At 61.4% G+C, this 224,710-nt stretch carries 221 protein-coding genes, 3 tRNA genes and 6 pseudogenes (1 of these 230 running past the window's edge); 97 read left to right on the forward strand and 133 right to left on the reverse strand.

Annotated elements, in window-relative coordinates; all coding sequences use genetic code 11:
- Positions 1-582 precede the first annotated feature (582 nt).
- Genes grrM through ACYG9Y_RS13375 form a run of 5 tightly spaced genes read right to left on the reverse strand, consistent with a single transcriptional unit; the run spans position 583 to position 7,854 of the window.
- Positions 583-1,761: a cyclophane-forming radical SAM/SPASM peptide maturase GrrM/OscB gene (gene grrM / locus ACYG9Y_RS13355; protein ID WP_023739435.1), complete on the reverse strand. Its 1,179-nt coding sequence runs from the start codon at positions 1,759-1,761 to the stop codon at positions 583-585.
- Positions 1,746-2,054 (reverse strand): hypothetical protein, encoded by a 309-nt coding sequence (locus tag ACYG9Y_RS13360; RefSeq protein WP_023739436.1) that lies wholly within the window; start codon positions 2,052-2,054, stop codon positions 1,746-1,748. Before ACYG9Y_RS13360 ends, grrM begins: the two co-directional genes overlap by 16 nt.
- Positions 2,051-5,995: an nSTAND1 domain-containing NTPase gene (locus ACYG9Y_RS13365; protein WP_023749375.1), complete on the reverse strand. Its 3,945-nt coding sequence runs from the start codon at positions 5,993-5,995 to the stop codon at positions 2,051-2,053. The genes ACYG9Y_RS13360 and ACYG9Y_RS13365 overlap by 4 nt, the downstream gene beginning before the upstream one ends.
- A complete protein-coding gene (locus tag ACYG9Y_RS13370; RefSeq protein WP_198018645.1) occupies positions 5,996-7,168 on the reverse strand; it encodes a hypothetical protein in 1,173 nt (390 codons plus the stop codon).
- Complete coding sequence (locus tag ACYG9Y_RS13375; protein WP_023739439.1) at positions 7,081-7,854, reverse strand: hypothetical protein; 774 nt, start codon at positions 7,852-7,854, stop codon at positions 7,081-7,083. The genes ACYG9Y_RS13370 and ACYG9Y_RS13375 overlap by 88 nt, the downstream gene beginning before the upstream one ends.
- Positions 7,855-7,937: 83 nt before the next feature.
- Between ACYG9Y_RS13375 and ACYG9Y_RS13380 the strand changes: the two genes are divergently transcribed.
- From ACYG9Y_RS13380 to ACYG9Y_RS13395, 4 genes are all read left to right on the forward strand, one after another.
- Positions 7,938-9,011 (forward strand): trypsin-like serine peptidase, encoded by a 1,074-nt coding sequence (locus tag ACYG9Y_RS13380; protein WP_023749377.1) that lies wholly within the window; start codon positions 7,938-7,940, stop codon positions 9,009-9,011.
- Positions 9,008-10,159 carry a trypsin-like serine peptidase gene (locus tag ACYG9Y_RS13385; RefSeq protein WP_084014350.1) on the forward strand — a complete coding sequence of 384 codons (1,152 nt, stop codon included), beginning with the start codon at positions 9,008-9,010 and terminating at the stop codon, positions 10,157-10,159. The genes ACYG9Y_RS13380 and ACYG9Y_RS13385 overlap by 4 nt, the downstream gene beginning before the upstream one ends.
- A 129-nt stretch (positions 10,160-10,288) precedes the next feature.
- On the forward strand, positions 10,289-13,873 hold the full coding sequence (locus ACYG9Y_RS13390; protein WP_198018646.1) for a DNA/RNA non-specific endonuclease: 3,585 nt from the start codon (positions 10,289-10,291) through the stop codon (positions 13,871-13,873).
- 429 nt (positions 13,874-14,302) lie between these two features.
- Complete coding sequence (locus ACYG9Y_RS13395; RefSeq protein WP_023739443.1) at positions 14,303-15,640, forward strand: hypothetical protein; 1,338 nt, start codon at positions 14,303-14,305, stop codon at positions 15,638-15,640.
- 239 nt (positions 15,641-15,879) lie between these two features.
- On the opposite strand, the gene ACYG9Y_RS13400 is transcribed toward ACYG9Y_RS13395, so the two are convergent.
- From ACYG9Y_RS13400 to ACYG9Y_RS13425, 6 genes are all read right to left on the reverse strand, one after another.
- Positions 15,880-17,631, reverse strand: a complete 1,752-nt coding sequence (locus ACYG9Y_RS13400; protein ID WP_023739444.1) for a CHAP domain-containing protein — start codon at positions 17,629-17,631, stop codon at positions 15,880-15,882.
- A 4-nt stretch (positions 17,632-17,635) separates the two neighbouring features.
- Positions 17,636-18,901 carry a hypothetical protein gene (locus tag ACYG9Y_RS13405; protein ID WP_023739445.1) on the reverse strand — a complete coding sequence of 422 codons (1,266 nt, stop codon included), beginning with the start codon at positions 18,899-18,901 and terminating at the stop codon, positions 17,636-17,638.
- A 378-nt stretch (positions 18,902-19,279) separates the two neighbouring features.
- Entirely contained in the window at positions 19,280-19,666 is a 387-nt protein-coding gene (locus ACYG9Y_RS13410; protein ID WP_023749378.1) for a DUF3768 domain-containing protein, read from the reverse strand.
- Between the two features lie 105 nt (positions 19,667-19,771).
- Positions 19,772-20,359: a hypothetical protein gene (locus ACYG9Y_RS13415; protein ID WP_023749379.1), complete on the reverse strand. Its 588-nt coding sequence runs from the start codon at positions 20,357-20,359 to the stop codon at positions 19,772-19,774.
- 192 nt (positions 20,360-20,551) lie between these two features.
- On the reverse strand, positions 20,552-21,175 hold the full coding sequence (locus ACYG9Y_RS13420) for a hypothetical protein (protein ID WP_460223131.1): 624 nt from the start codon (positions 21,173-21,175) through the stop codon (positions 20,552-20,554).
- 10 nt (positions 21,176-21,185) lie between these two features.
- Entirely contained in the window at positions 21,186-21,761 is a 576-nt protein-coding gene (locus ACYG9Y_RS13425) for a tyrosine-type recombinase/integrase (protein ID WP_023739449.1), read from the reverse strand.
- Positions 21,762-22,107: 346 nt separating this feature from the next.
- On the opposite strand from ACYG9Y_RS13425, the gene ACYG9Y_RS13430 reads away from it, so the two are divergent.
- Positions 22,108-22,803, forward strand: a complete 696-nt coding sequence (locus tag ACYG9Y_RS13430) for a CerR family C-terminal domain-containing protein (protein ID WP_198018647.1) — start codon at positions 22,108-22,110, stop codon at positions 22,801-22,803.
- A 370-nt stretch (positions 22,804-23,173) separates the two neighbouring features.
- Positions 23,174-24,848, forward strand: a pseudogene (locus ACYG9Y_RS13435) (FAD-dependent monooxygenase).
- Positions 24,849-25,179: 331 nt separating this feature from the next.
- Here ACYG9Y_RS13435 and ACYG9Y_RS13440 read toward each other — a convergent pair.
- Positions 25,180-25,650: an OsmC family protein gene (locus ACYG9Y_RS13440; protein WP_023739452.1), complete on the reverse strand. Its 471-nt coding sequence runs from the start codon at positions 25,648-25,650 to the stop codon at positions 25,180-25,182.
- Positions 25,651-25,680: 30 nt separating this feature from the next.
- Positions 25,681-25,995 carry a DUF1272 domain-containing protein gene (locus ACYG9Y_RS13445; protein WP_084014354.1) on the reverse strand — a complete coding sequence of 105 codons (315 nt, stop codon included), beginning with the start codon at positions 25,993-25,995 and terminating at the stop codon, positions 25,681-25,683.
- Here ACYG9Y_RS13445 and ACYG9Y_RS13450 point away from each other — a divergent pair.
- Complete coding sequence (locus ACYG9Y_RS13450; protein WP_245260458.1) at positions 25,994-27,142, forward strand: GlxA family transcriptional regulator; 1,149 nt, start codon at positions 25,994-25,996, stop codon at positions 27,140-27,142. The two genes, ACYG9Y_RS13445 and ACYG9Y_RS13450, sit on opposite strands and share 2 nt — an antisense overlap.
- A 152-nt stretch (positions 27,143-27,294) precedes the next feature.
- Here the strand turns inward: ACYG9Y_RS13450 and ACYG9Y_RS13455 are convergent, their stop codons facing one another.
- Positions 27,295-28,107, reverse strand: a complete 813-nt coding sequence (locus ACYG9Y_RS13455) for an alpha/beta fold hydrolase (protein WP_023739454.1) — start codon at positions 28,105-28,107, stop codon at positions 27,295-27,297.
- Between the two features lie 91 nt (positions 28,108-28,198).
- Between ACYG9Y_RS13455 and ACYG9Y_RS13460 the strand changes: the two genes are divergently transcribed.
- The 3 genes from ACYG9Y_RS13460 to ACYG9Y_RS13470 all read left to right on the forward strand — a co-directional run bounded on the left by ACYG9Y_RS13460 (position 28,199) and on the right by ACYG9Y_RS13470 (position 30,703).
- Positions 28,199-28,771, forward strand: a complete 573-nt coding sequence (locus ACYG9Y_RS13460) for a CGNR zinc finger domain-containing protein (RefSeq protein WP_023739455.1) — start codon at positions 28,199-28,201, stop codon at positions 28,769-28,771.
- A 340-nt stretch (positions 28,772-29,111) separates the two neighbouring features.
- Positions 29,112-29,672, forward strand: coding sequence for an isochorismatase family protein (locus tag ACYG9Y_RS13465; protein ID WP_023749381.1), 561 nt, complete (start codon positions 29,112-29,114; stop codon positions 29,670-29,672).
- Positions 29,669-30,703, forward strand: a complete 1,035-nt coding sequence (locus ACYG9Y_RS13470; RefSeq protein WP_023749382.1) for a GlxA family transcriptional regulator — start codon at positions 29,669-29,671, stop codon at positions 30,701-30,703. The genes ACYG9Y_RS13465 and ACYG9Y_RS13470 overlap by 4 nt, the downstream gene beginning before the upstream one ends.
- Positions 30,704-30,744: 41 nt before the next feature.
- Here the strand turns inward: ACYG9Y_RS13470 and ACYG9Y_RS13475 are convergent, their stop codons facing one another.
- Positions 30,745-31,548 carry an alpha/beta fold hydrolase gene (locus ACYG9Y_RS13475; protein WP_245260459.1) on the reverse strand — a complete coding sequence of 268 codons (804 nt, stop codon included), beginning with the start codon at positions 31,546-31,548 and terminating at the stop codon, positions 30,745-30,747.
- Positions 31,549-31,687: 139 nt separating this feature from the next.
- Between ACYG9Y_RS13475 and ACYG9Y_RS13480 the strand changes: the two genes are divergently transcribed.
- Positions 31,688-32,020 carry a LysR family transcriptional regulator gene (locus ACYG9Y_RS13480; protein ID WP_023739459.1) on the forward strand — a complete coding sequence of 111 codons (333 nt, stop codon included), beginning with the start codon at positions 31,688-31,690 and terminating at the stop codon, positions 32,018-32,020.
- Positions 32,021-32,363: 343 nt separating this feature from the next.
- Here the strand turns inward: ACYG9Y_RS13480 and ACYG9Y_RS13485 are convergent.
- A tRNA-Val gene (locus ACYG9Y_RS13485) sits at positions 32,364-32,439 on the reverse strand.
- 218 nt (positions 32,440-32,657) lie between these two features.
- Here ACYG9Y_RS13485 and ACYG9Y_RS13490 point away from each other — a divergent pair.
- A tRNA-Asp gene (locus ACYG9Y_RS13490) sits at positions 32,658-32,734 on the forward strand.
- 45 nt (positions 32,735-32,779) lie between these two features.
- Here ACYG9Y_RS13490 and ACYG9Y_RS13495 read toward each other — a convergent pair.
- Positions 32,780-32,938, reverse strand: a complete 159-nt coding sequence (locus tag ACYG9Y_RS13495; RefSeq protein WP_023739460.1) for a hypothetical protein — start codon at positions 32,936-32,938, stop codon at positions 32,780-32,782.
- A gap of 1,037 nt (positions 32,939-33,975) precedes the next feature.
- Positions 33,976-34,188, reverse strand: a pseudogene (locus tag ACYG9Y_RS13500) (nucleotidyl cyclase domain-containing protein); the annotation flags it as partial.
- Positions 34,189-34,932: 744 nt separating this feature from the next.
- Here ACYG9Y_RS13500 and ACYG9Y_RS13505 point away from each other — a divergent pair.
- The 4 genes from ACYG9Y_RS13505 (at position 34,933) to ACYG9Y_RS13520 (ending at position 37,950) form a co-directional block, all read left to right on the forward strand.
- A complete protein-coding gene (locus ACYG9Y_RS13505) occupies positions 34,933-35,109 on the forward strand; it encodes a hypothetical protein (RefSeq protein ID WP_023708898.1) in 177 nt (58 codons plus the stop codon).
- Positions 35,110-35,517: 408 nt separating this feature from the next.
- Complete coding sequence (locus ACYG9Y_RS13510; RefSeq protein ID WP_023739463.1) at positions 35,518-35,802, forward strand: hypothetical protein; 285 nt, start codon at positions 35,518-35,520, stop codon at positions 35,800-35,802.
- A 1,230-nt stretch (positions 35,803-37,032) separates the two neighbouring features.
- A complete protein-coding gene (locus ACYG9Y_RS13515; RefSeq protein ID WP_023669226.1) occupies positions 37,033-37,332 on the forward strand; it encodes a DUF1236 domain-containing protein in 300 nt (99 codons plus the stop codon).
- A 324-nt stretch (positions 37,333-37,656) separates the two neighbouring features.
- Positions 37,657-37,950, forward strand: coding sequence for a helix-turn-helix domain-containing protein (locus ACYG9Y_RS13520; RefSeq protein WP_081726104.1), 294 nt, complete (start codon positions 37,657-37,659; stop codon positions 37,948-37,950).
- A 59-nt stretch (positions 37,951-38,009) separates the two neighbouring features.
- On the opposite strand, the gene ACYG9Y_RS13525 is transcribed toward ACYG9Y_RS13520, so the two are convergent.
- The 3 genes from ACYG9Y_RS13525 to ACYG9Y_RS13535 all read right to left on the reverse strand — a co-directional run bounded on the left by ACYG9Y_RS13525 (position 38,010) and on the right by ACYG9Y_RS13535 (position 39,986).
- Complete coding sequence (locus tag ACYG9Y_RS13525) at positions 38,010-38,381, reverse strand: ATP-binding protein (protein ID WP_198018649.1); 372 nt, start codon at positions 38,379-38,381, stop codon at positions 38,010-38,012.
- Positions 38,329-38,871 carry a sensor histidine kinase gene (locus ACYG9Y_RS13530; protein WP_084569776.1) on the reverse strand — a complete coding sequence of 181 codons (543 nt, stop codon included), beginning with the start codon at positions 38,869-38,871 and terminating at the stop codon, positions 38,329-38,331. The genes ACYG9Y_RS13525 and ACYG9Y_RS13530 overlap by 53 nt, the downstream gene beginning before the upstream one ends.
- A 365-nt stretch (positions 38,872-39,236) precedes the next feature.
- Entirely contained in the window at positions 39,237-39,986 is a 750-nt protein-coding gene (locus ACYG9Y_RS13535) for a Crp/Fnr family transcriptional regulator (RefSeq protein WP_023708903.1), read from the reverse strand.
- 270 nt (positions 39,987-40,256) lie between these two features.
- Between ACYG9Y_RS13535 and ACYG9Y_RS13540 the strand changes: the two genes are divergently transcribed.
- The 3 genes from ACYG9Y_RS13540 (at position 40,257) to ACYG9Y_RS13550 (ending at position 42,136) form a co-directional block, all read left to right on the forward strand.
- Complete coding sequence (locus ACYG9Y_RS13540) at positions 40,257-40,658, forward strand: Ros/MucR family transcriptional regulator (protein WP_084014356.1); 402 nt, start codon at positions 40,257-40,259, stop codon at positions 40,656-40,658.
- Between the two features lie 421 nt (positions 40,659-41,079).
- Entirely contained in the window at positions 41,080-41,331 is a 252-nt protein-coding gene (locus ACYG9Y_RS13545) for a hypothetical protein (RefSeq protein ID WP_023739468.1), read from the forward strand.
- A 454-nt stretch (positions 41,332-41,785) separates the two neighbouring features.
- Positions 41,786-42,136, forward strand: a complete 351-nt coding sequence (locus tag ACYG9Y_RS13550) for a hypothetical protein (protein ID WP_156934016.1) — start codon at positions 41,786-41,788, stop codon at positions 42,134-42,136.
- Here the strand turns inward: ACYG9Y_RS13550 and ACYG9Y_RS13555 are convergent.
- Positions 42,133-42,342 carry a hypothetical protein gene (locus tag ACYG9Y_RS13555; RefSeq protein WP_023708908.1) on the reverse strand — a complete coding sequence of 70 codons (210 nt, stop codon included), beginning with the start codon at positions 42,340-42,342 and terminating at the stop codon, positions 42,133-42,135. The genes ACYG9Y_RS13550 and ACYG9Y_RS13555 overlap by 4 nt on opposite strands.
- 844 nt (positions 42,343-43,186) lie before the next feature.
- Positions 43,187-43,684, reverse strand: coding sequence for a hypothetical protein (locus tag ACYG9Y_RS13560; RefSeq protein ID WP_031253499.1), 498 nt, complete (start codon positions 43,682-43,684; stop codon positions 43,187-43,189).
- Between the two features lie 648 nt (positions 43,685-44,332).
- Between ACYG9Y_RS13560 and ACYG9Y_RS13565 the strand changes: the two genes are divergently transcribed.
- From ACYG9Y_RS13565 to ACYG9Y_RS13585, 5 genes are all read left to right on the forward strand, one after another.
- Positions 44,333-44,845 (forward strand): DUF4142 domain-containing protein, encoded by a 513-nt coding sequence (locus ACYG9Y_RS13565; protein WP_023739470.1) that lies wholly within the window; start codon positions 44,333-44,335, stop codon positions 44,843-44,845.
- A 188-nt stretch (positions 44,846-45,033) separates the two neighbouring features.
- On the forward strand, positions 45,034-45,390 hold the full coding sequence (locus tag ACYG9Y_RS13570; protein WP_023739471.1) for a hypothetical protein: 357 nt from the start codon (positions 45,034-45,036) through the stop codon (positions 45,388-45,390).
- A gap of 38 nt (positions 45,391-45,428) precedes the next feature.
- Positions 45,429-45,869, forward strand: a complete 441-nt coding sequence (locus ACYG9Y_RS13575) for a hypothetical protein (protein WP_023749387.1) — start codon at positions 45,429-45,431, stop codon at positions 45,867-45,869.
- Between the two features lie 195 nt (positions 45,870-46,064).
- The gene (locus ACYG9Y_RS13580) at positions 46,065-46,271 is read left to right on the forward strand and encodes a hypothetical protein (protein ID WP_023708917.1); all 207 of its coding nucleotides are present in this window, start codon (positions 46,065-46,067) and stop codon (positions 46,269-46,271) included.
- A 326-nt stretch (positions 46,272-46,597) separates the two neighbouring features.
- Positions 46,598-46,810, forward strand: coding sequence for a DUF3606 domain-containing protein (locus tag ACYG9Y_RS13585; RefSeq protein ID WP_023739473.1), 213 nt, complete (start codon positions 46,598-46,600; stop codon positions 46,808-46,810).
- Positions 46,811-47,064: 254 nt separating this feature from the next.
- Here ACYG9Y_RS13585 and ACYG9Y_RS13590 read toward each other — a convergent pair whose 3' ends face one another.
- From ACYG9Y_RS13590 to ACYG9Y_RS13655, 14 genes and pseudogenes are all read right to left on the reverse strand, one after another.
- Entirely contained in the window at positions 47,065-47,265 is a 201-nt protein-coding gene (locus tag ACYG9Y_RS13590; protein WP_156929821.1) for a hypothetical protein, read from the reverse strand.
- 405 nt (positions 47,266-47,670) lie between these two features.
- Positions 47,671-47,981 (reverse strand): annotated as a pseudogene (locus ACYG9Y_RS13595) (Rieske 2Fe-2S domain-containing protein).
- Positions 47,982-48,008: 27 nt separating this feature from the next.
- Positions 48,009-49,103 carry a fatty acid desaturase family protein gene (locus tag ACYG9Y_RS13600; RefSeq protein ID WP_023739476.1) on the reverse strand — a complete coding sequence of 365 codons (1,095 nt, stop codon included), beginning with the start codon at positions 49,101-49,103 and terminating at the stop codon, positions 48,009-48,011.
- Between the two features lie 117 nt (positions 49,104-49,220).
- Positions 49,221-50,396, reverse strand: coding sequence for an aldose 1-epimerase family protein (locus ACYG9Y_RS13605; RefSeq protein ID WP_023739477.1), 1,176 nt, complete (start codon positions 50,394-50,396; stop codon positions 49,221-49,223).
- A 10-nt stretch (positions 50,397-50,406) separates the two neighbouring features.
- Positions 50,407-51,189: an ATP-binding cassette domain-containing protein gene (locus ACYG9Y_RS13610; RefSeq protein ID WP_198018654.1), complete on the reverse strand. Its 783-nt coding sequence runs from the start codon at positions 51,187-51,189 to the stop codon at positions 50,407-50,409.
- On the reverse strand, positions 51,186-52,190 hold the full coding sequence (locus tag ACYG9Y_RS13615; protein ID WP_050586906.1) for an ABC transporter permease: 1,005 nt from the start codon (positions 52,188-52,190) through the stop codon (positions 51,186-51,188). Before ACYG9Y_RS13615 ends, ACYG9Y_RS13610 begins: the two co-directional genes overlap by 4 nt.
- A 61-nt stretch (positions 52,191-52,251) precedes the next feature.
- Positions 52,252-53,193 carry a sugar ABC transporter substrate-binding protein gene (locus tag ACYG9Y_RS13620; RefSeq protein WP_023689426.1) on the reverse strand — a complete coding sequence of 314 codons (942 nt, stop codon included), beginning with the start codon at positions 53,191-53,193 and terminating at the stop codon, positions 52,252-52,254.
- A 55-nt stretch (positions 53,194-53,248) separates the two neighbouring features.
- Positions 53,249-54,163 (reverse strand): sugar phosphate isomerase/epimerase family protein, encoded by a 915-nt coding sequence (locus ACYG9Y_RS13625; protein ID WP_023739479.1) that lies wholly within the window; start codon positions 54,161-54,163, stop codon positions 53,249-53,251.
- 26 nt (positions 54,164-54,189) lie between these two features.
- A complete protein-coding gene (locus ACYG9Y_RS13630) occupies positions 54,190-55,287 on the reverse strand; it encodes a Gfo/Idh/MocA family protein (protein ID WP_352459447.1) in 1,098 nt (365 codons plus the stop codon).
- A 35-nt stretch (positions 55,288-55,322) separates the two neighbouring features.
- On the reverse strand, positions 55,323-56,384 hold the full coding sequence (locus ACYG9Y_RS13635; RefSeq protein ID WP_023740300.1) for an ABC transporter ATP-binding protein: 1,062 nt from the start codon (positions 56,382-56,384) through the stop codon (positions 55,323-55,325).
- A gap of 1 nt (position 56,385) precedes the next feature.
- A complete protein-coding gene (locus ACYG9Y_RS13640; RefSeq protein WP_023740299.1) occupies positions 56,386-57,477 on the reverse strand; it encodes an ABC transporter ATP-binding protein in 1,092 nt (363 codons plus the stop codon).
- Complete coding sequence (locus ACYG9Y_RS13645) at positions 57,474-58,430, reverse strand: carbohydrate ABC transporter permease (RefSeq protein ID WP_023740298.1); 957 nt, start codon at positions 58,428-58,430, stop codon at positions 57,474-57,476. The genes ACYG9Y_RS13640 and ACYG9Y_RS13645 overlap by 4 nt, the downstream gene beginning before the upstream one ends.
- Positions 58,427-59,287, reverse strand: a complete 861-nt coding sequence (locus ACYG9Y_RS13650; protein ID WP_023740297.1) for a carbohydrate ABC transporter permease — start codon at positions 59,285-59,287, stop codon at positions 58,427-58,429. The genes ACYG9Y_RS13645 and ACYG9Y_RS13650 overlap by 4 nt, the downstream gene beginning before the upstream one ends.
- A gap of 76 nt (positions 59,288-59,363) precedes the next feature.
- On the reverse strand, positions 59,364-60,977 hold the full coding sequence (locus tag ACYG9Y_RS13655; RefSeq protein ID WP_023749389.1) for an extracellular solute-binding protein: 1,614 nt from the start codon (positions 60,975-60,977) through the stop codon (positions 59,364-59,366).
- Between the two features lie 355 nt (positions 60,978-61,332).
- Here ACYG9Y_RS13655 and ACYG9Y_RS13660 point away from each other — a divergent pair, with 355 nt between their 5' ends.
- From ACYG9Y_RS13660 to ACYG9Y_RS13675, 4 genes are all read left to right on the forward strand, one after another.
- Positions 61,333-62,361: a LacI family DNA-binding transcriptional regulator gene (locus tag ACYG9Y_RS13660; protein ID WP_023697399.1), complete on the forward strand. Its 1,029-nt coding sequence runs from the start codon at positions 61,333-61,335 to the stop codon at positions 62,359-62,361.
- A 415-nt stretch (positions 62,362-62,776) separates the two neighbouring features.
- A complete protein-coding gene (locus ACYG9Y_RS13665) occupies positions 62,777-63,667 on the forward strand; it encodes an adenylate/guanylate cyclase domain-containing protein (RefSeq protein ID WP_023731706.1) in 891 nt (296 codons plus the stop codon).
- 697 nt (positions 63,668-64,364) lie between these two features.
- Entirely contained in the window at positions 64,365-64,538 is a 174-nt protein-coding gene (locus ACYG9Y_RS13670; RefSeq protein WP_084014410.1) for a helix-turn-helix domain-containing protein, read from the forward strand.
- A gap of 240 nt (positions 64,539-64,778) precedes the next feature.
- Positions 64,779-64,958 carry a hypothetical protein gene (locus ACYG9Y_RS13675; protein ID WP_031253500.1) on the forward strand — a complete coding sequence of 60 codons (180 nt, stop codon included), beginning with the start codon at positions 64,779-64,781 and terminating at the stop codon, positions 64,956-64,958.
- A gap of 276 nt (positions 64,959-65,234) precedes the next feature.
- Here the strand turns inward: ACYG9Y_RS13675 and ACYG9Y_RS13680 are convergent, their stop codons facing one another.
- Positions 65,235-66,206 (reverse strand): DMT family transporter, encoded by a 972-nt coding sequence (locus ACYG9Y_RS13680; protein WP_023749390.1) that lies wholly within the window; start codon positions 66,204-66,206, stop codon positions 65,235-65,237.
- 137 nt (positions 66,207-66,343) lie between these two features.
- On the opposite strand from ACYG9Y_RS13680, the gene ACYG9Y_RS13685 reads away from it, so the two are divergent.
- The 5 genes from ACYG9Y_RS13685 (at position 66,344) to ACYG9Y_RS13705 (ending at position 70,903) form a co-directional block, all read left to right on the forward strand.
- The gene (locus tag ACYG9Y_RS13685; RefSeq protein WP_031198225.1) at positions 66,344-66,958 is read left to right on the forward strand and encodes a CGNR zinc finger domain-containing protein; all 615 of its coding nucleotides are present in this window, start codon (positions 66,344-66,346) and stop codon (positions 66,956-66,958) included.
- Between the two features lie 274 nt (positions 66,959-67,232).
- Complete coding sequence (locus ACYG9Y_RS13690; protein WP_023740292.1) at positions 67,233-67,436, forward strand: CsbD family protein; 204 nt, start codon at positions 67,233-67,235, stop codon at positions 67,434-67,436.
- 169 nt (positions 67,437-67,605) lie between these two features.
- A complete protein-coding gene (locus ACYG9Y_RS13695) occupies positions 67,606-69,093 on the forward strand; it encodes an ATPase domain-containing protein (RefSeq protein WP_023742796.1) in 1,488 nt (495 codons plus the stop codon).
- The gene (locus ACYG9Y_RS13700; protein ID WP_023740290.1) at positions 69,093-70,130 is read left to right on the forward strand and encodes a sensor histidine kinase; all 1,038 of its coding nucleotides are present in this window, start codon (positions 69,093-69,095) and stop codon (positions 70,128-70,130) included. Before ACYG9Y_RS13695 ends, ACYG9Y_RS13700 begins: the two co-directional genes overlap by 1 nt.
- Positions 70,131-70,711: 581 nt before the next feature.
- Positions 70,712-70,903 (forward strand): DUF3606 domain-containing protein, encoded by a 192-nt coding sequence (locus ACYG9Y_RS13705; protein WP_084014408.1) that lies wholly within the window; start codon positions 70,712-70,714, stop codon positions 70,901-70,903.
- 13 nt (positions 70,904-70,916) lie between these two features.
- Here ACYG9Y_RS13705 and ligD read toward each other — a convergent pair whose 3' ends face one another.
- The 13 genes and pseudogenes from ligD to nanR all read right to left on the reverse strand — a co-directional run bounded on the left by ligD (position 70,917) and on the right by nanR (position 83,757).
- Positions 70,917-72,680 carry a DNA ligase D gene (gene ligD / locus ACYG9Y_RS13710; RefSeq protein WP_023740286.1) on the reverse strand — a complete coding sequence of 588 codons (1,764 nt, stop codon included), beginning with the start codon at positions 72,678-72,680 and terminating at the stop codon, positions 70,917-70,919.
- Between the two features lie 96 nt (positions 72,681-72,776).
- Positions 72,777-73,136, reverse strand: a complete 360-nt coding sequence (locus ACYG9Y_RS13715; protein WP_032998960.1) for a DUF4112 domain-containing protein — start codon at positions 73,134-73,136, stop codon at positions 72,777-72,779.
- A gap of 55 nt (positions 73,137-73,191) precedes the next feature.
- Complete coding sequence (locus tag ACYG9Y_RS13720; RefSeq protein WP_023682271.1) at positions 73,192-73,686, reverse strand: YidB family protein; 495 nt, start codon at positions 73,684-73,686, stop codon at positions 73,192-73,194.
- Between the two features lie 36 nt (positions 73,687-73,722).
- Positions 73,723-73,971: pseudogene (locus tag ACYG9Y_RS13725) on the reverse strand (hypothetical protein); the annotation flags it as partial.
- Positions 73,972-74,126: 155 nt separating this feature from the next.
- Positions 74,127-76,100, reverse strand: a complete 1,974-nt coding sequence (locus ACYG9Y_RS13730) for a hypothetical protein (RefSeq protein ID WP_023739348.1) — start codon at positions 76,098-76,100, stop codon at positions 74,127-74,129.
- Positions 76,097-77,191 carry an ABC transporter ATP-binding protein gene (locus ACYG9Y_RS13735; protein WP_023739347.1) on the reverse strand — a complete coding sequence of 365 codons (1,095 nt, stop codon included), beginning with the start codon at positions 77,189-77,191 and terminating at the stop codon, positions 76,097-76,099. Before ACYG9Y_RS13735 ends, ACYG9Y_RS13730 begins: the two co-directional genes overlap by 4 nt.
- A gap of 12 nt (positions 77,192-77,203) precedes the next feature.
- Positions 77,204-78,052: a carbohydrate ABC transporter permease gene (locus ACYG9Y_RS13740; RefSeq protein WP_023827582.1), complete on the reverse strand. Its 849-nt coding sequence runs from the start codon at positions 78,050-78,052 to the stop codon at positions 77,204-77,206.
- Positions 78,052-79,050, reverse strand: a complete 999-nt coding sequence (locus ACYG9Y_RS13745; protein ID WP_245260451.1) for a carbohydrate ABC transporter permease — start codon at positions 79,048-79,050, stop codon at positions 78,052-78,054. The genes ACYG9Y_RS13740 and ACYG9Y_RS13745 overlap by 1 nt, the downstream gene beginning before the upstream one ends.
- Positions 79,051-79,077: 27 nt before the next feature.
- Complete coding sequence (locus ACYG9Y_RS13750) at positions 79,078-80,733, reverse strand: extracellular solute-binding protein (protein ID WP_023739346.1); 1,656 nt, start codon at positions 80,731-80,733, stop codon at positions 79,078-79,080.
- A gap of 120 nt (positions 80,734-80,853) precedes the next feature.
- A complete protein-coding gene (locus tag ACYG9Y_RS13755) occupies positions 80,854-81,906 on the reverse strand; it encodes an NAD(P)-dependent oxidoreductase (RefSeq protein ID WP_023739345.1) in 1,053 nt (350 codons plus the stop codon).
- A 14-nt stretch (positions 81,907-81,920) separates the two neighbouring features.
- The gene (locus tag ACYG9Y_RS13760; RefSeq protein ID WP_023749392.1) at positions 81,921-82,697 is read right to left on the reverse strand and encodes an HpcH/HpaI aldolase family protein; all 777 of its coding nucleotides are present in this window, start codon (positions 82,695-82,697) and stop codon (positions 81,921-81,923) included.
- Between the two features lie 47 nt (positions 82,698-82,744).
- A complete protein-coding gene (locus tag ACYG9Y_RS13765) occupies positions 82,745-83,050 on the reverse strand; it encodes a putative quinol monooxygenase (protein ID WP_023669450.1) in 306 nt (101 codons plus the stop codon).
- Entirely contained in the window at positions 83,050-83,757 is a 708-nt protein-coding gene (gene nanR / locus ACYG9Y_RS13770) for a transcriptional regulator NanR (protein WP_023693327.1), read from the reverse strand. Before nanR ends, ACYG9Y_RS13765 begins: the two co-directional genes overlap by 1 nt.
- A 1,103-nt stretch (positions 83,758-84,860) precedes the next feature.
- On the opposite strand from nanR, the gene ACYG9Y_RS13775 reads away from it, so the two are divergent.
- From ACYG9Y_RS13775 to ACYG9Y_RS13805, 7 genes are all read left to right on the forward strand, one after another.
- Positions 84,861-86,498 (forward strand): methyl-accepting chemotaxis protein, encoded by a 1,638-nt coding sequence (locus ACYG9Y_RS13775; RefSeq protein WP_023689447.1) that lies wholly within the window; start codon positions 84,861-84,863, stop codon positions 86,496-86,498.
- 23 nt (positions 86,499-86,521) lie between these two features.
- Positions 86,522-86,989, forward strand: a complete 468-nt coding sequence (locus tag ACYG9Y_RS13780; RefSeq protein WP_023700505.1) for a chemotaxis protein CheW — start codon at positions 86,522-86,524, stop codon at positions 86,987-86,989.
- Positions 86,986-88,227 (forward strand): CheR family methyltransferase, encoded by a 1,242-nt coding sequence (locus ACYG9Y_RS13785; RefSeq protein ID WP_023705670.1) that lies wholly within the window; start codon positions 86,986-86,988, stop codon positions 88,225-88,227. The genes ACYG9Y_RS13780 and ACYG9Y_RS13785 overlap by 4 nt, the downstream gene beginning before the upstream one ends.
- The gene (locus ACYG9Y_RS13790) at positions 88,227-88,931 is read left to right on the forward strand and encodes a chemotaxis protein CheW (RefSeq protein WP_023705671.1); all 705 of its coding nucleotides are present in this window, start codon (positions 88,227-88,229) and stop codon (positions 88,929-88,931) included. The genes ACYG9Y_RS13785 and ACYG9Y_RS13790 overlap by 1 nt, the downstream gene beginning before the upstream one ends.
- Positions 88,928-91,201 carry a hybrid sensor histidine kinase/response regulator gene (locus tag ACYG9Y_RS13795; protein ID WP_460223132.1) on the forward strand — a complete coding sequence of 758 codons (2,274 nt, stop codon included), beginning with the start codon at positions 88,928-88,930 and terminating at the stop codon, positions 91,199-91,201. Before ACYG9Y_RS13790 ends, ACYG9Y_RS13795 begins: the two co-directional genes overlap by 4 nt.
- A 22-nt stretch (positions 91,202-91,223) precedes the next feature.
- A complete protein-coding gene (cheB, locus tag ACYG9Y_RS13800) occupies positions 91,224-92,243 on the forward strand; it encodes a chemotaxis response regulator protein-glutamate methylesterase (protein WP_023705673.1) in 1,020 nt (339 codons plus the stop codon).
- A gap of 64 nt (positions 92,244-92,307) precedes the next feature.
- Positions 92,308-93,261, forward strand: a complete 954-nt coding sequence (locus tag ACYG9Y_RS13805) for a response regulator (protein WP_023669440.1) — start codon at positions 92,308-92,310, stop codon at positions 93,259-93,261.
- Between the two features lie 13 nt (positions 93,262-93,274).
- On the opposite strand, the gene ACYG9Y_RS13810 is transcribed toward ACYG9Y_RS13805, so the two are convergent.
- The 5 genes from ACYG9Y_RS13810 to ACYG9Y_RS13830 form a co-directional block, all read right to left on the reverse strand.
- Positions 93,275-93,964 carry an RraA family protein gene (locus tag ACYG9Y_RS13810; protein WP_023682289.1) on the reverse strand — a complete coding sequence of 230 codons (690 nt, stop codon included), beginning with the start codon at positions 93,962-93,964 and terminating at the stop codon, positions 93,275-93,277.
- Entirely contained in the window at positions 93,957-95,129 is a 1,173-nt protein-coding gene (locus tag ACYG9Y_RS13815) for an alpha-hydroxy acid oxidase (RefSeq protein ID WP_031253502.1), read from the reverse strand. Before ACYG9Y_RS13815 ends, ACYG9Y_RS13810 begins: the two co-directional genes overlap by 8 nt.
- Positions 95,130-95,197: 68 nt before the next feature.
- Positions 95,198-96,103, reverse strand: coding sequence for an SMP-30/gluconolactonase/LRE family protein (locus ACYG9Y_RS13820; RefSeq protein ID WP_023693321.1), 906 nt, complete (start codon positions 96,101-96,103; stop codon positions 95,198-95,200).
- 657 nt (positions 96,104-96,760) lie between these two features.
- Positions 96,761-97,165 carry an MAPEG family protein gene (locus ACYG9Y_RS13825; protein WP_023682292.1) on the reverse strand — a complete coding sequence of 135 codons (405 nt, stop codon included), beginning with the start codon at positions 97,163-97,165 and terminating at the stop codon, positions 96,761-96,763.
- A gap of 194 nt (positions 97,166-97,359) precedes the next feature.
- Complete coding sequence (locus tag ACYG9Y_RS13830) at positions 97,360-98,292, reverse strand: LysR family transcriptional regulator (RefSeq protein WP_023739341.1); 933 nt, start codon at positions 98,290-98,292, stop codon at positions 97,360-97,362.
- Positions 98,293-98,384: 92 nt separating this feature from the next.
- Here ACYG9Y_RS13830 and ACYG9Y_RS13835 point away from each other — a divergent pair, with 92 nt between their 5' ends.
- Complete coding sequence (locus ACYG9Y_RS13835) at positions 98,385-99,398, forward strand: NADP-dependent oxidoreductase (protein WP_023739340.1); 1,014 nt, start codon at positions 98,385-98,387, stop codon at positions 99,396-99,398.
- Between the two features lie 61 nt (positions 99,399-99,459).
- On the opposite strand, the gene ACYG9Y_RS13840 is transcribed toward ACYG9Y_RS13835, so the two are convergent.
- The 5 genes from ACYG9Y_RS13840 to ACYG9Y_RS13860 all read right to left on the reverse strand — a co-directional run bounded on the left by ACYG9Y_RS13840 (position 99,460) and on the right by ACYG9Y_RS13860 (position 103,783).
- A complete protein-coding gene (locus tag ACYG9Y_RS13840; protein WP_460223133.1) occupies positions 99,460-100,095 on the reverse strand; it encodes an SGNH/GDSL hydrolase family protein in 636 nt (211 codons plus the stop codon).
- A gap of 130 nt (positions 100,096-100,225) precedes the next feature.
- A complete protein-coding gene (locus ACYG9Y_RS13845) occupies positions 100,226-101,029 on the reverse strand; it encodes an alpha/beta fold hydrolase (RefSeq protein ID WP_050593144.1) in 804 nt (267 codons plus the stop codon).
- A gap of 272 nt (positions 101,030-101,301) precedes the next feature.
- On the reverse strand, positions 101,302-102,231 hold the full coding sequence (rbsK, locus tag ACYG9Y_RS13850; RefSeq protein WP_023739339.1) for a ribokinase: 930 nt from the start codon (positions 102,229-102,231) through the stop codon (positions 101,302-101,304).
- Between the two features lie 4 nt (positions 102,232-102,235).
- On the reverse strand, positions 102,236-102,688 hold the full coding sequence (locus ACYG9Y_RS13855) for an RbsD/FucU family protein (RefSeq protein ID WP_023739338.1): 453 nt from the start codon (positions 102,686-102,688) through the stop codon (positions 102,236-102,238).
- Positions 102,689-102,730: 42 nt separating this feature from the next.
- A complete protein-coding gene (locus tag ACYG9Y_RS13860) occupies positions 102,731-103,783 on the reverse strand; it encodes an ABC transporter ATP-binding protein (protein WP_023711517.1) in 1,053 nt (350 codons plus the stop codon).
- Between the two features lie 273 nt (positions 103,784-104,056).
- Here ACYG9Y_RS13860 and ACYG9Y_RS13865 point away from each other — a divergent pair, with 273 nt between their 5' ends.
- From ACYG9Y_RS13865 to ACYG9Y_RS13875, 3 genes are all read left to right on the forward strand, one after another.
- Positions 104,057-105,721, forward strand: a complete 1,665-nt coding sequence (locus tag ACYG9Y_RS13865; RefSeq protein WP_023739337.1) for an ABC transporter substrate-binding protein — start codon at positions 104,057-104,059, stop codon at positions 105,719-105,721.
- 98 nt (positions 105,722-105,819) lie between these two features.
- Positions 105,820-106,935, forward strand: a complete 1,116-nt coding sequence (locus ACYG9Y_RS13870) for a carbohydrate ABC transporter permease (protein ID WP_023689462.1) — start codon at positions 105,820-105,822, stop codon at positions 106,933-106,935.
- A 9-nt stretch (positions 106,936-106,944) separates the two neighbouring features.
- Positions 106,945-107,862 carry a carbohydrate ABC transporter permease gene (locus ACYG9Y_RS13875; protein ID WP_023739336.1) on the forward strand — a complete coding sequence of 306 codons (918 nt, stop codon included), beginning with the start codon at positions 106,945-106,947 and terminating at the stop codon, positions 107,860-107,862.
- A 232-nt stretch (positions 107,863-108,094) separates the two neighbouring features.
- Here ACYG9Y_RS13875 and ACYG9Y_RS13880 read toward each other — a convergent pair whose 3' ends face one another.
- Positions 108,095-108,838, reverse strand: coding sequence for a creatininase family protein (locus tag ACYG9Y_RS13880; protein WP_023739335.1), 744 nt, complete (start codon positions 108,836-108,838; stop codon positions 108,095-108,097).
- Between the two features lie 3 nt (positions 108,839-108,841).
- Positions 108,842-109,408, reverse strand: coding sequence for an SIS domain-containing protein (locus ACYG9Y_RS13885; protein ID WP_023739334.1), 567 nt, complete (start codon positions 109,406-109,408; stop codon positions 108,842-108,844).
- Between the two features lie 184 nt (positions 109,409-109,592).
- Between ACYG9Y_RS13885 and ACYG9Y_RS13890 the strand changes: the two genes are divergently transcribed.
- Positions 109,593-110,615 carry an aldo/keto reductase gene (locus ACYG9Y_RS13890; RefSeq protein WP_023739333.1) on the forward strand — a complete coding sequence of 341 codons (1,023 nt, stop codon included), beginning with the start codon at positions 109,593-109,595 and terminating at the stop codon, positions 110,613-110,615.
- A gap of 91 nt (positions 110,616-110,706) precedes the next feature.
- On the opposite strand, the gene ACYG9Y_RS13895 is transcribed toward ACYG9Y_RS13890, so the two are convergent.
- From ACYG9Y_RS13895 to clpP, 4 genes are all read right to left on the reverse strand, one after another.
- Positions 110,707-110,979, reverse strand: a complete 273-nt coding sequence (locus ACYG9Y_RS13895) for an HU family DNA-binding protein (RefSeq protein WP_023669423.1) — start codon at positions 110,977-110,979, stop codon at positions 110,707-110,709.
- Positions 110,980-111,175: 196 nt separating this feature from the next.
- Positions 111,176-113,587, reverse strand: a complete 2,412-nt coding sequence (gene lon / locus ACYG9Y_RS13900; protein WP_023739332.1) for an endopeptidase La — start codon at positions 113,585-113,587, stop codon at positions 111,176-111,178.
- Positions 113,588-113,861: 274 nt separating this feature from the next.
- Positions 113,862-115,136 carry an ATP-dependent Clp protease ATP-binding subunit ClpX gene (gene clpX / locus ACYG9Y_RS13905; RefSeq protein WP_023682305.1) on the reverse strand — a complete coding sequence of 425 codons (1,275 nt, stop codon included), beginning with the start codon at positions 115,134-115,136 and terminating at the stop codon, positions 113,862-113,864.
- A 295-nt stretch (positions 115,137-115,431) separates the two neighbouring features.
- Positions 115,432-116,061, reverse strand: coding sequence for an ATP-dependent Clp endopeptidase proteolytic subunit ClpP (gene clpP, locus ACYG9Y_RS13910; protein ID WP_023682306.1), 630 nt, complete (start codon positions 116,059-116,061; stop codon positions 115,432-115,434).
- Between the two features lie 310 nt (positions 116,062-116,371).
- Here clpP and ACYG9Y_RS13915 point away from each other — a divergent pair, with 310 nt between their 5' ends.
- The 3 genes from ACYG9Y_RS13915 to ACYG9Y_RS13925 all read left to right on the forward strand — a co-directional run bounded on the left by ACYG9Y_RS13915 (position 116,372) and on the right by ACYG9Y_RS13925 (position 119,052).
- On the forward strand, positions 116,372-116,962 hold the full coding sequence (locus tag ACYG9Y_RS13915; protein ID WP_023705035.1) for a hypothetical protein: 591 nt from the start codon (positions 116,372-116,374) through the stop codon (positions 116,960-116,962).
- 107 nt (positions 116,963-117,069) lie between these two features.
- Complete coding sequence (locus ACYG9Y_RS13920; protein WP_023708655.1) at positions 117,070-118,317, forward strand: cytochrome P450; 1,248 nt, start codon at positions 117,070-117,072, stop codon at positions 118,315-118,317.
- An 18-nt stretch (positions 118,318-118,335) separates the two neighbouring features.
- A complete protein-coding gene (locus ACYG9Y_RS13925) occupies positions 118,336-119,052 on the forward strand; it encodes a transporter substrate-binding domain-containing protein (protein WP_023705037.1) in 717 nt (238 codons plus the stop codon).
- Positions 119,053-119,072: 20 nt separating this feature from the next.
- On the opposite strand, the gene ACYG9Y_RS13930 is transcribed toward ACYG9Y_RS13925, so the two are convergent.
- The 6 genes from ACYG9Y_RS13930 to ACYG9Y_RS13955 all read right to left on the reverse strand — a co-directional run bounded on the left by ACYG9Y_RS13930 (position 119,073) and on the right by ACYG9Y_RS13955 (position 123,599).
- Positions 119,073-119,399: a cupin domain-containing protein gene (locus ACYG9Y_RS13930; protein ID WP_444849045.1), complete on the reverse strand. Its 327-nt coding sequence runs from the start codon at positions 119,397-119,399 to the stop codon at positions 119,073-119,075.
- Positions 119,400-119,579: 180 nt separating this feature from the next.
- Entirely contained in the window at positions 119,580-120,860 is a 1,281-nt protein-coding gene (locus tag ACYG9Y_RS13935) for an O-acetylhomoserine aminocarboxypropyltransferase (protein WP_023708656.1), read from the reverse strand.
- A gap of 174 nt (positions 120,861-121,034) precedes the next feature.
- Positions 121,035-121,556 (reverse strand): CoA-binding protein, encoded by a 522-nt coding sequence (locus tag ACYG9Y_RS13940; RefSeq protein WP_023705040.1) that lies wholly within the window; start codon positions 121,554-121,556, stop codon positions 121,035-121,037.
- On the reverse strand, positions 121,553-122,335 hold the full coding sequence (locus ACYG9Y_RS13945; RefSeq protein ID WP_023689471.1) for an AAA family ATPase: 783 nt from the start codon (positions 122,333-122,335) through the stop codon (positions 121,553-121,555). The genes ACYG9Y_RS13940 and ACYG9Y_RS13945 overlap by 4 nt, the downstream gene beginning before the upstream one ends.
- Positions 122,336-122,343: 8 nt before the next feature.
- Complete coding sequence (locus tag ACYG9Y_RS13950; RefSeq protein ID WP_023705041.1) at positions 122,344-122,766, reverse strand: VOC family protein; 423 nt, start codon at positions 122,764-122,766, stop codon at positions 122,344-122,346.
- An 11-nt stretch (positions 122,767-122,777) separates the two neighbouring features.
- Entirely contained in the window at positions 122,778-123,599 is an 822-nt protein-coding gene (locus ACYG9Y_RS13955; protein ID WP_023689473.1) for an enoyl-CoA hydratase, read from the reverse strand.
- 146 nt (positions 123,600-123,745) lie between these two features.
- On the opposite strand from ACYG9Y_RS13955, the gene ACYG9Y_RS13960 reads away from it, so the two are divergent.
- From ACYG9Y_RS13960 to rpsI, 3 genes are all read left to right on the forward strand, one after another.
- The gene (locus ACYG9Y_RS13960; protein ID WP_023693292.1) at positions 123,746-124,210 is read left to right on the forward strand and encodes a PaaI family thioesterase; all 465 of its coding nucleotides are present in this window, start codon (positions 123,746-123,748) and stop codon (positions 124,208-124,210) included.
- A gap of 216 nt (positions 124,211-124,426) precedes the next feature.
- Positions 124,427-124,891, forward strand: a complete 465-nt coding sequence (gene rplM, locus ACYG9Y_RS13965) for a 50S ribosomal protein L13 (protein ID WP_023669409.1) — start codon at positions 124,427-124,429, stop codon at positions 124,889-124,891.
- 1 nt (position 124,892) lies between these two features.
- Positions 124,893-125,375 (forward strand): 30S ribosomal protein S9, encoded by a 483-nt coding sequence (gene rpsI, locus ACYG9Y_RS13970; protein WP_023669408.1) that lies wholly within the window; start codon positions 124,893-124,895, stop codon positions 125,373-125,375.
- Positions 125,376-125,642: 267 nt separating this feature from the next.
- Here the strand turns inward: rpsI and ACYG9Y_RS13975 are convergent, their stop codons facing one another.
- Positions 125,643-126,542 carry a LysR family transcriptional regulator gene (locus tag ACYG9Y_RS13975; RefSeq protein WP_023693291.1) on the reverse strand — a complete coding sequence of 300 codons (900 nt, stop codon included), beginning with the start codon at positions 126,540-126,542 and terminating at the stop codon, positions 125,643-125,645.
- A gap of 91 nt (positions 126,543-126,633) precedes the next feature.
- Here ACYG9Y_RS13975 and ACYG9Y_RS13980 point away from each other — a divergent pair, with 91 nt between their 5' ends.
- Complete coding sequence (locus ACYG9Y_RS13980) at positions 126,634-127,506, forward strand: aldo/keto reductase family oxidoreductase (protein WP_023693290.1); 873 nt, start codon at positions 126,634-126,636, stop codon at positions 127,504-127,506.
- Positions 127,507-127,705: 199 nt separating this feature from the next.
- Here ACYG9Y_RS13980 and ACYG9Y_RS13985 read toward each other — a convergent pair.
- Positions 127,706-127,908: pseudogene (locus ACYG9Y_RS13985) on the reverse strand (glycerophosphodiester phosphodiesterase family protein); the annotation flags it as partial.
- Positions 127,909-128,049: 141 nt separating this feature from the next.
- On the opposite strand from ACYG9Y_RS13985, the gene speB reads away from it, so the two are divergent.
- From speB to ACYG9Y_RS14000, 3 genes are all read left to right on the forward strand, one after another.
- Positions 128,050-129,051 (forward strand): agmatinase, encoded by a 1,002-nt coding sequence (gene speB, locus ACYG9Y_RS13990; protein ID WP_023669405.1) that lies wholly within the window; start codon positions 128,050-128,052, stop codon positions 129,049-129,051.
- A 29-nt stretch (positions 129,052-129,080) separates the two neighbouring features.
- Positions 129,081-130,007 (forward strand): N-acetyl-gamma-glutamyl-phosphate reductase, encoded by a 927-nt coding sequence (gene argC / locus ACYG9Y_RS13995; RefSeq protein WP_023682318.1) that lies wholly within the window; start codon positions 129,081-129,083, stop codon positions 130,005-130,007.
- A 61-nt stretch (positions 130,008-130,068) separates the two neighbouring features.
- The gene (locus tag ACYG9Y_RS14000; RefSeq protein ID WP_023739331.1) at positions 130,069-130,908 is read left to right on the forward strand and encodes an aminoglycoside phosphotransferase family protein; all 840 of its coding nucleotides are present in this window, start codon (positions 130,069-130,071) and stop codon (positions 130,906-130,908) included.
- Between the two features lie 53 nt (positions 130,909-130,961).
- Here the strand turns inward: ACYG9Y_RS14000 and ACYG9Y_RS14005 are convergent, their stop codons facing one another.
- A complete protein-coding gene (locus ACYG9Y_RS14005; protein ID WP_023739330.1) occupies positions 130,962-132,086 on the reverse strand; it encodes a COX15/CtaA family protein in 1,125 nt (374 codons plus the stop codon).
- Between the two features lie 150 nt (positions 132,087-132,236).
- Here ACYG9Y_RS14005 and ACYG9Y_RS14010 point away from each other — a divergent pair, with 150 nt between their 5' ends.
- The gene (locus tag ACYG9Y_RS14010; protein ID WP_023669401.1) at positions 132,237-132,452 is read left to right on the forward strand and encodes a DUF2842 domain-containing protein; all 216 of its coding nucleotides are present in this window, start codon (positions 132,237-132,239) and stop codon (positions 132,450-132,452) included.
- A gap of 15 nt (positions 132,453-132,467) precedes the next feature.
- Here the strand turns inward: ACYG9Y_RS14010 and ACYG9Y_RS14015 are convergent, their stop codons facing one another.
- The gene (locus tag ACYG9Y_RS14015) at positions 132,468-133,526 is read right to left on the reverse strand and encodes a polysaccharide deacetylase family protein (RefSeq protein WP_023734129.1); all 1,059 of its coding nucleotides are present in this window, start codon (positions 133,524-133,526) and stop codon (positions 132,468-132,470) included.
- 91 nt (positions 133,527-133,617) lie between these two features.
- Between ACYG9Y_RS14015 and ACYG9Y_RS14020 the strand changes: the two genes are divergently transcribed.
- Positions 133,618-134,847 (forward strand): GNAT family N-acetyltransferase, encoded by a 1,230-nt coding sequence (locus ACYG9Y_RS14020; RefSeq protein WP_023734130.1) that lies wholly within the window; start codon positions 133,618-133,620, stop codon positions 134,845-134,847.
- A 3-nt stretch (positions 134,848-134,850) separates the two neighbouring features.
- On the opposite strand, the gene ACYG9Y_RS14025 is transcribed toward ACYG9Y_RS14020, so the two are convergent.
- Entirely contained in the window at positions 134,851-135,561 is a 711-nt protein-coding gene (locus tag ACYG9Y_RS14025) for a GntR family transcriptional regulator (RefSeq protein WP_023669398.1), read from the reverse strand.
- A 264-nt stretch (positions 135,562-135,825) separates the two neighbouring features.
- Here ACYG9Y_RS14025 and ACYG9Y_RS14030 point away from each other — a divergent pair, with 264 nt between their 5' ends.
- From ACYG9Y_RS14030 to ACYG9Y_RS14055, 6 genes are all read left to right on the forward strand, one after another.
- Entirely contained in the window at positions 135,826-136,926 is a 1,101-nt protein-coding gene (locus tag ACYG9Y_RS14030; RefSeq protein ID WP_023734131.1) for an ABC transporter ATP-binding protein, read from the forward strand.
- A gap of 34 nt (positions 136,927-136,960) precedes the next feature.
- Positions 136,961-138,250: an ABC transporter substrate-binding protein gene (locus tag ACYG9Y_RS14035; protein ID WP_023734132.1), complete on the forward strand. Its 1,290-nt coding sequence runs from the start codon at positions 136,961-136,963 to the stop codon at positions 138,248-138,250.
- 246 nt (positions 138,251-138,496) lie between these two features.
- Entirely contained in the window at positions 138,497-139,408 is a 912-nt protein-coding gene (locus tag ACYG9Y_RS14040) for an ABC transporter permease (protein ID WP_023739329.1), read from the forward strand.
- 1 nt (position 139,409) lies between these two features.
- Positions 139,410-140,228 carry an ABC transporter permease gene (locus ACYG9Y_RS14045; protein WP_023730872.1) on the forward strand — a complete coding sequence of 273 codons (819 nt, stop codon included), beginning with the start codon at positions 139,410-139,412 and terminating at the stop codon, positions 140,226-140,228.
- 2 nt (positions 140,229-140,230) lie between these two features.
- Positions 140,231-140,977: an aspartate/glutamate racemase family protein gene (locus tag ACYG9Y_RS14050; protein ID WP_023739328.1), complete on the forward strand. Its 747-nt coding sequence runs from the start codon at positions 140,231-140,233 to the stop codon at positions 140,975-140,977.
- Positions 140,978-140,982: 5 nt separating this feature from the next.
- Positions 140,983-141,819 carry a GNAT family N-acetyltransferase gene (locus ACYG9Y_RS14055; protein ID WP_023705048.1) on the forward strand — a complete coding sequence of 279 codons (837 nt, stop codon included), beginning with the start codon at positions 140,983-140,985 and terminating at the stop codon, positions 141,817-141,819.
- A gap of 98 nt (positions 141,820-141,917) precedes the next feature.
- Here the strand turns inward: ACYG9Y_RS14055 and ACYG9Y_RS14060 are convergent, their stop codons facing one another.
- Positions 141,918-144,143, reverse strand: coding sequence for a GumC family protein (locus ACYG9Y_RS14060; RefSeq protein WP_023739327.1), 2,226 nt, complete (start codon positions 144,141-144,143; stop codon positions 141,918-141,920).
- A gap of 264 nt (positions 144,144-144,407) precedes the next feature.
- On the opposite strand from ACYG9Y_RS14060, the gene ACYG9Y_RS14065 reads away from it, so the two are divergent.
- The 5 genes from ACYG9Y_RS14065 to ACYG9Y_RS14085 all read left to right on the forward strand — a co-directional run bounded on the left by ACYG9Y_RS14065 (position 144,408) and on the right by ACYG9Y_RS14085 (position 149,879).
- Positions 144,408-144,971, forward strand: a complete 564-nt coding sequence (locus ACYG9Y_RS14065) for a polysaccharide biosynthesis/export family protein (RefSeq protein WP_023669390.1) — start codon at positions 144,408-144,410, stop codon at positions 144,969-144,971.
- Between the two features lie 7 nt (positions 144,972-144,978).
- Entirely contained in the window at positions 144,979-146,109 is a 1,131-nt protein-coding gene (locus ACYG9Y_RS14070) for a glycosyltransferase (RefSeq protein ID WP_023715409.1), read from the forward strand.
- 85 nt (positions 146,110-146,194) lie between these two features.
- A complete protein-coding gene (locus ACYG9Y_RS14075) occupies positions 146,195-147,730 on the forward strand; it encodes an undecaprenyl-phosphate glucose phosphotransferase (protein ID WP_023739326.1) in 1,536 nt (511 codons plus the stop codon).
- Positions 147,727-148,971 carry an O-antigen ligase family protein gene (locus tag ACYG9Y_RS14080; protein WP_023739325.1) on the forward strand — a complete coding sequence of 415 codons (1,245 nt, stop codon included), beginning with the start codon at positions 147,727-147,729 and terminating at the stop codon, positions 148,969-148,971. Before ACYG9Y_RS14075 ends, ACYG9Y_RS14080 begins: the two co-directional genes overlap by 4 nt.
- Before the next feature lie 218 nt (positions 148,972-149,189).
- Entirely contained in the window at positions 149,190-149,879 is a 690-nt protein-coding gene (locus ACYG9Y_RS14085) for an FkbM family methyltransferase (protein WP_245260452.1), read from the forward strand.
- 108 nt (positions 149,880-149,987) lie between these two features.
- On the opposite strand, the gene ACYG9Y_RS14090 is transcribed toward ACYG9Y_RS14085, so the two are convergent.
- Both ACYG9Y_RS14090 and ACYG9Y_RS14095 read right to left on the reverse strand, forming a co-directional pair.
- Positions 149,988-150,995, reverse strand: coding sequence for a glycosyltransferase family 8 protein (locus tag ACYG9Y_RS14090; protein WP_084014343.1), 1,008 nt, complete (start codon positions 150,993-150,995; stop codon positions 149,988-149,990).
- A gap of 23 nt (positions 150,996-151,018) precedes the next feature.
- Positions 151,019-151,987 (reverse strand): glycosyltransferase family 8 protein, encoded by a 969-nt coding sequence (locus ACYG9Y_RS14095; protein WP_023734138.1) that lies wholly within the window; start codon positions 151,985-151,987, stop codon positions 151,019-151,021.
- Positions 151,988-152,130: 143 nt separating this feature from the next.
- Here ACYG9Y_RS14095 and ACYG9Y_RS14100 point away from each other — a divergent pair.
- Positions 152,131-152,207, forward strand: a tRNA-Pro gene (locus tag ACYG9Y_RS14100).
- A 51-nt stretch (positions 152,208-152,258) separates the two neighbouring features.
- Here ACYG9Y_RS14100 and ACYG9Y_RS14105 read toward each other — a convergent pair.
- Entirely contained in the window at positions 152,259-152,720 is a 462-nt protein-coding gene (locus ACYG9Y_RS14105; protein WP_023739322.1) for a YbaK/EbsC family protein, read from the reverse strand.
- A 244-nt stretch (positions 152,721-152,964) separates the two neighbouring features.
- On the opposite strand from ACYG9Y_RS14105, the gene ACYG9Y_RS14110 reads away from it, so the two are divergent.
- On the forward strand, positions 152,965-153,417 hold the full coding sequence (locus ACYG9Y_RS14110) for a cupin domain-containing protein (RefSeq protein ID WP_023739321.1): 453 nt from the start codon (positions 152,965-152,967) through the stop codon (positions 153,415-153,417).
- Between the two features lie 77 nt (positions 153,418-153,494).
- Here ACYG9Y_RS14110 and ACYG9Y_RS14115 read toward each other — a convergent pair whose 3' ends face one another.
- On the reverse strand, positions 153,495-153,788 hold the full coding sequence (locus tag ACYG9Y_RS14115; RefSeq protein ID WP_023682373.1) for a helix-turn-helix domain-containing protein: 294 nt from the start codon (positions 153,786-153,788) through the stop codon (positions 153,495-153,497).
- 296 nt (positions 153,789-154,084) lie between these two features.
- Between ACYG9Y_RS14115 and ACYG9Y_RS14120 the strand changes: the two genes are divergently transcribed.
- Both ACYG9Y_RS14120 and ACYG9Y_RS14125 read left to right on the forward strand, forming a co-directional pair.
- A complete protein-coding gene (locus ACYG9Y_RS14120) occupies positions 154,085-154,699 on the forward strand; it encodes a hypothetical protein (RefSeq protein WP_023739320.1) in 615 nt (204 codons plus the stop codon).
- Between the two features lie 161 nt (positions 154,700-154,860).
- Entirely contained in the window at positions 154,861-155,055 is a 195-nt protein-coding gene (locus ACYG9Y_RS14125; protein ID WP_023739319.1) for a hypothetical protein, read from the forward strand.
- A gap of 227 nt (positions 155,056-155,282) precedes the next feature.
- On the opposite strand, the gene ACYG9Y_RS14130 is transcribed toward ACYG9Y_RS14125, so the two are convergent.
- Entirely contained in the window at positions 155,283-155,486 is a 204-nt protein-coding gene (locus tag ACYG9Y_RS14130; protein ID WP_023739318.1) for a hypothetical protein, read from the reverse strand.
- Positions 155,487-155,902: 416 nt separating this feature from the next.
- Here ACYG9Y_RS14130 and ACYG9Y_RS14135 point away from each other — a divergent pair, with 416 nt between their 5' ends.
- Positions 155,903-156,172, forward strand: coding sequence for a hypothetical protein (locus ACYG9Y_RS14135; RefSeq protein WP_023669376.1), 270 nt, complete (start codon positions 155,903-155,905; stop codon positions 156,170-156,172).
- Positions 156,173-156,245: 73 nt separating this feature from the next.
- Here the strand turns inward: ACYG9Y_RS14135 and ACYG9Y_RS14140 are convergent, their stop codons facing one another.
- The 7 genes from ACYG9Y_RS14140 to ACYG9Y_RS14170 form a co-directional block, all read right to left on the reverse strand.
- Positions 156,246-156,548 (reverse strand): hypothetical protein, encoded by a 303-nt coding sequence (locus ACYG9Y_RS14140; protein ID WP_023705060.1) that lies wholly within the window; start codon positions 156,546-156,548, stop codon positions 156,246-156,248.
- An 84-nt stretch (positions 156,549-156,632) separates the two neighbouring features.
- On the reverse strand, positions 156,633-157,175 hold the full coding sequence (locus tag ACYG9Y_RS14145) for a MerR family transcriptional regulator (protein WP_023669374.1): 543 nt from the start codon (positions 157,173-157,175) through the stop codon (positions 156,633-156,635).
- Positions 157,176-157,309: 134 nt separating this feature from the next.
- Complete coding sequence (locus ACYG9Y_RS14150; protein ID WP_006201891.1) at positions 157,310-157,633, reverse strand: integration host factor subunit alpha; 324 nt, start codon at positions 157,631-157,633, stop codon at positions 157,310-157,312.
- Positions 157,634-157,737: 104 nt separating this feature from the next.
- Entirely contained in the window at positions 157,738-158,709 is a 972-nt protein-coding gene (locus ACYG9Y_RS14155) for a beta-ketoacyl-ACP synthase III (RefSeq protein WP_023669373.1), read from the reverse strand.
- Between the two features lie 9 nt (positions 158,710-158,718).
- Positions 158,719-159,789, reverse strand: a complete 1,071-nt coding sequence (gene plsX / locus ACYG9Y_RS14160) for a phosphate acyltransferase PlsX (protein ID WP_023689496.1) — start codon at positions 159,787-159,789, stop codon at positions 158,719-158,721.
- Positions 159,790-159,936: 147 nt separating this feature from the next.
- A complete protein-coding gene (locus ACYG9Y_RS14165) occupies positions 159,937-160,485 on the reverse strand; it encodes a YceD family protein (RefSeq protein ID WP_023669370.1) in 549 nt (182 codons plus the stop codon).
- Between the two features lie 15 nt (positions 160,486-160,500).
- A complete protein-coding gene (locus tag ACYG9Y_RS14170; RefSeq protein WP_023669369.1) occupies positions 160,501-161,043 on the reverse strand; it encodes a ubiquinol-cytochrome C chaperone family protein in 543 nt (180 codons plus the stop codon).
- Positions 161,044-161,158: 115 nt separating this feature from the next.
- On the opposite strand from ACYG9Y_RS14170, the gene ACYG9Y_RS14175 reads away from it, so the two are divergent.
- Complete coding sequence (locus ACYG9Y_RS14175) at positions 161,159-161,671, forward strand: outer membrane protein assembly factor BamE (protein ID WP_023669368.1); 513 nt, start codon at positions 161,159-161,161, stop codon at positions 161,669-161,671.
- A gap of 202 nt (positions 161,672-161,873) precedes the next feature.
- Here ACYG9Y_RS14175 and ACYG9Y_RS14180 read toward each other — a convergent pair whose 3' ends face one another.
- A complete protein-coding gene (locus ACYG9Y_RS14180) occupies positions 161,874-162,914 on the reverse strand; it encodes a helix-turn-helix domain-containing protein (RefSeq protein ID WP_460223134.1) in 1,041 nt (346 codons plus the stop codon).
- A gap of 206 nt (positions 162,915-163,120) precedes the next feature.
- Here ACYG9Y_RS14180 and ACYG9Y_RS14185 point away from each other — a divergent pair, with 206 nt between their 5' ends.
- Positions 163,121-164,035, forward strand: coding sequence for a LysR substrate-binding domain-containing protein (locus ACYG9Y_RS14185; protein ID WP_023734146.1), 915 nt, complete (start codon positions 163,121-163,123; stop codon positions 164,033-164,035).
- Between the two features lie 26 nt (positions 164,036-164,061).
- Here the strand turns inward: ACYG9Y_RS14185 and ACYG9Y_RS14190 are convergent, their stop codons facing one another.
- Together ACYG9Y_RS14190 and ACYG9Y_RS14195 are read right to left on the reverse strand one after the other, a co-directional pair.
- On the reverse strand, positions 164,062-164,613 hold the full coding sequence (locus ACYG9Y_RS14190) for a hypothetical protein (protein ID WP_023739316.1): 552 nt from the start codon (positions 164,611-164,613) through the stop codon (positions 164,062-164,064).
- Between the two features lie 75 nt (positions 164,614-164,688).
- On the reverse strand, positions 164,689-165,150 hold the full coding sequence (locus tag ACYG9Y_RS14195) for an anthrone oxygenase family protein (protein WP_023739315.1): 462 nt from the start codon (positions 165,148-165,150) through the stop codon (positions 164,689-164,691).
- Positions 165,151-165,451: 301 nt separating this feature from the next.
- Here ACYG9Y_RS14195 and ACYG9Y_RS14200 point away from each other — a divergent pair, with 301 nt between their 5' ends.
- Positions 165,452-165,997, forward strand: a complete 546-nt coding sequence (locus tag ACYG9Y_RS14200) for a dTDP-4-dehydrorhamnose 3,5-epimerase family protein (RefSeq protein ID WP_245259899.1) — start codon at positions 165,452-165,454, stop codon at positions 165,995-165,997.
- Between the two features lies 1 nt (position 165,998).
- Complete coding sequence (locus ACYG9Y_RS14205; RefSeq protein WP_023739314.1) at positions 165,999-166,997, forward strand: glycosyltransferase family 2 protein; 999 nt, start codon at positions 165,999-166,001, stop codon at positions 166,995-166,997.
- A gap of 77 nt (positions 166,998-167,074) precedes the next feature.
- On the opposite strand, the gene ACYG9Y_RS14210 is transcribed toward ACYG9Y_RS14205, so the two are convergent.
- The 15 genes from ACYG9Y_RS14210 to ACYG9Y_RS14280 all read right to left on the reverse strand — a co-directional run bounded on the left by ACYG9Y_RS14210 (position 167,075) and on the right by ACYG9Y_RS14280 (position 183,808).
- Positions 167,075-169,216 (reverse strand): sodium-translocating pyrophosphatase, encoded by a 2,142-nt coding sequence (locus tag ACYG9Y_RS14210; protein ID WP_023689501.1) that lies wholly within the window; start codon positions 169,214-169,216, stop codon positions 167,075-167,077.
- Between the two features lie 259 nt (positions 169,217-169,475).
- Positions 169,476-170,243 carry an ABC transporter permease gene (locus tag ACYG9Y_RS14215; RefSeq protein ID WP_023739313.1) on the reverse strand — a complete coding sequence of 256 codons (768 nt, stop codon included), beginning with the start codon at positions 170,241-170,243 and terminating at the stop codon, positions 169,476-169,478.
- The gene (locus ACYG9Y_RS14220; RefSeq protein WP_023739312.1) at positions 170,240-171,178 is read right to left on the reverse strand and encodes an ABC transporter ATP-binding protein; all 939 of its coding nucleotides are present in this window, start codon (positions 171,176-171,178) and stop codon (positions 170,240-170,242) included. Before ACYG9Y_RS14220 ends, ACYG9Y_RS14215 begins: the two co-directional genes overlap by 4 nt.
- Positions 171,175-172,338 carry an ABC transporter permease gene (locus ACYG9Y_RS14225; RefSeq protein WP_023739311.1) on the reverse strand — a complete coding sequence of 388 codons (1,164 nt, stop codon included), beginning with the start codon at positions 172,336-172,338 and terminating at the stop codon, positions 171,175-171,177. Before ACYG9Y_RS14225 ends, ACYG9Y_RS14220 begins: the two co-directional genes overlap by 4 nt.
- Before the next feature lie 304 nt (positions 172,339-172,642).
- Positions 172,643-173,554: a glycine betaine ABC transporter substrate-binding protein OsmF gene (gene osmF / locus ACYG9Y_RS14230; protein ID WP_023689505.1), complete on the reverse strand. Its 912-nt coding sequence runs from the start codon at positions 173,552-173,554 to the stop codon at positions 172,643-172,645.
- A gap of 178 nt (positions 173,555-173,732) precedes the next feature.
- Positions 173,733-174,950 (reverse strand): MFS transporter, encoded by a 1,218-nt coding sequence (locus ACYG9Y_RS14235; RefSeq protein ID WP_023739310.1) that lies wholly within the window; start codon positions 174,948-174,950, stop codon positions 173,733-173,735.
- A complete protein-coding gene (gene nusB, locus ACYG9Y_RS14240) occupies positions 174,947-175,447 on the reverse strand; it encodes a transcription antitermination factor NusB (protein ID WP_023682390.1) in 501 nt (166 codons plus the stop codon). The genes ACYG9Y_RS14235 and nusB overlap by 4 nt, the downstream gene beginning before the upstream one ends.
- Positions 175,444-175,938, reverse strand: a complete 495-nt coding sequence (gene ribH, locus ACYG9Y_RS14245; RefSeq protein WP_023682391.1) for a 6,7-dimethyl-8-ribityllumazine synthase — start codon at positions 175,936-175,938, stop codon at positions 175,444-175,446. Before ribH ends, nusB begins: the two co-directional genes overlap by 4 nt.
- A gap of 240 nt (positions 175,939-176,178) precedes the next feature.
- Positions 176,179-176,796: a riboflavin synthase gene (locus ACYG9Y_RS14250; protein ID WP_023739308.1), complete on the reverse strand. Its 618-nt coding sequence runs from the start codon at positions 176,794-176,796 to the stop codon at positions 176,179-176,181.
- 12 nt (positions 176,797-176,808) lie between these two features.
- The gene (gene ribD, locus ACYG9Y_RS14255) at positions 176,809-177,939 is read right to left on the reverse strand and encodes a bifunctional diaminohydroxyphosphoribosylaminopyrimidine deaminase/5-amino-6-(5-phosphoribosylamino)uracil reductase RibD (protein ID WP_023711541.1); all 1,131 of its coding nucleotides are present in this window, start codon (positions 177,937-177,939) and stop codon (positions 176,809-176,811) included.
- A gap of 2 nt (positions 177,940-177,941) precedes the next feature.
- Positions 177,942-178,436, reverse strand: coding sequence for a transcriptional regulator NrdR (gene nrdR / locus ACYG9Y_RS14260; protein WP_023669351.1), 495 nt, complete (start codon positions 178,434-178,436; stop codon positions 177,942-177,944).
- 138 nt (positions 178,437-178,574) lie between these two features.
- Entirely contained in the window at positions 178,575-179,159 is a 585-nt protein-coding gene (locus tag ACYG9Y_RS14265) for an invasion associated locus B family protein (protein WP_023689508.1), read from the reverse strand.
- Positions 179,160-179,239: 80 nt separating this feature from the next.
- Positions 179,240-180,553, reverse strand: coding sequence for a serine hydroxymethyltransferase (gene glyA, locus ACYG9Y_RS14270; protein WP_023669349.1), 1,314 nt, complete (start codon positions 180,551-180,553; stop codon positions 179,240-179,242).
- Between the two features lie 171 nt (positions 180,554-180,724).
- Complete coding sequence (locus tag ACYG9Y_RS14275; protein ID WP_023700554.1) at positions 180,725-182,371, reverse strand: Na+/H+ antiporter; 1,647 nt, start codon at positions 182,369-182,371, stop codon at positions 180,725-180,727.
- 183 nt (positions 182,372-182,554) lie between these two features.
- Complete coding sequence (locus ACYG9Y_RS14280; RefSeq protein ID WP_023711542.1) at positions 182,555-183,808, reverse strand: L,D-transpeptidase family protein; 1,254 nt, start codon at positions 183,806-183,808, stop codon at positions 182,555-182,557.
- Positions 183,809-183,935: 127 nt separating this feature from the next.
- Here ACYG9Y_RS14280 and ACYG9Y_RS14285 point away from each other — a divergent pair, with 127 nt between their 5' ends.
- Positions 183,936-184,187 (forward strand): hypothetical protein, encoded by a 252-nt coding sequence (locus tag ACYG9Y_RS14285; protein ID WP_023711543.1) that lies wholly within the window; start codon positions 183,936-183,938, stop codon positions 184,185-184,187.
- Here the strand turns inward: ACYG9Y_RS14285 and ldtR are convergent, their stop codons facing one another.
- The 3 genes from ldtR to ACYG9Y_RS14300 form a co-directional block, all read right to left on the reverse strand.
- The gene (ldtR, locus tag ACYG9Y_RS14290) at positions 184,188-184,703 is read right to left on the reverse strand and encodes a transcriptional regulator LdtR (protein WP_023672997.1); all 516 of its coding nucleotides are present in this window, start codon (positions 184,701-184,703) and stop codon (positions 184,188-184,190) included.
- A gap of 203 nt (positions 184,704-184,906) precedes the next feature.
- Entirely contained in the window at positions 184,907-185,329 is a 423-nt protein-coding gene (locus ACYG9Y_RS14295) for a DUF6163 family protein (RefSeq protein ID WP_023736468.1), read from the reverse strand.
- Positions 185,326-186,363 (reverse strand): enoyl-CoA hydratase/isomerase family protein, encoded by a 1,038-nt coding sequence (locus ACYG9Y_RS14300; protein WP_023697452.1) that lies wholly within the window; start codon positions 186,361-186,363, stop codon positions 185,326-185,328. Before ACYG9Y_RS14300 ends, ACYG9Y_RS14295 begins: the two co-directional genes overlap by 4 nt.
- Positions 186,364-186,543: 180 nt before the next feature.
- Here ACYG9Y_RS14300 and ACYG9Y_RS14305 point away from each other — a divergent pair, with 180 nt between their 5' ends.
- From ACYG9Y_RS14305 to hemB, 3 genes are all read left to right on the forward strand, one after another.
- Positions 186,544-186,795, forward strand: coding sequence for a pyridoxamine 5'-phosphate oxidase family protein (locus ACYG9Y_RS14305; protein WP_245260289.1), 252 nt, complete (start codon positions 186,544-186,546; stop codon positions 186,793-186,795).
- Positions 186,755-187,048, forward strand: coding sequence for a hypothetical protein (locus ACYG9Y_RS14310; protein WP_245260449.1), 294 nt, complete (start codon positions 186,755-186,757; stop codon positions 187,046-187,048). Before ACYG9Y_RS14305 ends, ACYG9Y_RS14310 begins: the two co-directional genes overlap by 41 nt.
- 88 nt (positions 187,049-187,136) lie before the next feature.
- Complete coding sequence (gene hemB, locus ACYG9Y_RS14315; protein ID WP_023697453.1) at positions 187,137-188,192, forward strand: porphobilinogen synthase; 1,056 nt, start codon at positions 187,137-187,139, stop codon at positions 188,190-188,192.
- 2 nt (positions 188,193-188,194) lie between these two features.
- Here hemB and ACYG9Y_RS14320 read toward each other — a convergent pair.
- Both ACYG9Y_RS14320 and ACYG9Y_RS14325 read right to left on the reverse strand, forming a co-directional pair.
- Positions 188,195-188,653: pseudogene (locus ACYG9Y_RS14320) on the reverse strand (imm11 family protein); the annotation flags it as partial.
- A 446-nt stretch (positions 188,654-189,099) separates the two neighbouring features.
- Positions 189,100-189,426, reverse strand: a complete 327-nt coding sequence (locus ACYG9Y_RS14325) for a DUF1330 domain-containing protein (RefSeq protein ID WP_023673003.1) — start codon at positions 189,424-189,426, stop codon at positions 189,100-189,102.
- 176 nt (positions 189,427-189,602) lie between these two features.
- Between ACYG9Y_RS14325 and ACYG9Y_RS14330 the strand changes: the two genes are divergently transcribed.
- Both ACYG9Y_RS14330 and ACYG9Y_RS14335 read left to right on the forward strand, forming a co-directional pair.
- On the forward strand, positions 189,603-190,298 hold the full coding sequence (locus ACYG9Y_RS14330; RefSeq protein WP_023697455.1) for a winged helix-turn-helix transcriptional regulator: 696 nt from the start codon (positions 189,603-189,605) through the stop codon (positions 190,296-190,298).
- A 110-nt stretch (positions 190,299-190,408) separates the two neighbouring features.
- Entirely contained in the window at positions 190,409-191,053 is a 645-nt protein-coding gene (locus ACYG9Y_RS14335; RefSeq protein ID WP_023697456.1) for a dihydrofolate reductase family protein, read from the forward strand.
- Between the two features lie 189 nt (positions 191,054-191,242).
- On the opposite strand, the gene ppk2 is transcribed toward ACYG9Y_RS14335, so the two are convergent.
- On the reverse strand, positions 191,243-192,163 hold the full coding sequence (ppk2, locus tag ACYG9Y_RS14340) for a polyphosphate kinase 2 (protein ID WP_023739307.1): 921 nt from the start codon (positions 192,161-192,163) through the stop codon (positions 191,243-191,245).
- A 244-nt stretch (positions 192,164-192,407) separates the two neighbouring features.
- Between ppk2 and ACYG9Y_RS14345 the strand changes: the two genes are divergently transcribed.
- Positions 192,408-193,451 carry an aldo/keto reductase gene (locus tag ACYG9Y_RS14345; RefSeq protein WP_023739306.1) on the forward strand — a complete coding sequence of 348 codons (1,044 nt, stop codon included), beginning with the start codon at positions 192,408-192,410 and terminating at the stop codon, positions 193,449-193,451.
- A 20-nt stretch (positions 193,452-193,471) separates the two neighbouring features.
- Here ACYG9Y_RS14345 and ACYG9Y_RS14350 read toward each other — a convergent pair whose 3' ends face one another.
- Entirely contained in the window at positions 193,472-194,443 is a 972-nt protein-coding gene (locus ACYG9Y_RS14350; protein ID WP_023739305.1) for a glycosyl transferase family 90, read from the reverse strand.
- 178 nt (positions 194,444-194,621) lie between these two features.
- Here ACYG9Y_RS14350 and ACYG9Y_RS14355 point away from each other — a divergent pair, with 178 nt between their 5' ends.
- A complete protein-coding gene (locus ACYG9Y_RS14355; protein WP_023673009.1) occupies positions 194,622-194,780 on the forward strand; it encodes a hypothetical protein in 159 nt (52 codons plus the stop codon).
- 72 nt (positions 194,781-194,852) lie between these two features.
- Here ACYG9Y_RS14355 and ACYG9Y_RS14360 read toward each other — a convergent pair whose 3' ends face one another.
- Both ACYG9Y_RS14360 and ACYG9Y_RS14365 read right to left on the reverse strand, forming a co-directional pair.
- Positions 194,853-195,086: a DUF982 domain-containing protein gene (locus tag ACYG9Y_RS14360; protein WP_245259900.1), complete on the reverse strand. Its 234-nt coding sequence runs from the start codon at positions 195,084-195,086 to the stop codon at positions 194,853-194,855.
- A 109-nt stretch (positions 195,087-195,195) separates the two neighbouring features.
- Positions 195,196-195,861: a GntR family transcriptional regulator gene (locus tag ACYG9Y_RS14365; protein WP_023689520.1), complete on the reverse strand. Its 666-nt coding sequence runs from the start codon at positions 195,859-195,861 to the stop codon at positions 195,196-195,198.
- A gap of 149 nt (positions 195,862-196,010) precedes the next feature.
- On the opposite strand from ACYG9Y_RS14365, the gene ACYG9Y_RS14370 reads away from it, so the two are divergent.
- Both ACYG9Y_RS14370 and ACYG9Y_RS14375 read left to right on the forward strand, forming a co-directional pair.
- On the forward strand, positions 196,011-197,276 hold the full coding sequence (locus ACYG9Y_RS14370; protein WP_023739304.1) for a multidrug efflux MFS transporter: 1,266 nt from the start codon (positions 196,011-196,013) through the stop codon (positions 197,274-197,276).
- Between the two features lie 43 nt (positions 197,277-197,319).
- Positions 197,320-197,694 carry a DUF423 domain-containing protein gene (locus ACYG9Y_RS14375; RefSeq protein WP_023673013.1) on the forward strand — a complete coding sequence of 125 codons (375 nt, stop codon included), beginning with the start codon at positions 197,320-197,322 and terminating at the stop codon, positions 197,692-197,694.
- A gap of 39 nt (positions 197,695-197,733) precedes the next feature.
- On the opposite strand, the gene ACYG9Y_RS14380 is transcribed toward ACYG9Y_RS14375, so the two are convergent.
- Positions 197,734-197,877 carry a hypothetical protein gene (locus tag ACYG9Y_RS14380; protein WP_023689522.1) on the reverse strand — a complete coding sequence of 48 codons (144 nt, stop codon included), beginning with the start codon at positions 197,875-197,877 and terminating at the stop codon, positions 197,734-197,736.
- A 63-nt stretch (positions 197,878-197,940) separates the two neighbouring features.
- The gene (locus ACYG9Y_RS14385; RefSeq protein ID WP_023673015.1) at positions 197,941-198,084 is read right to left on the reverse strand and encodes a hypothetical protein; all 144 of its coding nucleotides are present in this window, start codon (positions 198,082-198,084) and stop codon (positions 197,941-197,943) included.
- 146 nt (positions 198,085-198,230) lie between these two features.
- Between ACYG9Y_RS14385 and ACYG9Y_RS14390 the strand changes: the two genes are divergently transcribed.
- On the forward strand, positions 198,231-199,313 hold the full coding sequence (locus tag ACYG9Y_RS14390; protein WP_023689523.1) for a LacI family DNA-binding transcriptional regulator: 1,083 nt from the start codon (positions 198,231-198,233) through the stop codon (positions 199,311-199,313).
- A 15-nt stretch (positions 199,314-199,328) separates the two neighbouring features.
- Here ACYG9Y_RS14390 and ACYG9Y_RS14395 read toward each other — a convergent pair whose 3' ends face one another.
- Positions 199,329-200,522 (reverse strand): OpgC family protein, encoded by a 1,194-nt coding sequence (locus ACYG9Y_RS14395; protein ID WP_023739303.1) that lies wholly within the window; start codon positions 200,520-200,522, stop codon positions 199,329-199,331.
- A gap of 217 nt (positions 200,523-200,739) precedes the next feature.
- On the opposite strand from ACYG9Y_RS14395, the gene ACYG9Y_RS14400 reads away from it, so the two are divergent.
- Positions 200,740-201,411, forward strand: coding sequence for an alpha/beta hydrolase (locus ACYG9Y_RS14400; RefSeq protein WP_245260448.1), 672 nt, complete (start codon positions 200,740-200,742; stop codon positions 201,409-201,411).
- Between the two features lie 57 nt (positions 201,412-201,468).
- Here ACYG9Y_RS14400 and sthA read toward each other — a convergent pair whose 3' ends face one another.
- Entirely contained in the window at positions 201,469-202,857 is a 1,389-nt protein-coding gene (sthA, locus tag ACYG9Y_RS14405) for a Si-specific NAD(P)(+) transhydrogenase (RefSeq protein ID WP_023739302.1), read from the reverse strand.
- Positions 202,858-203,047: 190 nt separating this feature from the next.
- Between sthA and ACYG9Y_RS14410 the strand changes: the two genes are divergently transcribed.
- The 3 genes from ACYG9Y_RS14410 (at position 203,048) to ACYG9Y_RS14420 (ending at position 205,452) form a co-directional block, all read left to right on the forward strand.
- Positions 203,048-203,518, forward strand: a complete 471-nt coding sequence (locus tag ACYG9Y_RS14410) for an RDD family protein (protein ID WP_023673020.1) — start codon at positions 203,048-203,050, stop codon at positions 203,516-203,518.
- A gap of 139 nt (positions 203,519-203,657) precedes the next feature.
- Positions 203,658-204,422 (forward strand): arginyltransferase, encoded by a 765-nt coding sequence (locus ACYG9Y_RS14415; protein WP_023682417.1) that lies wholly within the window; start codon positions 203,658-203,660, stop codon positions 204,420-204,422.
- Positions 204,423-204,555: 133 nt separating this feature from the next.
- Positions 204,556-205,452, forward strand: coding sequence for a DMT family transporter (locus ACYG9Y_RS14420; RefSeq protein WP_023739301.1), 897 nt, complete (start codon positions 204,556-204,558; stop codon positions 205,450-205,452).
- Here ACYG9Y_RS14420 and ACYG9Y_RS14425 read toward each other — a convergent pair.
- Complete coding sequence (locus tag ACYG9Y_RS14425; protein WP_023739300.1) at positions 205,440-206,654, reverse strand: AI-2E family transporter; 1,215 nt, start codon at positions 206,652-206,654, stop codon at positions 205,440-205,442. The two genes, ACYG9Y_RS14420 and ACYG9Y_RS14425, sit on opposite strands and share 13 nt — an antisense overlap.
- A 281-nt stretch (positions 206,655-206,935) precedes the next feature.
- Entirely contained in the window at positions 206,936-209,188 is a 2,253-nt protein-coding gene (gene parC, locus ACYG9Y_RS14430) for a DNA topoisomerase IV subunit A (RefSeq protein ID WP_023739299.1), read from the reverse strand.
- A 404-nt stretch (positions 209,189-209,592) separates the two neighbouring features.
- On the opposite strand from parC, the gene ACYG9Y_RS14435 reads away from it, so the two are divergent.
- Entirely contained in the window at positions 209,593-210,783 is a 1,191-nt protein-coding gene (locus ACYG9Y_RS14435; RefSeq protein ID WP_023739298.1) for a hypothetical protein, read from the forward strand.
- Between the two features lie 230 nt (positions 210,784-211,013).
- Here ACYG9Y_RS14435 and aspS read toward each other — a convergent pair whose 3' ends face one another.
- Together aspS and ACYG9Y_RS14445 are read right to left on the reverse strand one after the other, a co-directional pair.
- Positions 211,014-212,801, reverse strand: coding sequence for an aspartate--tRNA ligase (gene aspS, locus ACYG9Y_RS14440; protein ID WP_023739297.1), 1,788 nt, complete (start codon positions 212,799-212,801; stop codon positions 211,014-211,016).
- Positions 212,802-212,931: 130 nt separating this feature from the next.
- Entirely contained in the window at positions 212,932-213,711 is a 780-nt protein-coding gene (locus tag ACYG9Y_RS14445) for a DeoR/GlpR family DNA-binding transcription regulator (RefSeq protein WP_245264399.1), read from the reverse strand.
- A gap of 90 nt (positions 213,712-213,801) precedes the next feature.
- Between ACYG9Y_RS14445 and ACYG9Y_RS14450 the strand changes: the two genes are divergently transcribed.
- From ACYG9Y_RS14450 to rnd, 3 genes are all read left to right on the forward strand, one after another.
- Positions 213,802-215,004: an MFS transporter gene (locus ACYG9Y_RS14450; RefSeq protein ID WP_023739295.1), complete on the forward strand. Its 1,203-nt coding sequence runs from the start codon at positions 213,802-213,804 to the stop codon at positions 215,002-215,004.
- 105 nt (positions 215,005-215,109) lie between these two features.
- Positions 215,110-216,354 carry an MFS transporter gene (locus tag ACYG9Y_RS14455; protein WP_023739294.1) on the forward strand — a complete coding sequence of 415 codons (1,245 nt, stop codon included), beginning with the start codon at positions 215,110-215,112 and terminating at the stop codon, positions 216,352-216,354.
- 75 nt (positions 216,355-216,429) lie between these two features.
- Entirely contained in the window at positions 216,430-217,581 is a 1,152-nt protein-coding gene (rnd, locus tag ACYG9Y_RS14460; protein ID WP_023682426.1) for a ribonuclease D, read from the forward strand.
- A gap of 63 nt (positions 217,582-217,644) precedes the next feature.
- Here rnd and ACYG9Y_RS14465 read toward each other — a convergent pair whose 3' ends face one another.
- The 5 genes from ACYG9Y_RS14465 to ACYG9Y_RS14485 all read right to left on the reverse strand — a co-directional run bounded on the left by ACYG9Y_RS14465 (position 217,645) and on the right by ACYG9Y_RS14485 (position 221,018).
- A complete protein-coding gene (locus tag ACYG9Y_RS14465; RefSeq protein WP_023682427.1) occupies positions 217,645-218,064 on the reverse strand; it encodes an MAPEG family protein in 420 nt (139 codons plus the stop codon).
- Positions 218,065-218,086: 22 nt separating this feature from the next.
- Complete coding sequence (locus ACYG9Y_RS14470) at positions 218,087-218,656, reverse strand: hypothetical protein (RefSeq protein WP_023749016.1); 570 nt, start codon at positions 218,654-218,656, stop codon at positions 218,087-218,089.
- A gap of 19 nt (positions 218,657-218,675) precedes the next feature.
- Positions 218,676-220,178 (reverse strand): IMP dehydrogenase, encoded by a 1,503-nt coding sequence (gene guaB / locus ACYG9Y_RS14475; protein WP_023734161.1) that lies wholly within the window; start codon positions 220,176-220,178, stop codon positions 218,676-218,678.
- A 142-nt stretch (positions 220,179-220,320) separates the two neighbouring features.
- Positions 220,321-220,776 carry a PIN domain-containing protein gene (locus ACYG9Y_RS14480; protein ID WP_023673035.1) on the reverse strand — a complete coding sequence of 152 codons (456 nt, stop codon included), beginning with the start codon at positions 220,774-220,776 and terminating at the stop codon, positions 220,321-220,323.
- Entirely contained in the window at positions 220,773-221,018 is a 246-nt protein-coding gene (locus ACYG9Y_RS14485) for a type II toxin-antitoxin system Phd/YefM family antitoxin (protein WP_023673036.1), read from the reverse strand. The genes ACYG9Y_RS14480 and ACYG9Y_RS14485 overlap by 4 nt, the downstream gene beginning before the upstream one ends.
- Before the next feature lie 243 nt (positions 221,019-221,261).
- Here ACYG9Y_RS14485 and ACYG9Y_RS14490 point away from each other — a divergent pair, with 243 nt between their 5' ends.
- The gene (locus tag ACYG9Y_RS14490) at positions 221,262-222,683 is read left to right on the forward strand and encodes an MFS transporter (protein WP_023697478.1); all 1,422 of its coding nucleotides are present in this window, start codon (positions 221,262-221,264) and stop codon (positions 222,681-222,683) included.
- A gap of 215 nt (positions 222,684-222,898) precedes the next feature.
- On the opposite strand, the gene ACYG9Y_RS14495 is transcribed toward ACYG9Y_RS14490, so the two are convergent.
- Together ACYG9Y_RS14495 and ACYG9Y_RS14500 are read right to left on the reverse strand one after the other, a co-directional pair.
- Complete coding sequence (locus ACYG9Y_RS14495; RefSeq protein WP_023694903.1) at positions 222,899-223,609, reverse strand: RlmE family RNA methyltransferase; 711 nt, start codon at positions 223,607-223,609, stop codon at positions 222,899-222,901.
- 247 nt (positions 223,610-223,856) lie between these two features.
- Positions 223,857-224,710, reverse strand: the 3' portion of a protein-coding gene (locus ACYG9Y_RS14500; RefSeq protein WP_023739293.1) for a Ppx/GppA phosphatase family protein. It continues 490 nt past the right edge of the window; the window shows 854 of its 1,344 coding nt (coding positions 491-1,344); the start codon falls outside the window, past its right edge; it ends in the stop codon at positions 223,857-223,859.

Raw genomic sequence — 224,710 nt, forward strand, 5'->3', positions numbered from 1 at the left:
CCTCAGGTTTTGTTTCGTAATTCACTCTCAGCATATTGTCGGAGTTGCGCAATAACCGTCACGCGCGAGAACGGGACCTTGCAACATTTGGGCGTGGAGCAGATCGGGTGTCTCGCCTTTTGCGGAAGTCCGCACAGAGCCGCCATTTCACGAGGAGCGCATTTTTATCAAATCTGCTCCCACTGGCCGGAAAGGCGACCGTCGGGGAAGGCGCAATGCTGCCGGTCGCCTCCTGCAAAAAGCACACCGAGGTCGAGTCAGGAGCTGACTTTCAAAATCCGACGACGCTGTCCTACAGAGTGAAATTAGTCTTTCACACTGAGCGCCCTCGGCCTCTGGCAAGGTGGACTTGAGGCTTACAATGATCATTTTTCTCCTGTGCGCCACCAGTGGTCATGACATTGGCGGCGATCGACTGGCGCATTATGGTCCGCGACCAGAACTGTCCTCCAATGAATGTTCGTGAATGAACGAAAGCGACCACAGGCCCATTGGCCCTGGCGAGCATTGCGGAAATGATCTCAGCGCGGGTGACTTGCGGTCTCGACCTCTGGCGCCGTAGTATTTGGCACCTTGCGCTCCTCAGTTTCGTCCAGTTCTGGGTACACGCGAGACCGGGAGTGATCTCTCTAGCCGCTCCAAAGAGACATCGGTAATCACCTGCTGTGTCAGCTTACACGCTAATGTCTCTGTGGCAATGAACGTGCCGCACTCCGACAGCTTGTTGACCGGAGCGCCCCCGAGACACGTTGAAAAATACGCGCAAGATTGATGGCAAAGAGCAATCCCCTGCCAAATGTCGGCGCGGAGCTTTTCGAACGCGGCGTTGGAAAGGACAGTCTCGAGCGTGGCGTCAGGCAACCGGCCGATGATGAAATCATTGTAGGCCTCGCTTGATAGCCCGGCGAGTTCGGGCGAAAAGGTGAACAATTCGCCGCCGACGCCGACAGTCAGCATCGCAAAGGGCATGTTCTGCGAATTCGCCGTCATGCTGCCCAGTCCCGGATGGCGCAACATCGCCAGCACGTTTCGATATTCGCGGACACGTAATGGCGGCGCCGCATTGTCGGACTCGGCCAGAACGGTCTCGAAGAATGCGCGGAAGTCATCGACGACACCCGGTCGAGCCAAAGTCGAGCCTGCATTCGCGCCCTCGACCTCCTCGATGTTGAAGCCGATGTCGCTGATACCCTCGTCGTGAAAAAATTTCATCAATTCGCGTGCATGGCCGAGCGTGGCGTTGGTGACGACGCAGATAACATGCAAAGCAACGCCGCGAGCCTTCAGGAGCCGCAGGCCCCTGAGCGCCTTCGCATGGGTTCCGCCTCCCGACCGGGTGCGGCGGCGGACGTCGTGCAGAAAGGCAGGGCCATCGATGCTGACACCGACGCGAACGCCATGCGCGAGAAAAAGATCGCACCACGCATCGTTGATGAGCATGCCGTTGGTCTGGATGGCGTGCGGAACGGACGAGCCCGGCGGCGCCTGCGCAGCCACACGCGCGAACGCCTCGGCGTACCAGTCCGGCGGAACCACCAGCGGTTCGCCAGCATGCCAGACCACGGTGAAGTCACGGGCCTGCAGCTTGGCGTCGAAAACGAAACGGGCTGCCGCAGCCACCGTATCATGGCTCATCACCCGGCGGTCGCCCCTGTTCGGCAGATAGCAATAATCGCAGTCGACATTGCAGAACGCCGTAGGCTGCATGATCAGCAACCTCGTCACGCTGGCAAAATCAGCCGCCGTCAGAAATTGCTCCATCCATTGAACCAGTTCGGGAAGTTCGGGAAGTTTGGAAAATTCGGAAAATTTGGAAAATTCGGAAAATTTGGGAAATTCGGGAAATTCGGGAAATTCGCAAACTGAACCACTTGCAATTCGTCGGCGGCTTGTGGCTGCAGCTTCAGTCCAAGTGTTTCGAGATAGCGTTGGCGGATGGTGTGGAGCCGTTCGACCGCCCGCACTTGAGGTGGCTCGACCGTCGGGCGAGCAACCGCGTCAGGCGATGTCGCCGCCAGTGCGGCCAGCAGGGCAAGGCTGCGTGTCGCCGTCATGGTGTTCCCCCAGGAGAAAGGGGGCAATCATGTCCGTCGGGGTATTTCGGAAGCCGCTCTTGCAAATAGAAACGTGGCACCTCGGTCGCGCTAAGCGGTGTAGTGGCAAAATCACCGAGAACATCTGGTCCTAGAGCGCAGTTCAGGTTCCACCAACGGGAAGATATTAGATCTTTGACTACCTGAGGTCTCCGATCAAATTTTCGCACAATCTTGTCGTCAGTCTGAATCCACAGGTAATTCTCATCAATTTTCAAACTTTCCGGACGCATCCCGATATAAGAAAACTCTACCTTCGCCGTATTTAGCTTAGAAAAGTCCGCGTTGACCGTATTTGGATTAACATCATTTTTCTTGTCGAATATCTGAATTTTTACCGGGCAATATTCCGCACCTTCGACGCACACCTTGCCAAATTTCGTGTACTCCGTATACGTTGCTATAACTATTTCGCGGGTATCCATAATTTCTTTGCTAATTTGGCACTGGCGGCTTCCGGGCACATCCGCTCTTTCTTTGCAAACAGGAGAGAGAGGGGGGAGCGTGCCAAACGCCTTTGGGTCGATCATTTGTGCCGAATAGCCTCTATTCGTCCACAGGACGCCCAGATGGTTAGGCAGACCCTTAACCGGAACGACGAAGCCAACCACGGTGTCATTGCTAATGTAGTTGGTCTCGCCGATCTTTGACAATTCTATTGGCCCGTCCGCGTATAGCGCGTTAGACGACCACGATTGAAGTCCGCGGATCGAAAGCGCCTGAAGACGCCACATTTGTTGTTCTTTTTTTACTTTATTCCATTGTGTTAATACAACAAAAGGTCGAGGTTGATTGCTTTTATTACTTATAACAAGCAAAGTAGCCGCGTCGATCGGGGCACAGACCTCCGAAATCGGTTCCAACTCCTTAAGCTCCGCGACGTCGCGGAAACCACCTAATGTTGCGTACTGCAGCGTGCCATTGTGTATACCATAACGCATCTCAAATGGACCAGAATTCTTGTCCAGCCTACTGAAAAGTGTGCCTTCTCCCTCCGCCGACGGCAAGAGGCACGAGACCCCTTCGGCTTTAACGTTGTCGATGCCAAGCAATTCTGTTTTGTCCTGCGCGAAAGTTGAGGCGACCGGTACAAAATTGAGATCGGCCAGCACTTGACGCGCGCGGTGTGCGATTTGGTCTCGCATCGCATTGCGTTCACTCTTGATTTCGGCGTCAGCGCCGTTCCAATCGACAGCGCCGTCGGACTCGAATGCGTCTAGCGCAAGCCACAAATCACGATCGCGATAGATCGGCCTGCTAATCCCTCCGCCTATCTCAGTTGCCTCGAAGCCTACCAGCCCGAGTTTCGCTATGGTATATCTAAATTGATTAACCTCATTTTCGTGATAAAAAACGTAAGTAAAAATTGAAAGAATTCCAATAATACAGGAAATTGCGGAAACTAGCCAAAGCCATCTTTGGCTAACTTTTCTAGCTTTCTCGGCTTTTAACCTTTGGGTTATGGCTGCGTTAGCTTTTGCTTCGGCCTCTCGGCTTTCAGCCATTGCTACGTTCGCGTTGGCGTTAGCCGCTTGCGCCTTCGCCTCCGCAGCTTTGGTCTTTGCCTCGGCCGCTCGGCTTTCAGCTATTGCCACCTGCGATTTGGCGTTGGCCGTCTCCGCCTCGGCCTTCGCGGCTTTGGTCTTTGCCTCGGCCTCTCGCCTTTCAGCTATTGCTCTCTTCGCGTTGGCGTTGGCCGTCTCCGCCTCAGCCTTCGCGGCTTTGGCCGTTGCTTCGGCCTCTCGGCTTTCAGCTATTGCCGCCTGCGATTTGGAATTAGCCGCCTGGGCCTTCGCCTCGGCAACCTCGGCCGCCAACTCCAACTGATTTTTGCGCGCAAGGATCGCATCCCTGCGCCTATTGTCCAACTCGGCAAGAAAACCTGGCCCATCGAACCGCGCGCCCGGCATTTCCAAGCGCGAGATCTCGGTAAGTATCCAGGTTTGGCTCGCCCAGCCGCCGCGAGCCGCGCCGATGTGCTCCGGCGTTGCAGGTTCCTGAGCTATTGGCTCGATGGCGGCGGCGCCAGCATCCATTTCACCAATGACCGCGCGCAGATCAGCCTCGCGGCCAGCGGTAACGATGTCATTCGGCTTAGCGTCTGCAGAAGCTTCGTTGAGGTCGTTGTAGATGGAGTGGAGAGCAGCCGAAGCTTTTCCCGCCTCGCGGACCCAACTCGCATATTCCTTCCAGTTGCGAATGAATGATTCGTGATAAACTGTATACCGATCAGGTAGTTTGCGATTGTCGCGCGAAGCTGGATCGGGGCGCCGCTCGATGAGCGTAGCGCGTTCAAATTCCGACATGGCCGCAGCCAGCGGTGCCTCGAACCTGGCCGCTCGTTCGGCCTGCCAGGCTTCATCGCTGGTGTGCGCGGATGCCAATTCTTCCGCCGCCCTCGAGGCGGCGAGCATTTCGTCGATCGTGCGCCAAGCGCGAACCACTCTGCGGCGATCATCCTGCCGGACCAGATTTACGAAAGCGGCTTTGAGGACCATTTCTGCTAACGCGCGCGTTTCGTCCGAGTACTCTCCGGCTGCGTCGCACCAAGCCTGTATCGCGTCCTGAAAGACGGTGTCGGCCCGGCTATTGAGCACCCGGGCGAGGCGATTTTGCTGCTCGCCGGGAGTACCGAATACCGCCCTGCTTTTCGAGGACGCGTCGGGTTCGTCCCAGCCGGGCACACCCGACAAGGATTCGGTATCTATAAGGAGTTTGGAATCTGTGGCCGTGCTATCGAGCCACTTACCGACCGAACTATCGCAGAGCAGCCTTAGGAAGTGTTGAAGTAGCGGCAAGGCATCAGCGCGGTGTTCGACATTGCCGCCGGTAAATGCCTCGTAGGATTTGGCCAGAGCCTCGACGGCATCCGGCGTAAATGGCCAATTGATACCGGAGTCTGGGCGAAAACCGTAGCCCATCAGGGTCAGCCTGACAGGTTCGACAATGGCCAGCTTCACATCATCGGGCAAAACCAGTTCCACGAGGTGGACCGAACGGTTGACGATGTCCGAAATGCCCTTCAGTTCAGAACAGCGGTGCAATTCCTCGCTGCGCATCGACGCGACCAGATAGAGCTCCGGCGCCTGATTCGCTTCCGCCTGATCGACGAACCGGATGCATTCGAACAGAGCAGTTTTCTCGGCACCGTCGGCACAGCGGAAAATCTCTTCGAACTGATCGATGCTTATCAGCAGGCGCGGCGGACCAGCCCGACGACGATGAAGATGGAGGTCAAGCCTGTTCAGTTCTTCGCGCACGAACAAGGCCAAGTCGGGTGCTACCCCAGCAGGCATCGATTTATGGGGAGCGGACCAAAGCCGCGCGTCCAGCAGTGCTCTAACGCGCCTTGCGGTTCTTGCGCGCAGGTCGTCGCCAGGCGATGGCGCGACGACATCGGTCGCACCCATCACCTCAAGCGCCTCCTCCACCTCCGCGGCGAGCTCTGACTCAGGGCCTCCAACCTCAGCGAAAATCCCGTCGACCACCATGTCCGTCAGACCGGCGAGGAACTCCTGCATCGGACACTGTACCGGACGGCACTGGGCGACATACCAGTTGCCGCCGCCATCGGGCATCTGCAGTGAGTGGATGTCAGCCAACAGTCCGGCCTTGACGATTGACGACTTGCCGGAACTCGACCCCCCGATCACGACAATGACGTGACGCGTCCTGCTGTCCGGCGAAGTTCCTGCAAAGGCCTTACGCAGGGCTCTGATCTGATTGATCCTTGCACGGAATATATGCGCCTCGTCCACATTGAAGCTGCGCAGACCAGGATAGGGGTTGACCAGAGTGGCTTGAGGGTCGTCGGCTGCCTTACGCCACTTGGCACGGAAGGTTTGCTTTGGCGATAGCCTCCTCGGTGCAGTCTCATCAACGGGAGTATCGACAACCGACACCTAGAGAACTCCCATTTCGGCCAACTGATCGTTCACCCAGCCCTGGGCCGTCTCGACATCCATGCCATCAGGAATGTACTCGTCATTCGCATCGTGCCGGAACTTCACCACGCGCCAGTTTCCATTCGCCTTGTCGACCAATTCGAGATCCAGCCGGCTTAAATCTTCGATCATCACAAGGATATGCAGTATACAGATGGGCTCTCGGTCACTCTGGGCCGAAAAATAACTGTTGACGCCTTCGCGTACTCGGCCACTGATCTCGGTCAGATACTGTATGAGAGGGCGGCCGCCCCGACTGATGTCACAGGCGGCCACTATATTCGGCTGCGACGGGCGGAACCTTTCCACGGCTCTGTGCAGCGGATCGCCAGTTGTCGCCAACTGGAACGAAAACGGCACGACGCAATCATTCGAGGGCGGGGTCCCGTCACCACCGACAATAATGCTGAGATGTTTCTTCAGTGCCTTCCGCAGCTTGCCGTCGAGCTTGCGATTGATGACGACTTCCTCCGTGGCCACGTAGGCCGCAGGAGCAGCATCATTGTGGTCCAATCCTAGCCGTACACGGATCACCTGTGCAAAATCCGCCGGGCTTTGAGCGCTGACTTCGGCTCCGTCCGACTTCTTCAGTTCCGCACCGGCGGGCTTCCAGACTATCCGCTGCCTCGAGGTGCTTTCGACAATCGATTGTACCAATGCCAGCTTCTCCTTGCCGCCACCGGGCCGCGACGCCACGGAGAGCAAAAGATAATCGGAGAAGACATCCACATCGCTTATTGGGCCATTCTGTCCGACATGCTCGACAAGCAACGGACTTTTTGCAGAGCGGAGCTTGCCTTCCAGATCAACCTTCCACTCGAGCTTCTGATCGGAGTCCTTCCAGGGATCGATCACCAGGAGCGACTTGTCGGCCCCGATTAGATTCTTTAGCTGGGTGAACCTGGCAGAATCTCCATCGGTGGTCTGCACACCGCCCACCAATACAACGAGGTCATTCTCCGGCAGAACTGGGGGTGGAGGGTCTACGATCTTGCCACCTGGACCTGGACCGCCGTTCCCCTTACTCGCCAGAAAGAAGGCCGTTACCTTCTCCTGCTGTGCGGAGATTTCATCTTCTTTGTCAGTTCGAAATAGAAACAAGAATGGCGGCGCTTCGGAAACGCTCTCCATTTCAATTCGATTCTTTTCTTTTCTTCAAGAATCTGCTCTTGGGTCGGCCCGACAAGAATGATCTTTGGCTGGTGCGCATCCTTTTGCGCCGCTTCCAGGGCAAGGTCGAAAATGTTCTCGATCACGTCCCTCGCCGAGCTGTCGACCCCTCCAGATCGAGAAATTACGATACATCCGGCTTGCTCGAAGTCGGGTCGCTCTGAATCCCACCCCCCCTTGGGTTCCCGTTTGGAAATTGCCGTAAAAGAATCGAGTCTATATTTATTTTGATTTAGCTCAAAAATTATATTCGCTTGGATAAGGAATTTGTCATCAAATAGAGACAAATCTCGATCAGAGATATCATCAATTGCCCATAGAGGAAATTTGGCTTTCTCTTCGAGAAACCTCTTGATGGCATCTCTTGCTGCTTTTCGGTTGCTAAATCTTCTTGATATCACCTCTATCCAGATCTTCAGATGCTCCTCCACATCGTACGACTGCATAGCTATCGCCCGAAGCACATCCTGAAGGTATTTGTCGCCGACTATCCCGTCATCGTTCCATTTCAAATTTGGTATCGCTGAATAATCATACGACGGAAGCGCTTCGTCCCCGACGCAAGCGTTGAAGTCTTTGATTTTCCGGAAAGCTGATACAAGCACTCGAAAAAAACCAGCTTGGATCGTTAAGCCGTACGACGCCACTCTCTCCTCCCCAACAAGCCCAACAATATACTAGCGCTAAGGCCCAAGTTGTGCAAGTTTCTTATGGGCTTGAGAGTAGGGCGATGGATTGGAATTCTCTTCGTGCTGATCAATCAACTTTGCTTGAGGACATCCTGGCGTCGTCGTGCACGCAGATTGAAATAGAACTCGCAATCTCGAGGAGTTTTGGCTCGACCGACAAATTTGCAATTCTCACGTTGCCGCACAATAATTTATCGAAGAAGAAGCGCTTTCGAGCCCAGGTTGGCGAAGTGGTGTCGGCGGCAGCTAGAAAAGGCGTGCTGACGTATTTTGTTGCTGAGATTAGACGGATCAAACTTGGTGAGGTCACATTCCGGAACATCGCCGATGTCGTTGCCGTGGCGGGCTCTCCGGTTTTCGTCTCCGGCAAACCCGGCTTTGAATTTCAGGGCGCAGCCAACCGGCTCGGAATTGTCAATTTCGACGACCTTTTGCGACGACTGGCAGAGATCAAAGAGGCAACCTGTCGCTTCACCCTGCCAAAGGGCGAGCATCGTTGCTCAATCGGTAGTGGCATTCTGGTCGCAGAGGATCTCGTCTTGACCAATTGTCATGTGCTCGAGACCGGCATTGGGCTCGACTTTTCTGGCAAGAGGACGCTGCCCCCATCCGGACTGGCCTGTGAATTCGACTATTCGAGTAGCGGCACGCCTACCGTGGTAACCCCACTTGCCGCGACGGGGGACTGGGTGATTGCCCTCAGTCCGAAAGCTCCCGACGAAAGGGCTGCCGACCCCTCGTCCACCAAGGACCTGGACTATGCCCTGGTGAGACTTGCGGCACATCCAACGCTGGTCAACGGCCAAAAAAGGTGTTTCGAAAAGCCCGCCAACATCGACCCCTTCCAGGCGGGAGTTCCGATATTGGTTGTGCATTATCCAGGTCAGGAACGTCTGAGCGCTTCGTTCGGAAAGACGATCCAGAACAAAGGCCCCCACACCCGGGTGCGCTACGACGCCGATACTGAAGCCGGCACGTCGGGATCGGGTGTCTATCGGCTGCCCGAGTGCTCGTTGATCTCTTTGCATCAGGGAGCTAACAGGTCCGAAGGATACAATCAGGGCATTCCAATACAATCCATTCTGCAAGACAGTTTGCAGAGGGGAAAACAATGAGACTGCTCGGCTCGAGCCCAAGGCATCCGGAGTCTCTGGATGCGAAAGCGGCACGGCTGGATGAGCGGCTGAAGCGGATTGCGCCCGGAGGATTCCTTACCAAACCAAATGGCCACTCTATGCTGATCGAAGAGATTGGACCCTCGCTGAGGCGTGCTTCTCTCTTCGATGGACCAGCGGACGAACTCTCAATAGCCTCGCTGGAGCAGGTTGTGGCAAGCGGGATCAAAGCGGTTCGCTACGTCACCGAAGGTGGCGGGCGGCTCGATGACATCAGCCCCCACACCCTTCTGAGCCTCGAATCCGTCGTCGATGCAATCCGACGCGTATCCTGGTACGTCAAGGATAACGACTATGTGGTTAGCATCCGCCCAGACGACAACGGTCTGGATGCTTGTTGGCGCGATACGTTCAAAGACGAACGCGCACGGGTCAAGACGGTATGCGCGAGCGTCGCAGCGATCATGATTGACGGTAACCCGGTCGGCACCGGTTGGCTTGCCGCGAAGGACACACTGGTCACCAACGCTCATGTTGCCTTCAACCTTTGCTATCGCAAGCCGGGCCTGTCTCCGGGCGATCCGCGGGATCGCTGGCGGATGGCGAGCGGGCGGGCGTTCATCGCAGCATTCCGCTTCGAACACGGCAATATCGGCAAAGCCGACAAGCACATCCACGTGCCCATCTACGACGTCCTGCATGTCGAAACCTCGCAGTATCCGGATCTCGCCGTCTTCCGCATCGCGCCGCCGGCCGACCTTGCCATGCCTGTGCCGTTGGGTCTCGAGCTTGCATCGGCCACGCCAGCCGCCTGGTCGCCCGACAAGACGATCTATACGGTTGGACATCCAATCGCAGACCTTCAGGACGATACGACAAATGTCGAGTTGGCCTTCGGGCCGCTCGACGGCACAAAGCGCTTCAGTCCAGGCAAGGTCATCAGCAAGATCGATACCGACGTGCTGGCGCATGATTGCAGTACAACCAATGGCTCTTCCGGTAGCCCGATCGTGACAATGGGCAGCACAGTTCCAGTTGCGTTGCATTATTTCGGCCGTCCGGGGATGCGCAACGAAGCGGTGTTGCTTTCGGCCTGGGCAGCTCACCCTGCGATCAAAGCGATACAATCCGGTCAATGGCAAAATTGACACCGGGGAGTTGTTACAACTGCGAACACAAATATAAGTAGAAGGCTTCAACATAGCCAATAACGTACGGCGAAAACATTGTTGCGAGGCAGGTTGGAATAAACTGCAGGGAAAATGGCGGGGATATCCATGTCAGACGAACGTCAGGACAATGCTCGGGAGTTTTTGAAAACCATAGTGCCGAAGGGCGCGCTCGAAGGCACGGCTGAAGCGCGCGAGACCCTGGCGTCCGGCTCGATACCGCGTAGCTGGCAGGTCCATGCCGAAGCCGCCGCAACCAAGATCGTGGAGGGCGGGCCCCTCAACGAGGCCGAGGCTTTCGCCCTGGAGGCGATCATCATCCCGGACAAGCGCCCGACGGTTCTGATACAGGGCGGCGACTACCGCATCGACAACGCCACCTGGAAGCACATCGGCAGCGATGCGATCCGTTCCGTTCTCAAGCCGGCCATCACCGCCATCTGCCGAGTCGAGATACCTGGACATCCGAGCCTCCCTTATGCCGGCACGGGTTTTCTGGTCGGTGACGGCCTGCTGATGACCAACCGACATGTGGCGGAGTTCTTCAGCTCCGGCCTTGGCCGGAGGGGTATTTCGCTTATCTCCGACATGCAGCCCAAGGTCGACTTCCTCAGGGAGGCCGACAACGAAGAGCAAAACCTCTTCACGGTGACGGACGTCGTTATGGTCCACCCCTATTGGGACATGGCATTGCTTCGTATCGGCGGTCTGCCCAAGGGGCATGGTCGGCTGCGGCTGTCGTTACGGGCGCCGCAGGACATGCTCGACAAGGATATCGTCGTCATCGGCTATCCGGCGAGCGATCCGCGCAGCCCGCCCGACGTCATGAATCAGGTTTTCGGTAGTGTGTATCAAGTCAAGCGCCTGCAGCCCGGCACGATCGGCGGCTCGGGTGCAACGGCCAGCCAGGCTCGCCTCGACTATAAGAGCTATGAGAAGCTCGTACCGGCAATGTTGCACAATGCCTCCACGCTCGGCGGCAATTCAGGGTCCGCCGTCCTCGATCCGATCTCCGGCGAAGTCATGGGCCTGCATTTTGCAGGCGAGTACCTCAAGTTCAATTGCGGCGTGCCGGCTTATGAGTTGGCAAAGGATGCGCGAATTGTCGACGCCGGCGTGACTTTCGGGGGCAACCCTCAGCCACAGGACGGCCCATACGACCGCTACTGGCAACGCACCGAGCAAGTCGTCGAGACCACAGGCCCGCGAAACGACCCGGGACAGGCAGGCGAGCCCAAGCAGCCAATCGCCGTTGCAGGCTCGCCCGATTGGGACGGCGTCGTTCGCTTGTCTGTTCCGCTCGAAATCACCGTGCAGTTGGGAAGGCCCTCCTTGCCGGCTGGCGCCGACAAGTCCGCCGCAGGCGAATCCGCAACGATGGAAAAGCTGGTCGAGCCGGCGCACGATGAGGATTATTCCAATCGCTCCGGCTACGACTCTGAATTCCTTGGCATCCATGTTCCGCTGCCCACCGTCAAAGACATCGGATTGCTGTCCAGGCTGGACGATGGTGGCCACATGCTCGACTACGAGCATTTTTCGATTGCGATGCATCGCGCGCGGCGCCTCGCGCTTTTCACGGCTGCCAATTTTGATGGGTCGCAAGCGGCCAAGAATCCGGCGGGCACGCCCAAGGGGCGAAAAGCCGTTGGCGGCATGGACGAGAACGATCAGGAGCGCTGGTTTACCGATCCGCGCATTCCGGCCCTTCATCAACTGCCTGATCGCTTCTTCGAGAAGGATCGGCAAGCCTTCGACAAGGGACACCTGGTGCGCCGCGACGACGTCGCCTGGGGAAAGACGTTCAAGGAGTTGCAGCGCGCCAATGGCGACAGCTTCCATGTCACCAACTGCTCGCCGCAGGTTGCCGGTTTCAACCGTGCCCGGCAACTCAATTGGGGCGCGCTCGAGAACTTCGTCGACACCATGTCGGCCAAGGGCCGCGTCAGTTTGTTCTCCGGTCCGCTGTTCAAGGATAGCGATCGAGGATTTCACGGTGTCGACCAGGAAGGAAAGACCGTCGCGCTGATCCCGACCGAGTATTGGAAGGTCATCGCGGCCGTCGAGGACGGTAAACTCAACACCTACGCCTTTATCCTGAAGCAGGATGTGTCAGGCATCCGCTACACCGAGGCCATCCCCGACAAGTGGGAACCATTGATGGTGGCTCTATCCGCACTGGAAGAGCGGATCCGTTTGGTGAAGTTCGCCGCCGCGCTGCATCGCGCCGATCAATTCGGAACCGACCACGGCGAAGCGGTTCGCGCGGCATCCGGCATCGAAGCCGTAACGGACGCATTACGGTCGAAGAGTTCGCGACGGCGCATCGACGATGCCCGGCTCGGACCGAAGACATTTCGCGACCCCGCGCTGTCCCTGTTCCAATCGGCTGCCGCCACATTCGCGCGATCCGAGGCCGCGAGGACCGCGAGCACTCATGAAAGCCTGTCTGATAGCTCGGAATTCATACTTGAGGCCGAGCAGGCGTGCGAAGAGCGCCTCAGCGGCCGCGAAGGGATTCTCATCGATGGCCGGGAGGCGTTGAATGTTGGCCAGCGCGCTGCACTCTGCGCGCGGCTCGGACTGCAATTGATGATGGCAAAGCTGGCAGGAAACACAGCGGCGGCCAAAGAGATCGAACAGCAAATGATCGGCAGCACCTGCGATCCGGGCTGGGCCAAGACCCTGAAGGAATACGCTGCCGCCTATGGCGTGTTGGGCAATCCTGACGCCAGGATTTACATCCGCCCGAAAGAGGCAGGCAACTCGGTCATTACTATCCCGGCCGGCGCCAAGGTCGCACTGTTCGGCGACTGGGGCACAGGCGCCGAACCGGCGCGGCGACTGCTACGCCATATCAAGACCAAACAGCCCGATATTCTATTGCACCTCGGCGATATCTACTATTCGGGGACGCCGGACGAATGCCGTGAAAAATTCGAGCACATCGTCAACGAGACGTTTGATCGTGCGAAGAAAAAGCTGCCGCTGGTCTACACGCTCTGCGGCAATCACGACATGTATAGCGGTGGCAGGGGTTACTACGACCTTATCGCCCGCCTGAACAAGGGCAAGGACGCTCAGAAGGCGAGTTTCTTCTGCCTGCGTGCCGACAACGATTCGTGGCAGCTATTGGCGATGGACACAGGCCGCAATGACTACAATCCTGTCTCCATCGGCCATGCGGTCACCTTCGTCGATCCGGAAGAGGAGGTGTGGCTAATCGATCGGGTGAAAGAATTCAAAGGCAAGACGATCTTGGTCTCGCACCACCCGATGTTCTCTGCCTTCTCGGCGCCAGGCCCAAAAGACGCCGCCGGGCACGACAATCCGATCAACCCAAATCTGAAGCGCCTATTCGACCGATTGGCGCAAGCAGGCGGAAGTATCCCGGCATGGTTCTGGGGGCATGAGCACAATCTGTGCGTCTACGAGAGCTATGCAGGCCTCGCTCAAGGCCGTTGCATCGGGCACAGTGCCGTCCCAGTGTTCACAGATGATGAACCCTACGAGGTTTCCACCGGTATGCTCGATCCGCCGGCGCTTAAGTCCGGCACACACATTGCAAATCTCGGTGACTACTGCGCCCACGGATTCGCAATGTTGGGGCTTAATGGAGACGCCGCATCGGTCGAATACTATCAGGATCGAAACGGAATCCTTGAACTTCACTTGCGTGAGACAATCACCTGATTGTTGCTTTTGACGTTTCGGAGAGGAGGCCTGAAACGTTTTCGGTTTATCCTGGAACGGCGTCGTGACCTAGAATCCATTGCCGTCCTTAGTCTAGTGCTTGCTTTGGAAGCCACCGGACGCTTGCAACGAATTGTCCGGACGAGCCTTCCAGGAAATGGATCCCGACGATTCCCGCTGCGGGTTTTTGTCAATCGGATGAGTTTTCAACCACTCACTCGGCATCGGTGGCCAGCTGAACTCGCCGAACAAATGAAAGGTAGCGTAATGCACCCGCCCCGCGAAACTCCGTCGCGATGAAGAGAATCCACAGGTGGCGGGTACCGTTTGAATGCTATCGACGAGGAAAAACGGTCATATTCAATGCTTCAATACAATATCTGTCGCATCCAACTGGCGCGACATAAGGACTAAACGGGGAACAAGCGCATGCGCATGCCGTCGATAACAATCTTCACCCGGTCGCCTGCGAGCTACACGGAGGAGGAGGAAAAGATATCTGCGGCGTCACGTACCATAGGTACAGCTCTAATTGGCGTTGCCGTAGTTGGCGTCGTGGCTTTGTGGATCTGGGCTGATGGCCTGAAAAGCACCGACGCCCACAGCCCAAGCTTTGAAGCGATCATGGGAGCGAATCTGCTGATCGGGTTGGCGTCGGCTTCGGCCGGGGCGGTGCTTGGTTTCATATTTGGGATACCCCGCACCTTGAGTGTGGCTGAACGACAAGCCGTGGCCAACGCCGTGAAGGAGGGAGGCGGCGCTGAGAAAAATCAAGCGGTAATGGCCATAAATAGCAACCTCGAGCGCATTTCAGATTGGCTCACGACACTGCTTGTCGGTGCGACGCTGGTTCAAATTAAAGACATTATCGCATGGATCGGAGGACTGGGGAGCAAACTGTTCTCCGCAACCCCCCCTTCCAATGACGCGATAGTCCCTGTTGTCATCATTCTGTTCTTTAGTCTCTCGTTCCTCGGCATCTACCTCATCACCCGGCTCTATTTGACATCTGCCCTCTCGCTTCTCGCAAAGTCAGGCGGGATCAGCCCTGACAGCCAGGTTGAATTGGGAAGCAACCTCAGGGCGGCGGTGGAATCTGGTAAGGGGCCAGATATCGCTGCTGCGCTGAAAGCGCTAAATAATGCAAAGTTGACTGACGAGGATCGTGCGGAGCCCGCGCTCAATGCTACCGTTGTGCGGGCGCTTGCCAAAGTACTAAGCAGCGGGGTGGCATCTGGTCTACCCAACTCGAAAGCCGCGATCCTCTCGGCAGCTGATAACGCCGCAGCCTCCGCAACGATCGCAGAAGGCTTGAAACAGGATATCGCAACGAAATCGGTTACAACAGGGGATGCGACGCTCGACGCGAATATGGTCGCCAAGCTTAACCGGGCAGGTGCGTCGGCAACTCCGCAGAAAACGCAACTTACTATTCTCACTGAACGCTTCGATGCCGCGCTCAAATCGGGACAGGCCAATGATGTGACGGCTGCCTTTACTTCGATTGTAGAGACGGCGCTTCCCAGCTGCGCGAAAGAGGACGCTGCGTTGAACGCAAAGGTGGTGCGCGTCATAGCAAAAATGATTCAGATCAAGGCGTCTCCGGATGGCGCCAAGGCTGTTGACGTCATGCGCGACGCGGCTCTGCGCGCAGCCAAGGACCCTATTGTCGCTGATGGTTTGCGTCAGAGTTTCGATGACGGGTCGCTGACGACTGGAGATCCCGCGTTGGATGAGGACATTAAGGGCAGGCTCGCGCAGAAATGAACATCCGGGCGATCTTGCCTGGCTAGGGGAGTTCTCCTCGTCCACAATCCTGCTTTCCGTGCAGAGGCGAGGGTTCTGGTTGAAGTTCGCCATGCGTCGAACCAACCAGGCAGCCCGTCAGGCTGGCGACCGAGGCAATCTTTGCGGGCACGACCAATTATGAGATTTCTGCCGATTCGATGACGAGGCTGGCGGGAGATTCGCCAACCCTGCCGGGGCCGGAGAAGCCCGTAGATTTCTTAGAGAAGTTGTTTCGCAATCATCATACGTCTTTTGATGGCGCCAGAAGTATCTTTGGGTCGCTCGATAAATCTCACAAAAGCACCTACAGCAGACTCTATTGATGAAGCGGCAGTAAATGCGCTGAATTTCCGAGCCTCTCGAATGATGATTGCAATGTTGGTTTCGGGATCCTTGAGCTGTTCTATCGTGTAACCTATTCCCAAGCCCGCCTTTCTGTTACACTGAAAGAGACCATAGCTCTCTTCCGATCCGCCCGCCTTGATGCTCGGATCCAGGCCAGACTCCCCGATTGCGTTCGCGAGAGCCGCAACAAGCTGCTGATCCTTGGTGAACCCGGCTCGCTGAAAGCGGTCTACGATCAGGTCGCCATATTTCTGAAAATCCTTCTTCACACCCGCCGCTGTCATATCGTAGCGGTTGGCGGCGTCGATAGGTATCAGTGTTTCCACCGTTCGTATGGCGGCGATCCGGGGCACCGCATATGGCGCCTCATTCACACCGTTCGTCTGGTTTCCGGCAAGCACCATCACTTGATCGCCGGCATCGGAAAACCGGGTAAAGAAGCCAACATGGCCCACGGCGTCCGTGCCTGCGGAGGCGGTTAGAACCACCACCGCTCCGGCCGGTATGTCGTGGCTGCCCAAGGGAATGCTTATCGTTCCCCAACTCTTCCAACTGTCGGCTGCGCCCGCTCCTTTGGGCGGCGTCAAGCCTGCCTGCTTGACGCAGAAAGCTGCAAACGCGCCGCACCACGCCGGAGTGGGGTCGCCGACCGGCCCAAAGTCCGTCGCAGCGAAGTAGCTCTTGATGCGATCGGGTTGGCTGGCCTCGGTCACACCCGCCTGCATTTCTGCCCTAGCGACATCCAGCCAAGGGGCTGAACCGGGAGTTTGCCTGGGCAACTCGTCAGCCGCAAAGGTGCGGATCTTGTCGAATGCGGTGTTGAGCAGATCAGCCAGGACCGATTGCGTGGCGGCGATGAACTGCGCCACCGTCATCGTGTCTTTCAAGGTGTTGAACTGCGGGCGGCTCTTGATCGCCGCCAGGTGGTCGCCGACGACGGCCGAAACCAGCGCGTCTTGTTTAGACTCACTGTCACGGATGTCCTTGGCCGTCTTCGCGTCAGTCAGGTAACAATGAAATAGATCCAGGTAACTAGGCACAAAGACCTGATTGGTGCCGTCTTGCATAGGTGGGGCCATAAGTTTGCTGAAGGCTTCCCCGTCAGTATGCATGCGGTAGGCGGCCGCATAGACCTGCACCATGGGGAAGATTGCATCACCGGGCTGATAGTCGGCGGCTCCTGCAAGTGCGCTGGTGCGAAACGCTTCCCATTCCGTCTGCAACAGGCCGAAAGGCCCCGTCACGCGCGGAGCGTCGAAGTGGGTCACCGCCATTCCGGTTTCGAACAGAGCCCTTGCAATGATGAAATCAGCTGTGACGAACCAGGGAGTGATCGCGGGATCGCTGTTCATGCTGCGATCGACCAGCGTGCACTGGCGGACAAAGCTCTCCGGGTCCATCGGGGCCGGAGCAGGATCGGCAACCTCACTTGCATTGCCGAGCGGTATCCAGCCATCAAGCACGCCGGGGGGAATGAGGATGCTGATCCACGGCTTACCGTCGGCGTCGGTGGCGGTCTTGCCCGTGCCGAACATCACAACCCCTGTGCCAAGCACGTCGAAGGGGTCCGCGGTCTTGGATGGAGTAGCTCTTATGGACGTCAATCGCAGCAGCTTGTAAGCCATGTCGCTATTCCTCCCCCGGAAGCGGTGGCAGTTTCGAAAGTGCCAGCATGAAGTCCGTTGTCAGTTGGTCAGACAGTTCCGGGTCGGTCAGGGTAAGACTTTTCTCGACAGCCTTTCTTGCCAGCGGGATCTTGTCGCGCACGGCTTTTTGGTCTGCTCCGGCCAACAACCTGTTCCCCTCAGGCAGCGCGCGGTTGATCAGGGCTATCACATCCGTCACACCCGCAGGGTAAGCGTCCTTCTCATAGACGTTGGCGTACTTGCCCGAGTCACAGGGATCGTACCCGTTTGCGACCGTCAGTTCGCGCTCCGTAAGTTTTCCGGTCAGCTTCATTGAAGCATCGGCCGTCGTAAATTTCAGACGTTGCTGGTATGCGATGATCCGGGCAGCGGTCTTCTTTGTCGGCTTTGCCTGTTCTTTTTTAGGAACGCACAGCTTGCCGAGTACACCTCTGATATAGGGCTCGCTGTAGGTAACTGCAGGGTTGGCGAGAATGATCGCATATTGATCATTTTTATCCGGCCGCACGTCGCCATACTTACGGGGTTCAACCTTCCCGCCGGAGGTCATGGGCGCGCCGATGATGGCGGTGTCGACCAGAGGCGACCTGTTCCGGTCATCGAGCGCTTCCGCGCCTCCCTGGGCATAGGTGGTCAGCGTGTTGTTGATCTCGGTCTCGATCGTGAACGGCATGCAGATGCGCAAATACTGGCGCAGCGCGTACACTGCCTGGGGCCTGGTACCGATGGACTTTGTGCGCAAGTCTTCCCGGAAACGGGTCTGGCTGCTCAAGACGATGGACTGCACCGTGGAGTGATTGACCTCCATGAGCAGTCTCGAATTTACGTTGTTGAAGGTTTCCCGGGCAAAGCCGAGCGCGGTCCCGACGAGGCTTATGGCAAGCGAACCAGCCTTTGTGGCGATCAGGACCGCTTCCGCCGCCGTCTGCGTGTCGCTGATCTGGTCCAAAACCGCGCCATTCGACCGCCGCCTAGCATCGAGCCAGGCCAGATATCCATCGCAACGCTCGTCAATATCGTTCATGCCTGCCTGGACGAAAGTATTCCAGTCCACGGCAGAGCAATTGGCACTTCCGGCCTGTTCGCAGATGTATCTTATGTAGCTGTTCTGCGAGGCAGTCTGATTGGGCAGGTTCGAATAGCCCAGCTCCGTCCCAATCCCGGAGTCGAAATATTGACGATCCGTGTTGCTGCAGCCCTGCAATGCAATAGCAATCACCACGCCGACGATCACGCGCGAGCGCCACATAAAATTGTCCCCGAGTTTGAGGTGGTAAGTTATTCGGATGTTGTGGGAGAACAATCGGCCCGCGTACTTGTCCCCAAGATTGTTTTCTTATGGACAACTCGCAAAATCTCAGATGAATAGATACAGGCTGAATCTGGCTGATATCTTGTGCGCTATCAAAAGCAATTGTCGCAAAGTTTGTTGTCAGAACAAGCACATGGCATCCAATAACTGCGGGAGCAATGACAGCCGTTCTGACGGAACAGTCGCGCCAATTAAAATCGCTTAGCAGCTACCGGGATCAAGGATGGCGTCGCCAAGGTGGCCGACATGAGACGCGCTATTGCCGAACCGGAGGGGCTGGTCATCATGCGCAATGATTGTGGCAGCGATGATGGGTCAGTACTCGTCGGCCCGCATGATCGTCATCACACGTGACGTGACGTTTCGGTCCGATGGATCGGGGGAATGACAACGGCGACTTAGATCGTAGTAATCGATCTTCCAAATGATCTTGATCCCGTTGACCACCATGACCGCGCAATCGTGCTCCCCATAGGGATCGTTCTCCGGTGTGAACCCATCGAACGCCGTGATGGCCGATATGATGTCCCTAACCGTCGATGGACCGAGGGCCGATATCCCTGGGGTGATGACAATGCTCCCGCCGAGTCGATGAATCCTCAGGTCGTCGTTCAGTGATCTTGTCTTGATGACAGTCCCATCGAGCGCCCGGCTGATGTCATGGACCTCCCCGAAGAGCATGTCTGATTTCTGGTTTGTCATGGGCTTTCCTTTCGACACAGGTGATTCTTTCTGGCCGGCCCTATGGCCGGTCAGTTCCATTCGAGATCTAGTTTGGTGTGGTTAGCCTGGATCAGGCCAAATCAATCAGGCGCGCTCGTCAGCCGGGAATGCTCCCGAACGCCACCATCCTTGCTGACACGTCTTCCAAATCACGTAATCGACGGTCGAAACACTGTCTCCCGATTGTCTGGACAGCCGTCCGCACAACTCCTTGACCGTCTCACCGGATTGGCTCGCAACTCGTTCCAACCAGACATCTGGTTTTGCCACGTCAACACCGAGGTTCTTTGCGAGGTGATATTTCGTGATCCCCCCGATGTGAGGGAGAGCCCCACAGAATTCGATCACCTTCTCCGGTCCCTCTTCCCAGGCCAATCTAAAACCCTGGAAAAACTCCGACCTGTTCGACATCACCAGGTTGATGGACTTCGTCTTTCCCAGATGACCGAAAGTGTTTCCTACCTCCCCTGTCCCCATTAAAGACGGCCTCATCCGGTTCCAAATTTCCTTTGCTACTGTCCACCTCATTCCACTGTTGAGGATGACGTACGACACCCTCAGGGCAAAATCAGTTTCATCCGTCGGCGGTGATTTCGTCTTGACCCTTTCCATCGCGTCCGGGTCGAGCTCGGAGACCATTTTCCGATAGGTGAGATACTCGTCCCGCGTCACCGAGAGAGTCCCCCTCCGGGAACCGTACCACCCTCGTTGGCAGTGTCGGTTTCGGTGTGAAAGAGACATTTCGCACTGAGGGAACGTTCACCCGAAATTCTACTAGATTTTACTACCAACCTCCCTTGCACTTCGAATGAGAATGATCTCGTCCGCATCGATCTGGTACCGCTGAAACGACCACCGGGATTTCTACAAGAATTTACTATCAACTACCCCTCCCCTTCGAATGAGAATGATCTCGTCAGGATCGATCTGGTAAGGAACTCTCGGGTCTCGAAGCGAACACCGCGCCCGCTGCAAAACCTTCATCGAGTCGGAGTCGAACAGCCGGATCGTTCTCGCGGTCATTCGATAGGCGACCGTCCAATGATCGTGGCGACCAGAGAGACCGATAATGGCGATCTGATTGTCGCCTAGGCCCTCACCCAACGCGGCCCACAGATCGTCGAACCGGCGGATTTTCGACGTCAACGTCGCAGCGATGATCGACGTCTCGAGTACCTCCCGTAGGTAGTTGCAGGCAGCCTCGACGAGGGCATGGACGGTCGGAATTTCGATACCCAGTCCGACAGTCTCATGGGCCGTCACCCGGTTTGTCGTCAGACTCTCCGACAGCACTTGAAAAAGACCGATCGACTTCTCACGTCCAAGCTCCGGGAACAGAAACCGGACAGCGTTCATCACGCAGTAGACGCCACATAAGCTATCCAGATCTCCTTGATTGAACGGCGCCGGGATCTTCTTGGCGATTGGAACCCTCAAAATCCGCGCGCGCAAAATCGGTCTACGGACATCGTCGTCTCGGTCAGACATCGTCGATATCTCAGATCATGGAAACAATACGGCGTTGGGCATCGGTGTCGCCGTCGATGTAAGTCTGGGTCATCGACAGCGAACGATGACCGGCGAGGAGCTGGACGTCGCGAAGACATCCTCCCGCGCGGTGCGCAGATCGTGCTGCCGTTGTTATGAACGTCCGGCGTCCCGAATGGGACGAACACCCGTCGAAGTTCAGCTCTCGATAGAGATCGACAAACCAATTGACGATGCTGTTGGGCTTCATGGCTCCACCGCACTTGGAACGGACCACGGGACCATCGCCTCCCTCGTCTTCTCTCAACATAGACAAGGCGCCTTTGAGACTGGGATGCAGAGGAATTCGTCGTCCAGATTGACGCTTCGCGATACGATCCTCGATCACGACCAGGTTCCCAATCTTGCCTTTTGGATCGAGGAGCATTGACCACTCCAACCCTGCAATTTCGCACGCCCTCAACCCGGCCTTACAGGAGAGCAAGATGATCACCCGATCCCTCATCGGACGGGATGATTTGCGCGTATGCGCAAGCATTTTGCGCAACATTGAATCGGTGACGACCTTCGCTTGACGACCAGACATAAGGGTTGCGCTCCGAGGATGGGGACAACTCTAGATTATAGGCATTTAATCCTATTTTCAAGCCGAAAGCTGGCCCTGACGGTCGTCATTTTGGAATGGGTCTAGGTCATCTCAGGTGGTGGTCGTCGGGTCTGACGAGGTACAGGTGAGATCACGACGACGGTCCGACCTAAAACGTCGCCGGAAATCGTATTTCGGATTCTCGACCGCTGACGTTGCTGGCCCAATCAGCTCAACGCGCGACACATCAGTGTATCTTAAGACACACGTCACTCCCTTCTCTGGACAGTCTGGATACATACTTTTATCGTCAATTCTCCAGTCAGTCGAAGAAAGAACCGAGGCTTTGAAATCAAATGCGCCAGTGCGGCAGCGCCCCGCGAGCGGGGGATATGCTAGGGGGGACCAGGCGCGTAATCGCATAGTTGTCGCGGCCTTAGAGGTTTTCGGCGCTGGCGGATTCGAGGCAGCTTCCACCCGCGCCATCGCAGAAAAAGCCTCCGTCAAACTACCTGCACTCCAGTACTATTTCGGCGGCAAGGAGGGCCTCTATCTGGCATGCGCCGAATTTATCGCCGCTGCCCTTGAGGTAAAGCTAGGCCCGTACGTCGAACGGGTGGAGCGCATGCTCGAGGCTGGAGCGACCCAAGAAGAAGCCTTGCGGGCATTGCAAGGCCTGTTGGCAGAGGTCGCGGACACACTAGTCGCGGGGCTTGAACCCGAGAATTGGATAATGTTCATCATGCGCGAGCAGGCGCGTCCAACGGCTGCTTTCGACGTCATCTATGTCCGTGCAATAGGACGCGTCGCGGAGACCTGCGTCACCCTGACCGCCCACGTTTTGAACCGCTCACGCCACGATCCGGAGGTCCGCATCCGAGGGTTTGCGCTCCTTGGACAGGTGTTGGCGTTCCGGGCTGCGCGCAGTGCGGCGCTCCGCATGCTGGACTGGCCGGCCTTCGATGGCCATCGTTTGGATACGCTAAAAAGGGCGCTGGCGGACCATACCGCTGCCGCCTTGTCACTTCGCCCGTTTGAATAGCCGGTGCGTAGGCCTTCGATCGCTCAAAAGAGAGACTGACCCACAAGGTGGTAGTTCGTAGACGCACAAGCGCGAAGCCAAGCCGCAATGAGGCAAGCTGAGCGTGTCAGTGGGGGAGGAGACGGAAATGCCTCACTCGATGAGGTTGCGTCGCCGTAGACCCGCTCGCTGATCCGCCACAGCACGCCCTGGACCGACTCGCCCGTGGGACGTTGCGTACAGCGACGGACGCTGAAGTCACAGGCCCATCGTGCATGTGAGCCAGCTTATGACCTGCGACACCTGTTCGTCGGATCTCCGAAACCGTATTGACAAATGTATATCGACTGATAGCTTTTTTATCCTACGTTCTTCGAGAGGTCGAGAAGCTATGAACAATCCGAGCAGCGACAAAGACGCAGAAGTCCTGGTGGTCGGAGCCGGCCCTACCGGCTTGTTGACCGCGGGCGAACTTGCGCGGCGAGGCGTGCGCGTCCGAATTGTGGAGAAGCATGCGGTCCGTCAGCCATACTCTAAAGCTCTCGTGGTCCAAGCACGGACACTCGAGGCCATGGACATTATCGGACTTGCTGACGAGTTTACGTGCCGCGGTTACCCAGCCCCTGGCCTCAACATCGGCCTTGGTGGCGCAAGCCCGGTTTCAATTGAAATGCACGACCTACGCACCCGATTTCCATACCTCTTAGTCTTGCCCCAGCAGGAGACCGAAGAAATCCTGGACGAGCATCTACAGGCTCATGGCGTCGTCGTTGAACGCAGCCGCATTGGTGAGCATAAGTCAGGGGGACAACTCAGTCCGGGCCGGGATTCGAGGCGCAGATGGACGAGAGGAGACTATCTCGGTCCCCTATCTTGTGGCATGCGACGGGGCGCACAGTGCCGTCCGGCACGCGCTGGGTCTGTCGTTCGACGGGCAGGATTACGAGGCCATCGTATTCCTGGCGGACGTGAAGCTTAACACGGCGTTTAATCGATCCCGGATTGCGAATTTCACCTCACCGCGGGGGTTTGTTTCGATCCTGCCGTTCCTTGGTGACTTCGCGCGCATCTTCGCTGTCGACTTCGCCAAGCAAAACCGCCCACCGACGGACCCCCTGACACTGCCCGATCTTCAAGACACCGTGGACGCGGTCGTGCCCTTCTCGGTGGCTTTGCGTGACCCACGCTGGATCACGCGTTTCCGCTCGCCAAGTCGTCAAGTGGCGTCCAACCGACGTAATCGCGTATTTCTGGCCGGCGATGCTGCGCACGCTCACAGCCCAGCGGGAGGCCAAGGTATGAATACGGGACTCCAGGACGCGTTCAACCTTGGCTGGAAGCTCGCAATGGTTTTGCGCGGGCAAGCGCCTGATACCCTGCTTGACTCGTTCGACGCGGAGCGGCACCCGGTCGCCACCATGGCTCAGCGCGAAACCGATCTAATGTTTCGCAGCTTCCTGGTCCGCAATCGAGTCATCAAGACGATGCGGGATCTTGCCCTCCGTACTCTCGTGCCATTGAAGCCGGTGCGACGCAAGTTGGCGCAGGATCTATCCGGAATTGGGATCGGATATAGCTTTACGAAGCAGTCCAGCGCAGCTCGCCGCCGAGAGAACCGGCGAGGGCTTCGCGCAGGCGATCGTGTCCCAGACCTTGAACTCTGGTCCACGTCTCGCCCCATCGTCCGGCTTTATGAACTTCTGCGGCGAGGAACCTATGCTTTTATCACGTACGCGTCGCTCGGACGGCTCGGCACTGATCGCGAGAAGCTTCGCGAGGTGCTTGCGCGCGTATCCGATGATAATAATGGAGCAGTCACGCCCTGGGTTGTCCTCGATGAAGGATTGCCTCAAGAGGCTGGGGTGTGTGCGCCGGTGCTAGTGGACTTCAAAGGTGAGTTTTCTCGGAGACTCGGCGCCGGTCACGGTAGCGCGCTTCTTATCCGACCCGACGGTTATCTGGCGTTCCACGTCCGACGTTTTGATCCTAACGAAATAATCACCTCGATCGAGGCTTGGGTCTCGAGCAATGCTTCAATGCGCGGCCAAAACAAACCTCGAAGCTGATGCTGTGGGCGCCTTCGCCGATGTTGAGTTCCGCAAAGCCGCTTAGCTGATCAACAAGATAACTGATACTGGGCCGTAAAACGGGACAACCAACGGACGCATCGCTTGTCCAATCTCTTAGACGGCGCTTTGTTAAGCCCCAGCGCTTCTCATGGTCGCGTATATCTCGCTCCCGCACTGTAGACTCATTCGGCGACGGATTCCTTGAGGCTGGTTTGGTCGTGCGTCTTTCAGCGAAAGCCGGATCTCGATTCCAGAACTCGCCTTCGCTGCCGTACCAAGGCGAACACCGTCTCTTCGAAATGCTCCCACCACTAGTGTTTGCTGCAGGTCAAACCTCGAGGTAGGCGGCCTCAACAACAATGGGGAAGTTCACAGAACGCGCGATGTAGCAAACCTCGTGAATTCGATGATGGATGGCCTCAGCTTTGTCGAGATCGACCCCGGCTTCGACTTCAATCCTGGGCCGCAACGTCACGCTAAGAAAGCGGCCGGCTCCGGTTGGCTCGCTCTCTCCATGGCCGAGCGGTTCATCAGTATAGGAATGGACGACAATTCTCGCGTCGCTCGCGAGATGCAGGTACCAAAGCATGTGGCAGCCCGAAACTGACGCCAAGAGAAGATCTTCGGGATTTGGCAGCGCCGGATTGCCTCCAAGTAGCGGGTCGTTCGAGCAATTTATCACAGGCTTTCCGGCCGTGGCTATATCCCATGTCCTGTCGTAGCCCCGATATGTTCTGGTGCCGTCACCGCGATTACCGGTCCATCCTATGCGGCAGGTGTAGTCGTGGTTTCTGGGCATGCTTTATCTCTCCAATGTTTGGATCTTCTCCTATCGGCCCTCCGGCGCCACGTCACGCAGCCGCCTGGTGAGGTCGGCGACCTGGTCTGCCGTCCACTTGGAGTGTGTTCTCCGGCTTCTCCCTGGATCGTGCTTAAGCCCGAGACAGGAGCCCTTTCGCCATTCACGGCCGGGCCTGATAGGCCTTGCTGAAAAATTTCCACCGCAACTGGGGCAAACGTCGTGCAGCACCGTCGCCACGCACTCTGCACAATAGGTGCACTCGTAGGTGCAAATTCGCGCCTCCGGACTGCCCGGGGGCAGATCGCGGTCGCACCACTCGCAATTGGGCCTAAGCTCCAGCATGAACCATCCCTCTTTCTACGCAGACTGGATCGCACAGGGCCTTTATGGCATAAATGCCATTATGCCCTCGGATTCTGCCAAACTGCACCGCGAACGACTGATCGCCTTTTTAGTATTCGAGCGCACCAAGCTTCTCGATGTCGCCGGCCCGCTGCAAGTCTTCAATGATGCGAAGCAAGTCAGCGGTGAACCGGCATTTCGAACCATCCTTGTTTCGGAACGAGGCGGGCCGATCGAAACGGATGCGGGCGTTGTTCTCCATACGGTAAGTTTCGATCATTGCACTGGGCTCTCGATCGACACTCTCCTGGTTTCAGGCGGGGCGACGGCCTTCGAAACTGCAAAATCCAGTTCTCTTCGAAGTTGGTTGATCAAACAAGCAAAGAACGTGCGCCGGCTTGGCTCGATTTGCCTGGGAGCGTTCATTTTGGCCGAGTGCGGGCTGTTGGATGGCCAACGGGCAACGACGCATTGGGAGCATTGCTCGAAACTTGCAGAGCATTTTCCCGCGATCGACGTCAGGCCTGATCCAATTTTCGTACGCTGCGGGGCCGTATGGACATCGGCAGGGGTAAGCGCCGGCATCGACATGGCGCTGGCAATGGTTGAGGAAGATCTCGGGCACACCACAGCCTTGGCAATCGCTCGGGAGTTGGTCCTCTACCTGAAACGCCCCGGCGGACAATCACAATTCAGCACTGCGCTTCGCCAACAAATCAGAGACCGCGCCGGCCGCTTCGAGCGTCTGCATGCTTGGATCAGGGAAAATCCGGGCGCCGATCTGTCCGTCCCGGCCCTGTCGTCCTTCATGGCCATGAGCCCGCGGAACTTTGCTCGGGTCTACTCAAGGGAAAATGGGCAGACCCCCGGACGAGCCGTCGAGGCTCTGCGGGTTGACGCCGCACGATCCCTGCTGGAGACCAGCTGCCAATCTGTCCAGCAGATCGCACATGCGGTTGGGTTCGCCGACGATGAGACATTCCGGCGGGCTTTTGTGAGGTCGCTCGGGGTCGCTCCAAGCGACTACAGGATTCGCTTTGGGCAAGCCCTTGGGATGAGAGGGGAACTGAAAAACGGCTTTCAGCCACTCGACCGGATAGGCATTGACGGAGGTGCTTCGCGCGGCGGCTCGACCGCTCCGAGTTAGGTGCGACGATGAAATCTCCCGCGCAATGTCACAGCACCGTCGCGTTAGTCGGCCGTTGCGTGTGGATGAAAATCGCAAATGGCGAAAGCGAAGCCCCGGGTCAGCCAGCGCAAGCTTTCTGGCCGTATATGGTCATCGGTTGGATATGTGCGTTATTGGAGAGTTTCAAAAAGGGCGGCGACGATCATCTCCGGAGCATCTTCCTGGACCAGATGACCCGCTTGAGGCACGGCTGTCATGGTTCCATCCGTCAGCTTCTCAGCCAGTTTCTGGCCTTGCGCGATTGGAATCCACTGGTCGTCGCGCCCCCACAGAATGCGCACGGGAAAATTCATCGGACTATACAGTCTTTCGATTTCGTCCGTGAATTTCTGGTCCATTTGGGCGATCTGGCGATAGAAGGCAGGCTTCCCAATAGGGCCGAGCCAAAACTGCATGTACAGGTCCAGAGCTTCAGTGCGAAGGGTCTGGAACGCCGCACCTTGCAGGTATGCCCGCAAAATCGATTCATGAATGTAATCCGGCGCACCGGCGAACGCGGCTTCGTGCTTTCGCACATGCTGGACCAAGGGGGATCCCCAAGGTGCGACGGCCACTGGGTCGACCAACAACAGGCTGCGATACTGCACTTTGTCCAAGTAGTGGGTGCGAAGCGCCGTCGAGCCTCCAAAATCGTGACAGAGGACGTCCGGCTCTTCTACACCCCACTCCTTCAGCAGCGATGCAAAGAGTTTGTTCTGTACGCCCAGCGAAACGTCCTGGCCGTCCGCTTTTGCGGATTGACCATATCCCAGAAGGTCAAAAAAATAGACCGTCCTGCGTGAGGCTACGAGGGGGGCAATGCGCCGCCATACTTGCGATGAAAAAGGCGTTCCATGAAGCATCACCATCGGGGCGCCCTCCCCGACCCGGCCCCATGCGACATCCTGACCTTCAAAACGAAACGAGTGATCGAGCTTTAGCATGACGCCCTCTTGATAACCTATATAATTCTGAAATAGGGTTACACTACGGGGGTGGCAGTCGCAACCGTTTAATCAGCGAAAAAGGGTTACTTTGTCGAACTGGACGGATTCCGATTTCGTAGCGAACGATGTTGTACTCGACTTCCTCAACACCGTTGGGGATCACGATAAAGCGCGCGTGCAAGAAAAGCTGATCACCTGGGATGATGCGGTTGGCTGGGCGCGTTACGCTGGCTTGGTCAGCGAAATGGAGGCTAGTGGTCTAGCGCTGGTCGCCAGCCAACAGAAGTCATTGGTAAGGCTCTGGGAGTTCCGTGAGGCCACGTTCCGCTTGGTCAGATCCATCACTCTGGGAGCCGAGGCCGGTGCAGCGACGCTCAAGCACATCGAGAACTCCGTTCAGAAAGCGGTATTGGTGTCGCGCCTGAGCAATACTGCACTAGCCTGGGAAATCCCCGCAGCGAACGCCGGCGCCGACCTGATCTACCACCGGTTGGCGTTGCATCTCTTTGGATTTCTAGGCAGTCCCGACATGTCGAGGATAAAAGAATGCAGACGCTGCAGTTGGCTCTTTATCGATCGAGGCCGGGGGAAAGGTCGGACGTGGTGTAAAATGGCGGGATGCGGAAATCGTGCGAAGGCCGAACGCTTCCGTGCCGCGTAGCCAGTCAGTCTGAATAGTCCTCACCGATTTGCGCGCTCAGGGGTAGCAGTTCGGGCAAAGTGAACTCACGCTTCCGCTGCTTCGCTGGCCCTCGGTCCCCGCAACAACCATGGCGGCTATGAGCTGGTGCTTCGTCACGCGGCCAAACGGTTTGCCGTGCGCATCGACCACGATGCTCGTGTCGGTCTTGTTGGGCACAACAACTCCGCAGCTGCAAACTCGCCCACTGGTTTGAACGCTGCGATTGGCCTGATGTGTCCGGCCCTTGTCCTAAACTGGCATTTTTGTTTTGTTTCGGGCTGCATATGGTCAGCTCATGCTTCATTGCAGGGAGATTAAAATGTCCGATACAGCGTTGCTCGTTATAGACGCCCAGGAGTCTTTCCGTCACCGACCCTACTACCGCGACAACGATGTCGCAGCCTTTACCAATCGCCTTCAAAGGCTGATCGATGGCGCAAAAGCGAAAGGAATTCCCGTCGTACAGATTTTACATGTGGAGGAGACCGGGGCGTTTTCAGAGGCATCTGGGCTTGTCAGAACGCTCGAATCCCTTGCCATTGATCCCGATGTGGTGTTCCGCAAACGTCGCCACAGCGCGCTTGTGGGATCGGGGCTTGATGTCTGGTTGACCTCTCACGGCGTCCGCCATCTAATTATCTCCGGGATCAGAACCGAGCAGTGCTGCGAGACAACCACCCGCCACGCTTCAGATCTTGGTTACTCCGTCGACTACGTCGGGGAGGCAACTTTGACGTTCCCGATGACCGATACGGCCGGTAGAGAATGGAGCGCAGCTGAAATACGGGCGCGCACCGAGCTTGTCCTGGCTGACCGATTTGCGCGGATAGCAACAGTGGAGCAGGCGTTGGCTTTAAGAAGGGAAAACGTCGCGGCATGATGCGAGCTTCGGAGCCCATCAAGATTCCTGTGTATGTCGTGATCCCCCCGCACTTGCTTTTGCTTGACGTGGCAGGTCCTGTCGAGGTCCTTCGGAAAGCCAATCTTGAGCAAAGTGGCGTACATTTCATTGTGAGCTATGTTGGGCCGGCTCATTCCGTCGGGACGTCCATTGGGCTTGCTGTTAGTGGTATCTCCCCCTTGCCAATGCGGCTGCCGGACAATGCCTTGGTAATATTGGCTGGCAGTGCCGAACACCCGCTGGGGGGAAGAACGACGACTGATGCAGCAGAACACGCCCATGAGGAGGAAATCGTCGGCTGGTTAAAGAGCGCTGTTCGTCCGGGCCTGCGGCTCGTCACGATATGTTCCGGGGCATTGCTTGCGGCCCGCGCTGGTCTGCTTGACGACTGCGAATGTACAACTCACCATGGCTGCATAGACGAACTGGTGCGGCTTGCGCCCACGGCCCGCGTTAAGGAAAACAGGCTTTATGTCGAGGATGGCGAACGACTGACAAGCGCGGGTGTGACGGCTGGGATAGACCTGATGCTCCACATGGTAGCCCAGCAGACTAGTCATGCCTGTGCGCTGTCGGTGGCACGCTATCTCGTGATCTACCTCCGCCGCAGCGGTGCCGACCCGCAGCTTTCACCCTGGCTTGAGGGCCGCAATCATATTCACCCCGCTATCCACCGCGTTCAAGATGCGGTGACTGCCGATCCGGCAAGGGAGTGGTCGGTCGCCTCGCTTGCGCGTCTAGCCGCCGCCAGCCCACGTAATCTTTCCCGACTTTTCAATGAGCACGCCGGAATGAGCGTGACCGATTTTGTCAACCGCACGCGGGTGGCCCTCGCTCAAGACATTCTGACAAGTTCGCGACTCGACCTGGAAGCCGTGGCAATGCAGTCCGGCTTTGCCTCCGCGCGACAGCTTCGCCGCGCCTGGGGCCGTTTGCATCCGCAGCCGCCAAGCCGCATTCGCGGCGGCCCAAATCCGCTGCCGAGGCATGTGATCGACGCCAGCGCCTGATCGCGCCTCGCGCGATGAATGCACAGCGATGACACGACAACTCAGCGCCAACCTAAATTCAAGAAGTGTGTTACCGCCTTTGTGAATTCCACAGGGCGCTCCACATTGAGCAGATGGACCCCAGGCAGAAGCAGAAGCTCAGCACCGGGAATTGCCACTGCAATCGCCTTGCTATGGCTCGCCTGCGTCACCTTGTCATCCTCGCCGCCAATGATCAGTGTTGGCGAGGTGATCAGGGAAATCGTACGACGAAGATCGGCGTCGCGGACGGCCGCAAGGCATCCAGCCAGCCCTTGTGGCGACATGGCGATGATCGCGGCTCGGAACGGCTCCACGGCGCGTTTCTGCCGACCAGCATCGAATCGGGAAACCAGTTTCGGACGAACATATCCGCCGTGGCCGATAGATCGCTGGCTGAAAGCACGTTGCGTATCTGCTCGTCGAAATAGCATGCTGGCCCAAGATGCGGCGAGGTGTTGGACAGGGATCAGGCGCTCGATGCGTTCCGGCGCATGGATACCCAGCCACTGGCCGACGAACCCGCCGAGCGACAGGCCGAGGAAATGCACGCGGGCAACGCAGAGAAAGTCGAGCAGTTCCAGCACGTCACGGCCGAGACGGTCGAGGGAATAGGCCCCCGCCACGGGATCGGAGCCGCCGTGGCCACGAAAACCATACCGCAGCACACGGAATGAACTGGCGAGTTCGACGACCTGGCCATCCCACATGTGGAGCGTCGTTGCGATGGAATTGGAGAGCACCAGCACCGGCCCTTCTTGTGGACCGTCCAGTCTGTATGCAATGCGGGCTCCATCGCCGGCCGCGAAGTAAAGCGTTTCGGTCATTTGATCCTCATGGTCAGCAGCTTTGGCCTCAGGTTCCATCAGATAAAGGTAAGCTTGGAACTATCGAAGAAAATTACTATGTTTAGACATTCTCTGTAGGATTTTTCTACTGTGGCGGCTTGAAGCTTCACGATCTCAGATGTCGATGCTGTCGTGGCTGAAGGTAGCTTCCAGGCTGCGGCAGAGGCGCTGCATCGAACCCATCCTTCCGTATTCCTCTGTAGCCCGGCTTGAAGCGCAACTCGGCCTCACGCTCCTGGACCGCAGCGGTTACCGGGTGAAGCTGACCGACGAGGGCCGCCTGTTCCATACGCAGGCACAACTGGCGATCCGCGAGATCGAGCATCTCCGCACCAATGCGGGCCAGCTCGCAACCGGCGAGGAAACTGTGCTGCGTGTCGTTATGGGCGACGTCCCTGGGGACATTTGGCTGAATGGCTCATCGACGACGAGTTGCGTGAGGGACGGCTGATCTCGATTGTCAACAGGCACATTCCAGGCCGCACTGAAACCGTCGCCGCGGTTCGGCGGCGCGACAAACCGCACGGGCCGGTGGCCGAGGCTTTGTGGCAGCACCTTAAGGCAACAGAGGTCGGCGTGCACAGTGGAGTCTCGTATCCGGCCCGCAACTAGCTGCATCGTCTCTGCCGGCGGCGCTTAAGAACGATAATCCCGCCGATATCGTCTTCGTTATCGGCCTGGAACAAGAGAGTTTGGCAGCGGCAGCAGTTGCTAGTTTGTAGCTAGAGGTGCCGACCAAGGGGTTTTGGGTCAGTAAGTAAACTGCAATTCGTTTTAAAATACAAAGAGTTGAGTGGTGGGCGATGACGGGCTCGAACCGCCGACATCTTCGGTGTAAACGAAGCGCTCTACCAACTGAGCTAATCGCCCGCTCCGGCCGGACCTTTAAGCGGTCGCAACCGGCTTCGCAAGGCCAAATGAACAGCTGCGAGCTTAGCCGCACAGTGGTTTTCGCGGGCAAAGTGCCGCCCGTCAAAAAACCTTCTCCTGTTTGCGTTTATGCTGTCCAGCTGCGCTTGACACCCGGTGGCGAACCCCTTATCCACCGCCCCAACGACGAACACGGCTGACACGTGCTCGTCCAATGCGCGGGTGTAGCTCAGTTGGTTAGAGTGCCGGCCTGTCACGCCGGAGGTCGCGGGTTCGAGCCCCGTCACTCGCGCCATTAATTTCAAGGGGTTAGCTACCGCCCCTTGAAAAGTTTCAACTCTCATTCTGCGGAGAGTTTCAACTTTCTGTATTCGTTCCGTTCCAGGCCAAGCAGCTTTCTGCCCTTGCGGCGGCTGGCATCGGCTGAGCGGACGGCGGCCAGATTGACCGGCATATAGGTCTTCTGCAGCGCCTTGTTCCCGTCGATCGAATTGCCCATCTTGGCCGAGATTGCCTCGACCGACGCGCCTCCGGCATCGCCTCGACCGCGCCGGAACGCCGCATGTCCATCAGCCGCCGCTTCTCCGATGTCCCGAATACCAGCGTGCGCAGATCGGCAAATTCGTCGACCAGAGAATCCTTCGTGTAAGGCACGCCGGCGCGCGGCCGGCCCCCCTTCGGGCCCGGCGCGAAACCGCGCGAGCGAAAGATCGGCGCATCGTCAAGCAGGGTGACGCCTAGGATTCGACATAGGCCAGCACCAGGCGCTGCGTGCGTGACGACAGCGTGCCGAAAGCCGCCTCGCCACTCTTGCTGCGTGCAATCAGAAAACCCCATTCCTGTGCTGTCTGCATTGCCTGCGCCGGTGTGAGCGTGCACACGTCGACGGGTGAGAAGCTCGTGTCCCACGCAACGGCGATGATGCAGGCCAGTTCGCGGTAGCCGGCGCGCCAGGCGCCCCGCCTCGCCTGCCGTCCAGGTCTGATGGCGCGGTGGTGGCGTCTGGCGGCGGATCGCCTGCGATGGGTCGGAGCCGGGCGGGCATAGCTTCATGCCGGCCATGACATTATAGAGCGAACGCCACGTCTTTACGGCACGGTAGGCGATGTCGACACCTTTGACCCGCAGCAGACGGCCATACCAGTCGTCGAGCAGCTCGAGGGTGATGTCGGCTGGCGGCAGGTCGGCGAAGTACGCCGCCTTGATCGCCGGCACCAGCCGTGGTTGTACCGGGAAGCGGATAGATGACGGTTGTAATGTGTGGGTTTGGCTCATGGCACCAAAACTCTATCCACCGTCCATCGGGCAGGGGATGGGCGCCTTGTCGTTGGGCGGGTGTGAATCTCGCCCTTGTAAGCACCTCCGCCGCATAGCATGAGATTTTCCTACTCCATGATCTCGTTATTTCCCGCATCGAGGGTGGATGAGGCTTAGAATAACGGCCTTTCTCCCCCATGCCTATTCGTCCAATTCCTAATCGCAGAATCGGCCGCCACAGGGCGAGAATACTTATAATCGGCGGCTTCGAAGCCGCTACGCCCGGGCAACCCGGATACCCTCGGCGATGTTGACGCCATTACCCATCAGGTCGTCATCGCGCTCCTGCACGACGTCACCCAGGTGAATGCCAATCCGGAACTCAATGCGACGATCATCGGGCACCCCGGCATTGCGCTTAGCAATAGCGTTCTGACGCGCGCAGCGGACTGCTTCCACAACGCTGCTGAACTCGACGAGGCTCCCATCACCGCGATGGACAGACGCGAGCGTTGCCTGCCGGTCGCCTGGACTGCCCCCCGCGCTCCCGCCCCACACAGGATGCCGGCAAGCAGACGCTGAGCCAGGCGCCTCGCTGTCGCACGAGACTGCGAAGTTGTTTCCCCTTCGTCGCACGACGCGTCGCTGCTCTCACAATATCCGAATTCTTGAAAGGTCCCGATATTCCCGAACTGGACGGCCGATGTTGCGGGCCAAAGAGCGTTAAAAAACGAGGCGCCCGGACCAATCACATTGTCGAGACAGAATTTGCGCTGTCCGGGAATAAAACGCCGCTTGCCGTGGTCCTCCATGCATAAGCTGCTGATTGACCTTGAAGGAACACCACACTGCAAACCTACACATTGACGAGCACGACGGGGTCGGTCGGCGCACTCCAGAACCTCTGGAAGGCGAGAGTTCGGCCGCCTGCGGCCGGCTGCACCCAAGTACACTGCCTTGTAACGTCGCCTCAGGCATACCTTGATGTTATCAGCGATTGCCCGTCGGCCAAGGCACCGGTTTTGAAATTCGCTTGATGGCGTCCCTGCCCTTGCCGTTCGACTCCGTCGAGTCCTTGTGTGTCAATTTGTTGCGACGAGAGCTAGTCCCTGTCGTGCTGGTCCGTCTCGTCTCATCTCTTGGCTCTGCAAAAACCGTAGCAGCATGTTCGCAACCTGTTCACCCATGTTGATTTCACGAGTTTCCGACTGTCGGCATATAAGAGGGAGAGGTCCGATGGATTTCATGTTGATGGTGAACATTGCCGGCGGCATCCTTCTGGCCATCGCAATCCCCTCGGTGTGTCTCGTCGGATGGCTGTTTTACCGTTCGGGATCGGGACAATTGAGAGGCGAAAGCTGTGACAATGAAAAGCCCGCCACCGTGAGCCAGACCAGAAAACTCGTATTTTAGCACCGACGAAACAAAGCTCGCTATTCTGCGTTGAGGCTCGTCGAACAACGGAGCTTCACGAATGGATCCGGCAACTGCAGCTGTGATGATTTTGCTTTCTTGCAGTCCCGCCCAGGGAGTCTGCAAGCCACTCGATACATCACCGGCCATGTTCGGATCCCTTGACACATGCCAGTTGGCGTTAGCCGTGAGGCTCGAGGGCGCTCCCAACGGGGAGATCGTCGGGCGATGCAGTTCGATCGACCCCTCCGCTACAGGTTCCGTTCCAGCCGGGTATAGCACGATTGTCGTCACGCGGGGCACAGGGGCGGGTGCGGTGAGCAGTCGCTACATCGTGCCGCACAAAAACTGAAGCCAGTCCACCGTGAGGCAGCGGGCTATTCATTCTCGACCGGACAATTATAGGCCTTGCCCTCCCTCTATGAAGCCATAATCGGCATCGTTGGCTTCGCGCTCGTCGTCCGCTTCGCCATCGCCGTCGCCTTCCCTGTCATTGGTCCCGGTGACTTCGATGCCACTGGCCAGACAGGGTTCGAGATCCGGGTCGGGCTCTACGAAGTCGAGCAGCTACATCAGGCGTTCTTCATCATCGATCGAGCGACGGACCGCCATGTCCGAAAGGCAGAGGTTCGTGGCTGGATAGCGAAGAATCGCACACGGCTTTCCCTCATTCGCATGGTTCGCAGAAATTAGCATGATCGCCTACTCTCATCGGCGTCGTCTGCCTCAAAGCAGCGCCGGTAAGGCTCGGCGCCCTTCTTGGTTTCTCCCCGTATGTCAAAAGGAGGTCGCCGGGCCTTACCAGGCCCCGCTGCTCATCGCTTGCGGGGTGTCCTGATGGCTGAGCTTGGCCCCGTGGCCTAACGGCCAGAACCAAACGTTCCGAAAAGCTTTCCCAGGCTGGCGGCAGCCGAAGGGCTGCACAAGAGGGATCGTCAGACCGCTCCTGGCGCACCACAGCGACACCACCAAGCTGTAAGTCAGGTCCATCGGCGCTGCTGATGAGTGCCCTCAGATGGATTGCGTTTGCCACGAAAAAGGAATCGTACCGGCCCGTTCTCAGCACGTCAGCCGGAACGGGCCATGGGCAGAAGCAGCCGACTAGCTAAAATCGCAAGACGACCGAAGGACCACGTCGGCGATAGCACCGGACCCGACGGCGCCCGTGTCGCCAGTAACTACGGCAGACTCTTCTCCAGCCCCGCCGGCGGCGGCGCCGGTGGTAGTAATCTGGGTCGTAGTCTGGGTCGTAATCTTGGTCGTAGTAGCGCCGATGGTTGACCGGCTCCACTTCCGCGTGAGTACCTTCGTTGTCGAAGGCGTCTGGCGCGTCGAGTTCTTCGAGAATGCCGCTTTTGGCCGCTGGAACACCGGCCAATGCGTTGATAGGCCGGACCGCGCTTGCAAAGGCTGCTGCCCCTGCAACGCCAAACATCGCTGTCAAAAAGGATCGCCGATGCATAGTAAACCTCCCAACTTACATGAGCTGAACGAAGCGCCCCGCCTGCTGAAGGAGCAGGCCCAGCGCACGGTAAAATAGAGGATTCGCCAGCCGCTCAAGCAACTCGCGAATCCTATCAGCGCAGGAAGGGACCTGGCTGCGTCGATCCAAGACATGTCAGCTAAGGACGACCGCCATTACCAGAAAGGTAACGGCTGTTGCAAAAATCGGTGCGAGCAACCATCGCGCCTGGCCAACACTTTGATCCATTTGTTCTCTCCCGTTGTGGAGAACCAACAACCTGAAGCCCTAATCCGTTCCGCCTAGTCCAAAGGTAAGACCATTGCGTTGTACGGTCGGACTTTAGACCAATCGGATTAGACAAAGGTGCGTAGGCGGGAACGTTTACCCCGGTTCAAAGTTGGTTGCCGGGCAGTGCGGGACGATGATCGTCGTGTGCCGGTCCTTGCAGGAGAGAAGATATGAAGATGCACTTTGTGAACACCGCCGCAGCCATGTTGCTCTTGGCGGGGATCGGCTCCGCCGCCGCTGACGACATTATCATCCAGCCGGAACAGGACACGGTCATCCGTGAGTATGTCAAGAAGCAGCCCTTGGCTTCGGTGAACCTTCCCGGCGTGGAATTGAACGTCGGGACAGCTCTGCCGGAAACTGTGGAGATCCACGAGGTCCCGAACGTCAAATACCGTTACGTGGTGGTCGACAACCGCACGGTCCTGGTCGATCCGGGCACCCGCAAGATCGTGAAAGTTTACGACTGAGATTTCGAACGAACCCACGCTCGCCACCCTTGGGTGGCGAGTGTGTGCATTCAAACGCTACTCAGCCGGACAAATTCAAATTGCCACTCAGCTGGACAATGAACATGACGAACCCTGAACTCGAGAGGACGCAAGCCCTGGTTGCCCGCTTGGCTGATCTCCAAGCAAGAATGCAGGCAGCACGTCTTGTTGGAGCCGAGGTAACAACCGTCCGAAAGGTTGCAGCCATAATCGATGACGGCTTGCGACAGGCCGGCCTCACACCGTTAGAAATCGCAGAAGGTCAAGAGGAACAGTTTAGCGATACTAAATGTTCGACTGGCTATGGACAGCCGAACCCTACTCTCAGCAGATCAAGTCAGAGCAGCACGAGCCCTATTGAACTGGCCGCGTGTGCGACTTGCCGCCAAGGCCAATCTTAGCGAGATGGTGATCAGCGCTTTTGAGAACGGATACAGGAAACCGCGTCCCCACAACATCGCCGCCATCCGCAAAGCGTTTGAGGATGCCGGAATCGTTTTCACCGTCCAAGGCACTCCATCGCTAACCCGCTCAGAAGGTGATAGCGGCCTAGCCGCCGATAATAGACGGTGGCGCGGCCGGGAGAAAAAAGGATAAAGGGGGAAAAGCCCGTGTACCCTCTGCACCCGATCTCTAAAGCGGCCGCTAACCACCCATTATGTCGCTCTACGGGATTGCTTTGGCGGACTGGCCACGTCACTTCCGCCATACCCAATGCAAAGCGATCCCGGCAGAGCTTGGTTACTGCTTCTGCACACGCGGCAGAAAAAGATGGACGCTTGTTCCTTCACCAGCTTCGCTCTCGATCCGAATGTGCCCGCCGGATTGTTGGACGAAGCCATAAACCTGGTGAAGAACGGCTCGAAGACCTGCGCCAGAATCTCCTTGTTCATGCCGCAACCGGCATCGCGCACGGTCATACGAACGCACGAACCCGCCAGTGAATGCACGTCGTCGATGTCGTCAGGGACATCGCTAGTCTCGATTGTGAGCGTTCCCACGCCGGCCATGGCGTCCTTGGCGTTCATCCAGATTGAGCATGGCGACATCGAGCTGGTTGGGGTCGACCAGAACAGGGCCAAGCGCCGCGTCCAAGTTGCGTTCAATTTTGATTGCACTCCCGAGCGTTCGTTCCAGCAGCATCGAAAGCTGTTCGATCCGTCCGTTCAGATCAATGCCTTCGGGCGTAAGCGACTGGCGCCGAGAAAACGCAAGCAATTGCTGCGTAAGTGCCCCGCCGTTCTGTGTTCGTTTGAGCAGTTCGTCGATCAGGATGGCTGATTTCGGATCGCCGGGATTTTCGGCGAGTTGCTTTTGCAGGAGCCGCAGGCCCGAGTCGAACGCTGCTATCAGATTGTTGATATCGTGAACTATGCCGGCTGCGAGGCGGCCAATTGCTCCGAGCTTCTGGGATTGACGTCGACGTTCCTCCTGCGCACGCTGCGAGGAAACGTTCCGAAGGCTGGCAAGGAGAGCAGGTGTCCCGTCCCAGTTAACCTCCACGACCCAGACGGCCATACGGATAGTCAACGCCCGTGTGGGCCGGAAGCATTCGAATGCACTCTGCGCGCAAGTGAACCCCTTGCGCTAACGCTTCGACGCGCCATCAAAGCATTGACCGCGCGGTAAAAGGAGCGTGCACCAAGTGAGGCCGGTTTCGTTTGGGGCCTGCGTTTGGCCTGGGGCAAGGCGGCCCCGCCTGCCGCATCAAAAAGAAGCAAGCCAGACAGGCTTGGTATCAACCTGCTGATCATTTCCGCCGCGCCACCATGGCAAAACATGTTTGGGGGGCGATCGCACCGCTGATGGTCAGCGAAGGCCAACAAGTGGTCCGGCTACCCTTGGAGCCAATCCGCATTTCTGGCGATTTTCCCCTGGAGCAATCAGTGCATTGACATGAACTCGGCCGTTTTATTGGTCCTTGCTGAGTGCAGGTAATCGTGCCGGAACTCAGCAAGAAAGGCCAGTCCTTCCCAATCATGGATGGTCAATTGGCCATTCACAAGTGATGTAAGGCGCTTCTCCCGAAGAGACTTGAGCGTGCGGTTGATGTGGACTGCCGACAGCCCTGTCGCCTCGCCAAGGTCAGCTTGAGTCACAGCAAAAGCGCAGGTTTGATCGGACGCGAGTCCGGCGTCTTCCATACGTAGCATGATTTCACAGAGAAGGTGGGCCACTCGGCCAAGCGCTTGGCGCTTCCCGACATTGACCACCCATTCGCGGAAAATCGATGCATCAACCAGTGTCGTTCGCCAAAGATTTGCCGCCAGCCTGGGGTGGCGTTCGCAGAGCAGCCGTATAGCCGAGTGATCTATGAAGCCAACACTGCAAGCGCTCACCGTTCGAACGTCGCTATCCAACAGATCGAGGTGCAGGCTCAACAGATCGGGCATGTCGCCAGGCACATGATAAGCAGTGACCTGACGCTTCCCGTCTCCTGTTACCTTCGAGGTGCTGGCTAAGCCAGCCAGGACCATTATGCACCGGGACGGCTGGTCGCCTTCCCGAACCAAGTTCTGGTTTGCGCCAATCGCCACGATCCTTATTCTTACCGCGTCGAGAGCTTGACGCTCACCTGACGTGAGGGTGAAGGCACGATGGAACTTGGCGGTTAATGGGCTTTGATAAAGCATGTCGGCTCTCCGTTTGGGCGGGAGCGCTATGGTCTCTCAGTCACCCGCGGCCAGCAGAACGCGAATGATGCCCGACCTTATATCATAAACACCGGACCGACTTAACCTGTGATAAGTCTGGCACTGCTTCGGATGGTCCTTTCCTCCATCGGCAAACACAGGCTCAACAGGATTGGTGCTTACGAGGGAAGCGGCCCATCATCGGGCCTCGAGTTGCGCAGCTGCGGCAGCAGCTATAATAGATCGTTCTCAAATTCGAGGACTCACACCATGACCGTCAGCAACAATCCCGTGCCGGTCGCGGGTTTGGCGGACCTGATAGCCTCAGTGCACGCGTCGCTGTCTGGGATTGGCCATCGCGTGGCTGCCGCGACCGAAGAACCAGTGCCTGCGGTAAATCCGAAGAAGTCAGTATTTCCCGATTACATCATCTGTCTTGAAGATGGTAAGCGGTTCAAAACCCTTCGGCGACATCTGCGCGTGGATTTCGGTCTCACTCCTGACGCGTATCGAACAAAGTGGAACTTGCCATCCACTTATCCGATGGTCGCTCCCAACTATGCGGCCTCACGGTCTGCCATGGCGAAGTCGATCGGTCTGGGTAGGAAGGCACCGCAGCCCACGGCAACTGTAACGGGCAAGGCAAGGCCGGCGGCTAAGGCTAAAGCGTAGCTTCCGCGATCACACCATTACCACCGCGGCACCAATCGACGATGTATGCATCGCGGCGGACCTGTCCGCTCTTGGCCGGTGCCCACCCAGGTTCCCCAACCCATGGCGCCGGCCATTTGTGGCCCACACCTCAGTTTCGTATTGCTGCCCAAACTCTTCTTGTTGAAGACCGCTTACGACGTTACAATCCCGTTTGGCCTGATTGCTGGGAGGCAACGCCCTGGCTGACATCATTCCAATTCGCAAAGCACGCCCTTGTGTCGAAGTTGGCGAAGCCTGTGGCGAGTGGTTTGTTCGCGTGGTCGAGGAAGACCAGGAACTCACCCGATCATTCAAGCTCGAATCCTATGCTTTGGCCTTTGCGGAAGGCCAAAGGACGCGTCTGCATCTCAACACGTTTTCCCGGCTGTAGAGTAGCGCAATGCAGATGTCCGCAGGGTTACTGGCGAATTTGGGCGATAGCATCGAAGCCATTGCCGCCCACATTGCGACCATGGAAACGCGACAACTGCACCAATTGCTCAAGTCGTTGCCATCGAGATCGGAAATCGCCAGCGCGGAAATGGTGATGGGCATCCTGGTCTATCGCGAGATTGAACTGCGCCGCCGGCGGGGGACGGGCGGCAACGTGTTGCCCTTTCCGGGTCTCGTGACTCCACCTATTCAGCAGTAGATAGCGGCGCCGGACCTGTAAAGGCCGCCGCAATTAAGCAACGGGCCTGAGGGCGGGGTAGGGTCTTGATGCCAAGAAACCCCGCCGCGCGCGCACCAGCGGGTTTTCGTAGTCACGGCTACATCCGAGGAATCGACCGCTTAAGGCAGAATTGCTTGGTTGTCGTCGCGGTTCCATACCATTAGATCAACTGTGCCAGATGAAGACGTAAAAAAACCCGTTGCCAATTAGGGCAACGGGCTTGAGCTACCGGGTAGGGTCAGGAAGGCAATATGTAGACCCAACAACACGATGCGCCACGCCTCATGATCGAGGTCTTAACCGAACCGCGACAATTCTAACCATCTTGTCGACGTGTGAATAACTTTGCTGACTCCAGATCATCGGCAGGGAAGACGTGATTTGACCTTGGCGGAACAGCCGCTCACGATGAGACGGCTTGGGAAGGCGCGAGATGCAAGTATGCAAAGACATGATTGTGGTGCCGCCGATCGGCGCACAGTTCGAGACGCCTGAATTCCTCGCCGAGATCAGCGCCCTGCTTGATGAGGCCTATCCCGACTACGATTTCACGATCACCACCATAAGCAAGTTTCGGGATGACAGCTTCGTGTTGATCCCGCTGCTCGGCAGCGTCGGTGGTGAAGGCTCCGTTTTAGCGGCTTACCCGGATATGACGGCAATGCAGGAGATGGGCAATCTCCTGTTCAAGCACATCATCGGCCATCACCATCGCGACATTAGGTGCCGCACGTGGCCCCAATCCGTTCCCGGACCTCCGTCTCACATCTGCCCTGGCGGCTAATCCTTTAGCGCATCCGCGCCGCTATCGTCGTCGCGATGACGTTGACGAAGGCGCTTCAGCAGATCGCGTGAGGCTTGGATCGCCCTGCGCGATTGATCCATGTTCTGGCGAAACGTGGCGCGTTCCTCCATGGACTTCTGCCACTTCAGCAAGGTGGCCGTAGTCGCAGTGGCCGCTTGAGCGATATCTATGGGCGTTGCAACCATCGCATCCTCCCAAAAAGGCAATGGTAAACGGAATCTTTATAGGCCCAACGAAACCCTTTCTTCAATCAAAAACGAACATACGGCACATGGCAAAATGGCTATTCGTCGGGCCGCTCGACGGCGGCTTCGTCGACCTCGGCTTCCATCTCGTCGTTGACGGTCTTGGTCTATCCAAAACCAGCCATCGGCACACCGTCAAAACCCTGCAGCCACCCGTCGGCATGTTCCTGCCAGTAATGGCACCTCACGCTCCTTGCCATCCTTGCACGCTTGGGCGCCGTACATCCAGGCGTAGGTGGCGCGCTCCTGATCTTTCTTAGGCACGGCGATTTGTGTCATCCTCAGCGAACGCCGGCTTGCCCGCTTCACGCTCGACGCCGAGCAGATCGAACTCGTCGTTCGCAAAGCACTTGGCCTTCAGCCAGTTGGTCGACGGTATTTGCTGTCCTTGCGCTTCGACACCTTGCCTTCAAGTCCGGCCTTGTCGAGCAAGTGAAAGATGGTCTTGGCTTCCCCCGGCAGAGGCTCGCTGAACTGAATACGCCCGCCGGGCGCGATATAGCGCGGCCTCGGTCAGTCAGCCAAGCGGCATCGCGGTGCACGATAGCACCGAGAATCGCCGCGTACACGCTGCCGACTTCCTCTGCGCAGGATATGCCCAGCTTGTCCGCGCGGTCTTCCATCGCTTGCTCGGCCAGGTCGCTGATGCTAAGCGCGATTGTCTGCTGCGGATGGAAGGACGCTGACTGTAAAAGCCCGCCCAACCTTTCGGCGGGCGGGCTTCCACTGTCGGAACTGGAGAGTGTCAGTCGACAGCCCCGACAGGTCGGAAAGGGGTCGCTGGTTAGCGGCGCGAGATCAGCAGGCAGAGCCGGCGCAGGTCACGATCATAGGTGTCTTCGTTGCTAAGCACTTCGACGCAGCGCTTCTTCATCCGAGTGACCTGAGCGTTCGACATATCGCCGACAACGCTAGCCAGATTCGGGTTGCTCGAAGCGGTCGGGTTGCTGGGGTTGGCGGCTGGATTGGTTCCAACGCCGACATTTACGTCGGTACCAACCCCGGTGACGACACCGACATTGGCGCTGCCGGTTCCGATGGAAGCAGTCGCTCCGCCAGTGTCGCCGACGGAGGCTGCGGCATTTGCCCCAGAACCGCCTAGGGACACGCTAGCCGTAGCGCCGCTGTTGCCGCCCACATTAGCGCTGGCTCCTCCGCTGCCGACGGATACCCCGCCGACGCCTCCGACACTAATTCCAGCTGCTGTCGCTGGCATGCAAAGAATTGCGAGAACAGATCCGGCAGTCAGACTGCCCATAAGAATTTCAAAAATTCTTGCCATAGTACGCCTCCTTGTTGCCCTTCAAAGGATGGGACATTTTTGGGCATTTACGGACCCGATAGTGACGCATTAGAGTTTAAAAACAAGCTAACGGCCAGCGAAAGATGCGTCTTGGGTCATTACTTGGTAATTGGCAAGAGTAAGATATAATAGAATTTTACTTTGACTCGGACGTGATTCCTCTACTTGTCATTCAATATCCTTGCCTAAGCACCCCATCGTCAATAATATTGTGCGGTGCAACAAGATTCAGAGATGGACCATGCGACGATCAGTAAGCGGCTAATACCGCCGATCTGACATACAATGCTATATTAGCTCCTCTTGACGAACCCGACCGGCGGGCCGAATCAGAATCCCGTCAGCGCAACCCTGCAAAATCGCACTGGTCTGCCTGAAGCATCGCGACGATGGCCGACGATTTCTTTAGGAGATTTGAATGTCGCACAACGTGCTGCCCACCAAGCCGACGGCCGCGCTGAGCTCCGCGCAGTCACCGGTCTTGGCTACGGCCGGATCTATGATCAAAGCCCTGAGCCGGAGCCATCCGGGGTCCACGCCTGCCGCCCCGTATTTATTGTCACCAAAAGGGGAACAACGGCAGCTCGGCCGTGTTGGGCCAGTTAAGCAATATTGCAGGAGCACAACATGCATTTCGTCAAAGCGCTTTTAGCTGCGATCGCCATCGGTCTCATCAGCCCGGGGGCAATGGCTCAGACCGCGACGACGTCCCCGCAGGAATTTGTCAAAGCAGCTGCGAGCTCAGATATGTTCGAGATCCAGTCGAGTGAATTGGCACTGCGGAAATCGAAGACATCACGAGTGAAGGAATTCGCTCGCATGATGATCAAGGACCACACGACCTCTTCCAAGCGGCTCATTGCGGCGGCAAAGAAGGACGACGTCGCAGTGGCGCCGGAGATGACAAGCAAGCATGCTGCCCAATTGGAAGCGTTGAGCAACGACAGCAGCGGGGCGTTCGATAACGCCTATATCGACGCCCAGGTGGCAGCGCACCAGGAAGCCCTGACGCTGATGACCTCCTATGCAGAAAACGGTCAGGCAAAACATCTGGCGGCCCATGCGAAAAAGACCGCGCCGGTGATCCGGCAGCATTTCAAACATGCCCAGCAACTGAGCAAGAGCGGTTCTCAGGGCTGAGTGGATCTGGCCACGGCGTTGGTTCTTCGCGGCGCTGTGGAGTCTGTGGCCAACACTGCCTCCGCGCTCAGGGACGCTGCAACCTTTAAGCGGTGGTCGATGCAGCAACTCTAAAGGTGCGTCGCTCAGGTAGTCCGGCGTGCAAGCACCAGCGTCGTCGAAGTTGCCAAACGAACAGGAGACCTGACATGCCAAAGCAAAACGAGACCTCGCATTCGAGACGAAGTGACTTCGCCAATGATGAACCCATTCGCCCGGAGGATGCCGCCGTGTTGGACAGCCCCGTGGGCCACGAAGACAGGCACGGCGCGGAGCCAGGTTTCGTGGGAGCCGACGATGTCGACCAGTCGATCGGCGCAAGGCCCCGCAGCGAAATTACCGGTCGTCATGATGAAGGGGCAGGCGCCAATGAGACGATGGACGGCTTAAGCGAAACCGAGGAACTGACCCGCAGCTACGCCGAGGACATACCAACCGGTGACAATGATGAGGATGAAGAAGACATCCCTGTCTTCGAAAGAGGCCGAAGCAACACCGACCTCTGAGCGGCGCCAAGTTTGAACCCACGGTGAGGAACATGACAATGAGCACATTCGGACTTCGGATTGTGTCTTTGGGGCTCCGGGCTTTTTTGGGGCTGGGGGCCTCGCTGATTTTGGGCGCCCAGGCATCTGCGCAGACAAGTCAGCCGGCTCAACAATCCGGCGACTCATCGCAAACAGGCAAGCACGATCGTCTGCCGGCGCAAGGATCGTCGCCGACCGCCAAGGATGATGTCGGCGTTGACGTCTCGCTCGGCCGGCCGGAGGTGAAGCAACAGGTTGCAAGACATCTAGGAGTGGCTGAGACCGAGTTACCACTAGCGGTGCATGTGCCGATCGCGCTCGCTTCGCAAGTCTGCGGGCAAGAGGTATTTACCGCCCGCGCCAATGTAAACCGAAGCTGCACCGCGACGAAGTTCATTCCGGAAATCGCCGAGGCGGCACGCAACCATCCACAAACCTCCGCGGTACCGGAGCAGTAGCATCGAAATGTCCGAACCCGGCGCGACGGTCGCGCCATGCTTACCCTAGGATAGCGCTCCAACCCGGCGTAAATCAGCCCCACCGCCGTCTGTTGGCGGCATGCATGATGGCGTTCGCCGCCGTCTCTTAACCAATGTGAATGCTGTCGCTCCGCAGCCACGCTACGAGATCCTGTCCGAAGCGGAGGCAGGCAGATGCCACTGGAGTGCCTGATCGATCAATATGTGAGCAGCCGCAAGCGGCGGGGTCTTTTGTCGACACGGCATGCTCTCGAGGCGTTGAAAGAGGCCCTTCCGGCGCTGTCGATCGGCGAAAGCCATCTTGTCAATATGATCGCCGAGCGAGCGCTCGCCTTTGGCCTCGCCATCCACTTCGATCACTCCGGCGAGAATGCCGGGTAAGACATCCACGAGAGCGTCTGCTGATGCCACAGGACGAGGAACTCGGTGTCGCGTAGTTCCATCTTCATTGCCTGGCGGTCGGGCAAATCATTCCGAGGCTGCTCCCGTCCGTGTTCTGGGCGGGTGGTGAAGGTCGCCGACGCGATGCCACGGCGTGCGCCGACCTCACCCCGGCATTCGACAACCCTCCAGCTTTCGCCAGTTGGAGCTTTCGTCTACTTGCAGCAGCCCTAGCGAGGCTCGATCAGCCTCCGCGTTCGGCGGTTTCGGAAGTTTTGCTCCAGCGGGCGGTTCGGGCCGACGAATTGAGGTTGAAGGAGAAGATGATGACGGACAACAAAAGCGAGCGTGATTTTGGCGACAGGAACCGGGTCTCGTCCAACGAACGCAACGAAGTCGAGCATTTTGCCCAGCAGAACGGCATCACGCCTGAGCAGGTGATGGAGCTCATCAAAGCCGCCGGGAATGACCGCGCCTCGTTGACCGCGGCTGCGAAGGAATTGAAATCAGTTTCCCGGGGCGGCTCGCTTACGGCATGAATCCGTCGCTACCGAAGAGGATCATGAACCTTCGAGAGTTTGAGTGTAGCATCATCCTGACGCACACGCGGAGCAGATCGAGCGTGAAAGTGACAATTCTACCCCTGCCCAACATGCGGAAAGCGCTGGAGGTTCGGGGCTGCGCAGATCGGCTATCGTCACCCCGAACCATAATCCACTCGAACGCGAGTCCTGGACGCACGGCGGACCGAGCCTACTTCCTGCCGTCGTTCAACAATAATCCCGCGCCGCAGTCAGCCAGCGAGATCGCCGTCGCCTGCCGGACGCGTGTCGGCTTCCAAACTGACAAACGCACCGCCTTTGTAGCGACGCTTTCCAGCCACGATCAGCTGCGCAGCTTTGCCGCGCTTGCTGCGCACCAATAAATTCCATCTCCTTCCCTCACACTGATCTTGCTCAGCGGTCGTTTTGCCGCTGCGGTAGGCGCTGTCCATCCGCTTCGATCGCGGTGGCGCCCAGTATCAACGCTGCCAGATCAAACCGCACAATCAGCACCTCAAAGCTGATCAGCAGAAGCAGCAGTGAATCAGGACCTCGTCGATCAGAGGCGGAAAGCCCAACTAAGAAAACCGCCGGCGGTGCCGATCTCGAAGAAATTCTAGCCCGCACGGTGAACAGGCTGGGGGCCGCATCGCGATATAGGGTTCAGCACAGCTCCAGCGGTACCGAGACGATCGACCCCTGCCCGCTCGGCGCCCCTCGGCCACTCAATGACCAGCACGCGCAGCATGGTCAGCTGGCTTAGCCTTCATGGCGCAGATCGGCCACGGTCCGTCTCTTTCGGCTATGAAAACGTCACTCTGCTTTGCTAAACGCGGTGCTGGACCGGTTACCAAGCGTCAGATCTGGAGCATCACCTTGCCGGCCTCGATTCTCACCGGATAGATCGCGAGATTGACGCAGACCCGGCGCGCCCTTGGCCTGGCCGGCCGCAATTGAAGCGGCCAATATGCTTCAAGGCATTCGATGACGTCGTCGATCACCAGCCCTTCGGCCGCATGCGCCTTCTCATGCGTACAATATCCGTCGGTGGCGAAGAACTCGTCATTGGGCGAGCGGCAAACCGCGAAGCTGCGGCCGCGAGGATCGAAGCAGATGACATCCTCTTTCGAGATGTCGTCCACCGCGCACGCTTCATCCAGTCAGCCATCTCCGGCTCCGGCAAAATTCGCTATCGCTATTCAGCGGCCGCCGACATATCCACCTGGTGAAATTCGCCGCGATAGGGTCTGGCTGTCGGCGGCAATTTCCGCTCGAGATAAAAATCCTCATATTTCAGCTGTCGAAGCAGCACCGGCCAGACCTCGCGATAGGCATGCCACATCGACGGGTTCGGCACCGGCAGGTCGTGCTTGATCAGCTCGTGCAGTCTTGGCAGCGCATGATAGGGCACCATCGGGAACATATGGTGTTCGACATGGTAATTCATGTTCCAGTAGATGAAGCGGCTGACCGGGTTCATGTAGACGGTGCGCGTGTTCAGCCGGTGGTCGACGACATTGTCGGCCAGGCCGATATGCTGCAGCAACCCTGTCAGCACCATGTGCCAGCTGCCATAGAGGCGCGGCAGGCCGATCAGCACCAGCGGCAGCAGTGACCACGTGAACAACGCCAGCCCGACTGTCGCCGCATAGATGGCGACATGCCAGCGCGCAGCGATCACCGCCTTGTGCTGCTCCATCTCGGGGATATAGCTCTTCTCTTCATCGGACAGCTTGCCGAACGCCTGGCGCACCAGCGTCGGCAGCGAATAGCGGAAATCGAGAATACCGGTGAAGGCGAGCGCCGCCCGCAGCAGATCTGGGGGGCGCATGACGGCGATTTCGGCATCGCGGCCGACGATGATGGTATCGGTGTGATGGCGGGCATGGCTCCAGCGCCATTGCACTGGGTTGCGCATCAGCATGAAGCTTGAGATCTGGTAGACGACATCGTTCATCCAGCGCGTCCGGAACGCGGTGCCGTGGCCGCATTCGTGCCAGCGCGAGTCGCTCGACGAGCCGTAAAGCACGCCATAGACGAACAGGAACGGCACCACCCACCACGTGCCCCAGAACCATACGATGCCGGCGGCCGACACCAGGATCGCCGCGACCCAGATGATCGTGTCGCGGATCGCCGGCCCGTCGGAGCGTTGCATCAACTCCTTGATCGCCTTGCGCGGGACATCGGTGTGATACCATTCGGCCGAAGCCAATCCGGTCTCGATGGCGCGCTTGGTGCTTTCACCGACCAGGCTGTAGTCGCGCTTCCTGCTTGCCGTCATCGTCATCTCCGTTTCCCGCCTGCGCTCCGCAAGGGCCGCCTGGGGTCGGCCGGGCCGCGCCTGCTTCCGTATTCCGGCGCACTTCCCGCCCGCCGCGGCAACCGATCGTGTGTTTCAAGCCGGTCACGCCTGCAGTCTCGCAAAAGCGCCCGACGGCGCAGGGTAATCCTGTTGCGGCTGCCGGGCGATCGACCCTATCCTCGCTTCCGCTTGGGCGATCTGACCGGCACCGTCGAGCACCCGGAACACGGCGTCATAGGAGCGGCTTTCGCCATGGTCCAGCCAGATCATCTCGCCCCGTTCGCGCGCGGCGAGATTGCCCAGAACATGATGCGTCGAGGGTTCGATTCCCAACGCATATAGGCCGGCCTGGAAGTTCTGCCACTGATAGGTGCAGGGCAGCTGATCCTTGCGGGTAACGACCTCGAAGCCGAGGCCCAGGTGGTCATTGACGACGGCCACCGGCACCTCGCCCGCCGCATCGGCGCCAAGCTCGTGCTCCCAGACCTGCTCGCTGAATCCGAGCTGCGGCGCCGGCACGGTTCGGTAGCCGACCTTCTGCGCCTCGTAGCGTTCGCCGGCGTGCGCCGCCCAGACGACATCCCGGATCGGCGCCAGGTAGCGCGAACCCTCGTCGAGCAAGGGATGGCTGACGTTGACGTGATAGAAATACATATGCGGCGTGCGGCTGAAACCGTGATTGACGACGCGGTCCGACAGGCGGATCTCGCTGCCGCCGACATCGGCCTCGATGCGGCGCAGCAACTGGAGATCCTCGCCGAACACGGTTGCCTGCTGGACAATGCCTTCCGCCCACAGCACGCACCGGTCGCCGTCCCAGGCCTCGCCGTAGCCGGTCAGCCGCGCCGGCACGGTGCCGATGCGGCCATGCAGCGAATGCAATACCCGCTTGCGCCCCGGATAATTGTAGCTTTCGGCCGGCACGTCTTCCCGGCCCAGTATATGGTCGAGGCCGCAGGTGACGAGCAACCCCGAGAACGACCGGCCAAAGGCGAAGCCGTCCTCCCCTTCATGCTCGTGCAGTCCGGGGTGGCGAAAGCCGCTCGGCGAATGCCAGCCGATCGCCTGGCCCCGGAAGTCGCAATCGGCGATATCGAGCGCCCGGTCGACCAGCGCCGTGAAGCGCAGGCCGGAGCCGGTGCGGAACTCGAGCATCCGGATGCCGCGCTCCACGCCGTCGCCGAGCGTCATCAGTCGCACGCCGGCGAACTGCGACAGCATGCCGGACCGCTCGACCACCTGCCTTCGCGACAGCGTCTTGCCGTAAAGCTCTACCATGCGACGTCCTTCACTTTGCCCTCGCCTCCTTGAGCAAGGCCGACATGTCGGCGCCGGTGATGATGCTTTCCACCGTCAACAGGTCGGTGTCGGCGACCGTTTGTTCCGCGACGATTTCGCCGCGGCGCATGACGATGATGCGGTCGGCGACCTGGAACACGTGGTGGATGTTGTGGGTGATGAGCAGCACCGAGTGGCCGGCGTCGCGCACCTCCTTGACGAAGCGCAGCACGCCGTGGGTTTCCTCGACGCCAAGATTGTTGGTCGGCTCGTCGAGTATGATCACCTTGGCGGCGAACTGCATGGCGCGCGAGATCGCGATCGATTGCCGCTCACCGCCCGAGAGCGTGCTCACCAGCGCATCTGCATCGAGCTTTTTCGAAATGCCGACCCGCTTCAGCAGCGCCGAGGCGGCGTTGCGAAACTTGGCGAGGTCGAGGGGCGCGAACACGCCGAGCCAGCCGAAATTGACCGGCTCCCGACCCAAGAAAAGATTGCGCGCGATGCTGAGGTCCGGCGCGAGCGATGTGTCCTGATGGATAGTCTCGATGCCGAGGTCCATCGCGTCGCGCGTCGAGCGGATCGACGCCTTCTCGCCGCGCACGAAGATGTCGCCGTGGTCGGCCGGGAAGACGCCGGAGATCGCTTTGATCAGCGTCGACTTGCCGGCGCCATTGTCGCCAAGCAGGGCAACCACCTCGCCTTCGTTGAGGGTGAACGAGGCGTTCTTCAGCGCACGCACGTTGCCGAAGGACTTTTGCAGGTCTTGCAGACGCAGCACTTCCATCCTCAGCTCCTTGCGGCGTTCTTCTGCAGCAAAGCGTGCAGGATGAGCATGGCGAGGATGATGACGCCGACGAAGATGTTGTATGCCAAGCCCGGCACACCGATCAGCACGATGCCGTTGCGGATGGCGCGCAGCATCAGCGCGCCGACGATGGTGCCGAGGATGGTGCCGCGCCCGCCGGTGAGCGCCGTGCCGCCGACCACCACCATGGCGATCACTTCGAGTTCGTAGCCGGTGCCGGCCACCGGCGAGGCGGCCGAAATCCGGAACGCGCTGATCATGCCGGCCAGCCCGGCCACCACCGAGGTCAGGATGAACAGCCAGATCTTGACCGCGTCGGCCGGCACGCCGCGCGCCACCGCTGCGTTGCGGTTGCTGCCGATGGCGCTGATCCAGTTGCCGAGCTTCGCGTAGCGCAGGATGTAAATCGCCAGCAGCGACAGGCCGATGAACCACCAGAGCGAGGTGTAGAACCGGAACGAGCCTACATTGAAGCTGCCGGCAAGCAGCGTGACGAAGAAGCCGGGCTGGTCCCACGACTTCAGGGGGAATCCCTGCGTGATGTAGAGCGCCGCGCCGCGCACGACGAGCAGCATCGACAGCGTGACCAGGAACGAGGAAATGCCGATCTTGGTGACGATCAGCCCGTTGATGGCGCCGATCGCGATGCACAGCACAAGCCCGGCCAGGAGGGCGACGCCGATGTCGATACCGCCATTCTGCACCAGCAGCATCACCACGACGGGCGCAAGGCCGAACACGGCGCCGACCGACAGATCGAACTCGCCCGCCGTCAGCAGCAGCGTCATGCCGAGAGCGATGATGCCGAGCTCGGGCAGGAACGCCATCATGTTGGATATGTTGAGCGGCGACAGGAAGTTGCCGTCGGCGATGGCGAACACCACGAGCAGCACGATGAGGATGATGAGCGAGGAGAATTGCGGCGAACGCAGCAGCGCAGACCTGCCCTTCGCTCGCTGCGTGTCGTCGTCTGCTGTGATTGCCATATCTGTCAGGACCATGCGTTTCGTCCGGCGCCCGCCATTTCGGGGCGGGCGCCGATTGTCGTCACTTGTTGTAGAGTTTCAGGATCGGCTCGACGCTCGAGGCGTCGTAGAGGCTGAATGTGTGAATGTCGTAGCCGATCGGCTCGCCAGAGGCCGCAAGCCCGAGCAGCGCCACCGGCATGAAGCCCTGCGCCGACGGGTACTGCCAGGCCGCAGCATTGACGAAGCCGGACTTGACCGCCTCGGCCGTCTCCTTTGAGTTGCCCCAGCCGACGACCGGGACCTTGCCGGCCGACACACCGGCCCCGTCGAAGACGCGTTTGATGCTTGCTGCCACGGAATCGCCGAGTGCAATGATTGCCGGCGGATTGTTGGCGACCATGTAGTCGGTCATCTTGGCGATGATGCCGGCCGGGTCGGTGCCGCAATCGACCACGTCGTACTTGATGCCGAGCGGATCGAAGACGCTGGCGATGCCCTCGGTCTCCAGCTGCTGGTAGCTGGCGCCCGGCACTTCGACTGGCAGGAACACCTTGTCGCCCTGCTTCACCATCTTGTGGTCGACGAGATACTTGGCCCAGATGACGCCCGCTTCCCTGAGGTCGGCCCCGACATAGGCCTGCCGCCCGGTCGCCGGATCGTCGGTGTTGAAGAACACGATCGGTATGCCGGCGGCCTTGGCGGCCTTCACCTCCTCCGTCCACAGGCCGGGCTGAGCCGAGGTGGTGGCGATGCCGTCCGGCTTGGCGGCGAGCGCCGAGTTGAAAGCCTCCTTCTGCGCCGCCATGTCGCCGCCGCTGAACGAGATCTTGCAGGTCACCTTGAGCTGGTCGCAGGCCTTGGTCGCGCCGGCATTCCAGTCGATCCAGAACGCGTCCGAAGGGCCACCATGCGACAGCAGATAGAAGGTCTTCTGGCCGTCCTGCGCGAATGCCGGCAGGCTCAAGGAGACCCCGGCCACCAGCGTTGCCGCGGCAGCCACTTTCAATGCGAATTTCAACATTCATTCCTCCCTTGGTTGGAGTTGCGCCGCCATGCGCCGGCGGCGCAACCGGCGCTCACAGGCCGTTGGCGCGGAACTTCCCGTCGAGGAATTTCTTCGCGCGCGGCACGTCGTCTTCCGAGAGATGCTCGATGATGACCGGGATGTTTGGGTGCTTTTCCGCCAGCCGCTGCAGATAGAGATCGTAATTCAGCGATCCCAGCCCGGGCGCCGGCAGCTCGATCTCGCCGACGCCGCGGAAGGTGTGGCTCTCCATCGCATCCTCGTCGCCGATGTCGGCATGCTTTTCCGACTTGTCGCTGCCCGAACGCTTGACGTCCTTGGCATGCGCGATCTTGATCTTGTCGGTCAGCGTATCGAACACCTGGTTCAGGATCTGGTCCATCCTGTCGATGTTGTGGGTTTCGAAATAGTTGGTCGGATCCATCAGCAGGCCGAGGCCGGGATGGTCGACCTGGGCGAACATCTTCACCGTCTCCTCGACCGAGCCAACGACGTTGTTGACGTAGGTCTCGAGGAGGAAGACCGCGCCATGGTCATAGGCGGTCTGGGCAAGCTCGGCGATCACCTTGCGGCATTCCTCGAATCCTTCCTCGGTCTTGTTCTTCGGGTGATGCACCCAGTCGGATTCGGTGTTGTAGGTACCGGTCTCGGAGATCACGTAGGGCGAGCCGAAGCTGCGGGCGTTGCGAATGATCTCCTTGAGATAGCCGACGCGCTTGTCGCGCTCGGATTTGTCGGGATGGATGATGTTGGTGTAGCCCGACACGCAGCAGATCGGCAGGTTGTTGTCGCGGAAGACGTCGCGCACCTGCTTGGCCTTTTCCTCAGTGATCTGCCCGGCCGACAGATCGATATCCCTAAAATGCAGGTCGAGCTGCACCGTGTTGAAACCGAGCCCGCGGATCTTCTTCGCCGTCTCTTCGAGGCCGTACGGGAAATAGCCGGTGAAAATACCTGCCTGCATCATGATGTGAATTCCTCCCTGTAAGCGATTCAGTTGACTGAGTTTATCGATATCTCGGAAAGCTTGACCGTGCGGCCCTCGTCGATCGAGCGATAGCCGGCCTCGACCAGCGCCATCGTCTTGACGTTGTCGGCCACCGATAATGCCGGCGGCGCGCCTGTCTTCACCGCATGCTGCAATTGCTCCATCACGCCGATGAAGGCATGCGGGAACCACATCGTGTCCCAGCTCGGGCTGACCCATTCGCCGCCGGTCGTCTCGGTCGAGGCATAGGTCAGCGTCGAGGCAGCGCCTTTCGGCCAGCCGATCGTGCCTTTGGCGACACCCTTGGTGCCGTCGACGCGCCAGTTGATGTGCTGGTCGTCCAGATAGCCCTCCTGGCGCGGTCCGCACCAGACATCCTCCAGCGACACGGCGAGCACGCCGGAGGGAAAGCGCAGCGTCGAGACGGTGATGCCGTCGCTATGCTCGAATGTCGTGCGCGGGTCCTTGCGTGTCAGCGTGGTGATTTCCGAGGGATCGCCGAACAGAAAGCGCAGCACGTCGAGATGATGCACGCTCATATTGGCGAGCGTCAGCCGGTCGTAGTCCTGAAGGAAAGTCTGCCAGTGCGGGATGGCATGCATGTCGATCTGCGCGAAGACGATGTCGCCCAGCGCGCCGCTGTCGATGATCTGCTTCAGAACGCGCATCGACTGGTCGTAGCGCATGTTCTGGTTGACCGAGAGGATCTTGCCGGACTTTGATGCTTCGTCGCGCAGCTTCACGGCTTCATCGACCGACAGCGCCAGTGGCTTCTGCGCCAGGATCGCCTTGACGTGGCTCTGCTTCAGCGCATGGCGGATCAGCGCCGGCTGCTGGTCGGGCGGAAAGGCAAGGTCGACGATCTCGACCTCAGAATCCTCGATCAGCTGTTCCGGCGTGTCGTGCACGGTCGGGATGTCCCAACGCGTGGCGACCTTCTGCGCATTGGAACGGGTCCGCGAGGCGATCGCCATCACGTTGAACCCCGCTTCGCGATAGGCTGCCAGATGGCACTCGGCCATGATCATGCCGGCGCCGATGCAGCCGATACGGTATTCTTTCGTGCGGACCTTCACGTCCGGCTCGAAGCCTTCGCTCGCCATGTCTTCCTCCCGCAATTCTGTTTTCGCAGCCGCGATCATCTCGCCAACGCGCCTCCGTCCTGCCCGAAATAATGCACCCGGGCCGGCTCGCAGGATATCGCTACCGCCGCATCCGGCCTGATGTCGGGCTGGCCGCGCAGCAGCGCCTTCAGCCGCGCCTCTCCGGCGGCGAGCGTTACCACCGTGTAGCCGCCAAGCGGCTCGACCTCGAACACGCGTGCCGGGCGGCCAACGCCCCCGTCGACCCAGGGCCGGACCTGGATGTCCTCCGGCCTCAGCCCGATTTCGATCGCGTCGGCCGGAGCAGCGCGATCGGCGATGCTGACCGTGCCTTCTGCGGCCTCGATGCCACCGTCGCCGCGAACGGATTTGAGGATGTTCATCATCGGCGAACCAAGCAGTCGCGCCACATAGGTGTTCGCCGGGCGGTCGTAGATCTCCGCCGGAGCGCCGATCTGCCGGATCCTGCCATTCTCCAGAATGGCGATGCGGTCGGCGATCGACATCGCCTCTTCCTGGTCATGGGTGACGTAGATCAGCGTCTTGCCGAGTTCGCGCTGGATGCGCTTGAGCTCGACGCGCGTTTCCTCGCGCAGCCGCGCATCGAGCGCAGAGATCGGGTCGTCCATCAGATAGGCGTTCGGGTCGCGCACCAGGGCGCGGGCTATGGCCACGCGTTGCCGCTCGCCACCGGAAAGCTGCGCCGGCGGCTTGTGAAGGATGTGGCCGATATGCAGCTTGGCGGCGACGTCGGCGACACGCTTTTCGATCTGGGCCTCGGCGACCTTGCGCTCGACCAGCGGGAAACGCACATTGTCGCGCGCGCTCATATGGGGGAACAGCGCCAGGTTCTGGAACACCATGGCGACATTGCGCTCGGCCGGCGAGACGGTGTTGACCGGTTTGCCGCCGATCAGGATCTCTCCGGCGTCAGGCGTCTCCAGCCCGAGCACGAGGCGCAGGATTGTCGATTTGCCCGCCAGCGGCGGCCCGAAGAAGCAGAAGAATTCGTTGTCATTGACGGTGAACGAGGCGTCGTCGACGGCGAGCGCCGTGCCGTAGCGCTTGCTGACATTGCGAAAGACGATATCGGCCATGTCAACCTGCCTTCATCGCAATGCCGCTGCGGGCATCGAAGACACGCACGGACGATGCCACGGGGGCGACGACGGCAAGCTCGCCGATCGACAGTCCGACATTATTGTCGAACACCGCCTTCACGGCGGTCTCGCCATCGCCGAGATGGACGATGGTCCTCGCGCCGATCCGCTCGACGAAGCTCACCGGCATGGCGAGGCCGTGCCCGCTCTGCACCAGCGACACCTGTTCGGGCCGAAAGCCGTAAAGCACCTCGGAGCGCGATCCGCGCAAGGTGGCGGCCAGCTCGTCCGGCAGCGTCGGCGTGACCCCCAGCGGCCCGAGATCGACCACCAGACCCCGATCGCTCTCCGTCGGCCTTCCCTTCAGCAGGTTCATGCCTGGGGCGCCAATGAAGCGTGCGACGAAGACGTTGGCCGGATTGTTGTAGACTTCCAGAGGCGTTCCCACCTGCTGCAGCACGCCGTGATCCATGACGGCAATGCGGTCGGCCATGGTCATGGCCTCAAGCTGGTCATGGGTGACGTAGACCATCGTCTGCCTGAACTGGCGCTGCAGCTGCTTGAGCTCGGTCCGCATCACCGCCCGGAAGGCGGCGTCGACATTGGACAGCGGCTCGTCGAGCAGAAAGATCGCCGGCTCCATGATTGCAGAGCGCCCGATCGCCACCCGCTGCAGGATGTTGACCGAGAGCCGGTCGGCCTTGCGGTCGAGCAGCGGCGTCAACTGCAGCAGCTCGGCGGTGGCGCCGACGCGGCGGTCGATCTCAGCTTTCGCCGCACCGCGCATCCGCGGCCCATAGGCAAGGTTCTGGCGCACCGTCATGTGGGTGAAGATGGCGTAGTTCTGGAAAACGAAGCCGACGCCGCGGCGGCCCATGGGCACGCCGGCCATGTCGCGCTCGCCAAACAGGATCTTGCCGCTGGTCGGCTCTTCCATGCCGGCGATCATGTTCATCGTCGTCGACTTGCCGCAGCCCGAAGGCCCGAGCAGCGCCATGAACTCGCCATCGGCGACATCGAGATCCATGGTCTTCAGCGCCGTGAACTCGCCAAAGGTCTTGACCAGGTTGCGCAGCTGGATCGCGCTCATGCCGGCACCAGCCTTGCCCGCGCCATGCGCTTCATGGCGAATACGGCCACGATCGAAAGCACGACCAGGATGGCCAGCGCGATCGCCGCCACATAGCCCCAGATCAGGTCCTGCGTCGTGACCTTGTAGATGTAGACGGAGATCGTCTCCGTGGCGACGCCGGGGCCGCCGCCGGTCATGATGTAGAGCGTGTCGAAGATCTTGAAGTTCTCGATGACGCGGATCGCCAGCGCGATGATGATGATCGTCTTAATCTTCGGCAGCACGATGGTGACGAAGCGCTGCCACGGGTTGGCGCCGAGCAGGGTCGCCGCCTTGATCTGGTCCTGCGGCACGCCGACCAGGCCGGCAAGCAGGATCAGGAACATCAGCGGCGTCCATTGCCAGATATCGGCGATGATCACCGCGATCAGCGCCAGTGTGGGGTCAGACAGCCAGGCGATGGTGACGCGGGAACCGCTGAGTGCCGACAGGATGTCGTTCAGCGGCCCGCCCGACTGGAACAGCATGAAGAACATGTAGCCGGCCACCGCTGGAACCACCATCATCGGCATCAGCAGGATCGAATAGAAGATCCGCTTGCCCGGAAAATCGTCCGCGAACAGCGTCGCCAATGCCAGGCCAAGCAGGAATTCGACGGGCACGCACACGACCATGACGATGGCCGTGCGCCTCAGCGCGCTCCAGAAGCGCGCATCGGCGGCAAGGTCGGTGTAGTTGGCGAAGCTGTTCCACATCTCCCATGCGTTCCACCAGCCGAGGCCGGAGAGCGGCGACCAGTCGGTGACGCTGATGTAGAGCTGCATCAGCAGCGGGAAGACGGAGATGAAGAGCACCAAAACCTGCGCCGGCAGCGTCAGCCGGAATCCCAGCCGCGCTCCCTCGTCCCGCAGCGCGGGCTTGCCAAGCGCGGCCTTTGCGTCCTTTGAGACAGTCACGGTCACCGCGCTCATTGCTTGAGCGCGCCGAACGTCAGTCCGCGCACCAGATGGCGCTGGATGGCGATGCCCATGATGACCGGCGGCACCGCGGCGATAAGACCGAGCGCGGCCTTGGCGCCATAGAGCTGCCCGGTCATCGAGGAGGACAGCGAGGCCATGTAGACGGGGATCGTCACCCATTCACGCGTCGTCAGAAGCAGCGCGATCAGATAGTCCGACCAGTTGAGGATGAAGACGAAGAGGGCGGCGCTGGCTAGCGGTGCGCGCATCATCGGCAGCGTGATGCGTGTGAAGACGCGCAGCCGCGAACAACCTTCGACAAGCGCCGCTTCCTCGATCTCGCGCGGCATGTCGTCGAAGAAGGTCTTCATGAGCCAGAAAGCGAATGGCAGGGTGACGATGCCGTAGATCAGCGCCAGGCCAAACCAGCTGTCGGTGAAGTTGAGAAAGGCCCACATGATCATCACCGGGATCATCACCGCCATCGGCGGAAACAGCCTGAGCTGGATCAGCGCCAGCGGCAGGTTCTGGCCTGAGCCGAAACGCGACAGCCCGTAGGCCGCAGCCGTGCCCGCCGACATTGCGATCGCCGTGCCGAACACCGCCGACAGCAGCGACGACAGGATCGGCTTCAGCGCGGTGCGGTCGAGCGCCACGATCAGATTGTTGTTGGATTCACCGAAGACGAACTGGAAATTGCCGAGCGTCGGGTTCTTCGGCCACCATGTCAGGTCGGCGCCGGTCGCCGACCATTCGGCGATCGGCTTGAAGGCCATCGACACCATCCACAGGATCGGTACCAGCGTCACCGCCATCGCCGCGAAGATCGCGGCGTAGCGGAATATCTCGAAGGGGACGGAACGCTTCATCTGGCTGCTTTGCTGGTGGCGTTGACTGCGGCGGGGAGGAACAGATGCTCCTCCAGCGCTGATCCAGGGAGACGGATCAGCTGATCGGGTCGAGAACAGTCGGCCAGGCCTCCTTGTTGGTCCTTATGGCTTCAAGCAATTTGTCCTCGCCGATGCGGCGGGCGATCTTCTTCCACTCCGCTTCCGTGTCGGCCATCGCCTGTTCCGCCGTCTTGGCCTTGGTCAGCGACGCCATCAGGTTTTCGTCCAATGCGTTGTGGAAGGCGGTGGCGCCGGGATAGTTGATCGTCGGCACCGTGCGGGCGACGGTCTCGCGCACCACGTCGATGTGGTAGGCGTGGTAGGTCTGGCGCACCAGCGGATCGGAGAAATCCGAGAGCCGGAACGGATCGAGATAGCCGCCCGGATTGGCGCTCATCCAGGCATAGATGCGGGCGGAGCCCAGCCACTGCAGCAAGAGGTAGGCGACCTCCTGGTTTTTCGACTGAGACGAGACCATGCCGGTCAGCGAGAACCACAGCACGGAACGGCTGATCAGCTTGCCGTCGACTTCGCGGCCGGGCGGCAGCATCGAGCCGATCTTGCCGGTGACGGCGGAATCCTTGTTGCCGGCATTGTCGAGGAATTTCGGCAGGTTCGAGAAGGCGCAGGTCATCGCCGCGCCGCCCTTGGCGAAATTTCCATACTGCTCCGGCCAGCCCCAGGAGATCGCGTCCGGCGAGTGATGAACGAGCGAGCCGACATATTCGTTGGTGGCGGCAATGCCGTGCTCGGAATTGATCAGCGGCTTGCCGTCGTCGCCGAACAGGAACTGGTTGGGCGATGCCATCGAGACATAGCGCTGATACCAGTTGGTGTAGCCCCAGCCCTGGTTGCGCAGGTCGGTGGAGCCGAACAGGCCCTTGTCGGGCCGCTGGAAGAAGCCCGCGATGTCACTGTGCTGCTTCCAGGTCTTCGGCGGCGCCAGATCGTAGCCGAATTTGTCCTTGAACGCCTTCTGCTCGGCGGCGTCGCCGAACAGGTCGGTGCGGTAGACCCAGGTCTGGAAGTCGCCGTCCAGCGACACGCCATAGTTGGACCCGCGATATTTGTTGAGCAGCGACACGCCCTTGGCGCCGTCGACATAGCCTGTCTTGGGATCGTCCCATTCGGGCTTGTACTGGGCGACGAAGTCGTCGAGCTTGGCGATGCCGCCGGTCTCGGCAAGGTCGCCGAGGCGGTTCCATTCCGTCGAGTAGATGTCATAGGCCCCACCCTTGGTGGAGATGTCCTGCATCGTCTTGGTGAATTCCTGGCCGTTCGGCAGGCCGACGATCTCAATCTGGATGCCGGTTTCCTTTTCCCACAGCTCCTTGATCGACGGCGCACCCGCCGGGAAAGGCTGTGTGAGTTGACCAATCGAGCCATCCGACAGGCCAAGCACGATCTTGGCCGGCGCCTTGCCTGCTCCCTTCAAGGCCTTGGCCGCCTCAACGGCACGGCCTTCCGGCGTGTCGGCGCCATATTGATAGCGCTCGGCGCCCTCGAAACCGGTGGGGCCGCCTACCATGCCTGGCGCCAGCGCGTCGGCCGCAACGGCACGGCCGGGACGGATGAATTGCGGTGCGATACCGGCCGCAGCCACGAACGCCGCCGCCTTTCCTCCGGACGCCAACAATCGGCGTCGCGATATGCGGATCAAATCAGACATTGGAATTCCTCCCTCAGGCCCGATGTTTCCTCCACGAGCCCATTGAGGGATATTGACGGCAGCACCGGAAGGCTGTCAACATCATAAATACTCAAAATACATCGTAACACCGCAACTGCGGAGAAAATACGTCATGCAAAGGTCGACACACCGGCTCAATGCCTCGATTTGATGGGAAATCTGCCTTTCTGGCACGCGACTATCACGCCGGGCGACGCGATTTAGCCCAACCTCCTTGCGCATCGGCTTAGGCTGGATACATCATTTCCCATCAGAATCGCTGATGGCTGGCAGCTATGGCCGTCGGACGGGCTAGCGGCATTGTGCGATCTTATGCATTGAGGAGATGAAGACGGTGCGTTCCACCTTGACTGACATAGCCCGGGAAGCCGGCGTTTCCGCCGCCACCGTCGACCGCGTGCTGAACAACAGGCCCGGTGTGCGGGCGCGCACGCGTGAGATAGTGCTCGAAATGGCGCAGCGCCTCGGCTACATCGCGGAGGGCCCGAACGGAGCGCCGCCCAGGCCCTCACCTGGAGAGGTCATCCGTCTCGACTTCGCTCTGCCGGCCGGCACCAATTCCTTCATCAAGATGCTGCATCGACACATCGAGGCGCAGGCCCTAGCGCGCCCCGATCTCGACGTCCACATCGCCACCATAGAGGGCTTCAACCCCGACCGGCTCGCCCGCCTGCTGCAAGAATTGCGTGGACAGACACAAGGCGTCGGCGTGATCGCGCTCGATCATCCAACGGTGCGCGAGGCGATCCGCTCGCTGTCGGCCAATGACGTCAAGGTGGTGACCATCGCCTCCGACATCCTGCATGTTCCGAGAGTGGCCTATATCGGCATCGACAACCGCGCCGCGGGGCGGCTGGCCGGCTATCTGCTCAACCGCTTCATGGGGTCGGAACGCCCAAGCAAGGTGGCGCTGTTCGCCGGCTCGCTGTCCTATCGCGGCCATGAGGAACGCGAAATGGGATTCCGGCACATCTTGACCGAGGAGTCGCCCAATCTCGAGATCGTCGAGATGCGCGAAATGCTGGATGACCGAGAGAAGGCTTATTCGGAAGCATCAGCGCTTCTGGACCGGCACCCCGATCTTGCCGCGATCTACAATGTCGGCGCCGGCAACACCGGCATCGCTCGGGCGCTGAAGGAGCGTGGACGCGCCAAAGACATTCTCTTTCTCGGCCACGAGGTGACAGACGGCACCAAGGAACTTTTGTTGGATGGGACGCTCGATGCGGTCATAGATCAAAATCCGCGCGTCGAGGCGCGGGAAGCGCTCAACATTTTAAGCCACTCTGTCAGGCACCTGAACTATGAACCGCATCAACCACGACTTCAGGTGATCTTCAAAGAGAATATACCTGAAATCTGATCAATGGATCCGTGATCTTATCGCAAAGCACGGCGTTGGCGTCGCCACCGGTCCCAAATACGAACGAGAGCCCGAATGATCTCGTCAAAGCCGCCGATCTGGCACTATTCCGTGCGAAGTCGGAGGGCCGAGATGGGGTCGTGGTTGATGGTGCATGAGAAGGCCGTCGCCCGTTGCAACTCGGTCAGCCTTTCCGAACCTAAAAAGACCAAGTCCACTCATAGCACCGAAGTCGCGAACGATTGGGGCGAAGAGGGTTCTGGATGTCGGCACGAAGCCGACGAATGGCATACGCCCGTCCGTCCGCGACGATCACCTGAGGCATCGCCCCGGCCCAGGCGCACGAGCAGATATGTCGCAGGCAACCTCGTGTGTTATACACGCACGCTGACTTTTTGGGTCGGACACGAGATCGATGGACCAGGAAACGCTTCTTGCCGCAGTCCTCTTAGCTGATGTCGTGGGCAGCACGCCACTCTATGAGCGGATCGGAGACGATGCCGCTCTACAGCAGGTCTCGGATTGCCTGGACACGATGCGCGAGATTGTCGCCAAGCACCGTGGTGATTTCATTTACTCGAAAGGGGATGACATACTCAGCCTCTTCGAGAGCCCGGAAATGGCGCTGAGGGCCGTCTGCCAAATTACCCATCAACTGACTAAAGGGCCGTTGAGCGCCCGTATCGGATTGCATTTCGGGGCGGTCATTCGGGCGCGGGGCGCGATATTCGGTGACGTTGTCAATGTCACCGCAAGGTTGTCCACCACGGCGAACCCCGGAGAGGTGCTGATCAGCCAGAGCTTCTGCGAAGCCCTTTCCCCGAGAAGCCGCAAGGGCCTGCGGCTCCTCGACAAAATGGCCTTGAAGGGGAAGCAAGAGTTCTTCGATGTCTATACCCTGTGGAGCGACGATGGGGCCCCCGGTACGCAGATCACCAGCCATGGCGCCACTACAGATAGACGCTCGGTCCTGCCGCGGCAGATTCATCTGGTCATCCGCTACAGAGATCAGCTGCGATCCTGTCGAAACGGCGAATCCGTGACAATCGGCAGATCGGCGGAATGCGACATCATCGTCGAGCGGCCCTGGGTATCGAGGCGCCACGCCGCCTTCACCATATTGAATGGCAGAGCTCGGCTTCTCGAACGAAGCTCTTCGGGCACATTTGTGTCCATGGGACTCGGCCATGAAGTATTCGTACGCCGTGAAGATATTATCCTCTTCGGCTCCGGCGTCATCTCGCCTGGAGTGAAGTCGGCACTCGACGAAGCCCAGCTTCTTCACTACGAAATTGTCTCGGATTGACCCGGCCCGGATACTAGGTCGACCGGTTTCGAGCTGGTTCGCTGGCGCCTCAATGTCGCGCCGTACTCTTTGACAGCCATTGGAATCGACCGTTCACAAATGTGCCAAGGCCAATCCAGGAACGTCTGCTCTCGAAGTTGAACTGCGAAGAGCTGACTTCCGTTTCCCTCGCTGAGTTCGACGGAGCCGCGGCCGGTGCATCTCCCTCGCAGGATGCGGAGTTCTACCTGCTCCGAGGCCACATTCTGCAGGTGGATGGTTTCGGCAGCAAGCTGGCCCGCTCGATCGATGACGCGCTAGGTCTTGCCGCGAAAAGGCCGGTGCGTGGGAATTGTGCTGGACTGTCGGCCAGACAATGAGCTGGCGACGGGGAGCGGCCGGCTGAAGCGGGATGCCCGGACCAATTCCCTGCCCTGTGTCGCCTTGATATCCCCAGGCGCTGAAGGTCAGCACAGGCTGTTGCAGCCCGGGTCGACGAACGCTTCATCAGACCATTTGCGCCGCAATAGCTCCTCGACCACCTGCGAAGGCTCGCGATTGGGCTACCGTCACGAAATTGGCGCAGAAGCGCAGACCACTGACATATCGCGACGTCGAGATGGAGCTCGATACCACCGTGTTTGCAGCACCGGGGAAAATTCCTCTTGGGCCGATCGAGTTCAAGTTGCTGCGCCACATGGCTCGAGAATCCTGAAAGGTGATCAGCCGTGATGAATTCATCGCAGCTGGCTGGTCGCAGAAAGCCAGTGTGAGCGCCCAGGTGGTCGACGTTCACATGAGCCAGTCGCGAAAGTTGTTGAAGCAGTCGTCGCAGAGTTGCCATTCGCACCGTGCGGCTTGCCGGCTATTCTCTCGGGACACTGCGGGCTGACAATCTCGGCGGTTGGGTTCAGAAAGGTCGCTGCGTGACGCCGCAAGGGGACCAACGCGATGGGAAAGGTCTTGGCAGCTAGGGGACTTAACGCCACCGACATTGCAGCCGTGGCGCTGCTCTAATCGAGAGAAAGTCTGGGCGTATAGAACAAGCGACATGAGCATGTCGGATTGTTTGCATTCAAACGACCTTTGCGACGTTATCCGTGCCTTCGCCTTGCTGGTGCCGGAGGAAATCATGACGTCGCCCGAGAATTCGGTCGAACTCGTTCGCGACAAGAAGTGGACGGTCCGCGTCACCGCCTACGGCAGCACCCTGACGTTTCCGTTCGAAGCCGAAAGCTATGCACGTTCTTATGCCGATGGTCAGGCATTCCGTCTCGGGGTTCAGGTGGCGGAACTGAAGCGATGCGGCTGACAGTTTGTCGACGCGTTGGCGGATAGCCTGCATCGCCATCGGAACGAATAAGTCGCTGATTGCAGCCTCGCGATTTTTCCATCAAATCCCGCCTGCAATCTTGACAGCAACTCGGCAAAATCCCTCGCCGACTAGTGTTGTCGTATGGGCTGGAGCTTTCCTCGCCGCCGGTGGTAGGCGGGATACGCTGCCGGGAGAGCCCTCTTTTCGCATAGACGAGAACCTTGTGCTTTTCCATCTCAAGGCTGATTGGCGGCTGGATGCGCGCGCCGTCTTTCATGTTCTGCCATCGGCCCGCGCGGAGCGTGGAATCAACGGCGGGGAAGCGGATGATGTTTCCTGTTTGCGCTCGCGTAGCGCAAGAAACGCTGCGAAGAGCATGATAGCCATGCCGATGATGTCGATCAGGCTAACCTCCTCGCCGTAGGTGATGATGCCAAGCACGACGGCAATCACGGGTGAGACGAAGGCAAATGCTCCGGCGCGCGAGGCGCCGATTTCGTGCAGGAGCCGGATAAAGAGTGTGTAGCCTATGAACGAACCAAACAGCACGAGGAACAGCCACCCGGCCCAGGCCGGCCAGCCCCAATCGCCTTTTAGAGCCGCGGCCGCGCCTGGCTCCACAACGAGTGAGATGAGAATTAGGAATGCGCCCCCGAAAAGGGTGGTGAAGCCGGCGATGAAGTCCGATGAATATACCTCAAGAAGCGGCCGCGCGAGCACCGAACCCCATGCATAGATTACAGCTGCCGACGCCACCGCTGTCATCGCCAGCAGCCGGAGCCCCCTGCCCTGCTGGTCTGCGTGTGTCCAACTAGCATAGGCTTCGGGCTCGAACAGGACGCACAGACCGGCCGCACCGAGCAAAATCGCAAAGAGCCTGCGGCCGTCATAGCGTTCGTCCCCCAGAAGCAACGCAAACCCAAGCAGCGTGACGGGGGTCAGCGAAAGCTCAAGAACAGCCGCGGTGCCCGTATCGATGTAGAGCATGCCCCAAAAGAGTGGGCCATAGCAAAGCGGAATCATAAACAACGTAACAACGAAAAGGCGCGGCCAACTCCTTTTCGCCACCCGTGGTAGAGCAGCGCCCCTTAGGCGCGTCGCACTGAGGATCAGCAAGCCGGCTACTGTAAAACGCGTGCCTGCGAACATCAGAGGCGGCACGGTGGCGATCCCTGCCTTGATACCGATCCACGTGGTGCCCCAGATCACACATAAAACCAAAAATGTCGCTGTGTTGCGGTTCATCGGAAGCAGCCTTCGCTGGGCGTTGTTGGTTCGTCGTAACGGCCAAAAGACGTTTATTTCGTTACAACGGCCTCTTGCCAATACGGTTCCGCCAACCGATGTTTTCGGGGATGGATTGTGCGAAGACTATCGTCGACATGCGCATGGTTGGCGGTCACGCCTGCCTGGACTTCGTCAACACGGTCGACGCGCGACGCGATGTATGGGGCCCAGACCTCTTGCAGACCTATGCCGACCTGGTCGTCTGGGCTGGACGTGCCGATTTGATCGACGTCGATGAGGCGCGAGCACTGCTCGCGGAGGCTTCCGCCCGCCCGCTCCTTGCGGAGGCGGCATTGGAAAAGGCCAAGATTTTGCGCGAGGCCGTTTACGCGGCTCTCCAGGCCGAGGCGGCAGGCGCCCGGGTGCCGGACGATGCCTTGCAAATCGTGCGCGATGCAGTCGCCCTAGCCCTGCCGAAGCGCTCGCTTTTCCCGTCCGGCGACCGCCTCGCTTGGCAGTGGACCGACGCAGCCAGTCTGAACACGATCGGCCACCGCGTGGCCTTTGAGACAGCCGAGTTTTTGGTGTCCAGGAATGACCGCCGCCGCGTGCGCGAGTGCACCGGGCCGAACTGCGGTTGGCTTTTCATCGACACCTCGCGTGGCGGGCGCAGGCGGTGGTGCTCGGATGAGAGCTGCGGCACACGCAGCCGGGTAAGGCGCTTCAGGGCAAAAGCCGCAGGGAACATGGCTCCCAACAGCAAGAATTAGTATCTGACGCCAGGCTTGGATGACCAACGCAGCATAGTTGGCTTCACGCTATCCCTGTCGCTGTTTGTCCAACGAAGCTGGTCTCGCGAGCGACTGTGGCCAAGACTGTGGAGAACACAGCCGGCGCGGCAAGCCAATCATCGCGTTCCAGAGCGGGTTGCTTCGGGGCCGCCTACCTCGCCACGCTTCGATCGGTCGATCTGCTCAAACTTGACGGGAACTCCGGTAGCGTTACGGCGTTTTTCTCAGTCCGAAACAAACAAGGATAGGTGCCATGGACTGGAACTGTGTCGAAGGCAATTGGAAGCAGGTAAAGGGCAAGGTCAAGGAACAGTGGGGCAAACTCACAGACGATGATCTGGACCGTATTGCCGGTAACCGCGATCAGTTGGAAGGCAAGATTCAGGAGCGCTACGGCATTGAGAAGGACCGCGCTCAGCGCGACATCGATGACTGGTATGGCCGGCAAGGCTGGTAGGTCGCCGGTTCCAAACTGAACTTGAAAAAGGGCTCCGAGAGGTACGGCGCCCTTTTTTGCTGCGCTTCTGTCGCCTTTTCGTCTCACGACAATAGCGCTCACCGAGAGACGTGGAACCGCCAAAGGTGCCCGTCGTTATCTGGTTCTCGAAATTACATTGGGGGATTAGTTGGACAGAGACGACGCCTCAGCGATCGCAACTGGAGTTAGCGGGCTCGACTACATTCTTCGTGGCGGCTACGCCAGGAACCGCTCCCATCTCATCGAAGGGAAACCAGGTTCTGGAAAAACCACTCTTGGCCTCCAGTTTTTGATCGAGGGCGCCAAGAAAGGCGAGACATGCCTTTACATCACTTTGTCAGAAAGCAAGCGCGAACTGCTCTCGGTTGCTGGCCGTCACGGCTGGGACCTGAAGGGGGTGCAAATTCTTGAACTTGTGCCGCCGGAGCTCAGTTTCGATCCGGCGCAGCTACAGACATTGATCCATTCCTCGGAATTGGAACTCGGCGAAACCGTGCAGTCTGCCATGGCCGAGATCGGACGCGTCAGACCCGATCGCGTGGTGTTCGATTCGCTCTCTGAAATTCGACTTTTATCGCAAGGGTCACTGCGGTATCGGCGCCAGGTGTTGGCATTGAAGAGCTTCTTCATGCTCAACAATGTGACGGTGCTTATGCTCGACGACCTGACCGCTGAGCAGGATGATCTCAATTTGCATTCGATCAGTCACGGCGTCATTCGGATGGAGCAGCTGTCGCCCGTCTATGGTGGAGAGCGCCGGCGGCTACGCGTGATCAAAATGCGCGGCGTGCAGATCCGGGGCGGCTTTCACGATTTCGTCATTCGCCCAGGCGGCGTTATCGCCTATCCGCGGCTCGTTGCAGCCGAGCATGAGGTGGCCGAGCATGATACGCCGGCCATGAGCAACAACCGGATCGACACCCTGCTTGGCGGCGGGCTGGCCCGTGGTACCAGCACGATGCTGATGGGGCCGTCTGGCGTTGGCAAGTCTACCATTGCCTGCACCTATTGCTATGCCGCACTCGAGCGTGGCGAGCGTGTGCTGGTGCTGTTGTTTGACGAGACAAAGCGCATCTTCTTGGCGCGCGCCGCCGGGCTCGGCATGCACCTGGAGCCGTTTGCCGAGGACGGCACGCTGATGCTTGAATCTGTCAATCCGGCTGAGCTTTCACCAGGCGAATTGTCTTCGCGCATCCAAGCGGCCGTCGAAGAATCCAATGTGCGGATCGTCGTGATCGACAGCCTAACTGGCTATCTCAATGCCATGTCCGAAGAACAACATCTGGTGCTTCAGATGCACGAGATCCTCACCTATCTCAATCAGAAGGCAGTGGCGACGATCCTGCTGTTGGCCAATCACGGGCTGTTTGGGCAAACGGCAGCGCCGGTCGACATGACCTATCTCTGCGATTCCATCATGCTTCTGCGCTTCTTCGAGAACGCAGGTCAGTTGAGACGCGCGATTTCCGTTGTCAAGAAACGTGTCGGCCCCCACGAAGAGACAATTCGTGAGTTTAAAATCGGCGGTAACGGCGTGGCCGTAGGTGAGCCACTGGAACAATTCCGCGGCATCCTGATGGGATCTCCGGAATTTGAAGGCAAGCCGACAGACCTTCTGAGGGATAAGGCGCTGTGATGTCGTCCAGCCCCGCCGTTCTCGTGCTGGCGCCGCTTGGCCGTGACGCGAGGATCGCGGCCTCCATCCTGGCTACAAACCAGATTGCCTCGCGTGTGTGCGGCAGCTTGGAAGAGGCAGTGCAGCTTCTCGACGAGGCTCAGTGCCTTGTCGTGGCCGAGGAGGCCCTGCTCAGTTCCGATCGAACGCAGTTTGCGGCCTGGCTTGAAGCCCAACCCGCATGGTCGGATTTTCCGATCGTGCTTCTGACGATGCGGGGGAACGAAGTCGACACGCGGATGGCATTTCTGGACCGCTATCTGATCGTGCTTGAACGGCCATTTCTGGCTTCGAGCCTCGCCAACTCGGTGCGCTCCGCCTTGCGTGCCCGCGCCCGCCAGCGTGAGGTCCAGTCCTACATCGAACAGAAGCGGGAGGTCGCCGATCGGCAGAAATTGCTCATCCGCGAGCTGCATCACCGCGTCAAGAACACGCTGGCCAACGTTCGCGCCATGATGGGCGCGACGGCCAAGTCGAGCGGCAACGTCGATGATTTCGTACGCGATTTTTCAGCCAGGCTCGTTTCCCTGGCCCAGACCCATTCGATGCTTACCGACGATTATTGGCAGACTGCCTCCCTGCACAAGCTGCTCGAAAGCGAGCTTGACCACTATGAGACGCGCGACAGGCCGCGTATCGTTATGGAAGGCCCGAACGTAGCGCTAGTCGCCGACATTGCGGTCCCCGTCGGGATGGCTTTCCACGAACTGGCCTCCAATTCGTCGAAGTTTGGCGCGCTTTCGCAAACGGGAGGCCGCCTTGATGTCCGCTGGTCGTTAGGCGGGTCCGGCGATACACAGATCGTCAATCTTGACTGGCGGGAACGAGATGGGCCGAAAGTAGAGCAGCCCAGTCGCCGGGGGTTTGGCACGACACTTCTGGAAAAAGTCGTGACCGTGCAATGCAACGCAAAGATCGAATTGAACTACCATCGTGACGGCTTGCAGTTCACCATGGCCTTGCCGTTGCGAAACACGCGCCTTGTGCCGGCTTACTGAGCGGCAACGGAAAGGCAGGCTGGGCGCCGCGATAGGGATTAACTGAGCGTCACTCGGCAGGCTGGTCTAGCGCTCTGGCCGAGCCATCAGTTCCGAAAAGACCGCCTCTCGATCTCCCATATGCCTCTGCAACATTGCGAGAGCTCCGGCGTGGTCTATGCGGCCGACCTTGGTGATGAAGTCGAACACGTGCCGCGGCACTGTGACCCGGGTCATGCGTCCTAGACGAAACTTTGGGCTTTCCCGGAGCGCAGCTTTGTCGCCTTCGTGGTCACCCCCCGCCATTTTGCTCACGATCCTCGTTGATAGCCCGGATGCGCATCTGAACCATCTGCGACCCGTCGGGGTTCCGACTGGCGTCGTAAAAAAACAAGAGGCCCGCAGGCAGGCTCGATCGACGGTCAGCTATCCCGAACAGCAAACGAAATCACCCTCGCCTTTGGCCAACCAACTTTCGCCAGATCACTTTCGCAATGCCTGCGGCCCCAGTACGGTCGGACAGCCCGCGCCTCTGGCGGCCGAAGTGAGGCGCCGGGAACATACAACGTCGGTCGTTGTTTCTCTGATCAGGAGGAAAGATAATGGCAGACGATAAGAGCAAGCGTGATTTTCGAGATCGCAATCGTGTACCAGTCGATGAAGATTATGAGGTTCGCTATTTCGCCAAACAGCATCGTATCACGCCAGAACAGGTCCGCGAGCTAATCAGAGAACACGGCAACGACCGGAAGAGGCTCGAACGCGAGGCAAGAAAACGGGCTGATATCGGCTGATGGTCGCGACGCATCACGCGGCTTTTCGACGAGCGGGTCTGAAAGGCTGCGCGAGCGTGAAAACGTCTGGCCGGATGCCCGCCTCGACTTGCTTCCATGTGACCGGGTGGGCAATTGGGAAGCCGGGCCGCGCTCGCGGGGAAAAAGCGCCTATTGCGGTATTGCCCCGTCCGTTGCGGAGATAGTCGAGAAAGATCCGGCCTCCTCGGGCTGCGGGGTCAGCTGACAACAGGTATCGGTCAGGATCGGTATCAACCAGACGGTGGGCGAGCGACTTGGCCAGTTTCCGGGCGCTGTCATGGGTCATCTTCGCAACGAGCGGGGCCATCAAGTGGATGCCTTTGCCGCCAGTGACCTTTGGCCAGCTCTCCAAGCCTGCCGCTTCCAAGATGCCCCGTAGCGCCAGCGTGGCCTCGATCACAGCGTCCCATGGCACGCCTTCTCCGGGATCGAGGTCGAGGACGAGCCGGTCCGCATGTTCGATGTCTTCAATCGTCGCGTTCCAAGGATGAAGCTCAACGGCATCCATCTCGACCAAGCCAAGCAGACCATCCATGTCATCTATCCATACCCGAATGCCTTCGCCGCCTTCGCGCTTTTGAACGCGGAGCTGGTGCACGGACGACGGTATCCGAGGTAGCGGTCCCTTGTGATAGAAGGTTGCGCCGGAGGCGTGGCGGACCAGCTTCAGCGGTCGCCGAACCAGATGAACTAGAGCTTGATCAGCGACCCGGCGCCAATAGTCTGCCAGCTCTTCCTTGGAAGGTGCAACCGCATCGGGTAGCAGCTGGAGAATGTTCTCGCGCGGGACGCCGTGTTGTCCTTCCGACCTCCGCTTGGAGGGCGATGGAGGCTTGGGCGGGATTGCCTTAAGATCCTCGCGTAGTCCCTTGAAGACCGCCTCCCGCAAGATGCCGCGGTCAGACACGCCACTGAATTGTACCTCGGCAAGAACGTCTGGTTTGACCCATGTCGCCTTCTTGATCGGCTCCGACAGCGGTGACTTGGCGACAACAAGCGGATTAAGCCGCTCCCTAACGCGCCGGGCTGCGTCCAGCGTATAGCCGGTCTGGGCCTTCCCGGCATAAAGCAGCCGGTCGCCCTCTCGCCTGCCGATGTACAACGATGCGATGCGGCGCGGCTGCGCGCCAAGTTTCTCGACGAAAGCCACGATTGGAAAAGTGTCGCTCTTGACACATTTGACCTTGACCCAACTGGTCTGGACGCCCGAGCGGTAGTGAGCATCCGCTCGCTTCGATACGATTCCCTCTATGCCCATCCGGCAGGCATGGTCGAACATATCCTTGCCGTTCACCTCCAGATGCTCGGCATAAGTCAGGGTTGGCTCGGTTTCGGTCAGCAGCTTCTTCAGCGCAGCCTTGCGCTTCACTAACGGTTGTTCCCGTAGATCACGGCCATCGAGGTACAGGAGGTCGAAAGCGTAGAGAGTCATCCGCAGCGAACTTGGGTTGCCCAGCTCACGTTCCAGGGCTTGATAGTCCGGCAGGCCGGTGTCGCCCAGGACGACAGCTTCACCATCGATGATAGCGGATTTGACCGGCAAGCTTGCCGCGGCCTGAACAATCCTCTTGTAACGGTGGGACCAATCGTAGCCGCGACGCGTGAATGCTCGCGCCTTTCCGCCTTCAACGACCAGCTGCGTCCTGTAGCCGTCATATTTGATCTCGTGAAGCCAATCTCCGCCTTCGGGAGCTTTCTCGACCAGTGTGGGCGATTGGAACTCAATGAACGAAAGCCGGTCAATGGCACTGGTCATATGCTCGCGACTCCAGGAATCGCGACTCAAGCCCCAGCGCCCCTGTCGGTTCCGAGCCTTTTAGAAGAATTGCATCGCGACGATTGGTTATCCGCCTCACTTGTTGATGTGGCGGCGCAGCAGAGTGATGTTGCGATTGTTCGCCTTAAAATAGACGTCGAAGATCGAGCCGAGAATTGGGACACTTCCTACGAGCGTATCCAGCAGCACGTTGCCTAGCATGCGGGCGACCAACCCATTTCCGGCACCGACGTTTCGAGCTCGCAAGACGATGTAGGCCGAGACAATGCCCGTTGCCGCATCTCCGAGTACGGGGACCAGACCTACGAGCGCATCCAGTCCAAAACGAATTGATGTGCCTGGAATGCGCCAGCGGGAATCGAGTAGCGCGGCCAATAGATCCAACTCGGCAAGTACGTTTGCTGTATGACCACCGTGACCGCCCTGCCCGATCATGCCAACTCGCGCGCCAGTACGATTTAGTATCTCTCCCTGATGGATAGCCGTCACCTTAGATATCGCTTTGGCCGCCTGAATTCGCTTGCGTCCTGTGCGATGGCACGTCGTCGAGCAAGGTCGTCTCACCGGAGCTTTTCGGCGCCTCAACGGGCAATTCACCAGTAGGCGTCATTTTGCTGACGGCCTCAGGCAAATCTCGCGTGATCCGGCTTATGAGCTCCTCGCGCGAAAGGCCGGTCTGCATCGAGAGGGAAGTCAGGGTGTCTTCGTCTATGGCTGCTTCCACCTCGCTTGGCTGGATCGGCTCGTTCGGCCCGGTGCCTACCCACGAATCGACCTTCGATCCGGCGCCTGCCCCTCTGAACCGGTCGAGAATATCGCCAAGCGCGGTCCCCGAAACGCCTTTTGAAAGCTGATCCAGAATCCCGCCTTGCGGATCATTTGGGTTGCGATCACCCGCTCCACGGATCATGTCGCCGATCTTGTCGCGATTTTGGTATGCCAAGACGCCGAGCATCGCGATCGCCAATTTTCCCAGGTTAGCCATTGGTACCTCCACTGTTCAATGGACAAGGGCTCAACATCACAAAAGTTCCGACTGGCGACGATCTAATTGAATAAGGGCTGGCGTATCGACACAGACGTGAGCGGTGCTGCCTAACCGGCTTGTTTCCGTTTGCGGTGCGGCTTCGGCCTCGCAGACGTTGATCGTGCGAAGCTCGTTGCCTGCCTGATCGCGCATGCGCACTAACCATCCGGTCATATCGTCATCGCCCAGATCAGCCAACAGGCCGATTCCGCAACGGATCGCTTCGGCGCGAGCGGCCTCAAAACTTGGCGTCTCGGCAGGCGGAACCTAGCGAGCCTGGTCGCCGTGGCGATAGTAGAACGTATAAGCGAGATGGATTCCACGCGCTGCCTTAGAGTATGGAACTACCACCCTCATCTTTGACGGGGGTTTGGCCAAACAGCGAACATCGGCTAGGCCTAAGACGATCGATCGAGGTCGACTCGCGCGACGGCGTAGGCGCCAAGCGAGATGCTTTGATCATCCAGCGGTCTTGCGGAACTTTCCATGAAGTCGGGATCGGTTGCCGCCCGCTCGAACTGCTCGGCGCCGAGAAGAGCAATGCGGGCGCTGCTCGGCGAATCCGAAAGCCGCACAGATTGCGTCTTGGCGGTAAGGTTAGCGACCCACAGGGTCACGCGGCGATCTTTTTCAGCCGCGATCGTGGCGACGCCGTCAGCGCCGGAAGTTCCTACGGACAGCAAGGTGGCTCCGCCGAGCTTTGAGAGACCAGCCAAGACATGGAAAGCGGGATAGACCGTTGGGCCATCCTGCTGATCATACCATGGCTGCACGAAATCAGCCTTCCTATGGATTTGGCCAAAGGGGCCGGCGAAGTCACCGAACGCGACGGCCTCGATTCCTTCGCGAGCGCAGGCCGCGAAATATCCGACAGTCCAAGCCGCATTGAACAGCCCGCGCTGACGAGGATCAATGCGCGATAGACAGACGCGAGCGTTCGCTTCATTCGGCGTAGTGGATTTTCCGTATGGGTTCTCACGGCAGCCGAGCTGGATGGGACCGATACGCAGTGGCAAGCGTTCCCCCATGAAAGCATGCGCGGAGCGGATTAGATGGGGGATTGCCTGAAGTGTCTCCATCACCGAGACATCATCTGCGGCGTGCACGCTGGGACAGGTGGTGAAGGTCACGTAGTCGAGCGCTTCGGCTGGCGGACGCTTGCGGTTGAGTTCGGTGAAGTAAGCGGCCATGCCGCCGCCCAGCGCGATGCCCGGGAAAGCCCGGCGAGCGGCGGAGTAGCTTTCGTGGAAGCTGGGCATAGTCGGCCACGGTGCTCCCGGCTGTACGGATGTCATGTCCTGCGCCGGAAAGACGGAGACAGCTTCTAGTTTGAGGCCGAGTGAGTGGACAGCATCCGCGACCGGCGCCAATTCGCCGAATGGATCGCGCGTGCCCTTGGTGATAATCTCGAGGACCACTCCAGCGCCGGTCAGCCGTGCGAGCGCGGCGTAGCTTTCTAGTTCGTCCTGGCCGTGTGCGATCCGGAGATCGACCTGGCAGACCATCCACTGGGGAGCCATTCGTCGTAGGAGCTCGGGGGCTTCGAGCGCGTGCTTTGCCTCGTCGGCGGCGACGCCGACGCCAGTGCGGGGCACTCGGCCGACCGGTCCGCCGATCGTCAGGTTGATGAGTGGATTGCGATTTTCAGACGTCCCGGCAGGGAGCGTTCCTGACACGTGAAGCCGGACGGCCTGCGTGAATTTCTGGCCCTTGGGCAGTCTGTAAGGCCACGGGCGACGCAGAGGGCGGACATATGTTTTATACGAGGCGTCAGACCAATTGCGTTGGTCCTCCATCTCAAAGGCATCACCCTCCATGGTGCATGTCGCCCAGATCCCAGGCGCGATCTCGTGCGACAACGCCCGGATGTCGGTGAACGGACATTTTGGATCGATGTGGTCCGGAAAGAACGATAGCTCGTCGTGACCATCCTCATGCAGCACCTTTATCGGCTTGCCGGCTAAGCCCTCGATCGGATGAAGGACGACGAAGCCGGTCCGATTCGTCAAAAGGTCAGTCTCGGGCTCTGCCTCCGCCACAAACGACAGCGCACCATCGCCACGGCCTGAGACGCGCGCCCGGTAAATCAGGCGGCCGGATGTTGCAGCACATGTTGCACGGTATTCAATGGCGAACGCATCCGGCCTCTCGTCGATCCGCAGATCATCGAGAACGGTGGTACATGTTCCCCAGTTTTCGTCCCGTACAAGAAACGAGATTCCGCGCAAAACCTCGATCGTCCCAACGTGGATGTAACGCAACGCCCCATTGTCGAACGCGACCGACAAGGATCCGGCGCGCAGCGTGCGCAGCGGTGCCTCGAGCTCTTCGGTGCCACACAAGCGGACTGCCAGGGAAGCTGCCGAGGTCAAATTGCGCGCTCCGTCGTGGCGTCGAAGATCGAGGCCCGGTTCATGTTGATGTCGATCGCAAGCTTCTCGCCCGGACGGCTGACATCGTGCGCCTGCAGCTCAGCCATCACCGGCGCGCCGGCCAGTCGGAATGTCGCGTAACTGCGCGAGCCGGTCGGCTGCAGCAGGTCGATCGTTGCCTCATAGCGAAACGTGCCCTGCTCCGGCGTTGCAGTGTGCGCACGAGTGAGGTGTTCTGGCCTCAACCCGAGCAGCACCTGCTGTCCGTCCGCGACGCCCTTCAGCCCCCTGCCGGGCGCTAAAGGCAGCAGTGCATCCGCGAGCCGGATGGCAGCGGCGCCTGCGTCCAAGGCAAGGGTACCTGGCAGGAAGCTCATCCGCGGCGAACCCAGGAACCCAGCGACGAACGTTGAGGCCGGGTGCTCGAACAACTCGAGTGGCGCGCCCTGCTGCTCTATCAACCCGTCGCGCATCAGCACGATGCGGTCAGCCAACGTCATCGCTTCGATCTGGTCATGGGTGACGTAGATCATCGTTGTCGCAATGTCCTGGTGAAGGCGTTTGATTTCGCCGCGCATTTCGTCGCGAAGTTGTGCGTCGAGGTTGGACAGCGGCTCGTCGAACAAAAAAATGCGGGGGTTGCGGACTATGGCGCGGCCGATGGCGACGCGCTGGCGCTGGCCACCTGACAATTGGCGCGGAAAACGCCCCAGCAACGGAGTGATGCCAAGCATGCGTGCCGCCTCGGCGACGCGCAACTCGACCTCTGGCTTCGGCATCTTGCGAGCCTTGAGGCCAAAGCCAATGTTCTTGGCCACGCTCATATGCGGATAGAGCGCATAATCTTGAAACACCATTGCCACGTCGCGATCGCGCGGCCGGAAATCATTAACCACCTCGCCGCCAATCTCGATCGTGCCTTGTGAGCTCTCCTCCAGTCCTGCGATGGTCCTCAGCAGAGTGCTCTTGCCGCAACCGGAGGGCCCAACCAGGACCGTGAACTCGCCGTCGCGGATGTGGAGGTCAATGCCGCGCACGGCATGGAATGCGCCGTAGCGCTTGTGCAAGTCGGTAATTCTGACTTCGGCCATGCGGGAGCTTTCCTAACCGCGAACGGCGCCGAGCGTCAGCCCGCGCACCAGATGACGTTGAGCAAGGACCCCAAGGGCGATCGATGGCACAAGGGAGACGATGGCAAGGGCCGCGGCTTCGCCATATTGCGCGCCCTGGAAGCCGATGAAGGCGCGGAAGACCGTTGGCAGTGTAAAGGCAGTTCGGCTGGTCAAGATCAGAGCGAAGAAGAACTCCGTCCAGCATGCAATGAAGGCGAACACAGCCGCCGCGACGATGCCCGGTGCTGCGAGCGGCACGGCAACGCGCCAGAACGCCTCCCATCTCGTGCAGCCATCGACGAGGGCCGCCTCCTCCATCGACTTCGGCATGCCGCGGAAATAGGCGAACATCATCCACACCGAGACCGGCAGCGTGAAGACCGTATAGGCGATGATCAGGCCGACATGAGTGTCGTAGAGCCCGACCTGGCGATAGATCAGGAACACCGGCAGCACGATCCCGATCGGCGGCAAAAAGCGCTGCGACAGCACCCAGAAAGACAGATGCTTGCCGCCGGTGTCGTAGCGCGCCAGGCTATAGGCCATCAGCGTGCCGAGCAGCGCCGAAAGCACCGTGGCCGAAAGCGAAATAATCAGGCTGTTGATGAGCCCGTCGAGACCACGATAGGCGAACAGCGCAGCTTTGTAGTGGACAAGCGTCGGAGCGGCGGGGAACCAGACAGGCGGTACGGTGAGGTAGTCGTCGCTGGGCTTGATGGAGGTGTTGAACATCCAGTAGAGCGGCCACAGCACGAACACCAGGAAGAACCCCAGCAGCAGAATTCGGCCGATCGGCAACGACCGGCGTTTCCTGCGGCGGGCGGGCGCGACGGCGGCCATCAGACCGGTTCTACCTTCAAGAGCCGACGCACCAGCAACGTCACGATGAGCGCCGTAAAGATCAGGAACAGCCAACTTCCTGCTGTTGCCTGCGACAGATGAAACTGTGTGAAGCCGATGGTATAAAGATAATAGGAGGCCGTGTAGGTTTGTGTTCCCGGGCCACCCCCTGTCATGATGAAAATGGTGTCGAACATACGGATTGCGTCGAGCAGACGGAAGGTCAGCGCCAGCAGCATCATCGGCCCGAGATGCGGGAGCGTGATCGCCCAAAAAACCTGCCAGGCGTTGACGCCGTCGAGTTCTGCCGCCTCATAGAGATTGGGTGGGATTGCGGTCAGCCCGGCGAGCAGGATGACGAACATGAACGGCGTCCACTGCCAGACATCGGCGATGATCAGCGAGACGTAGAGCCACGGGCGCTCCGTCATCCAGCCGATCGTAACCTCCTGCCCCAATAGTTGCGTCAGGATATAGTTCGTCGGTCCGAAAGGCCGCTGTAAAAGCAGCGTCCAGGCTTGGCCGACGATGACCGGACTGATGAACAGCGGCACGATCAGGATCGACATGATCACACCGCGGCCCGGAAAGCTGCGCACCATTGTCAGCGCCACCAAGAGGCCGAGAACGAATTCTATAGCGACGCTGATGCCCGACAGCGATGCTGTCAGCAACAGGGACCAACGTGCTACGGGATCGAACACGACCCGCTCGAAGTTCTTCAATCCGACAAAGGCGTGGCCCGGCACCTGGAAGTCGTAGTTGATGAAGGATACCACCAGCGAGAACAGAAGCGGATAGATCGACAGTGCCAATATCAGCAGCACAGCGGGGGCGACCAGCAGCCACTTGAAATGACGGTCAGCCCATTGGGCAAAGGCAGACAGCCGGGGCGGTGCGCCGGCGGCCTTCAAATGGCGGATCGTGGCTGTGGGCTGCATAGGCGTATCCAATCGCCGCTTAGCGGGGAGGTGTTGCGAGCCAAGCGCCCGCAACACCAATTGCTCCAGAGAGTCCGCCTCCCTTCAGAGGGTGACCGCCATGCCAAGTTTTTCCACCGTGTTGTCGGCGGTGGCGCCAGGCAGTTTCAAGAACTCGGTGTAGAAGCCCTTCTGCGAATCCACACCCAGTCGGTCGGTCGTCTCGTTCCACTCGGCGGCCGCCGTTTCAAGCGACGCCTTCGGATCCGCACCAGCCCACACCGCCGTGCACATGCGATCGATGCTCAAGAAGTAGTCCTGCGCGCCTGGCATGATCGGGTCGAGCAGACCGACATTTGCCGAGTTGTTGAGGTTGGCAAGGTACTCCTTGGCACTCGGGAAGAGCGCGCCGTAGAGCTCGGACTTGAAGTGCGAGATGCGGTACGGGTCGCGTAGCGCGTAGGGCAGCATGCAACGTGCCAGCGAGACGGGTGGCGAGCATACCCACTGCATGAACAGATACGCCGCCTCAGCGTTGGGCGAGTCGGCCGACAGTGCCTTGTTGTAGCCGGTGGCATGTTCCGGATTTCCCGGAACCACGGCATAGCCGACCTTGCCGGCGATTTGGGACTGCGGAATGAAGTTGATTGCCGTGGCCGACTGCGAATAGTTGGCCGCCATACGGCCGCTAGGAGGCCAGGAATAGATCATCGCGACTTTGCCGGTCAGGAAAGCCGCCCACAAGGAGACGGCGTCGAGCTCGTTGTTGCCGGGGATCGAGGCCTTGTTTGCGGCGAGCATGTTTGTCAGCGTCTTGACGCCGGCATCCGAAACCAAACCTGCCTTCATGTCGTCGCCGAAGAGTTTTCCGCCGTTGGCCCGGTACTGCTGCAGAAAGTCGAACTGATTGCCGGGGCTGCCCGCCTTGCGGAAATGTCCCGCGCCATAGACCTTTGGCGCCATCTGGTCGGTGATGAACTGGGCGATCTGGGCATATTCTTCCCATGTCTTGGGCGGTCCAAGCTTGGCGTTGAACTTCGCCTGGTAAGCCTCCACCATTTTAGGGTCCTCGAAAATGTCCTTGCGGTAGTAGAGAGCGAACATGTCGCCGTCGTCGAAGAACCCCCAGATCTTACCCTTGTAGGTCGGCAGCGCCTTGTACAGGGGATGATAGTCCTCGAGGTCTGCCGGGTTCATGTATTTGGCGATGTAGTCGTCTAGAGGGGCGATGACGCCGCCATCGGCAAGCGACGGCGTCCAGGCCGGCGAGATGTCGAGGACGTCATAGGCACCCGAGCCGGCGATGTGCTCGGCGACCGCCTTGGAGTACTGGTCCGGGTTCGACAGCTCGACGACATTCGACTTCATCCCGGTAAGCTGCTCCCACATCGGCCCACTGAAATTGCGCGGGTCGAGTGCCTGCAGGCCAGCCTCGTAGGTCATGTTGAGGGTGACGCCCGAATGCGCCTTGGCCGCCTCCGCCGCGCGAAAGGCGGAACCGTCCGCAGGCCCTTCCTTCGATGCTTTCAGGGCTGCGGCCTGCGCCTGGCCGAGCGGCGACGTGCCGTCCGCCAATTCCAATGTTTGCTGCGCCAGCGCCCAATCGGTCATCATCCCCAGCAGCGGGCCGGACACGGCCAACATGCCGGTCATCTGACCGAAGCGGGTGATGAAAGTTCGGCGGGTGGTTTCGCCGCGCATGAAGGCGTCGACCTCTGCTTCGAGACCTGCCTGAAAGTCACGTTTTTCACGATCGTTCATAGTGCTTGGTCCTCCCATTTTCCTTTTGCTTCACTCGTCCGCCGGCGCAGCGGTCAAGCATTTCCTCCCGTAAGGTCGCCGCAAACAGGCCGCGGCGGCGCGCCGAAAATCAGTGTCCTCCTAGGTTCCAAAGCGGGCGGCGAGCCCAGACAGCCTGGTCTTCCACAGCTCGCTCGAAAGCACCTCGCGATTGACCACGCCGCGCGGCTCGCGACCACGCTGCACCTCCATTACCGCTTTGACGTCGGCGGCACCGTTGCCGGCAAAGCACTGGTCGGTCCAGCAAAGCGCGTGCGGCGCCAGGATGACATTGTCGAGTTTGAGGATCGCATCGTCTGCCTCGGGAGGCTCTTGTTCCAGCACGTCGAGACCGGCGCCGGCGATGCGGCGCTCCTGCAGCGCTTGCGTCAGCGCTTTCTGGTCGACGATCGGGCCGCGCGCGGTGTTGATCAGGTAAGCTGTCGGCTTCATCAGCGCGATCCGCTCCGCATTGACGATGTGGTGGGTCTGGGGCGACAGGGGGCAACTCACCGACAGCACGTCGGCGCAGCGAAACAGATCCTCCAGCCCGACCAGCTCGACGCCCAGGTCGGCAGCGACCCCCTTGTCGGCAAACGGGTCATGGGCAATGAATTGCATGTCAAAGGGCTTCGCCAAGCGGAAGACCTCGGCACCGATGTTGCCGATGCCCAGCGACCCAAGCGTACGCCCGACGAGGCCGACCCCCATATGTTCGGAGCGCTTCTCAAAACCAACAGACCCTTTGCGGGTGAGCGCGTCCTTTGTCAGCAGCTTGCCGGTCAGCGCCAGCATGAAGGTGATGACGGATACGGCGACGGGCCGTCGCACGCCATCGGGCGTGATGACCAAGGCAATACCGGCTGCGGTGCATGCCTCAACGTCGACAGTGTCGTAGCCGACCCCGAAGCGGGCAACGACGGCCAGGCGGCCGCTCCTGGGGACACTCGTGGCATCGAAACGATGGGCGAGGAGGATCAGCGCATCGAAATCCTCAAGTTGGTCGGCGCGAAGCGGACTGTTTGACTCGAGGAACACCATCTCGACACCTGTCGCATTGCGCAGCGGTTCCAGATCGAAATCTGGGTAGGTCGGCGAGCCGTCCGGCCTGCGGAAATCACCGGAAAGCGCCACCCTGAATTTCACGCTGTCCATCGTCTCCTCCGCTCCTATTGGCACCCGGCCCGGATCTTGGAAACCGCGTCGGCGATCGCGTCGTGCAGGACCCAAACGTCGCCTGAATAACAAATGAAATCGAAGCCCTGTGCGTAGAACTCGTGTCCCTGGGCGACGTTGGGCACCAAGCGTCCAAGCGATTTGTTGTGCTTCTTGGCGGCGGCAACGATTTTGGCCATTGCAGCAGTGAAAGTGGGGTGGGCGAAGTCGCCAGGAATGCCGAGCGAGACGGACAGATCGAAATGTCCGACCCAAAGACAATCAACCCCGTCCAGTCCCGCGATGCCGTCAATGTTCTTGACGCCGTCGGCGGTCTCGATCAGGCAGATGAACGTGGAGCGCTTGTTGGCGGCCTCGAATTTATCAGCGACCGAGCCTGGGCGGTAGCGGTCATGAGCGATCTGCAGCGCCACACCGCGGGCGCCGGCAGGGTGGTACTTCATGGAGTTGATGATGTGCTGCGCCTGTTCGACGCTGCTCACCATCGGCGCGATCAGGCCTTCGGCGCCCATATCCATGGCGCGGGCGAGGAAATGGTAGTCCTGCGACGGCACACGCACCATGACCGGCAGATCGGCCGCCTCGAAATAACGGATCGCACTCTTCAGCGTTTCCAAGCTAAATCCCGAATGCTCCATGTCGAAAAAGACGAAATCGCAGCCAGCGGACTTCAGGATGTGACCGATTCCCGGCGTGGCGAACTCGGCGACGAGCGTGCCGAGCTTGACCCGCCTGTGAGAAACTAACGCCCTGAGACTTGGCTCCGACATGCACTTCCTCCCGTTCGCCCCAATGGGCCAATCCGCCTATGTTCGCCTCAATGCGTGGCTTCAAGAACGAGGTCGCAGGTCGTCACCAACTTGGTCACGACGAGCGGCGCGCTCTGCGTATTGAATTCGTCGAAATGAGCGGTGCGGCAGTGGTCCTCGAATGCGGCCTCGCTATCGTAAATCTCATAGAGCAGGACCCGATCCAGTTCGCCGCGCGCCTCCGTCACGTCAAAGCGGCGGCAGCCGGCCTCGGTGCGCATCGAGGCGGTCGCATTGGCGTCGACAAGTTCTCGGAATCTGTCCCGGGCACCAGGCCTCAGGCGGAAATCGACCCAGACGACAAATCCGGTCATCACTTGGGCCTCGCAAGTTGCAGATACCGCTTGGCCACATATTCGAGATGGCTGCGCATGGCCGCCTCTGACGCGTCTGGATCGCGCGCGGCGACGGCCTCGAAGATTTCGCGATGAGCCTGGTAAGCCTTGCGGTCTTCACCCTTGGCCAATGTGGTGCGACGCTGTTCGAGCAACCATTCAGCTAAGGCCGCGTGAATAGCTGTAAAGATCCGATTGCGGGTGATTACCGCCAGCACGTAATGGAAGTCTACGTCCGTGCGCTCGAAGCGCGCCAGATCGCCGATCGACTGCCGGTTGAGTTCGAGCGCCTCCTTGAGGCTTTCAACGTCTTCCGGGGTAGCATGCACAGCGGCGTTGCGGGCAAGACCGACCTCGAAAAACAGCCGCGCGCTCTGGAAGTCGTGAACCCCTCCCGGCGCCGAAATCATGTGCCGAGCCGGCCCTGAAAGGGCGTCGATCACGAATTGAGGAGTGGGTCGAGTGACGCGGGCACGCTCCCCCGATTTTATCTCGACAAGGCCCATTTTGCTCAGATGCAGCAGGGCCTCACGGATGGAAGGCCGCCCTACCCCGAACTGCCGCATGAGTTCCCGTTCAGATGGGAGACGGTCGGCTTCGGCCAACTCTCCCTCTCGGATCATCCGCTCGAGGTGCGCTGCCACCTCGTCCGAAAGCTTCCGCTGTTTGATCAGAACTCCGATCATGTGGCATACCTGTTATACCAATTAGGTACGTTATGATCCCATAGCACCCCTTGTCAACGAGATCTAAGCATCCGGTGGCCGGGCCCTTAAAGCGACTCCGTCGTTGTCGAGGCGTCCTTTGCGACGCCTTCAATGTCTTCACGAAGATTTCAGTAACTTGAGGGAGAGCGAGCACAATCTGCTCGGTGTTCCGATCGGGAACGTCTTCGAACCCTGGGTCGGTGGTCAGTTTGAACCTGCGGTGTGGACCCCAGGAGTGCCACCGGGCCGTGTGCTGGCCGAGACCTACCCAACCGCCTGCTTATGAGCTGGGACATGAGCCCTCGATGGCAAGTAGACCTCGACCTGAGCAAGATCAGCGAATGGAAGCGGGTTCACAGCCGAGGCGGAAAACGCGAACTCTCGCTGCTGGACCCCTTTGGCAATACGCCTGCTCCATCTCGTAATCTTTTTCCCCGCCGCAATGTCGCAAAGGAAGGGATTGTCGGGTTAGTCCCCTCTACGCTCCAGAGCGCTCGTCACGTTGTGCTCATCCTTGTGCGGTTGGCGGCCGCCGCTTGAGGATGCGCATTTGAAACTGTCTCAAGATCATTTTAGTCCTGAGGGGCCTCAGGCGGGGGCGCTTGCCATTTAGTTATCGTCACCTGCGCATGTCGAACCCGTACTCGGCGCCAATCTACGCGCTGGCCAGTTTGCGACATGTGGTTTCGGCGATCCGCTTTCAGTGCGACGATCATGCTGGACGGCTGATATGAGGCGCGTTCCCGCCTGGCAGCTTAGGGGCAGCAAGCAGGACGTCGGCTTTCTTGCCTCGACCTGGCCTAAGCAGTCATTCAATTCGTGGCCTCAAGCAGCTCGTCCACGCTCCTCCTGACGCGGCGTGCCATCCAGCCGATCTCGGGCTGATGTGCGTGGACGGCAGTCGTCCTTTGACCACCGCTTCTGGCGGCGCCGATTGGCGAGCCGCCTCGCCATCATTAGCTATGGAACGGAAAAGAAACCATTCAGCATCAGACTACCGCTTTTCGACGCACCTTTTCGAATATGTCGGAACGAGCGCTTGTCGCGCAGCCCACGATGCCCCCCATTGGTGAACCGGTTCCATGAAGAGTCTGACAATACGCCACCGCATCCTCGTCAGTTTCGCAGCCGTTCTGGTGGTCATGTCCGTGATAGCCCTCATCGCGTACGCCTGGTTTCTTCAGGCGGGGGAGGAGGCGACTGAGGTCGAGAAGGGCATCCTTCCGGACCTTTATCACAGTACCGAGATCATGACGGGCCAGATGGCGGCCCATAGTCTGCTTCAGGAATATGCCCTTCAGGACAACCCGTCAGACAGAAGCACGGTTGAAAACGCGATCACGACCAATCGCAACCAGGTGCAGCGGTCGATGGACGACTATGAGGCAACGATCGTCTCCGATATCGACAAGCAGAATTATGCAGCCGTCAAACAACTCGCCAACCAATTCCGTCTGGCTGAAACTGCTGTGCTGGAAACAAGCCGGGCTGCCTTGTCGAAAGGTGAAACTCCCAATGAAAGCCCAGCTATCAAGAACGAAGTAGAGCCGATCTTTGTAAAATTGCAGTCCGCTCTGCAGGCCATGGTTGAGGATCACAGAGGCGAGGCAAACAGCGCGACGCAGCGGATCAGCTCGATCGTCAGAACGGCCGAAGTCGGTTTGAGCGTTGGCTTGTTGATAGCCCTCGGGCTAGCCCTTCTTTTGGGTTACCAGCTGTTTCGCGCCATTACAGGTCCGCTCACCCGTTTGGTCGACGCGGTTCAATTGATGCGGCAAGGCGACTTCAGCGAACGGCTCGATCTGAGGCGCCGAGACGAATTCAGCGTGCTTGCCGACGGCTTCAACGCAATGGCGGACGATCTCACAACCCTCATTGGTCAGGTTCAAAGGTCCAGCATACAGGTCGGCACGTCGATAACTGAGATCGCCGCCACCTCCAAGCAACAGCAGGCAACTGCGACTGAAATCGCAGCGACCACAACAGAAATCCGAGCGACAGCCAAGGAAATCTCCGCCACATCAAACGAACTGGTCCGCACGATGAACGAGGTCTCCACAGTTGCCGAACAAACCGCTGCCGTGGCTGGCGGGGGGCAAGCGGGGCTGACCCGTATGGAAGAAACCATGCAGCAGGTCATGGAAGCGGCTGGCGCGATCAATTCCAAACTGGCGATCCTGAGCGAGAAAGCCGGCAGCATCAATCAGGTGGTGACGACCATCACCAAAGTGGCCGATCAGACGAACCTGTTGTCGCTCAACGCTTCCATCGAGGCGGAGAAGGCAGGCCAGTATGGCCGGGGTTTTGCAGTGGTGGCAACGGAAATCCGAAGGCTCGCGGACCAGACAGCTGTCTCCACCTACGATATCGAGCAAATGGTCAAGGACATCCAGTCGGCAGTCGCGGCCGGGGTGATGGGCATGGACAAGTTTTCCGAGCAGGTCCGTCGGGGTATGCAGGACATCCAGCAGGTCGGCGGGCAACTCTTCGAGATCATTCAGCAGGTTCAGGGGCTGGTGCCACGTTTCGAAGTCGCCAATGAAGGCATGCAAGCACAGGCGACCGGCGCGGGGCAGATCAGCGACACGCTAACCCAGCTAAGCGAGGCAGCTCAGCAAACAGTCGAGTCCCTTCAGCAATCGACGCTCGCGATCGACGAGCTCAATCAAGTCTCAGGCGGCATGCGAAGTAGCATATCGAGGTTCAAGCTACGAGCATAGCGAGCCGGCAGTAGGAGGTGACAATGCTATTCCTCGCCTTCAGCATGGGTCCGGATCGCTACTTGATCGATGTCCACAAAATTGAAGAGGTGCTGCCCTATATCGACGTGAAAGTTCTTCCGGGTGCGCCAACTGGTGTGGTGGGTTTGGTCAGCTATAACGGAATACCCATCCCCCTGATCGATGTCACCCTTCTTGCGCTTGGCCGACCATCGGAGCGCCTGTTGAGCACCCGGATCGTTGTGACGCGCTATCCGGCGGATGATGGCGAGCGACGCCTGCTGGGGCTGATCGCGGAACGGGTGACGGATACGATCGAGCGAGACCCGGCCGATTTCGCGCCGTTCGGACTGGAACCAGGAACCCCGCCCTATCTTGGGCCGGTGGCTTCCGATGGTTTGGAGATCATTCAGTGGGTCAAAGTGGAAGCGCTGCTTTCGGAAGAGATTCGTACCGCTTTGCTCCGCCAGGCGGCAATAGGTGATCAATGACCGGAGCAATAGAAAAGCTCCTGACGGAAACCATTGGACTGGACAGTGCCAGCGTTGGTCCGACAGTGGTTCGTCAGGCGGTCAGAGAACGGATGGAAGCATGCCGGATAACCAACCCTCAGGCCTATAGGCAACACTTAGCCGGTTCCTCGCAGGAGCTGCAGGAGCTGATCAATGCGGTGGTGATCCCAGAGACCTGGTTCTTTCGCGACCGAGAAGCGTTCACGATGCTGGCGCGGCATGCGCGCGCGCACAAGCCTGCTCAGCCGATAAGAATCCTGAGCCTGCCATGTTCAACCGGCGAAGAGGCTTACTCGGTCGCCATGGCCATGTTCGATGCCGGCTTTGAGGCGCATGAGTTCAAGATCGATGGCGTGGACGTCAGCAGCCGCAATATCGCGACGGCTGAACACGCCATCTATGGCCGCAATTCGTTTCGCGGCAGCCATTTAGAATTCAAGGATCGCTATTTCGAAGCGGCCGAGGGCGGGTTGCGGCCTGTTGCTGGGGTGCTGAAACAGGTTCGGTTCATGGTAGGAAACTTGTTCGGTTCTCACGCGCCTTTCGGGCAAGAGGTCTATGACATCCTGCTTTGCCGCAATTTGCTGATCTATTTCAATCGAGAGCTGCAGGATCGCGCATTGATCTGCCTGAAGGACCTGCTGGCCAAAGACGGACTTCTTCTGGTCGGTCCGGCGGAAGCAGCTCTTCCAAGGGTGCATGGCTTTCTTTCCGCTGAATGGCCATTGGCCTTCGCCTTTCTGAAATCGGAGCCCGTCAAGACCACGGCGCCGAAGGTTTCGGCCGCCGTCCCGGTGCGGACGCCAAGCCCTAAGGTCAACAAGAGCGAGCCTCTTCGTCCGTTCCGACCGACAAGTGGCAATGAAGGCCGCGGGCAGGCTCCGGCCAAGCCGCTTGCACGCGCCTCGGAAAGCCTCATCGCGGTTGAACGGATCGCCAATGCAGGACGCGTAAAGGAGGCACAGGAGGTCGCCCTGGCGCATCTCAGGGAGTTCGGTCCTTCCGCAGAAATCTTCTACCTGCTGGGCCTCGTCCAGGATGCGGATGGTTCTGCACCCGAAGCCGCGCAAAGTTATCGCAAGGCGCTCTATCTCGCGCCAAATCATCGAGAAGCTCTTGTCCATCTGGCCTTGCTGCTTAGCAAGCAAGGCGACCATAACGGCGCCGAGGCGCTGGCCGGCCGGCTGGGTCGGGTCCAGAAAAGGAGCGGCAGTTGATGGCGGCTTCGACAAGGATCGCTCAGCCGGTGGAGGAGATCGAAATCAACGACTGCTGGCGGCAAATAGGCGTACGGGGTGACAAGTCATGTCCGCTACTAGAGCAGCATCTCCACTGCCGCAATTGCCCGACCTACAAGAAGATCGCACGACGCCTCCTCGACCGTGCAGCTCCCTCGGCATCTCGCGACGAATGGCCTGACAAGGCTGGTCGTGCAGGGATCGATTCGGCAGACAGCGACGCGCTGCAGACGGCCGTTCTCTTCCGTTTGGGGGAGGAATGGCTGGCACTTCCGGTCGGTATTTTTCATGAAGTGGCTGAATCTCGTCGCGTTCATTCACTTCCACATCGCAGGAACAGTGCACTGCTCGGCATTGCGAATGTCCGTGGTGAATTGCTTATTTGCCTGTCCCTGGCCGAATTGCTCGGGATAGACGAGCGCAAGGAAGGGGAACAAGGCACACGAACCAAGGTATTTCGCCGCCTTGTCGTGGTAGGCGAGCGCGACAAGCGGGTTGCTTTTATGGTTGATGAGATCCACGGCTTACATCGGTACCAGGAACGCGACACTCTCGCTGTTCCGGCCATGATTGGCAAGGCACTGTCGGCCGCTACGGTTGCCGTGCTGCCATGGCAAGGACGAGCCGTTGGCTGTCTCGATCCACGACAACTGCTCACGATGCTGGATCGGAGCATCGCATGACAGATGAAGACTTCAGCCAGGTTTCGATGCTCAGCCTCTTCCAGGCCGAACTGGAGACGCAGTCACGGGCTCTGACCTCTGGACTTCTGGCACTCGAACGCGATCCTATCGCCGCCGACGCCCTGGAAGCATGCATGCGTGCCGCGCATTCCCTGAAAGGAGCTGCCCGCATCATCGACCTGATGCCCGCAGTCAAAGTTGCAAATGCGATGGAAGACTGCCTGGTCGCAGCGCAACGCGGGCATCTGAGGGTGCGACGGGAGCATATAGACGCGCTTCTGCAAGGTTCTGACCTTTTGAAATTGATCGCATCGGGATCATCGAGCGAAAGCGCCAACTCAGAAGTCGAAACCTTTCTCGCGAAGTTCGAGGGGTTGTCCCTCCCCCAGGCAAAGCCCGGGCCCCAAGATTTTGCAGCTGATTTCGCAACTCCAGATCATGCCCAGGAGCAACTGGCGACGACCTCTTCAGCGAACCTCCTCGTTGGGGCGGTGCCGCAAGCCCACGGCAGCATCAGCTCTGATAGAATGGTTCGGGTGACGGCAGACAGCCTGAACCGATTGCTCGGGCTGGCTGGCGAGTCGCTGATGGAAGCTCGGCGGCTCAGGCCATTCGCTGACGGGCTGCTACGGCTGAAGCGACTTCAATCGGACCTCGCAAGTGCATTCGACAATCTTCATGCAGTGCTGCCGCCGGTTTCAAACGATGCGGCGGTGGTGGAGGGGCTGGCTGAAGCGCAGCGAAAGCTTCGGTTGAGCCAAGCGTTCCTGGCGGAGCGTTTCGATGAGTTGGATTCAGTGGATCGGAAAGCGACCGATCTTGCCAACAGATTGTACGACGAAACGTTGGCGAGCCGGATGCGGCCTTTTGAGGACGGCGTGCGACACTATGCGAGAATGATCCGCGACCTCGGTCGTACCCTTGGCAAGCGGGTGCGACTGGAGATCGTAGGCGGCTCGACCGGCATCGACCGCGATATCCTCGAGCAGCTCGATGCCCCTTTGGGGCACCTTCTGCGCAACGCTGTAGACCATGGGCTTGAACCGCCTGAGGAGCGCCTCGCGATGGGCAAACCCGAAGAGGGGCTCATCAGGCTCGAAGCGAGGCACAATGCCGGGCTGCTGCAGATAGCCGTGGTGGACGACGGCAGGGGGATAGAGCTCTCGAAGCTGCGCGAGGCCGTCGTCGCCCGGCAACTTGCAACCAGGGAAAGTGCTGAAACACTCAGCGAAAGCGAATTGCTCGCGTTTCTGTTTCTGCCAGGCTTTTCCATGAAAGCGGGCCTTACCGACGTCTCAGGTCGCGGTGTGGGGCTCGATGCAGTGCAAGCCATGACGAAGGAAGTCCGGGGAGTCGCAAGCGTCTCCTCAGAATTTGGCCACGGAACCCGATTTCAACTGCAATTGCCGCTGACACTGTCGGTCCTCCGCACGCTGCTCGTCGATGTCGATGGAGAGCCCTATGCTTTTCCACTCGCTGCCATTTCCAAGACTTTGAAACTGCAACGGACGGAGATCAACGTCCTGCAGGGCCGGCCGCATTTTCGATTGAACGATCGACAGATCGGGCTGGTCACCGCTCGCGAGGTGCTCGATCGAGGTGAGCCCGGATCGGAACCGAACGAACTATCGGTCGTCGTCGTGGATGCGGGTCGGGGCGATGCGTACGGCCTGATCGTTGACCGTTTTCTCGGGGAACGCGAGTTAGTGATCAGACCTCTCGATCCACGGTTTGCCAAGATCAAGGACATCAGCGCAGCGGCCCTGATGGAAGACGGTTCGCCTGTTCTGATCTTCGACGTCGACGATCTGATCCGATCGGTGGAAAAGCTTGCATCGTCCAGCGGATTTCGAGCTCTTCGGCGCGCCGCGGGCGGTCCCGAAGCGAGCAGGCGCAAGCGCGTGCTCGTGATTGACGATTTACTGACGGTTCGCGAACTCCAGCGCAAGATGCTCGGCAATTACGGTTATGAGGTCGAAGTGGCGGTAGACGGCATGGACGGGTGGAATGCCGTCCGGTCTGGTCCTTTCGATCTCGTCGTCACCGACATCGACATGCCTCGCATGGATGGCATCGAGCTGGTGAGTTTGATCAGAAAGGATGCTGATCTCAAGAACACACCCATTATGATCGTTTCATACAAGGATCGGGAAGAAGATCGCGCGCGCGGGCTCGACGCAGGTGCGGACTATTATCTGACCAAGAGTAGTTTTCAGGACGAGGCGCTGATCCATGCCGTCGTGGACATGATTGGCGAGGCGGCTGAATGAGATCGAGATTGGAAGCCAGCGAATGAGAATCGGCGTAGTTAACGACATGCCGATGGCGGTTGAACTTCTGCGTCGACTGGTTCTGTTGACCGGCGAACATCAGGTCGCGTGGATCGCGACTAATGGGCGTGAGGCGGTCGAGGTCTGCAGACGTGATCTGCCGGATCTGATACTCATGGATCTAGCGATGCCAGAGATGGACGGCGTGGAAGCGACCCGCAGAATCATGGCGGAAACCCCGTGCTCAATCTTGCTGGTGACCGCCAGTATCGAAGCCAACCTCGCCGGCGTCTACGAAGCAATGGGTCATGGCGCGCTTGACGCAGTCGATATTCCGTCAGTGGGCATCGAAGGCAACGCGTCCTCGCAATCCGCCCGGCTTTTGACGAACAAGATACTAACGATAGGCAAGCTGATCGGTGATGCGCCTACCCAGGCAAAAAGGCGGATGTCACGTGCGGCTGAGCCGTCAACTCGACGCCTGATAGCAATCGGCGCCTCTGCGGGCGGGCCGGCTGCCGTTGCCGCAGTCCTGAGCGCGTTTCCCGTTGATTTTGGCGGCGCGATTGTGCTCGTCCAGCATCTCGATGCTCAGTTCGTTCCAGGCCTTGTTGATTGGCTAGGGCAGCATACGCGTCTCCCGATCCGTCCGGCGGGGGAAAGGGATAGCCCTCAAGCGGGCACCGTTCTCGTTGCCAGTTCTGCGGATCATCTGGTTTTCAAGTCAGCTCAGCAACTTGGCTATACGCCCAGCCCCAAGGACAATGTTTATCGGCCGTCCGTAGATGTGTTCTTCGAAAGTGCGGCGCAATGGTGGCCTGGCCCGGTGATTGGTGTTCTGCTCACAGGCATGGGCAGGGATGGTGCGCGCGGGCTGAGACAGCTCCGTGACAAGGGGCATCTCACAATCGCGCAGGATAGAGCAACCAGTGCCGTCTATGGCATGCCGAAGGCCGCCGCCGACATCGGCGCGGCTGTTGATATTCTTCCTTTGGGTGCGATCGGCTCACGTATAATCGAAGCCTGCGAGCGCTCCACGTGAAAGGCCCCTTCCGATGACGCAAGAACCAGAGTTGGTCCCGCCACTCGCAGATAACTATTCATCCATGGTTCTGCTCATCGATGATCAGATCATGGTTTGCGAGGCGGTCAGGCGCGCTCTAGCCAACGAGCCCGATATTTCCTTACACTTCTGCACCGACCCGTTGAGAGCGATGACGGTCGCGGATGAGGTAAAGCCAACCGTTATCCTGCAGGATCTCGTGATGCCAGGGGTCGATGGGCTGCATCTGGTGCGAGAATACAGGAAGCATGCGTCGACACGCGCGGTGCCAGTCATTGTGCTGTCGAGCAAGGAAGATCCAGCCACCAAGGGCGAAGCCTTCGCTGCGGGCGCGAACGACTATCTCGTCAAACTGCCGGATCGTATCGAGTTGATTGCACGCATTCGATATCACACGCGGGCCTATCTGGATCACGTCCAGCGAGACTCGGCACACCGAGCGCTGAGGGAAAGCCAGCGACAGCTGATCAGTGCAAATCTAGAGCTTGAACGTCTGACGCGGATCGATGGCCTGACGGGTCTCGGCAACAGGCGCTATTTTGACGAATATCTGGCGGCTGAATGGAAACGCGCTTTTCGCGCACAGTCCCCACTGTCGCTGTTGATGATCGATGCCGACAACTTCAAACGATACAACGATACCTATGGCCATATGGCCGGCGACGATGTGCTCAAGCAAATCGCCCGCGTAATCCAGAGCGGTTCCGGCCGCTCCACCGATCTCGCTGCGCGGTACGGAGGCGAAGAGTTCGTCATCGTGTTGGTCGACACTATACTGGAACAATCCAGTGCGATCGCCGAGCGGCTCGTCCAGAGCGTGCGGGAGTTGAACATACCCCACGGCCCGGATCGCGTGACCATCAGCGTCGGCGTCGCAACAGCGGTGCCCACCGAGAACGAGACGCCAAACGATTTCGTCAATGCCGCCGATTTGGCTCTGTTTCGTGCCAAATCGGAAGGACGAAATCGTGTTGCGCTTCATATGTCCCGCAGCTAGAGAAGCTCACATCTCAGTCAACGAAGCGCGCCCTGTTCGATTTGAGGACGACCTTGGCAAAGTCGGGCATCTCGAGACCTTGCCGCACCAGGCCATCAAGAGTTTTCTCAGCCGCCCTGATGGCGGAGAGCCGGGCCAGCACAGTCTCAGCCTCCAGGCGAGGCACCACGGCGACACCGTCGCGGTCGCCGACCAGTATGTCTCCCGGCGAGATAGTCACTCCTCCCAGCACCACCGGGAATCCGACCGTGCCTGGACCATTTCGCGCAGGCGAATTCGCAATGACCCCGGCACAGTAAACCGGCAACCCGACCGCCTCGATCCCGACAACGTCGCGCACCAGGCCGTCAGTGATGAAGCCGGCGACCCCCTTGTTGCGCGCCATGCCGAGCACGAGATCGCCAGTTACCGCGGTACCGGCAAAGCTGTCGGTGGCCGCGACGATGACATCGCCACTTGCTGCGGCATCCAGTGCTCCAAACAGGGCGAGGTTGTCGGCGGGACCGCAGTGACAGGTCACGGCGACGCCGACCATCGTCGCAGTAGCTGGCGACAGTGGCTTGATCGCATAATGCAAGGCGCCGCGTCCCCCCATCGCGTCTACGACCTGGCTAACCGGCACGCCCGCAAAAGCACTGATGATTTCTGCTGCGGGCCGTTCGAAACGGCGCTTGATGGTGAGCAGTGGTGGGTCTTCAATCATGTAGCGGCCCCATTCCCTGAACGAACGAAATACAGTCCGGCCCGAGGTCGCGCAGGCTCCGCGCGCCCATCAGTCCCATGACGCGGTCGATCTCCTTGCGGTAGAGTTCGAGCACGTGGCGTACCCCCTCCTCGCCGGCGACCGCGAGCCCCCACAACTGCGGCCGCCCGATCAGACAGCACGAGGCGCCGAGCGCCAGGGCCTTGACGACGTCAGAGCCTCGCCTGATGCCGCCGTCGATAAGCACTGGTACGCGGCCGGCGACAGCCGCGACAACCGCCGTCAACGCGTCCAGGGATGCGGCGGCGCCGTCAAGCTGACGTCCCCCATGATTGGATACGATGATGCCGTCAATTCCTCGGGCTACAGCCTCGGCGGCTTCGCTGGGATGCAGGACGCCTTTCAGCAACAACGGTCCGGACCAGACAGTGCGCAGCCAGTCGACATCGGCCCAGGAGAGTCCGGGATCGAGCATTGCGGCCATTCGGCCCGCCAATGCACCGACCGTCGCCGTATCTCCGGGGCGCGCGTAGTTGCCGAAAGTCAGTTTCGGGAGTCGGGTGCGCATACGAAGAAGCCACGCCGCCTTGGTGGCGGCCGCGAGGGTTCCGGCCACACCGAAGCGCGGCGGGATGGCAAAACCGTTGCGGATGTCGCGTTCACGGTTGCCAAGCATCTGGTTATCAATGGTGAGCACCAGCGCGTCGTAGCTTGAGGCACGCGCCCGATCCACCATTTCTCGGGTGAAGCCGCGATCGGTATAGACGAACACCTGCATCCACCGTGGGCTACTTCCGGTGGCTGCTATATCCTCCAGCGTGCAGACCGATCCGTGGCTGGCGCAGTAGAATGTCCCTGCGGCCGCTGCGGCTCGGGCGGCTGCGCGCTCGCCGTCGGGCCAGAACAGCCCAGCCAGGCCGGTTGGCGCGATGCCCAGCGGGATGGCAAGTTTCGCGCCGAAGAGGTCAAGGGAAAGGTCTCGCGTCGTTGCACCGTTGAGTGGTCGCGGCAGAATGGCAACCTCGTTAAAAGCTTGCTCGTTCCGGCGCAGCGTTCGCTCATCCTCGGCACCGCCATCGGCGAAGTCGAACACCGGGCGTGGCAAACTCCGCCGCGCGGCGACGCGGACCGCGGCCACGCTGTACAGGCACTTCAACGCCGCCATCGAAGCAGACGATGCCGCACCGCCGGCACCGCGGTCATCGCCTGTGTTTGAGGCGGACGAGGAGCTACTCACGGTTGCTTTCCGCCGATGCGACCATGATGCGTCGGTCCACCGCCTCCCGGAACACGCACGCAGGAGAGTGTTCCCTCAAAGGAGGGATCGCTGCCGGTCGCCAGCACGCCGGCATTTGTCACCCAAAGCATCTCGCCCGAGAAGACGCAGTTGGTCGTTGCCTTGCCGCAGACGAAGAAACCCTCCGCTGTGCCGTTGGGCTTCAGAACGTGAATGCCGTTGGCGGCAATATCCGTGACATAAAGGCGGCCATCGGCTCCGACCTTCAGCCCGTCCGGGATCGGATTGGCCCCAGGCAAGCGGCCCAGGTCTTCGACGGAACCATCCGGACGCTGCCGCTTGACGCGCCCCGTATAGGACTCCCCCCAAATGATCGAGCCGTCGGCTTCGATCGCCACACCATTGGGGAAGGTCGGCTTGTCGAAACCGAGAGCAAGGTAAGCACTGCCATCGGGGTTGACGGCAAAAATGTAGCTTGGGTCCGGATTCCCCGGGTTGTATGTGCCGGGATCGCTGAAGATGAGCCGGCCGTCAGCAGCAAATACAAGATCGTTTGGCCCATTGAGCCGAATGCCCGCGACTTCGCTCAGCAGGATTTCCGGCTTTCCGCCTTCGGCAACCCGCTGGATCGATGGCGTCGTCATGTCCGCGGCCCGCCAAGGTCCGGTCGTGCCGCCGTTCTGGCAGACATAGAGCAGGTCATCCGATCCGAGAACGCAGGCGTTGGGCGCTCCGGCAACATACGCGAACTGGCGAGCACTTCCGTCGCGATCTATGGCCGTCAGCTGGCTGCGATAGCTTTCGACGATGACAATTCGGCCATCGGGCAGCACCGTCGGGCCCTCGGGCCAGCCAAGGCCGGTCGCGACAACCTCGACGGCCAGCTTTTCAACCTCGTTCATCGTGCGACCCCCAGAACGGCAGACTATCAAGATTTGTCGGGTATAATCCAGCCTGACGATCTGGCGGTCACCGGACCCGGCGACTCGAAAGATAGCCAGGCTGACGTGCGCGTTGCTGGGCCCCCACTAGGCCGGCCCCCCACCCCGGCGCCGGTGAACCCCGACGGGCGGAGGCCTATGGCTACAGCGCGAGCCGATCGGTGTCTACACAGCTCGGTAGCACTGGCTTGCTCCTCCAGGTTGGGTGGCAGGATTAGGTGCTGCTGAGGCCAGCGTGCAAGGAACAAGTGCAGGTGGAGAAGGTTGAATCTCAGTTCCTCTCCCTCTAACACTCACAAAGTCCAACAATTCTCTGCTCCGCTGCCAGGCGCTCTTGAGCCCGAGCGTTTGCAGGGCGTGCGTGTGGCCAAAAGCTGGGGAGCGCCGCAGCGCCCAGGCGTGCAAATTGCTCTCTGAACGCCGATCCTTCTCCGAAGCTGGGGAGTAGCCCCAAAATCCAACGGCAATATCATGCCTCAACGGCGGTTTTGCCACTGCCAGTTTTGCGGTTCGCTCGCCTGTCAAAAGGGACAGTCTTTCGGGTCACGATCCGGAGTGGGTTTGCCAAGGCTCCCGGAATCGAGGTGGCCCACTTTTGCGTCGGGGCTCCGCCACTCTTCAGATCAACAGCAACCAGCACCAATACGCACCAATCACCATTTGCACAGCGAACGCGGTGAACCTGAGACTGACCGCGAGTTGGCTGGTTGAGACGAGGTGGATCACCGACTGCACTATACGTGCGCCTAACATCGTGGAGGCCAAGGGATCCGTGACATCTGTCTTTGAAATGATGATCGCGACTCCGAGCAGACCTCCGAAGATTGGAAGCCCTTCAATGCAGTTGGCGTGGGCACGGGCTAACCTCCGCATAAACGGGGAGAGGGCTCCGTTATCTGGCGTAAAGCCGTTTGCCGGGACTTGCCCAGAGATCACCAGGTAGCTCCGGATAACTTCCATCACGATCAGCAGGGCCAGCGCCCACGAGATGAAGCCAGTCAATGCGTAAGCACTCGCCGACATGTGCCCTCCCCGTGCTAGCACTCTAGGTCGTTGTAGCCGATCAACTAGTCTAATGCTATTCGACGAGGAGGGGCGGCCTGTAGTGGGGCCGAAACGGAATAGCAGCTTTTGGACGTTGTGCCCAGAATAGCTGCCGTTCAGCCAATCAGCAGTGATTGACCGCTTTCGCCCTTTAGCGACCCTTCCGCGCCAGATCAGTCGATGCTTGAAGCTGCCATTCGCAGAGTGAAAGCGGCGTCGAGCATGGTCAGAAAGGCGCGCACGGCGGGGTTGGCGCGTCGGCTTGCCGGCCAGAGCACGGTGACATTGTTTCGCTCGACCGCGAACGTGGACAGCACTGGGACCAGTTCGCCGCCCTTCACATAGGGAGCCGCCATGAAGGAGGCGCCTATGCCTATCCCACCGCCGGCTGCCAGCATGATGAGCACGGCATCGCTGGCATCGGCGACCACACCGGAATTGGGCACGATCTCGATTTCACGGTCGCCAATCCGGAAGGGCCAGCGAAAGGCCTGGCCTGTGCTCTGATATCGAAGGTTGACGGTGTCGTGCCCTTCCAGGTGATCGGGATGGGTCGGTGTGCCGCGTTCCTCGAGATAGGCTGGCGAGGCGAAGCAGCAAAGCCGATGGGGTGCGAGCTTGCGTGATAGTAGCCGGGTGTCAGCCAGATCACCGATGCGTATGGCGACATCGATCCCTTCCTCGATCATGTCCACCATCTGGTCACCCAGCCTGAGATCGACGATCAGGTTCGGATGGAGCCGACGGAAAGCCGGTAAAGCCGGAGCGATCAGATGCAGTCCGATCGGCAGCGACGCGGCCACGCGCAACGTGCCCGATGGTTCGGAGCGCGCGGTCATTGCCGCCTGCTCTATTTCCTCGGCCTCGCGTAGCAGACGCAGCGCGCGCTCATGCAGGTCGCGCCCTTCGGGCGTGAAGGTGAGCGAGCGCGTTGTACGGGTAAACAGCGACACTCCTAAATGCCGCTCGAGCCGCTGGACGCTCTTGCTGACCGCCGACGGGGAAATCGACAGCGCGCGCGCCGCTGCCGTGTAGCTGCCGAGCGATCCCGCACGCGCGAAGGCGATGATGCCAGTGAGCCGATCCAAAGTGATATGTTCCGCCATGGCATTACTTAACCGCCATCGGCACCGATTATCAACCGGCGGTCATGCCGCTAGATTCGCTCCAATGACATGGATGAGCGGAGATTTCACCAATGAGCGATAAGATGAAGGCAGTCCGTCTGCACGCATTCGGTGGTCCCGAGATGCTGGTGTACGAAGACGCGCCTAGGCCGGGTGTGAAGCCCGGCGAGGTGCTTGTCCGAGTCCAGGCGGCCGGGCTTAATCCGCCCGACTGGGATCTGCGGGATGGCTATCGCGCACTGCCGCCAGAATGGCGACCCAACGCGTCCTTCCCACTGATTCTCGGCACGGACGTGTCGGGCGTCATTGAAGCGGTTGGCGCTGACGCCGCTGAGTTCAGCATCGGTGACGAGGTCTACGCAATGGTTCGCTTCCCCGATAACTTGATGACGGGTAGCAATGCCTACGCGCATTATGTCAGTGTGCCGGCATCGCATGTTGCGTTGAAACCAGCCGGCATCGACCATATTCATGCGGCTGGTGCGCCGATGTCGCTTCTGACGGCATGGCAGTTCTTGATCGAACTTGGCCACGACGAGCCGAATCCGTTCCAGCCCTTACCGCATGAGCCGGTGCCCCTCGACGGCAAGACGGTGCTCATCAATGGTGCCGGAGGCGGTGTCGGGCATCTGGCCGTCCAGTTGGCGAAATGGCGGGGCGCGCGCGTCATCGCGGTGACATCGGCCAAGAACGAGGCGCTGATGCGCGATCTCGGCGTGGATCAATTCATCGACTACAAGACAACCGCGGCGGAAGATGTCGTTCGAGACGTCGACCTTGTCCTCGACGCGGTGGGCGGCGCGGACATGGAGCGCTTCTTCCATGTTCTGAAGCCGGGCGGCGCGCTGTTCCTGGTCAACCCACTGGGCTTCGCTGGTCACGAAGAGACAGAGAGGCTGGGGATCACGGTCTCATCCACACAGGTTCGATCCAATGGCGCGCAGTTGGCAAAAGCCGCCCGCCTGCTCGACGACGGCCTTGTGCGTGTCGTCATCGACAGCACATTCCCGCTGGCCGAGGCATCGCGCGCACATGAGCGCGCCGCCGACGGCAGTATTCAAGGCAAGATCGTGCTGGCCGTCTGAATTGTTGCTTTCAGTCCGAACGACCATCGGGAGTGCAGACGATCGGGCGCGATTACGCCGTTTAGCCGACGAAGACCACCGACCGACGTCCGGCTAAATCGTGCTCGACTACAAGTGCCGCGATGGCTGCCGCGATCTTCGCGCCGCCTTGCACTGACGGTTCGATAGGATTGGCGAAGTCCGCGTCCTCATTCGATACCAAGCGCAGGTCGACGAGCGGCAAACCGCGCGAGAACGCCGCCCGGGTGATGACGTCGTTGAGGACCGTCAGGGCAGTTGCGGCAAGTCTACGACGCTGTGGGTCGGGAAAGCGCGCCTCGTAGATCGTGCAGACAGCGGTGGGTAGGTTTTGGCCCAGCGCCCCCTCGAGCATCGTACAGTAGTCGTGCTCGAATTCCTCCCGGATATCGCTGATCCTGTCCAGAACCTCGGCCACCGAACAGGCCCCCTGCTCCAGAATCCCTGCATGACGAAGAGCATCATTGCCACCGACGCTGACGACAAGATGGCTAGCATCCTGGGGGAGCCGTTCAAGCTGCCGCTCGACGCCGCTTGTGACGGCGCCGTCGACGGCGTTTACCGTTGCACGCCACCCCTCCGGCAACCGCTCCCGCAGCTGCCGCACTACGTCGGGCCCGTGCGCGACATAGGCAGCGTTGTCAAAGATCGAATCCCCGAGAAGGACGACGTGTGGCATCGGATGCTCCGTTGAGGCCTCTGCCAATGCTGCATCAGCAGAGGAGGTAAGGTGGTGGGTTGTGACCGCGGCAGCGAGCACGGTCAGGAGATCACGGCGAGTCAGGCCACCTACAGAACGGAACGGCATCTCAGCCGTCCAGGAACGCCAGAAGCGCGGCATTCACCGCGCTGGCCTCTTCGCGCTGTTCCCAATGCGTCGCCTTCTCGAACGTCTGCAGGCCCCGATCGTTGCAAAGGGCCAGACTGCGCTCGGCCAGGCCATATTCCAGAGCTTGGTCCTGCATCCCCCACAGTACAAGGGTCGGCGTCGTGATCCGCTCATTCAGGCTTGGGCGGAAGCGCAGCGCCCGATACCAGTTGAGCATGCCTGTCAGCGCCCCCGGCCGTTCCCAGGCCTGCCGATACTCTGCGATTTCCTCCGCCGTGAAGGCATCTGTTCGGCTGGATTTGATGAGCGCCCGTGCCAGCAGAGCCGAGCGCCCCGCCCCCAGAAAAGCCTCCGGCAGCAAGGGGAACTGGAAGAAGGCCGCATAGCTGCTCCGCAGGAACTGGGTCGGAGATCGCAAGGAATGGGCAAGCAGCACCTCGGGATGGGGCGCGTTCAGGATGACGAGCCTTTCCAGGCGGTGCGGCAGCTTTGCGCCTGCGGCCCAGGCGACGATACCGCCCCAGTAAATGACCGACGAGGTGAAACCTTCCGATGCCGAGCGCGTCGGCGATGGCAACGACACGCCGACGAGCTTGGGGAGCGTGTATTCACGGATGGCTTTCGGCTTGTCACTGGTGTTGTAGCCCCTCTGGTCGGGAACGATGACCCGGAATCCGGCGGAAGCGAGCGCATCGATCTGCCGTCTCCAGCCGATCCAGAAGTCGCCGGGAGCAGTCTGTCCCGGTCCAGCCGCTAGGCTGGCAGCAGCGGAGGCGTCGATCAAAGTGAATACCTCGCGGAGTTGACGAGGAGTTCTGATAGGCAAGTTTCAATTTCGCGCTTTTTCCCGCAAATTCGAGAGCGTAAGGAATTGAATCAGTCGTTGATTAATCAGGCGTTTTCGCCGGCCTGTCACGCCGGAGGTCGCGGGTTCGAGCCCCGTCACTCGCGCCATTTCTCCTCAGGAGAAATGTGACATAATCGTCTAGAATCATGGTCTTGCATGAGGCAATTAAGATCCGGTCGGATCTGAACTCGATCTCTCCCGCAACGACCTCACCCCTCGGCCAGCAGCGCCTCGACCTCCTGCAGCGTCGGCATGGATGGCGCCGTACCCGGCCTTGTCACCGAAATGCCGGCGACGGCGCAGGCGAAGCGGACGGCTTGCAGCGGCTCCACGCCTTTGGCGAGTGCGGCGGCCAGGCCGCCATTGAAGGCATCGCCCGCACCGGTAGTTTCGACCACTGCGCCGGCATTGACCACCGGGACATGGTCGGACCGAGCGGCCGTGTGCAGCAGCGCGCCTTTTTCGCCGAGCGTGATGATGACCGAGCCGACGCCTTTTTTGAGCAGGCTGTCGGCGGCGCGGCGAGCGTCGTCGATCGAAGAAACCTTGATGCCGGTCAGTTCCTCGGCCTCGGTTTCGTTGGGGGTCACATAGTCGCACAGCGTGTAGATGCGGTCCGGCAGCTTGGCCGCCGGCGCCGGATTGAGGATGGTGGTCACCCCTGCACCGCGCGCGATTTCGAGTGCGCGCAGTGCCGCGTCGATCGGCTGTTCGAGCTGGGTGACGAAGACGCCGGCGCCGCCGATCAGGCCGGCGTTGGCCTCGATGTCTTCAGGCGAGATCAGCATCGCTGCACCCGGGCTGACGATGATGGCGTTGTTGCCGGTTGTCTCCTCGATGAAGATATAGGCCGCGCCGGTATAGCTTTGCGGCGTGTCGATCACGGGGGATTTAACGCTCGCCTCTGCCCAGGTCGCCTTGGCCATGTCGGCGAAAGCATCGACGCCAAGCCGGGTCAGGAAGGTGACGTCCGCGCCGAGCTTGCCTGCCGCCACCGCCTGGTTCGAGCCCTTGCCGCCAGGTCCCAGCTTGAAGGAATTACCAAGAATGGTTTCACCCATGCGCGGCTGTCGATCGGCCCGGTAAGCGGTGTCGGCGACGAAAACGCCCAGAATGACGACAGGTTTGCCCGACGCCATGGCCCTACTCGGCATCCGGCGGCACGACGCCCTTGCGAAAGGCGAAGCAGCCATAGAAGCGGCGCTCCCCGGTCTGGATGACGCAATAGGCTTTCTTGGCGCGCTCGTAGAAGGCATAGCGCTCGACCGAGATCATCGGCCAGGCCTTGCCCTCGGCCTTGTCGATCTCCTTCTGCACCTCTTTTTGCACCGGCGGAATCTCGTCCGGCTTGCCGACAATCTCCATGCGCGCGGCCGCATCGTCGACGAATGTGTCGAGCGGATAGAGCGACAGCACCGCCTTGGCGACATCGGCCGCCGAGGCATCGATGCGCAGCAGCTTGCCGAGCACGGTCTGCTTTGCCACCGAATCGGCGGGGAAATTGGTGTCGGCGATGACCAGATCGTCGCCGTGTCCCATTGCCCTGAGCGCCTGGAGCACATCGGCATTGAGCAATGGGTTGATCCCTTTGAGCATGGCAGTCCTCGTCAAACAGGTTTGGTCAAAGTCGATTGGAAATCAGAGCCGGTTGCCGGTCTCGGCGTCGAAGAGATGGACCTGGTCGAGGCGCGGCTTGAGATTGAGCGTGTCGCCGGGCTTGAAGTCGTGGCGCTCGCGAAACAGCGCCACCATCTCGCCCTCGCCGAAACGCACGAAGACCAGCGTTTCGGAACCGGTCGGCTCGACCACCGAGATCTTTGCTGGCACGCCGTCGGCATGGATTTCGAGATGCTCGGGCCGCACGCCATAGACCACGGCCTGGCCCTCCTTGGCGGCGCTGCCGGCCGCGATCGGGAACAGCGTGCCCGCTATCTCGACCTTGTCGCCCTTGCGCACCACGCCCTTGAGCAGGTTCATCGACGGCGAGCCGATGAAGCCGGCGACAAACAGATTGGCCGGCCGGTCGAACAATTCCAATGGCGCGCCGACCTGCTCGATACGGCCATCGCGCATGACGACGATCTTGTCGGCCATGGTCATGGCCTCGATCTGGTCGTGGGTGACGTAGATGGTGGTGGTCTTCAGCCGCTGGTGCAGTTCCTTGATCTCGGTGCGCATCTGCACGCGCAGCTTGGCGTCGAGATTGGAGAGCGGCTCGTCGAACAGGAAGACCTGCGGATTGCGCACGATGGCGCGGCCCATGGCGACGCGCTGGCGCTGGCCGCCGGATAGCTGGCGCGGATAACGTTTCAGGTACGGATTGAGGTCGAGAATGTCGGCGGCGCGCTTGACCCGCTCGGCGACCACGGCTGGATCGGTCTTGCGCAGCTTCAGCGCAAACGCCATGTTCTGCTCCACCGTCTTGTGCGGATAGAGCGCGTAGTTCTGGAACACCATGGCGATGTCGCGCTTGGCCGGCGGCAGATTGTTGACGATGCGCTCGCCAATGGCGATCGTGCCGCCGGAGACGGTCTCCAGCCCGGCCACCATCCTGAGCAGCGTGGACTTGCCGCAGCCCGACGGGCCGACCAACACCACGAACTGGCCATCGGCGATATCGACGCTGACCTCGTGCAGGACCTTGACGGTTCCGAACGCCTTGGCCACATTGCTGATCGCGACTTGAGCCATCGTCCCCCCTTTTCTCGCGGTGAAGCTAGCCATTGCCAACGGCAAGGGCAAGTCGGTATGTTATCGATAAAAAGCCATTCGTGTTGACAAGGTAATCGATTACGCAAATATTAGCTGTTGCCAATCCGGCAGTCGGATTTTTATCCGAAAATCGGAGCTCCAGGCGACGCAGGGTGGGGTCCCACGTCCCCGTATGATAAAGGAGAACCGCCGACGTTTCGGCGTCGGAGGGATTGGCATTTTAATTCACGACTGTTGTTCTGGGAGGAATAGATGAGAGTCGGTCTGTACGAAAAACTCGTCCGCGCGGGTGCCACCCGGCGTGACATACTCAAGGGCGCGGCCTCAATGGCCGCGATCGCCGCCGCATCGGGCGCTGGGCTCGGCGCTTTCACCCGCCCGGCTGAAGCCGCCAGCGAGCTACGCTCCAAAATTCTTCAGATCCCCGGCGTCGGCAAGGGTCAGCCGACGGATGCCGATTTCCAGAAGGTCGGCGAACTCTGCCTGGAAGCCACCAAGGCCAACGTCAAGGAAGGCGAATTCGCCGGCGTCGAGCTCACCTTCATGGGCCTCAACAACCAGAACCTGCACAATGTGCTGTTCCGCGGCTTCCTGAAGCCGTGGGAGGCCTATACCGGCGCCAAGATCAGCTGGATCGACCTGGCGCAGGCCGACTACAATGCCCGCCTGCAGCAGTCGATCGCAACCGGCACCGTCGACTTCGACATCATCGAGATGGGCGCGCCCTTCGAAGGCGATGTCTGCGGCAAGGGCCTGACGTCCGAGATGCCCGACTGGGTCAAAGAGCAGATCGACATGAAGGATGTCGTGGCCTATCTGCAGCCGCCGGTCGGCACCTGGGACGGCAAGCAGTACCGGATCACCGTCGACGGCGATGCGCATAACTTCAATTACCGCACCGACGTGTTTGCCGATGCCGACCTCGCCAAGGCGTGGAAGGACGGCGGCGCGACCACCGAGTGGGGCGTGCCGAAGACCTGGCAGGAAGTCCAGGCCGTCACAAAATTCCTCAAGGGCAAGCAGTTCAAGGGCCAGGACGTCTTTGGCTATCTCGATGCGCCTAAGGCCTGGGGCGGTTTCGGCTTCTACTTCCTCGGCAGCCGTGCCACCGCCTATGCCAAGCATCCCGACGACAAGGCCTGGCTGTTCGATGCCGACACGATGAAGCCGCGCATCAACAATCCGGCCTGGGTGCGCGCCATCCAGGACGTCATCGACGCGCTGCCGTCGGAGCCCGCCGACCAGATCAACGCCGACCCGAACACGACAGCCTTCCAGCAGTTCCTGGCCGGCACCGGTTCGATGGTCACCTGGTGGGGCGACGTCGGCTCCAACGTCAAGACCAACGATAGCTCGGTCATCGGCGACGTCACCGGCTTCTCGATCCTGCCGGGGTCCGACGACGTCTACAATGCCAAGACCGGCGCTTGGGACAAACTCGCCAGCGGCCCGAACTATGCGCCGAACTGCGCCTATCTCGGCTGGGGCGTCTACGTCATGGCCCGCGTCGATACGGACGAAAAGAAGAAAAAAGCGGCATGGTCGGCCGCCGCTCATCTCGGCGGCAAGGACCTGTCAATCTGGACGGCGATGTATCCGTCCGGCTTCCAGCCCTACCGCAACTCGCATTTCGACATTCCCGAATGGGTGGCGGCAGGCTACGACGAGGCGTTCATCACCTCGTATCTGAAGTCGGAAGCCGACAGCTACAACCATCCGAACGCGGCGATCGAGCCGCGCATCCCCGGCATCTTCCAGTACTATTCGGCTGCCGAGGACATTCTGGCCAACACATTCGCCGGCAAGATGAAGGCGCAGGAAGGCGCCGACGCCATTGCCGCGGCCTGGGAGAAGCTGACCGACCAGATCGGCCGCGAAAACCAGATCAAGCTCTACAAGGCCTCGCTCGGCGTGTAGGCTGATCCTATCGTGACAACACGTCCGGCGGTGCAAGCCGCCGGACCTGACCGGCTCGGGCCGGTCGCAGGCTTGATTTTTTAAACGGACGGGGACGCGTGGCTGACCAGACCACCAATGCATGGCCGGCCAACGCCGGCCCAGCCGATCTGATCTCGCCGGCCCGCAAGCGGGCGGGTTTTGCCCTGATGGCGGCCGCCACGCTTGGCCTGCTGGCGGTGATCGCGTTTGAGATCCTCTACAAGAACGAGATCACCACGCTCGGCTTCGAGACCTGGCGTCCCATCGTCTATGCCTATGTTCTGTGGGGGGTGGCGCTCGGCATCGGCCAGGTGCTGACGCGCGGCGAGGACGGCCAGCGCGCGCTGTTCCTGCTGCCGGCGCTGCTGTTCACCATCGCCATGGTGATCTTCCCGACGCTGTTCGGCTTCTATATCGCGCTGACCGACTGGAACCTGTCGTCCTTTTCCGGCCGCAAGTTCAACGGGCTCGACAATTTCTGGCAGATGCTGGCCGATCCCTACTACCGCAACGCGCTGTTCAACATGGTGCTTTATGTGCTCGCCGTGCTGGTCGAATATGTCATCGCTTTCGGCCTGGCGCTGCTGCTCAACGCGCAGATCCGGGCGCGCAAATTCTTCCGAGTCGTCTTCCTGATGCCGCTGATGCTGTCGCCGGTCGCGGTATCCTGGATGATCGGCAAATCGCTGATGGAATACCGTTTCGGGCCGGCGGCGACGCTGGCGCGCCATCTCGGCTGGGAGAACCCCGCCTTCTTCTCCAACCCGATCACCGCCCGCATCTCGATCATGGTGCTCGACGCCTGGACCTTCATCCCGTTCATGATGATCATGCTGCTTGCCGGCCTGCAGGCTATGTCGCGCGACGTGCTGGAGGCAGCGCGCGTCGACGGCGCCACGCCATGGCAGACTTTTTGGCAGGTCACCTTCCCGCTGATGCTGCCGGTGTCGGTGACGGCGGTGATCCTGCGCATCATCTTCAAGCTGAAGCTTGCCGACATCATCATCACCGTGACCTCCGGCGGGCCCGGCGGCGCCACGGATTCTGTGTCGAGCTTCATCTACCGGGAATACCGCGACCGCTCGAATGTCGGCTACGGCACCATGCTGGCGATGGCCTATCTCGTCATCATCGTCGTGTTCGTGACCTGGCTGTTGAAATTCGCCAATCGCTTCGTGCGCAACGTGAACTGACGAGGCACAATGAGCGTCCAGACCACCGACTATACTGCCTCGGAAATCCGCTCACCGCTAGGTTTTCTGGCCAATCGCATCTTCATCTATGGCGCGCTGGCGTTCTGGGCCTTCATCTGCCTGTTCCCGATCTACTGGACGATCACCACCTCTTTCAAGACCGCGGTCGACGTCACGCAAGGACACCTCATCCCGTTCGTCGACTTCCAACCGGACTGGAAGGGCTGGCGCTCGCTCGGCCTGTCGCCGGATTCGATCTTCCAGACCTCGACGGTGCGGGAGGAGTTTTTCAAGCGCTTCATGAATTCGGTCATCACCTCGGTCGGCGCATCGAGCCTCGCCATCGTCATCGGCAGCCTCGCCGCCTATGGGCTGACCCGGTATCGCTATCAGTTCGCCTGGTTCAAGAACGAGGACATCTCCTTCTTCTTCCTGTCGCAGCTGATCCTGCCGCCGGTGGTGCTCGCCCTGCCCTTCCTGGTGCTCTACCGCGAGGTCGGCCTGCTCGACACACGCATCGGCCTGATCCTGCTCTACACGCTCATGGTGCTGCCGATCGTCATCTGGATCATGCGCGACCAGTTCAATTCGATCCCTGTCGAACTGGAGGAGGCAGCGCTGGTCGACGGCCTGTCGATCTGGGGCGCTTTTTTCCGCATCGTCATGCCGATTGCGCTGCCGGGCATGGTCGCCGCTTTCATCCTGGCGATGGTGCTGTGCTGGAACGAGTATTTTTTCGCCGCGCTGCTGACCTCGACCGACGCCAAGACCATCCCGGTCATGGTGGCGAGCCAGACCGGCTCGCAAGGCATCAACTGGTGGTCGATGGCGGCGCTTGCCACCGCCGCGATCGCACCGCTGGCGGTCATCGGGATTGCGCTTGAGCGGTATCTGATCATGGGCATGACGGCGGGGGCGGTGAAGTAGGCGAGAGGCGGCGTGCCCCTCTACTGTTGACCTCGGCGGGACAGCACCCCCCTCTGGCCTGCCGGCCATCTCCCCCGCAAGGAGGGAGATCGGCAGCTTTGGCTGCATCGCTTTTCTTGCGACGTAGGTGATTGGCGAAAGCGGAAATGACATCTGATCTCCCCCCTTGCGGGGGAGATGTCCGGCAGGACAGAGGGGGGTGTGAAGGATCGCTACAGAGCGACTTTGTCTGCTAGCGCCCCAATATCGCCCTCAGGTGATCCATGATCATCGCCACACCCTTTCGCCCCAGCTCCGCCGAGGCCTCCGGCGCACTGGCCGTATACCACGCGGTATTCTCGCCAAAACGCCCGGCATCGACCGCTTCCGGACACAGTGCCAGCATCAATGATGTCTCGCCAACACCGGCGTGATCGAACGGATACTTCCCGTTCATGGCAGCCGACATTAGCGGGTGCACCTGCACCCAGTTGAAGAAATTCTCGCCGGCGGCGTGCCCGGCATAATAATCGGCCATCCCGTCTGAGCCCCACCAGCCCTCGCCGCGCTGCTTCTCGAGGAAGCGGAAGATCGCCTGGCGGCCGGCGGCCTTGAAGGCGAGATCGGTCGGCATGCCGGCGGCAAAGTTCTCGGTCTGGTGGTGGATGATGGCGTTGATGTTACGAAAGCCGATGCGCAGCAGGCTGTAGAACAATTCTTCGGCGAACGGCGCCAGCTGGTTGCCGCCGACCTGCACCGAGCCGTTGCCTTCGGGTGCTGCCACCACATAGCTCGCCGCACCGTAGTAGAAAGCCGGCAGAATGACGATGTCGGCCTCCTTCTCGTAGAGCTCCAGCGTCTTGATGACGGCCAGCGTGTCCATGCCGACAGCCATGTGCTCGCCGTGATATTCGAGCACGCCGAGCGGGAGAGCGACCGGCCAGTTCTCGGCGATCGCCTTGCGGATCTGGTGCGGCAGCATCAGTTCGTAGCGCATGATCTATTCCATGTTGGTGTGGCGGGCGCGCATGGCCTCGGACGACTGGCCGGTCAGCGCCTTGAGCTTCAGCACCATGACCTCGAACAGCAGGAACAGCGCCCCTTCGAAGACCGAGCCCATCGGCAGCAGCGATGTCTTTTGCGGCCCCTGGTCGCGCGCCATGGTCTGCGCCGGGATCAGCAAGGTGAAGTCGGCAAGCGCGACCGCACTGCTGCCTGCCTCGGCGGTGAGCAAAAGCACGGTGGCGCCGGCCTTGCGGGCGACTTGCATCAAGGTGAGCACCGTCGTCGTCTCGCCCGGGCCGGAACTGACCAGGAAGACATCGGCTGCGCCAAGCGGTGGCGTGTTCATGTCGCCGACCACCGACACCTCAAGCCCGAGGTGATAGAGGCGCATGGCGAAACCCTTGAGCTGCAAGGCCTCGCGGCCGCAGCCATAGACGACGATCTTTTGCGCGCGGGCCAGGGTTTCGCAGGCGGTGTAGATGCCGGCTTCGTCGACGCGCGCCAGTACGGCGCCCAGCTCTTGCAGGGCGGTCGAAAACATATCCGAGCCGGCATTCGTCATGAGAGTCCCATCTGTCCGGCTGGGTTTGTGGCCGGTGATTTCGGGTTGCGCGCTTTCGCAAAAAGGCTTGTTTTTGTTCATGCTATCACCGCGAAAATGCCTGTCCAACGGCCATGGCGGCTTTTGCTGAGCCAGCGGCGTGATAGTGTCATGTCAGACAATCAATCCAGGAAATCAGCACGACATGAAGACACGGCATTTCGACCGCATCGGCAATGGCGGCCTCGACTTCACCGAGCTTGGCTTCGGCAGCGCGCCCCTCGGCAACCTTTACCGCGCCGTCCCCGACGCGGATGCCAACGCCACGCTGGAGGCGGCGTGGGCGACCGGCTGCCGTTACTACGACACCGCGCCGCTCTATGGCCTGGGCCTTGCCGAAACACGGCTCAATGCCTTCCTGCGCGGCAGGAAGCGCGACGATTATGTGCTGTCGAGCAAGGTCGGTCGCCTGTTGCGCGCCTGCCCGCCGGAGGAACGAACCGGCATCGGCAAGTTCTTCGACACACCGACGCGCAAGGAGGTCTACGACTACAGCTATGACGGCGTCATGCGCTCGTTCGAGACGTCGCTGGAACGGCTTGGCGTCGACCGCATCGACATCCTTTTCGTCCATGACCTCGACATCTTCACCCATGGTAGCAAGGAGGCGTCAGACCAGCGCATCGAGGAATTCATGGCCTCGGGCTACAACGGACTGGTTGCGCTGCGCGACCAGGGCGTGATCAAGGCCTTCGGCGGCGGCATCAACGAATGGGAGGTTTGCCAGACGCTGGCGGAGCGTGGCGACTTCGACCTGTTCCTGCTGGCCGGGCGCTACACGCTGCTGGAACAGGAAGCGCTTGCCACCTTCCTGCCGCTCTGTGAGCAACGCGGCATCGGCATCGTTCTCGGCGGTCCTTACAATTCCGGCATCCTGGCGACCGGGCCGAAGCCAGGCGCCTATTACAATTACTCCGAGGCGCCAAGGGACATCATGGATCGCGTCGGGCGCATCGAGGCCGTCTGCGAGCGCCATGGCGTCAGGCTGATCGAGGCGGCGCTGCAGTTTCCGCTGCTGCACCCTTCCGTGGTGTCGGTCATCCCCGGCGGCCAGCGGCCGAGCGAAGTCGAAAGCAACCGCGCCCTGCTCGATGCCAAGCTGCCCGCGGCGCTGTGGGCGGACCTCAAGCAGGAAGGCCTGATGCGCGCGGATGCGCCGGTGGGCTGAAGGCGCGCCTCAGCGGGCTGACGGCTTGCCGCGATCGAGGCAAAAGAAAAGCCGGGCGAACCCGGCTTTCCAACATTCTCTGAAAAAATTTTTAGTTGACCGCGTCCTTGAGGCCTTTGCCGGCCGAGAACTTCGGCACGGTACGCGCCGGAATCTTCACTTCCGCGCCAGTCTGCGGGTTGCGGCCAGTCGATGCCGCACGCTTGGAGACGGTGAAATTTCCGAAGCCGACGAGCCGTACATCGCCGCCCTTCTTCAGTTCGCCAGTGATGACGGAGAACACCGCCTCAACCGCCGACTGTGCGTCACCCTTCGAAATGCTCGCGGATTCAGCGACAGCGGAAACCAGTTCGTTCTTGTTCATAAAAATTCCCTTCCATGAGAAAACCGGAACTTTCAACTCATCCGGCAGGAGAGGGACTTTAGAAAGAAGCGCTCGCAAACCCAAGTCAAAAAGCCGGAAATAAGTTGAAAAAAGCCCGGAAAAGGTGGGTTTTTCACATGAAAAAGCCGGGCTCAAGGCCCGGCTCTCTCTTTGTGCACTGCAACTTTAGTAGTTTCTAATGTGCAAGCGACTTTCCAGCATCGTCAACGGTATCGGTGGAAGCCGGCGGATTGACTGGCTCGACCCACTCGATTGGCTCCGGCATGCGCACCAGCGCGTGTCTCAGAACCTCGCCGACACGTGAGACCGGAATGATATCCATACCGTTCTTCACATTGTCCGGTATCTCCGCCAGATCCTTGGCGTTGTCTTCCGGGATCAGCACCTTCTTGATGCCGCCGCGCAGTGCTGCGAGCAGCTTCTCCTTGAGGCCGCCGATCGGCAAGATGCGGCCGCGAAGCGTTATCTCGCCAGTCATCGCCACATCGGCCCGGACCGGAATCCCCGTCATGACCGACACGATGGCTGTCGCCATGGCAGCACCTGCAGACGGACCGTCCTTCGGCGTGGCGCCTTCGGGCAAGTGGACGTGGATGTCACGTTTGTCGAACAGCGGCGGCTCGATGCCGAAATCGATGGCCCGCGAGCGGACATAAGAGGCCGCCGCCGAGATCGATTCCTTCATCACGTCGCGCAGATTGCCGGTCACCGTCATGCGGCCCTTGCCGGGCATCATGACGCCTTCGACCGTCAGCAGCTCGCCGCCGACTTCCGTCCAGGCAAGACCGGTGACGACACCGACCTGATCGTCAGCCTCGACCTGGCCGAAGCGGAAGCGCGGAACACCGAGGTAATCGGCGAGGTTCGCCGCCGTGATGCTCACCGTCTTCTTCTTCGTCTTCAGGATCTCGGTCACCGCCTTGCGCCCGAGCTTCATCAGCTCGCGCTCCAGGCTTCTGACGCCCGCTTCACGGGTGTAGGTCTGGATGATGCCGCGGATCGCGTCCTCGCCGACGGAGAATTCCTTCGGCTGCAGGGCATGATCGCGGATCACCTTGGGCATCAGGTGACGCTTGGCGATCTCGATCTTCTCGTCCTCGGTGTAGCCGGCGATACGGATGATCTCCATGCGGTCCATCAGGGGCGCAGGGATGTTCAGTGTGTTCGCCGTCGTCACGAACATCACGCTCGACAGGTCGTATTCGACCTCGAGGTAATGGTCCATGAACGTCGAGTTCTGCTCGGGATCGAGCACCTCGAGCAAAGCCGATGACGGATCGCCGCGGAAGTCCTGGCCCATCTTGTCGATCTCGTCGAGCAGGAAGAGCGGGTTGGACTTCTTGGCCTTCTTCATCGACTGGATGACCTTGCCGGGCATCGAGCCGATATAGGTGCGGCGGTGGCCACGGATCTCGGCCTCGTCACGCACGCCGCCAAGCGCCATGCGGATGAACTCGCGGCCGGTCGCCTTGGCGATCGACTTGCCGAGCGAGGTCTTGCCGACGCCGGGAGGGCCGACGAGGCACAGGATCGGCCCCTTCAGCTTCTTCTGGCGGCTTTGCACGGCGAGATACTCGACGATGCGGTCCTTGACCTTGTCGAGGCCGAAATGATCGGTGTCGAGCACGTTCTGCGCAAACGCCAGGTCCTGCTTGACCTTGGAGTTCTTGCCCCACGGGATCGACAGGATCCAGTCGAGATAATTGCGCACAACGGTCGATTCCGCCGACATCGGCGACATCGTCCGCAGCTTCTTCAACTCGGCTTCCGCCTTTTCGCGGGCCTCCTTGGAGAGCTTGGTCTTTTTGATGCGCGCCTCGATCTCGGCGGCCTCGTCGCGGCCGTCCTCGCCTTCGCCGAGCTCCTTCTGGATCGCCTTCATCTGCTCGTTGAGGTAATATTCGCGCTGCGTCTTCTCCATCTGGCGCTTGACGCGCGAGCGGATGCGCTTCTCCACCTGCAGGACGGAGATTTCGGCTTCCATGAAACCCATCGCCTTTTCCAGCCGTTCCTTGACGGACAGCGTGGCCAGCATCTCCTGCTTCTCGGGGATCTTGATGGCGAGGTGCGAGGCAACCGTATCGGCGAGCTTGGAATAGTCGTCGATCTGGCTGGCGGCGCCCACCACTTCAGGCGAGATCTTCTTGTTCAGCTTGACGTAGTTTTCGAAGTCGGTGACGACCGAACGGGCGAGCGCCTCGACCTCGACCTCTTCCTCCTCCGGCTCGACCAGCGCCGTGGCGGTGGCTTCGTGGAAGTCCGGACGGTCGGTGAACGAGACGATCTTGGCACGCGAAGCGCCTTCGACCAGCACCTTGACGGTGCCGTCGGGCAGCTTCAGCAATTGCAGCACATTGGCGAGCGTGCCGATGTCGAAGATCGCATCGGGCTCGGGATCGTCATCGGCGGCATTCATCTGGGTGGCAAGCAGGATCTGCTTTTCCTGACCCATAACCTCTTCCAGCGCCTTGATCGACTTTTCACGCCCGACAAAGAGCGGAACGATCATGTGCGGGAACACCACGATGTCGCGCAGTGGGAGGACTGCGAAGACGCCGTCTCTGGGAGCCTTGGATATTTTGGCCATTGTCCAACCTTTCATGTCGCGGCCGCTAATTGAGCCAACCGCGAATCTCATATTAACGACCGGGGATCGTTCCGCCTACCACCGTTTGTGACGGGAGTTTTACAGCACAGAATTCGGCACCTCGGCCTTCCAGTGTTAGTTGGATGCACGGTGGGCAAAGATCAAGGGTCGACACGGTCCGTTCATCCACTCCGTTACAAGGATCGGTACCTCACCACAGCAAAACGGCGCCCCGCGGGCGCCGTTCCATAAAAAGGTTAGGCCAGATGCCAGATCAGGCGCTGACGTTGCCCTTCTTTTCCTTCTGCTCGGAATAGATGTAGAGCGGCCGGGCGCTGCCGGTCACCACTTCTTCCGAAATCACCACTTCGCGCACGCCTTCCAGAGCGGGCAGTTCGAACATGGTGTCGAGCAGGATTGCTTCCATGATCGAGCGCAGGCCACGGGCGCCGGTCTTGCGCTCGATGGCGCGCTTGGCGATCGCCGACAACGCATTCTCGTGGAAGGTCAGGTCGACACTCTCCATCTCGAACAGCCGTTGATACTGTTTGACCAGCGCGTTTTTCGGCTCGGTCAGGATCTGGATCAGCGCCGGCTCGTCGAGGTCTTCCAGCGTCGCCAGGACCGGCAGACGGCCGACAAACTCGGGGATGAGGCCGAACTTCAAGAGATCCTCGGGCTCGACCAGGCGGAACACGTCACCGGTGCGGCGATCCTCGGGCGAAGCGACGATGGCGCCGAAGCCGATGGAAGTCTTCCTGCCGCGATCCGAGATGATCTTGTCCAGCCCGGCGAAGGCGCCGCCGCAGATGAACAGGATGTTGGCGGTGTCGACCTGCAGGAACTCCTGCTGCGGATGCTTGCGGCCGCCCTGCGGCGGCACGGAGGCAACGGTGCCTTCCATGATCTTCAGAAGCGCCTGCTGCACGCCCTCGCCCGACACGTCGCGGGTGATCGATGGGTTGTCGGACTTGCGCGAGATCTTGTCGATTTCATCGATGTAGACGATGCCGCGCTGGGCTCGCTCGACATTGTAGTCGGCCGACTGCAGCAGCTTCAGGATGATGTTTTCGACGTCCTCGCCGACGTAACCGGCTTCGGTCAGCGTCGTCGCGTCGGCCATGGTGAAGGGCACGTCGATGATGCGGGCCAGCGTCTGGGCAAGCAGCGTCTTGCCGCAACCGGTCGGGCCGATCAGCAGGATGTTGGACTTCGCCAATTCGACGTCGTTGTTCTTGCCGGCATGCGCCAGGCGCTTGTAGTGGTTGTGGACAGCCACCGACAGCACGCGCTTGGCGTAGGGCTGGCCGATGACATAGTCGTCGAGAACCTTCAGGATCTCCTGCGGGGTCGGCACGCCCTCGCGCGACTTCACCATCGAGGTCTTGTTCTCCTCGCGGATGATGTCCATGCATAGCTCGACGCACTCGTCGCAGATGAACACCGTTGGGCCGGCGATCAGCTTGCGCACCTCATGCTGGCTTTTGCCGCAAAACGAGCAATAAAGCGTGTTCTTCGAATCACCGCTGTTGTTGCCGACTTTGCTCATTTTCCTGTCCTTTCATGGCCGCCCGCCGATGGTCTGGCTGAAAGGGCGCATATTCTATCTATCGCGGGAATTCGCCGCCGCCAGTGTCCCGGCTCCCGCAACGCATTCCGTACGAAACACAAATCAGAAAACGTCGCAATGATTCGCGCCAACCCTGCACAAAGCTAAGCCGTCGAAAATCAACATAGCCTTAACGTAGGCAATCCCATCCACCGAGGGAACAGCCAATTGTGGCCGAAATGCCGCAAATCCCAGCAAAAGCGCGTTATCCCGCCATCCAACTGCCATGCAGCGCTTATGCCGCAGCGCCTTCGACCGGCTCGCGCGACGAAATGACCTTGTCGATGAGGCCGAAATCCTTGGCTTCGTCGGCGGTCATGAAATGGTCGCGGTCAAGCGTCTTTTCAATGTCTTCGTAGCTCTTGCCGGTGTGTTTGACGTAGACCTCGTTGAGGCGGCGCTTCAGCTTGATGATGTCCTGCGCGTGCCGCTCGATGTCGGAGGCCTGGCCCTGGAAACCGCCGGAAGGCTGGTGAACCATGATACGGGCGTTCGGCGTGGCAAAACGCATGTCCTTGTGGCCGGCGGTCAGAAGCAGCGAGCCCATCGACGCCGCCTGGCCGATGCACAGCGTCGACACTGCCGGCTTGATGAACTGCATGGTGTCGTAGATCGCCATGCCCGAGGTCACCACGCCGCCCGGCGAGTTGATGTAGAGATTGATCTCTTTCTTCGGGTTCTCGGCCTCGAGGAACAAAAGCTGTGCACAAACCAGCGTCGCCATACCGTCTTCGACCGGGCCGGTGATGAAAATGATGCGCTCTTTCAGCAGGCGCGAGAAAATGTCGTAGGCCCGCTCGCCGCGATTGGTCTGCTCGACCACCATCGGAACGAGGTTCATGTAGGTTTCGACGGGGTTCTTCATGGACTACCCTTTTTGGAGATGGGGATTCCGGCGCCGGGAAATCGGGCAGAATCGGTTCTTGATGGTTAGAATGTAAATAGGATGCCGGCTCACCCTAGCGCAAGGCCGCCTCTCCTAGCCATCTGGTTAAGTCGAATCAAGGTTTCCGCGCAAGGGAAAGTCCGAACGCGGCCAGCGGCGTTTTTGCGGTGTAGCAATTCCTTAACCGCGTCGCTTAACGAAATGCGGCGAAACCGCTTTCCCCCGGAGAACCTTCCCCTACAGTTCAACGTTGAACCTCACCTTCTCGCGTTCAAACAGGGGGAGTGCCATGATCAGGAAAACTGTTTGCCTCGCCATTTCCGGCCTTGCCGGTCTCGGCATCGTGTCCGATGCGGTTGCCGGCGGCCGGGCCGCCGAATGCTATGAGCCGGTGCACAGGCCGGCGCTCTATGACACCGTCTATGAAGACGTCATGGTCAGTCCCGGCGGGCAGCTGGTCGACTATGATCCGCCGATCTATGGCACCATGGAGCGCGTCGAGCAGATCGCGCCGCCCCGAGTCACCTATGACATCGTACCGGCGAGAACCCGCACCGTTTACCGCACGGTCCAGGTCGACGATGGCGGCTATGCCTGGGAATGGCGCGTCATCCACGGCCGCAAGGTGCTGTGCAAGGTGTGGCGCAAGGCCCGCTACGCGCGTGTGGCCGAAACGGTGGTGGTTGAACCGGAGCGCACCCGCCGGGTTGTGCTGCCGGCCGAATATGAGAGCGTCGCCCATGAAGTGCTGGTGCGGCCCGAGCGGCGGCACGTCACCCAGATAGCGCCGTCATACCAGAGGATGGCGCGCCGGGTGGTGGTGCAGGAAGGCTCGACCAGCTGGCGCCGCGTGCATATTGCCAGGCATTGCGAGGATTAGACTTCGGTACTTCGCCGAGGTCCGCCTCGGTTGGCTCAATCCATAGGGCCGTCGGGTGCCAACATCCGGTCTGGCACCAAGCCGGCAAGCCGCGGTAATGGTCTGGCATGACCACATCCATGCCGCCCTACCTCGCCTTTGATCCAGCCACGCGCCGCCTGCGGCTCGATCCGCACGAACCGGCGTTTTTCCAGAACCCCTACGACGCCTATGCCGTCCTGCATGGCGCATCGAATGCCTTCTTCTGGGAGGAATTCGGCTTCTGGTGCTTTGGCGGCTTCGACGACGTCAACCGGCTGTTGCGCGACCGCCGCTTCGGCCGCCAGAACCCGGCCGGCATTCCCGACAGCCGCGGCATCGGCGAGGATCGCTCGCATTTGGCCGCTTTCGACGGCATCGAGAGCAATTCGATGCTGGAGCTGGAGCCGCCGGTGCACACCAGGCTCAGAACCCTGGTCAACCGCGCCTTCGTCTCGCGCCAGGTCGAGCGGCTGCGGCCGCGCGTGGAGGCGCTGGCCAATGAGCTGATCGACCGTTTCGAGCCGCGCCAGGTCGATCTATTGCCCAGCTTCGCCGCACCTTTGCCGATCACCATCATTGCCGAAATGCTCGGTGTGCCGGTCGAAATGGGGCCGCAACTGCTCGACTGGTCGCACCGGATGGTGGCCATGTACATGCATGGCCGGACGCGCGAGACCGAGGAAGCGGCCAATCGCGCCGCGCGCGATTTTTCCGACTTTTTGCGCGGCTATGTCACCGAGCGGCGCAAGAAGCCTGGCGACGACCTGCTGTCGCTGCTGATCGCGGCGCAGGAGGATGGCCAGAAGCTGTCGGAAGACGAGTTGGTCTCGTCCGCCATCCTGTTGCTCAATGCCGGCCACGAGGCGACCGTCCATCAAACCGGCAACGCCGTGCGCACGCTGCTGGCGCAAGGCGGCGACCCCGGCCGTTTCTTCACCTCGCCGGAAGCAACCGCTGCGACGGTCGAGGAGTGCCTGCGCTTCGACGCGCCGCTGCACATGTTCACCCGCTACGCCTACGAGGAGGTCGAGGTGACATCCGGGGTTGTCGTACAGCCGGGCGAGACGATCGGCCTGCTGCTCGGCATGGCCAATCATGATCCGCTTGCCTTTGCCGAACCTGGCGCCTTCCGGCCCGGCCGACCAGACCAGAAGAATGTCTCGTTCGGCGCCGGTATCCATTTCTGCATCGGTGCGCCGCTGGCGCGGCTGGAGTTGCAGGTGTCGCTGAAAACCCTGTTCGAGCGGCAGCCGCAACTCCATCTTGCGGAGGAGCCGCGCTTCCGCGACACCTATCATTTCCATGGGCTGGAAAAGCTCATTGTGAGCTTGTGAGGACGGCGGAGCCGACGCATGCCCGAGAAAATGAGATTCGCCTTTCTACAGGAACCACCCTTCTGCTTTATCGACGGATCGGCACGTCTGGGCGGCAGCGATGCCCAACTGGCCACGAGGGTCTGCCTGACGCTCGGGCTGGAACTTTTGCCCATCGAGACCGAGTTTGCCGAGCTGCTGCCTGGGCTTGCCGAACATCGGTGGGACATAACCACCGGCCTGTTCATTTCCGACGGCCGCCGGAAGCTGGTCGACTTCACAAGGCCGATCTGGATGCTGGCGGATGGATTGCTGGTCGCGAAAGACAATCCCCGCGCCTTCGATGGCTATCGGTCCGTCGCCAATGATCGGACGGCGCTGATCGGCGTCATATCCGGCCAGATCCAGCACCGGACGGCCCTGCAAAACGCTATTCAGCCCGAACGGCTAAGGATATTTGCCACTCAGGCCGAAGCAGCTAACGCCGTCGCGGCCGGCGTGGTGCATGCCTATGCGAGTGTAGCGCTCGCGCATCGCGGCTATCTGAGCCGGCGACCCGACGCGCCTCTCGACGTCGTCGACGTCCCGGCAGTCGAAAAACAGCCAGCGCCCGGCGCTTTCGCTCTCGCCAAAGGCACTGCCACCCTGCTCCAGCGCATCGATTTATGTCTCAGTGATTTGCTTGGAAGTCCCTGGCACAGGGAGATGATGAGCGGATACGGCTTTTCCGACACTGACATCGATCGGCTTTTGTGAAGTCCAAGCGCGACCGAGCGTCAGAGCTTGATCACATACTCCTTGCGGGTCGTTTCAAGCACTTCCCAGCTGCCCCTGAAGCCTGGCCTGAGCACGAAGCTGTCGCCGGCGCGCACCGTGCGGGCCTCGCCACCGTCCTCGGCAACCACCGAGACGCCGGACAGGATGTGGCAGAACTCCCATTCGTCATATTCGATGCGCCATTTGCCCGGCGTCGCTTCCCAGATGCCGGCATAAAGGCGGCCATCGCGCTCCTCGACATTCCAGGTGCGGAACTTCGGATCGCCCGCAATCAGACGATCCGGCGCCGGGGCGCCATGTTCGGCGTCGACGCTGTCGGTCAATATGGCCAGGTAATGCGCGGACAGGGTTTGCCTCCAACAGATTAGTGACTAGTGAGTAGTGCAGTGAGTAGTGAGTAGTGAGTAGTGAGCGGAAAGCGCTCCCTCGAGCGGGTGGCTGATCACTAATCACTGCTAACTAGTGAATACCGACTACTACTCACTACTCACTACTCACTAAAAAAATCAAACCTTGGCCAAAGCCTGTTCCAGATCGGCGACGATGTCGTTGACATCCTCGATGCCAACCGACAGCCGGACCGTGTCCGGTCCCGCACCCGCCTTGACCTTCTGCTCGTCGGAAAGCTGGCGATGCGTGGTCGATGCCGGATGGATGACCAGCGACTTGGTGTCGCCGACATTGGCGAGGTGCGAGAACAGTTCGAGCGCCTCGACGAACTTGATGCCGGCCTCGTAGCCGCCCTTCAGGCCGAAGGTGAAGACAGCACCGGCGCCTTGCGGCGAGTATTTCTTCTGCAGCGCGTTGTTCTTGTCGCTGGGCAGGCCGGGATAGTTGACCCAGGCGACCTTGGGGTGGTTGGACAGCCAGCCGGCGACGGTGACCGCATTATCGCAATGGCGCTGCATCCTGAGCGGCAAGGTCTCCAGCCCGGTCAGGATCAGGAAGGCATTGAACGGCGAAATTGCCGGGCCGATGTCGCGCAGGCCGAGCACGCGCGCGGCGATGGCGAAGGCGAAATTGCCGAAGGTTTCGTGCAGGACAAGCCCGCCATATTCGGGGCGCGGCTCCGACAGCATCGGATATTTGCCGGATTTCGACCAGTCGAACGTGCCGCCATCGACGATGGCGCCGCCGATCGAATTGCCGTGGCCGCCGATGAACTTGGTCAGCGAATGGACGACGATGTCGGCGCCATGCTCGATCGGCCGCACCAGATAGGGCGAGGCCAGTGTGTTGTCGACGATGAGCGGCAAGCCGTGCTTGCGGGCGATGTCGCCGATCTTCTCGATGTCGACGAAGGTGCCGCCGGGATTGGCCAGGCTCTCGATGAAGATCGCCTTGGTCTTATCGTCGATCTGGCTTTCGAAAGTGGAGATGTCGTTGGTGTCGGCCCAACGCACCTCCCAGCCGAAATTCTTGAAGGCATGGCCGAACTGATTGATCGAACCACCGTAAAGCCTTGTGGCGGCGACGAAATTATCGCCAGGCCGCATGAGATTGTGGAACACGATCACCTGTGCGGCATGGCCGGAAGCAACGGCAAGTGCAGCCGTGCCGCCTTCGAGCGCCGCGATCCGCTCTTCCAGCACCGCCTGGGTCGGGTTCATGATGCGGGTGTAGATGTTGCCGAAGGCCTTCAGCCCGAACAGCGAGGCGGCATGGTCGGCATCGTCGAACACAAAGGAGGTCGTCTGGTAGATCGGCGTGGCGCGTGCGCCCGTTGCCGGGTCGGGCTTGGCGCCGGCATGGACGGCGAGCGTGTTGAAACCGGGCGTGCGGGTCATCGAAAACCTCCCTGAGCGGTAAACGTGTGAATGGTGAAATGATGAATGGTGAGCGATAAATGGTGGTCGCAAAGTCGGCCAGTCCCACCTTGATTGCAAGCCGCTCATATGCGGCTTTACCCGGCTTCCAGGAAAATCCTTCTATTCACCATTCACCATTCACCATTCACTGCCTTACTTCTGGCGCACACCGAAACTCTGGAATCCCGACCGCATCAGCGGCTTCTTCGACGACAGCACACCGGAGTTGACGCCGGTCCAGCCAATCTCGCCCGACAGCTTGCCATATTCGATCTTCGGGCAGCGGTTCATCACCACCTTGATACCGGCCGCCTCGGCACGCGTCGCCGCCTCGTCATCGCGCACGCCAAGCTGCATCCAGACGACTTTCGGCAAGGGGTCGAGCTTCAGCACCTCATCGACAATGCCGGGCACCGCTGCGGAGGCGCGAAAGATGTCGACCATGTCAACCGGCTCCGGCAGATCGGCAAGGCTGGCATAGGTCATGCGGCCGAGGATTTCCTTGCCGGCCTGCCCAGGATTGATCGGAAACACCGAAAAGCCCTTGGCCAGCAGATATTTCAGCACGAAAAAGCTCGGCCTGACATCGTTGGCCGACGCGCCGACCATGGCGATGGTCTTCACAGAATTGAGGATGCCGCCGATATAGGCATTGTCGTAGCTATCGTGATTCACTCGTCGGTCTCCCTCAGTGCTTCCTCCATAAAGGACTGCGGGTCCGTGCAGAAGTCGCGCATCATGCGAAAATGATCGGTATCGGTGAAATCTGTGGGGTCGAGGCCGAAACGGCTGATGCGGAAGAGCCGCGCGCCGGGACAAGCCATCAGCAGCGGCGAATGCGTCGCCATGATCACTTGCGCCGTGCCTGACCGGTCCATGCGCCGCAGCATCTTCAACAATTCGATCTGCCGCGACGGCGACAGCGCGCTTTCGGGCTCGTCGAGGATGTAGATGCCTTGCCGGCGGCAGCGCTCCTCGAAAAAGCGAATGAACCCTTCGCCATGCGACCACGATAGAAAGTCCGGCGGCGGCGGTCCGAACGGGTCTTCGAGTGCCGCCTGGTCGAGATAGCGCGCGACCGAGTAAAAAGATTCGGCACGAAAGAACCAGCCGGCGGTGACTTTTGGCAGCCAGTGGCCGCGGAATGTATTCGCCAGTGCCGCACCGCTCTTGTCGATGGCGATGGAATGATCGACCGGACGATAGCCCTTGCCGCCGCCGGCCTCGTCGTAACCGGCCAGCGCGCCGATGGCTTCCAGCAGTGTCGATTTGCCGGTGCCGTTTTCACCGACAATGATGGTGATCGGCGTGGTGAATTCGATCTCGAATTCACGGCCGCGAAACAGCGGCAGGTTCCATGGATATTTTTCCCAATCTTCCACGCGCTCGGGGTCAATCAGGATGCGTTTGAGATAAGGCGCCTTAAGCCGGGTCAGTTGCTTGCGATAGCCCATGCGGACGCTCAGTCCGGCAGCGAGATGGTGCCGTCATCCGCGATCGGGAAGGCCGGATTGTGTGCGACTTCCCAGACATGGCCGTCGGCATCGGCGAAATATCCATACCAGCCGCCCCAGAAGGCGCGGCCTGCCGGCTTGACGATCCTGCCGCCGGCCTTCTCGGCGGCCGCCAGCACGTCGTCGACTTCGGCATCGGAGCGGGCGTTGTAGGCGAGGTAGACCGCCGACGGTGCTGCGGCGAAGGCAATGCCTGAATCCTCCTCGGCGCTTGGCCTCGGGAACAGGCCGAGAATGGCGCCGCCCATCTGGAAGAAGGCGACGCCATCGGTGATGCCGGCGTGGCGCTTCAAGCCCATGCCTTCGTAAAAGCGCACGGCGCGCTCGAGATCGTCGGTGGCGATGGTGATGATGGAGATGCGCGGTTCCATGGATCGAAAACCTATTCGTCCGTCCATTCCGGTTTGCGCTTGCCGATGAAGGCGCCGATGCCTTCCTCGGCGTCGCGGGCCAGCATGTTCTCGACCATGACGCGGCCGGTATAGGCATACGCGTCCGCCAACCCCATCTCGGCCTGCGCGTAAAAGGCTTCCTTGCCGGTCTTGACCACCAGAGATGATTTGGAGGCAATGGTTTGCGCGTATTTGGTGACGATCTGATTCAGGTATTCGCGCGGCACGACGCGGTTGACCAGGCCGAATTCCTTGGCGGTTGCGGCATCGATGGTCTCGCCGGTGAGCAGCATTTCCATGGCGTGCTTGTGAGACACGTTGCGTGACAGCGCCACCATCGGCGTCGAACAAAACAGGCCAATATTGACGCCCGGCGTGCAGAAGGTCGCTTCATGCGAGGCAATGGCGAGGTCGCAACTGCAAACCAGTTGCAGCCCCGCAGCGGTGGCTAGGCCATCGACTTCGGCGATGATCGGGAGCGGATGGCGCACGATCTGCTGCATCAACGCCGCGCAAGCCGAAAATGTCTGCTCGAAAAACCCCTTGCCCTTGTCGGCGTCGGCGCGGCGCGCGGTCATTTCCTTGAGATCGTGACCGGCGCAGAAGACTTTCCCGGCGGCCGCCAAGACGATGACGCGGACCGATTTGTTGGCCTTGGCACGGTCGAGCTCGGCGCTCAATGCCGCCATGACGGAAAGCGACAAGGCATTGGCGGGCGGATTGGCGAGCGTCAGGCGCAGCACGCCCTTGTCCAGCCCGGCGATGACCGGCCCGTCTATGGCAACAGGTTTGATCGAAAGGATTTCGGCCATGACAAGGGTCTCCGCGATTCCGCCGGGCGCCGCCAGACTATCTAATATCGGATCGAGTTTCATCAACACCCATCGCTTGCGCCAGAGGTGTTGCCAGAAGCGCATCATTGCGTTCATACAGGCCCGGCATAGAACGAGAGACCGACATGCCCGCCCAGGACAATCTCAAGCCGGTGCTGACGGCGGCTGAAGTCAATGCGCTGATGGCCAGCGTCTACCCCCAGCTCAACGACGAGTTCACGTCGTATGAGGCGCTCGATGTGTTTCCCGGCGGCTGCACGGTGCGGCTCAACGCCAGCGAACGGCATTTGCGTCCCGGCGGCACGGTGTCCGGGCCCTCGCTGTTCACGCTGGCCGACATTGGCGGCTATGTCTGCGTGCTCAGCCATGCCGGGCCGGATGCGCTTTCGGTTACCGTCAACCTCAACATCAATTTTGTCCGCAAGGCCGAAGCCGGGCCGATCGACGGCCATTGCCGCATCCTGAAGCTGGGCAAGAGCCTGATGGTGTTCGATATCGACATCGTCGCCGGACCGAAGGGACACACGGTAGCGCATGCGACCGGCACCTATTCGATCCCGCCGAAGCGCGCCGCCGATGTGGTAAAATAATACCTTTTGATCAAACCTTTGTTTTTATTACACTTTACGAGCAGACGTGCTTTTCCCGCGCCTTGACGTGCACCACCCCCTCGCCTATAAGCCGTCACGAAGCAGCGGCCCGCAAAGGCCGCCGTTTTGTTATTGGCGGCGGGCAAGTGCCTTGTCGCCAATCCAAGCAACAAGAAACGCCTTCTTCGGAAGGTCAAAATCGAAAGCAGAAAATCCATGGCAACCTTTTCGCAGAAGCCTGCGGATGTGGTGAAGAAGTGGGTGCTGATCGACGCCGAGGGTCTCGTCGTCGGCCGTCTCGCCACTGTCATCGCCAATCATCTTCGCGGCAAGCACAAGCCCACCTTCACCCCGCATGTCGACGACGGCGATAACGTCATTGTCATCAATGCCGACAAGGTGGTGTTCACCGGCAAGAAGTTCACCGACAAGGTCTATTACTGGCACACCGGTCACCCCGGCGGCATCAAGGAGCGCACCGCGCGCCAGCTGCTCGAGGGCCGTTTCCCCGAGCGTGTCGTCGAGAAGGCCGTCGAACGCATGATCCCGCGCGGGCCGCTCGGCCGTCGTCAGATGAAGAACCTCCGCGTCTATGCAGGCACGGAACATCCGCATGTCGCCCAGCAGCCCGTCACCCTCGACGTCGGCGCGCTGAACGCCAAGAACAAGAAGGTTGCATAAGATGGCTGAGCTTTCCTCGCTCGCAGAATTGGGCGCCGCCACCGGCAACACCAACACCCAGCCGGCAGCACCCGTCCATGTCCAGAAGCTCGACAAGTCGGGCCGCGCCTATGCCACCGGCAAGCGCAAGAACGCCATCGCCCGCGTCTGGGTGAAGCCGGGTTCGGGCAAGATCGTCGTCAACGACAAGGAATTCGCGACCTATTTCGCGCGTCCGGTCCTGCAGATGATCCTCAACCAGCCGATCATCGCTTCCAACCGCGCCGGCCAGTACGACATCGTCGCCACCGTCATCGGCGGCGGCCTGTCCGGCCAGGCCGGTGCCGTTCGTCACGGCATCTCCAAGGCGCTGACCTACTATGAGCCGGCACTGCGCGCCGTGCTCAAGAAGGGCGGCTTCCTGACCCGCGACAGCCGCGTCGTCGAGCGCAAGAAGTACGGCAAGGCGAAGGCCCGTCGTTCCTTCCAGTTCTCGAAGCGCTAAGCGCTGCGACGTTCCAGACATCGAAAGGCCGCCTCCGGGCGGCCTTTTCTTTTGGGTCTCGGCAGTCACCCCACCCGGCGCTTCGCGCCGACCTCCCCATCGAGGGGAGGTAGGAGGTCGCGGCAGTTTTGCCGCCCGGACAATCCACGATGGTCCAGCGGCTAGCAAACCAGTTCGACCATAAAAACGCGGCACCCTACCTCCCCTCGATGGGGAGGTCGGCGCGAAGCGCCGGGTGGGGTGATGGCGCCGGCCTCGGTTCAAGTCTCAGAACTTGCCGGCCTTGATGTAATCGATAAACGCCCGTAGCGGCGCTGGAACCAGACGCCGTCCGGGATAGTACAGAAATGGTCCGGGAAAACTCTGCCACCACGGTTCGAGCACGGGCTCCAGGGCGCCGCTTTCGAAGTGAGGGCGAAGCCAGCCCTCGAAGAGAGCGACGATGCCGCTGCCGGCAATGGCCGCATGGACGGCAAGATCGCTCGCCCCGCCGATCCGCACGATCAACGGCCCCGTCGTGTCGACACGCACCACCTCGCCGTCGCGCTCGAATTCCCACGGCAGCATCGCACCGCTGGCAAAACGACCGCGCAGACAAGCATGGCCAAGCAGGTCGCTCGGGTGCTGCGGCCGCCCATGGCGCTCGAGATAGGCGGGGCTGGCGCCAGTGGCGAAGCGCTGGACGCGCGGTCCGATCGGCACCGCGATCATGTCCTGCTCCAGTCGCTCGTCATAGCGGATGCCGGCGTCGCAGCCCGCCGCCAGCACGTCGACGAAGTTCTCATCGGCGATGACCTCCAGCCGAATGCCGGGATAGGCGGCGAGGAAGCCCGGAACGATGTCGGGCAATATCAGCCGCGCGGCGCTGACCGGGACGTTGAGGCGCAGCGAACCGGCCGGCCTGTCGCGAAAGCCATTAACCACGTCGAGGGCCGCCTCCACCTCCGACAGCGCCGGGCCAAGCCTTCCCAAGAGGCTGAGGCCTGCGTCGGTTGGAACAACGCTGCGTGTCGTGCGGTTGAACAGCCTGACGCCGAGCTGCGTCTCCAGGCGGCGCACCGCTTCGCTCAGGCCCGACGCGCTGCCGCCGCCGGCGCGAGCCCCTTCGCGAAAACCGCCGGCACGCGCCACCGTCACGAAAGCATTCAGATCGCCAAGATCCATCATTGTTCGCCATTCCGCACAAGCTGTACGGATTGTACCTTATTATCCCAAGGTTGAGCAGCGTCTATCTTCGCCTCCTCAAAGGAGATCGACCATGTCCACCATCCAAAAATCCGGCACATTCACCCTCGGCAGCCACACCGTGAAACGGCTCGGCTACGGCGCCATGCAACTTGCCGGCCCGCACGTTTTCGGTCCGCCGAAAGATCGGGACGCGGCCATTGCTGTGCTGCGCGAAGCGGTGGCGTCCGGGGTCAACCACATCGACACCAGCGACTATTATGGCCCGCATGTCACCAACCAGCTGATCCGCGAAGCGCTGGCGCCCTATCCGCAAGACCTCGTCATCGTCACCAAGATCGGGGCGCGGCGCGGCAGCGACGGCTCATGGCTGCCTGCCTATTCCGCCAAGGAACTTGAGCAGGCCGTGCACGATAATCTCAGGAATCTCGGTCTTGAGGTGCTGGATGTCGTCAATCTGCGCATCATGTTCGGGGTGATGGGTCCCGCCGAGGGCTCGATCGAGACGCAGTTGACGGCGCTTGCCGAACTGCAGCGGAAGGGCCTGGTGCGCCATATCGGCCTGAGCAACGTCACCCCTGCGCAGGTCGAGGAAGGCCGTGGGATCGCCGAGATCGTCTGCGTGCAGAACCAGTACAATCTGGCGCATCGCGACGACGACGCGTTGATCGATGAACTGGCGCGCGCCGGCATCGCCTACACGCCGTTCTTCCCGCTCGGCGGCTTCAGCCCGCTGCAGTCGTCGACCTTGTCGGATGTGGCCACGCGGCTCGGCGCCACACCCTTGCAGGTTGCGCTCGCCTGGCTGCTGCGCCGCTCGCCGAACATCCTGCTGATCCCGGGGACGTCGTCGGTCGGGCATTTGAGAGAGAACCTGGCGGCGGCGGAACTGGAGCTGTCGGCTGATGTCCTGAGGGAATTGGATGGGGTGGCGAAAGCGGCGTGAAGATTTTGCGGGCGGCGCTGTCACCCCACCCGCGCCTTCGGCGCGACCTCCCCATCGAGGGGAGGTAGGAGGTCGCGGCAGCCTTGCATGCCTCGCAATCGCTACGACTGTCGGATCTAAAGCGCCAACGCCCTACCTCCCCTCGATGGGGAGGTCGGCGCGCAGCGCCGGGTGGGGTGATGGCGCCGACGTACGATTTCTAATTGATACTCGCCGTATTCGCGGCTCGGCCGGCTTCCCTCATCCACATAAGGCGCCCGAAACCCATCGGCCCCCAGCCAGCCAATCGCAGCCTTCGGTTCTTCGGTCTGGATGATGGTGGCGCCGCGTTCGGCCCAGAAACCGTGTCTCGGCCGGCATGCCGGCCCGCACCGCCAGTTCATCGCCGCGGCCGCCGGAGAGGAGTCGCCGGGCCTTGCGCCTTGGCGATACAAATCCTGTGTCGCCCCTCTAGAACGCTATGGCGTTTCGCCAAGCTGTGACTGGCATCTTGCGTGCCGGTTCTGTAGTTGTGGCAGCCCGATGAACAAAGAAGGACCCGTAATGGCGAACCAGACCATCGACAACGCCTTCACCGCCCGCTCCAAGACGGGGCCTTCCTTCGAGCCGACCTATGCCGGCGCGCTGTCGTTCATGCGGCGCAAATACACCAAGGATGCAAAGGGCGCGGACGCCGTCGTGTGGGGCATTCCGTTCGATGCCGCCGTCACCAACCGGCCGGGCGCGCGCTTCGGGCCGCAGGCGATCCGCCGCGCCTCGGCGATCCTCGACAACGACCCGCAATATCCGTTCTCGCGCGACCTGTTCGAGCATCTCGCCGTCATCGACTATGGCGATTGCCTGCTCGATTCGGGCAATCACCAGAAGACACCAGGCACGATCGAGCGCGAGGCGGCGAAGATCCTGAAATCGGGTGCCTTCCTGTTGTCGCTCGGCGGCGATCATTTCGTCACCTGGCCGCTGCTCAAGGCACATGCCGCCATCCACGGGCCGCTGGCGCTGGTGCAGTTCGATGCGCACCAGGACACCTGGCCTGACGATGGCAAGCGCATCGACCATGGTTCGTTCGTCGGCCGCGCCGTCAATGAAGGCATCATCGACCCCGACCGCTCGATCCAGATCGGCATCCGCACGCATGCCCCCGATACGTTCGGCATCAAGATCCTTTACGGTCACGAGATCGAGGAGATGCGGGCTTCCGACATCGCCTATGCGATCGTCGACCGCACCGGCGGCAGGAAGACCTATCTCACCTTCGACATCGACTGCCTCGACCCGGCCTTTGCGCCCGGCACCGGCACGCCGGTTGCCGGCGGACCGTCCTCGGCGAAAATCCTGTCGACGCTGCGCCAGCTCGGCCAGGTCGATATTGTCGGCGCCGACGTCGTCGAGGTTGCGCCGGCCTATGATCACGCCGATATAACGGCGATCGCCGGCTCGATGGTGGCCATGCACTATCTCGGCCTGGTGGCCGAGCGAAAAGCGCGGGCGGAAGAGCTGAACAGCGGCAACCATGGCGCGGCAAACCATGGCCAGGGCATATAGGCCTGAATTAGCAGGGAATTGACGGGCACATGAAACCGAAAATCTTCATCGATGGCGAACACGGCACCACCGGCCTGCAGATCCGGGCGCTGCTGGCCGAGCGCGGCGACCTCGAGATCATCTCGATCCCGGCCGAGCGCCGCAAGGAAACGGCGGCGCGCGCCGAGTTCCTCAATGCCGCCGATGTCGCCATCCTGTGCCTGCCGGATGCGGCTGCCAAGGAAAGCGTGTCGCTGATTGCCAACGACACCACCAAGGTGATCGACGCCTCCACGGCGCATCGCGTCGCCGAGGGCTGGGAATACGGTTTTGCCGAGCTGGACAAGGATCAGGCCAGGATCATCGCCAATGCGAAACGCGTCGCCAATCCCGGCTGCTGGCCGCAAGGGCCGATCGCGACGCTGCGGCCGCTGGTCGCTGCCGGTCTGCTGCCGGCGGATTTCCCGATCACGGTCAATGGCATTTCGGGCTATTCGGGCGGCGGCCGGCCGATGATCGAGGACTATGTCGCCAAGGGCGAGGATGCCTCTGAATTCCAGGTCTATGGGCTGACCCTGCAGCACAAGCATGTGCCGGAGCTGCGCACCTATGCGAAGCTGTCGCACGATCCGATCATGCAGCCGGCGGTCGGCAATTTCGCCCAAGGCATGATCACGGTGGTGCCGCTGCAGCTCGGCGGGCTTGACCATGTGCCGGCCGGCGCCGAACTGCACGCGGCAATCGCCGACCATTTTGCCGCCATCAAGGGCGGCGTGGTCGAGGTAGCTCCTTACGAGCACGTGGAGCGCCTGCCCGAGATCAATCCCGAGGTCTATAACGGCACCAATCGGATGAAGGTCTATGTCTTTGCCAATGACGACAGGGCGCAGGCGCTGCTGATTGCGGTCTATGACAATCTCGGAAAGGGCGCCTCGGGTGCTGCCGTTCAGAACATGGATCTGATGCTCGGCCTTTAATTCAGTTGGAGAGAGCATGTTGCCCGAAAACCGCTTAACACTTTTCGGCATCACGCTCTGAATGGACGCGCCTGCATTTCCAAAGCGCTGGAAGATCAGCGCGCCCGAGCTCATTGCGGAGACGTTTTCGAGCCGCATCTGGAAGGTGCGGCGTGAGGACGGCTCGCCGGCCATCGTCAAGGCGCTCAAACCATTCGACGATGTCGAGGACGAGTTGCGCGGCGAGCACTATCTCGCATGGCGGCGCGGCGAAGGCGCGGTGCGGCTGCTTGGCCGGGACGGCCACCGCATGCTGCTCGAATATGCCGGCGACACCCTGCTTTCCGACGTTCTGGCCAAAGAAGGCGACAACGCCGCGACCGCAATTGCGGCCGAGTTGATGGGGAGACTGTTCTCGCCCACAAGACACCCTGCCCCGCCGGACCTGCAGCCGCTGCGGACACGGTTTGCCAGCCTGTTCAAAAAGGCCGGAGCCGATCGCGACGCCGGAGAGCACAGCCTCTATATCGAGGCCGCCGAAATCGCGGACCGGCTGCTCGATGCCCCGCATGCGGTCAAGCCGCTGCATGGCGACCTGCATCACGACAACATTTTGCACGGTGCGCGCGGCTGGCTGGCGATCGACCCGAAGGGCGTGGTCGGCGATCCCGGCTTCGACGCCGCCAATCTGTTCTACAACCCACTGGGGCGCGACGACCTCTGCCTCGATCCCGAGCGCATCGCGCATATGGCCGAGATCTTCGCCAGGACACTCGGCCAGACGCCGGCTGCCATTCTCGACCATGCCATCGCCTATGGCTGCCTGTCGGCCGCATGGCATCATGAGGACGAGAATGCGGTCGACGAGAACCGCGAGCTGTCGGTTGCGGGAGTGATCCGAAAGGTGCGGCTCAGCTTCTGACCGGCGCAGCCTCGCGCGTTAGACGTAGCGAGGCAGTTCGTTCGCGAAATAGATTATTGCGACGGCCAAGACACCGTAGACGATGTACCTGCGTTCATGGGCGGCCGCGTTGGCAGTGGATAGGCGCCTTTGGTGCCGCGCCAGTGGGCGGCGGCAAATCCCAGCAGGACAAGCGCGAAGGCCTGATGGGTCAGCGCCATGTGCAGCGGCACCTGCATCAGCAGCGTGCCGATGCCGATCGAGGCCTGGACCAGCACCAGCAGAAACAGCAGCGTTGCGCGGCGTGCGTGTGTCGTGCCCGGCAGCCGCCGGCGCGTCGCTATCATATGCCAGAGCGCGATGGCAAAGACCGTATAGGCGCCGAGCCGGTGGACGAACTGCACCGTCTTCGGGTTCTCGAAGAAATTGCGCCAGGCCGGTTCGAGCAGCAGCAGCTCGCCGGGGATGATCTTGCCGTCCATCAGCGGCCAGGTGTTGTAGCTCAGGCCGGCGTCGAGCCCTGCGACCAGCCCGCCGAGATAGATCTGGACCAGCGCCAGCAGCACGATGAAACCGGCCAGTCTTTGCGTCGACCGGCCGGCGGCAGGCTCCGAATGCGGCGCCAGCCCGCGCGCGACCACCATGGTGGCAGTGAAGATCAGGGCGGCAAGCGTCAAATGCGTCGCCAGCCGGTACTGGCTGACGGAGACGCGGTCGACCAGGCCGGAGGCCACCATCCACCAGCCGATGGCGCCTTGCAGGCCACCAAGCAGCAGAATACCGACCAGCTTTGGCCCAAGGCCGCGCTCGATGCGGCGCGTCGCCCACAAGACCAGCAACGGCAGGCCGAAGACCAGGCCGACACTGCGCGCCAGGATGCGGTGCGCCCATTCCCACCAGAAGATCGATTTGAAGGCGTCCAGGCTCATGCCCTTGTTGAGCTCGGCATATTGCGGAATCTTTTGATAAAGCTGGAATTCCTCCTGCCACTCCGCGTCATTGAGCGGCGGTATCACACCGTGGATCGGCTTCCACTCGGTGATCGACAGGCCGGAATTGGTGAGCCTGGTGGCGCCGCCGACCAGCACCAGCGCAAACAGCACCAGAAGCACGACATACAGCCAGCCGCGCACCAGCGCCCGATTTTTCAAGTCGCGATCGCGGTCAATGTAAGGCGCGGCGGCTGATATGGCGGCCATGGTTGGTCCCGGCAGGTTGACGTGGCGGATTGGTGAACCATCGCAACCCGGCTGACAAGACCGGACGGCGCGGCACGCCGTCGCGCCGCATCTCCCGGGTTGCACAGGCGCGCGGTTGGGCCTAAGCGGAGGCGATCAACGAGAACGCTCATGCCCATCCGCCTGAAAAAGCTGATCGGAACTTTCCTGCTGGTGGCGCTGGTCATCATCTATGCGCTGGTCGCGTCGATCATAGCGGTCGCGCAGCTGTCGCAATCCAGCCCGCTGGTGCATTTCCTGTTCTTCCTGTTCAGCGGCCTGTTCTGGGTGCTGCCTGCGATGGGCATCATCAAATGGCTGATCCTGGAGCCGCCGCCGAAAGGCTGAAGCGCCCGACCCAGGTTAGATGGTGACGACCATTTTGCCGGCATTGGCCAGCGGCGTCGTCACGCCCGACAACATCGTGCGGATATGGGCGACGCTCTGGTAGCGGCCGTTGATCGAAATGCGCGGCAGCGCGTGCAGGAAGCCGGCGTGCTCGGCGTGCAGCACGCCGTGGCGAGTGGTCACCGCCGAGGCGTAGCCGGCGTCGCGGGCAAAGCCCACTTCGCGGCAGCCGACAGCGCTGGCGAAACCATAGGGGTAAGCGAGATGACGGGGGTCTTCGCCGAGCTGCGCCTGCAGTTGGCGCCTGACGTCGACGATCTCATGGCGCGCATTGGCTTCGTCGAGCCGCTTCAGATTGCGGTGGTTGACCGTATGCGCGCCGATCGTGACCAGCCTGTGCCCGGCCACGGCGCGGATATCGTCCCAAGTCATCAGCGTGCTTGGGCGCAAGCCATCGAGGTCGATGCCGTTCGAGTGCGCCAGATCGCGCAGCACGGCGCGCTGATCCTCCTCGCGCACCTCGAGCGTCAGATAGGCATGCAGACGCGCATTGGCGTGGAGTTTCTTGCCGTGGGTCGAGCAGTCTATGGTCACCGGCCCCTTCGGAGTCGCCAGCGTCAAACGCTCCCGCGCGTTGACGATATCCTCGACCACGTCCCACCATAAATCGGCGCTGCCGTCGATCAGACCCGGCGCGACATAGATGGTGATCGGCGCGTCGTGCTTTTCGAGCACTGGCAGCGCTTCGGTCATGTTGTCGCGATAGGCGTCGTCGGCGGTGATGGTGGCGAACTGGCCGTCCTTGCCGCCGGCCTTGATGCGCTCGATCGCCTCGTCGAGGGTGACGAAGGCATAGCCCCTCGACTTCATGTCGGCGACGAGAGCGTCGAGGAATCGCGGGGCGATGTTGAGGTGGCGGTTAACGCCGTCCGGCTTCTCCGGCGTGGCGGTGACCCGATGCAACATGAGGATGGCGCCAATGCCGCCGACAAACGGCTTGGCCAGCGGTGCAAGGCCGGTAAAGCGGGCGATATTAAGCGCCAGTTTCCGAACTGCCTCACCACCGTCGATCATTCATTCACCTTTTGCGCCTAGGCTCGATCCAAGCACGGAACGCGCCGACGCGAACTCCTGATCGCGACGAATACGCCTTAAGGATTGAGGTATGGTTGACGCCACCGCGTCATTTGACGGCAATCGGCTCGCCGCAAGCAAGGCGTCTGCGCGCACGCCGGCTGCCGACCAGACCAGTCTGTCGGTGTCGATCGCAGATGCTGCCGCGCTCGCCTCTTACGGCGAATTCTGCCGTTCGGCGCTGTTTGCGCCGGCGCAAAGCGCGGCCTGGGTTCGTGCCTGGACGGCGCAGGCCAATCCCGATGCGGTCGTCGCCACGCTGACAATCGAGGACAGGCCGGTCTTTGCACTGGCACTGGAAATCACGCGAACTGGTCCATTCCGCGTCGCCCGCTTCATGGGCGGGCGCCATGCCAACGGCAATTTCGCCGCCGCCGATCCGGCATGGCTGGCAAAGGCAGATGCTGGGGGGATCCGCAGGCTGGTGACGGCGATCGGCAAGGCGCGTCCCGACATCGATCTCGTTGCCTTGGAAAGGCTGCTGCCCGACCTCGATGGCGTTGCCAATCCGCTGGCGGCGTTCTCCAACTTTCCGAGCCCAAACCTGTCGCTCGCCGTCAATCTCGACGGTGGTTTCGATGCGCTGCTGTCGCGTGTGGGCGGCAAGCGCAAGCGCAAGAAGCACCGTTCGCAGACACGCAAGTTCGAGGCGGTCGGCGTTCATCGCCGCATCGAGGCGCAGACACCCGAAGAGGTGAACCGGCTGCTCGACGCTTTCTTCGAGATGAAGGAGTTCCGCTTCGCCAAGATGGGCATCGCCAATGTCTTCGGCGAGCCGGAGGTGCGGGCTTTCTTCCGTGCCCTCTTCGCCGGCGCGCTGGCCGAGGAGAAACCGGCCTTTGTGCTGCATGGGCTCGAAGTGGCCGGCAAGCTGCGCGCAATCACCGGCTCGAGCCGCTCGGGCAAACGCCTGATCTGCGAATTCGGCGCCATCGCCGAGGACGATCTCGGCCACACCAGCCCCGGCGATTTCCTTTTCTTCGACATCATCGAGGAAGCCTGCCAAACAGGCTTCGATGTCTATGATTTCTCGGTCGGCGACGAGCCCTACAAGCGGCTCTGGTGCGATATCGAGACCAGGCATTTCGAGGTGCTGGCGCCCCTGACGCTGAAGGGACGCGCCCTGGCGTCGGCGCTGCGGCAGGGCGCACGGGCGAAAGCCTTCATCAAGAACAACCCGACGGTCTGGAAGCTGACCAAGATGCTGCGCCGCAAGGCCGTCGGACAGGCAGCGCCCGCTCCCGCGGACGACGAAAACTAGCGTTCAGAAATTGAGCGCTTCGCGGAGCGCCGGGCCGGCCCTGACCCGCAGGTCGAGATCTGCCTCGATGTGGTCGATATGGTGCAGCATCAGCCGGCTCACCAACCCGCAATCGCCGCTTTCCAGCGCGCCGACCATTTCCGTGTGCTCACTGTGTCCGCAGGCCGACACGCCGGATCGTCCGTAAAGGGCGATCACCAGCGACGAACGCGCCACCAGCTCCTCCATGAAGCGCTGCAGGATGGCATTGCCGGCGACGGAGGCGAGCAGCAGGTGGAAATCGCCTGATGCCTTGATTTCGGAGCGCCGCGCGGTTGGGCCGCGCTCGGCGATGAAGCGGCCTTCCTCGTCGAGCTGCGCGCGGAACGCAGCGATATCGGTCGCTGTGACCCGCCCGCAGGCGGCAATGGCTATGCCCGGCTCGATCAGCCGGCGCGATGCGAACACCTGGCGCGCTTCCTCGGGCGAAGGGTTGGCGACGAAGGCGCCACGGTTGCGTTCGGTACGCACCAGCCCCTCGAAGGACAGCATCTGCAGCGCCGCGCGCGCGACGGTGCGCGAGACGTCGAACAGCGTGCCGACCTCGCCTTCCGACAGCTTGGTGCCGGGCGTCAGCCGACGGTCAACGATGGCGTCCCGCAGATTGTCGCGAATCGCCTGGGCGCGATCCTGGTTGGCGCTGTCGGCGGAATGGATCTGATCGGCAATGTTCATGGCGATGATGGTTCCCAGCCTCTTCTAGCGCAACTCGTCGCCTGCGCACGAGAGGCAAAGTGGACACCAAGCCAAAAAAGATTGCATACGATTCTTGTGCAGATCGCGCACAATCGCCCATAATTTGTGCAATGCACAAGATAGCCTACCGGCTAGGCAGTGGGCAAGAACCCCGATTTTGCTGACGATTCAAACGCTTGGGCCGATTGCCGCCGATTGGCACGCATAATGCATTGGTTAATGCGACCAAACGGGGAAGCCTGAATGTCCAAAGCCGCCGAGATCGACATCGTGTCCGTTTCGAAAGTGTACGGAACGACGACTGCCGTCGAGGCCATCAGCCTGAAAATACCGGCAGGCACCTATTGCTGCCTGCTTGGCCCCTCCGGCTGCGGCAAGACCTCGACGCTGCGCATGATCGCCGGCCACGAAAGCATTTCGTCGGGCGATGTCCGCCTCGGCAACATTGTCGTCACCGACCTGCCGCCGGCAAAGCGTGGCACGGCGATGATGTTCCAGTCCTATGCGCTGTTTCCGCATCTCGATCTTGTCGACAATGTCGCCTTCAGCCTGAAGATGAAGGGCGTCGACAAGGAGCAGCGCCGTGCCAAGGCGCTCGAGATGCTCAAGCTGATGCAGATGGAGGCCTATGCGGCGCGCCGGCCGGCGCAGCTTTCCGGCGGCCAGCAGCAGCGTGTTGCACTCGCCCGCGCTCTGATCACCGATCCCGAGGCGCTGCTGCTCGACGAGCCGCTGTCGGCGCTCGACCCGTTCCTGAAGATACGCATGCGCGCCGAGTTGAAGAACTTGCAGACCTCGCTTGGCATCACTTTCGTCCACGTCACCCACAGCCAGGAAGAGGCCATGGCCTTGGCGGACCTGATCGTGGTGATGAATGACGGCCGCATCGAACAGGCGGCGCCGCCGCGAGATGTGTTCGAAAGGCCGGCCACCGCCTTCGTCGCGCGCTTCATGGGCGACCACAATGTCATCTCCGGCCGGGTCACCGGCGCGCGCGACGGCATGGTCGTCTTCGACGTCAATGGTGGCGCCTCGCTCGCCGCCCGCGGGCAAGGCCGGGAGGCGGGCCAGGAGGTGGGCACGCCGATCGACATTGCCATCCGCACCGACCATGTGCGCATCGGCGAAGCGCCCTCGCCCGGCCTTGGCTTCACCGGCATCGTCTCCAACATCGAATATCGCGGCGCCACGGTGAAGCTGTCGGCCACCGGCGGCGGCATCGACGATTTCACCGTTATCATCGACGATTCCGACTTCTTCGCCAAACCCGTCGCCCTTGGCGACGCCGTACCGCTCGCCTGGGATTCCGAGGACGCCATCGTCCTCGGGCGCCTTCATTCATGAATTCAACGAAGCAAAACAAAACAGGGGAACAGGAATGACAAAACCAGTAGAAACAAAGACCGGAATTTCGCGCCGTTCGTTGCTCAAGACAGGTGCCGCCGCCGTCGGCCTCGCCGCCGGCTCGGGCGCCATTACAGGCTTCCCGACCATCTGGGCGCAGTCCAACATCACGCTGCGCCAGTTCGGCACCGGCGTGTCGAACCTGAACGCGATCGCCGACAAGTGCAAGGCCGACCTCGGCATCACGCTGGAAATGACGGCGACCGATTCGGACGCGGCCGCCCAGCGCGCCGTGACCCAGCCCGACAGCTATGACATCGCCGACATCGAATACTGGATCTGCAAGAAGGTGTTCCCGAGCGGCGTGCTGCAGCCGATGGATGTTAGTAAGCTGAAATATTACGACGAGCTGGTGCCGTTGTTCAAAACCGGCAAGCTGACGCCCGACAGCGTCATTGCCCAGGGCACCGCGCCGCACACGGTCGGCTATGTCGAAGCGCAGGACTCAAAGACCTTCGCCAAGGCGCCGACCAAGTGGTTCACCATGGTGCCGACGATCTACAACGCCGATACGCTAGGCATCCGGCCCGACCTCGTCGGCCGCGACATCACCACCTGGGCCGACATCATGGACCCGGCCTTCAAGGGCAAGACCGCGATCCTCAACATCCCGTCCATCGGTATCATGGATGCGGCCATGATCATGGAGGCCACAGGCAGCATCAAATATGCCGACAAGGGCAACATGACCAAGGAAGAGATCGACAAGACGATCGACTTCCTCATCAAGGCCAAGCAGGCCGGCCAGTTCCGCGCCTTCTGGAAGTCGTTCGACGAGAGCGTCAACCTGATGGCATCGGGCGAAGTGGTCATCCAGTCTATGTGGTCGCCGGCCGTCGCTGCCGTGCGCTCCAAAGGCATCGCCTGCCGCTTCCAGCCGCTCAAGGAGGGCTATCGCTCATGGGGCGGCGGCCTTGGCCTTGCCGCCCATCTCAAGGGCGCCGAACTCGACGCGGCCTACGAATACATCAACTGGTATACGTCGGGCTGGGTCGGCGGCTATCTCAACCGCCAGGGCTACTATTCCGCCAATATGGTCTCGGCCAAGAAGTTCATGTCCGACGACGAATGGGGCTACTGGATTGAAGGCAAGCCGGCCAAGGGCGAGATCAAGGCGCCGGACGGCACCGTCATGGAAAAGGCCGGCGCCGTGCGCGACGGCGGCTCGTTCGAAGAGCGCATGGGCAAGGTCGCCTGCTGGAACTCGGTCATGGACGAGGACCGCTACATGGTGAAGCGCTGGAACGAGTTCATCGCGGCGTAAGCTAGCGGATCAACGGGACATGCCTCATTCCTTCGCGCCCCCCTCTGTCCTGCCGGACATCTCCCCCTCAAGGGGGGAGATTGGATATCGCTTTGGTTTTCGCCAATCTCCAACTTCATGGAAAGAGGCGTCGAGGCAGAAGCTGCCGATCTCCCCCCTTGAGGGGGAGATGTCCGGTAGGACAGAGGGGGGCGCGAAGGATCACAGCCAAGGAAATCTTCTCATCCCGGTGCGAAGGTGTTCCGCATGACCGTGGTTCTCGAACGACCCGCAATCACCGCCGCCAGCCCGATGAGACGCCGGCGCTTCTCCATCAGTGCCGTCACGCCCTACCTCCAATCGGCGCCGCTGGCGCTCATCCTCGGTGCGTTCCTGCTCTTGCCAATCATCATGATCGTCGTCGTCTCCTTCTGGGATTATGACTTCGCCGCCATGTATCCGGATTTCCTGACGACGAACTATTCCGACGTGCTGGGATCATGGGTCACCTGGAAGACCTATCTCAACACCATCAAATTCGCTGCCATCGTCTGGGCTCTGACCTTGTTCATCGGCTTCTGGGTCGCCTATTTCCTCGCCTTCCATATCCGCACCACCGCCATGCAGATGGTGCTGTTCCTTGTCTGCACGGTGCCGTTCCTGACCTCCAACATCATCCGCATGATCTCGTGGATCCCGGTGCTTGGCCGTAACGGGTTGATCAACTCGACGCTGGTGCAATTGGGGCTGGTGCCAAAACCCATCGAATGGCTGCTCTATTCGGAATTCGCCGTGGTGCTGGCCATGGTGCATCTCTACACGCTGTTCATGGTAACGCCGATCTTCAACACGTTGATGCGCATCGACCGCTCGCTGGTCGAGGCCGCGCGCGATGCCGGCGCGTCCGGCTGGCAGGTCTTGTGGAACGTCGTCATCCCGCTGGCCAAGCCCGGCATGGCGATCGGCACCATCTTCGTCGTCACGCTGGTGATGGCCGATTTCTCCACTGTGCAGGTGATGTCGGGCGGCCAGAGCGCGTCGGTCGCACTGATGATGAAGAACCAGATGTCGCTGCTGCAGTATCCCGCAGCCGCCGCCAATGCCGTAGTGTTGCTGGTGTTGGTACTGTTGATGGTCGCGGGCATCCTGCGCATCGTCGACATCCGCAAGGAGCTTTGAGGTGAGCCACGAAAAACGCACCTTCGAGTTCTATGTGCTTGCGGCCTTCTTCACTCTGTTCGTGCTGTTCCTCTATGGCCCGCTATCGGCGATCCTGATCCTTTCTTTCCAAGGCGAGACCGGCGGCCTCACCTTCCCGCTCAATGGCGTGTCGCTGCACTGGTTCGCCAATCTGTTCGAGCGCCAGGCGGTCGGCGATTTCGGCGGCAGCTTCAAGCGCTCGCTCGTGCTCGGCCTCATGGTGATGATCGTCACCGTCGTCGTGTCGCTGCTGGCAGGGCTCGCTTTCCGGCAAAAATTTCGTGGCGCCACCGCTTTGTTCTACCTGGCGGTCGCCAGCCTCGTCGTACCCTCGATCATCATTTCGCTCGGCATCGGCGTCGTGTTCCAGCAGGTCGGCTTCCGCCCGGCCTGGTACACATCGGCCTTCGGCGCGCACCTGACCTGGACCTTGCCCTTCGGCGTGCTCATCATGTTCGCCGTCTTCAACCGCTTCTCGCCCGCCTATGAGGAAGCAGCGCGTGACCTGGGCGCCAACTCCTGGCAGACCTTCGCCCATGTCGTGCTGCCGATGATCGCGCCGAGCCTGATCGGCGTCGGCCTGTTCGGCTTCACGCTGTCCTATGACGAGTTCGCCCGCACGCTGATGACGTCGGGCACCTTCAACACGCTGCCGCTCGAGATCTACGGCATGACCACCAATGTCACGACGCCGGTGCTCTATGCGCTGGGCACGGTGACCACCGTGTTCTCCTTCCTGGTGATCCTGGCCACACTGGGCGCCATCCTCTATGTCGGCCGCAAGCGGGCCAGGGTTTGATCGTGCAGATACTGGTGGTGAACCCCAACACGACGGCGAGCATGACCGAGACGATCGCGGCGGCGGCGCGCGCCGTTGCCGGCGCCGGGACCGAGGTGATCGCGGTCACCTCCTCGATGGGTCCTGCCTCGATCGAGGGCTATTATGACGAGGCATTGGCCGTGCCCGGCCTTTTGATGGAGATCGCCGCCGGCGAACGTGCCGGGGCTCAGGCCGCCATCATCGCCTGCTTCGACGATACCGGCCTGGATGCGGCACGCGCCATGGCCTCCATTCCGGTCATCGGCATCTGCGAGGCCGCACTCAGTGTCGCCTCCTACATTGCCCAGCGCTTCACAGTGGTGACGACCACCGAACGCTCGCGTGTCCCTGTCGAGGGGCTGGTGCACCGCTACGGCATGGCCGGGCGTGGCCGCGTGCGCGCCGCCGACATTCCCGTACTCTCGCTTGAAGACGCTGCTTCCGGCGCTGTCGAGAAACTGCGCGCCGAGATCGCCCGCGCCATAGCGGAAGACCGCGCCGAGGCCATCGTGCTCGGCTGCGCCGGCATGGCCGACCTGGCACACCGGTTGCAGCAAGAGTTCGACCTGCCCGTCATCGACGGCGTCGGCGCCGCCCTCAAACAGGCCGAGGCGCTGATCGCACTGGGCCTGTCGACCTCGAAGCGCGGCTCCTATGCCAGTCCGCTGGCCAAGCCCTATCGCGGCGTGCTGAAATCCTTCTCGCCGGGGGTGGTCGCCGCGGAGTGAACGCTATGAAGCCTACCGTCCGCGCATTGTCTCCGCCGGAACTGACCGTTCTCATCGACTGGGCGGCGGCTGAAGGCTGGAACCCTGGCCTTGACGATGCCGCCGCGTTCCGGCCAACCGATCCTGAAGGGTTCATCGGCGCTTTTGTCGACAACGAGATGACCGCCGCCATCTCGGCTGTCGCCTATGGCGGCAACTTCGGTTTCATCGGTCTCTACATCTGCCGACCAGACATGCGCGGCAAAGGCCATGGCAAAGCAGTCTGGAATGCGGGCATGGCCAGGCTGGCCGGCCGAACGGTCGGCCTCGACGGGGTCGCCGCGCAGCTGGCGAATTATCGCCGCACGGGATTCAGCTCGGCGTACGAAACCATCCGCTTCAGCGGCCGTATCGCGACCCCGCCCGTCCGAAGCGAAGGGGTGCGCATGATAACCACGCAACTCGTGCCCGACATCATCGTCTATGACGCCCGCTGTTTCCCCGCGCCTCGACGAGCCTTCCTGCACCGCTGGGCGCAGCCGCCGCATTGCGGGTTCGCCGCGATCAGTTCACTCGGCACCATAGGCTACGCCGTGGCTCGTCCCTGCCGTTCGGGTTACAAGATCGGCCCGCTGTTTGCCGACGACACCGAGACGGCGATGCAGCTCATGGGCAGTCTGGCTGCCGCATGCGAAGGTGGCGACCTGCATATCGACGTTCCTGCCGAAAATTTCGATTTCACCAAGGCGCTTGCAGCGATTGGTTTCAGGCCGACCTTCACCACCACGCGCATGTACAAGGGCCCGCCTCCGAAGGTCGACTCGCGCCGAATATTTGGCGTGACGACCCTGGAGTTGGGGTAGATCCCGGCGCCGGCTGACAGGCTTGGTTTTTCGGGAGCCGGCGGGCGATGGACGAGCCGATCCGTAGTAGCGCCGCCTAAGTCGAATTGTCTGATGTCTCAGGCGGCGCTACGTCGTCCCGGCACGGGGTTACCCGGCGTCTCGTGGCCGATCGGCGTCACCAGAGTGAGGTCGGGATAGCCGCTTTCGATCAGCTCGACGGCGGCCTGCGCCACCTCATCGTCCGCCCGCAGCATGGACATGAAGACCTCGGTGCTGTCGCCGACCAGTCGGCTGATGCCTTGCGCATCGGCCGGTCCGCATTCGACGATGACCAGATCATAGGCGGTGGTCAGCGACTGCATGATGATCGGCAGCCGGTCGGCGGCGCGCATGGCGCGAACCGGATCGGCGGTGCCGACGGGAACGACATGGCAGTCGGAATAGAGGTCAGCGTGAATGACGTCGCTGAACTGCGCTTCCGAAGCCAGCAGATTGGTGATGCCGGGGAAAAGTCCGCTGTCCAGCATCGGCCGCGAGGCGGCACCTGACGCCGTGAGATCGAGCAGCAGCACGCGCAGGCCAGCGTCGGAGACTTCGCGCGCTACCAGCACTGCCGAGGCCGCGGCCTCATCGCCTTCGGGCGAGACGAAGATGGCGCGCGCAGCACCGCTGGCGATCAGCTTTTCCGCCGCCTTCTCGACATCGATCTCGCCAAGGCTGGAGCGTACCCGCTCGGGTTCGGATTGCGGTTCTGGATCGGCAGCCGCTGCTCCTTCCAGCACTGAAGGAGCCGGCTCCTGCTCCGGCTCGGGCGCCAGTTCAGACTCCATGGCCGTCCGCTGATCGACCACCTCCTCGGCCACGACTGCGGCCGGTTCCGGGTCAACGACCGGCGCCGACATTGCCGGCATCGCGACCTGTTCGATGCGGTCCAAGCGGACGCCTGGGGCCGGGCGCATGGCGCGGCCCGAGAACAGCTCCTGCAGAAGCGTGATGACCGACATCAGCAGCAGCGAGCCGACGAAAGCAGCGCCGACGATCGGGACGAGTTTGGGGAAATAGGGTTCCGACGGCACGCGCGCCTCGGAAAACACGCTGGCATCGACCGGCAGGTAATTCTTGCGCGAGGACACTTCGCGGAAGCTCGCCATATAGGATTCAAGCTGCTGGCGCCGGACGTTCGCCTCACGCTGCAGCGCATCCAGCTGGACCTGCTCCTCGCCGGCGCGCGACGACGCCGCTTTCAGCTTGTTGACGTCCGATATCAGCTGGTTTTCGCGCGCCTGGGCGGTCTGCGCCTGCGTCAGCAACCCGCGCATGATTTTTTGCGCTTCGTTGCGGATCTGGCCGTCGAGATCGGCAAGCTGCGACCTCATCGCCCGCAGGCGGGGATGGTTGTCGAGCAAGGTGGTGGAAAGATCGGCGATGTTGGTTCTGAGCTCGATCTGACGCTCACGCAGCCGCTGGATCAGATCGGAAGACAGCACTTCGGGTACAGCGTCCAGCGAACCGCCATTCTGCAAAGCCTGGCGCACCCTTTCGGCCGTTGCCTCGGCCGAAGCGCGGCTGGCGCGCACACGCGACAGTTCGGTCGATAGCTCGGACAATTGCTGCGTCGCCAGCACCGAATTGTTGCCAGCCATCAACAGGTCCGACTGGGCGGAGCGGAAGGCCGCGACCTTGGCCTCTGCATCCCTGACCTGCTTCTGCAGATCGTCGATTTCCGGCCCGAGGAAGGCGGTCGCGGCGGCGTTCGACTTGGTCTTGGCGTCCGCCTGGTAGGCCAGGTAGGCCTTGGCGATGGCGTTCGGAATGTCAGCGGCAAGCTGGGGATCTTCAGAGGAAAATTCGACGGCGATGACGCGGGTCTTTTCCACGCCATAAACATTGAGCTTGTCGCGCATCTTCGTCAGCACGCGCTCTTCGAGCGGAATTTCTTCCGGATCGCTCTTCAGCCCGGCAATGACCAGGAGCCGGGTGACCGGCGACATGCCGAGCGCATAGTTGAACTCGGACTTGTCGCCCAGCTTAAGGTCGGCAGCCACCTGCTTGAGAATGTCGGACGAGGAAATGACCTGAACCTCGGTTGCTACACCTTCCGCATCGAGCACAGGTTTGTCGTCTTCATTGGTGCCGGCAGGCCGCGTATAGGCCGATTCGCTCAACTGGATTTTCAGCTGCGTCGTAGCCTTATAATGCGGCGTGGCAAGCCACGCGAACGCGAAGGCGAGACCAGTGACGAGAAGCGTGATCACAAGAATGCGCAGCCAGTTCCGCGCCAGGCTGGCGAAGAGCTGTCTCAGGTCGACATCGACATCTGCGGCCGCGGACTGGTCGGACATGCATTCCTGCTCCGGACATGAGGCTAGATGGTAGCGTAAACAACTATGGTAACTCAGCCGTTAAGATCGCGGCAAGCAGCTGTTAGGGTTTGCTGACATCCGGTAAACAAAGCCAGCAAAACTATACGGCTTTTTGTCGATTGCCGCCAAATCGGCCGCGTCCCTTTACCGGCCATTAACCCTAACAGGATGATAACGAACCCAGATCCTTAAGGTTTGCCGCCGTGTCCTGGCGGCCATAGCGACGAAGGTGTGTGTCCGATCATGAAAAGCGCTGCTGGTCTGTTTCGCGCTCTGCTGGCCGTGTCGATGCTCGCCGGCTGCTCCAGCTACCGGCCGACGCCGGCGGCCTTCCACGAGGTACTCGACCAGCCCTATCGGCTCGGCGCCGGCGACCGTGTCCGCGTCACCGTGTTCGAACAGGACGGTCTGACCAACACCTACAGTGTCGATCAGTCCGGCTACATGTCCTTCCCGCTGGTCGGCGCGGTGCCGGCGCGTGGCCACACGGCCCAGCAGCTGGAAAAAGCGCTCGCCGACAAACTGCGCCAAGGCTATCTGCGCGACCCCGACGTGTCGGTCGAGATCGATCGCTACCGGCCGATCTTCGTCATGGGCGAAGTGGGTGCCGCCGGCCAGTATTCCTACGTGCCGGGCCTCACCGTGCAGAAGGCCATCGCGATTGCCGGCGGTTTCTCGCCGCGCGCCAACCAGGAAAGCGTCGACATCACCCGCGACATCAACGGCAAGGTGATGACAGGCCGGGTGGTTACCTCCGATCCGCTGCTGCCGGGCGACACGGTCTACGTTCGCGAACGCCTGTTCTGACATCAACGTGGCGGACCAGCTCAGGATCGTCCACTGCTTTCGCTCACCCGTCGGCGGGATCTTCCGGCATGTGCGCGACCTGACGGAGGCCCAGCTCGCCGCCGGACATGTTGTCGGCATCGTCTGCGATTCGACCACCGGCGGCGAATACGAGGAACGCCTGTTCGACCAGATGAAGGACAGCCTGGCGCTCGGCATCCATCGCACGCCGATGCAGCGCCATGTCGGGCCGGGCGACTTCGCCTCGGCCTGGCGCACTTACAGGATCATCAAGGAATTGCAGCCGGACGTGTTGCACGGACATGGCGCCAAAGGTGGCGCCTATGCCCGTCTGTTCGGCTCATTGTTGCGGGTATCTAGGTCTCGCGTAGCCCGCCTCTATTCGCCGCATGGCGGCTCCCTCCACTATGATGAAACGACGACGACCGGGAAGCTGTTCTTCGCGCTCGAGCGCTTCATGGCGCGCTTCACCGACTGCCTGCTGTTCGTCTCCGACTATGAGCGGCGCACCTATCGCAGGAAGGTCGGCGAACCGCCTATCCCGAACACGCTGGTCTATAACGGCCTGCGCGCCGCCGAGTTCGAACCGGTGGTCGCACAGCCCGACGCGGCCGACCTGCTCTACATCGGCATGATGCGCGACCTCAAAGGGCCTGACATTTTCATCGACGCGCTGGTGCTGGCCGGGTCCCAGCTTGAGCGCCGCTTGACCGCGGTCATGGTCGGCGATGGCGACGACCTGCCGCGCTACCATGCGCAGGTGAAACGGCTGGGCCTCGGAAAACAGGTCCGCTTCTTGCCGCCGATGCCGGCCAGGGAGGCATTTTCGCTGGCCGATCTGGTCGTCGTCCCCTCCCGCGCGGAAGCCATGCCCTATATCGTGCTGGAGACGCTGGCGGCCGGCAGGCCGATGATCGCCACGGCCGTCGGCGGCATTCCCGAAATCTTCGGGGAGGGATCCCCTGCCCTGATCCGTCCCGATCCGCGCCAACTCGGCGACAAGATGGGTGAGGCGCTGCGCGATCTCGACGCCTACCGGCGCGCCATGCCCGATACGGCCAGCCTCAGGGCGCGATTCGGCGCCGATGTGATGGCCGCCGAAATCGAAAAGGCCTATTTCGCCGCGCTCAACAGATAGACGACCCTCCAAAACCACAAGTTGTCTCAAGGTTTTTTTAGCTCTCTTTCTGCTATCGTCACCGCGGAAGCTTGTGGGAAACCCGATGAACGAGACCGACCCCACGCGCCGCTTTTCGGCCGATGCGGTGCGCAAATTCGACAGTCCTGCCGAGAGCCCCACGCCCGGCGGCATGAACAGTGTTGCCCGCCAGGTCGCCTCGCAATACCGGCGCGATACGATGTCGCCGGTCATGGTCAGCGGCGTATTGCGCCTCGTCGAATTCGGCTTGCTGTTCCTGTCGGGGCTCGCGCTCTACTTCCACTTTGTCGGCTTCTTCAACTATCTCGCCTGGCAATATCCGCTGACCATTGCCGCGGCGTCATTCGTGGCCGTGGTGCTGCTCGACGTCAGCGATTGCTACCAGATCTCCGCCTTGATGCGACCGATCTCCAATCTCGGCCGCGTGCTGATGGTCTGGGCCGGCACCTTCGCGCTGATGGCGCTGACGGCCTTCATCATGAAAATGTCGGAGGATTATTCGCGTCTGCTGTTCGGCACCTGGTTTGTCGTCGGCCTGCTTCTGCTGTTCGGCCTCAGGCTGGTGATGTCGAAGCTGATCCGGCGCTGGGCGCGCAACGGCCGCATGGAACGCCGCGCCGTCATCGTCGGCGGCGGCAAGGCGGCCGAGATGCTGATCCGCTCGGTCGAGAAGCAGCCAGACAACGACATCCGCATCTGCGGCATCTTCGATGACCGCGGCGACAAGCGCTCGCCGCCGATCGTGGCCGGCTATCCCAAGCTCGGCACCATTTCGGAGCTGATGGAATTCGCTCGCATCGCGCGCATCGACATGCTGATCGTGTCGCTGCCGCTGACTGCCGAAACGCGCGTGCTGCAGCTGCTGAAGAAGCTGTGGGTGCTGCCGGTCGACATCCGGCTCTCGGCGCATTCCAACGCGCTGCAGTTTCGCCCGCGCGCGTATTCCTACATCGGCTCGGTGCCGATGCTCGACATCTTCGACAGGCCGATCAACGACTGGGATTCGGTCGCCAAGCGCGCCTTCGACATCGTCTTCTCGCTGATCGGCATCATCCTGTTTTCACCGGTGATGCTGGCGACTGCCATCGCCATCAAGCTCGACAGCAAGGGTCCGGTGCTGTTCAAGCAGAAGCGGCACGGCTTCAACAACGAGATCGTCGAAGTCTACAAATTCCGCTCCATGTATACCGACCGCTCCGACCCGACCGCCAAGCAGACGGTGACCAAGAACGATCCGCGCGTCACCCGCGTCGGCCGCTTCATCCGCAAGAGCTCGATCGACGAGCTGCCGCAGTTCTTCAACTCGCTGTTCGGCACGCTGTCACTGGTCGGTCCGCGCCCGCATGCGATTGCCGCGCAGTCGCACAACCTTCTCTACAACGAGGTGGTCGACGGCTATTTCGCCCGCCACAAGGTCAAGCCCGGCGTCACCGGCTGGGCGCAGATCAATGGCTGGCGCGGCGAGATGGACACCAATGAGAAGATCCGCATGCGCACGGAATACGACCTCTATTACATCGAGAACTGGTCGATGCTGTTCGATCTGCGCATCCTGCTCATGACGCCGCTGCGGCTGCTCAACACGGAAAACGCCTATTGAGCGCGATTTCCCATGATGTGCCGAAGGCTGCGGTCAATGCCAAGCTGATCGCGCTGATATCCTCGGGCGCGGTGTTTTTCGGCGTCTTCCTGTCAGGCTTCGTCATCGACGAACCGGCGCCCTACGATCTTTTCATGCTCGGGCTGATCGGGGTGTGGGTGCTGTTTGGCCTGCGCATATCGCGCGCCGCCGTGCCGCTGCTCGTGCTGCTGATCACGATGAACATCGGCGGCATGATTGCCATGACGCAGATGGCCGATCTCGCCAACACACCGCTCTATCTCGCCGTCTCGCTGTTTCTCGCGTTCACCGCGGTGTTCTTCTCGTCGGTGACGGCGGTGCAGCCCGGCCTCTACCGGCTGATCTTCATCGCCTATGTCGTCTCCGCGGTGGTGACCTCGCTGCTCGGCATTGCCGGCTATTTCCACGCTTTCCTGGGCGCTGAAATCTTCACCAGATACGACCGCGCCCAGGGCGCCTTCCAGGATCCGAACGTGTTCGGACCATTCCTGGTGCTGCCCGGCATCTATCTGCTCTATCTCCTGTTGACCGGCTCGATCGCGCGCATGCCGCTTCTGGCGGTGCCGCTGCTGATCATCACCGCTGGCATTTTCTTCTCCTTCTCGCGCGGCGCCTGGGGCATGTTCGCCGTCTCGGCCATCCTGCTCACCGGCGCCCTGTTCCTGCAAAGCAACAGCGGCAAGTTCCGGCTGCGCGTCATCATCATGAGCATTGCCGCCGTCACCCTGCTGGTGGTCGCCATGATCGTCATCCTGCAGCTGCCCGGCGTCGGCGAGATGTTTTCCAGCCGCGCCCAGCTCGAACAGAGCTACGACACGGCGCGCCTTGGCCGCTTTGCCCGCTACACGATCGGCTTCGAGATGGCGCTCGAACATCCGCTCGGCATCGGCCCGCTGGTGTTCGGCACCATTTTCGGCGAAGACACGCACGACATCTGGCTGAAGACGCTGATGGATTATGGCTGGCTCGGCTTCGTCTCGTTCCTGTCGCTGACGCTGTGGACGATCGCGGCCGGCTTCCGCATCCTTTTGCGCGACCGGCCGTGGCAGCCCTATCTGCTCTGCGCCTACGTCGCTTTCATCGGCAATATCGGGCTCGGCACCTTCATCGACATCGACCACTGGCGCCATGTCTACCTGCTGCTCGGCCTGATCTGGGGCGCGATCGCGCTGGAATACAGGCATCAGCGCGGGTTGCGGGCGGTGGCGCAACCGAGGTAGCCGAGTAATCCTGAAGGACAGGAACAGCCGCGCACGCCAATACCGGGGTTGTGCAGGCCCTCGCAGGCTTTGATCTGCTTGCTCCAACCCCTGGTCGAATTGAGCACGGTTGCCGGCGGCGCATTTATGTTGTGATGGTGGGAAAACGTCGCTAAACGCGACTGACAAAATTCCAATTGAGTTGGCGTGCTTGCCGGGCTGGATAATATTCCGGGTTGGTGGGCGCCACTAATCTGACGGGCGTGGTTATGCTGAGGGAAAGCTATTTCGAATTCATGCTGCGCTGGTACGCGTATCGCCGGTGGCACAGGCCCCCGCGGCGCGTGCGGCAGGCCGAATACGACTTCCATCAGCTTATGAAAAAGCTTCCCGCCGATAGTCTGTTCATCGATCTCGGCGCCAATATTGGCGACGTCACGGGACATGTACTAGCCTATGGGATGCGGGTGATTGCTTTCGAGCCTGACCCTGTTGCTCGCCAGATTTTGACGACAAGGTTTGGCAACAACGACCGGGTGACGATCATTCCGAAGGCTGTTGGTGGATCAGCGCGAACGGCCACATTCCATCAGAGGCCGGACGTCAGTGATCTCCGCAGGACCGAATCGTCGTCCCTGATCCAGACACACGAACATACGAACGGGAAAAGCTTTGAAGTTGAGGTGGTTGACCTGGTGCAGTTCCTGCAAGGTCTCCATGAGCCGATCGTCATCATCAAGATGGACATAGAAGGGGCCGAAGCGGAATGCATCGAAGCCATCCTGGATGCCGGCATTCACCGTTCGATTGGACAAATCCTGGTCGAGACACATGAACGGTTCTCGCCAGACCTGGCCGACCGGATCGGCAAGCTGCGGGGCCGGATCGCACAGGAAGGCATCCGCAACATCAATCTGGATTGGAGCTAAGTATCGGCTCGGCCTTGAGCGTGCTAGCCGGAGGGCATCAACCAGCGAGGCAATAGACTTATCGAGGAAGATTGGCGGGAGGAACCGCGTCCGGCGGAGCGTCAAGTTCTATCTGGCTATGCCAGCGACCCGTTCGGGGTATTGCACGGCCAACATCGAATTGTCCGCATGGCTGGCAAAGATGGCGCTGACCTTTTCGGCGTCGAACCGCGCCCGTCGCTTGCGCTTCTCGTCGTTCAGCAAAATCCCGCTGATGGCGTCGAACTTGCGGCCGAGGTTTTTCAATATGCCTCTCTTGATCGGCCAGCTGCTGCTGAAACGGCCGGCCCAGGGCGTGCCTTTCGCCAGATCACGATAGATCGCCATGGCGCCGACCTCGACACCGATCGGCGGACGGTCCCAGGGCTTGCCCCAGGCGAAGTGGCGGGCGTAGCAGCGGCTGAAAGAAATCTGGCTGGTGTAGTTGGTCATCACGTTCCAGAACGGGTGCATCGTCTGCCACCTGCCCTCGAAAGCCACGTTCAATGCACCTTGATCCATCCCGTAAACCTGCTCGGAGGCCAACTGCCGGGTACGCTCCAGAAGCCCCTCCTGCCTGACCAGTGGCATGTTGAACACCAGCACGCCGGCATTGAACTTCGGCGCGCCTGGCTGCATCGGCAAATGCTGTCGATACTTTACGTCGAAATAGGTCTGCTCATCGTGTGCGGCCAGCAGCGGAGCGTTGAGCGGGACGTTGCAGAGGTCTTCTATCGATCTGTTGAAAAGCACATCGGCGTCGGAATAGGCGATGCGGTCATATGGTTCGAACTCCGGCAATTGATCGGCAAACAGCCTGATGTAGGTCGCAAGGGTTGGGTGCGTTCCGCGGTTGAAGTTTGTCGCTTCCATGAATTTCGTGACATCCAGGATGCGGATCTTCCCACCGAGCAGACGCTCTCCGATAGCTCGGTCTTCGTTGGAGATGACACCGGTGTGCAAAATAAAGCCGTCGAGGTGGTCCGACACATTCAGCACGCGGCGCGCCGCCAGGCTGGCATACGGGAAATACCTCTGGTCGGTGGCGAAAAAGAAACACGATTTTTGCGGCATGCTACAACCTGTTGCCTGACCCATTCGCGAGAGCTCCGTTGCGGGTCTCAGGCGAAACCACCGAGTACTTCCGGAAACTGCACAGCCATCGCCCCGGCGTCAGCATGCTCGGCATATATCTTATGCACCTTGCTGCCGTCGTACCGTGCGCGCCGCCGATACCGGTCCTTGTTCGGCAACATCCCCATGATACCGTCGAACCTTCGGGCGAACCGCCTCATGACGCCCCGCTCGAAGGGAATACGCTGCCGGAAGGGCTCAAGCCATGGCGTATCCCTTGCCAGATCGCGCCAGACGGCAAGCGCCTCGGGCTCCACGTCGACCTGGCTTCCCCAGGGCTTGCCGCCGGCGAAATGCCGCGCATAGGCTTGGGCGAACCGAAACTCCTTCGTATCGTTGGACATCAAATTCCAGTTCGGGTGCATCGTCTGCCACTTGCCCTCGAAGACGATGTTCAGCGCGTTCTGATCGTTCATCTGCCCGGCAACGGCAACATCCCTGGCGCGGTGCAAAAGTCCCTGTTGACGCACCGGCGGCATGTTGAAGACGATGATGCCGGCGTTGAAATAAGGCGCCCCCGGCTGCATCGACAGTTTGTTCCGATAGCCCGGGCGGAAATACATGTAATCGTCGTGAGCGGCCAACAACGGAGCATGAAGTGTCTGGCCCACCAGGTCGGCGATATCTCGATTGAACAGAACATCACAATCGACATGGGCGATGCGGTCATAGTCCGCGAACTGAGGCAGCTGGTCGGCGAAAAGCCGAACAAAAGTGCCGACATTGCTTGGCCGGAAAGTATGGCCAGCCTCCGCAAACAGCCCCGAAACGTCCACTATGCGAAGACGGTTCGTCAGCAGGCGTTCAGCAACACGCATATCGGCATCGCGTGCGCCGACATGCAGGATGAATCCCGGTGTTGCCTCTCCCGAAACATCCAGAATTCTGCGCGCCGCCAAGCATGCATACGGAAAATAATTGGCGTCGGCCGCCAGAAAAAAACAGGAATTTGCCACGCGCAATCCTTCGTATCGATACTGCGCGAGCCATATCGCCTTGGCATTGCGGCGACAAGGCCGCATGCTGGCGACTTTCAGGCCCGGCGCGCCGTTTTAGCGCTTGCACCATACCCCTTGAAAATATATGGCTTTGCGCGGTCCGGAGTGTAGCGCAGCCCGGTAGCGCACTTGACTGGGGGTCAAGGGGTCGTCGGTTCGAATCCGGCCACTCCGACCATTTTTAGACAGGACTTGCCCCCAAAGGTCCTGCTTCTCAAATCACCAACATTCATCCTTGGCAGACGTCGACCCATTCGGCGCCGACAATCTGTGCCATGCGCTCAGGGCTCAGCCGCACCGCGGCGTTGGTGGCGCCGGCCGCGGGCACGACTTCATCGAAGGCGCGCAGCGAGACGTCGCAATAGACCGGCAGCGGCGCCGGCAGGCCGAATGGGCAGACGCCGCCGACGGGATGGCTGGTAATCGCGACAACCTCATCGGCGTCAAGCATGCGCGGCTTGCCGCCGAAACGGTCCTTGAATTTGCGGTTGTCGAGCCTCGACATGCCGCCGGCCACGATCAGCATGGTCTCACCGCCGACGCGCAGGCAGATGGTCTTGGCGATCTGCGCCGGCTCCACGCCGTGCGCCTCAGCCGCCAGCGCCACCGTCGCGGAACTCGCTTCGGTGACGAGCACTTCGACATCGGGCGCATGGGCAGCCAGGAAGGCGCGCACGGATTCAAGGCTCATCTCGGCATTGTCCCATTCGAAAACGGTTAGCGTTCACACTGGATAGCTTCACGCTCGGTCGGCGGCAACCTCCCCGCCCCTCGACGGCTGCAGCGATACCAGGCCAGGCGGGTCGCGCCGCATGTCAGCAACGCAAGGCGCATCCCCCGTGCGGGAGATGTGTTCGGGCTGCTGCCTTGGTAGGTCGCAATGGATCAGGGCCGGCGCTGATGCTGTGCTCCCACGACCAACCGGAGAGATCATCATGCTCAAGCTCGCCTCGGCTCTGGCGCTGCTGCTTATCGGGACGGCGCCGCTGCTTGCCGACGACATGCCGATAAACGCGGACGCCATCAAATGGGGCCCTGCTCCTGCTGTCCTGCCCGCCGGCGCGGACATGGCTGTCATCGCCGGGGACCCCTCGAAGGATGGCATCTACGTGCTGCGGTTGAAGTTGCCGGCCGGCTACAAAATTGCCGCGCACAACCATCCCACCTCGGAGTATGTGACGGTGATTTCCGGCAATTTTCATATCGGCATGGGCGACAAGCTCGACGAGACCAAAGGCATCGAACTGACCGCCGGCGGCTTCGGCGTAGCCCCGCAGGGAATGAACCATTACGCCTGGACGACAAGCGCTACGATCGTCCAGGTTCATGGCGAGGGGCCGTTCGCGATCACCTACGTCAACCCGGCGGACGATCCGAGCAAGAAGTGACATTCGCCGTTGGGCGAATGCAACAAGCCCGCCAGGGCAAACCATGGCGGGCTTGTTGAACGACGCTTGGCCGTTGTTTATGAAACGGACCGGTTTTCCACAGGCGCCGTGGGCGCCGGGGCATCGATCAGGGCCGTTTCCGGCAATTGCAATGCTGCGGCGATCCGGCGAAGTTTCGTCGGATCGGTGTCCTTGCCGCTCTCTATGTCGGCAATCTCGCTGGTCGACAGACCGCAGGTCAGGGAAAGCTCTTCAATACTGTATCCCTTTGTCTCCCGGATGGCTTTGAGGCCGGGGTGCTCAAGCGCTACATCGGCCGCAACATCGGCCGCCAGCCTGGAGAAGGGTTCGTGTTTTGCAGTTTGGGGCATTGGCAACTCCATGGGGCTAAAGAGTTTTGGATCAAATGATAGGGTGTTGCCTGAGAGCCGGGACAATGCCCGCTTGACGGCGATTTGCCAAGGCCCAAACCGACCGTCACAGCATCGTGAACCGGCGTCAAAACCGCAGGCGCCAGGGCACATATAGGATCTCCGCCCCGATCTCCCAATCAAGTTCTTTTGAAGGGCCGCACGCCGAAGTGTTCAGCGGTTTTGCGCCGCTCGCGCGTTAGCCTGATGTTGCTGGCAGCCGCATCGGGCCAGCTTTTCCCAAGAGGATCAGATCCATGACATTCAAGACATCAGCCATCGTGCTCGCCACGATTTCAGGCCTCGCTGGCGCGAGCATGGTCGCGGCGCAAGCCGCCGAGGCCGTGCGCATTCGCGGCACGGTGACCGCCTTTGCCGGAGCGACGCTGACGGTGAAGACCCGCGAAGGCGCTACCGACGCCATCGCGCTGGCTGAAGGGTGGAAGATTTCCGGCGTCGCCAAGGCGGGTGCCGGGGATATCAAGCAAGGCGATTTCCTCGGCATTGCCTCTGTTTCGAAGGCCGATGGCGGCAGCGGCGCGCTTGAGGTGGTGATCTTCCCGGCCGCGCTGAAGGGCGCCGGCGAAGGCGACCGCCCGTGGGATCTCGAGCCCAACAGCCGGATGACCAACGGCACGGTCGCCGATGTCACCGAGATTGCAGGTCGCACGGTGACGCTGACCTACGACAATGGCCAGAAAAAGCAGATCGCGATCCCGCAGACGACGCCGGTGGTGACCTTCGCGCCGGCGACGCCCGCCGACCTCAAGCCTGGCGCTGTGGTGTTCGTCAACGCCGAGCGCGGCAGCGACGGCAAGCTGACCGCGGGCCGGGTCGTTGTCGGCACCAACGGCGTCATTCCGCCGATGTAAGTTGCCGACGAAGCCGCCAGACACAATCCAGAAACAAAATTCTACAGTCCGGAAAAACTGTCGAAAAGTTCGGAGGCGATAGTCATGACTGCGGGGTTCACCGGGACCGATCTTGCTCGGTGACGGTCAAATTCAGCCCGCGCAGAAAAGGAAACGAAGTCATGAAGAAGTCCCTCCTGTCGGCTCTCGGGCTGGCTTTTGCCCTGGCTGTCTCTCTGCCGCTCATCGGCGCCAGCAGCGCCGACGCAGCATCGCTGCACAAGAAGCATCACCACCATCATCATCACAACAAGCATCACCGCCGTCACCATCACCACCACCACCACCACCACAAGGTGGAGGCCAAGAAGGCCTGACACAGCCGACTTGCCCAACGGGAAGGCTGGCCCTGGAGTCCTCGCCAGGGCCGCCTTCCCGTTGGTTTTTGCCAGGCGACACGTGGAAAAGCTGAAGGCAGGATTCGATGGCGCCCATGCGTCAGAATGCGAGCAACCACAGCGCACCCAACGAACGTATCAGGCGCAACAACACAGCGGTAGCCAGCTGCAGGACACCCCGGGTCTCTCAATGCCGTCGGAACCCGCTAGGACGGCGCCGAGAACGCGAGCACTATTGCGATCAAAATCAAAAGCGGCCCCATCCATTTGAAATGCTTCGCGACCTGCAGCCACCATGGCTGCTGACCTTGCTGGGCCTGAATAGGACTTTGGAGCAGCCCAAAACCAACGCCTGTCATCCACAACCCAGCGCAGAACATGATGAACTCGTCGATGTAATTTGCGACCACGCCCGTCTCCTCCGCCGGTACCTTTGGACTGGCGTTATAGTCGCAGCCGGGAGTGGCAGAAAGCGCGGTGCCAAGTGGCGGCAATGACTGCTGCCGCCACCTGACAAGAGCCGGGGGCGGACTAGGTCTTGGCTGGCCATTTGGGCACGCCACCGTGCGACCTTCGCATGGGATGCCGCGCTACTACGTCAGCGTACTTCACGCGAAATGCATGATCGATGCCGGACGGCCCCGCCAGGCGCCGTCCGTTGGCGAAGGCTAAAAATCGACGTCGCGAAAAAACGCGAAGAAAATTCGAACCACGCATGAACCTTTGCTTTGGAGGCCGCACTAACCCGGCATGGACGCCGAGAAGGCGATCCCAACACAGAAGGACGCCATGGTGGCGATCCTCGACCAGAGAAGGAAATGCTCAAATGACCAACTTCAAGCGCATCACGCTCGCCGCGGCCCTCATCGTCTCGGCCTTCGGTTCGGCTTCCGTTCCGACCTCGGCCTTCGCCAACGGCACGCATCCCACGGGCGACGGCGGCGCGGTTTGCAAGGGCTCCGGGCATTGCCTGGTGCTCTCGATCGAGTGCAAAGGCACCTATACCGACGCCACGGACAAGAATGGCACTGTCTATGGCAAGTGCAGCCAGACCGCGCAGGTTTCGCCGCAGGCCAAGATCAAGCTCGCCAAGTAATCGGCCGCAGATCAGGGAAATGGCGGTCGTCCGCGGGACGGCCGCCATTTTCTTTTTGTTTTCGTGAATTGTTTTAGCGCCGGCTGAGCAACAAGCTGGCGAGAAGGCCGACCACGACCAACCCAACAGCAGCGGCTGTTGCCGGACGATCGCGCGCCGTCTTTTCGATCGCCCTGCCCTGCTTCCTGATCGCCGGCAGCGCATCGCTGACAAGGTCGGCAAGCTGCCCATAATAGTCCGAAGCGGCATCGCGCCCGTCCTCGTAGTAAGCACCGCCGCGTTTGGCCACGACTTTGCGCAAGGCGGCGAGCTCTTTGGAAAGGGTCGCGACCTGCTTTTCGAGATCGAGATCGGAGAGGGTCGAAAGCGATGCCATGATTGTTTTCCTTCTTTTTGAGAGAAGGCCAAACGCATGGCCGCAGAACCGGTTCCGGTCTGCTTGCCCGAGGCAGCGGAAAGGTTAGCGCACCTGGTCGAGCAGGCGCTTGCACTCCAGGAGGTCAAACAGCGCCTCCTGCAGCAAGGCCCGGTTGTCGCGCGACAGTTTCGATGCGCCGGGCTGGACCGGACCTTCCTCCTCGGTCTTGCCCAGGCCGAAAAAGCGGCGGCTGGGTTTTACCTTGGGCTGGCCGACCAGCATCTCGTCATCCATGCCGCGCGGCTGGGCGGCTGGCGTCAGCGGCACCTGATCGGCCTGCCTGCGCTGCGAGATCGCTTCGACGGCAGCCATGTCGCCATTGCCGATGGCGACCAGGAAATGGTTGCCGTTCTCGCGCAGCAGTTTCTGCACGCCCTTGATCGTGTAACCCTGGTCGTAGAGCATGTGGCGGATGCCCTTGATCAGTTCGACATCCTGTGGCCGGTAGTAGCGGCGGCCGCCGCCGCGCTTCATCGGCTTGATCTGGTTGAAACGGGTTTCCCAGAAGCGCAGCACGTGCTGCGGCAGATCGAGATCCTCCGCGACCTCGCTGATGGTGCGGAAAGCGTCGGGGCTCTTGTCCATGGGCGAAATCCTCACGCTGGACGGCGATCCGGCCCAGTCTGCCGAATCGGGTATCATTTCAGCGGTTTATGAAACAATATTCAAGCCCGGCGTCAAAACGGCCCGGCGTTTTCAACCGAAGCCTGCGGCAGAACCTATTTGCCGCCCTTGGCCTTGCTGTTCTGGTGCGAGCGCAGGATACGGCTTTTCAGCACGTTCGACGACTTGAAGGTCATCACCCGGCGCGGCAGGATCGGCACTTCCTCGCCGGTCTTGGGATTGCGGCCGATGCGTTCGTTCTTGGAACGGACGTGGAAGGTGGCGAAGGACGACAGCTTCACCGTCTCGCCGCGTACGATGGCTTCACAGATTTCGTCCAGCACCGCTTCGACGAGTTCTGCCGATTCAGTGCGTGACAAGCCGACCTTACGGTAAACAGCTTCGGCAAGGTCGGCGCGCGTAAGTGTCTTTCCCCCCATGCGACCGTCCCATCAGTTCAAAAAACATAAATCGATACAGGTAAAGGCAGAGCCTAAGTAATTGATCCGGCAAGGTCAAGGACCGAAACCGGACCGTTCGGCACTTACCAGCGAACGAGAACCGCACCCCAGGTGAAGCCGCCGCCCATCGCTTCCAGGAGCACGAGATCACCCTTCTTGATGCGACCGTCGGCGACAGCCACCGAAAGCGCCAGCGGCACGGAAGCAGCCGAGGTGTTACCGTGCAAATCGACGGTGACCACCACCTTTTGCTCAGCAATCCCGAGCTTCTTGGCCGAAGCGTCAATAATGCGTTTATTGGCCTGATGCGGCACGAACCAGTCGAGGTCGTCGGCGGTTATGCCGGCCTGCGAAAACGTCGCCTCGATAACGTCGGTGATCATGCCGACGGCGTGCTTGAACACCTCGCGGCCTTCCATCCTGAGATGGCCGACCGTGCCGGTGGTCGAGGGACCGCCATCGACGAAAAGCTTGTCCTTGTGGGCGCCGTCGGAGCGCAGGCTCATCGCCAGCACGCCACGGTCGGCAATGCCGCCGGTGCCCTCATCCGCTTCCAGCACCAGCGCGCCGGCGCCGTCGCCGAACAACACGCAGGTCGAGCGGTCGCTCCAGTCGAGGATGCGCGAAAAGGTCTCCGCGCCGATCACCAGCACGCGCTTGGCGAGGCCGCCTCTGATGTAGAGGTCGGCGGTGGTCACCGCATAGACGAAGCCCGAGCACACCGCCTGCAGGTCGAAGGCAAAGCCGTGATGCATGCCGAGCCGGTTCTGGATCTCGACGGCGGTCGCCGGAAAGGTGTTGTTGGGCGTCGAGGTCGCCAGCACGATCAGATCAATGTCGGCAGGCGTAAGACCAGCATTGTCGAGCGCTGCGCGCGCCGCCGCCTCGCCCAGCGACGCCGTCGTCTCGTCATCGGCGGAGATATGACGCTGGCGGATGCCGGTGCGCTGGGCGATCCACTCGTCCGAGGTCTCGACCATGCCTTCGAAATCGGCATTCTTCATGATGCGGCGGGGCAGCGCAGCACCGGTGCCGCGCACGACTGATCTGATCAAAGCTCTTTCCTATTCCTTTTCGTCGACGGTGGCGTCGGATTTCCTGCTTGCCTGGGCATGCGGGTTGCGCGCATGGAACAGGTCGAGATCGGCCTCGATGCGGTCGATCAGATTGTTGCGCACCATGTCGTAGCCAAGCTCTATGGCCGCCGCGAAACCGTCCGAATCGGCGCCGCCATGGCTCTTTACCACGATGCCGTTCAGACCCAGGAAAACACCGCCATTGGAGCGGCCCGGATCGAGCTTTTCGCGCAGGCGGTCAAAAGCGCCCCTGGCGAAGACATAGCCGATCCTGGCCATCAGCGTGCGGTTCATCGCGGCGCGCAGATAGCCTGAGATCTGGCGCACAGTGCCTTCTGCCGTCTTGAGCGCGATGTTGCCGGCAAAGCCCTCGGTGACGACCACGTCGACCGTGCCCTTGCCGATGTCGTCACCCTCGACGAAGCCATGATAATTCATCGAGGCCATGTTGGCCTCGCGCAGCATGCGCCCGGCTTCCTTGACCTCTTCCTGTCCCTTGATCTCCTCGACGCCGACATTGAGCAGGCCGACTTTCGGCCGGTCGATGCCGAACACCGAGCGCGCCATGCCGGTGCCGAGAATGGCAAAGTCGATCAGCTGGTGCGCATCGGCGCCGATGGTGGCGCCGACATCCAGCACCACGCTCTCGCCGCGCATCGTGGGCCAGATCGCCGCGATCGCCGGACGATCGATGGTCGCCATCGTGCGCAGGCAGAACTTCGACATCGCCATCAGCGCGCCGGTATTGCCGGCCGAAATGCAGGCCTGCGCGCTGCCACTCTTGACTGCTTCGACAGCCTTCCACATCGACGACTTCCAGCGGCCGTGGCGCAGCGCCTGGCTCGGCTTGTCATCCATCCTGACCGCGACTTCGCAATGGTGGAACTCGCTGACCTCGGCCAGTTTGGGAAATTTGGCGAGTTCGGGGCGCACCAATTCCTCGCGCCCATATATGACGAAGCGGATGTCGGGACGCCTGACGGCGACCGTCATGAGTGCCGGGATGACCACGTTTGGCCCGTGATCGCCACCCATGGCATCGATGGAAATCCTGATCACGCGGTCTTTATCTCACTAGCTTGGGCCAGGGCACATGGCCCGCGAAAGAAATACTAAACTCGCGAAATTCGGGGGCTCGCGAAGGTTCGGCGAAAATAGCGGTTTTGGGCTGCCGCACAACCGGCTTTTCTCCGATCGCTTCGTGTTTTAGGATTTTCCAAGCAAGGATCGCAGCTTTTGCTGGAATTCATTCTCGACGGGCTCGTCCGGGCCGGCGGCATCGAGAGAGGCGCCTGCCTTGCGCGGATAGGGATCGATCGCCAGCCCGAAGAACTGTTCGGCGAGCGCGCCGACGTCGATCGTGTCGCCGGAGAATGTTTCCGGGCCGTCTGGCCCGTCGGCGTCGAGCAGGATCTCGCCGCCGCCTTCGAAACCTTGCCGTCCGAGTTTGGATTGTTCGGGCAAGAACAGCGCCTCGACCTCCTCGTCGATATGGGCCGCGACCGGCTCAAGGGTGACGATGCAGGCCTGGGTGATATCAGCCTCGACGCGGCCGCTGACCTTGACGCCATTGCGCTTCCACGGCGCCACCAAAAGCTCAGCACGGTAGTTTTCGACCGAAAGCAGCTCGTGCTCGCGCGCAAGCATTGCGCGCTGCGCGGCGTCGGCGTCGATCACCACCTGCAAACCTTTGTGCGGCAGGCGGCCGACATTGGCCGCGAATGAGACCGGGCTAGGCGTGTCCACATGTTTCATCTTGGTCTCCCCTCCTCACTCCGCTTTCGCGACGGGAAACGCCACGGCACCGGAAACGATCGATTCGGACGGCTGTGCTTCAAGCTGCCTGGCGGCATCGATTACATAGGACGCCAGCGGCAGGGCTTGCGGCCAGGCGCCGGCATCGGGTCTGACATTGCGCGCCAGGGCGGCGGCAAGCGCGTCGCGATCGCTGCGTTCCAGCGCGTCGTCATAGGCGGCGGTACGGCCGTAGAACATTTTGGCCAGCCTCTTCATGCGCTTGGGCACGCCGACATCGCCAACGCCCAGTTCCCGCAGCGAATGCTCGACATCGAGAAAGAACTCGTCGATCAGCACCTGCGCGACCTCATGCGCGACGCCCTCTTCGCCGCGCAGCCGGTGCTGAAACAGGAACATATGCAGCGACAGCATCTCGAAACGGCCGAGCGGCGTATCCGGCACATTCCAGTGGGAATAAAACACGGTCTGCCGCGCCGCCGCCACGATTTGTGCGTAAAGCGCCTCGGTGATAGCGCGGTTGGCGTTGCGTTCGCGGCCAAAAAGGCGCTGGAACATTGAGGGTGGTCTCCTGGGGACCGATTGTTTGAATGGGCCTTGTTGCATCGGCAAGCAAGCTGGTTTACCGGTTTTGCCGCCCAGCGCAAGTTGCGGCCAGCTAATGGAGTTGTTGTTGCGCGCGCTGAAATTCAAGTCGACTTTTCTGCCTGGGGCCACCGCCGCGGTTTCGCTGGTGCTGGTGGCTTCCGCGCTGTCGGGCTGCAATTCGTCCAAGATGTTCGGCGACCTTAACCCTAGCGAGACGCTGACGCAGGGCTATGTTATCGACCAGCAGGCGGTCGATTCGGTGCCGGTGGGCTCCAGCCGCGAACAGGTGCTTCTGGCGCTCGGCACGCCATCGACGAAAGCCACCTTCGACAATGAGGCGTTCTACTACATTTCGCAGACGCGCAAGCGATATGTCGCTTTCGACAAGCCGCGCCTGGTCGACCAGAAAGTGCTCGCGGTGTATTTTGGCGAGGACGGGCGCGTCACCCAGATTGCCAATTACGGTCTGAAGGACGGCAAGATTTTCGACTTCATCTCGCGCACCACGCCGACCGGCGGCAAGGACCAGAACTTCCTCAGCCAGATCATCAAAGGCGCCAGCAAACTGGCGCCCCCCATTCCTGGCGGCGGCGCCTAAAGCGCGTCGCATTTGAACGGATCCAGGCGACGCGCTTTAGGCCTTTGTTTTATGCATGTCGTTGTCTCAAAACCGGAGCCACTTTTGAGCGACATGCATTAAGAAGCGACCGCTTTCCTCAGATTTTTGCTTCCCCCGAAGCGACACCTTCTCAGGCGACCAAAAGCCCGCGGGAGCGATCCTGCGGGCTTTTGTTTTGAGGTCATGCGGCCGCAACACCCGTCGCGCTTTGCCGCGCGTGGCCTGTTCGGCCGCCGGGCTCCAGCGAGGCGCGGTGCACAGCCGCACTCTGCCGCGCTTCCGAAGGCGTCATGCCGAAATGCCGGCGGAAGGCGTGGTTGAAGGTCGAGAGATCGCCGAAGCCGGCGTCGAAGGCGATGGCGCCGATGGTGCGGTGTGCCAGGCGCAGGTCGGATAGCTTGCTGCAAACCAGCGCCAGCCGCCGGCCAAGCACGAACTGCGACAGCGAGGTACCCTCACCCTCGAACAGCTTTCTGATATAGCGCGCGCTGACGCGGTGGCGCCCGGCCAGCGCGTCGGACCCGACATCGCCGGAAGCCAGATTGCTTTCGATATCGGCTTTGATGGCGCGCAGCCGCGCGGCGCGTATGCCGCGACCTGCGGCGACCTCGGTGGCGTCCTGCGTTGCCCCAACCACGACCGCGACAAGGTCCTGTATGTGCTTGGCGGCAAGCCAGCGCAATTCGGATGCGGCCAGGTTCGGCTCCTGCATCAGCAGACGGACATAGCTGGTCAGCAGCAAGAACTTTTCGCCCACGCATGACATCGGCGTCATCAGGGCGGCATCCGCATTCGCAGCCATGGGCCCGAGCGCTGCCTTGGGGATGGTGATGAAGAGATGATGCGACATCGCCCGTTCGATCACATGCGGATCAGAGGAGGACAGAAGGATTGCCTGGCCGGCCTCGATGCTGGCCTCGCGGCCGAGATGCGAGAAGGTGGCAGCGCCCTCCAGACACATGAAGAAAATGTAATCATCGGTCCCCTTGGCCACGGCGCGGGAACGGATGGTGCGGAAGGCGGTGGTCCTCGAATTGGCAATGCCGACGCCCGGCAGCCGCAGGATGGTCGCGTCGACGGAGAGCTTTTCCTCCGTGACGTTAAAATCCATGTCGGTCACCATCCGGCGCAACAGGTCGCAATAGACGTTTCGCCATTCCGCTCGCGGCCACATGGCGGTCGAAAAGCGCGCATGCGCAAACTCGGGGGGTCGAATAGTCATGGGGTACTCCCAAGCGATTGTCTTCATTTCACTGTCGTTCGTAGTCGAGGCTCGTTCCATGAACGGCCTCTTTCGACGGCGGCAATCGGGGGGCAGTGGATGGCTACAATGATTTGCGCGCTTGGACAAAAGACTATTTACGAAGCTATGGATGAGCTTTGTTCATTCATGCTAAGGAACCCATGGGCGGGATCGGGTAACGGCAAATGACAAGACGGCTTCCACAACTGGAATCCATTCGTGCTTTCGAGGTCATTGCCCGGCTGGGCAGCTTCAAGCGCGCCGGCGATGAGCTGAATGTTACGCCAAGCGCGCTCAGCCACCGCATCGCCGATCTCGAAGCCGATCTCGGCGTGCTTCTGTTCACCCGCCATGTCCGCCGCGTCGAACTCACGCTTGAAGGCGAACGATTGTCCGCGGGCGTGCGACGCGCATTGCTGGAAATCCAGAGCACGGTCGCGAGTGTCGCGCGCAACGAGCGCACGAGGCTGAGGGTCACTGCCATTCCTTCGCATGCCGTGCGCTGGCTGGCCCCGCGTCTGCACAGGTTTCGCAAAAAGCATCCCGAAACAGAGATCGACATCAATGCGGATCTTGCAGTCGTCGACCTTTCGCAGCGAACAGTCGACATCGCATTGCGCTTCGGCGGCGGACACTATCCGGCCGTCGAGACCGAATGGCTGATGGCAGATGCGATCTTTCCTGTCGTCAGTCCCGACTATCTCGCCGCCAACGGCCCGGTCAGAGACCAGCACGATGTGCTGCGACTGTTCCGCATCCTCGACACGACGGCCGAAAATGACGAGAGTGGAGCCAATTGGCGCCACTGGTTCGAGAGAAACAATCTGCCGCTGGATACGGTTGGCGACGGCATGAATTTGAATGGCACCTTGTTGGCGGTCGAAGCGGCGGCGAGCGGTCTGGGCGTCGCCATCGCGAGGAAGTCGCTGGTCGAGAGCGATTTGCGCACCGGCAGGCTCGTCCGCCTCCTGACGACGGACATACCGACGAACTGGAACCACTACGTCGTCGTCCACCCGTCCATCTCCGCCTGGGAGCCTGCCAGATCGTTCATCAACTGGCTGAAGGCGGAAGCCGGCGACAACACCGGCGACGGTTGACCTCGGCGGCCGTCTAGGAGCTCTCATCACATCGTATCGGCCATTTGCTCATCCTTGCGGCCCGACTGGTTTGCGGTCTTGGCGGCAAGCGCTGCCGCCATCTGGCTCTCCAGCTCGCGCAGCTTGGCGTCGAGTGTCGCCATGCCGCCCCAGGCGAATGTCGCGCGGTACAGCGGTGCGATCTCGGGCGTCAGGAATTCGACCAGGGTTTCGTCCTCGACCCAGACCTTGAGCACCTTGAACAGGCGGGCATCAATCAGCCCGCTATGCCAGCCCATGCGGGCGGCAATGCCCTGGATGGTTTCGGTCGAATTGGGCGTGCTGAGCAGCACATGCGAGCCGGAGCGCAGGCGCATGTTCGGGTCGAAGCCGATGCCGAGCGGCGCTTGCTGGTCCAGAACCGTGCCGCACGGTAGGATTTCGATCAGCGAGCCGAAATCGTCGCAGAGGCAGACGAACCATGCGCCCTCAGGAAATGGCGGCGACGGCGCACGAACCGCGGTGGCGACAAGCATTTCGGCAAGGACGCTGGCGACGGCCTGCGGATCGCGGGCGTTGAATGAAGCGTGATGCAGCATGGCAATACTCCTGTTTTCAACGGCGGCGGTCGGCAGAAGTGCCGACCCATGCCGCGGCGTTCCGCAAAAACTGAATCACCGGCTGAGCGTCAGGATGACCGCGGCAAACAGGCAGGCGTATTCGGCCAGTCCAAGCACAAGGCGCAAATTGTGGTTGGCCGCCCAGCTGTCGCGCGTCTGCGCCCAATCATCGGGGATGGTCACCGGCGTCCAGCTCTGCACCTGTTTGTTGAGCGGCACCTGACGGCTGACGGTGAAGCCAATGTCGATCACCACCAGCGCCGCGGCGACGATGGTCAGGATGCGCGGCAGGCCGGCATCGACCGCAAACATCGCCATCGCCGCGATCAGCACCAGCGTCGTCAGCCTGACTAACGGCATCACCCGGGTAAACGTCCGGTCGCGCATCTGATGCATGGCCATGTACTGGCCGGCGGTAAGATCATCGATGCGAAAATCGTGGATTACACCCGAGACGTAGATGCCGGCAATAATTCCAGCCAGCGCAAGCGAAGCCGCCATCAAGAAAATGTCCATGTCTTTTCCCTGCCCGAATGTCGTTTCCCTGGCCAAAATCGCCGCAGAGGCGAGCCCGACACCGCGTCGATCGCAATGTCCTGGCCAATGGCCGGGGTATTAAAGCAGGCGAAAGGTCCGGGCTTGGGTAGGATGGAACGATGTTTTGGGCAATGCGGCCCTCCGATTGCGTCGGAAACATCAAGTGCCGTGAGATCGAAGCCTATCAGCAAACCTTGACGCGTACTTGCCAGCGACCGGTCAAATTCGTATCAGACCGTGCTGGCCAATGGCGCATCACGCTGAATTGGGAGGAGCATCCGTGCCGGAAAAAACCCGGACAAAACCGACAGGCTGGATGGCGACCGGAACGGCTGACGGCCAGGTGGTCACGCCTGACTGGATACCCATCGAGCCGGTGGCGATCGATGGCGTGAGGGTCAAGGAGATCAGGCCGGTCGCAACCTCCACCGGCTATCTGACCGAGATCTTTCGCGAGGAGTGGGAGCTCGATTCGGAGCCGGTCGGCCAGGTCTTCCAACGGACCTTGTATGCCGGCGCGGTGACTGGCTGGCATGCACACGCGGTGACCACCGACCGGCTGTTCTGCTGCGTCGGCAGCGTTCGCATTTCGCTGTTTGACGGACGCAAGGCCTCGCCGACCTTCGGCGCCGTCTGGCACAAGATTATCGGCCCGTTGCGCCCGGCGGTCGTCATCATTCCACCCGGAATATGGCACGGTGTTGTTTCGCTCGGAGCGGAGACGGCGGTGCTGCTCAACCTCGTCGACAAGGCCTATGCCTACGATCAGCCCGACCATTGGCGCCTGCCGCCAGACACCGACCACATTCCCTACAGACTGGTGTAGCGTGGAAGCATCGGCGCAGCGCAATCAGGCCGGCGGCGAACCGCTGGTCTCGATCGTGATCGCGACGCACAACCGGCCGGCAGCACTGCGGCAGGCATTGACCAGCGTCATGCGCCAGACGTTGCAAGGCTGGGAAGCCTTGGTCATCGGCGACGATTGCAGGCCGGATACGGCGGCCGTTGTCGCTGAATTTGACGATGCCCGCATCGTCTACATCGATCTTCCTGTCAATTTCGGCGAACAGTCCGGTCCCAACAATATCGGCTTTGCCAGGGCGCGTGGCCGCTTCGTCGCCTTGCTCAACCACGACGATCTGTGGTTTCCCGACCATTTGGCGGCGATGACCGGCTGGATCGACGCCTCGGGCGCCGACGTGGTGCTGGCGCGCGGTGCCGTCATCCAGCCGCCGTCGGCGGCCGGCAATCCTGTGAATTCGATCTTCGGGATCGGCAAGGATGGTTTTTACGACCCCGTCACGACGGAAGGATTTGGCTCAGCACACATGTTTCGCCGCGCTTCGTTCAGCCTGCTCGGACCTTGGCGACCCGCCAGCCAGTGCTTTTGCGAAAGCTCGCAGGACTGGCTGTTTCGGGCATGGCGAAAGGGCGCGGTGATCGCGACGATGCCGCACCTCACGGTGATCAAGCTGCATTCCGGCATACGCAAGGGTTCCTATCTCGGCGACAATGCGCAGGAACAGAAGGATCTTCTGGACGCCATGCAGACGCCGGACGCCTTGCGCGTGAAAATCCTTGGCTGCGCGGGCGAACCCATTCGCCTGGCGGCATCGAGTTATCTCAGGCGCAGGCTGATGGCGGCTCTTGGCATCCATCCCCGCGCCCGCGCCTTCCGCCGCAAGTATAAGCGAGGCGCCTTCCTTGCCAAGCTGCGGCGCCTGCGTGGCCTGGCGCCGATGCCTGAGCGCGAACCTGGCGTGAGCGAATTGCTCGATCGCTACAGCAAGCGCGGCGATGCCGGCACCGAGCCGGATGAGGGTTGACTGCCACCAGCGTAAATCTCAAACAAAAACCCGCGGGATCGCTCCCGCGGGTTTGTTCCTGAAGCAGTGGCGTTGCCTTAGCCGTGCGCGAGCACGGCCAGCAGCAGAAGCGCCACGATGTTGGTGATCTTGATTGCCGGGTTGACCGCCGGGCCGGCGGTGTCCTTGTAGGGATCGCCAACCGTGTCGCCGGTGACCGAAGCCTTGTGCGCTTCGGAGCCCTTGAGGTGCTTGACGCCGTCCTTGTCGACAAAACCGTCCTCGAACGACTTCTTGGCATTGTCCCAGGCGCCGCCGCCCGAAGTCATCGAGATGGCGACGAACAGGCCGTTGACGATGACGCCGAGCAACGAGGCGCCGAGTGCCGCAAAGGCGGACGCCTTGGAGCCCGAGATCAGCTGCACGCCGAAATAGACGACGAGCGGCGCCAGCACCGGCAGCAGCGAGGGGATGATCATTTCGCGGATCGCCGCCTTGGTCAGAAGGTCGACGGCGCGGGCATAGTTCGGCTTGGAGGTGCCGGCCATGATGCCCGGGTCCTCGCGGAACTGCTTGCGCACCTCCTCGACGATGGCGCCCGCCGCGCGGCCGACCGCCGTCATGGCGATGCCGCCGAACAGGTACGGGATCAGGCCGCCAAAGATCAGGCCGGCGACAACATAGGGATTGGAGAGGTCGAAGGAGACATCGCCCATGCCCTGGAAGTATGGATATTTGTCGCCATTGGCGGCAAAGAACTTCAAATCGTTCGAATAGGCCGCAAACAGCACCAGCGCGCCAAGACCGGCCGAACCGATGGCATAGCCCTTGGTCACCGCCTTGGTGGTGTTGCCGACCGCGTCGAGCGCGTCGGTGGAGTGGCGCACTTCCTTGGGCAGGCCGGCCATTTCGGCAATGCCGCCGGCATTGTCGGTGACCGGGCCGAAGGCGTCGAGGGCGACGATCATGCCGGCAAGGCCGAGCATGGTGGTGACCGCGATCGCCGTGCCGAACAGGCCGGCGAGCTGGTAGGTCGAGATGATGCCGCCGACGATGACGATTGCCGGCAGTGCGGTCGATTCGAGCGACACCGCAAGTCCCTGGATGACGTTGGTGCCGTGACCGGTCACCGAGGCCTGGGCGATGGAGTTCACCGGGCGCTTGTTGGTGCCGGTATAGTATTCGGTGATCACCACGATAAGACCGGTCACAACGAGACCGATCAGGCCGCAGATGAACAGGTTCTTGCCGATGATGGTCATGCCGGCGACGGTGCCGACCTCGCCCCAGCCGACGGTTGCCGAGGTAGCGACACCGAGACCGACGATCGACAGCAGGCCGGTGACGATCAGGCCTTTGTAGAGGGCGCCCATGATCGAGCCGTTGGAACCGAGCTTGACGAAGAAGGTGCCGACGATCGAGGTCAGGATACAGGCGCCGCAGATGGCGAGCGGATAGAGCATCGCCGCACCCAGAGCGGCGGTTCCGCCGAAGAAGATGGCAGCCAGCACCATGGTGGCGACGACGGTCACCGCATAGGTCTCGAAGAGGTCGGCGGCCATGCCGGCGCAATCACCGACATTATCGCCGACATTGTCGGCGATGGTGGCCGGGTTGCGCGGATCGTCTTCGGGAATACCGGCTTCGACCTTGCCCACGAGATCGCCGCCGACGTCGGCGCCCTTGGTGAAGATGCCGCCGCCCAGACGGGCGAAGATCGAGATCAGCGATGCGCCGAAGCCGAGCGAAACCAGCGCATCGATGACGATGCGGTCGTTGGGCTGCAGGCCCATCGGGCCGGTCAGAATATAGTAGTAAATCGACACGCCGAGCAGCGCCAGGCCAGCCACCAGCATACCGGTGATGGCGCCCGACTTGAAGGCGATGTCGAGACCGGCGGCGAGGCTGTTGGACGCCGCCTGCGCGGTGCGCACATTGGCGCGCACCGAGACGTGCATGCCGATGAAACCGGCGGCGCCCGAGAGCACGGCGCCGATCAGGAAGCCGACTGCGGCGGTGATCGAGAGCAGCCACCAGGCGAGCACGAGCACGACCACGCCGACGATGGCGATGGTGGTGTACTGGCGCGCCAGATAGGCTTGCGCGCCTTCGCGGATGGCGGCGGAGATTTCCTGCATGCGTGCGTTGCCCTGATCGGCTGCAAGAACCGATCGTGTCGCCCAGATGGCGTAAAGGATTGAAAGCAAGCCGCAGGCGATGACGGCAGAAATGATGGTCATTGCCGAATTTTCCTCGATTGATGGCCCAAAAGAACCCCTCCCTGGGCCGTTGGTGCGGGGAGCGGATAAGCCTAGGCGGAATCCGTCCTTCGCAGCGGTGTATGCGAAACAGGGCTCGGAACGTCAAGATATTGTTCGGTTTTTACCCTGCTTTCAGCCAAAAGGTTTAGGCCAGAACATTCCCGTGGCCGATGCCTTGCTATTAGATCGGTTGAATGACGCTGCGTCAGTCAATGCTTTGCCCGCAGTCCAGCGAAGGTCAGTCGCCAGTCTCCTGCCCCATCTTGCGCGCCGTGTAGCGTTCGATCGCCGACAGGCCGTCATAGATCAGCACCGCAAGGGCAGCGACGATCAGGCCGCCTTGCAGGACGAAGGCGAGATTGTTGGACAGCAGGCCGGCGATGATCACCTCGCCCAGCGTCTTGGCGGCAACCGTCGAGCCGATCGTCGCCGTGGCCAGGCTGATCACCACCGACAGCCTTATTCCGCCCAGAATGATTGGCGCGCTCAGCGGCAATTCGACCTTGACCAGTCTTTGCCAGCCCGTCATGCCGGCGCCGCGCGCGGCCTCCATGATGTTGCCCGGCAGCGTTGTGAGGCCGGTCAGCGCGTTCTCGAAGATCGGCAGCAGGCCGTAGAGGAACAGCGCAATTAGCGTCGGCTTCTCGCCGAAACCGACGGCGGGTACCGCCAGCGCCAGCACCGCCACCGGCGGAAAGGTCTGGCCGATATTGACCAGGCTGCGCGACAGCGGCAGGAACTCGGCGCCCGCCGGCCTGGTGACCAGGGTGGCGAGTGCGACCGCAACGATGGTGGCGGCGACGGTGGCGATCAGCACGGTCCTGAGATGCAGCAGCGTGAGCGTCAGCAGGCTGCCCTGATTGTAGATCGCCGGCGCATTGTTTTCGGTCAGCGGCTTCAACAGCGGCTCGAACCAGCCGGGATTGGTGACGAAGGCTATGAGAAGCACCACCAGGGCAAGCCTGAGCAGCGAAGGCAGCCAGGCTTTTAGACCGGCCCCTTTCATGCCGGCCTCGCCGCGCGCTTCACCAGCCCGTCGACGGTGACGCGGCCGAGCAGCTTGCCGTCTTCGCCCTTGACCGGCAGCGCCGGCCGGCCCGACCACAGAAGCTCGGCCAGCGCGTCGCGCTGGCTGGCGTCGCCTGGGATCGCCTCGCCTTCGGCAGTCCCCTTTTCCACGGCGTCGCGCACGCGGCCGAGCGACAAGAGCCGGAACGGCTTTTCGCTGGCGCCGACCAGGGTTTCGACGAAGGCGTTCGCGGGCCGCGCCAGGATCTCTTCCGGCTTGGCGTATTGCACCAGCTTTCCGGCATCCATGACGGCGATCTTGTCGCCCATGTGGACCGCCTCCTCCATGTCGTGGGTAACGAGGATGATGGTGGTGCCGAAGCGCTTCTGGATTGCCAGCAGGTCCTCCTGCGCCTTGGTGCGGATGATCGGGTCGAGTGCGCCGAACGGTTCGTCCATCAGAAGCACATTGGGCTCGGCGGCGAGCGCGCGGGCGACGCCGACACGCTGCTGTTGCCCGCCGGACAGTTCGTGCGGGTAGCGCGGGCCATAGGCCTCGGGGTCGAGCTGGTAGAGTGTCATCAACTCATCGACGCGGGCCTTGATGCGGTCCTTGTCCCAGCCCAGCAGGACCGGCACGGTGGCGATGTTCTGCGCAACGGTGTGGTGCGGGAACAGGCCGTGGCCCTGGATAGCGTAGCCGATGCTGCGGCGCAGCTCGTAGCCGGGCAGCGTGCGGTTGTCGTTGCCGTCGAGCTTGATGACGCCGGCGGTCGGCTCGACCAGCCGGTTGATCATTCGCAGCAGCGTCGTCTTGCCGGAACCGGAGGTACCGACAATGACGCAAACCGTGCGCGGCTCGACGACCATGGACACGTCGTTGACCACGGTCGTCGCGTCATAGCGCTTGGTAATGCCTTCGATCTCGATCATGCCGTTTCAACCCTGCGCCTGGTGGCGGTCATTTCGATTACTGCGTCGAGGATGATGGCCGCGGCAAAAGCCAGCGCCACCGTCGGCACGGCGCCCAGCAGCACCAGGTCCATCGCCGTCTGGCCAACGCCCTGAAACACAAACACACCGAAGCCGCCGCCGCCGATGAGTGCGGCGATGGTGGCCAGGCCGATGTTCTGCACCAGCACGATGCGGATGCCGGTGAGGATCACCGGAAAGGCCAACGGAAACTCGACGCCGAACAGGCGCTGGCCATCGGTCATGCCCATGCCGCGCGCTGCATCATTGGCCGCGCGGGGTACGCCGGCAAGCCCGACCACGGTGTTGGCCACCACCGGCAGCAGCGAATAGAGGAACAAAGCCACGAAGGCGGGCGCGGTGCCGATGCCTCTGATACCGAGCGCTGCGGCACCCGGAACATGCGCGGCGACCCAGCCCAGCGGCGCGATCAGCAGGCCGAACAGCGCGATCGAGGGTATGGTCTGGACGATGTTGAGCACATTGAGCACGCCGGCCCGCAACCGTTCGACGCGGTGGCACAGGATGCCGAGCGGCAGGCCGACGATCACCGCCGCCGCCAGCGACCCCAGCGCCAGTGTGATGTGCTTGGAGCCTTCGGCCCAGAAACTATCGGCGCGGTTTGCATATTCCTTGAGGATCGACAGGCTGTCCCACTGCCCCGATATCAGCAACAAGCCGATGGCCAGCGCCGCGAGGACGAGCACGCCGATGCGGGCAGGTGGCGACAGGTTGAGCCTGGTCAGCACGTCGGCGAGCAACAATGTGAAGGCAAAGATCAACAGCCAGAACCCGGAAGCCGGCGAGATGCGGGCGAAGGTGTTGCCGGCCGGCGTCAGGAAGGTGCCGGCGACACCGATCAGGATGGCAAGGGCGGCGAGCGCCACGACGCTTGCGGCCAGGCGCAGGACAAGCGGGGTCTTCAGCAAGGCAACAATTGCGGCCACGACGATGATCGCCAGCAGCAGCGGCCCGACTGTGGCCGGCAGCGCGTCCAGGGTCGAGCGCGCCTGACCGGGAACGATACGATTGGCGCGGAAGGTGGCGAACGGGGCCAGAAACGCCGCATAGGCAACGATCGCCGCGATAACCACGCCGAGCTTGTCGAAACGCAGGGTCATGGATGCCCCTCATGAGGAGCGATTTTCCACGTTGCGCAGACTACGCTGGTGATCGGCGAAATCCGATCTCCCCCCTTGCGGGGGAGATGGCCGGCAGGCCAGAGGGGGGTGTGAAGGATCGTCAGCTTTCGAGCGTCGGCCTGTTCGGAAGCAACCCTGTCGAGGCACGCACCTGCTACCGGTTGTGAGGTCGGCGGGACAGCACCCCCCTCTATCCTGCCGGACATCTCCCCCGCAAGGGAGGAGATCAGCAGCTTCCAGAGAGGGGTGTCTCGCACCAGCGTCACGATCAGCTATGCGCTGACTACTTCAAAAACCCGTTCTTCTTCAAAAAGTCCTCGGCGACACCCTTGACCGGCTCGCCGCCGACCTGGACGCGGCCGTTGAGTTCCTGCAGCGTGACGAGGTCGAGCTTGGCGAACACCGGCTTCAACAGCGTCTCGATCTCCGGATGCTCTTTCAGCACCGCTTCGCGGATGATCGGCGCCGGCTGGTAGACCGGCTGCACGCCCTTGTCGTCGGCGAGCACGACCAGGCCGGACGGCGCGATGCCGCCGTCGGTGCCGTAGACCATGGCGGCGTTGGCGCCGTTGGTCTGGTTGGCGGCAGCACCGATTGTCGCGGCGGTGTCGCCGCCCGAAAGCGTGATCAACTGCTCCGGCTTCAGCGTGAAGCCGTAAGTGGTCTGGAACGCCGGCAGGGCTGCCGCCGAATTGACGAACTCAGCCGACGCCGCCAAAACCACCGTGCCGCCGCCGGCGACGTATTTGCCGAAGTCGGTCAGGGTCGCCAGCTTGTTGGTCTCGGCAACCTCCTTGCGCAGCGCGATCGCCCAGGTGTTGTTGGCCGGTGACGGCGACAGCCAGACGATCTTGTTGGCATCATAGTCGAGCTTCTTGGCGGTCTCATAGGCCTTGGCGGCATCCTTCCAGACCGGATCGTCGGCCTTCTCGAAGAAGAAAGCGGCATTGCCGGTGTACTCGGGATAGATGTCGATCTCGCCGGCAGTGATCGCCTTGCGTACGACCGGCGTGCCGCCGAGCTGGATGCGGTCGGTGGTCTTGATGTTGTTGGCGTTGAGCACAAGCTGGATGATGTTGCCGAGCACGCCGCCCTCGGTGTCGATCTTCGAGGAGACGACCACCTGGGCATTGGCGGAGGCGGCCGTGATGCCGAGCGCCAACGCCGCCCCGGCCAGAATCTTGACTGAAAACATTGTGAAAACCCCTTGCTTTGGACCGAAATGCGGTGGCCGCATATGAGCATGGCTCCAACGCCCCGTCGGGGCACACGGTTTCATAACAATGGGTACAGACGCAATAATTTTGTGCGGTCGCCGCGATTTCGGCCGACGCCATGCTGACAGGTCGTGCCAAGCCAAAGATAGAACCGGATCAGGCGCGGGCTTTGCGTGATCCGGTCAGTTTGAGCGCGCCAAGGGCGACGAAGCAGAGGGCGACGACCGGGAAAACCAGCCAGTTCAGCATCTCCCAGCCCCACGCATTGTAGATGGCGCCCGACATTAGCGAGGCGAAGGCGACGGAGCCGAACAGGACGAAGTCGTGGAAGCCCTGCACCTTGCTCTTTTCGGACGGATGGTAGCTGTCGGCGACCATGGAGGTGGCGCCGATAAAGGCAAAATTCCAGCCGAGGCCAAGCAGGATCAGCGCCGTCCAGAACTGCCACAAATGCAGGCCGGACAATGCCACCGCGGCGCAGCCGACGAGCAGGACCAGGCCGGTTGCGACGATGCGTTCGGCGCTGAAGCGATGGATCAGCGATCCGGTGAAGAAGCTCGGCGCAAACATCGCCATCACATGCCAGGAAATGCCGAGCGTGGCGTCGTCCGTCGACAGGCCGCAGCCGACCATGGCCAGCGGCGCGCCGGTCATGACGAAACTCATCAGCGCATAGCTGCCGACGGCGCAAAACAGTGCCGCGACGAAACGCGGCCGGGTGACGATCTCGGACAGCGGCCGGGCGTCGCTTGACGCGACTTGCGCGTGGCCGGGAGCCTTGGCCGGGATGCGCAGGAATGACAGGATGATGGCGCCGGCCGCCGCCAGAACCGGAATGGCCACGAACGAGCCGGCAAACATCACCGGCGCCAGCAATTCGCGGGTGAAGATGACGATCTGCGGCCCGAGAATCGCGGTGATGACGCCGCCGGCCAGCACGAAGGAAATGGCGCGCGCCTTGAATTCGGGCGGAGCATTATCGGCGGCGGCGAAGCGGAACTGCTGGACGAAGGCGCCGCCGACGCCGATCACCAGCAGCGCGAAAGCGAACAGCCAGAAGCTGGCGTGGAACAGAGCCAACGTGGAGATGACGCCGCCAAGCGCGGTGACGATGGTGCCGGTCATGAAACCGCCGCGCTGGCCGAGCCAACGGATGATGGCCGCGGCCGGCAACGCGCCGAGCGCCACGCCGATGTTGAAGCCGGTGATTGGCGCCGTTGCCAGCGACTTATCGGGGCCAAGCAGATATTGCCCGGCCAGCCCGCCCATGGAAATGGCAATCGGCGCGGCCGAACCGATAATCGCCTGCGACGTCGCCAGGATGATCGCCGTGCGGCGCGCGTCCCGTGCTGCGCCGGCGACGGTGCCGGTCACAATGCGTCCTTGCCGCGCCCCTCGCCCCGCACCCGGCGCGACACACGGTCGAGCACGGCGTTGGTCAGCTTCGGCTCGTCTTCCTCGTAGAAGGCCTTGGCGATGTCGACATATTCCGAAACGATGACGGCCACCGGCACGTCGTCGCGCTTCATCAGTTCGTAGACGCCAGCGCGCAGGATGGCGCGCAACGTCGAATCGAGTCTGGACAGCGGCCAGTCTTCCGTCAGCGCCTGGCGTATGATCGGATCGATGGTCGTCTGGTTCTCGACGACGCCGGCCAGGATGGCGCGGAACCACTGCGCGTCGGCCTCGCGATAAAGCGCGCCGTCGACTTCCTTGCCGAGCCGGAACGCCTCGTATTCGGCGGTGATCTCGAAGACGCCGCTGCCGGCCACGTCCATCTGGTAAAGCGCCTGCACGGCGGCCAGACGGGCGGCGCCACGCTTGTTGGCGTGGCGTATCGCGGGCTGGCCGGGCGAAGCGGGTTCGCTCACGATTGCGCTCCCAGCTTCTCTTTGAGCGCGATCATGGTCAGCGCCGCGCGCGCGGCAAAGCCGCCCTTGTCACCCTCCGAGCGCTTGGCGCGCGTCCAGGCCTGCGCGTCGTTCTCGGTGGTCAGGATGCCGTTGCCGATCGCAATCGCTTCCTGGACCGAGAGATCCATCAGCGCGCGACTCGATTCATTGGCGACGATGTCGAAATGATAAGTGTCGCCGCGGATGATGGTGCCGAGCGCGACAAAACCATCATAGTCCTTGCCGCCCTCGCCCATGCCGTCGAGCGCAAAAGTGATCACGGCTGGAATTTCCAGCGAACCGGGAACGGTGACGACGTCATAGGTCGCGCTAGCTTCGTCGAGCGCGCTCGTCGCGCCGTCGAGCAGCGCGTCGGCAAGATCGTCATGAAAGCGCGCCTCGATGATCAGAAGGTGGGCCTTCTTCTTCGGGCGAATGAACGCTTTGCCGTGTTGGGATGTGCCAGCCATAAATGTCTCCGGGGGTAGCCGGTGACTTAGGCCGAAGCCGGTTTGATCGCAAGCGGAAGATTGCTGGAGGCGAAGCCTGGCCTAGCGCGTCTTTGGGCTGGGCGTCGGCAGCGGGCACTCGCTGCAGAGGCTTTCAGCCCAGACGAGAACAGCTTCGTGATCCACTACACGACCCCCGTCTACATCGGCCATTGCTTCGCGCGTAAGCCGCTTTTTCTGTTCGTGTGAGTCTTGCGGCCATCAAAGCCCCTCTTTCGCCGCCTCGACTAGGCGCGCGGCGTAGCGGGCCATGGTGTCGATCTCGAGGTTGACCTTGTCGCCGACCTTGCGCTCGCCCCAAGTGGTCACGGTCAGCGAATGATGGATCAAAAGCACGTCGAAACGGGTGCCCTCGACCTTGTTGACGGTAAGCGAGGTGCCATCAAGTGCGACCGAGCCTTTTGGCGCGATGAATCTCGCCAGTTCGCGCGGCGCCTCCAGCGTAAAGCGCACCGCATCGCCCTCGTCCTTGCGTTCGACGATTTCGGCCATGCCATCGACATGGCCGGAGACGATGTGGCCGCCGAGCTCGTCGCCGATCTTCAGCGCCCGCTCCAGATTGACCCTGGTGCCTGATTTCCAGCCCGACGCCGCGGTCAACCTCAGTGCCTCTTCCCAGGCTTCGACCTCGAACCAGCGGGCGTTCGAGCCATCGTCGGGCAAAGCCGTGACCGTCAGGCAGACGCCGCCGCAAGAGATCGAGGCGCCAATGGCGATGGTCGCGGGATCATAGGCAGTGTCGATGCGCAGGCCGACACCTTCGCTCAGCGGCTTGACGGCCGCGACGGTGCCGATATCCGTGACAATTCCGGTAAACATCGATGCTGATCCCTAGAGGTCCCTTATCCATTCCGCATAGACATCTTCCCCGAAGCGCATCTCGCGCAATTTGCGGAAGCCTGCCGGGATATGGTTGGCGTCGACGGGCGATACAATGCCGCCCTCGCCGATCGCTTCCGGTCCCTGGAACAGCACGATGCGGTCGATCAGTCCTTCGGCGAGGAAGGCGCTGGCCACCTTGGCGCCGCCTTCGACCAGAACGCTGGCCATGCCGAGCGCGCCGAGATCCTCGAGCAGTTCCGGCAAGGCCACGCCGCCTTCATGGGTTTCGGTGCCGATGAAGCGCACACCGGCACGCTCCAGCACCGACCGCCGTAGCGGATCGGCCCCCAGGCTCGCGGCGACATAGAGCGGCACTCGGTCGGTGCCGGAGACCAGCTTCGAGGCTTCCGGCAGCCTGATCTGGCGGTCGAGCACGATGCGCGCCGGCGAGCGGTTCTCCAGCCCCGGCAGCCGCACGGTGAGCGCCGGATCATCCTCCAGCGCCGTGCCGATGCCGACCAGTATGCCATCGGCTTCGGCGCGCATCAGATAGACTTCGCGGCGGGCGATATCGCCGGTGATCGCGACCTGGCCGGCGCCGTGCCTGCCGATCTTGCCGTCGCTGGAAAGCGCAAGCTTCAGAATCACTTCCGGGCGCTTTTTCAGGGACCGAATCAAATAGCCGGCCATCTGCTCGGCGGCTTCCTCGGCCAGCACCTTTTCGACCACTTCGATGCCGGCGGCGCGCAGGATGGCATAGCCTTTGCCGGAGACGCGCGGATCGGGATCGCTGGCGGCGCCGACGACCCGCGCCACTCCGGCATTGACCAGCGCGTTGGCGCAAGGCGGGGTGCGGCCATGGTGGGCGCAGGGCTCCAGCGTGACATAGGCGGTGGCACCGCGGGCCAACTCGCCGGCTTCAGCCAGCGCCTCGGTCTCGGCATGCGGCCGGCCGCCAACAGCGGTGACGCCGGTGCCGACGATCATCGGCCCGGCGCCATCGTCGCGAACGATGATGGTGCCGACCGAAGGGTTGGTCGAGGTGCGGCCGGCATTTCGGCGCGAGAGTCTCAGCGCTGCCGCCATGAAACCGCGATCGAGAGCCTGCTGATCGGCCTTCCCTGACGTTTGGGTTGCCATGCTCAGCCGGCGTCCTCTTCGCTCTTCAGCTCGTCGCCCTTGAGCTCGTCGCCTTTGAGCTCACCCAGCACATCGTGGAAATCCTTGGCCTCACGGAAATTGCGATAGACAGAGGCGAAGCGGACATAGGCGACGTCGTCGAGCGACTTCAGCGCTTCCATGACGAGCCGGCCGACCTCGCCCGAGGCGATTTCAGTCTCGCCGGAGCTTTCGAGCTGGCGCACGATGCCGGTGACGGCGCGGTCGATGCGCTCGGGATCGACATTGCGCTTGCGCACCGCGATCTCCACCGAACGCAAGAGCTTGTCGCGGTCGAACGGCACCTTTCTGCCGGACTTCTTGACCACCACGAGGTCGCGCAACTGGACGCGCTCGAAGGTGGTGAAACGGCCACCGCAATCGGGGCAAACGCGCCGCCGGCGGATCGCGGCGCCATCCTCGGCAGGGCGCGAATCCTTCACCTGCGTATCTTCGGACTGGCAATAGGGACAGCGCATGGAGAGCCTTCGGGTTGGCGATTCTGGCGGAACGATAGGCTTAGAGGTTTTTGCCGGGACGGCAAAGGTTCGGCAACGGCCGCTCGCGCCCTCAGAGATAGCGAGGCGGGAGGAAAATTGCCAGCCGCGCCAGATATGTCAGGGGGCGACGTCCTTGGTCGGGAAGCCGCAGGACGTTCCGAGGTTGCGGTAGGCCTTGGTGAAGCCATCCATCGGGATGCTGGCGACAGCCTGCTTGCCGAACGTCACATCGAGCGAGATGACCTGGCGCATGGCCCGCAACAAAGCGAGACTGGTCTTAGCCTGGTTGTCGACGGTCCAGCTCGGGCGGCCGGCATCATTGGAATAGACGGTCGCGGAAACCTTGACGCCGGGGTCGCCAAAGGTCGCGGCGATCTTCTTGCCGGTCGGCAGCTCCTTGTTGGCGATGGTGAACATGATCGCCGGATAGGCATCGGGCGGCAGGGCGTCGCCAGTCGAGATCGAAAGCGTCAGCGTGCCGGCATTGCCGTTGCCGTCGACAAAGGCTGTCGAGGCCGCACAGGTCTTGTGCGAATCCTGGCCGGTGTCGAGCGCATCGATGATGGTGGTCCACCTGCCAAAGGTGTTGGTGGCCGGGATATCCGTGCCCGGCTGCGTCTGCTCCTGGGCTATCGCGCCTGACGCGGTGAAAGCGGCAAGCGAGCCGATGAAGGCCAGAACGGCAGGACGGAACATGCGCATCGTCAGATCTCCAACAGGCCGCGCCGCCCGGACAGCAACCGGCGCAGAGCGCGGGATAAAAGACGAAGCGCCGCTGGTGGTCAACCGAGATAGGGATAGAGCGGGAAACGATCGGTCAGCGCCACGACCTTTGCCTTCACCGCCGCCTCGACCGCCGCATTGCCTTCGTCGGAATTGGCGACCTTCAGCCCGTCCAGCACCTCGGCGATCAGCTTGCCGATCTCGCGGAACTCGGCCTGGCCGAAGCCGCGCGTGGTGCCGGCCGGCGTGCCCAGACGCACGCCAGAGGTGACGAAAGGCTTTTCCGGATCGAACGGGATGCCGTTCTTGTTGCAGGTGATGTTGGCGCGGCCGAGCGCTGCCTCGGCGCGCTTGCCGGTGGCGTTCTTGGGCCTGAGATCGACCAGCATCAGATGGTTGTCGGTGCCGCCGGAGACGATGTCGAGGCCGGTTTCCTTGAGGCTCGACGCCAGCGCCTTCGCGTTGGCGGCGACACTCTCGGCATAGAGCTTGAAGCTCGGCTTCAGCGCCTCGCCGAAGGCGACCGCCTTGGCGGCGATGACATGCATCAGCGGGCCGCCCTGCAGGCCGGGGAAAACCGCCGAGTTCATCTTCTTGGCGATGTCCTCGTCATTGCACAGGATCATGCCGCCGCGCGGGCCGCGCAGCGATTTGTGCGTGGTCGTGGTCACGACATGGGCGTGCGGCAGCGGTGACGGATGCACGCCGCCGGCAACCAGGCCGGCGATATGGGCCATGTCGACCATCAGATAGGCGCCGACCGCATCGGCGATCTCGCGAAAGCGCTTCCAGTCCCAGATGCGCGAATAGGCGGTGCCGCCGGCCAGGATCAGCTTTGGCTTGGTCTCATGTGCGGTCTTTTCGATCGCGTCCATGTCGAGCAGATGGTCGTCCTTGCGCACGCCGTAGGAAACGACTTTGAACCATTTGCCGCTCATATTGACGGGCGAACCGTGCGTCAGGTGGCCGCCGGAATTCAGGTCGAGGCCCATGAAGGTGTCGCCGGGCTGCAGCAGCGCCAGGAAGACCGCCTGGTTCATCTGGCTGCCGGAATTCGGCTGGACATTGGCGAAGTTGCAGCCGAACAGCTTTTTGGCGCGCTCGATAGCGAGTTCCTCGGCGACGTCGACGAACTGGCAGCCGCCATAATAGCGCTTGCCCGGATAACCCTCGGCGTATTTGTTGGTCATGATCGAGCCCTGCGCCTCGAGCACGGCGCGCGAAACGATGTTTTCCGAGGCGATCAGCTCGATCTCGTGACGCTGGCGGCCAAGCTCGTTGCGGATCGAGCCGAAGATCTCCGGATCGGCATCTTCCAGCGTGGTTTCGAAGAAGGATTCGAACTTGTTCGACGCTGCCGCTGCAGTTGCCATGGCCTGAAATCCTTCGGTTCGGGGCATCTATCTATGCATATCGCTGCCCCGAAACCGCTGCACGGTTCCGGGCGACATGCATTGCCGCGCCATTAACACAGTTGTTTTCGCCTCGCCACGTTTGCAGCGCGAAATTTGCTGGCCGGATTGCGCCAGAGCGGCCCTGAACCGCTATTTTCGCTCCTGCCGCCCCTGCAGCAAGGCTTCGGTGAGCGTGATCTCGGTAAACAGCGCCCGCGCCGTATGGTCGTTGATCGCGCCGCTGCTTAACATGTCGCGCACGGCGATGCGCTCGGCCTCGATGCCGGCAAGCCGCATTTCGAGCTCCAGCCGCCCGGCTTCGCGGGCCTCTGCCCGGGCGTCGTCGGCCTCGTCCGAAGTGGCGATCCGGCGCCGGTAGCCGGCGACGATGTTTTCGGCGGCGGCAAGCCTGGCGCCGGGCACCTCGCCCTGGTCGTCGTCGCTGGCGCCCGCCATGCTTTCGACGCGGGCGATGGCCGCCTTGGCGGCGCCGATGCGGGCGAGACGCTCCTCGATGGCGCTGCCATCCTCGCCCGGCTCGACCAGCCCGCGCGCTATCTTCGGCAGCGCCACGCTGGCGATGGCGAGCGAACAGATGATGACGCCGGCGGCGAGGAAGATCACCAGGTCGCGCGCGGGAAAAGGCGAGCCGTCCGGCATGGCGAGCGGGAGCGACAGGATGCCGGCCAGCGTGATCGCGCCGCGCACGCCCGCCACCGAGCCGGCAAGCCGCACACGCATCCCGAACGGCTCGGCCTTGCGCTTTCCCCATTTTGCCTTGAGGCCTGCCGCGATGTCGCCGACCCAGATCCAGAGGAAGCGCAGCGCGATCAGGCACAGCGTCAGCGCAATCACCGTCGCGACCGGCTGGATGATCGGGTAATGGCCAGTCAGTTCGGGCGGCACGCGGCGAATGATTTCGGGAAGCTGCATGCCGAGCACGATGAACAGCGCGCCATTGTAGACGAAGGACAAGGTTGTCCACAGCGAGATCGTCTGCATGCGCGCCGAGACGCCGAGGAAGCGGAAGACGCCGGAGCCGCCGGTCAAAAGCCCGGCGGTGACCGCCGCCAGAATGCCTGAGGCATGCAGATGTTCGGCGACGAGATAGGCAATGAAGGGCAGCAGGACCATGACCAGAACCTGCGCCTCGGCCGGAACGCCGCCGATGCGATTCAGAAGCTGCAGGAGCCTGGCGGCGATGAACAACGCGGCGATGCCGGCCAGGATGCCGATGGCGACGGCATAAAAGAAGCTCAGCGATGCATCGGCGAAGGAAAAGCTGCCGGTCACGGCGGCGGCGACGGCGAAGCGGAACATGACCAGGCCCGAGGCGTCGTTGAGCAGCGCCTCGCCTTCCAGAATATGCATCAGCCGCGCCGGCACCAGGCTTCTGTCGACGATCGAGGACACCGCCACGGCGTCGGTCGGGGACAGCACGGCAGCGAGCGCGAAGGCGACGACCAGCGGGATGCTCGGCACCAACCAGTGCAAGGCATAACCGAAGCCGACAATGGTAAAGAAGACCAGCCCGATGGCCAGATCGAGGATCGGTCCGCGCAGCGCGATCAGCTCGCGTTTGGGCGCTCCATAGGCATCGCCGAACAAAAGCGGCGGGATGAACACCAGCAGGAAGAGTTCGGGGTCGATCTCGACATGGATGCCTTTCACCGGCCAGGCGAGCGCGGCGCCGATGGCAATCTGCAGCACCGGCAGCGGCACCCGAACCAACCGCACCAGTGCGCCGGAAAGAGCGACGAAGACCAGCACGGCGAGGATGAAGATTGCGACCTGCATGGCGCGATTCCGGCTGTTTTGAGGACCATGCGCAATTGCCGTTAGTCCGTCCAGATGGGCCTGCGGCGCAACGTCCGGCAGTGTTCATGGCCTGCATGGCTGGCGGCCACCAGTCTTCTTCTGTTGGGATGTCGAACGGAAAAGGCCACCTTGCGGTGGCCTTTCCTGAAGGAGATCAGCCGCTTAGAGCGAAGAGGTGATCTGCAGTTCGCTGGCGCCATCGAGCGCGTAGACGTCGTCGCGGAACTGCACGACGCCCGGACCCGTCGACCAGGCCGACACATAGAGGAAGTGGACCGGAACCGGGTTGACGACCTGCACCGGCGTGTTCTCGCCGGTCTTGATGGTCGCCTCGAAATGCTGGCGGTCCCAGCCGGGTGTGTCGCGCAGGACCCATGTGACGAGGTCGCGCACGTTCTGGACACGCACGCAGCCCGAGGAATCGAAGCGCATCATCTTGCCGAACAGGCTTTGCTGCGGCGTATCGTGCATGTAGACGCCGTCGGGGCTGGGGAAGTTGATCTTCACCGAGGCCATGGCGTTGCCGGAACCCGGATCCTGGCGGAAGCGGTATTTTGCGGCATCATCCGTCGACCAGTCGACAGTCATCGGATCGACTTCGCTGCCATCAGGCGCAAACAGCCGGATGTGGCTGTCCTTGAGATAGTCGGGGTTCTTCCGCATCAGCGGAATGATGTCCTTGCGCACGATCGAGACCGGCGCGTTCCAGTAAGGATTGACGATGATCTCGTTGATCTTGGAATTGACCACCGGGGTCTGGCGGTCGATCTTGCCGACGATTGCGGTGTGGCGCAGCACGACGCGATCGTTCTCGACCGCCTCGATCTGTGCCGCCGGGATATCGACCAGCACATAACGGCTGCCCAGCGTGCCGGCCTTTTCGCGCAGGCGCTCCAGGTTGGTCTGCAGCTGACCGAGGCGGATCTGCGCCGAAACGTTCATCGCCGCATAAGTGTATTTGCCCATGGCGCCGTCGGCCGGCAGGCCATGGCGCGCCTGGAAGCGCTTGACCGCGGCGTCGACGTAGGAATCGAACGACGTCGAAATGCCGGCGCTCTGCGCCAGGTCGCCCGAAATCATCAGCCGCTTGCGCAGCGGCACCACGTCCGGATCGTCGACGCCAAGCTGCAGCTTCTTGGTCGCCGGCACCTCGCCCCAGCCGCCCTGGGCGACGATGTTCTGATACTGCGCCACCGCCTGTTCGGTGAAGGCGACCGTCTGCAGGCTGAAGATCGGCAGCGTCGAGGCGACCTTGCCGCCTTCCGAGGCGCGGGCGTCGAACTGGTCGTCCCAATTGCCGCGGGCCGAAGATTTCAGGATATCGTCGATGACATCCTGCGCGCTGGCGGCATTGGCAACCATGGCGACGGCGAGCGCGGAGGCTCCAGAAAGGAAAAAGCGGCGGCTGGTTCTCATGGACGTTCCAGACATTCTTGTCGTGTTTGGCTTGTAGCGTTTGGCTGTTGCAGCGTTCGGCTACGTGCTCGATGTTGGGCGATATCGCCCGCACTTTAAAGTTGGCACTGTTAACAATTAGCCAACCATGACCTGCGTCACCTGGCCGTCAAAAGCGGACGGCGATGCGACCTTACAGGCGCGCGAACAGCTTTCGCCGCCGCATACCCACACCCCTCGCTTCCACCGCGAATATGGCGGCAACGTGGCTTTGCGCCGAATTGGAAGCGCAGGCGGCTCGAAAAAGAAAAGGCCGGTGCTTTTCGGCACCGGCCTGTTGGCTGAGACTTGCCTCCGGCCGCGCTTCTTCCGGCGCAGCTGCTATTCAATGGCCCGCTGATTACATCCTGTAGGCAATCGTGTCGTTCCAGAAGCGGTCGAGGCGCTGCAGCGCGCGGTTCATCTGCTTGAACTCTTCGCTGTTGATGCCGCCGACCTGTTCGATCGAGCCGACATGGCGCTCATAGAGACCGGCGACGACTTCCGCCACTTCATTGCCCTTCGGCGTCAGCGAAACGCGGACCGAACGGCGGTCGATGCGCGAGCGCTGGTGGTTGATGAAGCCGAGATCGACCAGCTTCTTCAGATTGTAGGAGACGTTCGAGCCGAGATAGTAGCCACGCGAGCGCAGCTCGCCGGCGGTCAGTTCGGAATTGCCGATATTGAACAGAAGCAGCGCCTGGATGGCATTGATGTCGGAACGGCCGTTGCGGTCGAACTCGTCCTTGATCACGTCAAGCAGACGGCGATGCAGACGCTCCACCAGCTGCAGCGATTCCATGTAAAGCGAACGGATAGCCTCGCGGCGATCGTCGGATACGTTGGCGGTCTTCGCCGCCGGACGCGAATTGATCATTGTCTTTGCCTCTCGTTTGTCGCCCTGGTGATTTTTTGTTTTTCACCTTGATTGCGACACTATCGAATACTCATAAAATTCGACTTAAACGCTAGGGCTAACAAGAGCTTACCGGTAATAGGTTTCGCAAGACGCTTAACGAACGGTCACCCGAGCAAGGATAATTAACCTAAAGATTTACCCAATGGCTGCGGGGCGGCGTTTCAGGCGCGCGCGGGGCGCTTGCGCATCCAGATAACGGCGCGGAAGGCGATGTAGAGCAGCGCCACCGCGGCATGCGAGAAGACGATCAGCGGCCGGTGGCCGTACAGATCGGGGAAGCCGGCATACATGATGGTCTCGGTCACCGCGCAGATGAACCAGATCACCGGGCCCCACGACGCCAGCATCCAGAGGCCGGCGGCGGCGAAGGGGAAGAACACGGCCAGCATCACCGCCACGACCTGCCAGTGCACCGGCATCAGGTCGAAGCGCCACAGCGGGCCGGGATAAAAGCCGATCAGCCGGATCCAGTACAGGATGCCGAACAGCAGGCAATAGCCCGCTATGACGCGCTGGAACCAGGCGAAGATGATCTCGACACCCGAGGGCTGCAGCACGATGCGCCGCGACGTGACCTCGCTCACAGTTCGAGCTCCCGTTCGAGCGGCGCGAAATAGGCGTCCACCGAAGCAGCGTCGACCTCGGCCAGGCTTGCCGGCCGCCACTGCGGCGTCGAACCCTTGTCGACGAGGACGGCGCGGATGCCTTCATAGAAGTCGTGCCCGGCCAGCATGCGGTTGAGGATGCGGAACTCCATCTTCATGCAGGCTTCCATCGACAGCGTCAGCCCGGCGCTGATCTGGCGCCACGCGACATTGAGGCTGGTCGGCGAGCGGGTGCGGATGGTGGCCAGCGTCTTGGCGGCAAACTCGTCGGCGCCTGCCGCCCGCTCCAGGCTCTCGAGGATTTCGGCGAGCGAGGGTTGGGAAAAATGCCGGGCAATGGCTTCCAGCACCGGCTGGCCGGTCTCCCGCCTGGCCGGCACGAAAAAGCCGCGCAGCACCGATTCCGGATCGCCATTGGCGCAGAGCCGATCGAGAAAGGCAGCCTGGTCGGCGGCCTTGATGGTGTGGGTGGCCAGGCCAGACCACAGCGCATCGCCATAGCGAATGCGGTTGCCGGTCAGCGCCAGATACATGCCGAAGCTGCCGCCAAGGTCGGGCAGAAGATGGCTGCCGCCGACATCGGGGAAGAAACCGATGCCGACTTCGGGCATGGCGAACTGGGCGTTCTCGGTCAGCACACGCTGCGAACCGTGGAAAGAGATGCCGACGCCGCCGCCCATAACGATCCCGTCGATCAGCGCGACATAGGGCTTTTTGTAACTGTTGATGCGGGCGTTGAGCCGGTATTCGTCGGCGAAGAACTCGACCGGCGGCTTTCCGGCGCGGGCCTCGTAGACGTGCATGATGTCGCCGCCGGCGCAAAACGCCCTGCCCTCGGCCTTGACGATGACGACATCGACGCCGGTATCGCGCTCAAAAGCGTCGAGCGCCTTGTCCAGCGCCTTGATCATGCGATGTGTCAGCGCATTGAGCGCCTGCGGCCGCGTCAGCGTGACGACGCCCGCCTTGCCCAACCGTTCGAAGCGGATCTCGTCGCCGCCGCCAAAAACCATCGTCAGAGAATCCCTCCCCGCGCCTGCGGGACTGAAGTGCTAAAGGTGGCGCATGGGTGCGTCAACCGGCGGGCGCGGTTTGGATTTTCGCAAGGGAACGCGACCGTGCTTTGCCCCCGACAGAAATGCGCGCAAAATTGCCGGGCAAAACAGCCTTTCTTCTGATGCAGGGACAAACGCATGACGCTTGAAACCGCAGCGCCGAGCCATGGCTGGGAGATGCCGAAAAAGTTCGACCCGGATGATGTTCTCAGCCGCCCGCTGATGGCCAATCTGGCGACCGTGACGCCTGACGGCGCGCCGCGCAACGCGCCGATGTGGTTCATCTGGGAGGACGCTGCGATCTGGCTGCTCGGCTCGACCGGGGCAAGTGCTGTCAAACACCTCGAACGTGACCCGCTGCGCCGTGGAGATCGTCCATTTCGACAATGAGGCCGGCATCCTGCTGCATCTCGGCCTGCGCGGCGTCGCCACCATCGAAGCGATGGCGCCGAACCGCTTCAAACGGCTGCTGCACAAATATCTCGGCCCGGAGGCGACCTGGAACCGCTGGTTCATCGACAATGTGGCCGACATCGACCATCCGGACGGGCGCCTGATCCGGCTCGCCCCGGAGAGCATCTTCACCAACAATGTGTCGTTCTTCAAAACCGGCCCCGAGCTGGCGTGGCCGCCGAAGCCGTAAGCAGCGCGTTATCGACTGGCACAATCGTGTCGCATTGGTCAGAGGCAAGGCCTCGTGGTAAAAGCCGCCTCGACCCGGAGTTTTTGCGATGAACAAATTCACCCCCGCGACGAGCAACAAATTCGCACCGGCAAAGCCCGCCGGTGCGCGCAGCGTCGACGAGATCACCGGCAGCCGCCGCTTGCGGCGCATGCGCAAGGCCGACTGGTCGCGCCGCCTGGTGCAGGAAAACCGGCTTACCGTGGACGATCTGATCTGGCCGATCTTCGTGATCGACGGCAAGAACACGCGCGAGCCGATCGCCGCCATGCCCGGCGTCTTCCGCCTGTCGCTGGACCTCGCCGTCAAGGAGGCCGAGCGGGCCGCTAAGCTCGGCATTCCGGCGATCGCCACCTTCCCCAATGTTGAACTCAGCCTGCGCGACCAGACGGGATCGCACATCCTCGACCCGGAAAACATCATCAACCGCGCCACCCGCGCCATCAAGGACGCGGTGCCGGAGATCGGCATCATCACCGATGCGGCGCTCGACCCGTTCACCTCGCACGGCCATGACGGCATCTTGCGCGACGGCATCATCGTCAATGACGAGACAGTGGAACAGGTGACCGCCGCGGCCGTCATCCAGGCAGCGGCCGGCGCCGACATCATCGCGCCGTCCGACATGATGGACGGCCGCATCGGCGCCATCCGCGACGCACTCGACGCCAATGGTTTTCAGGATGTGGCGATCATGTCCTATGCGACGAAATTCGCCTCCGCCTTCTACGGCCCCTACCGCGAGGCGGTCGGCACCGCCGGCCTGCTCAAGGGCGACAAGAAGACCTACTATCTCGACCACGCCAATTCCGACGAAGCGGTGCGCGAGGCCGAGCAGGATATCGCCGAGGGCGCCGACATGCTGATGGTCAAGCCCGGCCTGCCCTATCTCGACATCATCCGCCGGCTGAAGGACGAGTTCCAGATGCCGACCTTCGCCTACCAGGTGTCAGGCGAATATTCGATGATCAAGGCGGCGGCCGCCAATGGCTGGATCGACGGCGAAAAGGCAATGCTGGAGAGCCTGCTCGCCTTCAAGCGCGCCGGCTGCGACGGCATCCTGACTTACTTCGCGCCGGAAGTGGCGCAAATGCTGAAGGGATAAATTCACTCCAGCACATAACTCTCTTTGACATTTCTTGTTTCGAAGTCCAGCCGACCACGCCCGCAAACCGACATGTCTTGGAACAAGTCGGGCTTCTTGATGCCTGCTTCGACACAGGCTTCTCTCAATTTGGCGGTGCAAATGACGATGCCCATGTTCTTCTGTTTGAAGATATGCGCATCGCCAACAATCTCCTCCTTGAAATAGAAGCACGCGCCTCCGGCGCGGTCGTAGTGGACGCCTCCATTCTCGCCGATCAAAAGCCTAAACTTCGACGATTCGAGATCAACGGCATCAATCTTGCGAACGATGTCGCAAAGGTAGTGCTTTGGTTCGATCGGCTTTCCGCTCAAATAGAATACGTCGCAGTCGTTAAACACGACCCCATCGGGGTCGACTGACTGCAGAACTTCCTTCAGGCGCTCGGATACAAGCCAGTAACAATGAAAATCTTCTAAGTCTTTTGGTGGCCTGCAATAGGCTGTCGCTTAAGGCCGTAGCCTGGGCGTCTCCGGGTACTCAGGAAAGCCGTATCCCCCAAACTCCGTCGGCCCGAGCAGTATGCGGGGTGGCGGCACCAAAGCTTGGGCGTTTTCCAGCTGAAGACAATGGGACCCGCCGCGATATGTCGGTCCGATCTGGAAGAATTTTCCATGTTTCTTGAATTTCGCCTCTTTGCGGAAAACCCGCTCTGGGACTTGAGCTGGCCTATTCTGCGGGCGGTTCCGGTTGGCAAACAGTTTTGCAATGAGTGAAATAATGGTCACGTGCGCGCCTGCTCAGTTTACCGACTTTCGAGTTCAAGACTAAATCGCGTGAGAGTACCCGTCCACCTGCTTCGCGCCCGAAGTGGCGCAAATGCTGAAGGGTTAGCCGGAACCCTGATACACCGGGTTCCGGCTTTTCCTCACGCCTTCGGCAAATAAGGGATCGTTCCAGCGAGATCGGTATCGTCGATCAGTTGGAAGCGGCTGTCGCTGCCCTTCCGGCGCTCCGCCACAAACGGAGCGTATTGCGGATCGTTGGTGAAGGCTTCGGCTGCCTTTGCCGACGGAAACGCCATGATGGCGATCAGGCTGGTGTCGAGCGGCTTGCCCTCCAGCGTCTTCACATTGCCGCTGCGGGCGAGATACTTGCCGCCATGCTTGTGGACGAGGTCATGCACCGAAGCGGCATAGGCCGGCACCCATTTGTCGTCCTTCACCTTGATGTCTGCGATCACGTAAGCGGTCATTGTCCAACTCCTCATGGATCGGCACCGGACTGCCCGGTGACGTGACCGCTGCCTCGCATGGCGGCGCCGGACCGCTCCAGTCACAGAACTGTACCGGGGGTGCCAGTACAGCTTCTGTACTGGCTGAACTCAGGTTTTCTGAATAAGGTCCGGCAACATCTTTTGGAGCTCACCACATGACACAAGCCGGTTACAAGCAATTCTGCCCGCTCTCCATGGCCGCCGAGCTGCTCTGCACACGCTGGACCATGGTGCTGCTGCGCGAACTGGTGGCGGGATCGACCCGCTTCAACGATTTGCGCCGCGGCGTGCCGAAAATGTCGCCAACCCTTCTGTCGCAACGGCTTAGGGATCTCGAAGCGGGAGGCATCGTCGAGCGGACCGAGATCGCGACCGAGAAGGGCGTGTTCGAATACCGGCTGACCGAGGCGGGCCGGGATTTGCGCCCGGTTGTCGAGGCGATGGGGTTTTGGGGCCAGAAATGGGTCGAGGCCAGGCTGTCGCTCAAAAACCTCGATCCGTCGCTGCTGATGTGGGACATGCGGCGCAATCTGAACCCCAGTCCGCTGCCGGACGGGCGCACTGTGATACAATTCCTGTACCATGACCTGCCGGCGTCAAAACGATCGTGGTGGCTGATCGTCGAAAAGCAGGGCGAGGTCGATCTTTGCTGGTACGATCCGGGCTTCGACGTCGATCTCTACGTCTCGACCGATCTGTGCACCATGACCTCGATCTGGATGGGGCTGACGACAGTTCACAAGGAACGCGACAAGATCAGCCTGACCGGCGATCTCGACGTCGCCGGCAAGATGCAGATCTGGCTTGGGCTCAGCCCGTTTGCGGTGATGCCGAAGCGCGTGGCGGCTTGAGGTCCCTGCGCATTCCACAGATCGGCTTGCCTCTAAAAATACTAGTTTCAAAATGCAATCAGTTTGAATACTGATTGCAAATCACAACTGGTCACCGAAAGGGAGTCTCCATGTCCAAACTTCGCGTCAATGCCTTCACCTTGTCGCTCGACGGTTTCGGCGCCGGTCCTGACCAGGACCTGCAAAATCCGCTCGGCGTTGGTGGCGAATATCTGCACAAATGGATGACCGGCACCCGCACCTTCCATGAGATGGTCGGCAAGGATGGCGGCACCACCGATGTGGACGACCGGTTCACTGTCCGCAGCTTCGACAATGTCGGGGCCTGGATCCTCGGCCGCAACATGTTCGGCCCAATCCGCGGCGAATGGCCAGACGAGAGCTGGAAAGGCTGGTGGGGCGACAACCCGCCCTATCACGTGCCGACCTTCGTGCTGACCCACTACAAGCGCGACCCCATTGTGATGGAAGGCGGCACCGTTTTCCACTTCGTTGCCGGCGGCATCCACGCCGCGCTCGAACAAGCAAAGGCCGCGGCCGGCGGCAAGGATGTCCGCGTCGGCGGCGGCGTTTCCACCATCCGGCAATATCTGCAAGAGAAGCTCATCGACGAGTTGCATCTGGCGGTGTCGCCGGTGTTGCTCGGGAGGGGCGAGAGCCTGTTTGCCGGGCTGGATATGCTGAAGCTGGGTTACCAGTGCACCGAGCAGGTGGCGACAGCGCTCGCCACGCATGTGACGATCAAGCGGGTGTAGTGGCGAAGTGATAGGCGCAGGCTTCTTTCTCCCCGTTCTACGGGGAGAAATGCCCGGCAGGCAATGAGGGGCAGCGCTGCTTTTGGAGGTTAGCAACGTCCGACGACTGTGAATTCGCCGATGCCGGCGCTGCCCCTCATCCGCCCTTCGGGCACCTTCTCCCCGTGAAACGGGGAGAAGGAAAAGTGCTCAATACTTCTCCGGCACGTAAAGCTCGCGCGGCAGGACCTGGCGCTCGTACTCCGGGTTGAACACCCGCTCGGGCAGCGTGATTTCTTCGTGCGGCACGTCCTCATAGGGCAGCTGTTTGAGGAGATGGTCGATGCAGTTCAGCCGCGCCCGCTTCTTGTCGTTGCCTTCGACGATGTACCACGGTGCCTCTGGGATGTTGGTGCGGGCAAACGTCTCTTCCTTGGCCTTGGTGTACTGCTCCCAGCGCACGCGCGACTGCAGGTCCATCGGCGACAGCTTCCACTGCTTCATCGGATCGTGGATGCGCATCATGAAGCGCGTCTGCTGTTCCTCGTCGGTGATCGAGAACCAGTATTTGACCAGCGTGACGCCGGAGCGGACCAGCATGCGCTCGAACTCCGGCACGTCGCGGAAGAACTCTTCGACCTGATCGGGTTCGGCAAAGCCCATCACCCGCTCGACGCCGGAGCGGTTGTACCAGGAGCGGTCGAACAGCACGATCTCGCCGCCGGCCGGCAGATGCGGCACGTAGCGCTGGAAATACCATTGTGACTTTTCGCGCTCGGTCGGCGCCGGCAGCGCCACGACGCGGCAGATGCGCGGGTTGAGGCGCTGGGTGATGCGCTTGATGACGCCGCCCTTGCCGGCGGAATCACGGCCCTCGAAAACCACCACTAGCTTCTTCTTGTGGTAGGCAACCCAGGACTGCAGCTTGATCAGTTCCGACTGCAAGCCGATCAGGTCGCGGAAATACTGCATGCGATCGATCGACGGCGGATGCGCGTTCTTGTAGATCTTGGCGATCTCCAACGACAGCGCCGGCTCCGAGATTTCCAGCTCATAGTCCTCGTCGAGCGTGTCGGCGAGTTCGGCTTCCAGCCAATCCCTGGCCGCAGAATTCTGCTTTAGCTCATTCATTTCCACTGCTCCGCTTGCCGGCTGACATGAAACCCTGAGCCGACTTGATATAGGCCGGCAATGACGGTTTTATTGCAAGCCGCCGGCCAGCCGGTCTTCACTGCAAAGCAGCGAGGCATTGCCGATCCAGCGCCCTGGCATGGCGACAAGCCGCTCAAATTGTCCTACAAATAGCGGACCCGTTCGGGCTTCCCCGCCCTTTCCTGCTAAAACCGCCTCCCCACCAAAACTACGAGGATCAGACATGGAATACCGCACGCTTGGCCGTTCCGGCTTGAAAGTTTCGGCGCTGACCTTGGGAACCATGACCTTCGGCGGCAGCGGGCCGTTCGCTGCCGTCGGCAATTCCGATCTCGCGGAGGCCTCGCGCATCATCGACACTTGCATCGATGCCGGCATCAATCTCATCGACACCGCCAATGTCTATTCCAACGGTCTGTCGGAAGAGATCATCGGCGAGGCGCTCGGCGGCAAGCGCAAGAACGACGTGCTGATCGCCTCCAAAGCGCGCATGCGGATCGGCAAGGGCCCCAATGACGAAGGCCTGTCGCGCCATCATCTGATCCGCGAATGCGAGAAGAGCCTGAAGCGCCTCAGGACCGATGTCATCGACATCTATTTCCTGCACGAATGGGACGGCGCGACGCCGCTCGAGGAAACCATCGCCGCGCTCGACACGCTGGTTGCCCAGGGCAAGATCCGCTATGTCGGCTGCTCCAACTATTCCGGCTGGCAGGTCATGAAGGCGCTCGGCATCAGCGACAGCCAGCACCAGCCGCGCTTCGTCACCCAGCAGATCCACTACACGCTGGAAGCACGCGAGGCCGAGTATGAGCTCTTGCCGATCTCGGTCGACCAGGGCCTTGGCGTTTTGGTGTGGAGCCCGCTCGCCGGCGGCCTGCTGTCGGGAAAATACCGCCGCGACAGTCCGACGGCGCGCCAGATCGGCGGCTGGTCGGAACCCCCGATCCGCGACGAGGATCGGCTGTGGCGGATCGTCGACGTGCTGGTCGACATCGGTGCGGCACGCGGCGTTTCGGCGGCCCAGGTGGCGCTGGCCTGGCTGCTCGGCCGGCCAGCCGTCAGTTCGCTGGTGATCGGCGCACGCAATGAGTCCCAGTTGAAAGACAATCTCGCCGCGGCAAGCCTGACGCTGTCCTTTGATGAATGCCAGCGTCTCGATGCCGTCAGCCGGCCGCCGGTGCTCTATCCCTACTGGCACCAGCAGTTTACGGCGAAGGACCGCTTCGGCGCGGCCGATCTGGTTATGGACCGCAGCGTCATCTGACTTAAGGGCGCCGGAAGCCGCTAGCCCGCGATAAACCGCCAGACCTGCGGATCGGGCTCGATCTGGCCGCTGAGCACGAAATATTTGTAGAGCACGAGCAGGCAGATCGCCTGCTCGGCCCCCTCGTCGGCGAATTTGCGGCAATACGCGTTGGCCGCCGCAACGATGCGCTGGGCCTCGGCCGGATGCTGCTCGAGATGATGCACCCGCTCGGCCAGATCGCTGAAGTCGGGCGCCAGCGGCACATAATGGACATCGGGCTCGAGCTGCCCCTCGGCGAACCAGGTCTCGTAAGTCGGCGGCGGCATCAGGCAGAGCGAGTTCGAGCTCATGATCCATTTCAGATTGGTCGCGACATCATTGCCTTCGAGCGAGATGATGTAGCGGTAGCGGCGCTGCTGATCGATGCTGAGATAGGGCTTGCGGTATTCCGCCGGTGCTGTCGCCCTCGGCGTGCCGACATCGCAGAACGGCAGATTGCGGGCTGCATCCAGCAACAAGGTGCGGATCGGATTGTTGAGTTCGCCGCGCCAAACGACGAGCGGATGTTTGTCGGCGAAGGCGACATCGTCGGCCGGCATGTGGAAATGGCGGAACTTGTTCAGCTTGAACAGGACGCCGTTGCCGTTGTCGCCGGCTATCGGCCGGTCCTTGACGATCGACGGCATCTTCGGCACTTCGATGACGTCGCCGAATTCCAGGTCGATGCGCAGATCTGGGTCGAAATAACGGGTGAACTCCTTCAGATCGTAATAGTACATGCTGCGGTCCGACGGCAGCCGGCTGACCGGCACGGCCTCGGGGCTGGGGCTAAAAGGCTCCCGCAGCGTGTTGTAGTAATTGAGCCGCTGGCGGACCGATGCGTCGGAAAGCCTGGCCTGATCGAGCAGCCGGCCGAGCCGGCGCCGGAAAAGAACCGGCGGCGCGATGTCGCGCATGGCGTTGCGCGCATAGTAGATCAGCTTCTGTGCGTTTCTTTGAAGCGTGGCCATCGGTCGTTTTGATTCGAAATCGGTCGGCGGCGGCTCCAGCAACTGTCCCGCAGCCTTTTCTAAACCATTGTGTTCGCCATCACGCAAGTCCAGAACCGCTGGCATCTGCCCTCGCGGCGCTGTTGTGTTTGCCGGCCAATGCTTCTAGGCAGGATCAGGCACAGCGAAAGGAAACGATATGGCTCGACCACCGAATTACGGTCAGGAACGCAAAGAGCGCGACCGGCAGAAGGCCGCCAAGAAGGCGGAGAAGCTCGCCGCCAAGGTCGCGGCCAAGGAGCGCGCCGAGCCTGAGAACGAGGCAAGTTCGAAAACCGACACCGAAACAGAAAAATAGGCAAGACAGGATCACCGGCCCACGAAACGGGCCGGATCCTGGCAAAATGCCGGTCTGATCAGGCCGATGTGATCAGGCCGGGGCCTTGTCGCTGACGAAGACGTTGACCTCGCGCGCGGCGGCGATGAAGGCGCGTCTTGCGATCATCGCCGGCTTGTCGCCGGCCAGCGCGTCATGGCAGGCCTGCAGCGCTTCGCGGTGCTTGGGGCTGCGCTTGCCGGGCCAGCTGTTGAGCAGGTAATCGGAAGCCTCGCGCACCGTACGCAAGAGCTGAGTGCTTCCCTCCGTGCCCGACTTAACGGTCACGGGTGTTTCAAATCGGTTGTTTTCCATGGGCGCCTCTTACGCCATCGGCGTCCGCGAAGCGAGGCCGAAAGCGGATCGCGACGGCGTTCTTTCGTTTTCGTGACCAGTATCAAGCGGCGACGACGGCAAAACCCCTGGCGCGCAGGCCGCGCCGGTCATTGTGCAACGACGTCACCAGGCGAGCGCGGCTGCCGGCGATATGGGCGGAAAGTCGCGCCGCCGCCGCATCGGCATCGCCGGCCCGCACCGCCGCCAGAATGGCGTGATGCTCGCTCCAGGCGCGGCCAAGGGCCGCCTCGTCGCGCACCTCCAGCCAGCGCGCCCGCGACAGCCGCGTCATGGCATCGCGCACGGCCCGAAACAGGAACTCGTTGCCGGAGAGCCGCGCCAGTTCGATATGGAAATCCATGCCGACGCGGTGCCATTCCTCGCGCGGCGTGGCAGTGTCGCAGGAGTCCAGCATCGCCTCGATGACATCGGCTGCGCTCCTGTCGGCCAGCGCCGAAGTCAGCCTGACCGCCGCGACCTCGACCGCTTCGCGGTACACCGCGATCTGTTCCAGTTCGGCAAGGTTGATCGGCGACACGGTCCAGCCGCGCCCGTCACGGCAGATCAGCCCTTCCGTCTCCAGCCGCAGCAGGGCTGCCCTGACCGGCGTGCGCGAGGCGCCGAAGCGGCTCTCGATCCAGCGCTCCGTCAGCCGCTCGCCAGGACCGACCTCGAGGCCAAGGATCATCTCGCGAAGCGCTTTTTCGACGATCTGCATCTGCGACATAGTTGCTTCCATTGCTGGCGATCGGCCTTGCCCGTTGGTCTTGCCGATCACATTGAGAGCGCCTGATTGACAGCAGCCGGGCTTTGCGTCCATGAGGTACCAAGTTGGTATCCCAAAATGGTATCCGCAGCAAGCGGACAGGACAGGACATGCCGCAGGACAGTGCAGCGCAGGCCGCCGAAGCGCCTTCCACCTACAACATTCATTGGCGGCGCAACCTGCTCGTGTGCTTTGCCGGATCGTTCAGCACGCTTGTGGCGATGACGCTGTTGCTGCCGTTCCTGCCGCTCTATGTCGAACAGCTGGGCGCCCTGGGCCACGCGGCGATCGTGCAATGGTCCGGCATCGCCTTCGGCGCCACCTTCCTTGCCGCGGCCCTTGTCGCACCGCTGTGGGGGCGGCTCGGCGACCGCTACGGCCGCAAGGTGATGCTGGTGCGCGCCAGTTTCGGCATGGCGATCTGCATGTCGCTGACCGGCATGGTGCAGACCGTCTGGCAATTGGTGTTTTTGCGCCTGTTGATCGGCTTTGCCGGCGGTTATTCCTCAGGCTCGACGATCCTTGTCGCCATGCAGACGCCGAAGGAGCGCTCCGGCTGGGCGCTCGGCGTGCTGTCGGCCGGCATCACCGCAGGCTCCCTGGTCGGCCCGTTGCTTGGCGGCGCGCTGCCGCCATTGATCGGTATTCGCGCCACCTTCCTCATCGCGGGCGGCGTCATTTTCCTGGCGGCGCTGGCGACGACGTTCCTGATAAAGGAGATGCCTCGCCCGCCAGTACAGGCAAAACGCGAGGAGAAACCAAAGGGAAGTTGGGCGCAGATCCCCGACAAACGCCCTGTCGTGGCCATGCTGGCGACCGGCATGCTGTTCACCTTCGCCAACATGTCGATCGAGCCGATCATCACCGTTTACGTCCAGCAACTGGTCGCGGAGGCAAGCCGGGTGACCCTGGTCTCAGGTGTCGTCATGTCGGCGGCGGCGCTGGGCGCCATCCTGTCGGCGTCACGGCTGGGCAAACTCGCCGACCGCATCGGCCACTGGAACGTCATCGTCGCATCGCTGGCCGTCTCGGCGCTGCTGTTGATACCGCAGGCCTTCGTCACCGAGAGCTGGCAGTTGGTCGGGCTGCGGTTCCTTATGGGTCTGGTGCTGGGCGGGCTGTTGCCCTGCATCACCAGCGTCATCCGCCACAATGTTCCCGATGGGGTCGGCGGCAATGTGCTGGGCCTGGCAATCTCGGCGCAATATGTCGGCCAGGTTGCGGGGCCGCTGCTGGGCGGCTTCGTCGGCGGCCATTTCGGCATGCGCGCGGTGTTTCTCGGCACGTCGTTGCTGATGGCGGGCGGTGCCGCGTATAATTGGCTGGCCCAGGCGCGCCGCACGCGCGACATGCTGGCGATATCGGAAAAATCCTGACAGACAGGTCGCGCCGCCTATCGTCAATCACGGAGCCCGAGACATGAGCATCGCCGAGTCAGCACCAGCAAACAGCGCGCGCATCCTCGTTTTCGCCGGCGGCATTGCCGGCGCGGCGGGCGTGGCGCTGTCGGCGGCATCAGCGCATCTCGGCGGCGCCTTCGTCGGCACGGCCGCATCCTTCCTGCTCATGCATGCGCCGGTGTTTTTGGCCGTCGGCCTCGCCGGCGCAAACCGGATCTTGCGGATCGGCAGCCTGGTGCTGCTCGTCGGGCTTGTTCTGTTCTGCGGCGATCTGCTGGCACGGGATTTCGTGGGATCGCGGCTGTTCCCGATGTCGGCGCCGATCGGCGGCACCTTGCTCATCGCGGGCTGGCTGGTAATCGCGGCCTCGGCGCTCGTGCGGCAACGGTCCTGACGAGGCAAGAACCCTGCCCCATCAGATATCACACGAGGCTTAATCCTGCCGGTTTTCCGGCAGCAGGTCGCGGTTGCGCTTGGCAGGCTTGGTCGGCCGCCGCCGTTGCGGCTGCTCCGTGGCAGGCGAGATACCCCAGTAATTGCGATAAATGTCTTCGAACAGATGTTTCACGGGATGCATGTTCGTTCTCCTCTTCAAGAACTTGAATCGATCCAATCAACTGGCACGAAAATGTCTGGCCGATCAGCTGCGCTTGCGTTTCACAAGGTATTGCAGGTCACGCCTCCACGGCCCGACCTTGTCGCGGCGCCTGCGGGTGGCGGCGTCGGAGACTATGCCCCAATCATTGCCGTAGATGTCTTCGAACAGATAATTCACGGGATGCATGGCACCCTCCTCTTGAATCGATCCAAGTTGTACTTAATGAATCCCTTGGATCGATTCAAATATAGACCCTCTCCGCCGTCCGATCAAGGGAAAATTTGAACCGATCCAACGAAAGTGCTAAACAGGCTCCGGTTCAGGAGACGAAAATGACGGCATTGACCTCCGGCAAGACGAGACCAGTGCGGCTTGCCGACATCGCCAAGGCGGCCGGGGTCTCGCACGGTACCGCGTCCAACGTGTTCGCTCGCCCGGAGATCGTGCGCGAAGAGGTCCGCGAGCGGGTCAAGGCGGCGGCGGAAGCGATGGGCTATGCCGGCCCGGATCCCAAGGGCCGGCTGCTGCGCGCCGGCAAGGTCAACGCCATCGGCGTGGCAACGGCAGAACCATTGTCCTATTTCTTCGACGATCCCTTTGCCCGCGTCATGATGGCCAGCATTTCGCAGGCCTGCGACGCCACCGGCGCCGGAATTTCGCTGGTCTCGGCCGCCAACAGCGAGCAGCTCGCCTGGAACATCCAGAGCGCCCTAGTCGACGGCTTCATCGTGTTCTGCATCGAGGGTGGGTCGCGGCTGGTCGAACTGGCGCGCGAACGCAAACTGCCTTTCGTGGCGCTTGATCTCGATTCGGAAAATGAGGCGGTCGCTGCGATCGGCGTCGACAACGTCGCCGGCGCGGGTCTGGCGGCGCGCCATCTGGCCGAGTTCGGCCATCGCAGCTTTGCCGTACTCGCCCTGGAATCTGCCGACGCTGGCTTTGGTCCCGTCACGCAGGAGCAAGTCGAGACGACATCCCTCTACTCGGGCACACGCGACCGTCTGCGTGGCTATTTCGGCGAGCTCTCCCGCTTCGGCATCGACGTCTCGCAAGTGCCAATCTACGAAACCCTCAATGACGAGGCGAGCGTGCGGGCCGGCCTCGATCATATTTTCGCGCTGCCGCAGACGCCGACGGCAATCCTGGCCATGTCGGACAAGATCGCGCTGCATGCGCTCGACTGGCTGCGCGAGCGTAACATTGCCGTGCCGGGCGATGTGTCAATCGTCGGCTTCGACGGCGTGCCGGAAGGCGCCGACTCCGAGCCGCCACTAACCACTGTCGCCCAGCCGATCGCCGAGATGGGCCGGCTGGCCGTCAAGGCGATCCTCGAAAATGACGGCTCGCAGCACCGGCAATTGCTGCCGGTCGTTCTTGTGGTGCGGGGGTCGTCCGGCCCCTCGCCTGCTGGCTAGGCGGCTGATGTGGGATCATCGGCTTAGCCTTGGCATCGCGGGCATGCCGAAGGTCTGGTGAACGGCTGGCGCTTCTTTGCGAACCGGCTTTTTGCCCAAGCCGATGCCGGACAGCCACTCAAGATAGAAGGCGAGCGCGAATTGCATGGCGATGCCGGCCGAAATCAGCAAGACGTCATAGGGAAAGCCGCCCGGATTGATCAGCGTCATCACCTGCGCCGCCATGGCGATCAGCGTGCCGGCGAGGAACACCGGCAAGGAGCGCTTGCCGAGCAGGGCAAGCGGATGGTCCGGGCTGAGACGGAACAGGTTCGAGAAAGCCGGCAGGGCGACGATCAGATAGCTCACCGCCAATATGTGCAGGAGCCGCGGCAGCGACAGGAACGTCTTGTCGAAGCCGCCGATCACCACGGGCAGGTTAAACCACGTTATCTCGCCCCAGAGCGGGCTGTGCACCCAGACCGCCGCTGCCGCGACATAGGTCGCCGCGGCGCCCACCAGCCAACGATTGACGGGAATTGTGCCGCCGCGCCTGGCATGCAGCATGCCGGCAAGGCCGATGTTGAACAGGAATTGCCAGGACAGCGGGTTGAGGAACCAGAAGCCGGGCTCGGGATAGTTCGGCGGCGCGATCTGCCAGAGGCCGGCGGCAAGCCACAGCGCGCCGGAAAAGACCAGCGCCGGGAGCGGCCGGTAGCTGACGAAGAGCAGGAAAAGCGGCGCCATCAACAGCAGCGCCGCATAGACCGGCAAAATGTTGTTGTAGCCAAGCTGGTGGCCGAGCGTGACAATGCCGATCATGACCTCCGGCGTGTTCTTCATCAGCGGCTCGATGTTGATCAGCTTGAGCAGTTCCGGCCGCCGGCCGTACACCGCCGCGGCGCAGAACAACGCCATCACAACCATGGTGGTGACGATGTGGGCACTGTAAAGCACGCCGGCCCGGCGCCACATCTTCAACATCGCCAGCAGCCGGCCGCCCGGCTGGAACTTGTTGCCATAGGCGAGTGCGACCGACATGCCGGAAATCAGCACGAAGGCTTCCGCCGCGTCCGAGAATCCGAAATTCTTGTAGGTCAGCGTTTCGAAGACGGTGCCCGGCACGTGGTCGATATAGATGGTCAGGAGTGCGAGCGCACGGAACACGTCAATGCGCGTGTCGCGATCGGCGATACGCGGGGCGCGATCGGGCGGAACTGGCAGGGTCATCGACAAAAGGCCTCAAAGGAGAGCAAGGGTGCTCGCGTTGTTCATGCCGGGATGCGACCATCGGCGCACACCGCTTCGATTCCTCCCGCAGGGAGCATATCGGCGCAGAAACGGTCTGAAATGAGCCTGTTGCAATCACATTTGGCGGAGCGTGAAAATATTCCGTTTTGAAACTGGCAAAGGACCAATGTCTCCGTGAAAACAACGAGATATGAGCGTGCATCGATATAGCGACGAGAACGCCTTTCTGCACCAGGATCTGGCCTTTCCCTACCGCCTCCTCAAGCCGGAGAATGCCGGCGGCGAGAGCCTGTTTTTACTGCACGGATCGGGTGTCGACGAAACGACGATGGTCCCGATTGCGAGGCAGATCGCCCCCAACGCCACGCTGGTCGCGGTGCGTGGCCGCATCCGCCAAGAAGACGGCTTCCGCTGGTTCGAGCGGATCACGCCGACCAGTTTCGAACAGGCGAGCATCCGTGCCGAAACATCGTACTTTGCCGCCTTCGCAAGCGAGGCCGCAAAGCGCCACGGGCTCGACCTCGCCCGGGCGACTTTCGTCGGCTATTCCAACGGCGCCAATCTGGTTTCCAGCCTGATGCTGCTCAACTCCGGCCTAGTCCGAAAAGCAGTGCTGCTGAGAGCGATGCCCGTGCTTGACGATGCGCCGGCAACCGATCTGACCGGAACGCGCGTCCTGATTGTCGCCGGTGCCGCCGACGAGACCTACGGGCCGTTTGCGCCGCCACTGGTGACGCTGCTCAACAAACATGGCGCCGAGGTCGATGCGCGCATCGTGCCTTCAGGTCACGAAATCGGCGACCCGGATGCCGCCATCGTCCGGCAGTGGCTTGCGGGACCAGCATTGGTCGCACGCCAGGCAGGCTAGGAGACCTTGGTAGACCGCATCGGCGCCCGGCGGAACGGCTGAGCAGATGCTCGTCGCCTAGCCCTGTCCCATCCGGTTCCAGGCATCGAGCCCGGCGATCTTGTAGGCTTCGGCCAGCGTCGGATAGTTGAAGGTGTTGTTGACGAAGAAATCAACCGTGCCGCCGAGGTTGATCACCGCCTGGCCGATATGGATCAGTTCGGTGGCGCCTTCGCCGACGATGTGGGCGCCGAGCAGGCGGCGCGTTTCGACCGAGAACAGCAGCTTCAGAAAGCCGGAGTTGACGCCCATGATGTGGCCGCGCGAGGTTTCGCGGAACCGCGCCAGACCGACTTCATAAGCAGCGCCGCTCTCACGCACCTGCTCCTCCGACTGACCAACGGTGGAGATTTCCGGCACGGCGTAGATGCCATAGGGGAAGGTTTCCGGCGGCGGTGGCAGTTGCACGCCGAAGGCGTGGCAGGCGGCCACCCTGCCTTGCTCCATCGATGTCGAGGCAAGGCTGGGGAAACCGATGACGTCGCCGGTGGCATAGATGTTGGGCGCACTGGTCTGGAAGGTCTGCGGATCGACCTTGATGCGGCCCCGGGAATCGGCCTCGATGCCGACCACGTCGAGGCCGAGGCTGCCGAGATTGCCGCTGCGGCCGGCGGCGTAAAGCACGATCTCGGAGCGGATGGTGCGGCCATCGGCGAGCGTCACTTCGGCATAGTCGGGTTTTGAGACGATTTCCTTGACCGTACTGCCGAGGCGAATGGTCATGCCGCGGTCGCGCATCTGGTGGATGAAGTCGTCGACGATCTCGCGGTCGACGAAATCGAGGATGGTGTTGCGCGGCTCCACCAGCGTCACCGGCACGTCGAGCGCCGAAAAGATCGTCGCATATTCAACGCCGATGACGCCGGCGCCGATCACCGTCAGCGTGCGCGGCAGATGGTCGAGTTCCAGCATCTCATCGCTGTCGAAGACGCGGATCTTGTCGAAAGGCACGTCGCGCGGCCGGTGCGGCCTGGTGCCGACCGCGATCAGCGCATTGGTGAAACCAACCTCCGAGTAGTCGCCATTGTCTGCCGTCAGGCTGACCTTGTTTGGGCCGACGAATTTCGCCATGGCGCGCACGCTTTTGACGGCGTTGCGCATAAACTGGTGCTGCAGCACCTCGACCTCGTGGTCGAGCGTCTTGTGCAGCCGCTCGACCAGGTCGGCGATGGAGATGTCCTGCTTGACCCGGTAGCCGCGGCCGTAAAAGCCCCGCTCGCGCCAGCCGGACAGGTTCAGCACCGTCTCGCGCAGCGTCTTCGACGGGATGGTGCCGGTGTGCACCGAGACGCCGCCGAGGCGCCGGCCCCTGTCGAGCACCAGCACCGATTTGCCGAGCTTGGCCGATTGCACCGCGGCGCGGCGCCCGGAAGGGCCGCTGCCGATGACCAGCATGTCGTAATCCATGTAACCCCGTCCCCTCGGCGTCTTGTTGCGCCGCAGCAAGCTAACGCCATCCGTCCACCAAATTCAATCGGCTCAACCGCGTCACACTGCCGACCCGGACCGATGGACGAACCGATCTTGATTCCGCCCGCGGTCTTCACCATTTCAGTGGCGGCGCACCCTAGCGTGGCGCCTGTTGCGAGGACATGACATGAACGCGCGCGTACTTGACGGCGAAATCATCACCAGCAGGCTCGACGACGTCAGGGCCTATGACGGTGTGCGCACGCGGCGCATCCTGGCCTTCATCATCGACTATTGCATCGTGGCGCTGCTCACCATTCCGTTCGCGATCCTGGTGGCCGTGCTTGGCCTTTTGACATTCGGTCTTGGCTGGGCGCTGTATTCCATCCTCGTGCCGGCGGTCGCTATTCTCTACATCTGGAACACGCTGGGCGGTCGCAACCAGGCCACGTCAGGCATGAAGATGATGGGCATTCGGCTCGATCGTCTCGACGGCAGCCGTATCGACGGCCTCACCGCCGTTGTCCATTCGGTGCTGTTCTGGGCGAGCACGGTCATCCTGACGCCGCTCGTCCTCCTGGTGACGCTGTTTTCCGATCGCAAGCGCACACTGCACGACCTGCTGCTTGGCACGGTCGTCAGCCGCAGCGACCGTTGAACCGGCGTTCAACCGGGGCCAACAGGCATTTGTGCGCAAATGTGAAGGGGTCCGCTCAACCCCGCCCTCACAATCCTGTTGAATTTTTCGCCAGCCAAGCCAAAGGTAGAGCGATTCGCAGGAGTGTTCCCAAGGTTCGATGACGCACCATCCGACCCAGTCGCCGCAGTTCTTCCTGACCGCGCCATCGCCGTGCCCGTATCTCGAGGGCCAGTTCGAACGCAAGGTGTTCACGCATCTGGTCGGCGACAAGGCGCCGGAGATGAACGACCTGTTGACGCAAGGTGGTTTCCGGCGCTCGCAGAACATCGCTTACCGTCCCGCCTGCGAGACCTGCCGCGCCTGCGTCTCGGTGCGTATCCTGGCGCAGGAGTTCACCGCCAGCCGCAACATGAAGCGGGTGATCCAGCGCAATTCCGATCTGATCGGCGCCATGCACGACGCGCAGCCGTCGACCGAGCAGTATTCGCTGTTTCGCGGCTATCTCGACGCTCGCCATCGCCGCGGCGGCATGTCCGACATGACGGTGCTCGACTACGCCATGATGGTCGAGGATACCCATGTCGACACCAAGGTGATCGAATACCGGCGCCGCGGCCCCGACACATTCATCACCGGCAAGGGCCAGGGCGAGCTGATCGCCGTGGCGCTGACCGACAAGATGGCCGATGGCCTGTCGATGGTCTATTCCTACTTCAATCCCGAGTTCGAGGACCGTTCGCTCGGCACCTTCATGATCCTCGACCATATCGCCCGCGCCCGGGCCATGGGCTTGCCCCATGTCTATCTCGGCTACTGGGTCAACGGCTCGCGCAAGATGAACTATAAAATGCGCTTCATGCCGCAGGAGCATCTCGGCCCGAAGGGCTGGGAACGCTACGATCACGAAGCGGTCACGCGCTGATTTTCCTTCTTACCAGATCCTGATCTAAACATTTTCAGCCGAGACGATGCTGGTCTTTCCGCCTGTTGGCCCGCCTGTTGGCGGGGCGATTGCGCCGACCGGCATCTGCTCAAATCATTGCGAAAGCCGTTGCATGTCCTCTCACAATGCCCACACCAAAGGACTTCTGCTCACCGCGCTTGGCGGGCTGGCGCTGACCACCGACATTCCCCTGATCCGGCTCGCCCATGGCGAAGCCTGGACAATTCTTTTGCTGCGCACCGGCTGCACCTTCGTGGCAGGGCTGATCGTATGGGCCATCTGGCGCTCGTTCAGCAAGAATGCTCCGCAGCTGATACCCGGCTGGTCGGGGCTCGTCGTCGCCACCCTCTACGGGCTCGGCGCAATCGCCTTCATCACCGCCGTCTACAACACCTCGACCGCCAATCTGGTTTTCATCCTGGCCTTCTCCACCATGTTCTCGGCGCTGCTGTCGTGGCTGTTCCTGAAGGAGCGACCGCAGCCGCTGACGCTTGCGGCAATGGCGCTGATGATCGTTGGCATCGCGATCATCGTCGGCGATTCCGTCGGCACGGGATATCTGTTCGGCGATGTGATGGCGCTGTGTTCGGCCTTGGCGATTGCCTGCGCCATCACCGTTTCACGCGCCAGCGGCAGGGATATGGGATTCACCGCGCTGACCGGCGTCCTGCTGCCGTTCGGGCTGGCGGCGCTCATGGTCTCCAAGACCGGTTTCCAGGTGGAGGCGCCATGGTGGATCATCTTCAACGGTGCCGTCATCATGCCGTTCGCCTTCTTCTGCCTGGCCAACGGGCCGAAATACATTTCAGGCCCGGAAGTGGCGATGTTCTATCTCCTGGAAACGGTTCTGGCGCCGGTCTGGATATGGATGATCTTTGCCGAGACGCCGTCGCGCAACAGCCTGATCGGCGGCGTGATCCTGATCGTCACGCTGGTCGCTCATTCCCTGTGGCAGTTGCATGAAGGGCGCAAGCGCCGGGCAGCGCTCGCCGTCGCCTACCCAGCCTGACTTTTCTTCGCCGGGCCGGCGACAATCTCGATCTGCGGCGGCCCGCCTTCGAGCTCGGCCGCCGCGTCGGGAACGGTGTCTTCGGCCAGTTCCACCTCGCGCAGCCATTCGCGCCATATCGCCACCAGCAGCGCCATCAGCACGGGGCCGATGAACAGGCCGAGAAAGCCCATCGTCTTGACGCCGCCGATCAGGCCGAAAAAGGTGGGCAGGAAGGGCAATTTGATCGGTCCGCCGACCAGCTTCGGGCGCAAGGTCTTGTCGACGATGAACAGTTCCACTGCGCCCCAGATGAACAGCGCCAGACCCGCCATCGGCGAGCCGCTGGCGGCGAGGTAGATCGACACAAGCGTAAACGACAGCGGCGCGCCGCCGGGGATCAGCGCCATCACGCCGGTGAGCGCACCGAGCGTCACCGGCGACGGCACGCCGGCCAGCCAGTAGGCGATGCCCAGCACCAGCCCCTCGCCGATGGCGATCACGGTCATGCCGGTGACGGTGGACGAGATCGTTGCCGGTACGACGCGCGAAATCCGCTCCCAGCGTGCCGGCAGGATGCGTTCGCCGAGCCGGTCGATCTGGCTGGCAAAGTGTTCGCCGTCGCGGTAGGCGAAGAACAGCGCGATCATCATGAACAGCAGCGTCAGCAACAGGCCGAAGGCGCTGCCGCCGGCAGCCAGCACGCCGCGATAGATGCTGCCGATATTGGCGCCGCTGACCAGCTGGATCAGCTCGCCGATGCCGCCGGGATGGCCGAAATTGTCGATCCACTGTTCGTTGAGCCACTCGCCGACGACAGGCAGCGAGGTGATCCAGTGCGGTGTGACCGCGCCGTGCCTGTTGGTCTCGATCGCCCAGCCGACCCATTCGCGGACCTCGTTGATGGCGTAGGTGCCGGCGAGCGCTATCGGCACCACCAGGAAGGCGAGGATGAACAGGATGGCGAGCGTCGCGGCGACGGTGCGGTTACCGCCGACACCGGCAAGCAGCCGGCGGTAGAGCGGCCAGCTGGCAAAAGCAATGACGAGGGCTGCCAGCACGGGAAACAGGAACCCGTGGAAGAAATAAACACCGGCGGCGACGATCAGCACCAACAGCCAGCGCGCCGCCGACAGCGGCGGAATGACGGCGGATCGCAACGGTGTCGACAGGCCGAACAGGCGCTGCTGACGTTCCGGCTTCTGGATCTTCGCTTCCTTCAAACGGTCAATTCTCCCCGGCCTACACAGCGTTTGTGCACTGTCATAGTGCCGCAATCGTGACGATAGTCCAAATGGTTGGTGAAGCTGCCAATCTCCCCCCTTGTGGGGGAGATGTCCGGCAGGACAGAGGGGGGCGCGAAGGATCGCCAGCCTGGCACCCGACATTGAAGACCCAAGAGTTGCGACCGAGTGGCGGGCCATGACCATTCGATGCGCTGGCGGGACAGCGCCCCCCTCTGGCCTGCCGGCCATCTCCCCCACTTGGGGGGAGATCAGCAGCTTCAACCAAATTTCCCCGTCCGCGGGAATCCCTTCGGCACCATCCGTCCGGCCGACGCCCTCGCGCCGATCCATTCCGCCAGCTCCTCGCGCGACCTGACGAAGGTGCGGTCGGCGGAATCCTGCCAGGACAGCCCGCTCGCCAGCGTGAAGGGTTTCAGGTCGAGCAGACCGCCATCCTTGTATTTCTGCAGGCGAACGCCCTTGCCGCGGCCCATCTCCGGAATTTCGGAGAGCGCAAACACCAGCATCTTGCGGTTCTCGCCGACAATGGCGAGATGATCGCCTGACACCGGGACGCAGGCCTTGGCCTCGTCGGGCGCCTTGACGTTCATCACCTGCTTGCCCTTTCGGGTGTTGGCGACGACCTCCTCCTCCGGCACGACGAAACCATTGGCATCGTAGGAGACGAGCAGCAGCTTGCGCTTCGGGTCGTGGACGAAGGCGGTGACGATGTCCTGGTCGTTGTCCATGTCGACGATGATGCGGATCGGTTCGCCATGGCCGCGGCCGCCCGGCAGCCGGTCGGCGCCGATGGTGTAGAATTTTCCGCCGGTGGTGAAGACCAGGATCTTGTCGGTGGTCTGGGCATGGAAGGCGAGCTTGAGGCTGTCACCTTCCTTGAAGGTGAGCGTGGAATGGTCGGCCAAATGGCCTTTCATCGCCCGCAGCCAGCCCTTTTCCGAGACCACCACGGTGACCGGCTCGCGCTCGATCATGGCGTGGGCAATGTCGGTCAGATCATGCTCCGGCGCGTCGGCGAACTGGGTGCGGCGCTTGCCGAGTTCGGTCTCGGGGCCGAACTTGTCGCGAACCTGCGTGACTTCCCATTTGATCGTCGACCATTGCTTGGCGTCGGATGCGAGCAATGCCTCGATCTGCTTCTTCTCGGTGGTGAGACCGTTGAACTCCTTGCGGATCTCGAACTCTTCCAGCTTGCGCAGGGCCCGCAGCCGCATGTTGAGGATGGCTTCGGCCTGGGTGTCGGTGAGCGACCAACGGGCCATCATCACCTGCTTGGGCTCATCCTCCTCGCGGATGATCCTGATGACCTCGTCGATGTTGAGATAGGCGATCAGGTAGCCGGCAAGGATTTCCAGCCGCTTCTCGATCTCGCCAAGCCGATGCTTCGAGCGGCGGATCAGCACATCGCGCCGATGGTCGAGCCACTCCTTCAGCACGCCCTTCAGCGACAGGACGTTAGGCACCTTGCCGCGCGACAGCACATTCATGTTAAGCGGGAAGCGGCTTTCAAGTTCGGTCAGCTTGAACAGCGATTCCATCAGAATGCCGGGATCGACCGAACGGCTCTTCGGCACGAGCACAATGCGGACGTCCTCGGCGCTTTCATCCCTGACATCCTCGAGCAGCGGCAATTTGCGCGCGATCAAAAGCTCGGCGATCTTCTCGATCAGCCTGGCCTTCTGGATGCCGTAGGGGATTTCAGTGACGACGATGCTCCAGGTGCCCCTGCCCTGATCCTCCTGACCCCATTTGGCGCGCACGCGAAAACCGCCGCGGCCGGTCTCATAGGCCTCCAGGATGGAAGCGCGGCTGTCGACGATGATGCCGCCGGTCGGGAAATCCGGTCCCTGGACGAACTCCATCAGCTTTGTCACCGGCGCGTCCGGCTGCTCGATCAGCTGCAGCGCCGCGTTGCAAAGCTCGGCGGCATTGTGCGGCGGGATGGACGTGGCCATGCCGACCGCAATGCCGGAGGAACCGTTGGCGAGCAGATTCGGGAAGGCGCCGGGGAGCACTACGGGCTCCTCATCCTCCTCATTGTAGGTTGGCCGGAAATCGACGGCGTCCTCGGTGATGCCGGCAAGCAAATCGCTCGCCACCTCGGTCATGCGCGCCTCGGTATAGCGCATGGCGGCGGCGTTATCGCCGTCGATATTGCCGAAATTGCCCTGCCCGTCGACGAGGGGATAGCGCATGGAGAAATCCTGCGCCAGGCGCACCAGCGCGTCGTAGATCGACTGGTCGCCATGCGGATGGAACTTGCCCATCACGTCGCCGACAATGCGGGCGCATTTGGCAAAGCCCTGGTCGGGGTTGAGCCTGAGCAGCCGCATGGCATGCATGATGCGGCGATGCACAGGCTTCAGCCCGTCGCGCACGTCAGGCAGCGCCCGGTGCATGATGGTCGAGAGCGCATAGGCGAGATAGCGCTCTTCCAGCGCCTTCTTCAGATCGACCGGTTCGATGTGGTCACCGCCGCCATTTTCAGGCGGCAAAATCCTTTTTCCCATGCGGCTGGACTAGCCGAGCGGGTGATTCGCGGCAAGGCGAGGCTGCGGAAATCCGCACTTTGCAGCCTTTGGGCTTACGAGGGTGGCTCAAGGTCCGACAATGGATGTGACGGACTTCATGTTCCCCCTTGCCGTCCCTGTGCAACAGCAACGGTAGCAGTGCTGTTGCCAACCAACATCAATCTGTTACACGCCCTCTCTAAGGCAGGACACGGTACGCAGGGGAGCCCGACCTTCATGACATATTCACCGCATCGGGCGAAGGCTCCCGCTCCGATTTGCCTTTCGCCGTGATTTTCGACAAATCTGCGGGAAAGCGCCTTTTTCCCGTCCAGTTCGTCACGGAATGGTGATGGCGTAGAATTGAGAAAACACTTTTTCAGGACTCTCTCAGGGAACTCGCGATGACAATCCAACGTTCGACACTCAAGAAACTTGCTTTTTCGACCTTTTTGTTGACGCTGCCGCTGAATGCCGCCTTTGCGCAAGACACGGCGGTTGCCGACCGACTGAAGGCCGCACTTGCCGTCCAGGGCGTCGATATCACCTGGACCGGCGTTACCGGCGACAATTCCAGCATGGTGCTGCAGGGCGTGTCGGTCAAACCGGCGGCCGAAAAGGAATCGCTGCCGATCGGTGACGTCAAGCTCGAAGGCGTGACCGAAGCCAATGGTGGCTTCGATGTCGCGACCATCACGACTTCGGCCTTCGAGCACAGCAAGGACGGCGTCACGCTCAACCTCACCCCCTTCGTCATCCACGACGCCAACATCCCGGCTGAGGGCGCTACAGGCCCGCTCGGCTCGATGATGATCTACAAGTCGGCCGAACTCGAAAACCTGACGATCAAGGTTGCCGACAAGACCGCCTTCTCGGTGGATGGGCTTGCTGTCCAGATCACGCCGCCGGCCGACGGCAAGGCGATGGAGTTTTCCGCCACCACGGAAAAGTTCAACGCCGACCTGACCCTGGTCGACGATGCGAAATCCAAGGAAGCCATCGAGGCCCTCGGCTACCAGAACATCTCGGGCAATATCGAAATCGGCGGCACCTGGCAGCCGAGCGACGGCAAGATGGACCTGTCGAAATACGACATCTCGGTCGAGAATGCCGGCACGCTCGGCATGACCTTCGGCCTCGGCGGCTACACGGTCGACTTCGTCAAGTCGCTGCAGGAGATGCAGAAGAAGATGGCGGCGCAGCCCGAAGGGGCTGACAATTCGGCGCAAGGCATGGCCCTGCTCGGCCTGTTGCAGCAGCTCTCCTTCAACAGCGCATCGATCCGCTTCGATGACGATTCGCTCACCGGCAAGGTGCTTGAGTATGTCGGCAAGCAGCAGGGCATGTCGGGCAAGGACATCGCCAACCAGGCCAAGGCGATCGTGCCGTTCGGCATGGCGCAGCTCAACAATCCCGAACTGACCGCCGAAGTGACGGCCGCGGTGAGCAAGTACCTCGACGATCCGAAGAGCCTCGAGATTTCGGCCGAGCCGCCGGCAGCGGTGCCGTTCGCGCTGATCATGGCCGGCGCCATGTCCAACCCGGCCGACCTGACCAAGACGCTGGGCGTCCACGTCAAGGCCAACGAAGACTGATCGAAGTTCGCTCCCTTCTCCCCGTCACTATACGGGGAGAAGGTGCCGGCAGGCGGATGAGGGGCGGCGCCAACGCCTGCAAATTGTAGTTCGATGCTGAACCGATTGTCAGAAGGCGCCAACTGCTAAGGCCGTTCGCCAATTGCCTGCATGCGTGCTGCCCCTCATTGTCCTGCCGGACATTTCTCCCCGTATAGAGACGGGGAGAAAGGGCAGCTGCAACGCTGCCGTCAGTCCTTCTTCACTGCCGCGACACGCAGCGACAGATCACGCAACTGCTGCGGCGAGGCTTCCGAAGGCGCGTTCATCAACAAATCGTAGGCCTGCTGGTTCATCGGGAACATGGTGATCTCTCGCAGGTTCTTGGCGCCGACCAGCAGCATGACGACACGGTCGACGCCGGCCGCCATGCCGCCATGCGGCGGGGCGCCATACTGGAAGGCGCGGTAGAGGCCACCAAAGCGTTCTTCCACCGTGGCGCGGTCGAGGCCAACCGTCTCGAACGCCTTGACCATGGTTTCCGGCAAATGGTTGCGGATACCGCCAGAGGCGATCTCGAAGCCGTTGCAGACCATGTCGTACTGGAAGGCCTTGATGCCGAGCAGGTCGTCGCCGTTGAGCGCGTCGATACCGCCTTGCGGCATCGAGAACGGGTTGTGGGCGAAGTCGATCTTCTTCTCCTCCTCGCTCCATTCGAAGAACGGGAAGTCGACGATCCAGCACAATTCGAAGCGCTCGCGGTCGACAAGGTTCAGTTCTTCGCCGGCACGCGTACGCGCGGCACCGGCGAAGGTGACGAACTTCTTCGGATCGCCGGCGACGAAGAAGGCGGCGTCGCCATCGGCAAGGCCGAGCTGCTGGCGGATCGCCTCGGTGCGCTCCTCGCCGATGTTCTTGGCCAGCGGACCGGCGCCTTCAAGCTTGTCGCCTTCCTTGCGCCAGAAGATGTAACCCAGTCCCGGCTGGCCCTCGCCCTGCGCCCACGAGTTCATGCGGTCGCAGAAGGCGCGGCTGCCGCCGGTCTTGGCCGGAATGCCCCACACTTCGGCCTTCGGATCGTTGGCCAGGATGTTGGCGAAGACCTTGAAGCCGGAATCGCGAAAATGGTCGGAGACGGCCCGCATCTCGATCGGGTTGCGCAGGTCCGGCTTGTCGGAGCCATATTTGCGCATCGCGACATCGTAAGGAATGCGCTGGAATGTCTGCGTCACCGGCTTGCCGTTGGCGAAGGTCTCGAAGACGCCGCGCATCACCGGTTCCATGGTCGACAGCACGTCGTCCTGCTCGACGAAGCTCATTTCGAGGTCGAGCTGGTAGAATTCGCCGGGCAGACGGTCGGCGCGCGGGTCCTCGTCGCGGAAGCAGGGCGCGATCTGGAAATAGCGGTCGAAGCCCGAAACCATGATCAGTTGCTTGTACTGCTGCGGCGCCTGCGGCAGCGCGTAAAAGGTGCCGGGATGGATGCGCGACGGCACCAGGAAGTCGCGCGCGCCTTCCGGCGACGAGGCCGTGAGGATCGGCGTCGAGAATTCGGTGAAGCCGACATCGGTCATACGCTTGCGCATCTCGGCGATGATTTTCGTGCGCGCCACGATGTTCCTGTGCAGCGTCTCGCGGCGCAGGTCGAGAAAACGGTACTTCAGGCGGATGTCTTCGGGATAGTCGGGCTCGCCGAACACCGGCAGCGGCAATTCCTTGGCTGCCGACAGCACCTCGATCTCGCGGGCAAAGATCTCGATCTCGCCGGTCGGCAGGTTGGCGTTGGTGGTGTCCGGCAGGCGCGCCTTGACCTCGCCATCGACGCGGATCACCCATTCGCCACGCAGCGTCTCGGCCACCTTGAAGGCGGGCGAATCCGGATCGGCGACGATCTGGGTCAGGCCGTAATGGTCGCGCAGATCGATGAACAGCAGGCCGCCATGGTCGCGCACGCGATGCACCCAGCCCGACAGGCGAACCGAAGAGCCGACATCGCTCTTTCTCAACTGGGCACAGGTGTGGCTGCGGTAACGATGCATTGTCATGTCAAAAGTCCGGGGTGCTGGGTTGTGGGCCGAGCGTCAAAGCCCGGTCCAAAATTTGCGCGAAAAGCGCATGGGAGGCCTGATTTGTCAAGGCAAGCCGGGTGATCCGGCGCAGGCCCATTGTTCAAGCGAAGTGGATTTCAGCGCCCTGGCGTTCGAAGTCGGCGAGGATCGCGGCCGGCGCGGTCTTTTCGACCACGAGATGGCGGATCGCCTCTGGCCTGGCGACCCGGTAGGGTGCGGCTGTGGCCAGCTTGTCGTTGGTTACAGCGATGACGATGCCTGCGCTGTTCTTGGCCATGGCCCGCTTTACCTCGGCCTCAGCCGAATCGAAGGCCGTGACGCCGCGCGACGCATCGAGACCGCAGGATCCGAGAACAAACAGGTCCGCGCCAAGTTGCGCGACAGCGGCAAGCGTGTCGGCGCCGACGCAGGCGCCGAGATGGCGGTCGAACCGCCCGCCCAGCACAATCAGTTCGACCAAAGCGTGGTCTGACAGGACGGAGGCAATTTCGAGCGAATTGGTGGCGACGGTCAGATCGATGTCGCGCGGGATGGCCCTGGCGATCGCGGCATTGGTCGAGCCGCTGTCGATGAACAGGGTCTGTCCGGGCGAAAGCAATGCCACGGTCGCGCGGGCCAGCCGCGTCTTTTCTTCGACCGCATGACCGGCGCGCAGGCCGACCGGCGTGGCCGCGAAGGGTGCGGTCGCGACCGCACCACCATAGACGCGGCGGCACTGCCCGGCCTTGGCCAACTCCCTGAGGTCGCGGCGAACCGTGTCTTCCGAAACGCCGAAGCGGCCTGCCAGCTCGCCGGCCAGCACCCTTCCCTCGACGGCCAGGCGATCGCGAATAATTTGATGCCGCTCATCGGTCAGCATTGCATGATCCTGTTTTTTCATGCACGTTCTTGCACGATTTGCATGTTTGTGCAAGATGTAGGCATATCAAACAGTGACAACCGTCGACTCTCTTGCCTTGAAAGCATCTTCATGACCTTTGGCCTCCGCCTCGCTCCGCAACACCGGGTCTACGCCGGCTTTGCGATCTATTCGTTCGCCATGGGCCAAATCTTCCCGCGGCTGCCCGACATCAAGCATGCCATGGGCATAGGAGACGGCACGCTCGGGCTCAGCCTGATCGGGACGCCGATTGGCACCTTGACCGCGCTGACGCTCGCGGCGCCGATCCTGGAGCGCATCGGCTTCCGCCGCGCGCTGCTCGGGCTGGTGCCGCTTTTGTCGGTTGTCTTTGCCATTGCCGTGCATGCGCCTGGGCCGCTTGCGCTGTTCCTGATGCTGTTTCCGGTCGGCCTGATGATCGGCAGCGTCGAGATCATTCTCAACGTCGAGGCCGACAGAACCGAATTCCTGCTCAAGCGCCGGATCATGAACCGGGCGCATTCGTTCTGGAGCATTGGCTTTTTCGGCGCTGGCCTGTTCGGCGCCGCGCTTGCGCATCTCGGCATATCGCCGCAACTGCACCTGGCGATTGTCGTACCGATGGTTGCGACAGGAATCGCGCTGTTTCTCGGCGGTTACGAACCGGCGCCGAGCCGCTTCGCCGGCAATGACGAGACGGCGCCAAGGCTGGCGCGGCCGACGCTGCCTATCCTCGTCCTCGTCGCGGTGACGCTGTCGGCGATGCTGATGGAAGGCGCCAGCATCGACTGGTCGGCAATCTACATGCGCACCGTGTTCGATGCGGGCCCTTTCGTCGCCGGTTTCACGGTGGCGCTGTTTGCATTCTCGCAAGCGGCCACGCGCTTCTTTGCCGACTCCTTTGTCGACCGCCACTCGCCGAGCGGCGTGGCGCGGGTGCTGCTGGCGACGATGGCGGTCGGCGTGCTGCTCGTCTTCTTCTCGCCTGCCCCGCTCGTATCGATGCTGGGCTTTGCGCTACTTGGCATTGGCAGCAGCGCGATCTTTCCGCTGGCGATCTCGGCGGCGGCCCAACGCACGGACCGCTCCGCGGCAATCAATGTCGCGGCGCTGTCGCAGATCTCCTTCGTCGCCTTCCTGCTCGGCCCGCCGTTGCTCGGCTTCGTCTCCGACCATTGGGGCATCCGTTCGGCCTTCGGCATCGGCATTCCGTTCATCATCCTCAGCCTGCTGACCGCCGGCTCGCTTGGCCGAAGGGCGTCCCGCCCGGCCGCACAAGCGGATGAGGCTTTGACGAGGGCTCACGAAGCCTGAACGGCCCTACCTGAAAGCCACACACCTGTTGGCGGCGGGATAAGCCACTGGCATTGGCCACACCGATGGTTCAGAACTGTGGAGCCACCTAAGCAACGGTTCCGTATGTCCTCCATCCGCCCGCTGATCCCGCTCCTCATCGCCGCCGGCATCCTGCTTGGCGGCAACGGGCTGCAGGGCACGCTGATCGCGTTGCGCGGCGCGCAGGAAGGGTTTTCGGCCTCCGACATCGGCCTGATGGGCACGTTCTATTTCGCCGGCTTCCTGCTTGGTTGCCTCGCAGTCACCCGCATCCTCAAGGCAGTCGGCCATGTCCGGACGTTTTCAGCGCTGGCCGCCATCGCCGCGGCCAGTACGCTGCTCCTGGTGCTGGTGATCGATCCGGTGATGTGGTGCGCGGTGCGCTTTGCCGGCGGTTTCTGCTTTGCCGGCCTGTTCACCGTCATGGAAGCCTGGCTGAACTCCGGCGTCGAAAACAAGGATCGTGCGCGGGTGCTCGCCATCTACCGCATGGTCGATATCGGCTCGGTGACCGGCGCGCAGTTCCTGATCCCGATCTTCGGCCCCGGCGGCTTTGCCATCTTCGCCATCATGTCGATGATGATCACGCTGTCCCTGGTTCCGGTGTCGCTCGGCGACCGCTCCAACCCGACGCCGCCCGAAGACGTCAAGCTGGACCTCGCCCGCGTCTGGCGGATTTCGCCGCTCGGCTGCTTCGGCTGCATCTGTGTCGGCGTCACCAACAGCGCCTTCCGCACGCTGTCGCCGGTCTATGCCGAGCAGATCGGCATGTCGGTCGCCGATGTCGTCACCTTCGTCAGCGTCGGCATTTTCGGCGGCGCCCTTATCCAGTATCCGCTCGGCTATCTCTCCGACCGCTGGGACCGGCGCTCGGTGCTTCTGGCCACGACATGCGGCGCCATGTTCGCGGCGCTGGCGCTGGCCTTCGTCGCCGGCGCCGATCCGACCCTCAATTTGATCATCGTCTTCATCTTCGGCAGCTTCGCCATGCCGCTCTATTCGCTGTCGGCGGCGCATTCCAACGACCGCGCCGACAAGGGCGAGTTCGTGCTGATCAATGCCGCCTTGATGCTGTTCTATTCCTTCGGCGCCATCGGTGGCCCCTTCGCGGCGTCCGCAGTGATGCAACATTTCGGACCGGGCGCCCTGTTTGTCTTCAGCGCAGTCGTCTACGCCACCCTCATCGCCGTCATTCTCTACCGCATGCAGGTGCGCGGCAGCGTGCCGGCGGGCAAGCGCAGCCGCTTCACGGCGCTGCTGCGCACATCGACCGTCTTCGCGCGGCTGGCGCGCAGAAATGGCGATTCCGACGGATCGGCCGATACTTGACCGAAGGGCGGCTTGACGAAAGCGCCCATGGCTGAAATTGAAAGAGAACCTTACCCGTTACTAAAAAGCGATTTGATGCACGTCATCACCACCCAAAATGAGCTCGAGTCCGTTCTCGCCGCTTTTGAAAAGTCGGATTTCGTCACCGTCGACACCGAATTCATCCGCGAAACGACATTCTGGCCGATTCTGTGCCTGATCCAGATGGCGGCGCCCGGCGTGACCGCGCTGATCGACCCGCTGGCGCCCGACATCAACCTCGCCCCGTTCTTCCGGCTGATGGCCAATGAGGCGGTGGTCAAGGTTTTCCATGCCGCGCGCCAGGACATTGAAATCATCGTCCATCTTGGCGATCTGGTGCCGCATCCGGTGTTCGACACCCAGGTCGCGGCCATGGTGTGCGGCTTCGGCGACAGCGTCTCCTACGATCAGCTGGTGCAGCGCATCACCGGCGCACGGCTCGACAAATCCTCGCGTTTCACCGACTGGCGCCACAGGCCGCTGTCGGACAAGCAGCTCGACTATGCGCTGGCCGACGTCACCCATCTGATCGACGTCTACAAGCATCTCAGCGCCGAACTGGAGCGGGAAAACCGCGCCCATTGGCTAAACGAGGAAATGGAGGTGCTGACTTCGCGCGAGACCTACGATCCGCACCCCGAAGACGCTTGGAAGCGGCTGAAGATGCGGCTGCGCAAGCCGCAGGAGCTGGCGATCGTGCAGACGGTGGCGGCATGGCGCGAACGCGAGGCGCGCGAGCGTGACGTGCCGCGCGGCCGGGTGCTCAAGGACGACGCCATATACGAGGTCGCCCAGCAGGCGCCGCGCGATGCGGCAGCGTTGGGCAAGCTGCGCACGACGCCGAAAGGCTGGGAGCGTTCGTCGACGGCTACCGCATTGCTTGGCGCGGTCAACACGGCGCTCGCTTTGCCCCGCGAAGAGATGCCGAAGCTGCCCAAGAGCTTTCAGCCGCCCGAGGGCTCCAATGCCGCCTCCGAGCTGCTGAAAGTTCTGTTGCGGATCGTCGCCGAGAAGGAAGGCGTCGCCTCGAAAGTGCTGGCGTCCAGCGACGACATCGACCGCATCGCCGCCGAGGGCGAGGATGCCGACGTGCCGGCCCTGCAGGGCTGGCGACGCGCCGTGTTCGGCGAAGCCGCACTGAAGCTGGTGCGCGGCGAAATCGGCATCAAGTTCGACAAGCGCAAGATCGCGGTGTTCGATTTGTAGACCCCCACCCCGCTCCGCTGCGCGGAGCGACCCTCCCCACAAGGGGGAGGGTAAACAACTGCCCTACACCGCTCCGAGCAGGTGTAGCGCGAACCAGATCCATGCCAGCAAGAGAATGATCGCGCCGACGTAGAAGGCGCGGCTGCGAAACCGCAGATTGTTGCTGGTGAGGTGGACCCAGGCGTGGCCATAGCGGGAAATCACGAAAATCCACATCAAGGCCAGGGTCAGATAATTGACGCCATTGGTCGCGTGCAGCGCCAGACACAGCACATAGAACAGCACCGGCAGTTCGAACTGGTTGATGAGATTGTTGGCAACCGTGACGCTCGACCCGGGCTCGGTCGTGCGCACCTTGTATTGACCGACCTTGGCCTCGCCCGATTTGACCGCGCCGTAGCGGCGCCGGCCCATCACAACATAGACGATATAGACGAGGAACACCTGCGCCAGCATCGGCCAGAAAATCGCGGTCTGGCTCATGGCGTTGCCCCTGCTCTGTCGTTCATGCCTGTGGACGCCGCTGGGCGGCAAGGATCAAAAACGCGATGACGATGACGGGGATCGCCAGCAGCGCGAATTTGGTGACGATCAGCGACGAGGCGAAAGACAGAGAATCCGGATTGGCCGACAGCGCATCGGACAGAAGCCGCGCCACCGCAATGTTCTGGGCGTAGTCGGCGCACGTGTAGGGCAGCACGATGACCAGCGCGAACAGCGCCTGAAGCTGCACCGGCATGGCACGAAAATTCTTCAGCCGCCGCCCGGTTGCCAGGATCAGGCTGACCATGGTCAGCGACAGCAGCGCCGGGAAGAGAAGGTCGAAAGTCAAATAGTGCCAGACCAGGATGATCTCGCTGCCGCGTCGGCCGAGTGCCGTCAGCCAGGCCATGCCCTCGTCGGGCGTGAACCCGCCAAGGCGCACGTCGAGCGACGGCAGGCCGCCGCTCAGCCGGCGGAAATAGAAGAATTCCAGCAGCGTCATGATGATGAAAACCGCCGCGGCGGCAAAGCACAGCGCGCCGGCATGGCGCGCCAGCCGCAGCACGATCGTCGCCTGGTGGCGCCAGAGCATGTACCGCTCTGGCTGCCGGTCAGGCTCCGCCAGGATAGTTCGGGCTTTCGCGGGTAATCGTGACGTCATGGGCGTGGCTTTCACGAAGTCCGGCGTTGGATATGCGCACAAAGGTGGCGCGTTCGCGAAAATCGGCAAGGTCGCGGCCACCGACATAACCCATAGCGGCTTTTAGCCCGCCCGCAAGCTGGTGCAGCACGCCAGACACAGGTCCCTTGTAGGGCACCTGCCCTTCAATGCCTTCCGGGACCAGTTTCAGCGTGTCGCGAACCTCGGCCTGGAAGTAGCGGTCGGCCGAGCCGCGCGCCATGGCGCCGACAGAGCCCATGCCGCGATAGGCCTTGAAGGAGCGGCCCTGATGCAGATAGACCTCGCCCGGGCTTTCGTCGGTGCCGGCCAGCAGCGAACCGATCATGGCCGCACTGGCGCCGGCGGCAAGCGCCTTGGCCAGATCGCCCGAATATTTGATGCCGCCGTCGGCGATGACCGACACGCCTGATCTATGCGCCGTCTCCACCGCCGACATGATCGCCGAAAGCTGCGGCACGCCGACACCGGCGACGATGCGCGTGGTGCAGATCGAGCCCGGGCCGATGCCGACCTTGACGGCATCGGCGCCGGCGTCGATCAGCGCCTGCGTGCCTTCGGCGGTGGCGACGTTGCCGGCCAGGATGCGCACGGAATTGGAAAGCTTCTTGGCCCGCGTCACCGCATCGAGCACGCGCTGCGAATGGCCATGCGCGGTGTCGATGACCAGGAGGTCGACACCGGCGTCGATCAACCGCTCGGCGCGCTCGAAGCCGTCATCGCCGACGCTGGTGGCGGCCGCCGCCCGCAGGCGCCCCTGCGCATCCTTGGTGGCGTGCGGGTTGAGCTGCGACTTCTCGATGTCCTTGACGGTGATCAGGCCGACGCAATTGCCGGACTTGTCCACGACGACGAGCTTTTCGATGCGGTGCTGGTGCAGCAGCCGCTTGGCCTCGTCCTGGTCGACATTCTCCTTGACCGTGATCAGGTTCTCACGGGTCATCAATTCGTAGACTTTCTGCCCCGGATCGGAGGCGAAGCGCACGTCGCGGTTGGTCAGGATGCCGACCAGGCGGCCGATCTTCTGGCCGCCGGTGCCGCCATTCTCGACCACCGGAATGCCCGAGATGGAATAGGTGCGCATCAGCGCCAGCGCGTCGGCCAGGGTGGCGTCGGGGCCGATGGTGACCGGATTGATGACCATGCCCGATTCGAACTTCTTGACCTGACGCACCTGCTCGGCCTGTTCGGCCGGCGAGAAATTGCGGTGGATGACGCCGATGCCGCCGGCCTGCGCCATGGCGATGGCAAGCCTCGCCTCGGTGACGGTGTCCATGGCGGCCGACAGGATCGGCACGTTGAGGTCGATGTCGGTGGCGATGCGGGTGCGGATGTCGGTCTCACCGGGCATGACCTCGGAATGACCGGGCTGCAACAGCACGTCGTCAAAGGTCAGCGCCAGCGCGCCGGTGGACGTTTCGATGATTTTTGCCATGGCCAGTCCTCGGATACGAAAAGCGCCGGGAGAATACAAAAAAGCGCTGGACCGAAATGGACAGCGCCGACTCGTTTCTTCCCTTTCAGGATTGGCGCTGGCTGGTAACACGTCGCGGCGTGGTTGAAAAGCCGGTCGTGGCCTATTCGGCGGACTTGCCCAACAGGGCATCGAGCAAGACATGGCGCGGTGACGCGAAAGGATTGACGACCGTTACGCCGCCCCAGGTGAAGCCGTCCTGCAGATCTTCCGACAGCAGCAGCCGGCAACCGGTTTGCGAGGCAACAGACAGGATGGTCGCATCCCAGATGCCGAAATGGTGATCGGTCGCAAGATCAGCCGCGACCGTCATCACCTCCGGCGTCGTGCCGACAACCGGAAACGCGTCGCGCCAGCTCAACAGGGCGTCGCGCGCTTGTGCACGTGATCGTCCGGCCTTGCGTGTGAGAACGGTGAACAATTCGCCGAGCACTTGGACTGGAATGACGGCTGCCTCTTGCGCAATGTCGTGCAGCAGGCCGAAAACGATGTCGCGCTTCTCGGCTCCGTTGATCCCCTCGGCATAAACAAGGATGTTGGTATCGAGCGCGACCTTCACCGCTCGTCCTCGTAAAGCTCGTCGCGGCTCCAGCGCCCGGCTTCTACAACAGGCTGGCGTTCGAGGCGCGACAGCAGCGCTGTGCGCGAACGAGACGCCGCAGGGTCGGGCTGCCCTGCAGGCACGATCCGCGCCACGGGGCGCCCATGGCTGGTCACGACATAGCTCTGTCCTTCGCGGACACCGCGCAGGAGGAGCGAGAATTTGCGGTTGGCGTCGGCTGCGGAAACGGCTTCTTCCATGGCATTGTCCATATAGTAGTTATATTCACTACAGCATAGTGAACCCGGTCAATTTTCGCAAGTTCATTCAATGTGGCGAAACGCAGCGACGGCTCTTGTCCGCCCACGGTCGCACAAAAGTGACAGCAAATTAATGCGACATCGCGCCTGAGGCGTGATAACCGCCCGTTTGTATCGGCTTGCCCGCCTTTTCATTGTTTGGATTGGCCGGCAGGCACATTTAGACCAGTTCGGACGCGTTCGTTGAACCGCATCATTCCGCTCATTCTGGCGGTCGCCTTGTTCATGGAGAACATGGATTCGACCGTCATTGCGACATCGCTGCCGGCGATCGCCGTCGACATCCACACCAGCCCGATCGCGCTCAAGCTGGCGCTGACCGCCTATCTGGTGGCGCTGGCCATCTTCATTCCGATCAGCGGCTGGATGGCCGACCGGTTTGGCGCCAAGACCATTTTTCGCGCCGCGATCGGCGTGTTCATCGTCGGCTCGGTCTGCTGCGCCATCTCCAATTCACTGCCGGCCTTCGTCGTCTCGCGCTTCCTGCAAGGCATAGGCGGCGCCATGATGACGCCGGTCGGCCGGCTGGTCCTGGTGCGCGCGACGCCGAAGAGCGAGCTGGTTGCTGCCATGTCGTGGCTGACGGTGCCGGCGCTGGTCGGCCCGCTTGTGGGACCACCGATCGGCGGCTTCATCACCACCTATTTCACCTGGCACTGGATCTTTCTGATCAACGTGCCGATCGGCCTGATCGGCATCTGGCTGGCGACGCGCTTCCTGCCGCAAACCGACTCGATGGAGACGCCGCCGCTCGATTTCGTCGGTTTCGTGCTGAGCGGGCTGGCGGCCTCCGGCGTCGTCTTCGGCCTGTCGGTGGTCAGCCTGCCCTATCTGCCGCCGGCGACCGGCCTCATCACCGTGGCGGTCGGGCTGATTTCCGGCGTGCTCTATCTGCTGCATGCGCGGCGCGCCAAGAATCCCCTGCTGGCGCTGGAACTGTTCCGCAACCAGGTGTTCCGCTCCTCGGTGCTCGGCGGCTCGCTGTTTCGCATCGGCATCGGCGCGGTGCCGTTCCTGTTGCCCCTGATGTTTCAGATCGGCTTCGGGCTGACGCCGTTCCAGTCGGGCATGATCACCTTCGTCTCGGCCATCGGCGCCATTGGCATGAAGTTCGTCACCGCGCTGATCTTCCGGCTTGCCGGCTTCCGCCGGGTGCTGATCTGGGGCTCACTGATCGCCGCGGCAACGATCGCCATCTACGGCCTGTTCACGCCGGAGACGCCTTACGCACTGATGCTGGCGATATTGCTGGTCGGCGGCTTTATCCGCTCGATGTTCTTCACCGGCGTCAATGCGCTCTCCTACGCCGAAGTGTCGGCCGAGGACACCAGCAAGGCAACGCCGATCACGGCGGTGTTCCAGCAGCTGTCGATCGCACTCGGCGTGGCGCTGGCCGGCGGCATTCTGGAAGTGTCTACCTCGATCCATGGCGGCCCGCTGATGCTCGGCGATTTCCACATTGCCTTCTTCATCGTGGCGGCAGTGTCAGCGGCGGCGTCGGTATCGTTCATGCGGCTGGCGCCGGACGCCGGCAACGCCGTATCGGGTCATGGCCGGATGACGACGCCGAAGACACTGGAGCCGGTGAGCACGGCTGGGAAGTAGGGGCGGCGCGACGAAAATCGTCGACGTCGGCGATCCTTCACACCCCCCTCTGGCCTGCCGGCCATCTCCCCCGCAAGGGGGGAGATCGGATATCACGCGGCTTTCGCCAATCTTGCAACTTTGAAGGAATGGCGAGGCGGTCGCAGCTGCCAATCTCCCCCCTTCCGGGGGAGATGTCCGGCAGGACAGAGGGACGGAACGCTACGAAGCGCCTTTCACGCCGTGCCGTCTCTGCCCTTAAAATCCTTCGCCAGCAAATACAGTTCCACCGACTCATCCCGCGACGCCGGCGGCTTCACGTGGTGCACCGAGCGGAAGTTCTTCTTGAGCATCGACAGCAGCTCGTTTTCGGCGCCGCCTTGAAACGTCTTGGCCAAAAAGTGCCCGCCCGGCTTCAGCACCGACAGCGCGAAATCGGCGGCCACCTCGCACAGATGCATGGTGCGGATGTGGTCGGTTCGCTTGTGGCCGGTGGTCGGCGCGGCCATGTCGGACAACACGATATCGGGGTCGCCGCCCAGCGCCTCGGCGAGCTTTTGCGGCGCTTCCGGGTCGAGGAAATCCATCAGCAGCACCGGCGCACCCGGCACCGCATCCATTTCGAGATAGTCGATGCCGATGACATGTGGATTATCAGCCGTCGATTTCGTCCTCGCGGCCGCCACCTGGCACCAGCCGCCGGGGGCCGCACCGAGATCGATGACCTTCATGCCGGGTTTCAGCAGATGATGCTTGTCATCGATCTCGATCAGCTTGTAGGCCGCGCGCGACCGGTAGCCGTCGGCTTTTGACCTCTGGACATAGGGATCGTTGATGTGGCGCTGCAGCCAGCGGCGCGACGATTCTTTGAGGCCCGACTTCTTCTTGATTCGTGTTTTGAGGACGCGAATGCTGGCGGAGCCCGGCTTTTCCGGCTTCTTGGTCATGACGTTATTTCTTGTTTGAGCTTTTGCGCTGGCCGAGTTGCCGCCGTTTTTCGGCGGCTTCGCGTTTCGCGAAGGGCTTCCCCCACTCCGTCGCCGCTTCGCGGCGCCACCTCTCCCCCCTCCGGACGGAGAGGAAAGGCGCCGGTCTGCATAAGTTCGCGCCCTTCCTCTACCCCGTCGATCGGGGGAGAGGTGTCGAGCGAAGCTCGACGGAGTGGGGGTCGACCGTTCACCAAAGCGATGCGGATCATGCTCGGCCCCGCCCACTGTTGCGCCAGACGCCGTCATCGGCCATCAGCTCGCTCAAAATGCCTTCGCGTAAGCCCCGGTCGGCGACGCGCAGCCGCTCCGACGGCCACACCGCACGGATGGCTTCCAGGATAGCACAGCCGGCCAGCACCAGGTCGGCACGGTCGGCGCCGATGCACGGGTTGGCGCAGCGCTGCTGGAAATCCCAGCCAACCAGTTTTTCGACCATGCGGTCGACGCTGTCGCGGTCCATCCACAGCCCATCGACGCGGCGGCGGTCGTAGCGTTCGAGATCGAGATGGACGCCGGCCAGCGTCGTCACCGTGCCGGATGTGCCCAGCAGATGGAATTTCGGACTGGCCAGCACATGGCTCAGCCGGTCGCGGCCGTCGAAGGACTTTAGCCGCACCGCGACATCATCGACCATGGCGGCAAAGATCTCGCGCGTCACCGTGCGGCCGCCAAAGCGCTCGGCCAGCGAGACAACGCCGACCGGCAGCGACGTCCACGACACGATGTGGTTGGCAAGCCGCGGCGAGCGCTGGCCGGTGAGGTCGATCAGCGCGATTTCGGACGAGCCGCCGCCAATGTCGAACAGCACCACGCCTTGCGTGTCGCGCTCGACCAGCGAGCCGCAGCCGGATACAGCAAGCCGCGCCTCGGTCTGGCGATCGATGATTTCCAACTTCAACCCCGCCTCTCGTTCGACGCGCTGCAGGAATTCGACGCCATTATCGGCGGTGCGGCAAGCCTCGGTGGCGATCAGCCGGGCCTTGCGGATCTTGCGGTTGCGCAATTTGTCACCGCAGATTTTAAGCGCCTCGACGGCGCGGTCCATCGCCGCCTGGCTCA

This window comes from Mesorhizobium sp. W050 (assembly GCF_054719535.1).

Excerpts from the sequence above, each read along its gene's own strand:
- ACYG9Y_RS14420 (WP_023739301.1), top strand. The coding sequence starts at position 204,556 with ATGTCCTCTCACAATGCCCACACCAAAGGACTTCTGCTCACCGCGCTT.
- ACYG9Y_RS13400 (WP_023739444.1), bottom strand. The coding sequence starts at position 17,631 with ATGGCTTACAAGCTGCTGCGATTGACGTCCATAAGAGCTACTCCATCC.
- ACYG9Y_RS13675 (WP_031253500.1), top strand. The coding sequence starts at position 64,779 with ATGACGTCGCCCGAGAATTCGGTCGAACTCGTTCGCGACAAGAAGTGG.
- ACYG9Y_RS13760 (WP_023749392.1), bottom strand. The coding sequence starts at position 82,697 with ATGTCGGAGCCAAGTCTCAGGGCGTTAGTTTCTCACAGGCGGGTCAAG.
- ACYG9Y_RS14485 (WP_023673036.1), bottom strand. The coding sequence starts at position 221,018 with ATGGAAGAAGCCGTTTCCGCAGCCGACGCCAACCGCAAATTCTCGCTC.
- ACYG9Y_RS13935 (WP_023708656.1), bottom strand. The coding sequence starts at position 120,860 with ATGACCCGCACGCCCGGTTTCAACACGCTCGCCGTCCATGCCGGCGCC.
- ACYG9Y_RS13590 (WP_156929821.1), bottom strand. The coding sequence starts at position 47,265 with ATGGACAGCGCCTACCGCAGCGGCAAAACGACCGCTGAGCAAGATCAG.
- ACYG9Y_RS14450 (WP_023739295.1), top strand. The coding sequence starts at position 213,802 with ATGACCTTTGGCCTCCGCCTCGCTCCGCAACACCGGGTCTACGCCGGC.
- ACYG9Y_RS14065 (WP_023669390.1), top strand. The coding sequence starts at position 144,408 with ATGAAAAGCGCTGCTGGTCTGTTTCGCGCTCTGCTGGCCGTGTCGATG.
- ACYG9Y_RS14140 (WP_023705060.1), bottom strand. The coding sequence starts at position 156,548 with ATGGCATCGCTTTCGACCCTCTCCGATCTCGATCTCGAAAAGCAGGTC.
- ACYG9Y_RS13815 (WP_031253502.1), bottom strand. The coding sequence starts at position 95,129 with ATGGCGGCGTTGAAGTGCCTGTACAGCGTGGCCGCGGTCCGCGTCGCC.
- ACYG9Y_RS13715 (WP_032998960.1), bottom strand. The coding sequence starts at position 73,136 with ATGATCGGGCAGGGCGGTCACGGTGGTCATACAGCAAACGTACTTGCC.
- ACYG9Y_RS13855 (WP_023739338.1), bottom strand. The coding sequence starts at position 102,688 with ATGCTCAAAGGGATCAACCCATTGCTCAATGCCGATGTGCTCCAGGCG.
- ACYG9Y_RS13565 (WP_023739470.1), top strand. The coding sequence starts at position 44,333 with ATGCATTTCGTCAAAGCGCTTTTAGCTGCGATCGCCATCGGTCTCATC.
- ACYG9Y_RS13555 (WP_023708908.1), bottom strand. The coding sequence starts at position 42,342 with ATGGTTGCAACGCCCATAGATATCGCTCAAGCGGCCACTGCGACTACG.
- ACYG9Y_RS14110 (WP_023739321.1), top strand. The coding sequence starts at position 152,965 with ATGCTCAAGCTCGCCTCGGCTCTGGCGCTGCTGCTTATCGGGACGGCG.
- ACYG9Y_RS13495 (WP_023739460.1), bottom strand. The coding sequence starts at position 32,938 with ATGGGCAATTCGATCGACGGGAACAAGGCGCTGCAGAAGACCTATATG.
- ACYG9Y_RS14265 (WP_023689508.1), bottom strand. The coding sequence starts at position 179,159 with ATGCGCATGTTCCGTCCTGCCGTTCTGGCCTTCATCGGCTCGCTTGCC.
- ACYG9Y_RS14150 (WP_006201891.1), bottom strand. The coding sequence starts at position 157,633 with ATGGGGGGAAAGACACTTACGCGCGCCGACCTTGCCGAAGCTGTTTAC.
- ACYG9Y_RS13515 (WP_023669226.1), top strand. The coding sequence starts at position 37,033 with ATGAAGATGCACTTTGTGAACACCGCCGCAGCCATGTTGCTCTTGGCG.
- ACYG9Y_RS14455 (WP_023739294.1), top strand. The coding sequence starts at position 215,110 with ATGTCCTCCATCCGCCCGCTGATCCCGCTCCTCATCGCCGCCGGCATC.
- ACYG9Y_RS13700 (WP_023740290.1), top strand. The coding sequence starts at position 69,093 with ATGTCGTCCAGCCCCGCCGTTCTCGTGCTGGCGCCGCTTGGCCGTGAC.
- ACYG9Y_RS13525 (WP_198018649.1), bottom strand. The coding sequence starts at position 38,381 with ATGAACGCCAAGGACGCCATGGCCGGCGTGGGAACGCTCACAATCGAG.
- ldtR (WP_023672997.1), bottom strand. The coding sequence starts at position 184,703 with ATGATCAATTCGCGTCCGGCGGCGAAGACCGCCAACGTATCCGACGAT.
- ACYG9Y_RS13915 (WP_023705035.1), top strand. The coding sequence starts at position 116,372 with ATGATCAGGAAAACTGTTTGCCTCGCCATTTCCGGCCTTGCCGGTCTC.
- ACYG9Y_RS14195 (WP_023739315.1), bottom strand. The coding sequence starts at position 165,150 with ATGGACATTTTCTTGATGGCGGCTTCGCTTGCGCTGGCTGGAATTATT.
- ACYG9Y_RS13960 (WP_023693292.1), top strand. The coding sequence starts at position 123,746 with ATGCCCGCCCAGGACAATCTCAAGCCGGTGCTGACGGCGGCTGAAGTC.
- ACYG9Y_RS14465 (WP_023682427.1), bottom strand. The coding sequence starts at position 218,064 with ATGAGCCAGACCGCGATTTTCTGGCCGATGCTGGCGCAGGTGTTCCTC.
- ribH (WP_023682391.1), bottom strand. The coding sequence starts at position 175,938 with ATGGCTGGCACATCCCAACACGGCAAAGCGTTCATTCGCCCGAAGAAG.
- ACYG9Y_RS13880 (WP_023739335.1), bottom strand. The coding sequence starts at position 108,838 with ATGCGCTACGAACTGATGCTGCCGCACCAGATCCGCAAGGCGATCGCC.
- osmF (WP_023689505.1), bottom strand. The coding sequence starts at position 173,554 with ATGTTTTCAGTCAAGATTCTGGCCGGGGCGGCGTTGGCGCTCGGCATC.
- ACYG9Y_RS13840 (WP_460223133.1), bottom strand. The coding sequence starts at position 100,095 with ATGCCACACGTCGTCCTTCTCGGGGATTCGATCTTTGACAACGCTGCC.
- ACYG9Y_RS13450 (WP_245260458.1), top strand. The coding sequence starts at position 25,994 with ATGAACCATCCCTCTTTCTACGCAGACTGGATCGCACAGGGCCTTTAT.
- ACYG9Y_RS13440 (WP_023739452.1), bottom strand. The coding sequence starts at position 25,650 with ATGCCCAGAAACCACGACTACACCTGCCGCATAGGATGGACCGGTAAT.
- ACYG9Y_RS14005 (WP_023739330.1), bottom strand. The coding sequence starts at position 132,086 with ATGGCCGCCATATCAGCCGCCGCGCCTTACATTGACCGCGATCGCGAC.
- rbsK (WP_023739339.1), bottom strand. The coding sequence starts at position 102,231 with ATGGCGTCGGGCAAACCTGTCGTCATTCTGGGCGTTTTCGTCGCCGAC.
- ACYG9Y_RS13605 (WP_023739477.1), bottom strand. The coding sequence starts at position 50,396 with ATGGTAGAGCTTTACGGCAAGACGCTGTCGCGAAGGCAGGTGGTCGAG.
- ppk2 (WP_023739307.1), bottom strand. The coding sequence starts at position 192,163 with ATGAATGAGCTAAAGCAGAATTCTGCGGCCAGGGATTGGCTGGAAGCC.
- ACYG9Y_RS14305 (WP_245260289.1), top strand. The coding sequence starts at position 186,544 with ATGACGCTTGAAACCGCAGCGCCGAGCCATGGCTGGGAGATGCCGAAA.
- ACYG9Y_RS14375 (WP_023673013.1), top strand. The coding sequence starts at position 197,320 with ATGAGCATCGCCGAGTCAGCACCAGCAAACAGCGCGCGCATCCTCGTT.
- ACYG9Y_RS14495 (WP_023694903.1), bottom strand. The coding sequence starts at position 223,609 with ATGACCAAGAAGCCGGAAAAGCCGGGCTCCGCCAGCATTCGCGTCCTC.
- hemB (WP_023697453.1), top strand. The coding sequence starts at position 187,137 with ATGAACAAATTCACCCCCGCGACGAGCAACAAATTCGCACCGGCAAAG.
- ACYG9Y_RS14335 (WP_023697456.1), top strand. The coding sequence starts at position 190,409 with ATGTCCAAACTTCGCGTCAATGCCTTCACCTTGTCGCTCGACGGTTTC.
- ACYG9Y_RS13750 (WP_023739346.1), bottom strand. The coding sequence starts at position 80,733 with ATGAACGATCGTGAAAAACGTGACTTTCAGGCAGGTCTCGAAGCAGAG.
- ACYG9Y_RS14035 (WP_023734132.1), top strand. The coding sequence starts at position 136,961 with ATGACAAAACCAGTAGAAACAAAGACCGGAATTTCGCGCCGTTCGTTG.
- ACYG9Y_RS14390 (WP_023689523.1), top strand. The coding sequence starts at position 198,231 with ATGACGGCATTGACCTCCGGCAAGACGAGACCAGTGCGGCTTGCCGAC.
- ACYG9Y_RS13885 (WP_023739334.1), bottom strand. The coding sequence starts at position 109,408 with ATGACGAATGCCGGCTCGGATATGTTTTCGACCGCCCTGCAAGAGCTG.
- ACYG9Y_RS13475 (WP_245260459.1), bottom strand. The coding sequence starts at position 31,548 with ATGACCGAAACGCTTTACTTCGCGGCCGGCGATGGAGCCCGCATTGCA.
- ACYG9Y_RS13535 (WP_023708903.1), bottom strand. The coding sequence starts at position 39,986 with ATGCTTTATCAAAGCCCATTAACCGCCAAGTTCCATCGTGCCTTCACC.
- ACYG9Y_RS14185 (WP_023734146.1), top strand. The coding sequence starts at position 163,121 with ATGACAAGACGGCTTCCACAACTGGAATCCATTCGTGCTTTCGAGGTC.
- ACYG9Y_RS13980 (WP_023693290.1), top strand. The coding sequence starts at position 126,634 with ATGTCCACCATCCAAAAATCCGGCACATTCACCCTCGGCAGCCACACC.
- ACYG9Y_RS14365 (WP_023689520.1), bottom strand. The coding sequence starts at position 195,861 with ATGTCGCAGATGCAGATCGTCGAAAAAGCGCTTCGCGAGATGATCCTT.
- ACYG9Y_RS13795 (WP_460223132.1), top strand. The coding sequence starts at position 88,928 with ATGACAGATGAAGACTTCAGCCAGGTTTCGATGCTCAGCCTCTTCCAG.
- ACYG9Y_RS14280 (WP_023711542.1), bottom strand. The coding sequence starts at position 183,808 with ATGAGAACCAGCCGCCGCTTTTTCCTTTCTGGAGCCTCCGCGCTCGCC.
- ACYG9Y_RS14010 (WP_023669401.1), top strand. The coding sequence starts at position 132,237 with ATGCCCATCCGCCTGAAAAAGCTGATCGGAACTTTCCTGCTGGTGGCG.
- ACYG9Y_RS14380 (WP_023689522.1), bottom strand. The coding sequence starts at position 197,877 with ATGCATCCCGTGAAACATCTGTTCGAAGACATTTATCGCAATTACTGG.
- ACYG9Y_RS13620 (WP_023689426.1), bottom strand. The coding sequence starts at position 53,193 with ATGTTGAAATTCGCATTGAAAGTGGCTGCCGCGGCAACGCTGGTGGCC.
- ACYG9Y_RS14170 (WP_023669369.1), bottom strand. The coding sequence starts at position 161,043 with ATGTTCCAGCGCCTTTTTGGCCGCGAACGCAACGCCAACCGCGCTATC.
- ACYG9Y_RS13975 (WP_023693291.1), bottom strand. The coding sequence starts at position 126,542 with ATGATGGATCTTGGCGATCTGAATGCTTTCGTGACGGTGGCGCGTGCC.
- ACYG9Y_RS14325 (WP_023673003.1), bottom strand. The coding sequence starts at position 189,426 with ATGACCGCTTACGTGATCGCAGACATCAAGGTGAAGGACGACAAATGG.
- clpX (WP_023682305.1), bottom strand. The coding sequence starts at position 115,136 with ATGAGCAAAGTCGGCAACAACAGCGGTGATTCGAAGAACACGCTTTAT.
- ACYG9Y_RS13740 (WP_023827582.1), bottom strand. The coding sequence starts at position 78,052 with ATGGCCGCCGTCGCGCCCGCCCGCCGCAGGAAACGCCGGTCGTTGCCG.
- ACYG9Y_RS13955 (WP_023689473.1), bottom strand. The coding sequence starts at position 123,599 with ATGGCCGAAATCCTTTCGATCAAACCTGTTGCCATAGACGGGCCGGTC.
- ACYG9Y_RS13665 (WP_023731706.1), top strand. The coding sequence starts at position 62,777 with ATGGACCAGGAAACGCTTCTTGCCGCAGTCCTCTTAGCTGATGTCGTG.
- ACYG9Y_RS14385 (WP_023673015.1), bottom strand. The coding sequence starts at position 198,084 with ATGCATCCCGTGAATTATCTGTTCGAAGACATCTACGGCAATGATTGG.
- ACYG9Y_RS13945 (WP_023689471.1), bottom strand. The coding sequence starts at position 122,335 with ATGGGCTATCGCAAGCAACTGACCCGGCTTAAGGCGCCTTATCTCAAA.
- ACYG9Y_RS13370 (WP_198018645.1), bottom strand. The coding sequence starts at position 7,168 with ATGGAGAGCGTTTCCGAAGCGCCGCCATTCTTGTTTCTATTTCGAACT.
- ACYG9Y_RS13395 (WP_023739443.1), top strand. The coding sequence starts at position 14,303 with ATGCGCATGCCGTCGATAACAATCTTCACCCGGTCGCCTGCGAGCTAC.
- ACYG9Y_RS13630 (WP_352459447.1), bottom strand. The coding sequence starts at position 55,287 with ATGGCGAGCGAAGGCTTCGAGCCGGACGTGAAGGTCCGCACGAAAGAA.
- ACYG9Y_RS13585 (WP_023739473.1), top strand. The coding sequence starts at position 46,598 with ATGACGGACAACAAAAGCGAGCGTGATTTTGGCGACAGGAACCGGGTC.
- ACYG9Y_RS13920 (WP_023708655.1), top strand. The coding sequence starts at position 117,070 with ATGACCACATCCATGCCGCCCTACCTCGCCTTTGATCCAGCCACGCGC.
- clpP (WP_023682306.1), bottom strand. The coding sequence starts at position 116,061 with ATGAAGAACCCCGTCGAAACCTACATGAACCTCGTTCCGATGGTGGTC.
- ACYG9Y_RS13805 (WP_023669440.1), top strand. The coding sequence starts at position 92,308 with ATGGTTCTGCTCATCGATGATCAGATCATGGTTTGCGAGGCGGTCAGG.
- ACYG9Y_RS13425 (WP_023739449.1), bottom strand. The coding sequence starts at position 21,761 with ATGTCTGGTCGTCAAGCGAAGGTCGTCACCGATTCAATGTTGCGCAAA.
- ACYG9Y_RS13655 (WP_023749389.1), bottom strand. The coding sequence starts at position 60,977 with ATGTCTGATTTGATCCGCATATCGCGACGCCGATTGTTGGCGTCCGGA.
- ACYG9Y_RS13545 (WP_023739468.1), top strand. The coding sequence starts at position 41,080 with ATGCAGATGTCCGCAGGGTTACTGGCGAATTTGGGCGATAGCATCGAA.
- ACYG9Y_RS13705 (WP_084014408.1), top strand. The coding sequence starts at position 70,712 with ATGGCAGACGATAAGAGCAAGCGTGATTTTCGAGATCGCAATCGTGTA.
- ACYG9Y_RS13360 (WP_023739436.1), bottom strand. The coding sequence starts at position 2,054 with ATGACGGCGACACGCAGCCTTGCCCTGCTGGCCGCACTGGCGGCGACA.
- ACYG9Y_RS14220 (WP_023739312.1), bottom strand. The coding sequence starts at position 171,178 with ATGATCGAGATCGAAGGCATTACCAAGCGCTATGACGCGACGACCGTG.
- ACYG9Y_RS13775 (WP_023689447.1), top strand. The coding sequence starts at position 84,861 with ATGAAGAGTCTGACAATACGCCACCGCATCCTCGTCAGTTTCGCAGCC.
- glyA (WP_023669349.1), bottom strand. The coding sequence starts at position 180,553 with ATGGCAACTGCAGCGGCAGCGTCGAACAAGTTCGAATCCTTCTTCGAA.
- ACYG9Y_RS13865 (WP_023739337.1), top strand. The coding sequence starts at position 104,057 with ATGAGAGTCGGTCTGTACGAAAAACTCGTCCGCGCGGGTGCCACCCGG.
- ACYG9Y_RS13455 (WP_023739454.1), bottom strand. The coding sequence starts at position 28,107 with ATGCTAAAGCTCGATCACTCGTTTCGTTTTGAAGGTCAGGATGTCGCA.
- ACYG9Y_RS13785 (WP_023705670.1), top strand. The coding sequence starts at position 86,986 with ATGACCGGAGCAATAGAAAAGCTCCTGACGGAAACCATTGGACTGGAC.
- parC (WP_023739299.1), bottom strand. The coding sequence starts at position 209,188 with ATGGGAAAAAGGATTTTGCCGCCTGAAAATGGCGGCGGTGACCACATC.
- ACYG9Y_RS14020 (WP_023734130.1), top strand. The coding sequence starts at position 133,618 with ATGGTTGACGCCACCGCGTCATTTGACGGCAATCGGCTCGCCGCAAGC.
- ACYG9Y_RS13765 (WP_023669450.1), bottom strand. The coding sequence starts at position 83,050 with ATGACCGGATTTGTCGTCTGGGTCGATTTCCGCCTGAGGCCTGGTGCC.
- ACYG9Y_RS13385 (WP_084014350.1), top strand. The coding sequence starts at position 9,008 with ATGAGACTGCTCGGCTCGAGCCCAAGGCATCCGGAGTCTCTGGATGCG.
- ACYG9Y_RS14250 (WP_023739308.1), bottom strand. The coding sequence starts at position 176,796 with ATGTTTACCGGAATTGTCACGGATATCGGCACCGTCGCGGCCGTCAAG.
- ACYG9Y_RS14075 (WP_023739326.1), top strand. The coding sequence starts at position 146,195 with ATGAACGAGACCGACCCCACGCGCCGCTTTTCGGCCGATGCGGTGCGC.
- ACYG9Y_RS13685 (WP_031198225.1), top strand. The coding sequence starts at position 66,344 with ATGCGCATGGTTGGCGGTCACGCCTGCCTGGACTTCGTCAACACGGTC.
- ACYG9Y_RS13530 (WP_084569776.1), bottom strand. The coding sequence starts at position 38,871 with ATGGCCGTCTGGGTCGTGGAGGTTAACTGGGACGGGACACCTGCTCTC.
- ACYG9Y_RS13560 (WP_031253499.1), bottom strand. The coding sequence starts at position 43,684 with ATGGCAAGAATTTTTGAAATTCTTATGGGCAGTCTGACTGCCGGATCT.
- ACYG9Y_RS14415 (WP_023682417.1), top strand. The coding sequence starts at position 203,658 with ATGACGCACCATCCGACCCAGTCGCCGCAGTTCTTCCTGACCGCGCCA.
- grrM (WP_023739435.1), bottom strand. The coding sequence starts at position 1,761 with ATGGAGCAATTTCTGACGGCGGCTGATTTTGCCAGCGTGACGAGGTTG.
- ACYG9Y_RS13405 (WP_023739445.1), bottom strand. The coding sequence starts at position 18,901 with ATGTGGCGCTCGCGCGTGATCGTCGGCGTGGTGATTGCTATTGCATTG.
- ACYG9Y_RS14120 (WP_023739320.1), top strand. The coding sequence starts at position 154,085 with ATGACATTCAAGACATCAGCCATCGTGCTCGCCACGATTTCAGGCCTC.
- ACYG9Y_RS14370 (WP_023739304.1), top strand. The coding sequence starts at position 196,011 with ATGCCGCAGGACAGTGCAGCGCAGGCCGCCGAAGCGCCTTCCACCTAC.
- ACYG9Y_RS13635 (WP_023740300.1), bottom strand. The coding sequence starts at position 56,384 with ATGGCCGATATCGTCTTTCGCAATGTCAGCAAGCGCTACGGCACGGCG.
- ACYG9Y_RS13755 (WP_023739345.1), bottom strand. The coding sequence starts at position 81,906 with ATGGACAGCGTGAAATTCAGGGTGGCGCTTTCCGGTGATTTCCGCAGG.
- rplM (WP_023669409.1), top strand. The coding sequence starts at position 124,427 with ATGGCAACCTTTTCGCAGAAGCCTGCGGATGTGGTGAAGAAGTGGGTG.
- ACYG9Y_RS14180 (WP_460223134.1), bottom strand. The coding sequence starts at position 162,914 with ATGACTATTCGACCCCCCGAGTTTGCGCATGCGCGCTTTTCGACCGCC.
- ACYG9Y_RS13875 (WP_023739336.1), top strand. The coding sequence starts at position 106,945 with ATGAGCGTCCAGACCACCGACTATACTGCCTCGGAAATCCGCTCACCG.
- ACYG9Y_RS13820 (WP_023693321.1), bottom strand. The coding sequence starts at position 96,103 with ATGAACGAGGTTGAAAAGCTGGCCGTCGAGGTTGTCGCGACCGGCCTT.
- ACYG9Y_RS14445 (WP_245264399.1), bottom strand. The coding sequence starts at position 213,711 with ATGAAAAAACAGGATCATGCAATGCTGACCGATGAGCGGCATCAAATT.
- ACYG9Y_RS13640 (WP_023740299.1), bottom strand. The coding sequence starts at position 57,477 with ATGAGCGCGATCCAGCTGCGCAACCTGGTCAAGACCTTTGGCGAGTTC.
- ACYG9Y_RS13550 (WP_156934016.1), top strand. The coding sequence starts at position 41,786 with ATGCAAGTATGCAAAGACATGATTGTGGTGCCGCCGATCGGCGCACAG.
- ligD (WP_023740286.1), bottom strand. The coding sequence starts at position 72,680 with ATGACCAGTGCCATTGACCGGCTTTCGTTCATTGAGTTCCAATCGCCC.
- ACYG9Y_RS13925 (WP_023705037.1), top strand. The coding sequence starts at position 118,336 with ATGCCCGAGAAAATGAGATTCGCCTTTCTACAGGAACCACCCTTCTGC.
- ACYG9Y_RS13825 (WP_023682292.1), bottom strand. The coding sequence starts at position 97,165 with ATGTCGGCGAGTGCTTACGCATTGACTGGCTTCATCTCGTGGGCGCTG.
- ACYG9Y_RS14355 (WP_023673009.1), top strand. The coding sequence starts at position 194,622 with ATGGCTCGACCACCGAATTACGGTCAGGAACGCAAAGAGCGCGACCGG.
- ACYG9Y_RS13410 (WP_023749378.1), bottom strand. The coding sequence starts at position 19,666 with ATGACAAACCAGAAATCAGACATGCTCTTCGGGGAGGTCCATGACATC.
- ribD (WP_023711541.1), bottom strand. The coding sequence starts at position 177,939 with ATGGCAACCCAAACGTCAGGGAAGGCCGATCAGCAGGCTCTCGATCGC.
- ACYG9Y_RS14125 (WP_023739319.1), top strand. The coding sequence starts at position 154,861 with ATGAAGAAGTCCCTCCTGTCGGCTCTCGGGCTGGCTTTTGCCCTGGCT.
- ACYG9Y_RS13540 (WP_084014356.1), top strand. The coding sequence starts at position 40,257 with ATGACCGTCAGCAACAATCCCGTGCCGGTCGCGGGTTTGGCGGACCTG.
- ACYG9Y_RS14190 (WP_023739316.1), bottom strand. The coding sequence starts at position 164,613 with ATGCTGCATCACGCTTCATTCAACGCCCGCGATCCGCAGGCCGTCGCC.
- ACYG9Y_RS14435 (WP_023739298.1), top strand. The coding sequence starts at position 209,593 with ATGACAATCCAACGTTCGACACTCAAGAAACTTGCTTTTTCGACCTTT.
- ACYG9Y_RS13810 (WP_023682289.1), bottom strand. The coding sequence starts at position 93,964 with ATGATTGAAGACCCACCACTGCTCACCATCAAGCGCCGTTTCGAACGG.
- ACYG9Y_RS13465 (WP_023749381.1), top strand. The coding sequence starts at position 29,112 with ATGTCCGATACAGCGTTGCTCGTTATAGACGCCCAGGAGTCTTTCCGT.
- cheB (WP_023705673.1), top strand. The coding sequence starts at position 91,224 with ATGAGAATCGGCGTAGTTAACGACATGCCGATGGCGGTTGAACTTCTG.
- ACYG9Y_RS13390 (WP_198018646.1), top strand. The coding sequence starts at position 10,289 with ATGTCAGACGAACGTCAGGACAATGCTCGGGAGTTTTTGAAAACCATA.
- ACYG9Y_RS13580 (WP_023708917.1), top strand. The coding sequence starts at position 46,065 with ATGCCACTGGAGTGCCTGATCGATCAATATGTGAGCAGCCGCAAGCGG.
- ACYG9Y_RS14410 (WP_023673020.1), top strand. The coding sequence starts at position 203,048 with ATGAACGCGCGCGTACTTGACGGCGAAATCATCACCAGCAGGCTCGAC.
- ACYG9Y_RS14215 (WP_023739313.1), bottom strand. The coding sequence starts at position 170,243 with ATGAAAGGGGCCGGTCTAAAAGCCTGGCTGCCTTCGCTGCTCAGGCTT.
- ACYG9Y_RS14345 (WP_023739306.1), top strand. The coding sequence starts at position 192,408 with ATGGAATACCGCACGCTTGGCCGTTCCGGCTTGAAAGTTTCGGCGCTG.
- ACYG9Y_RS14055 (WP_023705048.1), top strand. The coding sequence starts at position 140,983 with ATGAAGCCTACCGTCCGCGCATTGTCTCCGCCGGAACTGACCGTTCTC.
- ACYG9Y_RS14285 (WP_023711543.1), top strand. The coding sequence starts at position 183,936 with ATGACCTGCGTCACCTGGCCGTCAAAAGCGGACGGCGATGCGACCTTA.
- ACYG9Y_RS14145 (WP_023669374.1), bottom strand. The coding sequence starts at position 157,175 with ATGGACAAGAGCCCCGACGCTTTCCGCACCATCAGCGAGGTCGCGGAG.
- ACYG9Y_RS14225 (WP_023739311.1), bottom strand. The coding sequence starts at position 172,338 with ATGACCCTGCGTTTCGACAAGCTCGGCGTGGTTATCGCGGCGATCGTT.
- ACYG9Y_RS14275 (WP_023700554.1), bottom strand. The coding sequence starts at position 182,371 with ATGCAGGTCGCAATCTTCATCCTCGCCGTGCTGGTCTTCGTCGCTCTT.
- argC (WP_023682318.1), top strand. The coding sequence starts at position 129,081 with ATGAAACCGAAAATCTTCATCGATGGCGAACACGGCACCACCGGCCTG.
- nanR (WP_023693327.1), bottom strand. The coding sequence starts at position 83,757 with ATGATCGGAGTTCTGATCAAACAGCGGAAGCTTTCGGACGAGGTGGCA.
- ACYG9Y_RS13615 (WP_050586906.1), bottom strand. The coding sequence starts at position 52,190 with ATGGCAATCACAGCAGACGACGACACGCAGCGAGCGAAGGGCAGGTCT.
- ACYG9Y_RS13420 (WP_460223131.1), bottom strand. The coding sequence starts at position 21,175 with ATGTCTGACCGAGACGACGATGTCCGTAGACCGATTTTGCGCGCGCGG.
- ACYG9Y_RS14165 (WP_023669370.1), bottom strand. The coding sequence starts at position 160,485 with ATGAAACATGTGGACACGCCTAGCCCGGTCTCATTCGCGGCCAATGTC.
- ACYG9Y_RS13445 (WP_084014354.1), bottom strand. The coding sequence starts at position 25,995 with ATGCTGGAGCTTAGGCCCAATTGCGAGTGGTGCGACCGCGATCTGCCC.
- ACYG9Y_RS14115 (WP_023682373.1), bottom strand. The coding sequence starts at position 153,788 with ATGCCCCAAACTGCAAAACACGAACCCTTCTCCAGGCTGGCGGCCGAT.
- guaB (WP_023734161.1), bottom strand. The coding sequence starts at position 220,178 with ATGGCAAAAATCATCGAAACGTCCACCGGCGCGCTGGCGCTGACCTTT.
- ACYG9Y_RS14000 (WP_023739331.1), top strand. The coding sequence starts at position 130,069 with ATGGACGCGCCTGCATTTCCAAAGCGCTGGAAGATCAGCGCGCCCGAG.
- ACYG9Y_RS13470 (WP_023749382.1), top strand. The coding sequence starts at position 29,669 with ATGATGCGAGCTTCGGAGCCCATCAAGATTCCTGTGTATGTCGTGATC.
- ACYG9Y_RS13575 (WP_023749387.1), top strand. The coding sequence starts at position 45,429 with ATGAGCACATTCGGACTTCGGATTGTGTCTTTGGGGCTCCGGGCTTTT.
- ACYG9Y_RS14025 (WP_023669398.1), bottom strand. The coding sequence starts at position 135,561 with ATGAACATTGCCGATCAGATCCATTCCGCCGACAGCGCCAACCAGGAT.
- ACYG9Y_RS13790 (WP_023705671.1), top strand. The coding sequence starts at position 88,227 with ATGGCGGCTTCGACAAGGATCGCTCAGCCGGTGGAGGAGATCGAAATC.
- ACYG9Y_RS13830 (WP_023739341.1), bottom strand. The coding sequence starts at position 98,292 with ATGGCGGAACATATCACTTTGGATCGGCTCACTGGCATCATCGCCTTC.
- ACYG9Y_RS13505 (WP_023708898.1), top strand. The coding sequence starts at position 34,933 with ATGGATTTCATGTTGATGGTGAACATTGCCGGCGGCATCCTTCTGGCC.
- aspS (WP_023739297.1), bottom strand. The coding sequence starts at position 212,801 with ATGCATCGTTACCGCAGCCACACCTGTGCCCAGTTGAGAAAGAGCGAT.
- lon (WP_023739332.1), bottom strand. The coding sequence starts at position 113,587 with ATGGCCAAAATATCCAAGGCTCCCAGAGACGGCGTCTTCGCAGTCCTC.
- ACYG9Y_RS14395 (WP_023739303.1), bottom strand. The coding sequence starts at position 200,522 with ATGACCCTGCCAGTTCCGCCCGATCGCGCCCCGCGTATCGCCGATCGC.
- ACYG9Y_RS13950 (WP_023705041.1), bottom strand. The coding sequence starts at position 122,766 with ATGGAACCGCGCATCTCCATCATCACCATCGCCACCGACGATCTCGAG.
- rpsI (WP_023669408.1), top strand. The coding sequence starts at position 124,893 with ATGGCTGAGCTTTCCTCGCTCGCAGAATTGGGCGCCGCCACCGGCAAC.
- nrdR (WP_023669351.1), bottom strand. The coding sequence starts at position 178,436 with ATGCGCTGTCCCTATTGCCAGTCCGAAGATACGCAGGTGAAGGATTCG.
- ACYG9Y_RS13780 (WP_023700505.1), top strand. The coding sequence starts at position 86,522 with ATGCTATTCCTCGCCTTCAGCATGGGTCCGGATCGCTACTTGATCGAT.
- ACYG9Y_RS14330 (WP_023697455.1), top strand. The coding sequence starts at position 189,603 with ATGACACAAGCCGGTTACAAGCAATTCTGCCCGCTCTCCATGGCCGCC.
- ACYG9Y_RS13735 (WP_023739347.1), bottom strand. The coding sequence starts at position 77,191 with ATGGCCGAAGTCAGAATTACCGACTTGCACAAGCGCTACGGCGCATTC.
- sthA (WP_023739302.1), bottom strand. The coding sequence starts at position 202,857 with ATGGATTACGACATGCTGGTCATCGGCAGCGGCCCTTCCGGGCGCCGC.
- ACYG9Y_RS13625 (WP_023739479.1), bottom strand. The coding sequence starts at position 54,163 with ATGATGCAGGCAGGTATTTTCACCGGCTATTTCCCGTACGGCCTCGAA.
- ACYG9Y_RS13600 (WP_023739476.1), bottom strand. The coding sequence starts at position 49,103 with ATGACGATGACGGCAAGCAGGAAGCGCGACTACAGCCTGGTCGGTGAA.
- ACYG9Y_RS14470 (WP_023749016.1), bottom strand. The coding sequence starts at position 218,656 with ATGCTCTGGCGCCACCAGGCGACGATCGTGCTGCGGCTGGCGCGCCAT.
- ACYG9Y_RS14040 (WP_023739329.1), top strand. The coding sequence starts at position 138,497 with ATGACCGTGGTTCTCGAACGACCCGCAATCACCGCCGCCAGCCCGATG.
- ACYG9Y_RS13645 (WP_023740298.1), bottom strand. The coding sequence starts at position 58,430 with ATGAGCGCGGTGACCGTGACTGTCTCAAAGGACGCAAAGGCCGCGCTT.
- ACYG9Y_RS14135 (WP_023669376.1), top strand. The coding sequence starts at position 155,903 with ATGACCAACTTCAAGCGCATCACGCTCGCCGCGGCCCTCATCGTCTCG.
- ACYG9Y_RS14060 (WP_023739327.1), bottom strand. The coding sequence starts at position 144,143 with ATGTCCGACCAGTCCGCGGCCGCAGATGTCGATGTCGACCTGAGACAG.
- ACYG9Y_RS13570 (WP_023739471.1), top strand. The coding sequence starts at position 45,034 with ATGCCAAAGCAAAACGAGACCTCGCATTCGAGACGAAGTGACTTCGCC.
- rnd (WP_023682426.1), top strand. The coding sequence starts at position 216,430 with ATGCACGTCATCACCACCCAAAATGAGCTCGAGTCCGTTCTCGCCGCT.
- ACYG9Y_RS14350 (WP_023739305.1), bottom strand. The coding sequence starts at position 194,443 with ATGGCCACGCTTCAAAGAAACGCACAGAAGCTGATCTACTATGCGCGC.
- ACYG9Y_RS13680 (WP_023749390.1), bottom strand. The coding sequence starts at position 66,206 with ATGAACCGCAACACAGCGACATTTTTGGTTTTATGTGTGATCTGGGGC.
- ACYG9Y_RS13895 (WP_023669423.1), bottom strand. The coding sequence starts at position 110,979 with ATGAACAAGAACGAACTGGTTTCCGCTGTCGCTGAATCCGCGAGCATT.
- ACYG9Y_RS13480 (WP_023739459.1), top strand. The coding sequence starts at position 31,688 with ATGTCGATGCTGTCGTGGCTGAAGGTAGCTTCCAGGCTGCGGCAGAGG.
- ACYG9Y_RS14090 (WP_084014343.1), bottom strand. The coding sequence starts at position 150,995 with ATGGGTCAGGCAACAGGTTGTAGCATGCCGCAAAAATCGTGTTTCTTT.
- ACYG9Y_RS13380 (WP_023749377.1), top strand. The coding sequence starts at position 7,938 with ATGGATTGGAATTCTCTTCGTGCTGATCAATCAACTTTGCTTGAGGAC.
- ACYG9Y_RS13720 (WP_023682271.1), bottom strand. The coding sequence starts at position 73,686 with ATGGCTAACCTGGGAAAATTGGCGATCGCGATGCTCGGCGTCTTGGCA.
- speB (WP_023669405.1), top strand. The coding sequence starts at position 128,050 with ATGGCGAACCAGACCATCGACAACGCCTTCACCGCCCGCTCCAAGACG.
- ACYG9Y_RS14030 (WP_023734131.1), top strand. The coding sequence starts at position 135,826 with ATGTCCAAAGCCGCCGAGATCGACATCGTGTCCGTTTCGAAAGTGTAC.
- ACYG9Y_RS14210 (WP_023689501.1), bottom strand. The coding sequence starts at position 169,216 with ATGACCATCATTTCTGCCGTCATCGCCTGCGGCTTGCTTTCAATCCTT.
- ACYG9Y_RS13835 (WP_023739340.1), top strand. The coding sequence starts at position 98,385 with ATGAGCGATAAGATGAAGGCAGTCCGTCTGCACGCATTCGGTGGTCCC.
- ACYG9Y_RS13690 (WP_023740292.1), top strand. The coding sequence starts at position 67,233 with ATGGACTGGAACTGTGTCGAAGGCAATTGGAAGCAGGTAAAGGGCAAG.
- ACYG9Y_RS14015 (WP_023734129.1), bottom strand. The coding sequence starts at position 133,526 with ATGATCGACGGTGGTGAGGCAGTTCGGAAACTGGCGCTTAATATCGCC.
- ACYG9Y_RS13520 (WP_081726104.1), top strand. The coding sequence starts at position 37,657 with ATGGACAGCCGAACCCTACTCTCAGCAGATCAAGTCAGAGCAGCACGA.
- ACYG9Y_RS14105 (WP_023739322.1), bottom strand. The coding sequence starts at position 152,720 with ATGAGCCTTGAATCCGTGCGCGCCTTCCTGGCTGCCCATGCGCCCGAT.
- ACYG9Y_RS14300 (WP_023697452.1), bottom strand. The coding sequence starts at position 186,363 with ATGGTTTTTGGCGGCGGCGACGAGATCCGCTTCGAACGGTTGGGCAAG.
- ACYG9Y_RS13860 (WP_023711517.1), bottom strand. The coding sequence starts at position 103,783 with ATGGCTCAAGTCGCGATCAGCAATGTGGCCAAGGCGTTCGGAACCGTC.
- ACYG9Y_RS13890 (WP_023739333.1), top strand. The coding sequence starts at position 109,593 with ATGAAGACACGGCATTTCGACCGCATCGGCAATGGCGGCCTCGACTTC.
- ACYG9Y_RS13650 (WP_023740297.1), bottom strand. The coding sequence starts at position 59,287 with ATGAAGCGTTCCGTCCCCTTCGAGATATTCCGCTACGCCGCGATCTTC.